The organism is Acinetobacter sp. NEB 394, assembly GCF_013374795.1.
GTDB lineage: Bacteria > Pseudomonadota > Gammaproteobacteria > Pseudomonadales > Moraxellaceae > Acinetobacter > Acinetobacter johnsonii.
This window is the reverse complement of the sequence record NZ_CP055277.1, coordinates 2,594,463-2,825,148: the sequence shown is the minus strand read 5'-3', so window position 1 is coordinate 2,825,148 and position 230,686 is coordinate 2,594,463. Positions and strand designations below refer to the sequence as shown.

206 protein-coding genes, 10 tRNA genes, 1 other RNA gene, 25 pseudogenes and 4 other annotated features (2 of these 246 only partly in view) are annotated in these 230,686 nt (G+C 40.5%); of the genes and pseudogenes, 144 read left to right on the top strand and 98 right to left on the bottom strand.

Annotated elements, in window-relative coordinates; genetic code table 11:
- Positions 1-16 precede the first annotated feature (16 nt).
- Positions 17-757, top strand: coding sequence for a peptidoglycan editing factor PgeF (pgeF, locus tag HUK62_RS13655; protein ID WP_176538126.1), 741 nt, complete (start codon positions 17-19; stop codon positions 755-757).
- A 106-nt stretch (positions 758-863) separates the two neighbouring features.
- Positions 864-1,430, top strand: a complete 567-nt coding sequence (locus tag HUK62_RS13650) for a flavodoxin family protein (RefSeq protein ID WP_004695530.1) — start codon at positions 864-866, stop codon at positions 1,428-1,430.
- A gap of 29 nt (positions 1,431-1,459) precedes the next feature.
- Here the strand turns inward: HUK62_RS13650 and smpB are convergent, their stop codons facing one another.
- The gene (smpB, locus tag HUK62_RS13645) at positions 1,460-1,936 is read right to left on the bottom strand and encodes an SsrA-binding protein SmpB (RefSeq protein WP_004695532.1); all 477 of its coding nucleotides are present in this window, start codon (positions 1,934-1,936) and stop codon (positions 1,460-1,462) included.
- Between the two features lie 141 nt (positions 1,937-2,077).
- Between smpB and coaD the strand changes: the two genes are divergently transcribed.
- The 4 genes from coaD (at position 2,078) to HUK62_RS13625 (ending at position 3,388) form a co-directional block, all read left to right on the top strand.
- Entirely contained in the window at positions 2,078-2,569 is a 492-nt protein-coding gene (gene coaD, locus HUK62_RS13640) for a pantetheine-phosphate adenylyltransferase (protein WP_058870092.1), read from the top strand.
- Between the two features lies 1 nt (position 2,570).
- The gene (locus HUK62_RS13635; protein WP_125280005.1) at positions 2,571-2,834 is read left to right on the top strand and encodes a YfhL family 4Fe-4S dicluster ferredoxin; all 264 of its coding nucleotides are present in this window, start codon (positions 2,571-2,573) and stop codon (positions 2,832-2,834) included.
- Between the two features lie 26 nt (positions 2,835-2,860).
- Positions 2,861-3,238: RNase P RNA component class A (rnpB, locus tag HUK62_RS13630), an RNA gene on the top strand.
- Positions 3,239-3,311: 73 nt separating this feature from the next.
- Positions 3,312-3,388: transfer RNA gene (locus tag HUK62_RS13625), tRNA-Met, on the top strand.
- 52 nt (positions 3,389-3,440) lie between these two features.
- On the opposite strand, the gene HUK62_RS13620 is transcribed toward HUK62_RS13625, so the two are convergent.
- Positions 3,441-4,433 carry an RDD family protein gene (locus tag HUK62_RS13620; RefSeq protein WP_176538125.1) on the bottom strand — a complete coding sequence of 331 codons (993 nt, stop codon included), beginning with the start codon at positions 4,431-4,433 and terminating at the stop codon, positions 3,441-3,443.
- A gap of 687 nt (positions 4,434-5,120) precedes the next feature.
- Between HUK62_RS13620 and HUK62_RS13615 the strand changes: the two genes are divergently transcribed.
- Positions 5,121-5,197, top strand: a tRNA-Met gene (locus HUK62_RS13615).
- 114 nt (positions 5,198-5,311) lie between these two features.
- Here HUK62_RS13615 and HUK62_RS13610 read toward each other — a convergent pair.
- Complete coding sequence (locus HUK62_RS13610) at positions 5,312-6,937, bottom strand: NAD+ synthase (protein ID WP_176538124.1); 1,626 nt, start codon at positions 6,935-6,937, stop codon at positions 5,312-5,314.
- 219 nt (positions 6,938-7,156) lie between these two features.
- On the opposite strand from HUK62_RS13610, the gene HUK62_RS13605 reads away from it, so the two are divergent.
- The 4 genes and pseudogenes from HUK62_RS13605 (at position 7,157) to HUK62_RS13590 (ending at position 11,249) form a co-directional block, all read left to right on the top strand.
- On the top strand, positions 7,157-7,648 hold the full coding sequence (locus tag HUK62_RS13605; protein WP_125280003.1) for a type IV secretion protein Rhs: 492 nt from the start codon (positions 7,157-7,159) through the stop codon (positions 7,646-7,648).
- Positions 7,649-7,831: 183 nt separating this feature from the next.
- The gene (locus tag HUK62_RS13600; protein WP_176538123.1) at positions 7,832-8,788 is read left to right on the top strand and encodes a metal-dependent hydrolase; all 957 of its coding nucleotides are present in this window, start codon (positions 7,832-7,834) and stop codon (positions 8,786-8,788) included.
- A 15-nt stretch (positions 8,789-8,803) separates the two neighbouring features.
- Positions 8,804-9,649, top strand: coding sequence for an SDR family NAD(P)-dependent oxidoreductase (locus HUK62_RS13595; protein ID WP_176538122.1), 846 nt, complete (start codon positions 8,804-8,806; stop codon positions 9,647-9,649).
- A 72-nt stretch (positions 9,650-9,721) separates the two neighbouring features.
- Positions 9,722-11,249, top strand: a pseudogene (locus HUK62_RS13590) (NAD(P)/FAD-dependent oxidoreductase).
- Positions 11,250-11,397: 148 nt separating this feature from the next.
- Here the strand turns inward: HUK62_RS13590 and gltA are convergent.
- Positions 11,398-12,672, bottom strand: coding sequence for a citrate synthase (gene gltA / locus HUK62_RS13585; protein ID WP_004695551.1), 1,275 nt, complete (start codon positions 12,670-12,672; stop codon positions 11,398-11,400).
- 1,027 nt (positions 12,673-13,699) lie between these two features.
- Between gltA and sdhC the strand changes: the two genes are divergently transcribed.
- The 10 genes from sdhC to HUK62_RS13535 all read left to right on the top strand — a co-directional run bounded on the left by sdhC (position 13,700) and on the right by HUK62_RS13535 (position 26,443).
- Positions 13,700-14,098, top strand: coding sequence for a succinate dehydrogenase, cytochrome b556 subunit (sdhC, locus tag HUK62_RS13580; protein WP_151836843.1), 399 nt, complete (start codon positions 13,700-13,702; stop codon positions 14,096-14,098).
- A complete protein-coding gene (gene sdhD / locus HUK62_RS13575; RefSeq protein ID WP_004695554.1) occupies positions 14,098-14,463 on the top strand; it encodes a succinate dehydrogenase, hydrophobic membrane anchor protein in 366 nt (121 codons plus the stop codon). The genes sdhC and sdhD overlap by 1 nt, the downstream gene beginning before the upstream one ends.
- A 12-nt stretch (positions 14,464-14,475) precedes the next feature.
- Positions 14,476-16,374, top strand: coding sequence for an FAD-binding protein (locus tag HUK62_RS13570; protein ID WP_176538121.1), 1,899 nt, complete (start codon positions 14,476-14,478; stop codon positions 16,372-16,374).
- A gap of 14 nt (positions 16,375-16,388) precedes the next feature.
- Positions 16,389-17,099 (top strand): succinate dehydrogenase iron-sulfur subunit, encoded by a 711-nt coding sequence (locus HUK62_RS13565; protein WP_004982744.1) that lies wholly within the window; start codon positions 16,389-16,391, stop codon positions 17,097-17,099.
- An 804-nt stretch (positions 17,100-17,903) separates the two neighbouring features.
- The gene (locus HUK62_RS13560) at positions 17,904-20,726 is read left to right on the top strand and encodes a 2-oxoglutarate dehydrogenase E1 component (RefSeq protein WP_176538501.1); all 2,823 of its coding nucleotides are present in this window, start codon (positions 17,904-17,906) and stop codon (positions 20,724-20,726) included.
- A 16-nt stretch (positions 20,727-20,742) separates the two neighbouring features.
- Positions 20,743-21,957 carry a 2-oxoglutarate dehydrogenase complex dihydrolipoyllysine-residue succinyltransferase gene (gene odhB / locus HUK62_RS13555; RefSeq protein ID WP_062033969.1) on the top strand — a complete coding sequence of 405 codons (1,215 nt, stop codon included), beginning with the start codon at positions 20,743-20,745 and terminating at the stop codon, positions 21,955-21,957.
- Between the two features lie 59 nt (positions 21,958-22,016).
- Positions 22,017-23,450, top strand: coding sequence for a dihydrolipoyl dehydrogenase (lpdA, locus tag HUK62_RS13550; RefSeq protein WP_176538120.1), 1,434 nt, complete (start codon positions 22,017-22,019; stop codon positions 23,448-23,450).
- 172 nt (positions 23,451-23,622) lie between these two features.
- Positions 23,623-24,789: an ADP-forming succinate--CoA ligase subunit beta gene (gene sucC, locus HUK62_RS13545; RefSeq protein WP_005400414.1), complete on the top strand. Its 1,167-nt coding sequence runs from the start codon at positions 23,623-23,625 to the stop codon at positions 24,787-24,789.
- A gap of 11 nt (positions 24,790-24,800) precedes the next feature.
- On the top strand, positions 24,801-25,691 hold the full coding sequence (gene sucD, locus HUK62_RS13540) for a succinate--CoA ligase subunit alpha (protein WP_176538119.1): 891 nt from the start codon (positions 24,801-24,803) through the stop codon (positions 25,689-25,691).
- A gap of 377 nt (positions 25,692-26,068) precedes the next feature.
- Complete coding sequence (locus HUK62_RS13535) at positions 26,069-26,443, top strand: hypothetical protein (protein WP_228723701.1); 375 nt, start codon at positions 26,069-26,071, stop codon at positions 26,441-26,443.
- 299 nt (positions 26,444-26,742) lie between these two features.
- Here HUK62_RS13535 and HUK62_RS13530 read toward each other — a convergent pair.
- The 7 genes and pseudogenes from HUK62_RS13530 to trpS form a co-directional block, all read right to left on the bottom strand.
- A pseudogene (locus HUK62_RS13530) lies at positions 26,743-27,074 on the bottom strand (flotillin domain-containing protein); the annotation flags it as partial.
- Positions 27,050-28,654, bottom strand: coding sequence for an IS66 family transposase (locus HUK62_RS13525; RefSeq protein WP_176538117.1), 1,605 nt, complete (start codon positions 28,652-28,654; stop codon positions 27,050-27,052). The gene HUK62_RS13525 and the pseudogene HUK62_RS13530, both read right to left, overlap by 25 nt.
- 74 nt (positions 28,655-28,728) lie before the next feature.
- On the bottom strand, positions 28,729-29,064 hold the full coding sequence (gene tnpB, locus HUK62_RS13520) for an IS66 family insertion sequence element accessory protein TnpB (RefSeq protein ID WP_171488378.1): 336 nt from the start codon (positions 29,062-29,064) through the stop codon (positions 28,729-28,731).
- Positions 29,061-29,444 carry a transposase gene (locus HUK62_RS13515; protein ID WP_034589178.1) on the bottom strand — a complete coding sequence of 128 codons (384 nt, stop codon included), beginning with the start codon at positions 29,442-29,444 and terminating at the stop codon, positions 29,061-29,063. The genes tnpB (HUK62_RS13520) and HUK62_RS13515 overlap by 4 nt, the downstream gene beginning before the upstream one ends.
- An 85-nt stretch (positions 29,445-29,529) precedes the next feature.
- Positions 29,530-30,975: pseudogene (locus tag HUK62_RS13510) on the bottom strand (SPFH domain-containing protein); the annotation flags it as partial.
- Between the two features lie 45 nt (positions 30,976-31,020).
- Complete coding sequence (locus tag HUK62_RS13505) at positions 31,021-31,665, bottom strand: YqiJ family protein (RefSeq protein ID WP_176538116.1); 645 nt, start codon at positions 31,663-31,665, stop codon at positions 31,021-31,023.
- 460 nt (positions 31,666-32,125) lie between these two features.
- Positions 32,126-33,139, bottom strand: a complete 1,014-nt coding sequence (gene trpS / locus HUK62_RS13500; protein WP_004695576.1) for a tryptophan--tRNA ligase — start codon at positions 33,137-33,139, stop codon at positions 32,126-32,128.
- A 197-nt stretch (positions 33,140-33,336) separates the two neighbouring features.
- Here trpS and HUK62_RS13495 point away from each other — a divergent pair, with 197 nt between their 5' ends.
- Positions 33,337-34,263: a DUF808 domain-containing protein gene (locus HUK62_RS13495; RefSeq protein WP_176538115.1), complete on the top strand. Its 927-nt coding sequence runs from the start codon at positions 33,337-33,339 to the stop codon at positions 34,261-34,263.
- 41 nt (positions 34,264-34,304) lie between these two features.
- Positions 34,305-35,210 carry a neutral zinc metallopeptidase gene (locus HUK62_RS13490; protein ID WP_176538114.1) on the top strand — a complete coding sequence of 302 codons (906 nt, stop codon included), beginning with the start codon at positions 34,305-34,307 and terminating at the stop codon, positions 35,208-35,210.
- A 52-nt stretch (positions 35,211-35,262) separates the two neighbouring features.
- On the opposite strand, the gene HUK62_RS13485 is transcribed toward HUK62_RS13490, so the two are convergent.
- The gene (locus HUK62_RS13485) at positions 35,263-35,820 is read right to left on the bottom strand and encodes a hypothetical protein (RefSeq protein WP_078425319.1); all 558 of its coding nucleotides are present in this window, start codon (positions 35,818-35,820) and stop codon (positions 35,263-35,265) included.
- 223 nt (positions 35,821-36,043) lie between these two features.
- Here HUK62_RS13485 and HUK62_RS13480 point away from each other — a divergent pair, with 223 nt between their 5' ends.
- Together HUK62_RS13480 and HUK62_RS13475 are read left to right on the top strand one after the other, a co-directional pair.
- Complete coding sequence (locus HUK62_RS13480; RefSeq protein WP_176538113.1) at positions 36,044-37,543, top strand: cation:proton antiporter; 1,500 nt, start codon at positions 36,044-36,046, stop codon at positions 37,541-37,543.
- Between the two features lie 114 nt (positions 37,544-37,657).
- Entirely contained in the window at positions 37,658-37,981 is a 324-nt protein-coding gene (locus tag HUK62_RS13475; protein ID WP_176538112.1) for an MGMT family protein, read from the top strand.
- A 43-nt stretch (positions 37,982-38,024) separates the two neighbouring features.
- Here the strand turns inward: HUK62_RS13475 and HUK62_RS13470 are convergent, their stop codons facing one another.
- On the bottom strand, positions 38,025-38,465 hold the full coding sequence (locus HUK62_RS13470; RefSeq protein ID WP_176538111.1) for a universal stress protein: 441 nt from the start codon (positions 38,463-38,465) through the stop codon (positions 38,025-38,027).
- 297 nt (positions 38,466-38,762) lie between these two features.
- Here HUK62_RS13470 and HUK62_RS19095 point away from each other — a divergent pair.
- Positions 38,763-38,906 (top strand): annotated as a pseudogene (locus tag HUK62_RS19095) (P-loop ATPase); the annotation flags it as partial.
- Positions 38,907-38,998: 92 nt separating this feature from the next.
- Positions 38,999-39,886, top strand: coding sequence for a hypothetical protein (locus HUK62_RS13465; RefSeq protein ID WP_176538110.1), 888 nt, complete (start codon positions 38,999-39,001; stop codon positions 39,884-39,886).
- Here the strand turns inward: HUK62_RS13465 and HUK62_RS13460 are convergent.
- From HUK62_RS13460 to carA, 4 genes are all read right to left on the bottom strand, one after another.
- Positions 39,881-40,504, bottom strand: coding sequence for a CatB-related O-acetyltransferase (locus HUK62_RS13460; protein WP_176538109.1), 624 nt, complete (start codon positions 40,502-40,504; stop codon positions 39,881-39,883). The two genes, HUK62_RS13465 and HUK62_RS13460, sit on opposite strands and share 6 nt — an antisense overlap.
- Positions 40,505-40,715: 211 nt before the next feature.
- Positions 40,716-41,192, bottom strand: a complete 477-nt coding sequence (gene greA, locus HUK62_RS13455) for a transcription elongation factor GreA (protein ID WP_004695598.1) — start codon at positions 41,190-41,192, stop codon at positions 40,716-40,718.
- Positions 41,193-41,285: 93 nt separating this feature from the next.
- Positions 41,286-44,519: a carbamoyl-phosphate synthase large subunit gene (carB, locus tag HUK62_RS13450; RefSeq protein ID WP_176538108.1), complete on the bottom strand. Its 3,234-nt coding sequence runs from the start codon at positions 44,517-44,519 to the stop codon at positions 41,286-41,288.
- Between the two features lie 14 nt (positions 44,520-44,533).
- A complete protein-coding gene (gene carA, locus HUK62_RS13445; protein ID WP_176538107.1) occupies positions 44,534-45,676 on the bottom strand; it encodes a glutamine-hydrolyzing carbamoyl-phosphate synthase small subunit in 1,143 nt (380 codons plus the stop codon).
- A gap of 308 nt (positions 45,677-45,984) precedes the next feature.
- On the opposite strand from carA, the gene HUK62_RS13440 reads away from it, so the two are divergent.
- The gene (locus tag HUK62_RS13440; protein WP_176538106.1) at positions 45,985-46,431 is read left to right on the top strand and encodes a hypothetical protein; all 447 of its coding nucleotides are present in this window, start codon (positions 45,985-45,987) and stop codon (positions 46,429-46,431) included.
- Between the two features lie 86 nt (positions 46,432-46,517).
- Here HUK62_RS13440 and HUK62_RS13435 read toward each other — a convergent pair whose 3' ends face one another.
- Together HUK62_RS13435 and yhbY are read right to left on the bottom strand one after the other, a co-directional pair.
- The gene (locus tag HUK62_RS13435; RefSeq protein ID WP_176538105.1) at positions 46,518-47,057 is read right to left on the bottom strand and encodes a DOMON-like domain-containing protein; all 540 of its coding nucleotides are present in this window, start codon (positions 47,055-47,057) and stop codon (positions 46,518-46,520) included.
- Between the two features lie 12 nt (positions 47,058-47,069).
- Positions 47,070-47,393, bottom strand: coding sequence for a ribosome assembly RNA-binding protein YhbY (yhbY, locus tag HUK62_RS13430; protein WP_176538104.1), 324 nt, complete (start codon positions 47,391-47,393; stop codon positions 47,070-47,072).
- Positions 47,394-47,587: 194 nt separating this feature from the next.
- Between yhbY and rlmE the strand changes: the two genes are divergently transcribed.
- From rlmE to HUK62_RS13410, 4 genes are all read left to right on the top strand, one after another.
- A complete protein-coding gene (rlmE, locus tag HUK62_RS13425; protein ID WP_004695608.1) occupies positions 47,588-48,238 on the top strand; it encodes a 23S rRNA (uridine(2552)-2'-O)-methyltransferase RlmE in 651 nt (216 codons plus the stop codon).
- Between the two features lie 132 nt (positions 48,239-48,370).
- Positions 48,371-50,263, top strand: a complete 1,893-nt coding sequence (ftsH, locus tag HUK62_RS13420; protein WP_176538103.1) for an ATP-dependent zinc metalloprotease FtsH — start codon at positions 48,371-48,373, stop codon at positions 50,261-50,263.
- A 135-nt stretch (positions 50,264-50,398) separates the two neighbouring features.
- Positions 50,399-51,250, top strand: a complete 852-nt coding sequence (gene folP / locus HUK62_RS13415) for a dihydropteroate synthase (protein WP_218015301.1) — start codon at positions 50,399-50,401, stop codon at positions 51,248-51,250.
- A gap of 160 nt (positions 51,251-51,410) precedes the next feature.
- Positions 51,411-51,722 carry a DUF5713 family protein gene (locus HUK62_RS13410; protein ID WP_004982696.1) on the top strand — a complete coding sequence of 104 codons (312 nt, stop codon included), beginning with the start codon at positions 51,411-51,413 and terminating at the stop codon, positions 51,720-51,722.
- A 54-nt stretch (positions 51,723-51,776) separates the two neighbouring features.
- On the opposite strand, the gene HUK62_RS13405 is transcribed toward HUK62_RS13410, so the two are convergent.
- Both HUK62_RS13405 and HUK62_RS13400 read right to left on the bottom strand, forming a co-directional pair.
- Entirely contained in the window at positions 51,777-52,145 is a 369-nt protein-coding gene (locus HUK62_RS13405) for a hypothetical protein (protein WP_176538102.1), read from the bottom strand.
- A 97-nt stretch (positions 52,146-52,242) separates the two neighbouring features.
- Positions 52,243-52,328 (bottom strand) — tRNA-Leu (locus HUK62_RS13400).
- Positions 52,329-52,541: 213 nt separating this feature from the next.
- On the opposite strand from HUK62_RS13400, the pseudogene HUK62_RS13395 reads away from it, so the two are divergent.
- A pseudogene (locus HUK62_RS13395) lies at positions 52,542-54,308 on the top strand (alkaline phosphatase D family protein).
- Positions 54,309-54,348: 40 nt separating this feature from the next.
- Here the strand turns inward: HUK62_RS13395 and HUK62_RS13390 are convergent.
- Entirely contained in the window at positions 54,349-55,077 is a 729-nt protein-coding gene (locus tag HUK62_RS13390; RefSeq protein WP_176538101.1) for a hypothetical protein, read from the bottom strand.
- 173 nt (positions 55,078-55,250) lie between these two features.
- On the opposite strand from HUK62_RS13390, the gene HUK62_RS13385 reads away from it, so the two are divergent.
- A complete protein-coding gene (locus HUK62_RS13385) occupies positions 55,251-55,763 on the top strand; it encodes a hypothetical protein (RefSeq protein WP_087013169.1) in 513 nt (170 codons plus the stop codon).
- A gap of 48 nt (positions 55,764-55,811) precedes the next feature.
- Here the strand turns inward: HUK62_RS13385 and HUK62_RS13380 are convergent, their stop codons facing one another.
- The 4 genes from HUK62_RS13380 to HUK62_RS13365 form a co-directional block, all read right to left on the bottom strand.
- On the bottom strand, positions 55,812-56,096 hold the full coding sequence (locus HUK62_RS13380; RefSeq protein WP_176538100.1) for a hypothetical protein: 285 nt from the start codon (positions 56,094-56,096) through the stop codon (positions 55,812-55,814).
- 121 nt (positions 56,097-56,217) lie between these two features.
- Positions 56,218-57,558, bottom strand: a complete 1,341-nt coding sequence (locus HUK62_RS13375) for a CitMHS family transporter (RefSeq protein WP_176538099.1) — start codon at positions 57,556-57,558, stop codon at positions 56,218-56,220.
- A gap of 236 nt (positions 57,559-57,794) precedes the next feature.
- Positions 57,795-59,123, bottom strand: coding sequence for a hemolysin family protein (locus HUK62_RS13370; RefSeq protein WP_004695622.1), 1,329 nt, complete (start codon positions 59,121-59,123; stop codon positions 57,795-57,797).
- Positions 59,124-59,252: 129 nt separating this feature from the next.
- Complete coding sequence (locus HUK62_RS13365; RefSeq protein WP_004982677.1) at positions 59,253-60,242, bottom strand: LysR family transcriptional regulator; 990 nt, start codon at positions 60,240-60,242, stop codon at positions 59,253-59,255.
- Between the two features lie 646 nt (positions 60,243-60,888).
- On the opposite strand from HUK62_RS13365, the gene HUK62_RS13360 reads away from it, so the two are divergent.
- Positions 60,889-62,493 carry an isocitrate lyase gene (locus HUK62_RS13360; RefSeq protein WP_176538098.1) on the top strand — a complete coding sequence of 535 codons (1,605 nt, stop codon included), beginning with the start codon at positions 60,889-60,891 and terminating at the stop codon, positions 62,491-62,493.
- Between the two features lie 102 nt (positions 62,494-62,595).
- On the opposite strand, the gene HUK62_RS13355 is transcribed toward HUK62_RS13360, so the two are convergent.
- A complete protein-coding gene (locus HUK62_RS13355) occupies positions 62,596-62,970 on the bottom strand; it encodes a diacylglycerol kinase (protein ID WP_078425379.1) in 375 nt (124 codons plus the stop codon).
- 217 nt (positions 62,971-63,187) lie between these two features.
- Positions 63,188-64,327, bottom strand: coding sequence for a glycerophosphodiester phosphodiesterase (locus HUK62_RS13350; RefSeq protein WP_176538097.1), 1,140 nt, complete (start codon positions 64,325-64,327; stop codon positions 63,188-63,190).
- A gap of 256 nt (positions 64,328-64,583) precedes the next feature.
- On the opposite strand from HUK62_RS13350, the gene HUK62_RS13345 reads away from it, so the two are divergent.
- From HUK62_RS13345 to HUK62_RS13330, 4 genes are all read left to right on the top strand, one after another.
- Entirely contained in the window at positions 64,584-67,688 is a 3,105-nt protein-coding gene (locus HUK62_RS13345) for a multidrug efflux RND transporter permease subunit (RefSeq protein WP_176538096.1), read from the top strand.
- 135 nt (positions 67,689-67,823) lie between these two features.
- Entirely contained in the window at positions 67,824-69,170 is a 1,347-nt protein-coding gene (mgtE, locus tag HUK62_RS13340; protein ID WP_176538095.1) for a magnesium transporter, read from the top strand.
- A gap of 115 nt (positions 69,171-69,285) precedes the next feature.
- Complete coding sequence (locus HUK62_RS13335) at positions 69,286-69,879, top strand: DUF4112 domain-containing protein (RefSeq protein ID WP_005400444.1); 594 nt, start codon at positions 69,286-69,288, stop codon at positions 69,877-69,879.
- Between the two features lie 6 nt (positions 69,880-69,885).
- Positions 69,886-70,251 carry a bleomycin resistance protein gene (locus HUK62_RS13330; protein ID WP_176538094.1) on the top strand — a complete coding sequence of 122 codons (366 nt, stop codon included), beginning with the start codon at positions 69,886-69,888 and terminating at the stop codon, positions 70,249-70,251.
- A 71-nt stretch (positions 70,252-70,322) separates the two neighbouring features.
- On the opposite strand, the gene htpX is transcribed toward HUK62_RS13330, so the two are convergent.
- Together htpX and HUK62_RS13320 are read right to left on the bottom strand one after the other, a co-directional pair.
- Positions 70,323-71,228 (bottom strand): protease HtpX, encoded by a 906-nt coding sequence (gene htpX, locus HUK62_RS13325; protein WP_176538093.1) that lies wholly within the window; start codon positions 71,226-71,228, stop codon positions 70,323-70,325.
- A 117-nt stretch (positions 71,229-71,345) separates the two neighbouring features.
- Positions 71,346-72,218 (bottom strand): lytic transglycosylase domain-containing protein, encoded by an 873-nt coding sequence (locus tag HUK62_RS13320; RefSeq protein ID WP_176538092.1) that lies wholly within the window; start codon positions 72,216-72,218, stop codon positions 71,346-71,348.
- A 501-nt stretch (positions 72,219-72,719) separates the two neighbouring features.
- Between HUK62_RS13320 and ttcA the strand changes: the two genes are divergently transcribed.
- Together ttcA and HUK62_RS13310 are read left to right on the top strand one after the other, a co-directional pair.
- The gene (gene ttcA / locus HUK62_RS13315; protein ID WP_004695645.1) at positions 72,720-73,643 is read left to right on the top strand and encodes a tRNA 2-thiocytidine(32) synthetase TtcA; all 924 of its coding nucleotides are present in this window, start codon (positions 72,720-72,722) and stop codon (positions 73,641-73,643) included.
- Positions 73,644-73,870: 227 nt separating this feature from the next.
- Entirely contained in the window at positions 73,871-74,254 is a 384-nt protein-coding gene (locus tag HUK62_RS13310; RefSeq protein ID WP_004695646.1) for an SCP2 sterol-binding domain-containing protein, read from the top strand.
- A 66-nt stretch (positions 74,255-74,320) separates the two neighbouring features.
- Here the strand turns inward: HUK62_RS13310 and HUK62_RS13305 are convergent, their stop codons facing one another.
- Complete coding sequence (locus HUK62_RS13305) at positions 74,321-75,433, bottom strand: transglycosylase SLT domain-containing protein (RefSeq protein WP_176538091.1); 1,113 nt, start codon at positions 75,431-75,433, stop codon at positions 74,321-74,323.
- Between the two features lie 365 nt (positions 75,434-75,798).
- On the opposite strand from HUK62_RS13305, the gene greB reads away from it, so the two are divergent.
- The 6 genes and pseudogenes from greB to HUK62_RS13275 all read left to right on the top strand — a co-directional run bounded on the left by greB (position 75,799) and on the right by HUK62_RS13275 (position 79,732).
- Positions 75,799-76,293, top strand: coding sequence for a transcription elongation factor GreB (greB, locus tag HUK62_RS13300; RefSeq protein WP_004695648.1), 495 nt, complete (start codon positions 75,799-75,801; stop codon positions 76,291-76,293).
- A gap of 89 nt (positions 76,294-76,382) precedes the next feature.
- Positions 76,383-76,472: transfer RNA gene (locus HUK62_RS13295), tRNA-Ser, on the top strand.
- 220 nt (positions 76,473-76,692) lie between these two features.
- Positions 76,693-76,782 (top strand) — tRNA-Ser (locus HUK62_RS13290).
- Between the two features lie 571 nt (positions 76,783-77,353).
- Positions 77,354-77,932 (top strand): TetR/AcrR family transcriptional regulator, encoded by a 579-nt coding sequence (locus HUK62_RS13285; RefSeq protein ID WP_176538090.1) that lies wholly within the window; start codon positions 77,354-77,356, stop codon positions 77,930-77,932.
- Positions 77,929-78,834 (top strand): annotated as a pseudogene (locus HUK62_RS13280) (EamA family transporter). The gene HUK62_RS13285 and the pseudogene HUK62_RS13280 overlap by 4 nt, the downstream one beginning before the upstream one ends.
- A gap of 25 nt (positions 78,835-78,859) precedes the next feature.
- Positions 78,860-79,732, top strand: a complete 873-nt coding sequence (locus tag HUK62_RS13275; RefSeq protein ID WP_176538089.1) for an EamA family transporter — start codon at positions 78,860-78,862, stop codon at positions 79,730-79,732.
- 135 nt (positions 79,733-79,867) lie between these two features.
- Here the strand turns inward: HUK62_RS13275 and HUK62_RS13270 are convergent, their stop codons facing one another.
- A complete protein-coding gene (locus HUK62_RS13270; RefSeq protein ID WP_176538088.1) occupies positions 79,868-81,016 on the bottom strand; it encodes a heparan-alpha-glucosaminide N-acetyltransferase domain-containing protein in 1,149 nt (382 codons plus the stop codon).
- A 169-nt stretch (positions 81,017-81,185) separates the two neighbouring features.
- Here HUK62_RS13270 and HUK62_RS13265 point away from each other — a divergent pair, with 169 nt between their 5' ends.
- The 3 genes from HUK62_RS13265 to HUK62_RS13255 all read left to right on the top strand — a co-directional run bounded on the left by HUK62_RS13265 (position 81,186) and on the right by HUK62_RS13255 (position 83,221).
- Positions 81,186-81,818 carry a TetR/AcrR family transcriptional regulator gene (locus tag HUK62_RS13265; RefSeq protein WP_005400463.1) on the top strand — a complete coding sequence of 211 codons (633 nt, stop codon included), beginning with the start codon at positions 81,186-81,188 and terminating at the stop codon, positions 81,816-81,818.
- Positions 81,819-81,821: 3 nt separating this feature from the next.
- Complete coding sequence (locus HUK62_RS13260; RefSeq protein WP_176538087.1) at positions 81,822-82,799, top strand: zinc-binding dehydrogenase; 978 nt, start codon at positions 81,822-81,824, stop codon at positions 82,797-82,799.
- Between the two features lie 68 nt (positions 82,800-82,867).
- A complete protein-coding gene (locus HUK62_RS13255) occupies positions 82,868-83,221 on the top strand; it encodes a DUF1304 domain-containing protein (RefSeq protein WP_126037458.1) in 354 nt (117 codons plus the stop codon).
- 78 nt (positions 83,222-83,299) lie between these two features.
- On the opposite strand, the gene HUK62_RS13250 is transcribed toward HUK62_RS13255, so the two are convergent.
- The 3 genes from HUK62_RS13250 to HUK62_RS13240 form a co-directional block, all read right to left on the bottom strand.
- Entirely contained in the window at positions 83,300-83,995 is a 696-nt protein-coding gene (locus tag HUK62_RS13250) for a pirin-like bicupin family protein (RefSeq protein WP_125279967.1), read from the bottom strand.
- A gap of 122 nt (positions 83,996-84,117) precedes the next feature.
- Positions 84,118-85,179 carry a hypothetical protein gene (locus HUK62_RS13245; protein ID WP_228723700.1) on the bottom strand — a complete coding sequence of 354 codons (1,062 nt, stop codon included), beginning with the start codon at positions 85,177-85,179 and terminating at the stop codon, positions 84,118-84,120.
- A gap of 81 nt (positions 85,180-85,260) precedes the next feature.
- Complete coding sequence (locus HUK62_RS13240) at positions 85,261-86,502, bottom strand: L,D-transpeptidase (protein WP_176538085.1); 1,242 nt, start codon at positions 86,500-86,502, stop codon at positions 85,261-85,263.
- A 202-nt stretch (positions 86,503-86,704) separates the two neighbouring features.
- Between HUK62_RS13240 and hemE the strand changes: the two genes are divergently transcribed.
- From hemE to HUK62_RS13215, 5 genes are all read left to right on the top strand, one after another.
- A complete protein-coding gene (hemE, locus tag HUK62_RS13235; RefSeq protein ID WP_058870041.1) occupies positions 86,705-87,775 on the top strand; it encodes a uroporphyrinogen decarboxylase in 1,071 nt (356 codons plus the stop codon).
- A gap of 36 nt (positions 87,776-87,811) precedes the next feature.
- A complete protein-coding gene (locus HUK62_RS13230) occupies positions 87,812-88,609 on the top strand; it encodes a DUF817 family protein (protein WP_171262493.1) in 798 nt (265 codons plus the stop codon).
- Between the two features lie 146 nt (positions 88,610-88,755).
- Positions 88,756-89,226 carry a DUF3015 family protein gene (locus tag HUK62_RS13225; protein WP_176538084.1) on the top strand — a complete coding sequence of 157 codons (471 nt, stop codon included), beginning with the start codon at positions 88,756-88,758 and terminating at the stop codon, positions 89,224-89,226.
- Positions 89,227-89,295: 69 nt separating this feature from the next.
- Positions 89,296-91,179, top strand: coding sequence for a DUF4105 domain-containing protein (locus HUK62_RS13220; protein ID WP_176538083.1), 1,884 nt, complete (start codon positions 89,296-89,298; stop codon positions 91,177-91,179).
- 196 nt (positions 91,180-91,375) lie between these two features.
- A complete protein-coding gene (locus tag HUK62_RS13215; RefSeq protein ID WP_176538082.1) occupies positions 91,376-92,752 on the top strand; it encodes a diguanylate cyclase in 1,377 nt (458 codons plus the stop codon).
- Between the two features lie 56 nt (positions 92,753-92,808).
- Here HUK62_RS13215 and HUK62_RS13210 read toward each other — a convergent pair whose 3' ends face one another.
- The 7 genes and pseudogenes from HUK62_RS13210 to HUK62_RS13185 form a co-directional block, all read right to left on the bottom strand.
- Positions 92,809-93,168 carry a cupin domain-containing protein gene (locus tag HUK62_RS13210; RefSeq protein WP_176538081.1) on the bottom strand — a complete coding sequence of 120 codons (360 nt, stop codon included), beginning with the start codon at positions 93,166-93,168 and terminating at the stop codon, positions 92,809-92,811.
- Between the two features lie 86 nt (positions 93,169-93,254).
- The gene (folE, locus tag HUK62_RS13205; RefSeq protein WP_171054237.1) at positions 93,255-93,803 is read right to left on the bottom strand and encodes a GTP cyclohydrolase I FolE; all 549 of its coding nucleotides are present in this window, start codon (positions 93,801-93,803) and stop codon (positions 93,255-93,257) included.
- Between the two features lie 93 nt (positions 93,804-93,896).
- On the bottom strand, positions 93,897-94,583 hold the full coding sequence (locus HUK62_RS13200; RefSeq protein WP_176538080.1) for a Smr/MutS family protein: 687 nt from the start codon (positions 94,581-94,583) through the stop codon (positions 93,897-93,899).
- Positions 94,584-94,835: 252 nt separating this feature from the next.
- The gene (locus HUK62_RS19235; RefSeq protein ID WP_267314091.1) at positions 94,836-94,958 is read right to left on the bottom strand and encodes a hypothetical protein; all 123 of its coding nucleotides are present in this window, start codon (positions 94,956-94,958) and stop codon (positions 94,836-94,838) included.
- A 74-nt stretch (positions 94,959-95,032) separates the two neighbouring features.
- Complete coding sequence (locus HUK62_RS13195; RefSeq protein WP_228723699.1) at positions 95,033-95,656, bottom strand: SDR family NAD(P)-dependent oxidoreductase; 624 nt, start codon at positions 95,654-95,656, stop codon at positions 95,033-95,035.
- Positions 95,657-95,688: 32 nt separating this feature from the next.
- Positions 95,689-97,323 (bottom strand): annotated as a pseudogene (locus HUK62_RS13190) (long-chain fatty acid--CoA ligase).
- Positions 97,324-97,393: 70 nt separating this feature from the next.
- Entirely contained in the window at positions 97,394-97,888 is a 495-nt protein-coding gene (locus HUK62_RS13185; RefSeq protein ID WP_176538079.1) for a 2,4'-dihydroxyacetophenone dioxygenase family protein, read from the bottom strand.
- A 344-nt stretch (positions 97,889-98,232) separates the two neighbouring features.
- Between HUK62_RS13185 and HUK62_RS19090 the strand changes: the two genes are divergently transcribed.
- Entirely contained in the window at positions 98,233-99,033 is an 801-nt protein-coding gene (locus tag HUK62_RS19090; protein WP_228723698.1) for an AAA family ATPase, read from the top strand.
- Entirely contained in the window at positions 99,002-100,867 is a 1,866-nt protein-coding gene (locus HUK62_RS19085) for a LuxR C-terminal-related transcriptional regulator (protein WP_228723697.1), read from the top strand. Before HUK62_RS19090 ends, HUK62_RS19085 begins: the two co-directional genes overlap by 32 nt.
- 115 nt (positions 100,868-100,982) lie before the next feature.
- On the opposite strand, the gene trpC is transcribed toward HUK62_RS19085, so the two are convergent.
- Genes trpC through HUK62_RS13160 form a run of 3 tightly spaced genes read right to left on the bottom strand, consistent with a single transcriptional unit; the run spans position 100,983 to position 103,453 of the window.
- Positions 100,983-101,789 carry an indole-3-glycerol phosphate synthase TrpC gene (gene trpC / locus HUK62_RS13170; protein WP_062034010.1) on the bottom strand — a complete coding sequence of 269 codons (807 nt, stop codon included), beginning with the start codon at positions 101,787-101,789 and terminating at the stop codon, positions 100,983-100,985.
- A gap of 16 nt (positions 101,790-101,805) precedes the next feature.
- Positions 101,806-102,852, bottom strand: coding sequence for an anthranilate phosphoribosyltransferase (gene trpD, locus HUK62_RS13165; protein WP_005400478.1), 1,047 nt, complete (start codon positions 102,850-102,852; stop codon positions 101,806-101,808).
- A gap of 16 nt (positions 102,853-102,868) precedes the next feature.
- Positions 102,869-103,453, bottom strand: a complete 585-nt coding sequence (locus HUK62_RS13160; protein ID WP_218015300.1) for an aminodeoxychorismate/anthranilate synthase component II — start codon at positions 103,451-103,453, stop codon at positions 102,869-102,871.
- 842 nt (positions 103,454-104,295) lie between these two features.
- On the opposite strand from HUK62_RS13160, the gene glnA reads away from it, so the two are divergent.
- From glnA to HUK62_RS13130, 6 genes are all read left to right on the top strand, one after another.
- Positions 104,296-105,711: a type I glutamate--ammonia ligase gene (gene glnA / locus HUK62_RS13155; protein WP_005400480.1), complete on the top strand. Its 1,416-nt coding sequence runs from the start codon at positions 104,296-104,298 to the stop codon at positions 105,709-105,711.
- A gap of 89 nt (positions 105,712-105,800) precedes the next feature.
- Positions 105,801-106,076, top strand: a complete 276-nt coding sequence (locus HUK62_RS13150) for a hypothetical protein (protein WP_004982609.1) — start codon at positions 105,801-105,803, stop codon at positions 106,074-106,076.
- An 85-nt stretch (positions 106,077-106,161) separates the two neighbouring features.
- On the top strand, positions 106,162-106,647 hold the full coding sequence (locus HUK62_RS13145) for a chorismate lyase (protein WP_010327240.1): 486 nt from the start codon (positions 106,162-106,164) through the stop codon (positions 106,645-106,647).
- Positions 106,644-107,525, top strand: coding sequence for a 4-hydroxybenzoate octaprenyltransferase (gene ubiA / locus HUK62_RS13140; protein WP_176538078.1), 882 nt, complete (start codon positions 106,644-106,646; stop codon positions 107,523-107,525). The genes HUK62_RS13145 and ubiA overlap by 4 nt, the downstream gene beginning before the upstream one ends.
- A gap of 107 nt (positions 107,526-107,632) precedes the next feature.
- Complete coding sequence (locus tag HUK62_RS13135; RefSeq protein ID WP_176538077.1) at positions 107,633-108,973, top strand: lipase family protein; 1,341 nt, start codon at positions 107,633-107,635, stop codon at positions 108,971-108,973.
- Positions 108,974-109,072: 99 nt separating this feature from the next.
- Positions 109,073-109,303 (top strand): hypothetical protein, encoded by a 231-nt coding sequence (locus HUK62_RS13130; RefSeq protein ID WP_078425363.1) that lies wholly within the window; start codon positions 109,073-109,075, stop codon positions 109,301-109,303.
- A gap of 1 nt (position 109,304) precedes the next feature.
- Here the strand turns inward: HUK62_RS13130 and HUK62_RS13125 are convergent.
- The 5 genes and pseudogenes from HUK62_RS13125 to HUK62_RS13105 form a co-directional block, all read right to left on the bottom strand.
- Positions 109,305-109,448 (bottom strand): annotated as a pseudogene (locus HUK62_RS13125) (DUF559 domain-containing protein); the annotation flags it as partial.
- 173 nt (positions 109,449-109,621) lie between these two features.
- Positions 109,622-109,870: pseudogene (locus tag HUK62_RS13120) on the bottom strand (IS5/IS1182 family transposase); the annotation flags it as partial.
- A 271-nt stretch (positions 109,871-110,141) separates the two neighbouring features.
- The gene (locus HUK62_RS13115) at positions 110,142-111,368 is read right to left on the bottom strand and encodes a type II toxin-antitoxin system HipA family toxin (RefSeq protein WP_176538076.1); all 1,227 of its coding nucleotides are present in this window, start codon (positions 111,366-111,368) and stop codon (positions 110,142-110,144) included.
- Positions 111,365-111,625, bottom strand: coding sequence for a helix-turn-helix transcriptional regulator (locus tag HUK62_RS13110; RefSeq protein WP_176538075.1), 261 nt, complete (start codon positions 111,623-111,625; stop codon positions 111,365-111,367). Before HUK62_RS13110 ends, HUK62_RS13115 begins: the two co-directional genes overlap by 4 nt.
- 250 nt (positions 111,626-111,875) lie before the next feature.
- Positions 111,876-112,196 carry a helix-turn-helix transcriptional regulator gene (locus HUK62_RS13105; protein ID WP_176538074.1) on the bottom strand — a complete coding sequence of 107 codons (321 nt, stop codon included), beginning with the start codon at positions 112,194-112,196 and terminating at the stop codon, positions 111,876-111,878.
- A gap of 356 nt (positions 112,197-112,552) precedes the next feature.
- Between HUK62_RS13105 and HUK62_RS13100 the strand changes: the two genes are divergently transcribed.
- From HUK62_RS13100 to HUK62_RS13065, 8 genes are all read left to right on the top strand, one after another.
- Positions 112,553-113,485, top strand: a complete 933-nt coding sequence (locus tag HUK62_RS13100; RefSeq protein ID WP_081405714.1) for an IS5 family transposase — start codon at positions 112,553-112,555, stop codon at positions 113,483-113,485.
- 2 nt (positions 113,486-113,487) lie between these two features.
- Positions 113,488-114,924, top strand: coding sequence for a calcium-binding protein (locus HUK62_RS19230; RefSeq protein WP_176538073.1), 1,437 nt, complete (start codon positions 113,488-113,490; stop codon positions 114,922-114,924).
- A 78-nt stretch (positions 114,925-115,002) separates the two neighbouring features.
- Positions 115,003-116,418, top strand: coding sequence for a TolC family outer membrane protein (locus tag HUK62_RS13090; RefSeq protein WP_228723696.1), 1,416 nt, complete (start codon positions 115,003-115,005; stop codon positions 116,416-116,418).
- Between the two features lie 265 nt (positions 116,419-116,683).
- Complete coding sequence (locus tag HUK62_RS13085; RefSeq protein ID WP_176538072.1) at positions 116,684-118,819, top strand: type I secretion system permease/ATPase; 2,136 nt, start codon at positions 116,684-116,686, stop codon at positions 118,817-118,819.
- Entirely contained in the window at positions 118,816-120,240 is a 1,425-nt protein-coding gene (locus HUK62_RS13080) for an HlyD family type I secretion periplasmic adaptor subunit (protein WP_176538071.1), read from the top strand. Before HUK62_RS13085 ends, HUK62_RS13080 begins: the two co-directional genes overlap by 4 nt.
- 71 nt (positions 120,241-120,311) lie before the next feature.
- The gene (locus HUK62_RS13075; protein ID WP_005100737.1) at positions 120,312-120,695 is read left to right on the top strand and encodes a transposase; all 384 of its coding nucleotides are present in this window, start codon (positions 120,312-120,314) and stop codon (positions 120,693-120,695) included.
- Positions 120,692-121,027, top strand: coding sequence for an IS66 family insertion sequence element accessory protein TnpB (gene tnpB / locus HUK62_RS13070; RefSeq protein ID WP_176538070.1), 336 nt, complete (start codon positions 120,692-120,694; stop codon positions 121,025-121,027). The genes HUK62_RS13075 and tnpB (HUK62_RS13070) overlap by 4 nt, the downstream gene beginning before the upstream one ends.
- A 74-nt stretch (positions 121,028-121,101) precedes the next feature.
- Complete coding sequence (locus tag HUK62_RS13065) at positions 121,102-122,706, top strand: IS66 family transposase (RefSeq protein WP_176538069.1); 1,605 nt, start codon at positions 121,102-121,104, stop codon at positions 122,704-122,706.
- Between the two features lie 195 nt (positions 122,707-122,901).
- On the opposite strand, the gene HUK62_RS13060 is transcribed toward HUK62_RS13065, so the two are convergent.
- Positions 122,902-123,519: a CAP domain-containing protein gene (locus tag HUK62_RS13060; RefSeq protein ID WP_176538068.1), complete on the bottom strand. Its 618-nt coding sequence runs from the start codon at positions 123,517-123,519 to the stop codon at positions 122,902-122,904.
- A 356-nt stretch (positions 123,520-123,875) separates the two neighbouring features.
- Between HUK62_RS13060 and HUK62_RS13055 the strand changes: the two are divergent.
- Positions 123,876-124,028 (top strand): annotated as a pseudogene (locus tag HUK62_RS13055) (erythronate-4-phosphate dehydrogenase); the annotation flags it as partial.
- Between the two features lie 145 nt (positions 124,029-124,173).
- Here the strand turns inward: HUK62_RS13055 and HUK62_RS13050 are convergent.
- The 8 genes from HUK62_RS13050 to HUK62_RS13015 form a co-directional block, all read right to left on the bottom strand.
- Positions 124,174-125,106 (bottom strand): IS5-like element ISAha2 family transposase, encoded by a 933-nt coding sequence (locus HUK62_RS13050; protein WP_176538010.1) that lies wholly within the window; start codon positions 125,104-125,106, stop codon positions 124,174-124,176.
- Between the two features lie 246 nt (positions 125,107-125,352).
- Positions 125,353-125,428, bottom strand: a tRNA-Asn gene (locus HUK62_RS13045).
- Between the two features lie 288 nt (positions 125,429-125,716).
- Positions 125,717-125,792: transfer RNA gene (locus HUK62_RS13040), tRNA-Asn, on the bottom strand.
- A gap of 195 nt (positions 125,793-125,987) precedes the next feature.
- Positions 125,988-126,063, bottom strand: a tRNA-Asn gene (locus tag HUK62_RS13035).
- Between the two features lie 4 nt (positions 126,064-126,067).
- Positions 126,068-126,143 (bottom strand) — tRNA-Asn (locus tag HUK62_RS13030).
- A 144-nt stretch (positions 126,144-126,287) separates the two neighbouring features.
- A complete protein-coding gene (locus tag HUK62_RS13025) occupies positions 126,288-126,914 on the bottom strand; it encodes a superoxide dismutase (RefSeq protein ID WP_010327236.1) in 627 nt (208 codons plus the stop codon).
- A gap of 209 nt (positions 126,915-127,123) precedes the next feature.
- Positions 127,124-127,744 carry a superoxide dismutase gene (locus HUK62_RS13020; RefSeq protein WP_176538067.1) on the bottom strand — a complete coding sequence of 207 codons (621 nt, stop codon included), beginning with the start codon at positions 127,742-127,744 and terminating at the stop codon, positions 127,124-127,126.
- Between the two features lie 343 nt (positions 127,745-128,087).
- Positions 128,088-128,846, bottom strand: a complete 759-nt coding sequence (locus HUK62_RS13015) for a Nif3-like dinuclear metal center hexameric protein (RefSeq protein WP_176538066.1) — start codon at positions 128,844-128,846, stop codon at positions 128,088-128,090.
- A gap of 168 nt (positions 128,847-129,014) precedes the next feature.
- On the opposite strand from HUK62_RS13015, the gene HUK62_RS13010 reads away from it, so the two are divergent.
- Complete coding sequence (locus HUK62_RS13010) at positions 129,015-130,193, top strand: trypsin-like peptidase domain-containing protein (protein WP_176538065.1); 1,179 nt, start codon at positions 129,015-129,017, stop codon at positions 130,191-130,193.
- A gap of 491 nt (positions 130,194-130,684) precedes the next feature.
- Here HUK62_RS13010 and HUK62_RS13005 read toward each other — a convergent pair whose 3' ends face one another.
- From HUK62_RS13005 to HUK62_RS12995, 3 genes are all read right to left on the bottom strand, one after another.
- Positions 130,685-131,647, bottom strand: a complete 963-nt coding sequence (locus HUK62_RS13005; RefSeq protein WP_176538064.1) for a TIM44-like domain-containing protein — start codon at positions 131,645-131,647, stop codon at positions 130,685-130,687.
- Positions 131,648-131,765: 118 nt separating this feature from the next.
- Complete coding sequence (gene radA / locus HUK62_RS13000; RefSeq protein WP_004695771.1) at positions 131,766-133,157, bottom strand: DNA repair protein RadA; 1,392 nt, start codon at positions 133,155-133,157, stop codon at positions 131,766-131,768.
- A 143-nt stretch (positions 133,158-133,300) separates the two neighbouring features.
- The gene (locus tag HUK62_RS12995; RefSeq protein ID WP_058870024.1) at positions 133,301-134,662 is read right to left on the bottom strand and encodes a sodium:alanine symporter family protein; all 1,362 of its coding nucleotides are present in this window, start codon (positions 134,660-134,662) and stop codon (positions 133,301-133,303) included.
- A gap of 331 nt (positions 134,663-134,993) precedes the next feature.
- On the opposite strand from HUK62_RS12995, the gene HUK62_RS12990 reads away from it, so the two are divergent.
- From HUK62_RS12990 to HUK62_RS12965, 6 genes are all read left to right on the top strand, one after another.
- Positions 134,994-136,397 carry an amino acid permease gene (locus tag HUK62_RS12990; RefSeq protein WP_176538063.1) on the top strand — a complete coding sequence of 468 codons (1,404 nt, stop codon included), beginning with the start codon at positions 134,994-134,996 and terminating at the stop codon, positions 136,395-136,397.
- A 133-nt stretch (positions 136,398-136,530) separates the two neighbouring features.
- A complete protein-coding gene (locus HUK62_RS12985) occupies positions 136,531-136,755 on the top strand; it encodes a hypothetical protein (RefSeq protein WP_176538062.1) in 225 nt (74 codons plus the stop codon).
- Positions 136,756-136,787: 32 nt separating this feature from the next.
- The gene (lysA, locus tag HUK62_RS12980) at positions 136,788-138,038 is read left to right on the top strand and encodes a diaminopimelate decarboxylase (RefSeq protein ID WP_176538061.1); all 1,251 of its coding nucleotides are present in this window, start codon (positions 136,788-136,790) and stop codon (positions 138,036-138,038) included.
- 6 nt (positions 138,039-138,044) lie between these two features.
- The gene (gene dapF, locus HUK62_RS12975) at positions 138,045-138,890 is read left to right on the top strand and encodes a diaminopimelate epimerase (RefSeq protein ID WP_004695783.1); all 846 of its coding nucleotides are present in this window, start codon (positions 138,045-138,047) and stop codon (positions 138,888-138,890) included.
- Positions 138,891-139,042: 152 nt separating this feature from the next.
- The gene (locus HUK62_RS12970; protein ID WP_176538495.1) at positions 139,043-139,954 is read left to right on the top strand and encodes a tyrosine recombinase XerC; all 912 of its coding nucleotides are present in this window, start codon (positions 139,043-139,045) and stop codon (positions 139,952-139,954) included.
- A gap of 324 nt (positions 139,955-140,278) precedes the next feature.
- Positions 140,279-140,677 carry a hypothetical protein gene (locus tag HUK62_RS12965; RefSeq protein ID WP_176538060.1) on the top strand — a complete coding sequence of 133 codons (399 nt, stop codon included), beginning with the start codon at positions 140,279-140,281 and terminating at the stop codon, positions 140,675-140,677.
- Here the strand turns inward: HUK62_RS12965 and HUK62_RS12960 are convergent.
- Together HUK62_RS12960 and HUK62_RS12955 are read right to left on the bottom strand one after the other, a co-directional pair.
- The gene (locus HUK62_RS12960) at positions 140,604-141,209 is read right to left on the bottom strand and encodes a GNAT family N-acetyltransferase (protein WP_176538059.1); all 606 of its coding nucleotides are present in this window, start codon (positions 141,207-141,209) and stop codon (positions 140,604-140,606) included. The genes HUK62_RS12965 and HUK62_RS12960 overlap by 74 nt on opposite strands.
- Positions 141,209-141,703 carry an Lrp/AsnC family transcriptional regulator gene (locus tag HUK62_RS12955; RefSeq protein ID WP_004695793.1) on the bottom strand — a complete coding sequence of 165 codons (495 nt, stop codon included), beginning with the start codon at positions 141,701-141,703 and terminating at the stop codon, positions 141,209-141,211. Before HUK62_RS12955 ends, HUK62_RS12960 begins: the two co-directional genes overlap by 1 nt.
- Before the next feature lie 114 nt (positions 141,704-141,817).
- Between HUK62_RS12955 and HUK62_RS12950 the strand changes: the two genes are divergently transcribed.
- From HUK62_RS12950 to HUK62_RS12925, 6 genes and pseudogenes are all read left to right on the top strand, one after another.
- On the top strand, positions 141,818-142,423 hold the full coding sequence (locus tag HUK62_RS12950; protein WP_176538058.1) for a LysE family translocator: 606 nt from the start codon (positions 141,818-141,820) through the stop codon (positions 142,421-142,423).
- Positions 142,424-142,905: 482 nt separating this feature from the next.
- A complete protein-coding gene (locus HUK62_RS12945) occupies positions 142,906-143,658 on the top strand; it encodes an electron transfer flavoprotein subunit beta/FixA family protein (protein ID WP_005400499.1) in 753 nt (250 codons plus the stop codon).
- A 17-nt stretch (positions 143,659-143,675) separates the two neighbouring features.
- On the top strand, positions 143,676-144,611 hold the full coding sequence (locus HUK62_RS12940; protein ID WP_004982561.1) for an FAD-binding protein: 936 nt from the start codon (positions 143,676-143,678) through the stop codon (positions 144,609-144,611).
- Positions 144,612-144,907: 296 nt separating this feature from the next.
- Positions 144,908-145,516 (top strand): annotated as a pseudogene (locus HUK62_RS19295) (hypothetical protein).
- Between the two features lie 306 nt (positions 145,517-145,822).
- Positions 145,823-148,804, top strand: coding sequence for a DNA gyrase subunit A (gene gyrA, locus HUK62_RS12930; protein WP_176538057.1), 2,982 nt, complete (start codon positions 145,823-145,825; stop codon positions 148,802-148,804).
- Positions 148,805-148,877: 73 nt separating this feature from the next.
- Positions 148,878-149,321: a DUF3887 domain-containing protein gene (locus tag HUK62_RS12925; RefSeq protein WP_078426457.1), complete on the top strand. Its 444-nt coding sequence runs from the start codon at positions 148,878-148,880 to the stop codon at positions 149,319-149,321.
- Between the two features lie 33 nt (positions 149,322-149,354).
- On the opposite strand, the gene HUK62_RS12920 is transcribed toward HUK62_RS12925, so the two are convergent.
- The 5 genes and pseudogenes from HUK62_RS12920 to HUK62_RS12900 all read right to left on the bottom strand — a co-directional run bounded on the left by HUK62_RS12920 (position 149,355) and on the right by HUK62_RS12900 (position 155,381).
- On the bottom strand, positions 149,355-150,443 hold the full coding sequence (locus HUK62_RS12920; RefSeq protein WP_176538056.1) for an ABC transporter permease: 1,089 nt from the start codon (positions 150,441-150,443) through the stop codon (positions 149,355-149,357).
- A complete protein-coding gene (locus tag HUK62_RS12915) occupies positions 150,440-151,570 on the bottom strand; it encodes an ABC transporter permease (RefSeq protein WP_176538055.1) in 1,131 nt (376 codons plus the stop codon). The genes HUK62_RS12920 and HUK62_RS12915 overlap by 4 nt, the downstream gene beginning before the upstream one ends.
- Positions 151,570-152,718: pseudogene (locus HUK62_RS12910) on the bottom strand (efflux RND transporter periplasmic adaptor subunit). The gene HUK62_RS12915 and the pseudogene HUK62_RS12910 overlap by 1 nt, the downstream one beginning before the upstream one ends.
- A 21-nt stretch (positions 152,719-152,739) precedes the next feature.
- Positions 152,740-154,161, bottom strand: coding sequence for a TolC family protein (locus HUK62_RS12905; RefSeq protein ID WP_228723768.1), 1,422 nt, complete (start codon positions 154,159-154,161; stop codon positions 152,740-152,742).
- Between the two features lie 129 nt (positions 154,162-154,290).
- Positions 154,291-155,381 (bottom strand): IS4-like element ISAba1 family transposase gene (locus tag HUK62_RS12900; protein WP_176536768.1). Its coding sequence is split into 2 segments (ribosomal slippage): positions 154,291-154,841 and positions 154,841-155,381, totalling 1,092 coding nucleotides; the frame shifts between segments, so codons are not numbered across the junction.
- Between the two features lie 396 nt (positions 155,382-155,777).
- On the opposite strand from HUK62_RS12900, the gene serC reads away from it, so the two are divergent.
- Positions 155,778-156,857, top strand: a complete 1,080-nt coding sequence (serC, locus tag HUK62_RS12895) for a 3-phosphoserine/phosphohydroxythreonine transaminase (RefSeq protein WP_010327215.1) — start codon at positions 155,778-155,780, stop codon at positions 156,855-156,857.
- Positions 156,858-157,145: 288 nt separating this feature from the next.
- On the opposite strand, the gene HUK62_RS12890 is transcribed toward serC, so the two are convergent.
- The 5 genes and pseudogenes from HUK62_RS12890 to map all read right to left on the bottom strand — a co-directional run bounded on the left by HUK62_RS12890 (position 157,146) and on the right by map (position 161,985).
- A complete protein-coding gene (locus tag HUK62_RS12890; RefSeq protein ID WP_176538054.1) occupies positions 157,146-158,102 on the bottom strand; it encodes a TauD/TfdA family dioxygenase in 957 nt (318 codons plus the stop codon).
- Between the two features lie 169 nt (positions 158,103-158,271).
- Entirely contained in the window at positions 158,272-158,406 is a 135-nt protein-coding gene (locus HUK62_RS19225) for a hypothetical protein (RefSeq protein WP_004982541.1), read from the bottom strand.
- A pseudogene (locus HUK62_RS12885) lies at positions 158,399-159,607 on the bottom strand (MFS transporter). Before HUK62_RS12885 ends, HUK62_RS19225 begins: the two are co-directional and overlap by 8 nt.
- 151 nt (positions 159,608-159,758) lie before the next feature.
- Entirely contained in the window at positions 159,759-160,829 is a 1,071-nt protein-coding gene (locus tag HUK62_RS12880; RefSeq protein ID WP_176538053.1) for an OmpW family protein, read from the bottom strand.
- Between the two features lie 328 nt (positions 160,830-161,157).
- Entirely contained in the window at positions 161,158-161,985 is an 828-nt protein-coding gene (gene map / locus HUK62_RS12875) for a type I methionyl aminopeptidase (protein ID WP_004695821.1), read from the bottom strand.
- A gap of 207 nt (positions 161,986-162,192) precedes the next feature.
- Here map and rpsB point away from each other — a divergent pair, with 207 nt between their 5' ends.
- The 6 genes from rpsB (at position 162,193) to HUK62_RS12845 (ending at position 166,528) form a co-directional block, all read left to right on the top strand.
- Complete coding sequence (gene rpsB / locus HUK62_RS12870) at positions 162,193-162,942, top strand: 30S ribosomal protein S2 (RefSeq protein WP_004982536.1); 750 nt, start codon at positions 162,193-162,195, stop codon at positions 162,940-162,942.
- A 141-nt stretch (positions 162,943-163,083) separates the two neighbouring features.
- A complete protein-coding gene (gene tsf / locus HUK62_RS12865; protein WP_004695824.1) occupies positions 163,084-163,959 on the top strand; it encodes a translation elongation factor Ts in 876 nt (291 codons plus the stop codon).
- A gap of 82 nt (positions 163,960-164,041) precedes the next feature.
- A complete protein-coding gene (locus tag HUK62_RS12860) occupies positions 164,042-164,536 on the top strand; it encodes a DUF3465 domain-containing protein (protein ID WP_176538052.1) in 495 nt (164 codons plus the stop codon).
- A gap of 67 nt (positions 164,537-164,603) precedes the next feature.
- Positions 164,604-165,437: an AraC family transcriptional regulator gene (locus tag HUK62_RS12855; protein ID WP_176538051.1), complete on the top strand. Its 834-nt coding sequence runs from the start codon at positions 164,604-164,606 to the stop codon at positions 165,435-165,437.
- Between the two features lie 137 nt (positions 165,438-165,574).
- Positions 165,575-166,207: an AzlC family ABC transporter permease gene (locus HUK62_RS12850; protein ID WP_228723767.1), complete on the top strand. Its 633-nt coding sequence runs from the start codon at positions 165,575-165,577 to the stop codon at positions 166,205-166,207.
- A 3-nt stretch (positions 166,208-166,210) separates the two neighbouring features.
- Complete coding sequence (locus HUK62_RS12845; RefSeq protein WP_176538050.1) at positions 166,211-166,528, top strand: AzlD domain-containing protein; 318 nt, start codon at positions 166,211-166,213, stop codon at positions 166,526-166,528.
- Between the two features lie 635 nt (positions 166,529-167,163).
- Here the strand turns inward: HUK62_RS12845 and HUK62_RS12840 are convergent.
- From HUK62_RS12840 to HUK62_RS12815, 6 genes are all read right to left on the bottom strand, one after another.
- Complete coding sequence (locus tag HUK62_RS12840; RefSeq protein WP_218015299.1) at positions 167,164-167,772, bottom strand: septal ring lytic transglycosylase RlpA family protein; 609 nt, start codon at positions 167,770-167,772, stop codon at positions 167,164-167,166.
- Positions 167,773-168,059: 287 nt separating this feature from the next.
- The gene (gene mltB / locus HUK62_RS12835) at positions 168,060-169,061 is read right to left on the bottom strand and encodes a lytic murein transglycosylase B (protein WP_176538049.1); all 1,002 of its coding nucleotides are present in this window, start codon (positions 169,059-169,061) and stop codon (positions 168,060-168,062) included.
- 468 nt (positions 169,062-169,529) lie between these two features.
- Positions 169,530-170,180 carry a hypothetical protein gene (locus HUK62_RS12830; RefSeq protein ID WP_004695843.1) on the bottom strand — a complete coding sequence of 217 codons (651 nt, stop codon included), beginning with the start codon at positions 170,178-170,180 and terminating at the stop codon, positions 169,530-169,532.
- Positions 170,181-170,207: 27 nt separating this feature from the next.
- On the bottom strand, positions 170,208-171,020 hold the full coding sequence (gene queF / locus HUK62_RS12825) for an NADPH-dependent 7-cyano-7-deazaguanine reductase QueF (protein ID WP_176538048.1): 813 nt from the start codon (positions 171,018-171,020) through the stop codon (positions 170,208-170,210).
- The gene (locus tag HUK62_RS12820; protein ID WP_004982514.1) at positions 171,020-171,793 is read right to left on the bottom strand and encodes an ABC transporter permease; all 774 of its coding nucleotides are present in this window, start codon (positions 171,791-171,793) and stop codon (positions 171,020-171,022) included. Before HUK62_RS12820 ends, queF begins: the two co-directional genes overlap by 1 nt.
- Positions 171,790-172,725: an ABC transporter ATP-binding protein gene (locus tag HUK62_RS12815; RefSeq protein WP_125274252.1), complete on the bottom strand. Its 936-nt coding sequence runs from the start codon at positions 172,723-172,725 to the stop codon at positions 171,790-171,792. The genes HUK62_RS12820 and HUK62_RS12815 overlap by 4 nt, the downstream gene beginning before the upstream one ends.
- Before the next feature lie 178 nt (positions 172,726-172,903).
- Between HUK62_RS12815 and HUK62_RS12810 the strand changes: the two genes are divergently transcribed.
- A tRNA-Arg gene (locus HUK62_RS12810) sits at positions 172,904-172,979 on the top strand.
- Between the two features lie 165 nt (positions 172,980-173,144).
- A complete protein-coding gene (locus tag HUK62_RS12805; protein ID WP_176538047.1) occupies positions 173,145-174,380 on the top strand; it encodes an integrase arm-type DNA-binding domain-containing protein in 1,236 nt (411 codons plus the stop codon).
- Here the strand turns inward: HUK62_RS12805 and HUK62_RS12800 are convergent.
- Entirely contained in the window at positions 174,373-174,546 is a 174-nt protein-coding gene (locus HUK62_RS12800; protein ID WP_176538046.1) for a helix-turn-helix domain-containing protein, read from the bottom strand. The genes HUK62_RS12805 and HUK62_RS12800 overlap by 8 nt on opposite strands.
- Positions 174,547-175,508: 962 nt before the next feature.
- On the opposite strand from HUK62_RS12800, the gene mobC reads away from it, so the two are divergent.
- The 8 genes and pseudogenes from mobC to HUK62_RS12760 all read left to right on the top strand — a co-directional run.
- Entirely contained in the window at positions 175,509-176,045 is a 537-nt protein-coding gene (mobC, locus tag HUK62_RS12795; protein ID WP_176538045.1) for a plasmid mobilization relaxosome protein MobC, read from the top strand.
- Positions 176,042-176,317 carry a hypothetical protein gene (locus HUK62_RS12790; RefSeq protein WP_176538044.1) on the top strand — a complete coding sequence of 92 codons (276 nt, stop codon included), beginning with the start codon at positions 176,042-176,044 and terminating at the stop codon, positions 176,315-176,317. Before mobC ends, HUK62_RS12790 begins: the two co-directional genes overlap by 4 nt.
- 47 nt (positions 176,318-176,364) lie before the next feature.
- A pseudogene (locus HUK62_RS12785) lies at positions 176,365-177,098 on the top strand (IS3 family transposase); the annotation flags it as partial.
- Positions 176,640-176,756, top strand: a sequence feature (AL1L pseudoknot). (Overlaps the previous pseudogene by 117 nt.)
- A gap of 513 nt (positions 177,099-177,611) precedes the next feature.
- Positions 177,612-178,853, top strand: a complete 1,242-nt coding sequence (ltrA, locus tag HUK62_RS12780; RefSeq protein ID WP_176538043.1) for a group II intron reverse transcriptase/maturase — start codon at positions 177,612-177,614, stop codon at positions 178,851-178,853.
- Positions 178,854-178,932: 79 nt separating this feature from the next.
- A pseudogene (locus HUK62_RS12775) lies at positions 178,933-179,418 on the top strand (IS3 family transposase); the annotation flags it as partial.
- A gap of 190 nt (positions 179,419-179,608) precedes the next feature.
- The gene (locus HUK62_RS12770) at positions 179,609-180,160 is read left to right on the top strand and encodes a hypothetical protein (RefSeq protein WP_176538042.1); all 552 of its coding nucleotides are present in this window, start codon (positions 179,609-179,611) and stop codon (positions 180,158-180,160) included.
- A 108-nt stretch (positions 180,161-180,268) separates the two neighbouring features.
- A complete protein-coding gene (locus tag HUK62_RS12765) occupies positions 180,269-180,673 on the top strand; it encodes a transposase family protein (protein ID WP_004691434.1) in 405 nt (134 codons plus the stop codon).
- A gap of 37 nt (positions 180,674-180,710) precedes the next feature.
- Positions 180,711-181,103, top strand: a pseudogene (locus HUK62_RS12760) (transposase family protein); the annotation flags it as partial.
- 566 nt (positions 181,104-181,669) lie between these two features.
- Here the strand turns inward: HUK62_RS12760 and HUK62_RS12755 are convergent.
- Positions 181,670-181,870, bottom strand: a pseudogene (locus HUK62_RS12755) (IS5/IS1182 family transposase); the annotation flags it as partial.
- Positions 181,871-181,991: 121 nt separating this feature from the next.
- On the opposite strand from HUK62_RS12755, the gene HUK62_RS12750 reads away from it, so the two are divergent.
- Together HUK62_RS12750 and HUK62_RS12745 are read left to right on the top strand one after the other, a co-directional pair.
- A complete protein-coding gene (locus tag HUK62_RS12750) occupies positions 181,992-182,306 on the top strand; it encodes a hypothetical protein (protein WP_228723693.1) in 315 nt (104 codons plus the stop codon).
- Positions 182,307-182,372: 66 nt separating this feature from the next.
- A protein-coding gene (locus tag HUK62_RS12745) for an IS3 family transposase (protein ID WP_223235881.1) occupies positions 182,373-183,505 on the top strand; the annotation gives its coding sequence in 2 pieces (ribosomal slippage) (positions 182,373-182,625 and positions 182,625-183,505; 1,134 coding nt in all).
- A gap of 135 nt (positions 183,506-183,640) precedes the next feature.
- Here HUK62_RS12745 and HUK62_RS12740 read toward each other — a convergent pair.
- A complete protein-coding gene (locus tag HUK62_RS12740) occupies positions 183,641-184,522 on the bottom strand; it encodes an IS982-like element ISAba9 family transposase (protein WP_004282326.1) in 882 nt (293 codons plus the stop codon).
- Positions 184,523-185,353: 831 nt separating this feature from the next.
- On the opposite strand from HUK62_RS12740, the gene HUK62_RS12735 reads away from it, so the two are divergent.
- From HUK62_RS12735 to HUK62_RS12725, 3 genes are read left to right on the top strand one after another with little or no spacing between them, the layout of a single operon-like run.
- Positions 185,354-185,629, top strand: a complete 276-nt coding sequence (locus tag HUK62_RS12735) for a type II toxin-antitoxin system RelB/DinJ family antitoxin (RefSeq protein WP_004676369.1) — start codon at positions 185,354-185,356, stop codon at positions 185,627-185,629.
- Positions 185,607-185,939: a type II toxin-antitoxin system YafQ family toxin gene (locus HUK62_RS12730; RefSeq protein ID WP_176538041.1), complete on the top strand. Its 333-nt coding sequence runs from the start codon at positions 185,607-185,609 to the stop codon at positions 185,937-185,939. Before HUK62_RS12735 ends, HUK62_RS12730 begins: the two co-directional genes overlap by 23 nt.
- 26 nt (positions 185,940-185,965) lie before the next feature.
- The gene (locus HUK62_RS12725) at positions 185,966-186,169 is read left to right on the top strand and encodes a hypothetical protein (protein WP_125625351.1); all 204 of its coding nucleotides are present in this window, start codon (positions 185,966-185,968) and stop codon (positions 186,167-186,169) included.
- Positions 186,170-186,958: 789 nt separating this feature from the next.
- On the opposite strand, the pseudogene HUK62_RS12720 reads toward HUK62_RS12725, so the two are convergent.
- The 5 genes and pseudogenes from HUK62_RS12720 to HUK62_RS12700 all read right to left on the bottom strand — a co-directional run.
- A pseudogene (locus HUK62_RS12720) lies at positions 186,959-187,309 on the bottom strand (transposase); the annotation flags it as partial.
- 485 nt (positions 187,310-187,794) lie between these two features.
- Positions 187,795-188,280, bottom strand: coding sequence for a peptide-methionine (S)-S-oxide reductase MsrA (gene msrA, locus HUK62_RS12715; protein ID WP_000438903.1), 486 nt, complete (start codon positions 188,278-188,280; stop codon positions 187,795-187,797).
- Positions 188,280-188,720 carry a peptide-methionine (R)-S-oxide reductase MsrB gene (msrB, locus tag HUK62_RS12710; protein WP_000221341.1) on the bottom strand — a complete coding sequence of 147 codons (441 nt, stop codon included), beginning with the start codon at positions 188,718-188,720 and terminating at the stop codon, positions 188,280-188,282. Before msrB ends, msrA begins: the two co-directional genes overlap by 1 nt.
- Positions 188,721-188,776: 56 nt before the next feature.
- Positions 188,777-189,271 (bottom strand): DUF417 family protein, encoded by a 495-nt coding sequence (locus tag HUK62_RS12705; protein WP_000483698.1) that lies wholly within the window; start codon positions 189,269-189,271, stop codon positions 188,777-188,779.
- A gap of 252 nt (positions 189,272-189,523) precedes the next feature.
- Complete coding sequence (locus tag HUK62_RS12700) at positions 189,524-190,456, bottom strand: IS5-like element ISAba12 family transposase (protein ID WP_053579251.1); 933 nt, start codon at positions 190,454-190,456, stop codon at positions 189,524-189,526.
- Positions 190,457-190,497: 41 nt separating this feature from the next.
- Here HUK62_RS12700 and HUK62_RS12695 point away from each other — a divergent pair, with 41 nt between their 5' ends.
- Both HUK62_RS12695 and HUK62_RS12690 read left to right on the top strand, forming a co-directional pair.
- Positions 190,498-190,815, top strand: a complete 318-nt coding sequence (locus HUK62_RS12695) for a DUF417 family protein (RefSeq protein WP_228723692.1) — start codon at positions 190,498-190,500, stop codon at positions 190,813-190,815.
- Positions 190,816-190,824: 9 nt separating this feature from the next.
- Positions 190,825-191,391 (top strand): TetR/AcrR family transcriptional regulator, encoded by a 567-nt coding sequence (locus tag HUK62_RS12690; protein WP_000156164.1) that lies wholly within the window; start codon positions 190,825-190,827, stop codon positions 191,389-191,391.
- 308 nt (positions 191,392-191,699) lie between these two features.
- Here the strand turns inward: HUK62_RS12690 and HUK62_RS12685 are convergent, their stop codons facing one another.
- From HUK62_RS12685 to HUK62_RS12675, 3 genes and pseudogenes are all read right to left on the bottom strand, one after another.
- Positions 191,700-192,254, bottom strand: a complete 555-nt coding sequence (locus HUK62_RS12685; RefSeq protein ID WP_218015298.1) for a plasmid replication DNA-binding protein — start codon at positions 192,252-192,254, stop codon at positions 191,700-191,702.
- A 41-nt stretch (positions 192,255-192,295) separates the two neighbouring features.
- Complete coding sequence (gene repM, locus HUK62_RS12680; RefSeq protein ID WP_176538491.1) at positions 192,296-193,204, bottom strand: replication initiation protein RepM; 909 nt, start codon at positions 193,202-193,204, stop codon at positions 192,296-192,298.
- A 275-nt stretch (positions 193,205-193,479) separates the two neighbouring features.
- A pseudogene (locus HUK62_RS12675) lies at positions 193,480-194,217 on the bottom strand (IS5 family transposase); the annotation flags it as partial.
- Between the two features lie 204 nt (positions 194,218-194,421).
- Here HUK62_RS12675 and HUK62_RS12670 point away from each other — a divergent pair.
- The 8 genes and pseudogenes from HUK62_RS12670 to HUK62_RS12635 all read left to right on the top strand — a co-directional run bounded on the left by HUK62_RS12670 (position 194,422) and on the right by HUK62_RS12635 (position 200,661).
- A complete protein-coding gene (locus HUK62_RS12670; protein ID WP_176538039.1) occupies positions 194,422-195,921 on the top strand; it encodes an MBOAT family protein in 1,500 nt (499 codons plus the stop codon).
- Positions 195,908-196,987 (top strand): DUF459 domain-containing protein, encoded by a 1,080-nt coding sequence (locus tag HUK62_RS12665; protein WP_176538038.1) that lies wholly within the window; start codon positions 195,908-195,910, stop codon positions 196,985-196,987. The genes HUK62_RS12670 and HUK62_RS12665 overlap by 14 nt, the downstream gene beginning before the upstream one ends.
- 25 nt (positions 196,988-197,012) lie before the next feature.
- On the top strand, positions 197,013-198,284 hold the full coding sequence (locus HUK62_RS12660) for an SGNH/GDSL hydrolase family protein (protein WP_176538037.1): 1,272 nt from the start codon (positions 197,013-197,015) through the stop codon (positions 198,282-198,284).
- A gap of 35 nt (positions 198,285-198,319) precedes the next feature.
- The gene (locus HUK62_RS12655) at positions 198,320-198,853 is read left to right on the top strand and encodes a hypothetical protein (RefSeq protein ID WP_176538036.1); all 534 of its coding nucleotides are present in this window, start codon (positions 198,320-198,322) and stop codon (positions 198,851-198,853) included.
- A gap of 22 nt (positions 198,854-198,875) precedes the next feature.
- A complete protein-coding gene (locus HUK62_RS12650; RefSeq protein WP_176538035.1) occupies positions 198,876-199,235 on the top strand; it encodes a hypothetical protein in 360 nt (119 codons plus the stop codon).
- A gap of 237 nt (positions 199,236-199,472) precedes the next feature.
- Positions 199,473-199,709 (top strand): annotated as a pseudogene (locus HUK62_RS12645) (IS1595 family transposase); the annotation flags it as partial.
- Between the two features lie 227 nt (positions 199,710-199,936).
- Positions 199,937-200,308 (top strand): hypothetical protein, encoded by a 372-nt coding sequence (locus HUK62_RS12640; RefSeq protein WP_176538034.1) that lies wholly within the window; start codon positions 199,937-199,939, stop codon positions 200,306-200,308.
- A gap of 71 nt (positions 200,309-200,379) precedes the next feature.
- Positions 200,380-200,661, top strand: a complete 282-nt coding sequence (locus HUK62_RS12635; protein WP_176538033.1) for a hypothetical protein — start codon at positions 200,380-200,382, stop codon at positions 200,659-200,661.
- Here HUK62_RS12635 and HUK62_RS12630 read toward each other — a convergent pair.
- Positions 200,644-201,189 (bottom strand): annotated as a pseudogene (locus HUK62_RS12630) (IS3 family transposase); the annotation flags it as partial. The gene HUK62_RS12635 and the pseudogene HUK62_RS12630 sit on opposite strands and share 18 nt — an antisense overlap.
- A 142-nt stretch (positions 201,190-201,331) precedes the next feature.
- Here HUK62_RS12630 and istA point away from each other — a divergent pair.
- The gene (gene istA / locus HUK62_RS12625) at positions 201,332-202,351 is read left to right on the top strand and encodes an IS21-like element ISAba8 family transposase (RefSeq protein WP_176538032.1); all 1,020 of its coding nucleotides are present in this window, start codon (positions 201,332-201,334) and stop codon (positions 202,349-202,351) included.
- Entirely contained in the window at positions 202,351-203,124 is a 774-nt protein-coding gene (istB, locus tag HUK62_RS12620; RefSeq protein ID WP_176538031.1) for an IS21-like element ISAba8 family helper ATPase IstB, read from the top strand. Before istA ends, istB begins: the two co-directional genes overlap by 1 nt.
- A gap of 22 nt (positions 203,125-203,146) precedes the next feature.
- On the opposite strand, the pseudogene HUK62_RS12615 reads toward istB, so the two are convergent.
- The 3 genes and pseudogenes from HUK62_RS12615 to HUK62_RS12605 form a co-directional block, all read right to left on the bottom strand.
- Positions 203,147-203,874, bottom strand: a pseudogene (locus HUK62_RS12615) (IS5 family transposase).
- An 86-nt stretch (positions 203,875-203,960) separates the two neighbouring features.
- Positions 203,961-204,637, bottom strand: a pseudogene (locus HUK62_RS12610) (IS3 family transposase); the annotation flags it as partial.
- Positions 204,246-204,362 (bottom strand) — a sequence feature (AL1L pseudoknot). (Overlaps the previous pseudogene by 117 nt.)
- A 348-nt stretch (positions 204,638-204,985) precedes the next feature.
- Positions 204,986-205,645: an IS1595-like element ISAba36 family transposase gene (locus tag HUK62_RS12605; RefSeq protein ID WP_176538030.1), complete on the bottom strand. Its 660-nt coding sequence runs from the start codon at positions 205,643-205,645 to the stop codon at positions 204,986-204,988.
- A 194-nt stretch (positions 205,646-205,839) separates the two neighbouring features.
- Between HUK62_RS12605 and HUK62_RS12600 the strand changes: the two genes are divergently transcribed.
- Together HUK62_RS12600 and HUK62_RS12595 are read left to right on the top strand one after the other, a co-directional pair.
- The gene (locus tag HUK62_RS12600; RefSeq protein WP_176538029.1) at positions 205,840-206,589 is read left to right on the top strand and encodes a hypothetical protein; all 750 of its coding nucleotides are present in this window, start codon (positions 205,840-205,842) and stop codon (positions 206,587-206,589) included.
- Between the two features lie 112 nt (positions 206,590-206,701).
- Positions 206,702-207,127, top strand: a complete 426-nt coding sequence (locus HUK62_RS12595) for a hypothetical protein (protein ID WP_002121608.1) — start codon at positions 206,702-206,704, stop codon at positions 207,125-207,127.
- On the opposite strand, the gene HUK62_RS12590 is transcribed toward HUK62_RS12595, so the two are convergent.
- The gene (locus tag HUK62_RS12590) at positions 207,124-208,149 is read right to left on the bottom strand and encodes an IS1595 family transposase (RefSeq protein ID WP_228723690.1); all 1,026 of its coding nucleotides are present in this window, start codon (positions 208,147-208,149) and stop codon (positions 207,124-207,126) included. The genes HUK62_RS12595 and HUK62_RS12590 overlap by 4 nt on opposite strands.
- 120 nt (positions 208,150-208,269) lie before the next feature.
- On the opposite strand from HUK62_RS12590, the gene HUK62_RS12585 reads away from it, so the two are divergent.
- From HUK62_RS12585 to HUK62_RS12545, 9 genes and pseudogenes are all read left to right on the top strand, one after another.
- The gene (locus HUK62_RS12585; RefSeq protein ID WP_176538028.1) at positions 208,270-208,491 is read left to right on the top strand and encodes a DUF6471 domain-containing protein; all 222 of its coding nucleotides are present in this window, start codon (positions 208,270-208,272) and stop codon (positions 208,489-208,491) included.
- A 14-nt stretch (positions 208,492-208,505) separates the two neighbouring features.
- Positions 208,506-210,899, top strand: coding sequence for a hypothetical protein (locus HUK62_RS12580; RefSeq protein WP_176538027.1), 2,394 nt, complete (start codon positions 208,506-208,508; stop codon positions 210,897-210,899).
- An 11-nt stretch (positions 210,900-210,910) separates the two neighbouring features.
- On the top strand, positions 210,911-211,816 hold the full coding sequence (locus HUK62_RS12575) for a hypothetical protein (RefSeq protein WP_176538026.1): 906 nt from the start codon (positions 210,911-210,913) through the stop codon (positions 211,814-211,816).
- A 361-nt stretch (positions 211,817-212,177) separates the two neighbouring features.
- A complete protein-coding gene (locus HUK62_RS12570; protein WP_154772545.1) occupies positions 212,178-212,789 on the top strand; it encodes a recombinase family protein in 612 nt (203 codons plus the stop codon).
- Between the two features lie 132 nt (positions 212,790-212,921).
- A protein-coding gene (locus HUK62_RS12565) for an IS3 family transposase (protein ID WP_176537340.1) occupies positions 212,922-214,141 on the top strand; the annotation gives its coding sequence in 2 pieces (ribosomal slippage) (positions 212,922-213,198 and positions 213,198-214,141; 1,221 coding nt in all).
- Positions 213,197-213,313: a sequence feature (AL1L pseudoknot), on the top strand. It overlaps the preceding gene by 117 nt.
- A 32-nt stretch (positions 214,142-214,173) precedes the next feature.
- Positions 214,174-216,858: pseudogene (locus tag HUK62_RS12560) on the top strand (type I restriction endonuclease subunit R); the annotation flags it as partial.
- Between the two features lie 374 nt (positions 216,859-217,232).
- A complete protein-coding gene (locus tag HUK62_RS12555) occupies positions 217,233-218,459 on the top strand; it encodes an efflux RND transporter periplasmic adaptor subunit (protein ID WP_026070342.1) in 1,227 nt (408 codons plus the stop codon).
- On the top strand, positions 218,456-219,679 hold the full coding sequence (locus HUK62_RS12550; RefSeq protein WP_176537261.1) for an ABC transporter permease: 1,224 nt from the start codon (positions 218,456-218,458) through the stop codon (positions 219,677-219,679). Before HUK62_RS12555 ends, HUK62_RS12550 begins: the two co-directional genes overlap by 4 nt.
- The gene (locus tag HUK62_RS12545; protein WP_004984479.1) at positions 219,672-220,385 is read left to right on the top strand and encodes an ABC transporter ATP-binding protein; all 714 of its coding nucleotides are present in this window, start codon (positions 219,672-219,674) and stop codon (positions 220,383-220,385) included. Before HUK62_RS12550 ends, HUK62_RS12545 begins: the two co-directional genes overlap by 8 nt.
- A 169-nt stretch (positions 220,386-220,554) precedes the next feature.
- Here HUK62_RS12545 and HUK62_RS12540 read toward each other — a convergent pair.
- Positions 220,555-221,267, bottom strand: a pseudogene (locus HUK62_RS12540) (IS5 family transposase).
- A gap of 192 nt (positions 221,268-221,459) precedes the next feature.
- On the bottom strand, positions 221,460-221,771 hold the full coding sequence (locus HUK62_RS12535) for a metalloregulator ArsR/SmtB family transcription factor (RefSeq protein WP_004984482.1): 312 nt from the start codon (positions 221,769-221,771) through the stop codon (positions 221,460-221,462).
- A gap of 120 nt (positions 221,772-221,891) precedes the next feature.
- Here HUK62_RS12535 and HUK62_RS12530 point away from each other — a divergent pair, with 120 nt between their 5' ends.
- From HUK62_RS12530 to HUK62_RS12465, 14 genes are all read left to right on the top strand, one after another.
- Positions 221,892-222,308: a YeeE/YedE thiosulfate transporter family protein gene (locus HUK62_RS12530; protein ID WP_005400072.1), complete on the top strand. Its 417-nt coding sequence runs from the start codon at positions 221,892-221,894 to the stop codon at positions 222,306-222,308.
- Position 222,309: 1 nt separating this feature from the next.
- Positions 222,310-222,726 (top strand): DUF6691 family protein, encoded by a 417-nt coding sequence (locus HUK62_RS12525; RefSeq protein ID WP_106986400.1) that lies wholly within the window; start codon positions 222,310-222,312, stop codon positions 222,724-222,726.
- A 2-nt stretch (positions 222,727-222,728) separates the two neighbouring features.
- Positions 222,729-223,601: an MBL fold metallo-hydrolase gene (locus tag HUK62_RS12520; protein ID WP_125281767.1), complete on the top strand. Its 873-nt coding sequence runs from the start codon at positions 222,729-222,731 to the stop codon at positions 223,599-223,601.
- Between the two features lie 65 nt (positions 223,602-223,666).
- On the top strand, positions 223,667-224,449 hold the full coding sequence (locus tag HUK62_RS12515) for a sulfite exporter TauE/SafE family protein (RefSeq protein WP_176538025.1): 783 nt from the start codon (positions 223,667-223,669) through the stop codon (positions 224,447-224,449).
- A gap of 100 nt (positions 224,450-224,549) precedes the next feature.
- Positions 224,550-224,945: a rhodanese-like domain-containing protein gene (locus HUK62_RS12510; protein ID WP_004988491.1), complete on the top strand. Its 396-nt coding sequence runs from the start codon at positions 224,550-224,552 to the stop codon at positions 224,943-224,945.
- A 55-nt stretch (positions 224,946-225,000) separates the two neighbouring features.
- The gene (locus HUK62_RS12505) at positions 225,001-225,336 is read left to right on the top strand and encodes a carboxymuconolactone decarboxylase family protein (protein ID WP_004988488.1); all 336 of its coding nucleotides are present in this window, start codon (positions 225,001-225,003) and stop codon (positions 225,334-225,336) included.
- Positions 225,337-225,745: 409 nt separating this feature from the next.
- On the top strand, positions 225,746-226,180 hold the full coding sequence (arsC, locus tag HUK62_RS12500; protein ID WP_004988483.1) for an arsenate reductase (glutaredoxin): 435 nt from the start codon (positions 225,746-225,748) through the stop codon (positions 226,178-226,180).
- A 56-nt stretch (positions 226,181-226,236) separates the two neighbouring features.
- Positions 226,237-227,259, top strand: a complete 1,023-nt coding sequence (locus HUK62_RS12495; RefSeq protein ID WP_176538024.1) for a permease — start codon at positions 226,237-226,239, stop codon at positions 227,257-227,259.
- A gap of 18 nt (positions 227,260-227,277) precedes the next feature.
- Positions 227,278-227,517, top strand: a complete 240-nt coding sequence (locus HUK62_RS12490) for a thioredoxin family protein (RefSeq protein ID WP_004988479.1) — start codon at positions 227,278-227,280, stop codon at positions 227,515-227,517.
- A 195-nt stretch (positions 227,518-227,712) separates the two neighbouring features.
- Positions 227,713-228,033, top strand: a complete 321-nt coding sequence (locus HUK62_RS12485) for a metalloregulator ArsR/SmtB family transcription factor (protein ID WP_004988477.1) — start codon at positions 227,713-227,715, stop codon at positions 228,031-228,033.
- A gap of 6 nt (positions 228,034-228,039) precedes the next feature.
- Positions 228,040-228,510, top strand: a complete 471-nt coding sequence (locus HUK62_RS12480; protein WP_017395154.1) for an arsenate reductase ArsC — start codon at positions 228,040-228,042, stop codon at positions 228,508-228,510.
- A gap of 11 nt (positions 228,511-228,521) precedes the next feature.
- On the top strand, positions 228,522-229,562 hold the full coding sequence (gene arsB, locus HUK62_RS12475) for an ACR3 family arsenite efflux transporter (RefSeq protein ID WP_161416981.1): 1,041 nt from the start codon (positions 228,522-228,524) through the stop codon (positions 229,560-229,562).
- Between the two features lie 9 nt (positions 229,563-229,571).
- Positions 229,572-230,276: an arsenical resistance protein ArsH gene (gene arsH / locus HUK62_RS12470; RefSeq protein WP_016659428.1), complete on the top strand. Its 705-nt coding sequence runs from the start codon at positions 229,572-229,574 to the stop codon at positions 230,274-230,276.
- A 53-nt stretch (positions 230,277-230,329) separates the two neighbouring features.
- Positions 230,330-230,686 (top strand): IS3 family transposase gene (locus HUK62_RS12465; RefSeq protein ID WP_176538023.1). Its coding sequence is split into 2 segments (ribosomal slippage): positions 230,330-230,606 and positions 230,606-230,686, totalling 1,236 coding nucleotides (it continues 878 nt past the right edge of the window); the frame shifts between segments, so codons are not numbered across the junction.
- Positions 230,605-230,686: a sequence feature (AL1L pseudoknot), on the top strand (it continues 35 nt past the right edge of the window). Its footprint overlaps the gene before it by 117 nt.

Genomic DNA, 230,686 nt, shown 5'->3' with positions numbered 1-230,686 from the left:
ATCATAAGGACAGTATATGCAATTTGTTCAAGGACTTCCGGCAGGTGTTTTTGTAGGGCAAACCCGTGTACATCATGATCGTGCTTTAGAAACTACTCAATTTGAACTACAAGGCTTTAATTTGGCTTTGCATGTACAGGATGATGCTGCACGTGTGCAACAGCATCGCATGATCTTGCTCGAAGAGTTTGCAGGCTATGGGGTCGATAAAATCACATGGATGACGCAAACTCACAGCACTATATGCCGTGTAGTGAATGAGCAAATTGACTTTGATGCTCAAGAAGGGGATGGTTTGATAACGCAGCGTACAAACCATGCCCTGATGATGATGACAGCCGATTGTTTGCCAGTGGTTTTAGGCAATGCGGATGGAACTGAAGTGGCCAATTTGCATGCAGGTTGGCGCGGGCTGGCGCATGGCATTATTGAAAATACTATTGCCCGCATGAACACTCAGCCGACATGGGCTTGGTTGGGCGCAGCTATTAGTCAACCTTGTTTTGAAATTGGGGCGGAAGTAAAAGAAGCCTTTTGTTCAAAGTATGCTGAGCTTGAGTCTGCATTTCAAACAGGTGAGCAAGCTGGAAAGTATTATGCTGACTTATATGCAATCGCAAAATTCATTCTAAAACAGCACGGTGTTGATGTGGTCTCTGGTGGTGATCAGTGTTCATTTAGCCAGTCTGATGAATATTTTTCGTATCGCCGTCATGCCAAAACTGGGCGTATGGCGACATTCGTGTTTATGCAATAGTTTGGCTTTTGATGAAGTGCTTGGCTGTTTTAATCCTTGCACTTACTCCCCACTCAGCGAGTGGAAGTGTTAAACTTAACTCAATTCTTTGGTCTTAAAAATTTCCATGTCTGTACCTGATCTTGTTTCTGCTACACCTGTTCATGTGTGTGTGGTTTATCATAGCGCTTATGGTCATACGGCGAAAGTCGCTCAGTATATTGCACAAGGTGCAGAGCAGGCGGGTGCTGATGTGCATTTAATTTCTGTTGCTGCTGTGCAGTGGGATTTGTTAGATCAGGCCGATATTATTGTGATGGGTTGTCCAACCTATATGGGCAGTCTCACAGCAGCACTTAAACAGTTTATGGAAGACTCCTCTAAGCGTTGGTTAGCACGGGCTTGGCAAGGGAAACTGGCTGCAGGTTTCACCAATGGCGGTGGCTTAAGTGGCGATAAACTGGCGGTATTACAACAGATTAATTTATTTGCTATGCAGCATGGTATGTTGTGGGCGGGTTTACCGTTTATGCCGACAGGACGTAGCCAACACGATATTAATCGGATGTCGAGCTTTTTAGGTTTGATGACTCAGTCAGACAACGCCAGTATTGAAATAACCCCACCCGAAGGTGACTTGGAAACTGCTCGAAAGTTCGGAAAATATTTGGTCGAGCTAAAAGCTGATTATTAATAAAAAACCTCCCATTGGGAGGTTTTTTATTATTTATGCATAATGCGGGCTTTATCACGTTGCCAGTCACGGTCTTTTTCCGTGGCACGTTTGTCATGTAGCTGTTTGCCTTTCACTAAAGCGATTTCTAATTTCGCACGTGGTCCTTTCCAATAAGCAACAAGCGGAACGCACGAATAACCTTTTTGATTCACTGCGCCGAGTAACTTATCCAGTTCACGGCGATTCAACAGTAACTTACGGGTACGGGTCGCTTCAGGAACAATGTGCGTAGATGCACTGAGTAAAGGCTGAATTTGAGCACCGAACAGGAAAGCTTCGCCATTTTTAAAGGTGATATAACTCTCAGACAGCGTCATACGACCTGCACGTAACGATTTTACTTCCCAGCCTTGCAGTGACAGGCCAGCTTCAAATTTTTCTTCAATAAAATAGTCGTGACGTGCACGTTTATTCTGTGCAATCGTCCCGCTGGTATTTTTTTTAACTACAGTTGCTTTCGCCATAATCAATTACTTCCAACAATGTACCTATTGTGCCTTAAAGCAGGGTTAAGGTGAAGTTTTTTCAAATTTATGGAGTTTCTTCACCTATAAAACAAGTTTTTGCTAAAATATAGCTCTACAAAATCAACAGAGTAAAAATGGATGTCTAAAACTCGCGTCATTTACCCGGGGACTTTTGATCCAATTACCAATGGTCATATTGATTTGGTCACACGTGCATCACGTATGTTTGATGAGGTGGTGGTAGCCATCGCCATTGGTCATCATAAAAACCCTGTCTTTAGTTTAGAAGAGCGTGTGAGCTTGGCCAAAGCATCATTAAGCCATCTTGATAATGTTGAGTTTGTAGGTTTTGATGGTTTGTTGGTGAATTTCTTCCGTGAACAAAAAGCAACGGCTGTACTGCGAGGATTGCGTGCAGTGTCTGACTTTGAATATGAGTTCCAGTTAGCCAATATGAACCGTCAACTTGATTCACACTTTGAGGCAGTATTTTTAACGCCGTCAGAGCAGTATTCATTTATTTCATCGACGTTGATTCGTGAAATAGCACGTTTAAAAGGTGATGTGACAAAGTTTGTACCGCAAGCTGTAGTCGCTGCTTTTGAACGTAAACATCAACAAGGTTGGTAGCGTGTCTTTATATATAACCGATGAATGCATCAATTGTGATGTTTGTGAACCTGTGTGCCCCAATGAAGCCATTTTCATGGGGGAATTGATTTATGAAATCAATCCAGACTTATGCACAGAGTGTATCGGACATTATGATAAACCCCAGTGTCAATTGTTCTGTCCAGTGGACTGTATTCCGCTGGATCCTACTCATGCGGAAACTGAGGATGAGCTCATGGATAAATATAAAAAGCTGATTGCTCAAAAAAGCGCAAGCAATTAAGTCTAAGATTTGATACTATGCGCCTCGAAGTGAGCCAGACGATCGCTGCTGTGGAGATCTCCGTGATTGAAGCAGGGGAGGAAAGTCCGGGCTTCATAGGGCAAGGTGCCAGGTAACGCCTGGGCGGCGTGAGCCGACGGAAAGTGCAGCAGAGAGTAGACCGCCTTCATTGTGGTTTCGAGCAATCGAAATCGGAGGTAAGGGTGAAAGGGTGCGGTAAGAGCGCACCGCATGGCTGGTAACAGTTCATGGCATGGTAAACCCCACCGGAAGCAAGACCAAATAGGGATCCTTTAGGCATGGCCCATGCTGGATCCGGGTAGGTCGCTTGAGCGTATGAGTGATTGTACGCCTAGAGGAATGATCGTTCTCGACAGAACCCGGCTTATCGGCTCACTTCAACAAATTTTGATCAATTAAGCGCGCAAGGTACTTGACGTACTGGTAAGAAAACCACATAATGCGCGCACAGTTTACGGCTATGTAGCTCAGTTGGTTAGAGCACCGCACTCATAATGCGGGGGTCACAAGTTCAAGTCTCGTCATAGCCACCATTTTTATAGACCACGTTCCAAAACGTGGTCTTTTTTTGTCCTTATTTTGGGCTTAATACCCACCTCCAATTTGCGTTTGTTGTTGTGAAGAAACTTCCTGAGCAGTAATTTTCTGCTGATCATCTGTTTCAATTAAATAGGTGGAAGAACGTTTTTTTGAAATTAACCCAAATTGATAGCGAGCGGTGAGTTGAACATAATTTTCTAGATATTTTGCACGGTGACGTGGTTCTAATTTGAAAATATATTGTGCAAATTCTTCAGCATAACTTGGATTATTGAGTAAATTAGGATCGGTAATCGTGGCTAAATAATAATGTTGAGTTGGATTTATACCTTCCTCATTTTTAGGAAGGATGAGATAACCATAATCAAATTGGCTTAATTCCTTAAATTTTAGATTTTGTAAAGAAATAGGAATATAGTCTTGGTCATTTGTAATACTGTTCCAAACTTGTAACCCTGAAAAAATGAAAACTAAAATAGTCGCGATGTAAAAATGTACATTCCATGTTGTAGAAATAGTCTTAGGTTCAACCCCATTTTTTATGACAATTGTGTGTGCTAGATAGTCGTGAATAGAGCGGCGATTTTTCCGATTAAAAATATATAAATAAATTATAGAAATCAGTAAGCTGCCTAAAAGTATCGTAAAGATGCTATTCAATACTGGGTGAAAAAGTAGCGTAAAAGACATTAAGCAGAAAGGGGCATATAAAATTGCCGAGCGTAAAAATGAGGCGGATAGGCTGAGATACTGCTGATCTAGTTTGATAACTTTAATGGATTGAATAATTTTGCCGATTGTTTGTCCATTATTGTTAACGCTGTTGCAATAAGTAAAGTATAGAATAACGAAAAGATAACCAATTAATGTTATGAGTATAGGGTATTCATAAGGAAATTTACCTAATAGGCTAGAGATAATGTTACAGAAAGCACCGATGAGCAAAGCATCAATGATAAATGCGAAGCTCCTACGCCAAAAGCCTGCAATATAAGGTTGTGTATCAGTTGATACACCATTTTCAATTGTATTATCCAAAATAATGACTCATGCTGTTATAAAATTATTGGTTTTGATGTTAAAAGTAATCAGTAATTAACAAGTTTTAATCACTTTATTAAATAGTGAGCTGTTTTACAGAATTGTAGAGATGAAATCAATAATTCGAAGAGATTCTTTTTATTTACATTGAGTTGATACTTCTGCAATTTTAATCCTTGGAAGCTATTTTGGATCTGCATATAGGCAGTACATTATTCTGCAAAAATTTATTTTTTAGCCTGTAATTTTATTCTTTGTTCAGTTTAGTTGCGCATAGCATTTAGCATTGCAATTTCAAGTTGCTTATATGGTGATCTTTTTGAACATGATATAAGCGTTGTCAGGTCTTGCTGAGCTGTGCCATGCATCGTTTTTGTTGCATGTTCTGTAAGTGTTGATTGATGATTCATTTGGCAATATCCATGTGAGCGTGATTATAATTGACCAAGGTTGGACTCACGAGCTGGCATGCATTTAGTGCTGTTATGAGTGTAGCAATAAGCAAGGATTTGATCTGAGTAAGGATAATTTTCTTTATATATTTAGCTATTGTGCCCTATGTTTTTTTACTAAATATGTATTAATTTTAAACATTTAATTATCAATTGTTTAAATGCTGATCATTGGGGTGGGGTGGGGCTTGACGGGTGTTTAATATGTATAGATAATGCCCCCACAGTTTACGGCTATGTAGCTCAGTTGGTTAGAGCACCGCACTCATAATGCGGGGGTCACAAGTTCAAGTCTCGTCATAGCCACCATTTTAAAAGACCAAGCTCTCAGCTTGGTCTCTTTTTTTGTGCGTAAAAAATTCGAATATCATCGATATAAAAAAGCCCAAACAAATGTTTGGGCTTTTTTATTGGAGAAATTGCTTATACGCCAGCTTTCCAGCCATTCATGATCGGGTAGCGACGTTCACGGCTAAATGCACGTGAGCTGATACGCGGACCAATTGCGCCTTGGCGACGTTTGTATTCATTGAAATCGACCAAACGAATCACTTTTGCAACCACTTCAGCATCAAAGCCTTTGGCAATTATGTCATCTTGGCTCATATCTTCTTCGATATAGGCATATAAAATGGCATCTAGCACATCATATGGTGGTAAAGAGTCTTGGTCTTTTTGATCTGGACGTAGCTCTGCTGAAGGTGGACGAGTAATCACACGCTCAGGAATCACGGGCTTGTCTGAAATGCTGTTACGGTATTTCGCAAGTTCAAACACAATGGTTTTATACACATCTTTCAGTACGGCAAAACCACCGACCATGTCACCATAGAGCGTGCAATAGCCCACCGCCAATTCTGATTTGTTGCCTGTAGACAGGACCAAATTACCAAATTTGTTGGATAAACCCATCAGCAGTGTACCGCGGGCACGCGCTTGTAAGTTTTCTTCAGTTGCATCTGCAGGGCTGTTACCAAAGAACGGATAAAGCGTTTGCATAAAGCTGTTCACAATTGGGTTGATTTCAGCAATCCCAAAAGTCACTCCCATACTCTTCGCTTGTTCAGCAGCATCTTCTACACTGATTTGAGCGGTATAGGTATATGGCATCATTACGGCTTGGACTTTGTCGGAGCCAATCGCATCGGCTGCAATTGCAAGAGTTAGAGCTGAGTCGATCCCGCCTGATAAACCCAAAATCACTCCAGGGAAACCTGAGCGTTGTACATAGTCACGGGTCGCCATTACTAAGCTTTGATAAATCTCTGCCATAGTGTCTAAAGCAGGCGGCAGAGCATTGGCCTTAAAGGTTTGTTGTTCTGCTTCGTATTCAGCGAAATACAGAGATTCTTTAAAGCTTTCAGCTTGAAGTACAACCGAACCATTTTTGGCAATCACGAAGCTTGTACCATCAAAGATCAGGTCGTCTTGACCGCCGACTTGGTTGGCATAAACCAAGTTGAGGTTCATTTGTTTCGCCAGTGCAGACATGGTTTCAACGCGGTGCTGTGGCTTACCGACTTCATATGGTGAAGCATTTAAGACCAAAGCCGTTTCTACATTGAGCTGTGCCAATTGTTGTACTGTTGAAAGTGACCAAACATCTTCACAAATTAACACACCAAACTTATGCCCTAAATATTCAAAAACAAGGTGTTGATGCCCTTCGGTGAAGTAACGCTTTTCATCAAATACGCTATAGTTTGGCAAGTTTTGTTTGTTATACACACCCAAAACTTGTCCATCTTTCATGACCGCAGCGGCGTTGTGGCGCTGGCCATCTTCGGTTTGATTAACAAAACCAAAGACCATCACAATGTCTTTTACTGTTTTAAGTTGTTCAAAAACTTGTTGCGTGCGTTTGGTTAGGCTTGGACGTAGAAGTAAATCTTCTGCTGGGTAACCAATGCTCGAAAGTTCTGGAAAAATAATTAAATCAGCATTTTGTTTTTTTGCTTCATTGGCCTGCTCCAACATTTTTTGGGCATTTGCTTCAAGGTTGCCAATGTGCGGAGAGAACTGTGCAAGTGCAATTTTAAAACTTTTCATTTCCAACTAAATCCTATACCTATAGGGATATACACGACGATTGAGTTTGTTATAGCTATAAGTTCTACGTGGTGTAAGTGACGATAAACAAATAGAAGTATTAATCAATAATAAGTGCGAATACTATATACGAAATGCGATTTTTTTTAAGGGATATTCTAAAAAAAATCCGTAAATGTCCTTAAAAAGAACAAATTATTCTAATGTCTTTAATGGAGTGTGATTGTGTGGTTTCAACCGCTTTTACAAAAAATACAGCAAAAGTTTGAACTTAAAAATCGGCCCTTGACTGAAGGGGAGAAAAAGTTTGCCAGCAGTATTTTTGGGAACAGTCTGAACATGGATTCGGTTCGAATTATCGCGCATCGGGCAGTGCTGCCTCATTATGCGATTAGCCCCAATGGACATGTCTATTTTAATATCAAAGACTGGTGCGAAAACTTTGCCGACCAACCGATTCATCAACAAGCTTGGTTGATTCATGAGCTGACGCATGTTTGGCAAATTCAGCAGGGACTCGCTGTAGTCCGTAAGGCACTTTTTAACCGTCAATACCGTTATGCGTTAAAACAAGGCAAGCAGTTTTTAAGCTATGGCATTGAACAGCAGGCGCAAATGGTGCAAGACTATTTTCTCAAAAAACACTATGGCGAAGAGTGCTCAGCCTATGAGCAGTGTATTCCCTTTGTGGCACACAAAGCCTCGTTCTGACCCCGATAGATAAATCTGTAGAGTGATTGTTAGACAACAGATTTTAAAGTCATAAATTGCAAATCATTTGAAGAAAAATGCCAGTGGCATAGGGGAAGCGGACTCTTATTTTGAATGCAAAGCACAGGTAAAAATCGTGAGATTGAGCCTGAAAAATGAGCTAAAAATAAGAAGGAATGTCCTATGCGTATCGCTCTTCCATTGAAAGGCAAAGCCAGCCAAATTTTTGCAGGACCCGTATTCGATGCTGAAAAACAGTCTGCGATTATTCCGATTCGGCATATGAAATTTGACTTTGATGCTGAGAAAATTGATCCTAAATTTTACTTAAATGCGGAGCTAGCGAGTGCTTACTTTGCATCACTCTCGATCTTTCTGACCTATGGTGAAGATTTGGTGATTGATACCGCCCGTTATCACCGCGATTTCCTCTCAGACCCTGTATTAAAACAACGTGTGACTTCTTTAATTGGACAGGAGGCACTGCATTCAAAGCTACATGAAGAATTGAACGATACTTTTAAACAGGTTGATTTACCCGTTGGCATTTTTCGTTATTTAGCCGAAATCGTTTTTGACTACGGTTTTAACCGTTTACCACAGCCGATGAAATTGTCTTTGATGGCAGGCATTGAACATTTTACCGCAGTGCTGTCTGAATACATGATGAACCATGAAGAGATTTTTTTCGATTCTCAAGACGAAAAGCAACGGGCGATTTGGATGTGGCACATGCTAGAGGAATCTGAGCATAAAGACATTGCATATGATGTGTTTCAATCACTTTCCAATAACTATGTCTTACGTATTGCGGGTTTTTTCCCAGCTCTTATCACCATTTTGCTGCTGATTTCCGTGGCGTCAGTTTTTGTCCCGTTTTATCGCAAACCGTCTAATTTGGTGAGTTTCAGCTATTGGAAGGATGTACCGCGCAGTTTCAGCCTCTTGTTTGGGCTGAAACGAGGTGTTTATGGCAGTAGTTGGAAGCATATTTTTGATTATTTACGCCCGACTTTTCACCCGAATGATTATGACACTTCTGCATTTTTAGATTATTACAAAGAGCGCTTACTACATCCTGAAACAGGAGTGTTAACCCCCTATTTCACCAAAGAATTTACTCCAGTACTGAAATCATAAAAAGGAGGTTATGACATGGCACTGTTGAGTAAAAAAAATAAACCAAGTCAAAAGGCCTACGCAGTTGTAACGGGTGCAGGTAGTGGAATTGGTCGTAGCTTTGCACTGGAACTGGCAAAACGCGGTGGTGATGTCATCTGTGCAGATATTGAATTAAGCTCAGCACAGGAGACTGTAGATTTGATTCAGTCGATGACATCTTCGTCAGCCTATGCGGTGCATTGTGATGTTGGATTAAAAGAATCTGTACACGCTTTGGCGGAGCAATCGGAACAGCTTTTGGGACATCCTGTCACCTTGCTCATCAATAATGCGGGAGTTGGGCTAGGTGGTAAGTTTGATGAGGTGTCGCTGGAGGATTGGCAGTGGTGTATGCATGTCAACCTGTGGGGGGTAATTCATGGTTGTCACTACTTTGTACCCAAATTTAAACAGCAAGGTTCTGGTGCCATTATCAATGTGGCATCGGCAGCGGGCTATACCGCAGCCCCTGAGATGACAGCATACAACGTGACCAAGTCTAGTGTTTTGGCACTATCAGAAACCTTAGCTTCAGAGCTTCAGGCTTATAACATTGCAGTCAATGTGCTGTGTCCGACCTTGGTGCCGACCAATATTATGAAGAATGGGCGTTTGCCAAGTCGCTATTCTGGACTGGCTGACAAACTGCTGATGAACCATGCGTTTACCACCAGTGATGCTGTAGTCAAAAAAACATTAAATCGCTTAGATGCAGGCAAGCTTTATACCATTCCACAACCCGATGCCAAATTGTTCTGGTGGATGAAGCGCGCATCACCAAGCTTATACATCAAGCTTTTAGGTTTGGGTTATCCACTGTTTAATCAAATCACAAAATAAGAATAGAGAAAAATGAATATGGAAACGCAATTAGAGATAGAGCAAGCAGATGTGCAAGCGCCGTCTGATCAAATGCGAGATCAAACTACCACGTCAAAAAGTACGGAAGCTGAACCTAAGCAGACCCGTAAAAAGGCTGTGCTTCGTCCTAAAGCTGTACATACTTACGATACCATTGTTGTAGGGGCTGGGATTTCGGGCATTGCTGCGGCTTATAAAATGAAACAAGTGGGCTATCAGGACTATCTGGTTTTAGAAAAGGCGGAGAGAGTCGGTGGTACGTGGCGTGATAATAATTACCCTGGCTGTGGCTGTGATGTACCTTCGGCGTTGTATTCATTTTCCCTTGCACCTAGTCATCAATGGAGCCATTTATTTGCGAAACAACCTGAAATTTTAAGTTACTTGGAACAGGTGGTTGAACAGTTTGAATTGCAAGACAAAATCCGCTTTCAGCATGAGTTGCTCAGTGCCAAGTGGAATGATGAGACGAATATTTGGCAACTCGAAACCATATCAAGCACGAACCGTGATCTTTAGCACAGGGCCGATTACAGAACCATCCTTACCTAACATTAAAGGGATAGAAGGATTTAAAGGAGAAATGTTCCATTCAGCCCGTTGGAAACATGATTATGACTTAACTGGAAAGCGGGTTGCAGTGATTGGAACAGGTGCGTCTGCCATTCAGTTTATTCCACAAATTCAGCCGTTGGCGAAAGAGTTGATCGTATTTCAGCGGACTGCGCCGTGGGTTTTGCCCAAAGCGGATATGCAGCTCAATGCTAGCGTGAGGTCGCTGGTGGCTAAATTCCCGATGATTCAGCAAGGCTGGAGGAAGAGTGTTTCCAGTATTTTAAATGGGATCAACTTTGGGCTTCGCCACCCATCACTGCTGGAGCCAGTCAATGTTTTAAGCCGTCAATTATTAAAATTGCAAATACAGGATGACTCCTTACGTAAAGCCGTAACGCCTAACTTTTCGATCGGCTGTAAGCGACTTTTATTTGCCAATAACTATTATCCTGCACTGCAACAAGACAATGTAACGTTGTTGCCACAAGATTTGGTCGAGATTGATGGGCAGAGTGTCATTGCGGCAAATGGGGAGCGATTTGAGGTCGATGTCATTATCTGGGGAACTGGTTTTGAAGTGGCACATCCTCCAATTGGCCAACGTGTATGGAATGCTCAAGGTGAGCGATTGGCCGACCTTTGGAAGGATAGTTCGCCAGAAGCGTACTTGGGGACAAGTTTGGAAAATGTGCCGAATGCCTTTTTGGTATTGGGGCCAAATATCTTGGTTTATGACTCTTTTATTGGCATTGCTGAAGCGCAGATTCAGTATATTGTTGATGGTTTACTAAAAATGAAGCAGCAAGGCTTTAAACGTATGATGGTCAAGCGAGATGTTCTACGTTATCACAATGCCAAGGTGCAAACCCATTTGAAAACCACAGTATTTAACCGAGGTGGCTGTTCAAGCTATTATTTAGATCAAAATGGGCGTAACTTCGCGGCTTGGCCGTGGTCCTTGGCCGAGTTAAAGCAACGTTTATCTGTGCTTGAGCTAAAACACTACGATGTTGTTGAAGCTTAAAGTAGCTACATTAAATATTAAAAACAGCCTGAGTCTGTTCAGGCCTTTTAATACTTTAAGGGTGTGATTCATGAATGGTAGGTTTAGAGTTCAATATATAAAAAAACCACCCATGCGGGTGGTTTTTTGTCTATCAACGCAGACCGAATTAACGGTTGATGTCGCGTTGAACTTCGCCAGTGTAAAGCTGACGAGGGCGACCGATCTTGTACGGACCGCTGTGCATTTCTAACCAGTGGCTGATCCAACCAACAGTACGTGCAAGCGCGAAGATCACTGTAAACATTTCTGTCGGGATACCAATCGCTTTAAGGATGATACCTGAGTAGAAGTCTACGTTCGGGTAAAGGTTACGTTTGATGAAGTATTCATCAGAAAGAGCGATACGTTCAAGTTCCATAGCAAGAGCAAGCTGTGGATCGTTGATGCCAAGCGCACCAAGAACTTCGTCGCAAGTTTCTTTCATTACTTTCGCACGTGGATCGAAGTTTTTGTACACACGGTGACCGAAGCCCATGAGTTTAACTTCTTTAGTTTTCACTTTTTCCATGAAGTCAGCAACGTTCTCTACAGTGCCGATTTCATCAAGCATCTTAAGAACAGCTTCGTTCGCGCCGCCGTGAGCAGGGCCCCAAAGTGCAGAGATACCCGCAGCGATACATGCATATGGGTTCGCGCCAGTAGAACCAGCTAAACGTACTGTAGACGTAGAAGCATTTTGTTCGTGGTCTGCGTGAAGCGTGAAGATACGGTCCATTGCTTTAGCAAGGATCGGATCTACTTTGTAATCACGGTCTGCTGGAGTAGCAAACATCATGTATAAGAAGTTTTCAGCGTAGCTTAAGTCGTTACGTGGGTAAACGAATGGTTGACCTACAGTGTACTTGTAGCTCCACGCAGCCAAAGTAGGTACTTTAGCAATTAAGCGAATCGCTGTAATTTCACGGTGATCAACATTTTCGATGTCTAAGTTGTTGTGATAGAACGCAGAAAGCGCACCAACTACACCAACCATGATCGCCATAGGGTGAGCATCGCGACGGAAACCATTGAAGAAGCGGCTAACTTGATCGTGAACCATAGTGTGGTTACGAACTTTAGCATCAAATACTTCTTTTTGTTCAGCTGTTGGAAGCTCGCCATTGAGAAGTAAGTAGCAAGTTTCTAAGTAGTCAGCTTTAGTTGCTAACTGGTCGATTGGGTAGCCACGGTGTAAAAGCACACCTTTGTTACCGTCGATGAAAGTGATTTTAGACTCGCATGCAGCAGTAGCCATAAAACCAGGATCAAAAGTGAAGTGACCTGCGGCCAATACATCCTTAACGTCGATTACATCTGGGCCCAATGTGCCGCTGTAAATTGGTAATTCAATTTCTTTGCCATCAAGCTGTAAAACGGCTTTTTTGCCAGTTGCTTCAGACATTCAATAGATCTCCTGTCCTGGTGAATGATTTATCTGACTCGAAATACTCATCTTTTAATGCACGAATCAGACGGATTAAAAATTTGCTCTAAGAGTAGAGAGTGCTGAAATTTTGTCAATTATACTTATGGATAAAATGATGACTTCCGAAGTTATAGTTAAGATTTAATCCATTAAAATTTGCATAAAATCACAGCACCGCCACACTATAATAAGTTAATTCAAGGAGCAAGTGCATAAATAAAAAATGTTGCTGGCGCAATTGTAAGCAGTTTTATATTGAAAAAAGCGCTTGAAAAGAAACAGAATTCAAGTCGTCATATATTTACATTTATTATGATTCTCGTAACTTACGCATCATTTTAAAAAGAAAATGCTGCTTTCGTAGTCATTGTTAAAAACAATAAGTGACTCAAAAAAAATGATTTAATTGTATAAAAAATAGCTTATTTGGTATTTCGAAAACGATATATAAGTCACTTTTTTTATTTATACGGATGTGAAAAAATTGTTTTAATTAAAATTTATTACGAGATATTTCAATCTTGTAGGGGATTAATCTGTTGCACCAACATCATGCATATTTATGCCACTATATTAAAATAAAATAATGAACATTTTATATATAAATAAAAAATGATTAAAATAAAGCAGTGAAATTAGCCAGTTTTTAAAACAAGACTTTTTTGTGCATCATTAGTCTAAAGTCGAATTTGCCCGTTTTTGTATAAATTTTAGCGCTTGAATTTGGTGTTTATTTTATAAAAACCAACCATATAGCTGAGATTTGAAGCTAAAGTATTGTAGCGCAAGGTATTTATCTATGTGTTAATGATTCTTATTTAAATAATTTTTATGCAAAAAGGCCAAGGGCATTGTTTGTATTTTGATAGTTCACGTCTTATAATTCAGTGTCGTTTTAAGTTCAAACGCTATTTAATTTAGAGTTTTAAAGTAGCTGCTGAACAATGCCAGCTTTCCTTCGAATTAATTCCAACAAACTCCGGATGGAGTTTTTACTTACAGGATGCCCGCTGTGAAAAGCAACAGACCTGTCAATTTGTCCATGGGTCAAGTTTTAGAAGTAAACTTAAAATCCCCTGTGGCTATTGCATCAATCTTACACCGTCTATCAGGTGTCATCGTATTTTTACTCGTACCGGTACTTCTATGGATTTTAGACAAGTCATTGTCTTCGCCTGAAGGATTTGCTCAAGTTCAGGCTATTTTTAATAGCTTCATTGTGCGTTTTGTCGTATGGGTATTTGTAGCCGGCTTAATTTTCCACTTTATTGCGGGTGTTAAGCACTTACTTGCAAATATCGGTATTGCTGAAGAACTGCAAAGTGGTCGTATCGCAGCTACTATTTCATTGATCTTGTCTGCAATCGGTATCGTTGCGGCATTTGTATGGATTGTTATCTAATGAAAAGTGCTACTGGTTTAACGGGTTCAGGTTCTCGCGATTGGTTTATCCAACGTGTAAGTGCTGTCGTATTAGCGGTTTATACAGTTGTTGTTTTAGGTTGGATCCTATGCAATGGCGGTTTTAGCTATGAACAGTGGTACGGCTTTATGATGACAGCTCCAATGAAGATTTTATCTTTATTGGCCGTCTTATCTCTTGTTGCACATGCTTGGATTGGTATGTGGCAGGTATTCACGGATTATGTGACTACTCGTCAAATGGGTCCTTCAGCTTCAGGTTTACGCCTTGTACTGACTTCAGCAGTAATTATTGCTGTATTTGCATATGCGATCTGGGCAATCCAGATTTTTTGGGCGAATTGATAGGAATAGATCATGGGCGCTATAACCCCTAAAGAAGATTACACAAATATTCCACACGAAACTTTCGATGCTGTCATCGTTGGTGGTGGTGGTTCAGGTATGCGCGCGTCTTACCAACTTGCTCAAGCTGGTTTGAAAGTTGCTGTTTTAACTAAAGTATTCCCAACTCGTTCGCACACAGTTGCAGCGCAGGGTGGTATTGGTGCATCTCTTGGTAACATGCAAGAAGATAACTGGCACTACCACTTCTACGACACTGTTAAAGGTTCTGACTGGTTAGGCGACCAAGACGCGATCGAATTTATGACGCGTGAAGCGCCACAAGTGGTTTATGAGTTAGAACACTTGGGTATGCCATTTGACCGTAACGCAGACGGTACGATTTACCAACGTCCATTTGGTGGTCACTCTGCAAACTACGGTGAAAAAGCGGTTCCACGTGCATGTGCTGCTGCTGACCGTACAGGTCACGCACTTCTTCACACGCTTTATCAAAGCAACGTGAAAATGGGTACACAATTCTTTGTTGAATGGATCGCACTTGACTTAATCCGTAACGAAGCAGGTGATGTTCTTGGTGTAACAGCAATTGACCAAGAAACAGGTAAAATTGCAGTATTCCAAGCCAAAGCGACATTGTTTGCTACAGGCGGTGCGGGTCGTGTTTACCGTGCATCAACCAATGCTTATATCAACACTGGTGACGGCCTTGGTATGGCTGCGCGTGCAGGTATTCCATTGCAAGATATGGAATTCTGGCAGTTCCACCCAACGGGTGTTGCTGGCGCAGGTGTATTGTTAACTGAAGGTTGTCGTGGTGAAGGTGCAATCCTTCGTAACGATGCAGGTGAGCCGTTCATGGAACGCTATGCACCAACTTTAAAAGACTTGGCGCCACGTGACTTCGTATCACGTTCTATGGACCAAGAAATTAAAGAAGGTCGTGGTTGTGGTCCGAAGAAAGACTACATCTTGCTTGATATGACGCACTTAGGTGCTGAAACGATCATGAAGCGTCTTCCATCTGTATTTGAGATTGGTAAGAAATTCGCGAACGTTGACATCACCAAAGAGCCAATTCCAGTTGTACCAACAATTCACTACCAAATGGGTGGTATTCCAACGAATATCCACGGTCAAGTGGTTGTGCCTGAAGGTTCTGAAACTGAAGCATTTGCAGCACATTATGACAAAGATAGCGATATCTATTCGACTAATGCGGGCGATCGTAACTTTACGAAACCTGTTAAAGGCTTCTATGCAATTGGTGAGTGTTCTTGCGTATCTGTACATGGTGCAAACCGTTTAGGTACGAACTCGCTACTAGACTTGGTTGTATTTGGTAAAGCTGCGGGTGAGCACATCATCGACTACGTGACTAAACATCACGGTGATGAATACCAACCACTTCCTACGACTGTACTTGAGCAAACTGTTGCACGTATCCGTAAGTTAGATGACTCATCTACAGGTGAAAATGCTCAAGAAGTTGCAGATGCAATTCGTGACATCGTTCAAGACCATGCTGGTGTATTCCGTACAACTGCACTTCTTGAAGAAGGTGTGAAGCAGATTCTTGCGATTGAACCACGTGTACGTAACATTCACTTGAAAGACAAATCTAAAGTATTTAACACAGCGCGTGTAGAAGCTTTAGAAGTTGAAAACTTGTATGAAGTGGCTAAAGCGACATTAATTTCAGCAGCAGCTCGTAAAGAGTGCCGTGGTGCGCATACGGTTGTAGACTTTGAAGAGTCGCCTGATCATCCAGCATACCCATATGGTCGTCGTGATGAGGAGTGGATGAAGCACACATTATGGTTCTCTAGCGATAACCGTCTTGAGTACAAGCCAGTACGTTACAAGCCATTATCTGTTGCTGCAATTCCACCTAAACCACGTACATTCTAATTGGGAGAAGTAAGATGAGTAGAGGTACTCGTACATTTAATATCTACCGCTACGATCCTGATAAGGATGCAGCGCCGTACATGCAAACTTTCAAGTTAGAATTGACTGATAAGCACCGTATGTTGCTTGATGCGCTTCTTGCATTGAAAGTACAGGATGAATCATTAACATTCCGTCGCTCATGCCGTGAAGGTATTTGTGGTTCGGATGGTGTGAACATCAATGGTAAAAATGGTTTAGCGTGTCTTTGGAACCTAAACGACTTACCAGAAGTGATTACAGTTCGTCCTTTACCTGGTTTGCCTGTGGTTAAAGATTTAGTTGTGGATATGAATCAGTTCTACGATCAGTACAACAAAATTCATCCATTCTTGATCAACAACCAACCTGCGCCGCCAAAAGAGCGTTTACAGTCTCCTGAAGAGCGTGAACACCTAGATGGTTTATACGAATGTATTCTTTGTGCATGTTGTTCAACTTCATGCCCATCATTCTGGTGGAACCCAGACAAGTTCTTGGGTCCATCAGCGTTGTTGAATGCATACCGTTTTATCATCGACTCTCGTGATACAGCAACTCAAGAGCGTTTGGCTCGTCTAGACGATCCATTCTCGCTATTTCGTTGTAAAGGCATCATGAACTGTGTATCAGTGTGTCCTAAAGGTTTGAACCCAACTAAAGCAATCGGTCACATCCGTAACATGCTTTTAGATGCTGCGGGTTAATCTGTAAGCTGATTTATCAGTTAGAAAAAGCACACCTTTAGGGTGTGCTTTTTTATTTTATAGCGAGATTTTTGCTGTAAAAAATAAAGTTGAGTGAAAGTGTGAGGTTGGCACTATTTTTGTTTGTGATAGGTGGCTTTTGTATAAATTGCACCAGATTGGTGAAAAGCGCGGCGATTTAAAACAAATGTCATAAATAAGTGCAAGTATGAGTCTGCAAAAAAAGTTATGAAGATGTTAAGATGTATGTGGTTGATGGGGAGGGCATATTGAAAGATGATGCTCTCTTTTCGTATGTGTTTTTTGGAGTAGACTTTGGTCTACGTTGAAACTCGGTTTTATTTAAAGCACCATATATTAGATGAAATTTTGATATGTGTATTTCGCCAATTTATGAAAGGTATGTGTCAAAAAAATCAATTGAAATATGGGGAGTATGTTAAAATTTTTGCACATTTATATTTAAAAAATGCGCGCTAAATATGTACATTAATTCAACATTTAAGCCGCATTAGAGCGAGTATAAATGAAGGGTTAGTCGCTTTAGAAAAAATAATGCAATGCCTTATTTTTTCTAAGTCGATTTGCAAAAAATTGCTCGGTTTTGGCCGGGTATGAATGAGTGATGATGCCGCTGAGGGCGTTATGATTCATTGTCACATTGGGTAATTCTAATGTAGTGATAACGCCTCATGGCATCCGCCTTATGGGGACTAATGTCATGTTACCAATTTGACATTACTAATCATGGGTTCGCTTAAAAAGCATCCTGAAATGTTTTTGCAATAGGAAATGGGTCCACAAATGCAAGAAGTTGCTGACGCATTGCGTCTTGACACTGAACTTTCCGCTGATAGTGCAGCGTATATTGAAGAACTTTATGAGCAGTACTTGGCTGCACCAGACTCAGTAGAAGCTGACTGGCGTGCATACTTCGATAAATACCCGAAAGGTGATCAACCACACAGCAATGTACGTGAGCAATTCTTATTACTAGGTCGTAATTCAAGTCGTGTTCAAGCAGTGGTACAAAGTTCTGTTAGTACAGAACATGAACGTCGTCAAATTGGCGTACTACAACTGATCGCAGCGTACCGTAACCGCGGTCACCAAAAAGCGAAGCTTGATCCTTTAGGTTTGGCAAAACGTGAAATCGTGCCAGATCTTGACCTTGCTGCACATGGCTTAACCCAATCTGATTTTGACACTGTATTCAATACAGGTAATCTTTTGATTGGTAAAGACGAAGCAACTTTAGGTGAAATGGTTCAAGCCATGGAAGCAACGTACTGTGCTTCAATTGGTGCAGAATACATGCACATTGTTGATACCAAAGAAAAACGTTGGATTCAACAACGCCTTGAAGGTGCACGTGGTCAATTCAACTTCACTCCAGAACAGAAAAAACACGTATTAGAGCGTTTAACTGCGGCTGAAGGCCTAGAAAAATTCCTAGGTAATAAATATGTTGGTGCAAAACGTTTCGGCGTGGAAGGTGGTGAATCTTTCATTCCAATGGTTGATGCTTTAATTCAGCGTGCAGGTTCTGTAGGTTGTAAAGAAGTGGTCATTGGTATGCCACACCGTGGTCGTTTGAACCTTCTTGTAAACATCATGGGTAAAAACCCAGCAGACCTATTTGGTGAGTTCGAAGGTAAGAGCTTACATAAAAAAGGTTCTGGTGACGTTAAGTACCACCAAGGTTTCTCTTCAAACGTAATGACTCAAGGTGGCGAAGTTCACTTGGCATTGGCGTTTAACCCATCACACTTAGAAATCGTCGGCCCTGTGGTTGAAGGTTCAGTACGTGCACGTCAAGTGCGTCGTAAAGACATTGGTGGTGATGACGTATTGCCAGTAATTGTTCACGGTGATGCTGCATTTGCAGGTCAAGGTGTTAACCAAGAAACCTTCCAAATGTCACAAACACGTGGCTATACAGTGGGTGGTACGGTTCACATTGTGGTGAATAACCAAGTTGGTTTCACAACTTCTGATCCTCGTGATGCGCGTTCTACAGAATACTGTACGGACATCGCGAAAATGATCCAAGCACCGATTTTCCATGTGAACGGTGATGATCCTGAATCAGTATTGTTTGTTGCGCAATTGGCACATGACTTCCGTCATACTTTCCGTAAAGACGTTGTCATTGACATGTTCTGCTACCGTCGTCGTGGTCACAACGAAGCGGACGAGCCAGCTGCAACTCAGCCAATGATGTATCAAGTCATCAACAAGAAAACGACAACGCGTGCGCTGTATGCAGACCAATTGGTTCAAGAAAGCGTATTAGACCGTGCTAAAGCAGATCAAATGGTTGAAGATTACCGTTCGGATCTAGAAGCAGGTAAGCATGTTGCCAATGCACTAGTACTTGAACCAAATACAAAAATGTTTGTAGATTGGGCACCGTACTTAGGGCATGACTATACAGACGTATGGGATACCACATGTTCTGAAGATCGTCTAAAAGAACTTGGTCGCAAAATGCGCGAGCTTCCTGAAGGCTTCGTGATGCAGCGTCAAGTCGCAAAAGTGATTGATGATCGCTTAAAAATGCAAACTGGCGAAATTCCATTGAACTGGGGTGCTGCAGAAACTTTGGCTTATGCATCTATTTTAGATGATGGCTATTTGGTTCGTTTGACTGGTGAAGACGTTGGTCGTGGTACCTTCTCACACCGTCATGCAAAACTGCATAACCAAGTGGATGGTTCAACGTACATTCCACTTTGCCATATCAAAGAAAATCAACCACGTACTGCTATTTATGACTCATTGTTGTCTGAAATGGCGGTGTTAGGTTTTGAGTATGGTTATGCAACGACTCTGCCTAAGAGTTTGATCATTTGGGAAGCACAATTTGGTGACTTCGCAAACTGTGCACAGGTGGTAATCGATCAGTTCATCGCATCAGGTGAAACCAAGTGGGAGCGTGTGTGCGGTTTAACCTTACTTCTTCCTCACGGTTTTGAAGGTCAAGGTCCAGAGCACTCATCTGCGCGTTTAGAGCGTTTCTTACAGCTATGTGCTGAAGACAACATGCAAGTGATGACACCGACTACGCCTGCACAGATTTTCCATGCTTTACGTCGTCAAGCGATTCGCCCAATTCGTAAGCCAATGATCATCATGTCACCGAAGTCTTTACTTCGTCACAAGCTTGCAACGTCTACTTTAAGTGAACTTGCAAACGGTACATTCCAAACTGTGATTGATGAAATCGACAACATCAACAAAGCAGACGTAACACGTTTAGTGCTTTGTGGTGGTAAGGTTTACTATGACTTGCTTGAGAAACGTCGTGAGCAAGAGTTGAATAACACTGCAATCGTTCGTATTGAACAATTGTATCCATACCCTGAACAACGTATTGCTGAAGTTCTTGCTCAATATCCAAATGTGAAAGACATCGTTTGGACGCAAGAAGAGCCGAAGAACCAAGGTGCTTGGTTGTTTATTGCTCCTCGTCTATATGATGATGTAATGAAGTCGGCTAAACCAGTACGTATCAGTTATGCAGGTCGTGAAGCTTCTGCTGCACCGGCTTGTGGTTCACCATATTTGCATGCAAAACAACAAGCTCAGCTCGTAAATGACGCTTTAGCGATCGTAGCTGAATAACAGGAGATTCTTAGTAATGGCAACCGAAATTAAAGCACCGGTATTCCCTGAGTCAGTTGCGGACGGAACAATCGCAACTTGGCACAAACAACCAGGTGAAGCAGTATCACGTGATGAAGTGATCTGTGATATTGAAACAGATAAAGTTGTTTTAGAAGTTGTTGCTCCTGCTGACGGTACAATTGCATCGATCATTAAAGGTGAAGGTGACACTGTTCTTTCAAATGAAGTGATTGCACAGTTTGAAGAAGGTGCTGTATCTGGCGCTGCGCAAACTGAAGCAGTTCAGTCTGAAGCGAAAGTAGAACAAGCAGTTACTCAAACTGAAGCGGGTGCTGCACCAGTCGTTGAACGTGCTCAAGTTGCTGATCAAGCGCCTGCTGTGCGTAAAGCATTGACTGAGTCTGGCATTCCAGCTGCTGATGTTGCGGGTACAGGTCGTGGTGGTCGCATCACAAAAGAAGATGTAGCAAATCACCAAACTAAGCCAGCAGCTCCAGCTGCAGCACCATTAAGTGTTGCTGTGGGTGAGCGTGTTGAGAAGCGTGTTCCAATGACACGTCTTCGTAAGCGTGTTGCTGAGCGTCTGCTTGCTGCAACTCAAGAAACTGCAATGTTGACGACGTTTAACGAAGTGAACATGAAGCCAATCATGGAAATGCGTGCACAATACAAAGACGCATTTGAGAAGCGTCATGGTGCGCGTCTTGGCTTTATGTCTTTCTTTGTTAAAGCGGCAACTGAAGCACTTAAACGCTACCCAGCAGTTAATGCTTCAATTGATGGTGATGACATTGTTTACCACGGTTACTATGACATCGGTGTAGCAGTATCTTCTGAGCGTGGTCTAGTTGTACCTGTGCTTCGTGATACAGACCGCATGAACTATGCTGAAGTTGAAAATGGTATCCGTGACTTTGCTTACAAAGCACGTGATGGCAAATTGGGCATCGAAGACATGACTGGCGGTACGTTCACAATCACCAACGGTGGTACTTTCGGTTCATTGTTGTCGACTCCGATCTTGAATACACCACAAACTGCGATTTTGGGTATGCATAAAATCCAAGAGCGTCCAATGGCTGTAAACGGTCAAGTAGAAATCTTACCGATGATGTATTTAGCGCTTTCTTATGACCACCGTCTAATCGATGGTAAAGAAGCAGTTGGTTTCTTGGTAACAATCAAAGAATTGTTAGAAGAACCAGCTAAATTGATCCTTGACCTTTAATTCTAAAGAATAAAACATGGGCTTAGAGCGATCCTCTAAGCCCATTTTTGGAGATAAAAATGTCTCAACAATTTGATCTTGTTGTAATTGGCGGTGGCCCAGGTGGTTACGAAGCAGCAATTCGTGCAGCGCAACTTGGTTTTAAAGTTGCTTGTATTGAAAAACGTATTCACAAAGGCAAACCATCATTAGGTGGGACGTGCTTAAACGTGGGTTGTATTCCGTCTAAAGCATTGCTGGACTCTTCTCACCGCTATGAAGATACAGTGCATCACTTAGCTGATCACGGTATTACAACAGGTGAAGTGAACTTTGATTTGTCTAAACTCCTTGCACGTAAAGACAAAATTGTTGACCAACTTACTATGGGTATTGATGGCCTTTTAAAAGGTAACGGTATCGAGTGGTTAAAAGGTACAGGTAAATTACTTGCAGGTAAAAAAGTAGAATTTGTATCTCACGAAGGTGAAACTCAAGTTTTAGAGCCTAAATATGTGATTCTTGCAACGGGTTCTGTGCCAATTAACATTCCATCAGCACCAGTTGATCAAAACATTATCGTTGACTCAACTGGCGCACTAGAATTCCAAGAAGTACCTAAGCGTTTAGGTGTGATTGGTGCGGGCGTAATCGGTCTAGAGCTTGGTTCAGTATGGCGTCGTCTAGGTGCTGAAGTTGTTGTATTTGAAGCAATGGACGCATTCTTACCAATGGCTGATAAAGCATTGGCGAAAGACTACCAAAAACTTTTAACTAAGCAAGGTCTTGATATCCGTGTTGGCGCTAAAGTTGCTGGTACAGAAGTCAATGGTTCAGAAGTTACTGTTCAGTATACCCAAGGTGGCGAAGACAAAACTCAAACTTTCGACAAGTTGATCGTTTGTGTAGGTCGTCGTGCATACGCTGAAGGTCTATTGGCTGATGATTGCGGTATCAAACTCACTGAACGTGGTTTAGTTGAAGTGAATGATTGGTGTGCGACTTCTGTTGACGGTGTATATGCAATTGGTGACTTAGTACGTGGTCCAATGCTTGCACATAAAGCAATGGAAGAAGGCGTAATGGCTGTTGAACGCATTCACGGTCATGCAGCTCAAGTGAACTATGATACGATCATTTCTGTGATTTACACACACCCAGAAGCGGCGTGGGTCGGTTTAACAGAACAGCAAGCGATCGAGAAAGGCCACGAAGTGAAAACGGGTCAATTCGGTTTTGCTGCAAACGGCCGTGCAATGGCTGCGGGTGAAAATGCTGGTTTCGTGAAGTTTGTTGCTGATGCAAAAACAGATCGTTTACTGGGTATGCATGTGATTGGGCCTGCTGCGTCTGATATCGTACACCAAGGTATGATTGCACTTGAGTTTGTATCTTCGGTTGAAGATCTACAGTTGATGACTTTTGGTCACCCAACATTCTCAGAAGTGGTTCATGAAGCTGCACTTGCAGTGGATGGTCGAGCGATTCACGCAATTCAGCGTAAACGCAAATAAGACAACGAAAAGAGCGACTATGGTCGCTCTTTTTTGTTTCAGGTGTTGTCTTCTCATGAAGAATCATCTAAAAATAAAGACAAGAAGTTTTAAAAATCCAAAATGTTCACTGTGATAGTAAACAGCTTCGGTGCAACAAAAAGTAAATAAGCAGTAATAAAAAGGTTAGTCGATGAATTTACATGAATATCAAGCTAAAGCGCTATTAAAAAAATATGGTATGCCTGTCCAAGAGGGCGTACTTGCCACCACTCCAGAAGAAGCAGTAAAAGCCTTTGAACAAATAGGCGGAAAATTTGCTGTCATGAAAGCCCAAGTGCATGCGGGTGGTCGTGGTAAGGCAGGTGGCGTAAAAGTTGTAAAGTCAGCAACGGAAGCTGCTGAATATGCAAAAAGCATCATCGGAACTAACCTTGTTACCTATCAAACTGATAGTCATGGCCAACCTGTAAATAGCGTACTTGTCGCGGAAGATGTTTATCCTGTTGAGCGTGAACTGTATTTAGGTGCAGTGGTTGACCGCTCAAGCCGTCGTGTGACCTTTATGGCTTCGACCGAAGGTGGCGTTGAAATTGAAAAGGTTGCTGAAGAAACCCCTGAAAAAATTATCAAAGTTGAAGTCGATCCTTTGGTTGGCTTATTGCCATTTCAAGCACGCGAAGTTGCATTTAAGTTGAACCTTAAAGATGGTCAAGTGAATCAATTTGTGAAAGTCATGTCTGCTGCGTATCAAGCATTCATTGAAAATGACTTTGCTTTATTTGAGATTAACCCGTTATCTGTGCGTGAAAATGGTGACATCCTATGTGTCGATGCCAAAGTGGGGATTGACTCAAACGCGCTGTACCGTTTACCAGAAATTGCTGCGCTACGTGATAAGTCACAGGAAAATGAACGGGAGTTGAAAGCGTCTGAATTTGACCTCAACTACGTCGCGCTTGAAGGCAACATTGGCTGTATGGTCAATGGTGCGGGCCTTGCGATGGCAACCATGGATATTATTAAACTCTATGGCGGCCAACCTGCGAACTTCCTTGATGTTGGCGGTGGTGCAACCAAAGACCGTGTGATTGAAGCATTTAAAATTATTCTGGCAGATACCTCTGTACAAGGGGTGTTGATTAATATCTTCGGTGGAATTGTACGTTGTGACATGATTGCTGAAGCAATTATTGCAGCGGTTCAAGAAGTAAATGTGACCGTACCTGTGGTTGTTCGTTTAGAAGGGAACAATGCTGAATTGGGAGCCAAATTACTTGATGAATCAGGTTTAAAACTTATTTCTGCAAATGGCTTGTCGGATGCCGCAGAAAAAATTGTTGCTGCAGTAAAAGCGTAAGGAGTATCAATATGAGCGTATTAATTAATAAAGACACCAAAGTATTGGTACAAGGTTTTACAGGCAAAAACGGCACGTTCCACTCAGCACAAGCATTGGATTATGGAACTAAAGTTGTTGGTGGGGTAACTCCTGGTAAAGGTGGCACAACCCATTTAGATTTACCTGTATTTAACACGATGAAAGATGCAGTTGCAGGTACAGGCGCAGATGCGACGGTGATTTATGTGCCAGCCCCGTTTGTATTAGATTCAATTATTGAAGCTGTTGACTCAGGTGTTGGACTGATTGTGGTCATCACAGAAGGCGTGCCAACTTTAGACATGCTCAAAGCTAAGCGTTATCTAGAAACTAATGGCAATGGTACCCGTCTGATTGGTCCAAACTGTCCGGGTATTATTACTCCGGGTGAATGTAAGATAGGGATTATGCCGGGTCATATTCACCAACCGGGTAAAATTGGCATTATCTCGCGTTCAGGCACGTTGACTTATGAGGCGGTTGCTCAAACGACGAAACTGGGCTTAGGACAATCGACCTGTATTGGTATTGGGGGCGATCCAATTCCGGGCATGAACCAAATTGATTGTTTGAAACTGTTCCAAGATGATCCACAAACTGAAGCGATTATCATGATTGGTGAGATTGGTGGTACGGCTGAAGAAGAAGCAGCGGAATATATTCAATCGCATGTGACTAAACCTGTTGTGGGTTATATTGCAGGTGTAACAGCACCGAAAGGCAAGCGTATGGGACATGCAGGAGCAATTATTTCTGGTGGTAAAGGTACTGCGGAAGAAAAGTTTGCAGCATTTGAAAAGGCGGGGATGGCCTATACGCGTAGCCCAGCAGAACTGGGTTCAACGATGTTCCAACTTTTAAAGGATAAAGGTTTAGTTTAAGCCTTTTATATTTTAAAGGAAAAAGCCGTATGTCTTAATTGCACATACGGCTTTTTTGTGGAGAGCATATTGGTTTGCCCTAATATATTTCTCTGTATAAAAATAATACGGGGGTTAGAATGTTTAATCTCAGCTGCAAACTATATTTAGCCACATTGAAAAAGCCATATAGGACAAAAGACAAAATGGTTAAATTAGAGCAAGATTTGCTATGTACTTAACAATCTGAGAATTGATAAATATTTGGTGTACACTGTTTATATAGGAGACTATGCTATATTCATAATTAAAATAATTCTTTTGAAGACATAGTATTGTAGATGTTGAAGCCGATTCATTTATTGTTTTGTCGCTGCTTATTCTTGTTCGGATTAGCGATGAATAGCGCTTATGCTGAAAATGAAGATGTCTATTTGCCGGAGTCTTTGAGTGATGATATCTTCCACCATTATCAGCAGTTAGCTGCACAACATGATGAAGAGGAAAACGATTATACATTGATCAATAACGATTTTTATGAGAATGAATATATTCGTGTATTTAACTATTCGGCCTTCAACTCGGATGGTTTGAGCTATAAACTAGGAACAGGGGAGTTTCACAGTTCAGACTTGGATGTACTCAGTATTTCATTCGGGTATGGTATTGAAATTAAAGTCAACAAAAGAAATAATGTGGGATATGAGTACCTTTCAAATTTTCCTTATGATCGTGGGCAATTGATCCGTTTCTTTTGGGTGCGTTTGCACTAAATAGCTTAATTCTATTTATTCATAAAAAGTTTTTTTCATTACTGTTTAGAATGTTTTCACTCATTTGTAAGGTCTAGGATGTTTACATTACTTCTTTGAATTCTCTGATGGCGAGTGAATCGAGTAAAAACGAAGATAACTTAAGTTTTTATAATAGATGATAGGCTTACTGTGCTGAGTGAATTCTTAGGTTTATCGTTTTAAAAGCTGAAATATGTATTTTGTAGAAAGTTGAATATTAAAGTAGATGATAAAAAACGCGACAGATCATCGCGTTTTTTTGCTTGTAAGTCTAACTACTATTGAGCTTTGCTTTGCGGTTTTAAGCTTTGAGTTAAACCATTGATGTCGCCGCCTTGAATCCCCAGTTCATTCATCAAGCTATCGATTAGTGGTGCTTGGGTACGATAGCGTAGCGCACTATTCACCACTTGATCAGACAAAGCAACTTGTGAAGATTCCGTACCATCACCTCCAGTTGTAGCTGAACCGACATTGCCTAAACCATTAACCTGTAGAATTTTGATGTCATCAATGTTTTCCATCGGTTTAACACTTTCACGAATGATCTCAGGGTAAGCATCCGCTGAACCCCATGCCTATTTTTTAATTTGAGTTGGATTTCCAGCGATGTGGTAGTAATTCTTCTATTTGGGTCGCTTTATGCGTCGGCAGCCTTTTCAGCACATCACTGAGATAGGCATACGGATCCAACCCATTCAGCTTTGCTGACTGGATTAAAGTCATGATATTTGCCGCTCGCTGTCCACTGCGCAGCGAACCTGCAAATAGCCAATTCTTACGTCCCAACGCCCAAGGTCGCATCTGGTTTTCCACCCAATTATTATCTATAGGTAGATTGCCATCATCCAGATAGCGGCTTAAGGCTGGCCAACGCTTCAGACTGTAATTGATGGCCTTGGCGGTTGGAGAACTCGATGGCACCGTCAGATAATGTTGGTTGAGCCATTCATACAGTTGTTGCATCACCGGTTGGCTGTGCTGTTGTCGGTATTCGCGGCGGTGTTCTGCTGTACTATCGGTCTTTTTCCTGAGCTCTGCTTCTATCGCATACAGTTTCTGAATCATCAGTAATGCCTGTTCAGCGACCTGACTTTTCCCAGTTACATGCAGTTCATGGAATTTACGACGTGCATGGGCCATGCAGCCCACCTCTATGACCTGGCCTGATTTAAAGCGTGCTTTATAACCACTGTAATCATCACAGACTAGATAACCCTGCCAGCCTTTCAAGAACGCTTCAGCATGCTGGCCTGAACGACTATCCTGAAAGTCATAGATCACCGCCTGAACTGGATTGTACTGTGTAGTGGCATAGGCCCAGACATAACCTTTCTTCGGTTTTTTATCATTCTCACCCATCCGCATAATGGTGACTGGTGTTTCATCGGCATGGATCACCCGCTGTTGCAGCACCACCTCTTTTAAGGCATTGGCCAGAGGCTCCAGTTCTACACCGCAGCGACCTATCCAGTCAGATAACGTTGATCTAGAAAGTTCGATTCCCGCCCGCTGATAGATCAGACGTTGACGGTACAGCGGTAAATGATCGGCATACTTTGATACCAGCACATGGCTGAGCAGTTCAGGTGAAGCAATGCCTTTATCAATCACATAGGCGGGCATCGCTTGCTGAGTCAGGGTGTCACATTGATCACAGACCCATTTGCCACGCACATGCTGTTCCTTGTAGAACTGTGCCGGTCTGAAATGCAGTTTTTCACTGATATCTTCGCCGATACGACGTAACTGGCAGCCACAACTGCATTGGGTTGATGCAGGTTCATGCTCAATACGGATGGTGTGTAGATGATCGGGTAGCAGTCGACGTTTAGGTTTATTGGTTTTGGCTTTCTGTGTCGCTGCATCGGTTTTATCTGCATTCAGCCGCTCCAGTTCCAAATCAACTGCTGCGATATCCTCTTCAACCGCTTCGTCCCACAGATGGATTTGTTTTGCGGTGAGATGTTCGTTTTTACTGCCAAATTTGTGCTGTTTAAATAGTGCGAGCTCATGCTCGTATTTTTGCGTGAGAATGGAAAGATGTTGAACTTTGGCATCCAATTGCTGGTTTGATTTTTCTAATTCTTGATTTGATTGTGCCAGAGACTGATGCTGCATTGCCAACTGTCTGGTAAATTCCAGCAGTTGTTCATGGGTCAGTTGGCTTAAGTCTGGCAGCGTATTCATGACCGCAGTATGCCTGAGGTCATGACGCAGAGGAAATAGAACGTTTGGAGAATAGCAGAATGGACCAGCCTAGTTTAGAGCATCGTCACCACCTGCTGTCGTCCAATGCGCTGCCAAGGTAAACCCTGGATCAGTGCCTGTAACTGTTCCGGACTGATCGCCATGCTTTCACCCTGGTGAACCTGCGCCCAGTGGAATTTTCCCTGTTCCAGCCGCCGGGCACACAGCCAGATGCCCAGTCCATCATGTACCAGCACTTTCATGCGATGGCCACGTTTATTACAGAACAGGTAAGCACAATGCGGTTTGATGTAGCCAAAGGCTCTCACCACCTGAGCCATGGCCGTATCCATACCTGCACGCATGTCCATGGGCTGAGTAGACAACCAGATTTCATCAATGCGGATCATGTTGCAAGTGCCTTGAGTAATTCTGCCAAGGCAGGTATTTCTGATGTCTGCCATTTCAAGCCAATTTCTGCTTTTGAGTGGGGTAAAGTAATTTGAACCGTTAACATGTCAGTAGGAGTAGGATCTAATGGTGCAGAGCAAGATAAGGCAATAAATGCAGGTTTATTCGGTAGTGGTGAGCGATCATTCCCTGGCTTACCATCAATTAAGCGAATCCATTTGGATACAAGATTTGTATTCAATCCATGTTGCAAAGCGACCGAAGCAATTGAAACGTCCGGTGCTTTACAAGCCTGAACGATCTGCTGTTTAAATTCAGCACTGTATGTTCTTCGTTTTTTCGCAAGAGATGCGATGGATGTCTGGTGATTTGTAGTCATAAATTTTAGTCCCCACTTGTTTTTAAGTGGGGACTAAATTAAGGCTTATAGGATGAATTCATAAGGTGTGTTCAGCGGACGCTTACATCTCAGGTAAGTATTTTAACAATGCTAGGCGAATTTGCATTTCGACTTGCTCAGGAGATAAGACGTTGTTGGCCTCATTCACCGCACGTGTACCATCCGCATCGACTTGGTATTGTTTTTCCATTGCTTGAGCCAACAGTATTTTGGCATCCGCTTCACCTTTGGCTTTTAAGCGAGCTTGTTCGGCTTGAGCTTCCGCTGCAATACGAACGGCTTCGGCATCATCAGCAGCGGCTTGTTTGCCTGCTTCAGCTGCAACCGTAATCGCAATCGCATCTTTTTCAGCAGCTTGCTTCGCCGCAACCAACTCAACTGCTTTTTGACGCTCAGCACGCTGGGTTTCACGTACGGTAATCACTTCTTCTTCAGCTTTAACCGCTTCAGCACGGGCACGGTCAGCAGAAGCTTTGGCTTCAGACTCTTCACGTGACTTTTCTGCAATCGCAATGGCACGTGACTGTTCAGCCAGCTCGATGGTTTTCTTTTGTTCAACCTGCGCTTGTTCAATAATTTGTGATTTTTGAATATTTTGGCTTTCCACATCACGTGCTGCACCAATACGCTTTAATTCGACTTCACGCTCAGCTGCAATACGCGCTTCTTCTGCTTCACGCTTTTTCTCAGCTTCTTGTGAGGCAATTTCAGCCAGTTGCTCTGCACGGCGAATTGCAATTTCACGTTCTTGTTGTAGTTTGGCGTATTCCTCTTCGCGGATGATTTGTAGGCGCGCTTGTTCTGCTTCTAAGTTTTTGGTCTTAATGGCAAGGTCAGCGTCTTGCTCGATGTGATTACGTTTACGACGACGGTCTTCAATTGTTTCAGTCAGCTTGGTTAAACCTTCGGCATCGAATGCATTTTGAGGATTAAAGTATTTGAAACCTGTTTGGTCTAAACCTGTTAATGACACAGTTTCAAGTTCTAGACCATTTTTATGTAAGTCTTCGGAAACCACTTGTTGTACTTTTTGCACGAAGTCCACACGTTTTTCATGCAATTCTTCCATCGCCATTTCAGCAGCGACTGCACGCAAGGAATCGACAAACTTACCTTCCACAAGGTTCTTCAACTCATTTGGAGACATGGTTTTTTGTCCCAAAGTCTGCGCGGCCACTGCAATTGATTCTGCTAGTGGCTTCACACGGACATAGAACTCCGCCATGACATCGACGCGCATACGGTCACGGGTAATGAGCGCTTGATCATCAGCACGGCGAACCTCTAAACGTAGCGTGTTCATGTTGACAGGGATAATTTCATGTAATACAGGCAGTACAATTGCACCGCCACCTAAAATAACTTTTTCGCCGCCAAAACCTGTACGTACGAAAGAGATTTCTTTGCTGGAACGACGGTACAGACGGGCAATAATAATGCCGATAATAACCAGAGCTGCAAAGATAATCCCTGCAAGAATAAGAATGTTATAGAAATTGTTGCTGAGCATAAGAGTCCCGATTTTATTTAAAGTTATAAGTGCAGAATGAAAGAATTAAAGTGAAATGGCCTTAAAGCCAATCTTGGTTTTTTGAGTCAAAATGACTTCTTGACCTTGAGAAAAATGAAGGTCTGTTTCAGGTTCAACCAGTACATAATGCGTTTGCCCGAACTGATCTTGAACTCGTGCTTGAGCAGGTGAGTTAACTTTAGCCTCTCCTAAAATAATCAGTGCTGTTCGTCCAATCAGCTCTTCACTGTAAATTGCTGTGGTTTCATCTTGTGGCAAAATTTTAGCAATCAGCATGGCGCTGTAACGAATCATAGGCATTGAAAGTACGAGGCAAAGAGGTGCCATGATCCATGCACTCCAATAGCTCCCGGTCCAAGTTTGAAGAATGGACTGTAGAATAAAGCCACTTAAGCTATACAGGGTGAGGAAGATAATCAGCCAAACCAAGAGAGGAACACGGCCGATAAACAACCAATCCAGCAGGGCATTGAGCCAACCTTGATCGGCATCTAGTGCAATGTCGACGTCTTTAGTACTGCTTAAGTCATCAGGTAGGAATTGGTCAAGTAAGCCTTGTGAACCGCCGCCTAATACCAATAAAATCAATTCGAGCAGTCCCAACAAAAACATCAGACTGAGGCAAATACTAAAAATTAAATTGGATGGGTGAGTAAATAATTCCCACATTCTAAAGGTTCTCTATTTTTATGCTGTTATCAGTTAAGTGTAAATTTTTAAAAAGAATTGTATTGAAATTGGGCTTTAGCATAGCATTCAAAAAACAGAATGTCTAAGTTTGTTGGCACGTAAAGAGAGAGCGGTTTAATTGTGATTTGACAAATTTTAGGCAAAAAAATACGCAATGATTGGGGTATTCATTGCGTAGAACTACGAATCTGTTGTTACACAGTTTCGGTAAAAAGGAGAAATGTTATATCTCAGGGTTAATCTAAGCTATGAACTCATCATGAGGTCTGCGCGTACTTATTTCATGAGTATTCACGTTAATTACTGTAAATTTAGGTTAACAAACGACACTAAATGTCAGTTTTTGAGATGCATGTGGCTTATTCGTGTTTATTTCGCGATTAAAAAAGCCTTTCTCAGTGAGAAAGGCTTTAAAGAAGCGCATTAGTTTAAGAACGGATTAGAAATGAAACACCCCTAAACCTGATTTAACTTCATCTAGAGTCTGTTGAGTGATATCACGACATTTATCTGTACCTGTCTTCAAAATATCCATGATGTAATCAGGATCTTTCGCAAGTTCCATACGGCGTTCACGAATTGGCGTGATCAGCTCTTTCAATACGCCTTCAAGACGTTTTTTCACCGTACCATCGCCTAAACCGCCGCGGCGGTAATGTGCTTTCAGTTCTTCAACTTCTTCTTTGTTTGGATCAAACGCATCTAAATACGTAAATACGATATTACCTTCAACCTGACCTGGGTCTTCAACACGCAGGTGGTTCGGGTCGGTGTACATCGCATTAACAGCTTTTTTAATGTCTTTATCTGTTGCATCCAACACAATAGTATTGCCCAAAGATTTCGACATTTTGGCTTTACCATCAAAGCCGGGTAAACGGCTCATATTGGAAAGGAGCGCTTTACACTCAGGCAGTAATTCCTGACCAATCTGACGATTTAAGCGACGTACGATTTCATTGGTCTGTTCGATCATTGGAATCTGGTCTTCACCTACAGGTACAACAGTTGCTTTAAATGCGGTGATATCTGCCGCTTGCGCAACAGGGTAGCATAAGAAGCCCGCTGGAATATCTCGTTCGAAACCACGCATCTGAATTTCAGACTTGATGGTTGGGTTACGTTCTAAACGAGACACGGTCACAAAGTTGAGATACAACATGGTGAGTTCATTTAGCGCTGGTAAGCTCGACTGCACGCAAATGGTGGTTTTGGTTGGGTCGATCCCGACTGCTAAGTAATCTGTGGCAACTTCAAGAATATTGCGGCGAACTTTTTCAAAGTTATCTGCATTGTCAGTAAAGGCTTGTGCATCGGCCAATAATAAATGCTGATGGTGTGAATCCTGCAAACCCACACGTGAACGTAAAGATCCGACAAAGTGCCCTAAATGAAGTTGTCCCGTTGGACGGTCGCCTGTCAAAATAACAGGACGGTTGTCTTGATTACTCATTATCTATTTCCAAAGTCGTCGTAGCGACATGCTATTTTCAAAGAATGCAGACATTGTACGGCATAATCTTTTTCAATGTCAGTCTTAAAAAAACTGCAGTGAAAAAATTATAAAATCAGTTAAATTTCAAAAAACAAATATTCAAAAGCTTAGATCACAGATTAAAATGTCAGAATTCTCAAGATGGATAAAAATAAATGGCGAGTAGCTTATTAATATTACTAGATGATATTGCCACGATACTAGATGACGTTGCGGTCATGAGCAAAATGGCGGCAAAAAAAACGGCGGGTGTTTTGGGCGATGATTTAGCACTCAATGCACAACAGGTCAGTGGGGTTCGTACTGACCGTGAGCTGCCTGTGGTTTGGGCTGTGGCAAAAGGCTCTTTTGTTAATAAATTGATTTTAGTCCCTGCCGCGCTGTTGATTAGTGTGGTTGCACCGTGGCTGATCACGCCACTGTTAATGATTGGTGGTTTATTTCTATGTTATGAAGGGGTAGAAAAAGTTCTGCACAGTTTGCATCACAAAAAAGCCAAAACCGAAGAAGAAGCCAGCCAAGAATTAACTGCGATTGAAACGGATATGGCGACTTTTGAAAAAGATAAAGTTAAAGGGGCGATTCGTACCGACTTTATTTTGTCGGCAGAAATTGTGGTGATTTCACTGGGGACTGTGGCTGCTGCAACTTTTTCAACCAAAGTCATGGTGTTGTCTGTAATTGCCATTTTAATGACCGTCGGTGTGTATGGTTTTGTGGCGATGATTGTCAAAATTGATGATTTAGGGCTGTATCTAACTCAGCAAGCCTCTTCATTTAAGCAAACTATTGGCCGTGGTTTATTGGCTTTTGCACCAAAACTAATGAAGACCTTAACCATCGTGGGCACTATCGCGATGTTTTTAGTGGGTGGTGGCATTATTTCCCACGGCGTGCCTTTATTGCATCATTTAACTGAAGGTTCAGTGGATTATGCTGAACATATTCCAACTGTGGGAAGCATTGTGGGGGCATTAACCCCAACACTGATTAACTTAGTGATTGGTTTTGTGGCTGGTTTGATTGTATTGGCTATTGTGAGCTTGATTAAAAAAGTTTGGCCGAGCTCAAAAAAGGCATAAACTGGATCGGGTCAGCATGTATTAGAAGAAGGAAGAGTGCTATGCGTTGGAAGGGACGTCGTGTCAGTAGCAATGTCGAGGATCGCCGCGGTGGTGGCGGTGTCAAGGCGGGTGGCATCAGTATTTTAGGGCTGATCGTGGCCTTTGTGGCATGGAAATTTCTAGGAGTGGATCCGCAGCAAGCCTACCAAGCCACTAAACAAGTGACCGCACAAACTGGAGCGGCAGAAATTCAAGGTTTGGATAACCCAACGCCTGATCAGCAGGAAGCGATGGACTTTGTCGGTACGGTACTGGCCGATACTGAAGACACATGGAGTCAAATTTTCCAACAGCAATTGGGACAACAATATGTTCCACCGAAGTTGGTGATGTTTTCAGGGGTGATCAATTCGGGTTGTGGTACTGCTCAGTCTGCAATGGGGCCGTTTTACTGTCCAGCAGATCAGAAGGTTTATATCGACACCGCTTTCTTTAAAGACATGCGAACTCAAATGGGTATTGGCGGGGAGCAAAACCAAACGGAGTTGGCGCGCCAAGATCAAGCGGGTGACTTTGCTCAGGCTTATGTAGTGGCACATGAGGTTGGACATCATATTCAGACCATTTTAGGGATTTCTGAACAAGTGCAAAAGGCTCGTGCACAGGGCTCAAAAGCGCAAGGCAATGTTTTATCGGTACGCCAAGAGTTACAGGCTGACTGTTTAGCGGGGGTATGGGCCCATCATAACAATCAACGGACTCAGTTCTTAGAGCAATGCGATGTTGAAGAAGCAATCGATGCTGCACATAAGATTGGTGATGATTACCTACAAAAGCGGGCAACAGGGCAAGTGGTTCCTGATAGCTTTACCCATGGAACCAGTCAGCAGCGTATGACTTGGTTTGGCACGGGCTTTAAGTCGGGGCAAGTTGAAAGTTGTGATACTTTTAATCAAGCTATTTAAGCCATATAAAAAGAGGCGATTGATCGCCTCTTTTTATTTCAAGCAATTCTTTCTATCGGTTTAAGAACTGCTTAAAGTTTCGAGCAATACGGACACTCACATATAACGCAATACAGGCAAATAACAACACCCCAAACACCACATATTTTAAGTTGCTCATATCCGCACGGTAAAACTGCTGAATTTGCTCAGGCGTATAACGCAATGTTTTAACATCTTGTGTGCGTGTATCGAGATAACTCACTTGCTGAATGTAGTTAAATTGCCCTGCTTTGAGTAGTTCAATCGACTGAATTTGGCGGGTATGTTGCTCATTGTAGTCATCTACACAAATATCAGTTAAATAATGATCACAGCTGAGTTTGGCGATATAACCCTGATTGGCCACATGCAAATAAATATGATCATCGGGAGCTTTATTGTTTGAAAGTAGAACCAGTGTTTGATCGGGACGAGAGTTCATTTTAAAACTTTGGGCTGAGGCAAAAGTTTGCTCAGCCTGTAAAATTTCTTTGGTTTTTGCAAAGCAGGTCAGAAACAACGCAAAGGTGGTCAGGAAAATAATCAGTGCGAAGAACATCCGAAAGATGGTTTTAAAAGTGAATTGCATAGGAGATCAAACTTGGTCAAAGGGAAAGTTCACGCATAAAAAACATGCATATGCCCTATGTTAATTCATCATCAGGAGAAATGTTAAAAAAATTATTTTTTTCGGGCGTTGATGTGAAAAATGATTAAAATATTTCGAGCATCAATGTGTATGAAATGAACTTTTATTCCATATATAAGCACTGAAAGCCGCCATCTCCCCAACCGCCCAATTTGGAAGTTCAATGGGAAATTATTTTTTTCTACAAGTTTTTACCGTTATTTTTGCATTATCCATTGCAACGACTATTTTCAATAAACGCATTTTAGGTTTTCCTCAAGCCATTGGCGTACCCATCGTTTCTGCCATTTTTGTCTTTATTTTACAGTGGGGTGCGAGCCTGTTGAGTGGTAATCAGTTTATTACCATCAATATTCATAACATTGAAGAAGCGGTTCGTCACATTGATTTTTATGACTTTTTAATCAATGGCGTGATTTGCTTCATTTTGACCTCTTCTGCACTGAAGTTCAAAGTCTCAGATTTACGTAGTTATTGGAAACCGATCAGCATTTTAGCCAGTATTGCGTTGGTACTGTGCGCCGTGTTCTTTGGGGTGGTGCTCTACGGTTATCAGTTCATTATTGGGCAGCATGTCGATTTATTGGTGCTTTTGCTGTTGGGGGCTGCATTGGGTGCAACGGACCCGATTGGGATCAAAGGCGTGCTCAGTTCTGTACGCGCACCGCATCACTTAATGGTCAAGCTCGAAGGCGAATCACTGTTTAATGATGCCATGTGTATTGCCTTGTTTATGACGCTCTTAAACGTCTTACAAGGTGAAAACTTTACCGTCATGGGCGTGTTGCAGACCTTGCTCTATGAAATTTTTGTCGCCGTCATTATTGGTTGGGCCTTTGGTTTAGGGATCTTGCGACTACTGCGTGGTAAGCACGAAATGGAGTCTCTCATTTTAACCACAGCACTCTTGGCCTGCGGTTCGTACTTGGTTGCACTGTTTGCCCATGCTTCAGCACCGATTGCTTGCGTCATCGGTGGTTTGATTGTGGGAAACAAATGGAAAGAAATTTTACAAGAGCGCGAAATACGGGAAGTAAACCATTTTTGGCATACGGTTGAAGGGATTATTAACTCGTTCTTATTCACCTTAATTGGCTTGGAACTGTTTATTTTAGATCTCAGCTTTAGTTTGATTTTTGGCGGCATCGTCGCTTTTATTATTCTGCATGCTTCACGTTTTGCAGCGAACTATTTATCTTTTGCCTTTTTTCCCTCTTTCCGTAAGAAAAGCTATAACGGAAGTTTGGCGATATTGTCGTGGGGTGGAGTGCGTGGAGGTATCTCCTTAGCACTGATCTTAGCGGTAGCCAACGTGCCTGAGTTAAGTGAATACAGCAGTATTTTGATTGGTTATACTTTTATCGCTGTGTTGCTTTCAGGTATGGTCTGTGGTCTAGGATTGCCTGCTGTAATGAATGCGTTTTACTACAACCCGAATGAAGAAAAGACAGGTTTTAAAGGTTGGTATCAACGTCTGTGTAATAAAATGAACCGTAAAGGTTTCAAGTACATTATTGGTGAAGATGCACAGGGCTATGAAACCATTATTGTCTATCAACCTGAAGCATTGATTGATGTTAAAGCAGATGATGGCATTGCCGCGGTGCATAACCCTGAGCGATTTCAGGAAGTGAAACGTCTGGAAAGTCCTGATAACTTTTAGTGATTTACTCAACTAAAAAGCCCCTGTATTGGGGCTTTTTAGAATGAATGAGAGGGTTTATTTGAATCATATAACGATGTCATTATGGAATAATTAGAACAGGGCACATTTGAAATGGCAGAATCGATAGTCAAAGAACTTGCACCGATGATTTTTCAGGTGATCGCTCAGATTCCTTATGGGCGAGTAGCCAGTTATGGACAAATTGCACGTTTAGCAGGCATCCCAAAACATTCGCGTTTGGTGGGCTATGTGCTGAAACATATGGATGCAGATAGTAGTTTACCTTGGTATCGGGTAATCAACTCCCAAGGGAAAATTAGCCTAAGTAAACTGAATGATCAGGGACAGAACATTCAAGCACAGTTACTTCTGGCGGAAGGTATTTTAGTGATTGGGGGAAAAGTAAAAATGAAAGAGTTTCAGTGGAATATTTAAAATAGAAATGCTCTACCTCCGTGGAAGTAGAGCACTCGATGTATTACTGACGAACAACTAAAACAGGAATGTGCGCTTCACCTAAAACACTTTGTGCAACACTGCCTAGGAATAAACGTTTTAAACCTGTGCGGCCATGAGAGCCTATGACAATCAGGTCTGCTTTAGATGTTTCAGCTTCTCTGATAATTTCACGGTGTACGACCTGACCTTCAAGTAGTTTTGCTTCAACTGGAATACCCAGATCGCTAAATTTAGCCGCAGCTTCTTCAAGTGTTTTCAAAACTGAAGTACGCGCACGTTCAATTAAGTCATTGGTTTGAGTTGCAGAAATGTATTCAGCTGCAATGTAAGGGTCAAGTGCAAGCACTTGAACGACTGTAATTTTACCGCCAAATGCTTTAGCAAGTTCAGCCGCCTGAGCAACTGCTGTATATGATGTTTCTGAACCGTCTACAGGGACTAAAATGTTTTGGTATGCCATGGTTGTTTCTCCTTATTATCAACTGATTATACGTGCAGATTTCTGTTCCAATGTATCACGGGTTAAATACAGCTTATACCTTGATATTAGCTGTATTTTTTAAAGAATAAAACCTAGTAAATTCATATGGATATTTGCATATGAAATGCTAATTTCTCACTTCTAAATTAGCACAAAAGCGTGTGAATAATAATCAATTTAACACTAAAGTTGAATGTAAATGTAGCGTTTAAGAAACATAGGCTTTGTCTAAAAAATAGCTTATATTTATGAATGGCTTACTACTTTATAAATACGATGACAGATACGAATCAATTGAATTGGCAACGGACAAATTTAGAGAATATAGAAACAGCTTGGGAAGGTGACCTTAGGGATCGTAAGCGTTTGTGTATTCAACTGACGAGTTATGTTGATCGTTTGCAGTGTGGAGCTGTCTTATTATAGGGTAAAGGAATGTAATGTTTATACCAAAACTGAATGAATAAGCTGATTTTAATAATACTGTACAGAAATTGGATTGAGAAGATTTGATGTTTGAAACTCGTGAAAGATTAATAAGTGATTGGAAAAATGATGGTATTAAAGTGATTGAGGAGTCAATATGGAGCTCTTCAATTCAATTGGAAAACTTACCTAGAATTAGAGAGTTTCTATCATTCAATAGCTTTAAATATGTTGATATTAGTATTGTTAGACCACTCAATAATCATACTAAAAGGATGAAATTTAGAACTCATTATGATGAGAGTGGTCAATGTTTTAGTACAAATTATGATATTTCTATTCCTACTAAAAGTAATAATTTAAAGTTAACTGTCGGATTAGAAAAAGAAGTAAAAAATCAAGAATATCAAGATAAAACGACTCGTATAATTAATGCTTTGAGAACAATATTTGGCTTACCTATTGCACGTGAATTAATGTTTGTTACACATTTTAATAGTGAAAACCTCCTAACCGCTGGAGTTAGCTCTGAATTAGGATACGCTTCACCTTTTGATACTCAAAGTTTAAATTTTTATGATGAAATTGAATTTTCAAAATTGAGAAATGTACCAATTGACGCTTTAATATTATTGGATAAAGCATTTCAGCAAAAATTTCCGAAAGAGCGTTTTATCTTAATGTGGGTTTCATTTGAAGCCATTATTAATTCTATTTATTTATCTGATAATAATGGCAATAAAAGAGTTAAATATTTTAAGGAAGAATTAAAGTCTAATATAGTAAATGATGAGGTTTATCGCTTGTTTAAATTAAGATGTGCAGTTTTTAAAGAAAGTAAGTTTGAACACGAACAATTTGATGAGGAAAATTGGTCACTATACACAGCAGTACAATTAGCGATGATGGAAGATTGTCCTCAAAGAACAGCATTTTTAAGAGGATATGAGCAAATAATTATTAAAAAATCATAGATTTTCAATATATTGACCTAATTGTGTAACATCATCTGTCTGTAACTGCTCACGCATTTTTAAAATCTGCTTTTCATCTAAGTCGTATAATTTAAGGGAAAGCAGTTTTTCTATATCTGCTTCGGGAAAGCGATGCTTAATAATCTTGGCAGGTACACCACCCACAACGGCATAGGGTGGAACATCTTTGGTCACGACAGCGCCTGTTGCCACTACTGCGCCTTCACCTAACTGCACACCTTGCATAATCATGGCACGTGAACCAATCCAACAGCCATCCCCAATGATGGTATTACCTGCGGGCACAAAACTACGTGTATCAAAGGGAAAAGCTGAAATCCAGTCAGTACGATGTAGTTGGTTACCACCCATCATAATGACGCATTCTGCGCCAAAACAAACGAAGTTACCGATATAGAGCTGATCAATCGGTTTGTCGGTTGTAGAAGGCTTATCATGTAAATAACGCACGACACAACGTTCAAAACCTTGATCCCAATATGCTGAATAGTAGGAGTAATTCCCTTTAATGTGAATATTCGGATTTTTCACCGTTTTAGAGATGAACTCAAACTCACACCAGTGTTTGACAGGAGAATTAATCAGGGGTTCAGACATAAAAAGATAGCATTGGAGAGTGTGAGAAATTATAACAAATAAAACGCTTCGTTTGAAAAAGAGGGGAAATGGATTCCTTAAATCTATCTCATTCTTGGAGTGAAATTTCCCACGTGCATAAGGAGAGGGCTGGGAAGAGCTATTTGGGAAAATATAAAAACAAAAAACCCCTCAATCGAGGGGTTTCTACAGCCGTAAATATCAAAGAACCTTAGATATATGCAACTTTTACAATTTCGTATTCAACTTCACCCTGAGGGGTTTGAATTTTTACTTCGTCGCCTTCGCTTTTGCCCAAAAGGCCACGTGCGATAGGAGAGTTCACTGAAATTTTATTGATTTTAAAATCAGCTTCGTCGTCACCCACGATCATATAGGTCTTTTGTTCTTCGGTGTCTAAGTTTTCGATAGTGACTGTCACCCCAAAAACTACGCGACCGTTCTGTTCAAGTTCTTTGACATCGATAACTTGAGCCGCACCCAATTTACCTTCGATGTCTTGAACACGACCTTCACAGAAACCTTGTTGCTCACGTGCAGCATGGTATTCCGCATTTTCTTTTAAATCCCCGTGCTCACGTGCTTCAGCAATTGCTGCAATAATACGTGGACGTTCAATACTTTTTAATTGATGTAATTCTTTCTCTAAGGCTAATTTGCCTTGGGGAGTCATAGGATAACGTTGCATTGTTGTCCCTCAAGTCTGTGAGTGTAAAAAATATAGGTTTATAAATGAAAAAAGCCCGCCACCGAGAGGTGACGGGACTTCTCGGTAAACGAATTAACCTACAGTTTGTAAATCTTGCAAACGGTATACATCCATTGGCAATTGAATCGCAAAAGCTTGGCATACAGCATCAGCACCGTTCAAGGTCGTAGTGTTATACACTTTCGCTTGAAGCGCTGAACGACGAATCGAGAACGAATCTTGTTGAGCTTGTTTGCCTTCAGTTGTATTGATAATGAGGTGAACTTCGCCATTTTTCAAGCGGTCCACGATATTAGGACGGCCTTCAGTGACTTTATTTACACGTTCACACTCAATACCTGCAGCTTTAATGAACTCATAAGTACCGCCAGTCGCAAGTACTTTGAAGCCAAAGCCTACCAGTTGCTTAGCAATACCAACAGCACGAGGCTTGTCTGAATCACGCACAGAGATAAATGCATGCTTCACTTCGCCTTCTGTAGGAAGACCCGGTACGCGTTCATTTGAGCCTAACACAGCTTTGTAGAATGCTTCACCAAATGTTTTACCTACACCCATTACTTCGCCTGTAGATTTCATCTCAGGGCCAAGAATAGGGTCAACACCCGGGAATTTGTTGAATGGGAACACCGCTTCTTTTACAGAGAAGTGAGTCGGGATGATTTCTTTAGTGAATCCTTGAGATTCTAAAGACTGACCCGCCATACAACGCGCAGCAACTTTCGCTAAAGACTCACCAATACATTTAGAAACGAATGGCACAGTACGAGACGCACGTGGGTTCACTTCTAGGATGTAAACGTCTTCGCCTTTCACAGCAAACTGTACGTTCATCAAGCCAACAACGCCAAGCTCTTTTGCCATAGCAACGGTTTGACGACGCATTTCGTCTTGAATTTCGTCAGAGAGCGAATATGGAGGAATTGAACATGCTGAGTCACCTGAGTGAATCCCTGCTTGTTCAATATGCTGCATAATACCGCCAATCACAACGTCTTTACCGTCAGATACACAGTCTACGTCAACTTCGATCGCATCATCTAAGAAACGGTCAAGAAGAACAGGCGCTTCATTTGATGCTTGTACCGCATCACGTAAGTAGCGCTTAAGTTCGTCGTCGTTGTATACGATTTCCATCGCACGACCACCGAGTACATAAGAAGGACGTACCACAAGTGGGTAGCCTACTTTCGATGCTTCCGCCATACCTTCTTCAGCAGATTTTACAATGCTGTTGTTTGGCTGACGAAGTTGAAGACGTTGAATCATTTGTTGGAAACGTTCACGGTCTTCTGCACGGTCAATTGCATCTGGTGATGTACCGATAATTGGCGCACCTGCTTCTTCTAAAGCACGAGCCAATTTAAGCGGAGTTTGACCACCGTACTGCACGATAATGCCTTTTGGCTTTTCAGTACGTACGATTTCAAGTACATCTTCCAAAGTGATTGGTTCGAAGTACAAACGATCAGACGTGTCGTAATCCGTTGAAACTGTTTCAGGGTTACAGTTCACCATGATGGTTTCATAGCCATCTTCACGCATTGCAAGCGCCGCGTGTACACAGCAGTAATCGAATTCGATCCCTTGACCAATACGGTTAGGACCACCACCGATCACCATGATCTTATCTTTATCAGATGGGTTTGATTCACACTCATCATCGTAAGTTGAATACATGTATGCAGTGTCAGATTCGAATTCTGCTGCACAAGTATCCACACGTTTGTAAACTGGCGTTACGCCCAAGTTCCAACGGTGCTTACGGAATTGTTTTTGTGAAATACCCATCAAGTTCGCGATGCGAAGGTCAGATAAACCTTTACGTTTGAACGAACGAATGTTGTCTGCGTTTAGATCACCAAAACCTAAAGTTTTGATTTCATTTTCAGTTTTGATGATGTCTTCGATTTGGATCAAGAACCATTTATCGATTTTCGTCGCTTGGAACACATCTTCTAACGTGAAACCATGACGGAATGCATCAGCCACATACCAAATACGCTCTGGACCCGGAACTTTAAGTTCAACCAAGATCTTTTCTTTCGCGCCTTCAGTACCTACAGCGATTTTTTCATCAAAACCACACGCACCCACTTCAAGACCACGAAGCGCTTTGTTTACAGACTCTTGGAAGTTACGACCAATGGCCATTACTTCACCCACAGATTTCATCTGTGTGGTCAGTGTTGCATCTGCTTGTGGGAATTTTTCGAAGTTGAAACGTGGAATTTTTGTTACCACGTAGTCAATTGCAGGTTCGAACGAAGCAGGAGTCGTTCCGCCTGTGATGTCATTTTTTAATTCATCAAGGGTATAACCAACTGCTAGTTTCGCGGCAATTTTTGCAATCGGGAAACCCGTTGCTTTTGATGCAAGGGCAGATGAGCGCGATACACGCGGGTTCATCTCGATGATCACCATACGGCCAGTATCTGGGCAAATACCGAACTGAACGTTAGAACCACCTGTCTCAACACCAATTTCACGAAGAACTGCTAAAGATGCATTACGCATCAATTGATATTCTTTGTCTGTCAATGTTTGTGCAGGCGCAACAGTGATTGAGTCACCTGTGTGCACGCCCATTGGGTCAAAGTTTTCGATCGCACAAACGATAATACAGTTGTCGTTTTTGTCACGAACAACTTCCATCTCGTATTCTTTCCAACCAATTAAAGATTCATCAATCAATAATTGTTTGGTTGGAGAAAGATCGAAACCGCGTTCACAGATTTCAAGGAATTCTTCTTTGTTATAAGCGATACCGCCACCTGAACCACCCATCGTGAATGACGGACGGATAATCACAGGGAAGCCGAAGCGTGCTTGAATCTCTAAAGCTTCTTCCATGTTTTCAGCAATCGCAGCTTTTGGACATTCAAGACCAATTTTACGCATTGCTTCATCAAACAGTTTACGGTCTTCAGCTTTTTCAATTGCTTCTTTGGTCGCACCGATCAATTCAACATTGTATTTTTCTAAAATACCGTTGGCATCAAGTGCAAGTGCACAGTTCAATGCTGTTTGACCACCCATTGTAGGAAGGACAGCATCTGGACGCTCTTTTTCAATGATTTGTGCAACAGTCTGCCAAGTGATTGGCTCGATATATGTTGCGTCTGCCATCGCAGGGTCGGTCATAATGGTGGCTGGGTTAGAGTTCACCAAAATAACACGGTAGCCTTCTTCACGAAGAGCTTTACACGCTTGCGCACCTGAGTAGTCAAACTCACATGCCTGTCCGATGACAATCGGACCTGCACCAATAATTAAGATACTTTTAATGTCTGTACGTTTAGCCATGATCGCTTCCTTAATTACTTCTTAGATGCTTCGATAAGTTCGATGAAATGATCGAACAATGGTGCGCAGTCATGCGGACCAGGGCTTGCTTCAGGGTGACCTTGGAAGCTGAACGCTGGTTTGTCTGTACGATGAATCCCTTGAAGAGTTTGATCGAACAAAGACTTGTGCGTAGCTTTCAAGTTTGCAGGAAGTGTTTCTGCATCCACTGCGAAGCCGTGGTTTTGAGAAGTAATCATCACTGTGCCTGTTTCCATGTTTTGAACAGGGTGGTTAGCACCGTGGTGACCATGCGGCATTTTCACTGTTTTTGCACCTGAGGCAAGTGCAAGAATTTGGTGACCCAAGCAAATACCAAAGACGGGTAGGTTGCGAGCGTCTTCTACAATTGTTTTTACAGCTTCAATTGCGTAGTCACATGCAGCTGGATCGCCAGGGCCGTTCGATAAGAACACGCCATCTGGATTCAATGCAAGCACGTCAGCAGCAGGAGTTTGTGCAGGCACGACAGTGAGTTTACAACCGCGGTCTGCAAGCATACGTAAGATGTTGGTTTTGACACCGTAGTCGTATGCAACAACATGGAATTTAAGTTCAGGTTGTGTGAAGCCTTTGCCTAATACCCAAGAACCTTCTGTCCATTCGAAACCAGTTGGGTCACAGCATTCTTTCGCTAGGTCTAAACCATTTAAACCACCGAATGCGCGTGCTTTTTCTAAAGCCTGCTCTTCAGTAATATTTTCACCAGCAAGGATGCAACCATTTTGCGCACCTTTGTCACGCAAAATACGGGTTAATTTACGCGTATCAATATCTGCAATTGCGACAACATTATGTTCTTTTAAGTATTCGCTTAAAGATTGCGTTGATCGGAAGTTGCTATGCAATAAAGGTAGGTCACGAATAATTAATCCGTTGGCCCACACTTTATGAATTCGACCTGACTCAGCGTCTTCATCATTACAACCTGTGTTACCGATATGAGGGTAAGTTAAAGTCACAAGTTGCTGTGCATAACTCGGGTCAGTCAAAATTTCTTGATAGCCAGTCATGGCAGTGTTGAAAACGACTTCACCAGTCGTACTACCCGATGCACCAATAGACGTTCCTTTAAAGATCGTACCATCGGCAAGGGCTAAAATTGCTGGGGTGCTCAAACCAAAGCTCCTGAAATTTAGGCTGTAAAAAAGCGAGTAGACGAAAAAAAAGGAAGGCTATCTAAAAACCTACCCTCCCTATGTCTGCTCGCTTGAACTTAACATGGCACTATACGCAACTTCACTAACAAAGTCCATGCCAATAAGATGGAATTAACAAGATAAAGTGCTTTTATTTTGTAGCGGATGCTGTTTCTAAGTTTTGTAAAGAAAAATGTAACAACAAATAATTGTCTAACAAATCAAAATCTAAATTTTATCAAATCACGCTAAGCTGTCGCTGTGTATATAACAACAGGAATAACATCATGACTGAACAAGACAAAGTGACGAAACCAAAGCCAGCGTTGAAAGAAGTTGTTGCAGAAAGCACTGAAAAGCTTGAGCAAGTGGCGAAAGAAGCAACAGAGCAGGTCACTGAAGCGGTAGTTGAAAGCAAAGAAAAGCTTGAAGCTGAAGCGAAGCAGTTAAATGCCAGTGTGCAAGAGCAACTCCGCCAGTTTAAACAAGATCTTTTACTGCGCTTAGAAACCATTAAAGGGCAGTTATCGAACTCTCAAAAAGACTTAACTGAACTAAAAGAGTTTGTTAAAACTGAGTTTACTGCTGTTTTAGATGACTTGACCAAACTAGGTAAAGAGTTAAAAGGTGATGTCAGCGAAATTTCAGTAAAACATAAAGATCAGTTGACTGAAACTTTCAAACGTTCAAAAGAAAATACCTTAGATGCATGGAATAAGGTTTCAAGCAAGTAATCTCGCTGTATGAGGCTCAAGCTTAAGTGCATAAAAAAGTGAGGTCATGGCCTCACTTTTTTATTGCGCTAGTTTATTTGTCTGGATTAAAACTGATGCAACCAATCACGTTTATTGTGAAAGTCAGCTTGTTGACCACTATGCTGCATGGCATAGAACTGTTGACCTTGTGAGGTATTCAACACCGCGGATAAACCTAGATATAGGTCAGCCCATTTCAGTTTGTGTTGTAGCATAAACTCAGACAGATCAATGCTGACATTTAAACCATAGTGGGTGCGCTTCAATTGATTGAGTTCAATATCGTAAGCGATCTGTGGCGGCATATCTTCAGGATAACGATATTCCTCAAACTGATAGGCCTGCCAAGCTTGCGAAGGGGAGAGATTGATCTCGCGATAATAATCTTCGCCTTTTACCCCGATAAAGACTTCAAAACAGGTGCTTTCCCATAAAAAGTCTTGACGAGGATTTGCATTCACGACTTCGGGCCAGTGCATGTACAAATTGGGATCGCGTAACCAAAAGCCGATATTGAGAGCATATGGGCTTTGTTGTTCAATCGCACCAACAAGCGAAATAGCTTGAAAGCGACGATCAAATGCACTGAGTTCGTAACTTGCCATAAAAAACTACAATTATTTTGCTGCGTGAGCGAAACGAACTAAATTAGACAATTTGGCATTTTGTTTCGCCGCTTTTTTGTAAAGCAACACAATTTTACCAATGGTCTGTACAATTTCTGCACCTGTAGTTGAGGCAATTTCTGCAATGATTGCAGCGCGCTCTTCACGGTCTTCACCCGCGATTTTGACTTTAATCAATTCGTGGTCGTTTAAAGCACGTAAAATTTCTTCAACGACATTTTCAGTCAGACCTGAACCGCCAAGCATTACCACAGGGTTTAAAGCATGACCGATTTGACGCAAACGCTTGCGTTCCTGAATGGATAAAGTCGCCATAAAGATAACCTAATTTTAAAAACGGCTTAGTATAACAAACTGCGAAATTAAACGCTTTATATTCTGTGGAAATAATCGATTTAGATAATAGAAAAAAACAACTAAAACCCAAGATTTGGATACAGATGTATACTGCAAGCCTAGAGAATTTAACGTACAATTAAGTTTAAGAAATTTTAATGTTTTAGAGAGATATGGCAACACGCATTACCAACCAAAAGTTATCCAAAAGTAGCCGTGCGTGGATGAGAGAGCACCTTGATGATCATTTTGTGAAAAAAGCGCAAAAAGAAGGTTATCGAGCACGTGCAGCTTATAAGTTACTTGAAATTCAAGAAAAATATAACATCATTCGTCCTGGCATGACCGTGGTTGACTTGGGTGCTGCACCTGGAAGTTGGTCACAAATTGCAGGAAAGCTGGTCGGTGATCGAGGATTAGTGGTTGCATCTGACATTTTGGAAATGGATGCACTTCCAGATGTGACCTTCTTGCAAGGTGACTTCCGTGAGCAAGAAGTATTCGATAAATTGTTAAATATTTTAGATGGACGTAAAGTAGACGTTGTAATTTCAGATATGGCCCCCAATACTTCAGGTAACAAGGCTGTAGATCAACCTCGCCAGATTTACCTCTGTGAATTGGCCATCGATTTTGCTACGAAAGTGCTCGGTCCAAATGGTCAATTTGTTGTAAAGGTATTCCAAGGTACAGGCTTTGACGAGTTCCGTAAGCAAGTAGTCGACAACTTTGATGTGTTAAAGACAGTAAAACCTGCTGCATCACGTGCCCGATCTAAGGAAGTATTCTTAGTTGGGCAAGGCCGTAAGAAGGCTTTCAAATAAAGTTTACTTGCCAAGTCGTTAAAAATTGTGCATTTTGTACCTTTTTATTATTTTGCGAAGCTGATCTTCAGCAGAAACTTTAAGGTCACCCGATAGGGCATGATCAAATTAGATTGATATGGGAATAAAGCTTTGAGCGATCTCTTCAAGAATGCCATATTGTGGCTAGTGATACTGGGCGTACTGATCCTTATTTTCAGTAATGTCAGTAGCAATGAAAAGCCGACAGCGATGAATTATTCAGAGTTTGTTGCTGCGGTGAATGCTGGTCAAATTAAGCAAGTGACAATTGATGGCGAACGAATTCATGGCCAAAAATCAAACGGTTCAGAGTTTGAAAGTATTCGTCCTGCGGTTCAAGACCCAGAGCTTATGCCTAATCTGATTAAAAATAACGTTGTCGTTGAAGGTACTGCACCTGCACGTCAAGGTTTATTGATGCAACTTTTGATCGAAAGCTTCCCTGTACTTTTAATCATTTTGTTATTCATGTTCTTTATGCGCAACATGGGTGGCGGAGCAGGTGGTAAAAACGGTCCAATGAGTTTTGGTAAATCAAAAGCAAAAATGTTGGCAGAAGACCAAATTAAAGTGACTTTTACCGACGTCGCTGGCTGTGATGAAGCAAAGCAAGAAGTTGTAGAAATTGTTGATTTCTTAAAAGACCCTTCAAAATTTAAACGTTTAGGTGCAACGATTCCTAAAGGCGTGTTAATGGTGGGTCCACCGGGTACAGGTAAAACTTTACTTGCAAAAGCAATTGCAGGCGAAGCGAAAGTACCATTCTTTAGTATTTCTGGTTCTGACTTTGTTGAAATGTTCGTGGGTGTGGGTGCATCTCGTGTCCGTGACATGTTTGAACAAGCGAAACGTCATGCACCATGTATCATCTTTATTGATGAGATTGATGCTGTGGGTCGTCATCGTGGTTCAGGTACAGGTGGTGGTCACGATGAGCGTGAGCAAACCTTGAACCAAATGTTGGTGGAAATGGATGGCTTTGAAGGCAATGAAGGTATTATCGTCATTGCTGCTACAAACCGTGCCGATGTACTGGATAAGGCTTTACTCCGTCCAGGTCGTTTTGACCGCCAAGTAATGGTTGGCTTACCAGACATTAAAGGTCGTGAGCAAATTTTAAATGTTCACATGAAGAAATTGCCTTCAGTGACTGGTGTCGATGTACAAGTGCTTGCACGTGGTACGCCGGGCTTCTCGGGTGCACAATTGGCGAACCTTGTGAACGAAGCTGCACTCTTTGCTGCGCGCCGTAACAAGAACACTGTCGACATGCATGATTTTGAAGATGCAAAAGACAAGTTGTACATGGGCCCTGAACGTAAGTCGATGGTGATTCGTGAAGAAGAGCGTCGTGCAACCGCGTACCATGAAGCTGGTCATGCGATTGTGGCTGAAATTCTACCGGGTACAGACCCTGTGCATAAAGTGACTATTATGCCGCGTGGTTGGGCGTTGGGCGTAACATGGCAGTTGCCTGAACATGACCAAACTAGCCACTATAAAGATAAAATGTTGAATGAACTTTCAATTTTGTTTGGTGGTCGTATTGCTGAAGAAATCTTTATCAACCAAATGTCTACAGGTGCTTCAAACGACTTTGAACGTGCAACTAAAATGGCACGTGCGATGGTGACCAAGTACGGTATGTCTGACAAACTGGGTGTAATGGTGTATGAAGATGATTCTCAGCAATCATTCATGGGTAGCATTGGTAGTCGTACAATTTCTGAAGCAACGCAGCAACAAGTAGATGCTGAAGTTCGCCGTATCATCGATGAGCAATACCATGTAGCACGCAATATCTTGGAAAACAATAAAGATATCGCGCATGCGATGGTAAAAGCTTTGATGGAATGGGAAACGATTGATCGCGAGCAAATTCGTGACATTATGGAAGGTCGTGAGCCACAACCACCAAAAGTATATGTTGCAGAAAATCCTGTGATGGATGTAACTCTAACCGATGGTCCAAGCACACCACCACCATTACCATCGGCAACTTAATTTTTAAAAGTTAAAATAAAAAGCCACCTTCGGGTGGTTTTTTATTGCGCGATTTTCCACTGCCGATGAAGAAAAATAAGCACGTAAAAGTGGGCAAAGCGTTATGATAACGCAAGTTAAACTGGAGAATATCACATGCAATTGATGGCTTTGCCGAAGAAAATCCTACGTTGTGGTGAGCTATCACTCGATCTGTCGGTACCGCATGTGATGGGTATTTTAAATGTGACGCCAGACTCGTTCAGTGATGGCGGTAAACATAATGGCAAAGTACAAGCGATTGCACATGCTAAGCAAATGATTGCGGATGGGGCGACAGTTATCGATGTTGGTGGTGAATCGACACGTCCAGGTGCATCTGTAGTTGAGGTTGAGGAAGAGATTCGTCGTGTCGTCCCAGTGGTGGAAGCTTTGGCTGAACTTGATGTGGTCATTTCGATTGATACCTCTCAACCTGAAGTGATTCAAGCAGCGGTCGCAGCAGGTGCGCATATCTGGAATGATGTACGAGCATTAACACGTCCTAATGCTTTAGAGACGGCAGCTGAATTGAATATTCCAGTGATCATCATGCATATGCGTGGTGAACCGACCACCATGAATGGTTTAGATCAATATGATAATGTCACTCTAGATGTGATGGATGAGCTTTCCCAGCGTGTGGCGGATGCGCTCAAGGCAGGTGTCAAAGCTGAAAATATCATGATTGATCCGGGTTTTGGCTTTGCTAAAAATGCAAAGCAGAACCTTAAGCTTTTAAAAGAATTCCATCAGCTAAATCAACTTGGGTATCCCATCTTGTCCGCATTGTCACGGAAACGCTTTATCGGCGAAGCTTTAGGTGGGGCCGATGCAGGGCAGCGGGCCGTGGGTTCTGTAGTGGGACATTTGCTGAGTATTCAACAAGGCGCGTGTATGGTGCGCGCCCATGATGTTAAAGCCATGAGTGATGCGATCAAAGTTTGGCAAGCGATGAATATGGCTTAATAGGGCGGCGGAATGCCGAGCTAATGATTTAATTTGAAAATTTGATCTATATCAGATTGTTAGACTGGCAGTATCTTCAGATGCTGCTTTTTTATTTGGTGATTTGTTTGGTTTATGTTATACAGACTCGTTTTTTAAGTTTCTCATTTTGAGTGCCTGTATGTTTGCAGATTTACTTCTCCCTATGTTTGATGATGAATATTATCCTGATATTCTTGTTGCTGAAGTGAAGCAGCATGTCGAGACTTTTGCTAAAAAAATTGTAAAAGCAAAATCTGAGGGTGATATTTATCAATATGCCAATGCCACAGTGGCTGAAATTAATGAAATGAAGCCGCATTTTGAAGATCTAGATTCATCATTAGATGACTCTGCTGCCGATTTTATTGCTGAAGCGATGATGATGGTGGTGCAAGATGCTGGGTTTATGGATATTGAAATGGAAGAATTGGTGGTGAACAGAGAGTGGTGAGTCACTCTCTCATTTCAAGTTCTGTTGGTTTTGCTTTAGAAACAGAGTTTGCTGTTACAACTCATCTAAAAGATCGGTGAGATGACAATTTTGGTTTAAATGTTCATCTCCAATCGCATCGACCGCCATCACGTATTCACCTTCGAGCATTTCAGCATTTGCGCTGAGATTCAGCCAAAATTTTGGATGCTTTTTCATGAGCTCACGAATATGCTGCTCATCTTTAGTGTGATTAAAGCTTAATTTAAAATGAGCATCTACTGATTTACATGCATGTAAATAGAGTTGACGGTCTTTTTCAATAATCGTGCCTGCAAACAAGTCATAAAACGTATCGCTATCCGTTTGTTGAGAGAGTGCTTCTGCATGGCTGATGTTTGAAAAAATTAGGCATAAGATGATAATGAGAGTGTTCTTTTTCATATTGTGATTGTTATGTGCTTCGATGCATAAATTATAGACATAAAAAAACCAGCATATCGCTGGATTTTTTATTGCACCATCTTAATTAGCTTAATAATGGTGCCCGAGGCCAGACTCGAACTGGCACGCTTTGTGGGCGGGGGATTTTAAATCCCCTGTGTCTACCGATTTCACCACTCGGGCATGAGCGCAATAATAGAGGACGAAATAAAAGTTGGCAAGTCTATTTGTGATTATTTGCTTTCTTTTCAATCAATTCAGCGGTTTATGTTTAAAAAATAGCAAAATTATCTGTGCTGCACTTGTTCAGGCTTCATAAAAATGTCATCGACTTGAGATATGGATGTCATCTTTTTCGCATAAATTTCAAGTCCATATCGTCTTTAGGCAATCCACATGACAAAAAAAATGAACCGCCGAGAACTTATTCAAAAAACTTTGGCAGGATTTGGTGCTTTATCTTTACCTATTTCACTAACCGCTTGTGGTGATGACGCCGACTCAAACACACAGCCCAACACGCAAGTGCAATTTTTGCATGGGGTTGCCAGTGGTGATCCTTTACAAACTCAAATCATCATTTAGACACGTGTAACACCGACGGATAGCAGTGCGCGTTTAGAAGTGCAGTGGGAAGTGGCAAAAGATGTAGACTTTAAACACATTACAGCAACAGGAAAGGTGCTGACTACGGCTGCACAAGATTTTACTGTGAAAGTGGATGTGACGGGACTTGCTGCGGGACAAGTTTATTTCTACCGTTTTAAATCGGCGTCGAAGTATTCAATCACTGGGCAAACCAAAACCTTGGCAACGCAAGTACAGTCGGTACAGTTTGCAGTATGCTCATGTTCAAATTTCCCAGCGGGCTATTTCCATGTTTATAAAGAAATGGCAAAACAGGATGTGGATGTTGTGATTCATTTGGGGGATTACATCTATGAGTATGGTATGGGAGGCTATGCAACAGAAGAAGCAGTAGAGATGGGGCGTGCACTGGCGGATGATAATAATGCAGAAATTATTCGCTTAGATGGCTATCGCAAACGTTATGCTTTATACCGACTAGATCCAGATTTGCAGGCCGCGCATCAACGTCATCCTTTTATTGTGATTTGGGATGACCATGAACTCGCAAATGATACATGGGAAAAGGGTGCTGAAAATCATCAGTCAGATACTGAAGGCGATTTCCTTGAACGTAAACTTGCGGCACTGGCGGCCTATTTTGAATGGATGCCAATCCGTCCAATTGATGATCAGCATATCAAGATTTATCGTCAATTTGATTTTGGCACGCTTGTTCAACTGACGATGCTCGATACACGGATTATTGCGCGTAATGTGCAATTAGATTATGCAAACTATATGACTGCTACAGGTTTAGATATTGCAAAATTCCAAGCCGATTTAATCAATCCTGCGCGTAGCTTGATGGGTGTGGAGCAGCGAAATTGGTTATTGCAGAAACTTCAGCAATCTACGGCAACATGGAATGTACTCGGCCAGCAGATTCTGATGAGCAAAATGTTTGTTCCAGCAGAATTATTAATGTCGCTGGCAGAAATTACAGCAGGTAATCCTAGTCCAGAGACCTTAAGTAAAATCACCACACAAATCACTGAACTATTAGAAATTAAAGCTCGAATGGATGCAGGTGATCCAACCGTAACTCCAGAGGAAAAAGCACGTCTTGCGGTTACTGCACCTTATAACTTAGATGCATGGGATGGCTATTTTGCTGAGCGTGAAATTTTGTACGGCACTTTGGCACAACTTAAGAAAAAAGTTGTGGTCCTTGCTGGAGATACCCACAATGCTTGGGCTTCGGATTTATCGAGTAAAGATGGGGTATTGGTTGGCGTGGAGTTGGCAACCAGTTCAGTTTCTTCCCCTGGGTTGGAGAAATATTTGTCCATTCCGATGCAGCAACTACAAGCATTTGAATTTGCATTTACCAGCTTGATTGATGAGTTAAATTATTGCAATTTGAATCAACGCGGTTATTTGAAAGTCCATTTTACCGCAGAGCAGGTGCAAGCAGATTGGATTTTTGTGGATACCATTAAGAACAAAGAATACATCGTTGATGAAACTCGCTCGCATCAAGTAATATTAGATCCGACATTTTTTCCAATCAGTGCGTTAAAGCAAACGGCCTAAAATGACCTTAGAAAAAACCGAGCATCATTGCTCGGTTTTTTTATAATTTCTCATCGATATAGCTGTCGAGATCGATGTGCTTAATCTGTTTACAGTAAGCATGCTCATACTTCAGCAGTTGCACATACAAATCTGCTTCATGCCCCAGCTGGGTTTTACGTGCCTGATAATCTTCAGATTGATGGGAGCTAAAGCGTAATTGGAGTCGAGATTTGACCGTTTGCTTATAGGCCCAAAAACAGACACGTCTGAGTTGTTGTAACTGGTGATGTTCAACCGACTGGCTGTGGTCTCGAAATAAATTTTCTTTATAGAAGCGCACAAAACCAAAGTTCACACCAAAATAAAACAAGATCCACATCAGCAAACTGCTTTCAAGGAACATCAGATTTAGTCCACTTAAAAGAATCACTGCAGCGAGTTTGATGGGCGCATGGCGTTGCAGTTGATACAGGGAGTTTGATGAATGTTTAATTTGTTTAATGACAAAAGGTAAGACCCACATCAGCACCAATAAAATACTGATAATGGCATAACTGTGACTTTGGAGAGGATCGAGATTCTCCAAGTGAGTTAAGTAAAAATCTTTCAGAATTAAGCTGATTGGAATAAAAATCATCACCGCCAAAACCCACGGAATAACTTCACGCTGGTCATCTAAAATACCGCGTGTTTTGATTTGACTATAAAGCAAGTAATTACGTTTAAATGCGGCAGGGTAAAGGGTCTCTAATTGTTGCAGTAACAGTTGAACTTGTTTGGATTGCATCGTCAAAAAAGAGCGTATGAGAAAAATAGCCTTTACTATAGTAGATTTGGAAGGGGATGGCTCAAAAAAATACGTGAAACAGAATATTCACAGAGAAAAGTACAACAATTTCGCTTTTTCGCTCTGAATTATGCGAAAATGTCGGATTCAATTTTTTTGTCTAAGGGCAGTTCATGACTGATCATTCTCCTGAATCTTTAAGTGATATCGAAATTTTAGACATTTTGCAGTCTATGAAAGACGATGAGCTTGATACAGAGGCAAAAGAAGAGATTCTTAAGGGTGGTAAAGCGGGTCGTCAAGAAGCACATAAACTTGCGATTGTGGCTTTAAACCAATCTTTTGAAAGTAAATTTGTTGAAGCTGTAGCTTTGGCATTAGGCCTGAACGAAGGTCAAGCCAAAAAAATTCGTTATAAGAAAGACCGCATCCGTATTTTAAAAGTACGTGGGATTGACTACATGGCGATTGATGGTGCGGAAACAGCACAGGTCTTGTCTCAAGTTGCACAAGCCATTGTACGTGAAGATGCAACCGTGACACATGATTTGCACAACATATTCCCATTTTGGAAAGAAGGCTGGCCAATGGTTCAGTTTGACAGCGCATATAAAATTTTATCTGAAGATATTACCATTCACTATCAAGCGACTTTAGATAAATTACTTGAATTGTATGGTCGTTAAGATCGCAGCACCAAAAGCACCTTCGGGTGCTTTTTTATGGGCTTCTATTTAACTATGGAAAATCCAAGACAGTAATAAGCTGATGGGCCAAATAAACAGTCGCCACCATGTAATCAGTGGATCCCAAAAATACTGTCCAAAAGAAAGAGTATCGTTAAAGCTTCGTTGCCCATGTTCATAAGCATAAGGTGTAATCCGCCATGCCAAAATCAGCAAAAAAATAGCACTTACGATCAGCAGCGTGTGGCTGGATTGAGCAAAATAATAATAAATCAGATAAAGCGCAGAGTAAAAGAAAGTACATGCCAACATAGCGGGCAATGAAAAAGACATAAGCTTGACTCTATTGTATTGTTATATCAAGGCATTATAAATGAAAATACCCGATGTATCACATCGGGTATTTATCGGTTGTTGAGCTTAAGGTTCGTTATAACTCAGCATGAGTATTTGATTACCCCAGTGTTGAGTAAAGTGGGAAAATACCAAAGACCATTGCTGTAACCAACATGACTAAACAGGTAATTACTGCCCACTTGATGGTAAATTCTTGGTGTTCACCAAAGTTAATTCCAGCCAATCCACAGAGTAAGTAAGTCGATGGAACCAATGGGGACAGTAAGTGTACAGGTTGACCAACAATCGATGCACGAGCCATTTCCACAGGGGTAATACCATAGTGTCCAGCGGCTTCAGAGAGTACAGGCAGTACACCAAAATAGAAGGCATCATTCGACATAAAGAAGGTCAGCGGCATACTAATCACAGCCGTAATTGGTGCTAAATACGGCCCCATACTTTCCGGAATAATGGCAACCAGTTCTTGAGACATGGCTTCAACCATACCTGTGCCCGACAAAATACCAGTAAAAATACCTGCCGCGAAAATAATCCCGACTACAGCTAAGGCACTAGCAGAGTGGTTACCAACCAAACGCTTTTGCATGTCTAAATCAGGATAGTTCACCACCAATGCAATGCACAGCGCCACCATGAACAGAATGGCCGCAGGTAAAATGCCCATTACTAAGCAGACCATCAAGACCAAAGTCAGTAGTGCGTTAAACCATCTTAAGTGGGCACGGTTGGCTTCAGGTTCTTGCGAAATCTGAATACTGTCACCATGGCTAATATCTAATTCCACAATACCAATGCGTTTACGCTCCATACGGCCATACATAAAGCCGAGGAAGTATAACCACCCAATTGCAACGAGCATTGGTAAAATCATCGGAACAAAGACATCGTTTGGATCAACATGTAATGCAGTTGCAGCACGTGCTGTTGGTCCACCCCATGGCGTTAGGTTCATGATTCCGCTCGCAAGCATCATTAGGCAGGCCATAATTAAAGGGCTCATACCAATACGCTTATACAGCGGTAGCATTGCGGCAACACAGATCATATAAGTGGTTGAACCGTCACCATCCAGGGAAACAATTAAAGTCAGCGTAATGGTGCCGAGGGTCACTTTTAAAGGATCGCCTTTAACCTGCTTTAAAATCCACTTCACTGAAGGGTCGAATAGACCCGTGTCGATCATAATTGCAAAATAAAGGATTGCGAAAAGGAGCATTACGCCCGTAGGAGCGAGCTTTTTAATGCCTTCCATCATCATATTGCCAAGTTCAGCAATATCAAATCCAGCAAGGTTGTCAACAAAGAGACTTAAAACATAAGTAAGTAATGCAAAAATGATAGGGATTAAAGTTAAAGCAACAAGAGCGCTCAGTCGTTTGGACATGATTAAGTACATGAAGCACATAATCATGCCTAAACCTAAAATGGTCAGCATGGATCAATCCTTTGAACGTGTTAAGTCTGTTTATTCATCAAGTGACAGCGATAGTATGCAATTCAGCATGATTTTTAAATGCTCTTAAACATATGTGATTTTTCATTCTATTTTTCTAATAAATAATATATATCTGTAAAGTATGGTTAAGATACTTATTTTGTATAACTTCATATGGTTAAATCTGAAGCAAAAAAAACCTTGCAGTTGCAAGGTTTTAATTCAAGGCGATGTTCCTATTCCTCGACTGTTTGGGTTGCAGGCTGTAGTGTTTCTTCAAGTAAACGCGTCACTAAAAGTTGGTCAATCTTAAAATGGTCGACATCGACCACTTCAAATTTAAAGCCTGCGTATTCTACGGTATCGGCAGGGCGTGGAATTTTGCGCAGACGGTACATCATAAAACCAGCCAAAGTTTCATAATTTTCTTCATCTGGCATTTCATCAATGGCCAGTGCATGCTTCATGTCTTCAATCGGCGTGCTGCCATCAATCAGCCATGAATTATTATCACGTTTAATGATCTGTTGTTCGGCTTCAATTGGAGTAACCCAATCGCCCATGACCGTAATCATAATGTCCGACAGGGTGATGACACCCACGACCAACGCATATTCGTTAATCACAACGGCAAACTTTTCTTTGGTGGAGCGAAAACGGTCTAATAACTCAGACAAGGTCAATGTGTCTGGAATGGTGAGAACATTACGAATGGTACTTTCATTGAGTTGGAGTAAAGATTGATTATTCAGAATACGGACCAGAATGTCTTTGGCATCGACATAGCCAATTACATCGTCAATATTTTCACTACAGACTAAAAACTTAGAATAAGGATATTCAGCCAATTTCTGACGAATACTGGCTTCGGATTCATTTAAAGTAAAATACACCACATTTTCACGCGTAGTCATACTTGAAGGAACGTTCCGCTCTTCAAGCTCAAATACGTTTTCAATGAAATGATGTTCTTGCTTTTGTAGCACCCCAGCTTGCGCACCCGCATCCATCACTGCAGAAATGTCATCAAAGGTAATGTTGTCATCACGTGTGGTATTCACTTTAAACAGGCGGAATAACAAGTTGGCAAGGGCATTAATAATCCAAGCCAAAGGTTTGCAGACCTTAATAAATACCTGAATGGGGTTAATCACCGCAATAGAGATTTTCTCTGGGGCAATCATGGCCAAACGTTTTGGCATGAGGTCAGCAAACAAAATAAATAGCGAGGTGACTAAAGTGAAAGATAGAGCAAAGCTAATAGTTTCAGACCAAGGGCCAGTATAAAAACGAGCAACAAAGCTCATGAAGTAAGGACGAAAAGCTCCTTCACCTAAAATACCGCCCAAGATTGCCACTGCGTTTAAGCCAATTTGTGAAGCGGCAAAGAAGTCAGCAGAATTTTCTTGTAAATTCAAAACTTTCTGTGCGCGATCATCGCCCGACTCAGCCAAGATTTTTAGCTTGACCTTACGTGCTCCTGCCAGTGCAATTTCTGTCAGAGACAAGAAACCCGCCCCAGCAATCAGGACTAGAATGATAACTATGTTTTGAAAAAGGCTCACGGAATCCACCTGTGATTCATCGTTATTATGAATATTTTTAACACAAAAAAATAAAGACAGTAATCACTTACTGTCTTCTATCATACCTGAGTTATTGGTATGAAAATGAATTATTTAGAGCTTGAATGCTTAATAATGTGAGAATTGCGAGTTATTGCCTAAAAACTCACGATTTTCTTCCTCAATCATTTGACGTGCCACATATAAAATCAGCTGTCTAAGCCAGCGATGTGCAGGATGGTGATGCAACAGTGGACACCATGCCATTTTCAACTCAAACTCTGGAATATAAAAAGGTGGATCTTTAATCAGGAGATTTTGACTTTTGGCTTGTAAGCGTGCAATACGGGTAGGTAAAGTCGCGATCAAATCTACATTTGAAGCCAATAGTGCAGGCATTTGATAATGTCGAGTGAAAACCGAAATCTTACGTTTTTGGCCAATACGCTCTAAAGCTTGATCAATCCAACCTAGACCTGCTTGTTTTTCAGGGTTAACGCCGAAACCAACGCCCATACCTGTTTTAGAGACCCAAATATGCTGTGCATCGAGGTAACTTTTTAGGTTTAAGTTGCTGGCAGCTGGGTGTTTACCGTTAAGTAAACATGAAAAACTGTCACGCCAGACCAAAACTTGGTGAAAGCTTTGTGGAATTTCATTGAATCGGTTAATGGCTAGATCAACTTTACCTTGTTCCATATCACGATATGACACATCACTTGGGGTTAAGAAGTCTAAGACCACATTGGGTGCTTCAGAACGCAGTGCTTTAACGAGGCGGGGAACTAAGGTTGCTTCGGCATAGTCCGAAGTCATAATACGAAAAACACGGTTTGAAGTATAAGGACGGAACTCGGTACGAGGTTCCAAAATCATGGAGAGATCAGAAAGAGCGTCACGTATGCGGGGTTGTAATTCTAAAGCCCGTTCGGTCGGTGTCATACCTTCAGAAGAACGAATTAGCAGGGGATCATTAAATAAGTTACGAAGACGACGTAGAATATTACTCATTGCTGGTTGGGTGACACCCAATTGTTCAGCTGCTCGGGTTACATTTTTTTCGCGTAAAAGTACGTCCAAGTAAATTAAGAGGTTTAGATCAACCCGCTCCAGATTCATAAAATAAATACCGAGAATAAAATCATGAAATTATTTGCATTATGCCATAAGCCATCAGGCTTGTGTAATAAACTGACGAAAAAAAAAGCATCGGGTTGTATAAAGAATACCACCTTCATTTTCTAAGAAAATGGGTTTTATGCTTAAAAACGGAGAGCATATTAGTCCTAAGCAATGTCTCAATATGCGTAAACTGAGGCTCAGATTATCGCCTAGAAAATGGCTTGAGATGGCTTATTGTTGGTGGAATAAAAGCGTGATAAATACTCTTTTTGCTGAATATTGAACTTTTGTCATTTCGGTCACATTAAGTATTGATTTTCGGTTGGGACTCTTTTTTTCAACGGCCGAGACTTAAGTCTAATGAAGAAATATTCGACAAAGTATGTATTTTTTACGGTTTTCTTATTTTATTTAAGTTTAATAATAACAAATACTTGGTTTTAATTTGTCGAAATATAATTAGACTTTTATCTATGTATTTTTTAAATAAATACTGAAAATTAATGCAGAATATTGGATTAATTTTTTCTGTCAATCTAATCTGTATTCATCGCAACGAAGCGCTCTAAATCTAAGCAAAAGCTTGAGGGTCTGATTTTAGCTTTTCGTTGAAGAAAATCCTAATATTATTACAGGAAATATCATGACTACATATCAAACAGCGATTGATGCAATCCGCGAATTAAAAGCAAAATTCGGTAGCACTTGGCGCGATATTAGCCCAGAAGATGCTGCACGTATGCAAATGCAAAACCAATTCAAAACTGGTTTAGATATCGCTAAATACACAGCTGCAATTATGCGTCGTGATATGGCTGCTTATGATGCTGACTCTAGCCAATACACACAGTCTTTAGGCTGCTGGCATGGTTTCATCGCACAACAAAAAATGATTGCGAACAAAAAATACTTCGGTACAACTGACCGTCGTTATATCTACCTTTCTGGTTGGATGGTAGCTGCGCTTCGTTCAGAATTCGGTCCACTTCCTGACCAGTCTATGCATGAAAAAACTTCAGTACCGGCGTTGATCGAAGAAATCTACACGTTCTTACGTCAAGCTGATGCGAAAGAATTAAACGACCTTTTCCGTGCGCTTAAAAAAGCAAACGAAGCAGGCGATACTACTAAAGCTGCTGAAATCACTGCTCAAATCGACGGTTTCCAGACTCACATCGTACCAATTATTGCGGACATCGATGCTGGTTTTGGTAATGAAGAAGCGACTTACTTACTTGCTCGTAAAATGATTGAAGCTGGTGCTTGTGCACTACAAATCGAAAACCAAGTATCTGACGCGAAACAATGTGGTCACCAAGCTGGTAAAGTAACTGTTCCGCACGAAGACTTCATCTCTAAAATCCATGCATTACGTTATGCATTCTTAGAAATGGGTCTTGATGACGGTATCATTGTTGCGCGTACTGACTCTGAAGGCGCTGACTTGACTCAAAAAATCCCAGTGGTTAAAGAGCCAGGTGACATCGCTTCTCAATACATCAGCTACTTAGACACAACTGAAATTGACATTGCTGATGCTCAAGAAGATGAAATCTTGATCAAACGTAATGGTAAATTACACCGTCCTAAGCGTTTAGCTTCTGGTTTATATCAGTTCCGTGCTGACACTCAAATTGATCGTGTTGTACTTGACTGTGTATCTAGCCTTCAAAATGGTGCTGACCTTCTTTGGATCGAAACTGCGACTCCAAACGTAGAAGAAATCGCTCACATGGTTAACCGTGTACGTGAAACTGTTCCAAATGCGAAGCTTGTTTATAACAACAGCCCATCGTTCAACTGGACTTTAAACTTCCGTCAACAAGCTTACGACCGTTGGGTTGCTGAAGGTAAAGACGTTTCTGCTTACGACCGTGCTAAATTAATGAGCGCTGAGTACGATGCTACTGAATTAGCTGCTGATGCAGACGCTAAGATCCGTACATTCCAAGCAGATGCTGCTCGTGAAGCGGGTGTGTTCCATCACTTGATCACACTTCCGACTTACCACACTGCTGCTCTTTCTACTCATGAGCTTGCACAAGGTTACTTCGGTTCTGAAGGTATGTTGGCTTATGTTGCTGGCGTACAACGTAAAGAAATCCGTGGTGGTATCGCTTGTGTTAAACACCAAGCAATGGCGGGTTCTGACATCGGTGATGATCACAAAGAAATCTTCTCTGGTGACAACGCTCTTAAAGCGCACGATGATGCTAAAAACACAATGAACCAATTCGCTGCTCACTAAGCACTGAACTGAGTCAAAAAAAACCCCTGCGAAAGCAGGGTTTTTTTTGACTTGATTTTGAGCTTGTTGAATAGATTGAACATGAAATATTGAACAAAAAGGTTAAGGCATCAGAATCAGTAGCCAAACTATAAAGATAATACTTAAAGAAACAAACTGTGCAGCACTGCCCATGTCTTTGGCATTTTTTGAAAGCTCATGCCGCTCCAGTGAAATACGGTCTACAATCGCCTCAATCGCTGAGTTGAATAACTCAACAATAATTGCAAGTAAGCACACTGCTACCATGAGGGCTTGTTCTAAGCGACTAACATCACAGAAAAAGCTTGTTGGAATTAGAATCAGGTTAATCAACAGGACTTGGCGAAAAGCAGCCTCATGCGCAAATGCAGCCTTAAAACCTGAAATGGAATAATGAGTTGCATTAAAAATACGTTTAAAACCTGACTTGCCTTTGAGTGGGGAATATTGGCTCATACCATCAACCATTTTAAAATTTCAGCCACAATACATGATCTATATTAAAAGTCACTTAATTATAGTATTCAAAAAGTGCTTAATCTATGCGCACCTAAAATAAGGAGAAAGAGATTAAAAAGCCTGCTTTTTAATCTCTATAGTTAAAGGATGGATATTGGTTGGAAGCAAACGAGATGCTTATTAGATGTCTGCTTTGCTTTGTGTGTGACTTATTCTATTTTTTTAAAAAAGCATCGGCGGCTTGACGACCTAAAGCGGGATCATCGGTAAAGACACCATCCACTCCAGCTTTAAAGAAAATCTCAAACTCAGCCAGTGCACCTTTTTCGCACTTTTCAGCGGCAATGGCGCTACAGTTTAAATAGTCTGCTAAGAAATTGTTTTCAGGGCGTAGGGTATAAGGATGTACTTTTAAGCCCACTGCGTGTGCATCGTTCACAAAACTGGTCGGGGTCACCGGCTGAGTATTCGGCACGATATAGGTTTTACTTGGCCCAACACCGTGCGCATAACTTGCGACATCTTTTAGCCCTTGAGGTGTGGCCATATCACTATAGCGGAGTGTCGATTTGGCAAGCACAGCATCGGCTGGTTGTTCGGACTTGCCGCCATAGAGTTGAATAATTTTGGCATGTCGAATGGATTTTAATTGATCTAACTGCTGACGCATTTGTTTTAAGTTGCTGACTTCAAACGACTGAATATAGACCGGTGCAATGTCACGACTATAGCTGTGCTTGGCCAGCGTAGTTAATAAGCGTTGCTCCATGGCCAAATTGAGACCTTGGAAATAGCTTGGATGTTTGGTTTCGATATACAGGCCCACAATTTTTCCTGTCTTTTTATAGTGCGCATCCACCAGCTCAATAATTTCATCTAAAGTGGGCAGATCAAATTGATCATTATATCGGACATTTGCTGGACGAATCTCTGGAATACGTTCTCGTGCCTTCAGTTGCTTCAGCTCGTTTAAAGTAAAGTCTTCAGTAAACCAACCTGTGTAAGTCACGCCATCAACGACTTTACTGGTCTTCCGTTCTGCAAACTGCAGTAAGCTGCTGACATTGGTGGTTCCTCCGATTTCATTTTCATGACGAGCGACTAAATAACCGTCTAGAGTCGGCACCAAATCAGGCTCAATAAAATCTGTACCATCATCAATCGCTTTTTGATAAGCGGCTAAGGTGTGTTCAGGGCGTAGCGCGCTGGCGCCGCGATGTCCAATAATAAGCAATTTAGGCTCAATGTATTCGGCGTTGTTTGATGGTGGCTGGGATGCGGCATTATTCTTTTCATCATGATGACAGCCCAATAAGCCTAAAAAAATAAAACTCAATAATGTTCTTTTTAACATGTGTTCCTCAACATTTTATTGTGGTGTTGCGGATTCAGTGTTCAATTTTAATATCTCAGATCAATGACAAATTGCGAAAAATTACAGGATGTCATCAATTGGTCAAAAAGCTTTCTTCATAGTTTCTTCATATTTAGCTCTAATGTTCTATTTCATGTTGTTAAGTCTTGTTTTTTAATGATTCGTCATAGAAGATCAAGCATAAAGTGATACCAGTTTCTAGATCTAGCCTCAGACCCAAGAGTACCGCAGACCCATGCTGTCTAAATTTTTTATTCATCGTCCAATTTTTGCTGGTGTGCTGGCGATTATCGTGATGGCATTTGGTTTATTTGCCACCTTTCAGTTGCCTGTAGAGCGCTACCCAGATATTGCACCTCCGCGAATTACGGTGAGTGGAACATATACAGGCGCGTCGGCAGAGACGGTGGAGGAGAGCGTTACTCAGGTTTTGGAACAGCAAATTAAAGGGATTGATCATTTACTGTATTTTAGTTCGAGCAGTGACTCGAATGGCCGTAGTCGAATCAGCATTAGTTTTGAGAATGGAACTGACCCAGATACCGCTCAGGTGCAAGTTCAAAATGCCATCAATGGAGTGATTAACCGTTTACCAGAAGATGTACAGCGTCAAGGGGTCAATGTCTATAAATCGCTTGGTGATACGCATATGGTGATAGGCCTATATGACCAAACAGGCAAAAGCAGCAATATTGCACTGTCAGATTATATGATGACGCATTTGGAGCAAGATTTAGCCCGTATTGATGGGGTTGGCGAGGTTGATGTTTTTGGTGCGCAGTATGCCATGCGCTTATGGCTGAATCCGCACAAATTGCGTCAATATGGACTGATGCCGAGTGATATTCGTGCGGCGGTTGAAGCGCAAAACACGCAAGTGGCCGCAGGGGCAATTGGCGAGTTACCCAGCCTGTCAGATCAATATTTAAATGCCAAAGTTACTTCAGGTACACGTCTAAAAACCGTTGAAGAATTTGAAAACATCATTGTTAAATCGACCCGCGATGGCAGTTTTATTTATTTAAAAGACGTCGCACGGGTGGAACTAGGCGCGGAAAATTACCAGTCATTTAATACCATTAATGGTTTTCCTTCAGCGGGGATGGGCATTTCACTGTCTTCAGGTGCCAATGCCTTAGCGACGTCTGCATTGATTAAGCAAGAGGTTGCCCGTTTATCTTCTAAACTGCCTGAAGGCTATCAAATTGTTTATCCACGTGATAACACGCCTTTTGTGCAAGAGTCGATTAAGGAAGTGGTCAAAACACTGTTTGAAGCAGTGCTTTTGGTGATTGTAGTCATGTTTGTCTTTTTGCAAAATTGGCGTGCAACGTTGATACCGACCATTACTGTGCCTGTTGTAATTTTGGGCACACTTGCCATTCTGTATGTGCTCGGGATGAGTATCAACACCTTAACCTTATTTGCGTTGGTCTTAGCTATTGGGCTTCTGGTGGATGATGCGATTGTGGTGGTTGAAAACGTTGAACGGCTGATGCATGAACAGCAGATGAGTGCTCAACAAGCCTCAATTGCATCGATGCAGGAAATCAGTGGGGCATTGATTGGGATTACTTTGGTGTTAACCGCAGTTTTTATTCCCATGGCCTTTTTCGGTGGCTCGACAGGAGTGATCTACCGTCAGTTTTCAATGACCTTAGTTGCTGCCATGGCGCTATCGTTGCTGGTCGCATTAATTCTGACACCTGCACTATGTGCCTTAATTTTAAAACCCAATGATAAATCGGCACGATGGGCAACTTGGTTTAATCTGAAGCTAGATCAGTTAAAACAGCGTTATTTAAAGTTGAGTACGCAGACCATTCAGCACAGTAAAATCATGCTGGTGGTTTTTGTGGCGTTGATTGCCGTCTTTGCGCTGTTTTATCGGGCTTTGCCGACCAGTTTTATTCCCAGTGAAGATCAGGGCATTTTAAGTGTTCAGTTTAAACTGGCCGATGGTGCACCACTGAGTCAAAGCCGTGTGGTGGGAGAAGAAATTCGCCAATACTTTTTAGATAAAGAACAGGCCAATATCAATTTAGTGATGATCCGCTATGGTCGTAATTTCTCGGGGACGGGACAAAATTTAGGTCAAGGTTTTATTGCGCTGAAACATTGGGATGAACGTAAGGGGAAAGAGAACTCCGCACAAGCGATTCGAGAACGGGCGATTGCTCATTTTAGATCGCATCGAAATGCACAAATTAATGTAAATATGCCATCTTCAGTCAGTGGCTTAGGGCAAACTGATGGTATGGAGTTTTGGATACGTGATATCAATGGCGAAGGTCGTGCTTATTTAGAAGCACAGTTTAAAACTTTGCAGGAAGCATCCAAGCAGTACTCCAGTTTTAGCAACTTAGATAAACGTTCTAACCCCGATAAAGCTGAACTCAAAGTGGATGTAAATCAAAAGCAAGCTTTGGCCAATGGACTCAGTCAGACTGCCATTAATAGCACCTTATCCAGTGCTTGGGGCGGAAGTTATATCAATGACTTTATTGACCGTGGTCGGATTAAACGGGTGATTATGCAAGGGGATGCCGAGTTTCGTTCAAAACCTGATGATCTTCAAGCGTGGACCGTACGTAATGATCTGAACCAAATGATTCCTTTTACAAATTTTGCCCAAGTGTCTTGGAGCGGAGGCCCTGAGGTGGTGAATCGCTTTATGGGCTATACCGCGCTAGAAATGGAGGCGGATACAGCACAAAATGTCAGTTCGGGACAAGCCATGCAAGACGTACAAAACATGGTGCGAGCGCATGACGGTATTGATCTGGCATGGAGCGGATTATCGTTCGAAGAAAACAAGTCCAATAACCAAGCATTGCTGCTGTATTTGGTCTCAATAGGTTTTATCTTTTTATGCCTTGCTGCACTTTATGAAAGTTGGAGTATTCCAACAGCCGTCATGAGTGCGATTCCACTCGGTATTGGCGGCAATATTCTGTTCAGTTATTTGACGGGTTTTCCGAATGATATTTACTTTCAAATTGCCTTGCTGACCACGATTGGTTTGTCCTGTAAAAATGCGATTTTAATTGTGGAATTTGCTTCATTGGCGCAGCAAAAAGGCCAGACCGCAATTGAAGCAGCGTTGGAAGGAGCAAGCTTACGGTTACGCCCGATTTTAATGACGTCTTTGGCTTTTGGCGCGGGTGTCACACCTTTGGTCTTTGCCTTTGGTGCAGGGGCGGCAAGTCGTCAGGAAATTGGGGTGAGTGTACTCGGTGGCGTGATTTTTGGCACGGTGTTGGTGTTGCTGTTTATTCCTTTAATGTATGTCTTGGTTCGCCGTGTGTTTCATGGACGAACACCTCAGGAGGAAGTCTAAGATCGAATCTGAAACATTCGTGTGCAGTATGAATAGGCAAAGCAAACCTTTAATCCAATCAGGCTGAAAGGCCCTGACATTTAAAGATCCTTGCTATACTCGCGCAGATAAAGAAGAACAATATTTGAGTGGTGTATGCCAAATCCGTCCTTTTCACAGCAAGATTTCGAAGAGCAATTAAATCAGCCCGATAACCATGCTTTTATCCAAAGTCTGAAACAGTACAGCACTGCGGATTTGGCTGATATTTTAATGGCCCTGCCTATAAATGACCAAATTCGGCTATTGGAACAATTACCACAAGCCAGTTATGTCTTTGAGTTTTTAGCATTAACCGAGCAGCAGCAGCTAGCAGCGAAATTGCCTCAGGCTTTGCTGGTGAAGTTATTGGCTCATATGCATTCGGATGACCGTACTGATTTATTTCAAAGCTTGGCACAAGAGGTTCAAGGTCAGATTTTTCCGCAGCTAGACGCGCATGTTCAAGCTCAGCTGAAGACCTTGATGGATTATCCTGCCGAGTCTGCGGGTGCAATTATGAGCACCGAAGTCATTACGGTACATGCCGAAATGACCATGCAACAGGCGATTCAACATATACGACAGCATGCAGCGGAAAGTGAAACTTTATATCTCATTTATGTGACCGATGCCTCGTGTTATTTACGCGGGGTGATTTCGCTGCGGCAAATTATTCAGTCTCCACCAGAACAGTCGATTGGACAGGTTATGACCAGCCATGTCATCACGGGTTTAGTCAGTGAGGATCAGGAAAGTATTGCCCAGAAACTGGCTCATTATGATTTTATGGCTTTGCCCATTGTCGATGAGCAGCAGCGTCTATTGGGGATTGTGACTTATGACGATGCAATGGATGTGGTACAACAAGAAACCACAGAAGATATTCTAAAAAGTAGTGCGGTTGCGGCCAGTCCGCAGATGAGTATTAAAACGGCTCCAATCCTCTTACTGTATAAGAAGCGGGTGTTTTGGTTGGTGTTTCTGGTTTTTGGCAGTTTACTCTCAGGGCTGGGAATTGCACACTTTGAAGACTTGATTGCGGCACATATTGTTTTAGTATTTTTCCTACCTTTACTGGTAGGAAGTGGGGGAAATGCGGGGTCTCAGTCCGCAACTTTAATGGTACGTGCACTGGCAACCGGTGATGTACATTTTAAAGACTGGTTTTATTTGCTAGGACGTGAAAGTTTGGTTGCGCTGTGCTTGGGTGGAACCATGGCAACGGCAGTCTCCATCTTGGGCTATTTCCGTGGGGACATTCTGGTCGCCGTAGTATTGGCACTGAGTATGATGGGCATTGTGTTGATGGGTTGTCTGATTGGTATGAGTCTGCCGTTTATCTTAAACCGCATGAAACTCGACCCAGCCAGTGCATCCGCACCTTTGGTCACCTCAATTTGTGATGCGTCAGGTGTGGTGGTATATCTGCTGATTGCATCGCAAATTCTGACCTTGTCTTAAGCTTATAAGCTATTGTTTCAGCACAAAGTTAGCACAGAAAAAAGTCATGAAAAGCAGCATAATTCAGTGGTTTTATGATGTTAATGTGGTTGAAATGATGGAGGTCAGTAACAACATGCCTGAACCCTTAGAACAAAAAAAAATGAGCCAGCAAGATGTCATTCGGTTAGAGCGTGATTTGGCCAAATATGCCAATATGATGGATTCTGTGGTGCGTATCCCATTCACCAAACAGGGAGTCGGTGCCGATGCCGCATTGAGTACTGTTCCGATTGCTGGGGATATCGCAGGTTTTGCCCTAACTTGTTATGCCATTTATAAAGCCAAGCAAATTGGCGTGCCGCAAGAGAAATTGAGCCCTGTATTGAAGCTGGCTATGATTGACGCTGTGGTCGGTTTTATCCCAGTGTTAGGAACATTGTTTGATATTTTTATACGTCCGAGTCGTAAAGCACTGGATGTGGTTCATGACCATATTCGGGAAGAATACCAAATTCATTCAGAGCATCATGTGACGCATCCTTTTCTTCATGAAAAATTGGAAAAGAAACAGCAACAGTCCGCATTTTGGCGAAACCCAGTAGTGGCATGGCTTTGGCTACACATCCCAGATTTGTTTGGCCTGATCTTTTTGGTGTGTTTTATGGGCTTATTGTGGTGGGGTGGTAGTGTGATGTGGCATTGGTTACAGGGACTAAACTTAGGATAGCCACTCATGAAATTTGAAGGTCAGATTACGGCAAATTTGCCAGCGATTGATTTGGCGTGCACTTCTTCATTTTATCAAAGCTTGGGCTTTAATCTGGTTTATCAGTCCGCAGAGTGGATGATTCTGCGTTTGGGCGAAATGACACTGGAATTTTTCCATCATCCGCATTTAGACCCAAACAGTTCATGGCATAGTGCCTGTATTCGCGTAGCGGAAATTCAACCCTATTATGAATACTGGTCTAAAGTGAATTGGTCGTTGTGGGAAAGCGCTCGTATGACCGATATTCAGGATTTTGATGAGATCCGCCAGTTTTGCATCATTGACCCAAATGGCAGTTTATTACGCTGCATCGAAGTGACGATTAAATAAAAATGTTCTTATGCCGAGTCACAAAAAAAGCCTCCATGCGGAGGCTTTTTAAAATCTAGTCAACGAATTGTTTATGGACAATCGAGCTGTTGTAAAGCAGCAACACGTTGTTCAATCGTTGGGTGGGTTTGGAACAAAGCAGCTAAACTAAAGCCTTGCTCTTGACCTGCCGCGATAGCAAACGCTTTCATTTCTTTAGGCATCGCATCTGGAAGTTGTGACTCCGCTTGTAAACGCAACAAGGCAGAAATCATTGCTTGTTTGCCTGCAAGACGCGCGCCTGCTTCATCTGCACGATATTCGCGGTAGCGGGAGAACCACATCACGATTGAAGAAGCTAAAATACCAAAGACAATATCAAGCACGATGGTAATGGCAAAATAAGCTAAACCTGGTGCTTCACCTTCTTCACGACCAAAGACATTACGGTCAATGAAATCACCTGCGACACGTGCAAAGAACATCACAAAGGCGTTCACGACACCTTGAACGAGCGCCAAAGTCACCATGTCACCATTGGCGACGTGACCAATTTCGTGAGCCAAGACTGCACGAAGCTCATCTTTATTCATACGCTCAAGTAAGCCGGTAGAAACGGCAACTAATGCATCGTTCTTGTTCCAACCTGTAGCAAAAGCATTAGATTGGTAAGACGGGAAAATACCGACTTCTGGCATTTTAATACCAGAACGTTGCGCCAATTGAGCGACTTCTTGTAACAACCATGCTTCAGCTTGGTTGCGCGGGGCATTTGGGTCAATTAACTCTGTACCAGTTGTTTTTTTCGCCATCCATTTTGACATGAATAGAGAAATCATTGAGCCAACCATACCAAAGACAAAACAGATAACCAGTAGGTTACCTAGATTTAAGCCACCCGCGCCATGGTAACTACCGACACCGAAGAGTGACAAGATAATGCCAGCTACAACCAGTACCGCGAGGTTGGTTAGCAAGAACAAACCAATCCGCATCATTGAGAAAATCCTCTTATAATAAAAAAATAATCTGATTTATAAATCGAAAATCATTGATCTCAATATGAGGTGAAACTCTTCAAAATTCAAGAAAAAATAATAAAACTGCTATAAAAATTATTCTGAAATTTGAATGCGGGCAGAGGCGGTTGCATTGGCCGTGGCATAGGAGCCCGGCGCATCAGTAAAACTGCCATCGGCTGCGAGAATAATTTGGCGTGAAGGTGCGCTACGACTCACACTGAGTTGTGTGCTTGGAGAAGAGTCTGCATCGTAATGTGCAGATTGGGCAATGACTTGAGCATTGGCTGGTGTATTATTTGAGCCTGCAGAAATGTTAATCCCGCCTGCATATAAATTGCTATAACGGCTACTCACGCGGCGAACATAGTCTTGAGTTTCACGGAAGGGTGGAATACCACCGTACTTTTGTACATTGCCTTCGCCAGCATTGTAGCCTGCGAGCGCAAGACTGGTGTTGCCGTTAAAGCGTTTCATCAGCCATGCCAAATACTTGGCACCTGCATTTATGTTCTGCTGTGGATCATACGCATTAGAGACATTAAAGCGCCGTGCTGTCGCAGGCATGAGTTGCATAAGCCCCTGAGCCCCAACAGGTGAGCGTGCATTGACATTAAAGCCTGATTCGGTATGCATGACCGCTTTAATTAAGCCTTCAGAAACGCCGTGGGTTTGAGCCGCTTGGCGAATAATGTGGTCAAAAGCATTTTTGTTGCGACTATAACTGGGCAACACGGAAGACTCAGAAGCCCCCCAGTTACTATAACTGTGGATATTACTGTCTGGATAATAGGTTTTCTTTTCGACTTTTAAGTTGCTATAACGACTTTGTTTATTGGTTAACAAGGTCGTGCCGTTGGAATCTTTCAATTGGTAGATAGTTTGACCCGCGTGACAATCTAGTGCCATGAACGAAATCGTCATACACCCCAAAACGTAAAAACGACTCAAAAGCAGCTTATTTTTCATTATCTATTATTAATCGTAAAAAAATCGATGTCAGTGACTAGAAATGAGTTTAGCAAAAAAAGAACCGTCTGAAACTATTTTAAGTTTAAAAAATCCATGTCTTTGTAAAAATCAAGTCAAATTGTTGAGCAAGTAATCAAAAAAATAATTAATTTATTTTTAATGAGGATTGCTTGACTGGGTTAAGTTATTGAAATTTAATGGTAAATAAATTGATTAAAAAATAATCAATTTAAATAGAAGCCTTAAAGAGTGGGGGGAACACCCTGTCAAGTCGATTAGAATCCACAAAGTTATCCCCAGCTTTTGTGGAAAAATGTGGAAAAGTCCAAAACATAAGCAGTTCAGCTAAAATATGAACGCAATCGTTCAAAGTTAAACCGATTTCAATACATGAATATGACAGCAATGACAATTCATGAGAATTTACATTCTTTAGGTGCGAGATGGCTGTGAATCGGATAAAATTGCGCGGTATTTTTTTTAAGGTTTAACTCGTCTATGTTCTCGCCAGTTGAGTCCAATCAGGGATTTAATTTTAAACCAGAACTACCCACTAGCTCTGCGTATTATCGTCTGTTGAAAAAGTTACGCCGTCAGGTAGGTCATGCCATTCGCGATTTTAAAATGATCGAAGAAGGCGATAAAGTGATGGTCTGCATTTCCGGTGGTAAGGACAGTTATACCTTGCTCGATATTATGTTGCAGTTTAAACGCATTGCACCGATCAATTTTGATGTGGTGGCTGTGAATTTGGACCAGAAGCAACCCGGTTTCCCTGAGGACGTGTTACCACGTTATTTAGAAGAGAATAATATTCCCTACTATATCTTAGAAAAAGACACCTACAGCATCACCAAACGTTTAACGCCTGAAGGCAAAACCTACTGTGCAGTTTGTTCACGCTTACGCCGTGGCTCTTTATACGGCTTTGCGCAAGAAATTGGCGCGACCAAAGTGGCGTTGGGCCATCACCGTGATGATATCTTGGCGACTTTCTTCTTGAACTTATTCCATGGCGGTAGCTTAAAGGCGATGCCTCCTAAATTGTTATCGTCAGATAAAAAGAATATCTTGATTCGCCCACTGGCTTATGTGGAAGAAAAAGACATCATTAAATATGCTGAAATGCGTCAGTTCCCGATTATTCCGTGTAACTTGTGTGGTTCTCAGGAAAATCTGCAACGTGCTATGTTAAATGACATGTTGCGTGAGTGGGATAAAGCGCATCCAAAGCGTTTACACAGTATTTTTGGTGCCTTGCAAAATGTGTCGCCATCGCAGCTGGCAGACCGTGAGTTATTCGACTTTGAAGCGTTAGATAGCGAACGTGAATTCGACTTTAAAGGTGAAAGTTGTTCAACGGAAGATGAACCGGAGAACAAACGCATTAACATGGTTAATCTTGGCTTTGCAGCAGACTAATTTTGTCAGTTAGGCCAATGCAAAACACCAATCAATGATTGGTGTTTTTTTTATGTGGATGATTTTGATAGACTTTGTATAAGAAATATAAAATATGAACGGTACGTACAAAAAACTTTAGGCACATGTAGGATATACATGCTATAACAATCTCCGAGCGTATTTAGCTTCACAATGATGCCGTCTGGATAGGCAGCACACAACGAACAAAGAATTGAGGAAACATCATGCCTGCTTTTTTAACTGATGATTGGTTTTCAACTGTAGAAACATTAACTGCTCAAGCGGGTAATTTGAACCTGCCGCCAGCACTTGCGAATCTTGCAATTAACCTAGTTGTTGCTGACAATGCGGGTAATACCGAATTATCTTTAGATGGTGGCGCAATTAAAAAAGGTTTGTCTTCGAACGCGAAAACAACTTTGAACATGGATGCTGAAACACTACGTAAAGTGTTCCTTGAGTTTGATATGGCTGCAGCAATGCAAGCGTTCATGACGGGTAAAATAAAAGTTCAAGGCGATATGTCACAGTTGATGGCATTGCAAACAGCGAAGCCAAGCCAAGAGCAAAAAGATTTATTTAAGAAAGTGCTTGAGCAAACGGCTTAAGTGTTCTGAAATAAAAAAAGCTTACCTATAAAGGTAAGCTTTTTTTATGCCACTAGAGATGATCTTTTAGATATTGACCAACTGTGGCGTGGTTTTAATGTGTTCAAGATAAGCACGGATACGTGTCACATACTGTAGTGCTTGACGGTAACGGCCATTCTTCGCTTGGTTCTGTTGTAAGTAAGCATACAAATTGAGCCAGTTATTAGGGTCTTTACCTTGTGCCTGAATGCGCTTTTGAATCTGATTCACCGCACCCGGTCCCATATTGTAGGCAACCAGTGCATACCAGTTACGGTCAGGGAAGGGGATATCCTCATAGCGACTCAGCATTTGGTCGTAGTACTTGGCACCACCTTGAATGCTTTGCGCTGGATCGGTACGGTTACTTACACCCATGGCTTTGGCTGTGCTATTGGTCAACATCATCAAACCACGAACACCCGTGGGAGAAACGGAGTTCGGTTTAAGATAAGACTCTTGATAACCAATCGCTGCCAATAAGTGCCAATCTAAGTCGTACTTTTGCGCTGTACTTTTAAAACTGGCCTTATAGATCGGCATACGTTGACGCAAATCGCGTTGAATCGTATTCCAGTTTTCAGGTTTCACAACATTACGGTTGTAAAAAGAGGCCAATTGACCAATTGAACCAGATTGTTTACCACGACAGACAAATCCACTCGCAGTCTGCGTCAATGGATCATTCGCATGTTTAAACACCCAGTTCAGCTCAGTATTGAGGCCATTTTTACGCAAAACGTTTAAATCACCACAAGTTGCAGAAAAGGTTGCGAGACTTTTTTGTTCAATCGTTTGAACACTTGCCGTGGTCATTGCAAAATTTGCTTTGCCCTGTGCGACCCATTTCAGTGCTGTAGCATTATCGGGGACGGTTTTGAAGTCTAGCTTTACATTTAAGCTGTCTGCATAGTTACGTGCAAGGTCATAACCAAAACCATGCAAATGCTGACCATCTTTAAAAACGGTCGTTGGGTTTTCCACTGAAACGACAGTCAATTTATTATGATTGACGACGTTATCATATTGGTAGGTCTTACTTGCATTAATACTATGAAATGGGATTAACAAAGTACTTAAAGCAAGGGTTTTCAACGGGAGAGAGAAAGTTAATGAATTAAGGCAAAGCCTCGATCCAGAAGTTGAACTACTGTGCATGTTGTCTCCGCTACAAGTAATTTATGCCCTAGAACGCAAAGGCAAAAACATGCCTTAAAACGAGTTCAAGTTGTCTAAATTCAATAAGAGGTTGGGCATTCATGACGTCATTCAAAATGACATGGGATTAAGAAGATTATGTAGAAAAACTACATAGATTAAAAAATAGGCAACTAATTTAAGATGTGCGCATAATATATAGCAATTTTAAAAGTGTCAAATTTTGTGCAATATTTTTTTGAAAAATGTAACATAACGGTTTAATTTAATTCAGGAATTTATTTTATAAACTTCTGTTATGGAGAAATAAGGGATAAAACAATCCTTTGTTGTAAATCAATAAGCAGATTTAGACGGCATTCATCATGAAATCAAACTTAATTACACGTGCAGGTCACGACAAATTGGTGGCGGAATTAAAGCAGCTTTGGCATGAAGAACGCCCTGAAATTACCAAGAAAGTAAACTGGGCGGCGAGCCTTGGCGACCGTAGTGAAAACGCGGATTATCAGTACAACAAACAGATCTTACGTAAGATTGATCGACGAGTTCGCTACTTGGGAAAACGCCTCGAAGAACTTCGTATTATCGACTTTTCTGAAGAGCAGGCTGGCAAGATTTATTTTGGCGCTTGGGTCGAAATTGAAAATGACGCAGGGGAACAAAAAACCTTACGCATTGTTGGGGTGGATGAAATTTATGATCATCACCCGCAGCACATCTCCATCGACTCGCCGATGGCACGGGCTTTACTCTCCAAACAAGTCGATGATGAAATTGAAGTGTTGACGCCAACTGGAAAAAAACACTGGTACGTCAATTCAATTCGTTATGACAGACCTGAAAGTTCAGAGAACTAAAAGATTTTGTTTTAATTTTAGCCATTTGGTGTGATTTTTGAAGAAAAGTATTTGCCAAGTAGATTGAATGTTTATATGATGTCGCCCATGGAAGCGTGGCAGAGCGGTTTAATGCACCGGTCTTGAAAACCGACGAGGGTGTGAGTCCTCCGTGAGTTCGAATCTCACCGCTTCCGCCAAATTCAAAAAACCCTGACTTAGTCGGGGTTTTTTTATGCCTTTTTAAAAATTAATTTCTAAAAGATGTCAGAGTTGTCGCTTAATTTTCCAGCATATACAGGCTGTAAAGTTAATATCTTATTGAGATTGAACATTTTTTAGCTGAATAGTGGCTTTTTGAAGGCCGTGAGATGAAAAATATTTGCCAAAAAATATTTTTATTTATATGATAGCGCCCATGGAAGCGTGGCAGAGCGGTTTAATGCACCGGTCTTGAAAACCGACGAGGGTGTGAGTCCTCCGTGAGTTCGAATCTCACCGCTTCCGCCAAATTATTTTTAAATACAAATGAAAACGAATCATTAATCGATAACCCAAGTTTAAGTTGGGCCATTACGTCAAGTAGTGTGGGGAACACCACATAGATCGGCAGTGATCAAATTCTAAAAAAAGCAGTCAGACCTTCTCTTGCTGCTTTTTTTATTTAAGGTATTGAAGTCTTCTTTTATAGTATTCAGCTATAGCTTGAGTTGTCTAACTCGATCTTTTTTTAGATTCACTATTCGTTTCAGACAAGCAATTATAGAGACTATGCAGTTGTACTGTGTAGCAGTCATTTTTGTAGATCAGTTTTTTAATTTCATCTGAGCGGTTTTTAGCACGCGTTGTTCAGCTTATATAGCAACTCATTACATATAAGCTGGAACTACATATGCTGTGTAAAAGTATAGAGCGATTGTTCTGTTTCGCTTTTTATCCACCGCCATTGTAATGGGGTGATTGAAGGGTATTCTCCCGTATTTGATTCATCTGATATTTCCTTCATTAAATAAGCAAAGGTGACTTGAATATTTTTACAGATTCTATATATTGGGTAGGTCGGTCTACTTAGTTGAATGTGATGAATACGAAAACCGCGAAACAGAAAATTTTAGATGCAGCGGCGATTTTGTTTTATAACGATGGCATCATAAGTACAGGGATTAACAGCATTACCGATAAGGCCAAAGTTGCCAAAATGTCCTTATATAATAATTTCCCGACCAAGGCTGACCTGATTACCTCTTATATAGAAGCACGGCATCAAGAGTGGTTAGATTTGTATGCGCTTCGAAACCAACAAGCTCATACTCCTATTGATAAAATTGTCGCGGTTTTTGAAGCCTATCAAGACCATGCTGAGTTTGCCTATGAAAAAGGCTTTAGGGGCTGTGGTTTGTTGAATGCTGCTGCTGAGTTCCCAGCGCACAGCGCCGAGCGCTTGGCTGTGAAAGCGCATAAGGATGAAATTGAAAACATTATCTCTACACAGCTTGCCTATATTATTTCGGACGCAGACAAGGTTAAACAAATGGCTTTGTTGTTGTCTTTTATTCTAGAGGGATCGATTGCGCGAGCAGGCTTGGAAAGCTCGAGTGAAAAAGTGCAAGCTGCAACAGCGATGGTGAAAACACTTTTAGCACAGGAAATCAGCACGTGAATCAGTCTGTTTCTGTAGTACCAAATTATGGTTTTATTGCAGTGCTGTTCGGTGCTTTTCTATGGGGAACGACGGGCACAGTCGCATCTTTTGCACCTAACTTGAGTCCTTTGGCGGTTGGCGCTGCGGCAATGGGCGGTGGTGGACTGTTACAGGCACTTTTAGCGCGAAAAAGTATTATCTACCATCTGGCACATATCAAAGCCCATGCGGTGATGCTCGCTGTAGGCGTAATTGCGGTTTTTATTTATCCCTTGGCCTTTTATTCATCGATGCACTATGCAGGCATAACCATTGGGACGGTCGTTTCGATTGGTACGGCGCCTTTATTTACCGCACTTTTACAAAGGGTGTTTGACCGAAAAGCACTTTCAATGACATGGCTGATGAGTTTCGTCTTGGGGGTGACGGGCGTTGCGCTACTTTCACTCGGGGAATCACATGCTGTAGCAACCACGGAGAATCTGTCCCAAAACTGACCAATGTTGGGTATTGCTTTAGGGGCGGTTGCGGGATTGACCTATGCTTTATATTCTTGGGCGGCAAAACGAATGATTGACCGAGGAATGCATGCGAAAGCGTCTATGGGACTCATCTTCGGACTTGGTTCTTTATTATTACTTCCGACTTTATGGATAACAGGTTCAAACTTGTTTGAAGAAAACATCAACCTTTATGTCGTGGGTTATATGATGTTGATTCCAATGTTTTTGGGCTATGTTTTATTTGGATATGGCTTAAAAACTGTGCCTGCCAGTAAAGCCATTACTTTGACCTTGTTTGAGCCTTTGATTGCCGCTGTATTTGCAATCCTGTTGGTGGGAGAACAACTTGCACCAATCGGCTGGATTGGGATGGTTTTAATTTCAATCTGCTTAGCATTACTCACCAAAGCAAAGTAAATTTCCTCATTGGGTCATTTCATACATGATGATACATAAACAAGAAATAGCGCTTTTCGCAGCCGTATTGTCTTTAATTTCAGTACAAGTGGGTGCTGCGTTTGCAAAAATGCTTTTTCCCATCCTCGGAGCTGAAACGGTTGCTTTAGTGCGTTTAGGTTTATCCGCAGTCTTTTTATGGATTGTATTTCAGCCATGGAAAACTTTTCGTCAAAACAGCATGGAATGGAAAGATCTCTTTTGTTATGGCGTGATTTTAAGCTTGATGAATTTACTCATTTATAAAGCCTTTTCCTATATGTCGGTCGGGATCGCGATTTCAATTGAGGTCTTAGGGCCTTTGACTGTGGCTATTTTTATGTCACGAAATAAATCGGACTTTGTCTGGGGTGGCTTATCGCTGATTGGTTTGATCTTATTTCCCTTAGGGAAGGTGGATAATAACTTTAGCTATATTGGCATGTTATATGCGCTTGGTGCTGCCATCTGCTGGGGACTGTATATTATCTATGGAACCAAAGTGGCCAAAGGCGGCAGTAACACGGTAGCAATTGGCATGATGATTGCGACGCTATGTATTGTTCCTTTTGGAATATCTAATGTTGGACAGGCTTTTAGTACATATGAGGTATTCGGTCTATGCATTGTGGTGTCATTGCTGTCGAGTTGTATTCCATTTTTACTGGATATTTTTGCAATGAAGCGTTTGTCACCCAAAATATTTGGGGTGTTGTTAAGTGCTTCACCAATCATCAGTGCATTGGCGGGATGGTTTATTTTAGGTGAAAATTTAAACCTTTATCAAATGATAGGGGTGTCAATTATCATGGTATCGTGTGCAGGGTTCTTCTATTGTTCTTATCAAAATACAGGCGTTGCTCAAACATGTGTAGACTAGGTTTGGTTATTGAAACTGAAGTAGGGCAGTCATCTAATAGCCATTATTTATAACCCGATATAAGGTCAAGATTGATGCCTCGTTGGACTAAGCATCAATCTTATTGCAGTGAAATTGGCTATACACCTTAAATCCTTAGAGGTATTTAAGAATACGAATGTGTTTGTTTTTATGTTTAAAGGCTGAGAATTTCAACATCAACGGATAGAGAGCCACAGTTAAAATAATCGAAATGAGCCAGAGGGTGGAGACATGATCGACGCCGAAGTATTCGCCATGGGGCGTGCCAAACAGTGTGACCGCAGTGAGATAGAGGACTTTCAGCACATATAAGTGTACGATATAGAAGAACATCGGCACGGAACCAAAGACAATCAAGGGCTTGATCCAAGATTTGCTTTCAACCTTTTGAAGTAACACTAACAGGACTAAGCTTAGCCCGACATTCCACAAAATAAACAGCAGCGATGGCGGATACTTGGTCAAGTTGAAAAAACTCATAACGGTTTCAGTGATGGTCGGCATGATTGACCATGCTTGGTCGCCATAGAGATTGATCATTCTTAAAACGATAAATAAACTGATACTGGCAAGCCCGAAGCCTAACAAGATTTGCTTTCTTTTTGCTTCATCGTTTGTGCTGTTAAATACGGTATGACCGATGCAATAGCCGAGGGTAATTACCCCAATCCAAGGCAGTACTGGGTAAGAGGTTCTAAAACGAATCAGATCTCCAAATTCGATCCAACCACGTTCATGTAAAATAAACCACAAATTTTGCAGGATCGGCATCTGCGAAAATGACACTTGATCCAGCGCATTATGTCCAAAAATAATGCTGAGACTGACCACCCAGAGCCACTTTTGCGATAGCCCAATCAAGCCTGCTAAAACCACCATACTGAGACCAATGGCCCAAATTACTTGTAAATAGATGACATCGGGCGGGAACTGTCCAGTCCAAGCGAAGTTGATAATGATCAGTTCGAGAAAAATCAGAAATAGACCGCGTTTGAGTAAAAATTCACGTGTCATTTGAGCGCTGTTGTTTTTTGCTTGGTAAAGATAAGCCGATAAGCCTGTTAAAACCACAAAAACAGGGGCACATAAGTGAGCCAAGATTCGGCTAAAGAAAAGAGGTTCATCAGTTCCTGGAATCAGCATCGGGTCGGGGACTTGCTGGTGGAGATAAAAAGTTTCTCTGACATGGTCGACCATCATAATCAGAATAACTAATCCTCTGAGGGCGTCAATCGCTTGTAAACGTTGTGAAGGTGTAGACATAAGATGAATTGAAAATTGATGTTATGATATAATATAGCATTTATTTCAATCATTTATATCTGAAATTTAATCAGTAAAATTTATATGCAATCTAATGGTTCGAGATGAAGTATCGAAAAGATGCATTATTTTATAGACGACTGGTCTATTATTAATTTATAGTGTGGATATGAAACGATCAGACAAAAGTGAAGCAACACGACTACACATTTTAAATAGCAGTTTTCAACTGGTATTACATAAAGGTTTTGTCGGAGTGGGTTTACAGGAAATTCTAAAGAATTGTGATGTGCCGAAAGGTTCATTCTATTACTACTTTGCTTCGAAAGAGGCTTTCGGCTGTGCGCTACTCCAGCAGTATCTGGCCGACTATAAAGTCAAAATCGATCAGCTGATACAGCAAGAACAGCGAAGCGCCTATGCAAGCCTGATGGCACTTTGGCAAGCATGGATTGATAACTCATCACATATTGAAAGTGATGTTGAACATCATAGCGATGGGGGATGGGCGGAGAATTGTTTGATCGTCAAATTGGCAGCAGAAGTCTCAGATTTATCTGAAGATATGCGTCAGATTTTGAACTTCGGGGTGCGTAAGTTAACAGAACGTATTTCGGGTCTAATCCAAGCCGGGCAGCAAGATGGTTCAATTCCAGCGCATATTGACGCTGAAAAAATGGCACAAACCATGTATCAATTGTGGTTGGGAGCAGCTTTATTGGCAAGACTGGCCCGAGATAAGCAGCCCCTTTACCTCGCTTTGGAAACTACCCAACAACTATTACAGCCGATAAAGGAATAGCAAATGCAAAGTATTATTCATCACCATTTTGGTGAACCTGTTGACGTCTTGGAAGCTGCAGATATGCCGCAACCTGAACCGAAAGCGGGTGAAGTACGTATTAAAATGATTCTATCGCCAATGCATAACCATGACGTGTGGACAGTGCGTGGTAGTTATGGTTATAAACCAACACTGCCTGCAATTGGTGGTAGCGAAGCTGTGGGCGTGATTGATGCGCTTGGTGAGGGTGTACAAGGCGTATCGGTAGGGCAGCGTGTAGCAGTTGCTGCAGTTCATGGCAGTTGGGCTGAGTATTTTATTGCGCCAGCGCATGGCATCGTGCCTTTAACTGACGCGATTGATGATGAAACGGCAGCTCAGTTGATTGGGATGCCGATCAGTGCACTGATGCTTTTAGATTTTATCGACTTACCAGCAGATTCGTGGTTGATTCAGAACACTGCCAATGGTGCGGTGGGTAAAACCGTGGCAATGATTGCAAAAGCGCGTGGTCAAAAGGTGATTCATTTGGTTCGCCGTACTGAGGCTGTAGCTGAAATGCAGGCCTTAGGCATTCAAAATGTGGTGGCAACAGACCAAGCCGATTGGAAAGAACAAGTCAAAGCGATTCATGCAGATCAGCCACTGATTGCGGGTGTAGACTCCATTGGTGGTCAGGCCAGTGGTGAAATGTTGGCTTTGCTGAGTGAAAATAGTCTATTGGTTTCATTTGGCAGCATGACGGGTGAGACCATGCAAATTTCTTCGGGAGATCTGATTTTTAAACAAGCCACAGTCAAAGGTTTTTGGGCGAGTGTGGTGAATAAGCAATTGTCTGCTGAACGTAAAAAGGCGTTAATTGTGGAGTTATTGACGCTTGCTGCACAGAAAAAATTACTGCTACCTGTTGAAGGTATCTTCAGCTTTGCACAAATTAAAGATGCGGCACTCAAAGCGACGCAAGGCGCGCGTCAGGGTAAAGTACTTTTGAAACCTTAACTGTTTTTCGACCTAGATCAGCTGTGAAGCTGATCTAGCATCATTCATCAAAAATAAGGATAAAGCGTATGATGGGACAAATTTTGATTGCTTTAATTGCACTGTTGCATGTGTATATTTTAGTTTTAGAGATGTTTTTATGGGATAAGCCCTATGGTTTAAAAGCCTTTGGCAATACGCCCGAAAAAGCACAACTGACCAAAGTTATGGCACAAAATCAGGGTTTATACAATGGTTTCTTGGCTGCAGGTTTATTTTGGGCATTATGTGCACCTGAAACTTATGCACTGCCACTGGCCAATTTCTTTTTAGGCTGCGTTTTGGTTGCTGGCATTTATGGTGGGTTGACCGCCAGTAAGAAAATTATCTACATCCAAGCCTTACCCGCGGCTGTGGCGTTACTTGCGGTGAATTTACTCTAAGCCAAAAGTAAAAACTGCTTGAGTTCTGCATTAAAAAAGCCAAAGTCTCGACGTTGGCTTTTTATTGTGAGTGATGACTTATTTGACTTCAGGCAAATCAAACCAAATCACTTGTGCATCTTCTAAAGCTTTAACGTCGCTTGCTTCTAAGAGCGCAATCGCATCACCTGCATGAAGAGTATGTTCTGCAACTTGGATTGAACCTGAAATTACATGCACATAGTTAATATGCTGTGTAGCTTTAACTTCTAGCATTTGATCTTTTTCAATCACAGCCGTTTTGACTTCGGCATCTTGACGAATATGCATTGCAGCATTGTCATTTGGACCACAGATCACATGCCATTGATTTGGCTGCTCATGCGGATCAAGACGAATCTGTTGATAGGTGGGTGCTGCATCTCTTTGATTTGGGGTAATCCAAATTTGTAGCAAATGTACTGGCTCATCACCTTGATTCATTTCGCTGTGCTGCACACCCGTACCTGCACTCATCAGTTGCCACTCACCTGCTGAAATACCACCATGGTTGCCCATGCTGTCTTTATGGGTGATGGTGCCTTTGAGTACACAGGTTAAGATTTCCATATTGTCATGGGGGTGTTGTCCAAAACCTTGATGGCCCGCGATCACGTCGTCATTGATGACACGTAGAGCACTCACGCCCATATATTTAGGGTTATACCAACTGCCAAAAGAAAAGCTGTGTTTAGACTCTAGCCAACCGATATTGACATGACCGCGGTCTTGACTGCGATGAATGAAAGCATCCATTTTGAACTCCAATCTTATTTTTAATCTATGGAGTAATTTTAGCGTTTTATATTTATCGCTAAAATAGTGAATTTGCAATGTTGCGTTTCAATATTGAAATGATTAAACGCAACATAGCAGTCTTAGTCTAAATCACAATACCGCACACGGAAATCTTTCCAGACGTAGTTTTTGCCTTGAGCATATTCAGCTAAAAATTGTTGATGTAGCTTCGGCTGCTGTTGCATCCAGTCATTGCCCCATTTCACACCGAGTGGAGCTGCTTTGTCTTTAAAAACAAAATAGTCATCAAGGCAAGTACTGCTTTCAACGGAGAGTGGTACATCTTGATCATCGAGATAATTTTCATAATTAATCGAGTTCGGTGAATTCTTTAAGAACACTTTGTCACTGGCAGTGAGCAGAATTCTTTGTTCAAAGTGCTTCAATTGACCTTGTTTGTATTCATAACGGGTTTCAAGGTTATAAGGATGCACAGTTTGGTAGTCGCCCGGGGACTTGGTACTGTATTCAAGTATTACATGATTATAATCTGATAAGTCTTCATCCCATTTGGGGCCAAAACTCATTCCATCTTCGATGATTGGAGCCACAAATTGCACGCGGTGGAGCTGTTTGCCATTCGTGTCGATTTCAATAATTTCATAGCTGTATCGGTAGCGATTGTTGGCATAGATGGCGTTCATGGCCGCATTGGCTTTTAACTCTGTAGGAGTATAGGCATAGCGAGTACGAAAAATCAGTGCGAGATTTTTAGCGACGGGCATAATCGAAAACAGCTCATGATCTTTGACTGTATTGTCGAGTTGAGGCTGTAGGGTGATTTTTTCTCGATTTTCAGCATAAGCCTCGCCTATTGAAAAAACTGCCGAGTGGGGCTGGTTTAAATAAAGTAGTTTAGGCTTTGCTCCTGTTCGAATCGCGTAATAGTGAATCGGAGATTTACCTGCGATGACATAATAGCGTGCATTCAAAAGTGGATCTTTGAGGCTATCTTGCTCTGGAATGTATTGCGGATGACGGATTTTTTCATGATCATCCAGACTGTCAAATGGATGGTCAGATTCGACTACATATGCAGAAGCATCCACGCTGGTCACGATTTCTTCATCTAATTCGGCAAAGCTATAAGTTGAGAAAGATAGTAAGCAGGCCACGGGCAGTATTATTTTTAAAGCGTTCATCGTCATTTTTATATTGTTGTAATTGAAAAAAGGTGCTCTCAAGAGAACACCTTTTATAGCGTAAATAACTTAGAAAGCCAATTATTCTAAGAATTTAACCGTAACACCTGACTTCACTTTTTTGCCAAGATCATTGGCATCCCAGTTGGTCAAACGGATACAACCGTGCGATGCTGTTTTAGAAATAGCAGAAGGGTTTGGTGTACCGTGGATACCAAATGATTTTTTGCTTAAACCAATCCAGATATTTCCTACAGGACCATTCGGACCCGGTGGTAGAGAAAGTGGTTTTAAGTTTTTGCCCTGTACAAAGTTACTTGGTGAGTAGCTATACCAAGGATTTGGCGCAACACCAGTGACTTTATAAGTACCCGTTGGAGACGGAGTATCTGAGCTACCAATGGTTGCAGGGAAAGAACCGATCATTTGGTTGCGGCTGTTAAATAAATACAGCTGTTTTGCACCTTTGTGCGCAACGATCAAATGAATGTCTTCTGGCACTTCATTGCGGATATTGGCCACAATAATTTTTTCGCCCGCTTTTTTGAAGGTTGCTTTTGGATTTAACTTCTGCAAGAAGTCTTCATCCATATGGAACTTTTCACCCAACATTTCAGTTACGCGAGTGTAATACAAACCTTTCATTTTGGCTTGTAGTGCATAATCGCGTGGAATTGATGCGGCATAAGGACCTTTTAGGTCTGCTTCGGTAATGGTGTATTCAATAAATGCAGGTTTAGAACCTTGGCTTGCAAGTAGAGCATCCCAAGTTTCTTTGGTTAAGGTACCTGTTGCTTTTAAACCGCTCATTTGCTGGAACGAAGCAATGGCTTTGAGGGTATTTTTACCGCTCATGCCATCAATTGCACCCGGAGACGCATGTGCATTATTGAGCATCACGTGAGCACGTGCATAGACAGGGAATTGGCCTTTACCAATATTGTCAAACCATTCTGCACTGTTTAAACCATTTAATGTCCACGATGCTTTAGCCGCAGCAGGATTGGTCGTCGTGGTGGTCGGTGCAGGGGTGGTTTTGCTTGGTGCAGCACCAACGTCAGCTGTTTTATCTTCAGATTGTTCAAGTTGATCTAAAGTTTGCGAAGCTTGGTTTAAGTCTGCTTGTTCTTTTGCTGTAATTTGGCTATTTGCAACCGCAGTAGAAGCTGAAGCGACATCTGTTGCTAAAGGATCAATAGGATCTTGAACTGAAGTATCAATGATCTTTTTTGGCGTCAAGGGTTGTTCAGTAGTAGATGCAGCAAACGCTGTACCAGCAAGAATGCAACTTAAACTCATCGCGAGTATTGTGCGAACGAACATGTAATTCAACCTTAAGAATTATTCATTTACAAAGTAAAAACTAGTGAAGTATTACAGAAAAAAGATGGAGATGCAGTATTTGTTTTGTGTAAATATTCGTTTGTATCTTTGTCCTGATCGAATTTTAGTGTTATGAGAAGTTATTAAAAATTCGACCTTTTTGTTATGATGGTGAGCAAATTTAATTGAGATGGGAAAGTAAATGACGACGCTTAAAAATGATCGTTTTCTACGTGCTTTATTACGTGAACCTGTAGATACCACACCCGTCTGGATGATGCGTCAAGCAGGACGTTATTTACCTGAATATCGTGCAACCCGTGCTCAAGCGGGTGATTTCCTTTCGCTGTGTAAAAATAACGAATTTGCGTGTGAAGTGACTTTACAGCCTTTACGTCGTTATGAACTCGACGCTGCCATTTTATTTTCAGATATTTTAACTGTACCCGATGCTTTGGGTTTAGGGCTTTATTTTGAAGCTGGGGAAGGGCCTAAATTTCATAAAACGGTTCGTACTGAACAAGATGTGGCGAATTTACCTCAGTTTAATGCCGCGTCTGATCTGGACTATGTGATGAATGCAGTCAAGACGATTCGTTCAGCGCTTGGCGGCCAAGTGCCTTTAATTGGCTTTTCAGGTAGTCCTTGGACGCTGGCAACTTATATGGTTGAAGGTGGTTCGAGCAAAGATTTCCGTTTCACCAAGCAAATGATGTATGCGCAACCTGAAGTTTTACATGCGCTGCTCGATCGTTTGGCTGATGCGGTGATTGACTATCTAAATGCGCAAATTGATGCAGGTGCTCAAGCCGTACAGATTTTTGACAGCTGGGGCGGGGCATTGGCGCACCGTGAATATTTAGAGTTTTCTTTAAAATACATGCAAAAAATTGTTGCAGGTTTAAAACGTGAAAATGAAGGACGTAAAGTGCCTGTGATCTTATTCACCAAAGGTGGCGGTCAGTGGTTAGAGCCAATGGTGGCAACAGGGGCAGATGCTTTTGGTCTAGATTGGACTACGCCATTAAATGTGGCTCGCCAAACGGTGGCTGGCCGTGCGGCACTGCAAGGCAACTTAGACCCTGCAACATTATATGGTTCGCATGAGACCATTGTGAAAGCCACCAAAGCCATGTTAGATGACGCTTATGCAGGCGGTGAGAAAACGGGTTATGTTGCAAACTTAGGTCACGGTATTACCCAGTGGGTTGACCCTGAAAACCCGAAAGCCTTTATTGATACTGTGCATGAATACAGTGCCAAATATCTCTAAGTTTCACAGCTTCAATTCAATTAGGGTTCATGCGTGATCACGATTTTAAAATCATGTTTTGAGTTCTCATCTAAGGCAGCTTCGGCTGCCTTATTTGGGATATTGCTGTTATTGGCTTTTGCGTTCACAGCCAGTATGGGGAGTCAGGAATATTTCGGCTTTTTCCGTTATGACTATCTATTGTTTTATGCCGTGCTGATTCAAGTTTGTCTGCTGTATTTAAAACTTGAGTCTTGGGCCGAGGCCAAAGTGATTGCGCTATTTCACGTGATGGCAATGGTGATGGAAATCTTTTTGACTCATCCGCAAATTGCATCTTGGCAGTATCCGCATCCCGCCGTGTTTAAAATTTTAACAGTGCCTTTGTTTGCAGGTTTTATGTATTCGGCTGTGGGCAGTTTTTTTGCGCGTTCATTGCGTCTTTATCATATTTCTTTTGAACACTTGCCCCGTTTCTCCGCCATGCTAACCTTAGCGGTGTTGTCTTATATCAACTTTATGTCCAAATTTTTTGTTCCGGATATTCGTTATCTTTTGTTTGCGTGGAGCATAGTGCTGTTTTGGAAAACCAAGATTGGCTTTGAATTACAGCAGCACCGTTTTCAACTGCCGATGTTACCCGTACTTTTACTGTTGGCTTTTATTATTTGGATTGCGGAAAATATCAGTACGTTTTACCAAATCTGGCTGTACCCAAGTCAAGTCGATGCATGGCATATGGTCGGTTGGGGTAAGTTGGGTTCTTGGTATTTATTGCTACTGCTCAGTCTGGTGTTGGTGTTAAAGATTTTAGGGAAACGAGACCTACGTGGCAGTTGGTCCTTATACCGCTAAAGCACATTTTTAAATATTCACTTCACTTTAGTATAAATTGTTTTGCGTTATGCGCTTGTTACCGCTATCTTACAAGGGTGTAGCTCAAAATACACACAATAGGAACAATAAAAATACTCGGAGATAATCGAGTCTGGAGAAACCTTATGTTGAAAAAAATAGCATTGGCTGCGGTTTTGGCTGTTGGTTCTACCGCTACATTTGCAGATAATGACGTCGGTTGTGGTATTGGTTCACAAATTTGGGCTGGCCAGTCTGGTAAAGTCGCTAAAATTTTAGCGGGTACAACCAATGGTCTTTTTGCTAACCAACTTTTCGGTATTACCTTTGGTACTTTAGGTTGTAGCGGTACAGGTACTGTGACTGCTCAGGCAGTAACATTTACCAACGAAAATGCGGAAGCATTGGCGCGTGATATGGCAGTTGGTGAGGGCGAAAGTCTAAATGTACTGGCTGAACTACTGAACATCCAGTCTGAAGATAAAGCACGTTTCTTTGAAGTGTCTAAACAAAACTTCGCAAAAATTTATTCAGTTGAAAACCAAGATGCGCTTCAAGTATTAGCATCTTTACAAGCAGTCATGGCAACGGATAGCGTATTAAAAGCATACGTTTAATTGCACCATAAAACCCTGCCATTCAGGCAGGGTTTTTCATATCTAAAAAAGAAGAATAGCTAACACTGCATGAAATCTGTTGTCCTCCTCTTTAGTGTGCTATTCAGCACCAGCATCTTTGCTCAAGCACCTAGCTCAGCAGAGTTTTATATTGAAAAAGCACAGCAACTGAAGCTAGCATCAAATGTGACTTGGCAACGTTTGATGTATGTCAATGTTTCAGGACAAAGTGAAGTCACTTACCGTCCTTTTTTTTATAGCGAACACGGACAAACTCAGCTCAAACAAGAGCTTGATGCCAATATTGCAGCACTTTTTACTCCAGCCGAAGCCAATCAATCGATTCAGTGTCGCTTTCCGGCACGTTCAAAGTGGCTCATAGGACAACTGAATATTGCATCAAACCAACTGCCTAAAGCCTCATGTCCTGAGCTGGATGAGTGGCTTGGGCAAATTAAGCCGTATAAGGCGACTTTAATTTACGCCACGGACTTTATGGGCAATCCCAGTTCGATGTTTGGGCATACCCTGTTAAGGCTCGATCCTAAAGACCAAAAACAGCTGAACTTAGTCTCTTATGCCGTGAATTATGCAGCGACAGTGGCCAATAGCGACAGCTTTTCTTTTGCATGGAAGGGCTTAACCGGGCAGTACCCAGGTGAGTACTCACTCATGCCGTACTATCGAAAAGTGAAAGAATATGGTGATTTGGAAAGCCGCGATTTGTGGGAGTATGAGTTAGCCCTGACGCCAGAAGAAACCAAAACCATGGTTGAGCATATTTGGGAACTCAAGCATGTGCAATTTCCTTACTATTTTATCAGTGATAACTGTGCCTATCGTTTACTGGGTTTAATTGATTTGGTACGGCCAGAGGTCAACCTACAAAAACAATTTAAAACCGCTGCGATTCCTGTTGAGACTATTAAGGCGGTCGATGAAAACCATCTAATTGCAGAAAGTGTTTACCGTCCAGCTTTAGAAACTCAGTTGTTGGCACAAGCCAAACAACACGGACAAGCCTTGGCAGCGGCTGCGCATCAGGTTGCGCAACTTGAACCTGCTCAAATGCAAGATTATTTGAATCGCTATGCCTTGGTGGATCAGGCACGTATTTTAGAAATGGCCTATGACCATGTGTATTTACAGTTAATTGCACAAAAGATTGCGGCAGAAGACGCCCAACCGCGTATTCGACAACTGCTGGGTTTGCGGAGTCAGATTGACTTGGAAAAGCAACGTCAAGTGGTCGAAGCGCCAAAAGTAGATCCAGTAAAAGGCCACCATGCGCGAACCGTTCAGCTTGAAGCAGGTGAGATACAAGGTGACACTTATTTCCGACTGAGCCATCGTCAGGCCTATCATGACTTGATTGACCCACAAGGCGGCTTTCGTTTGGGTACACAGCTTAAATTTCTAGATGGTAGCCTCGAATATCGCGATGATCGACTAAAACTGCAAGAACTAAATGTGCTGGAGGTCAATGCCTACAGTCCACTGACTGCCTTTAAAACACCATTAAGCTGGGGTTTTAACATGGGTTGGCAACAAGAGGCACTAAATCGAGATGGTGCATTTAGTGAACAGGATCAGCACGGTGTATTCAATCTATCCAGTCAGTTTGGCTATAGTGTGGCAGATCAAGAGCGTCAACATTTATGCTATGCACAATTGCAAAATCATGTTCAAGCAGGCAAAGCTTTAGACCGAGGTTGGCGCGTGGGACTTGGGCCAATGGTAGGCTGCCAGAACATCTGGAGCGAACATATCAATAGTTTGGTACAGGTCGAGCTGCCATATTGGGAAGATAGCCATCAATGGCAAGTCAGACTGAATACTCAGTTGCAATATTTATTCAATCAGCAAAATGCATTGAGGCTTCATTGGCAGTATCAACAGCAAAAAGGCAAAGATTGGGATCAGACGGGTTTGAGTTATATCCATTTCTTTTAGTTCGTTCCTCTTTTCAAGGCTCCAATAATGGGGCTTTTTTTATGAAAGTCATTGATATTAAAACAACCAAAAGTGAGCCTTACTTTTTATAAAGCGCTGAAAATGAAAGCTGATGGTGAAAATAAGTATTGAAATTTGTTATATTAATCACATAAATGTCTAGTAAGCCTCAAAAATATATAAATAGGTAAGTTTTATGAGTGATGAATGCATGGCTAAATTGGCAGAGCAGTGGGGGAAAATTTGCCAACATTATTCAGTGAATGATCACGTTAAAGCGCAAAATTTTATTCAGAAGCATTCGTCTGTATTGGTTAATGAATTTTATAGCAATATTGTCTTGGAGCCTGAGGCTGCAGATTTTTTTAAAGATGACATCATTCAACAACGTTTAAAAAACAGTTTAAACCAATGGCTCATTGAAAGTTTCGACGTGGCTATGAATGAAGCTTATTATGCAGCAGTTGAAAAACAACAAAAAGTTGGGCAGGTACATGCGCGGGTGGGCATTCCTTCTTGGTTGATCATGCGCGGTATTCGTGAGATTGAAAACAAAATTTTGGAACTCTTGGCTGGACTTCCGCTAGAAAATAACCACCACATGCTAAGTTATATGCTGCAAATTATGGGTTTTGCGACAGAAATTATGTGCAGATCCTATGAAGCCAATACTGAGCGGAGCCATGAAGTTAAGCATAGCTATCGTTTATTTTCTGCAATGCAAGATGTCGCGGTACAAAAAGATAAGCAGCGCAGCATTTTGCTCGACTGGGAAAATGAGTTGATGTTCAAAGTCTTCTCCGAGCATCCGCAGTTGCAACACATTGCTTTGTCTAAGTCAGAATTTGGTCTATGGTTTGTGCATAAAGCAGCGTATGCATTTACGGGCGCAGAGCAGGTGGAGACCATTATCAGGCTGATTCAACAGGTCGATACCCTCAATTTTGACGTGCTCGACTGTCAGGATCAGACTCGGAAGGTGGAGCGTATTCAAGAAATTCGTGACGTGAATCGACAGATTCAGCATTTGGTCGATCAACTGTTTCAAGTGACCGAATATATAGATTCAGGCAATGACTCACTGACTCAGCTGTTAAACCGTCGATATTTAAGTACGATTGTGTCGCGTGAAATTAATTTTGCCCGTAAAAATGATGCTGCACTGAGCTTGTTGGCAATCGACGCGGATTATTTCAAACGTATCAATGATAAATATGGGCATACCGCAGGGGACTTAGCACTGCGTTTTATTGCGGAAGTCTTGTTAGATGTAGCGAAGGGCAGTGACTATGCCTTCCGTGTCGGTGGCGAAGAGTTCTTATTGCTGTTGGTCGACAGTGATCTCACGCGTGCTTTACAAATCGCTGAAACGATTCGTATGCGGATACAGGAAACCCCAATTCGTACCGCTCATGGGCAAAGTTTTAGTTTTACCGTCAGTATTGGCTGTACGGTTTATAATGGTCATCCTGACTATCAACGCTTTTTAGACACTGCCGATTCGGCACTCTATGCTGCCAAAAATAAAGGGCGTAACTGTATTCATGTGACTGAAAAAGTTCTGAGTGTTTAAATCTCAGACTTAAGCACGAACTGTTCTAAGACGTTTCAAATCGGTTGTTGAGGTGCTTATACCTCAACAATTACATAGTATTTTTTTACAGCTTCAATCACTTCAAATGTGCCGATAAAACTCGGTGGAATAATTCCTGCCTGACCTGCTTTGACTTCAATGAAGTGTTGAGTGTGGGCATCATGAATACGGATGGTGCCTTCCATCACTTGAAAGAATTCTTGTTTATTGTCGGCAAATTGAATATTCCATGAGCCAACTTCACAGTGCCAAATCCCGCAGCCCATGTGTGGATGCTCATATAGACTATAGGTCTGGCGCTGTGGATTGCCTTGGACTAAACGGTCTGGACGTGGAAAATCAATACTCTGTTCGCCTTGGGTCAAACCATGACCTGCTAACCAAATTGCTGACATTGCGTATTCCTCTAAACAAAAAATGAATCGTTCAATGATATATGCATAAAAAAAGCCCCAACAGAGGTTGAGGCTTTATGTTTCAATTAATAGCTTTCAGGGACTGCACTTAAAAACTCACGACGCTCTTCTTTATTGGTTTTAAAGTCACCAATAAAGGAAACGGTACGTGTAGTCGATTCTTGCTTGCCGACGCCGCGCATCATCATACACATATGTGCAGAATCAATCATAACCGCCACGCCACGTGCACCTGTCACTTCTGCAACCGCTTCTGCAATCTGCTGCGTCAGATTTTCTTGAATCTGTAGACGACGTGCAAACATTTCGGTAATGCGTGCAAATTTAGAGAGTCCAAGGACATTACCCTCAGGTAAATACGCAATATGTACGCGACCATAGAAAGGCAATAAATGGTGTTCACAGAGTGAATAAAATTCGATATTTTTAACCAGCACCATTTCACGGTTGTCTGATGGGAACACCGCATTATTGGTCACTTCTTCTAAGCTTTTGCTATAACCAGACGTTAAATACGAAAAAGCTTTAGCAGCACGCATAGGCGTATCGAGGAGACCTGGACGGGTTAGGTCTTCACCAACGGCAGTTAAGATGTTAGCGTAGGATTGCTGCATAGACATAAGACGTGTTCACTTACACTGATATTGAACAAGGACGGCATTGTAGCAGAAAACTATTCCAATGCCTTATTTTGGACAAAAATCCGATTACTGTTTAAACTTTGGGTTCTTTTCAGCACGTTTTAGCAACACTAAAACTGCACCTGTGCCACCTTGTTTCTCTGGTGCACTCACAAAAGCCAATACATCGCGGTGTTGACGCAGCCAACCATTCACATAGGTTTTTAAAATGGCTTCCGGACCTTTGCCGTGTACGATTTTAATGACATTTTGATTTTCATCTTTGGCCATTTGAATGACTTGTAAAACTGCGACACGGGCTTCTTCAACGGTGCAACCATGCAAGTCGACAGCTTCAAACCAACGAATGTTACCCGCTTTTAAATCTTCAAATACTTTGTGTTGTAGTGTAGCAATGCGATAACTGAGCGCGGCTTGGCTCGCTACAGGGTTGAGCATCGCTTGAGTATCGGACAGCTCAGTTGCATCGGTATGCATTGGGCCTTCAGCCGCTGCACGTTTTGCTAAAGTTTGCGCATCGATTTTTATCTTTGGATTTTTTTCTATTTTGGCAATGTTCGCGGTCTCCATCTTTTGGACACCTTGCATTTGTTTTTGAAACAACGCGAAATCATCTTCTGGCTCGGGCGGAGCAACTTGAGCTTGGGCCTCAGACTGTTTGATGGCAGTCGAATGCGGATTGGTGATTTGCTTTTTAAAGTCTTTCAGTAAATTAAACTGTTCTTTAGAAAGCGATGAATCATGTTTGCTCATAGTGTCAGAAAAATACGCAAAATAAGAAATTAGGCGATAATTATAGTCTGATTTTCCCTATATTTGAACTGAATTGCATTCATAGAGATTTGCAAAAAATTGCATGTCAAATGGTGAATAGTATTCTGCGCGGTGCTCAAGAGCACTGCTGTTCTGGAAGAACCTCAAATGATTGAACCCGAGCAACCATTCTATCTAGAGAGACAAATGATGTACTCGGGTTCAGGTTTGGCATGCTAAGTCAGTCGTGACTTAACTTGCACGTAAAGTACGGATGATTTTATCTAGTTTTTTATCGATTTGGTTACGATAAAGGTCAGGCAAGACACGCGAAAGTTTGGCAAGAATACGTGCTTGAGTACTTGGAATAATCATAAATTGAGAAGAAAAAATGCCGTTGCAAATTTCCTGACAGGCCTTCTCTAGTGGGAGACTACCGCCAAGTTGTTTTAATGCCGCTGTGACTGGTGAACATTTTTACGTTCGTCAAATACCATCGGTGTCTCAATTTCTGGCGGGCAAACCACGGCAACTTTAATTTTCTGACTACGCAGTTCCATACGTAGCACTTCAGCCAAACCGACCACGCCAAATTTAGATGAGCAGTAACCCGTATAACCATAGCAACCGACCAAGCCCGCTGCTGATGCAACTAAAACCAGTTTTGGTGATTTGCCTTGTTGAACCGCTTGCTTGAGATGTGGTAATGCAGCATGGGCTACATTACGGCTACCGACCAGATTGATATTAATTTGTCGTAAATATTCTTCAAACGTCATGTCTTCAAATGATTTTGCAATCGCAATGCCTGCTGAGTTAATCAACAAATCTGGTGTGCCAAATGCAGCCACTGCTTCTGCAAATTTAGCGCCCATAGTGCTTTCATTTTGTACATCGACTTCAAAACCACAGACCGCAGGGGAGCGCTTTTGCAAGTCAATTACCGCTTGTTCAATCCCCGCGTGGGCGAAAATACACACTTGGTAGTTATCTTTGAGTAAACGTTTAGTCAACTCAAGGCCAATACCGCTGCTGCCGCCTGTAACCCATGCTGTTTTCATATTTTTTTTCATCACAATATCCTTTTGAATGTTTCGAATGAGCCTTAAACGACTTCGTCTTGAAGTAGAACATCACCAAATTGTTTACGGAGTTCTGCCTTGACAATTTTACCTGTACCGTTGATTGGCAGTGCATCTACAAAAATCACCACGTCAGGAATCTGCCAGTGGGCAATCTTATTATCAAAGTAAGCCAGCGCTTCTTCTTCAGTCAGTGTTGAGTTTTCCTGTCTTACGGCAATTAAAATTGGGCGTTCATCCCATTTCGGATGGCGTGCCGCAATGGCAGCTGTCATGCGAATTTCAGGGTGACCTACGGCAATATTTTCAAGTTCAACCGAAGAAATCCATTCACCGCCCGATTTGATTAAGTCTTTGGCACGGTCGCAAATGGTCATATAACCGTCTGCATCTAGGGTTGCGATATCCCCCGTGTCGAACTAACCATCGGCTGTGGTGGCACTTTTTTCTTGATTGAAATAATGATCGACAATCCAAGGGCCACGAATTTGTAAATTCCCTTGAGTATGACCATCATTAGCTAAGACTTGATTGGTGCTTTCATCAACGATACGTAATTCAACACCAAAAGGTGGACGACCTTGGGTTAAGCGTAACTTTTCAAACTCTTCAGCACTCAACGTGGCATGTTTTGCTTTCGGTTGGTTCGCTGTTCCCAGTGGGCTGGTTTCAGACATTCCCCATGCATGAATGGTGTCGCAAGCATAGTTGTTTTTGAAATCACGAATAATCGACGGTGGGCATGCAGCGCCACCCACGACATTACGGTTCATACTTTCTAAAGTTGTCCCACGTTTTTTCGCAGCTGCAAGTAAGCCTTGCCAGATGGTGGGAACACCTAAAGCCACAGTAACTTTATAGTTGTCAATCAGGTCAACAAGGCTGTCACCATCTAGATTTGGTCCCGGTAAAACGACGCTACTACCGACCATAGCTGCGGCATATGGCACACCCCATGCATTGACATGGAACATTGGAACAACAGGCATGACCACATCATTTGCCGACAGGTTTAATGAGTCTGGCAAGCTAATTGCCATGGTGTGTAATAGGGTAGAGCGGTGGCTATACAGTACGCCTTTCGGATTACCTGTTGTGCCTGAGGTATAACATAAAGAACTTGGGGTTTCTTCGCCGAATTGCGGCCAGTTAAATTCAGCAGATTGGTTTTGAATTAAATCATCATAGAAAATAACATCTGGAAGTGCTGCAATGACTTTTTCATCACGTGCACCGTAACAGATAAATTTTTCAACGGTTGGTACTTTGCCTTGGATTGCGACAATTAACGGTAGAAAAGTTGAATCAAAGAAAATCGCTTTATCTTGTGCATCGTTAATAATGAACACCAGTTATTCTGGGAATAAGCGAGGGTTGATGGTGTGGCAAACATAACCACTCCCTGAAATAGCATACCAAGATTCTAAATGACGGTGGTTGTTCCACGCGATTGTTGCAAGACGATCACCTTGATTAAGATTAAATGACGTGAAAGCATTGGCTAAACGTTTGCTATTCTGTTGGACCTGTAACCAATTGGTGGTGGTTATTTGACCATTTACTTCACGTGAAAAAATAGAAGTATCTGCGTGGTACTTTGCCGCATGTTCGATTAAATTACTAATCAATAAAGATTGGTGCATCATTTTGCCAAACATTTCATTCATCCTTGGTGGCTATTTTTCTAATAAAAAAGGCTATTAGCCGAGGCCAAAAGCCTTTTGGAATTTATTTGTCGCTAAATACAACATCCGAGCCCGGTTTAATATAACGCGGCATTTTTTGCCCTGTATGTTCAGCCACGACGTGAAGAGTGCGCTCGATCCAACCGGCATCCATAATAAACATCAGTGAATCATCATCATTTAAGTTGACGTTCGCACCATTAATGACCATAAAGCCTTCAGCACCTTCTGGGGTTGCTAAAGTATGGATCGAACCTGCTGGTTCGAATAAATAGCTACCGGCAGTTTGAACATCTTCAGGATATTCAACATAATGCCATGAACCAGCAGTTGTGTAGAAATGTACAACACCTGTGTGGAAGTGGCGTGGTATTACAACGCCAGCATCAAAACGAGCGTAGATAATCCATTTACCATTGTCAGGATCTAAAAAGCATGGTGTGACATGCACACCCGGTAGTGCATTTTTGATTTCGCCATCTTTGATGTTAATCGTTAATAATCGATCCTGATGTTTAACTGATTGTGCGATGCTCATTATAAAATCCTTATATGTCTTTGATTTAGAATATGATATGAGATATCAATATCTAAGATTTCCTTAAGCCTGAGCATAACAATGTTTCAGAAAATGCAAACCACTCGAAAGAATGGAATTTACATTGTTTGATAAATGCGCGAATGAACAGTTTAAAATAGGGATTGGAATGGTTTTTGATGCAATTTCACATTGCCTAACTGTAGTTCCCCGACTAATTTATAAGTGTTTTAGACTGGAAAATGGCATAACATGATTGGTTGAGGATGATGTTTTGCCAAATGCAAAATTCAGGGAAATAAATGTTGCAGATGTAATTGAATAAAAAGATTGGATGAATATACATGCAAGTGTTGAAGACTAAACTCAGTCGTCCGAGCATGCTGAATGGCAGGGCAATGCAACGTCCCCAACTGTTAAGTCAGATCGTGGACTATTGTCAGTCTTCTTTGGTTTTTATTCACGCCGCGGCGGGTTATGGAAAAACCACGCTGATGCATCAACTTTCAGAGTCTCTTTTAGCAAAGGGAAAGAAAGTCTGTTGGTTAACTTTGGATGATGATGACAATGATCCGATTCGACTCTATCAATACTTGCGTTTGGCGTTTTTAGATTTAGAACCACCGCATTCGATCTCTTATGGACAGATCCATAAACAACACATCATTGAGCTGACGCAAAAAGTTGCAGAAGAGGATGCTGACACTGTTTTATTTATCGATGAGTTTGAAGCATTAACAAACCCAGAATGTTTAAATATCTTTTGGTGGTTGTACCAGTCCTTACCTGAAAATTGTCATTTGCTGATTGCTTCAAGGGTCAAACCCAACTGGAGTTTCGCGAAAGAATATCTATTGGGTCGTTTAAAGTGGGTCACAGAGTCTCAGTTGAGTATCAAACAGCAAGAAAGCAGTGCGCTTATTCAGTTTTTACAGCAACAAAACTTTGACCAGCTTGCTTTAAGCACAGAGCTTGCAGACCAACTGATCGATAAAACTGAAGGCTGGTTTACAGGCATTCAGTTCACCAATTTATATTTGAAAGAACATCAAGATATTCATGGTTTTATTCAGAACTTAAGTGGTGCGCACCATCAGATTGTAAATTACCTCAGTGAGCAGGTTTTTTTTACAACAAGACCCTGAAATTCAGCAATTCTTATTGCAAATTAGTGTACTGAGAAAAATTAATCCAGCTTTGGTCATCGCCTTAACGGGTAATCCTGCTGCACAGCAAATTCTCGATGTCATTAGTCAAAAAGGTTTGTTCATTCAAGCGATAGATGAACAGCGTACATGGTATCGCGTGCATCATTTATTTCGAGACTTTTTGCAATCGAAGTTTAAGCTTTTACAACCTGATGCATATCAGCAAATGCATAGTAAAGCGGCAGAATGGTTCAAACAACAGCGTTATCTGATGGAGGCGATTTATCACGCCCAACAAGCAGAAGATCAGCAGTTGATTTTGTCATTGCTCAACTCGGTGTGTCGTGAACTGATTTTAGAAGGCCGACACTATACTTTCTTGGAGTTGGTCAAACAGATACCGGATTCTGTTTTGGTGCAAAATCCCAATTTGCTTTATGACATTATTTGGACCTTAGTGCTGACTCATCAAGTGACATTAGCCAATCATTATTTACAGCTCTGGCATAGCGTGGATCAACATGAAACCTTATTACAACATGAGGACCAATTAGGTTTAGCTCCTCTCATTGCAGTGTTAGAAGACAAGTTGGATGTGGCTTATACCTTAGCGCAACAAAACTTAGCACAACTAGCAAGTACGGCTTATTTTGCGCGCGCTCCACTCATAGGAATTGTGGGGTTGTATCACATTTGTTTGGGGCAAATGAGCGAAGCACGAAAGTTGCTGCTACAAACGCGTATTATCTATTTGCAAGGGCATAACCTATATGGTGTGGCAATGGTTGATTGTATTGATGCCCTATGTGATTATTTATTAGGAGATTTGACTCTCGCAGCAGAAAAGTTTGCACAAGTTGGACAGAGCGAGGAATATCGTAAATTAGGCTTAGATGATGACAATAAAGCAGCCATTATGAATATTCTGAGCAGCTTTAAAGCAGACCTATATTATGAAATGAACCAAATGTCACAAGTCGAATCGGCATTAATGGATTTTAAGGGCGGCGATCATTTGGCTATGCCGGATATGGTGGTGGTGGGCTATATCTTACAAATGCGTTTAGCTACCTTGCATCAAGATCAAGCCGCGATACAAGTGTGTTTGCATCAAGCCCATACCCGCAGTAGTCAATGGTCGTTACCTCGACTCGCACAAACTATACAAGCCTATGCGCAACAAGCAAGCCCGCTTTCTGCATTAGCTGATACTGAACAGGCAGTATTTCAGCCGTATTTAAATTTCACCCATTTGCTGCGTGGCGATGATTTAATGCTGGTGCGTCAGCAAATTTTCATGGGGCAAGCCGAGCAAGCCAAAGAATATTTAAGCCAACAGTTAGCATTTTTTAGGATTTATCCGATACGTTTTGCGCGTGTTCAAATCTTGTTTGCACTGGCCCTGTATCAGTTGAAACAACATGAACAGGCTTTTGAAGCTCTACAACAAGCGCTTGAAACCCTCATGCCGACTCAGGCAGTGCGGGTGATTCTAGATGAATTAAGTGGGCTAAGTCAGCATTTAAGTCGACAGAAGCAAAAGCATACAGTTGTATTGCTAGAATATATTCAGCAACTTCAAAAGCTCAATCAAGCTGAAAGCAGTGTTGAAGCCTTGATCGGTAGTTCTGGCCTTGAGGCTTTATCGAAACGTGAAATCCAAATTTTAGAAAAACTAAGCCGTGGCTGTACCGATGCTGAAATATCCGAGTCGATTTTTTTGTCCATCAATACAGTGAAATGGCATTTGCGTAAAATCTATAACAAGTTGCAGATCCGCTCTCGAATGGAAGCGGTGAATGAGGCCAAGAAGCAGGGCTTAATTGAGTAATTTAAAATTGAACAATTTTTTATATGTTACTGTTTAAGCAGATCTTCAACAGCTTTTTGAAAGTGCAAATCATAAAGTATTCAGGGCAAGAGCATGCCTTACCCTGAATATGCGATTAAAGTGATTTAGGTGTTCCAAATAGCTCAGTAAAGGCGTGGTCTGGACGCGGCTGCTTCATAAAACTTTCACCGACCAAGAAAGCATGAATGTCATGCTCTTGCATCATTGCAACATCAGCTGGGGTCGCAATCCCACTTTCCGTGACCAGTAGACGAGATGGTTCAAGCAGTTTTTTCAAACGAATCGAGGTGTTTAAGTCCACATCAAAGGTTTTTAAGTTACGGTTATTGACACCCAATACGCAACGCTCAGATAGACGCAAAGCACGTTCAAGCTCTGCTTCATCGTGTACTTCAACCAAGACATCTAAATTCTGCTCAAAAGCCGTTTTAGACATTTCTTCGAGTTGTTGATCGGACAAGCATGCCACAATCAGAAGAATACAGTCCGCATGTAAAGCTCGTGCTTCAATCACCCCATAAGGGTCAATCAGAAAGTCTTTGCGTAATGCAGGCAGAGCACAGTGAGAGCGTGCAATTTGAATATTCTCATCGGCACCTTGGAAAAAATCGACATCGGTTAAAACCGATAAACATGCTGCACCTGCAGCTTCGTATTGCTGTGCGATTTCGGCAGGATCAAAGTTTTCACGAATGATGCCTTTAGATGGTGATGCTTTCTTAATTTCAGCGATCACACCCGGTTGTTTGCTCAGTAAAGACTTTGCAAAACCACGCACAGGAGTTGCCTCAAGTGCCCATTCTTCAACATCTTTATAGCTACGTTGTTTGAGGCGTGCAGCAAACTCTTCCTGCTTGCGATCCACAATTTTGCCTAAAATCGTATTTGCGATATCTACCATGACAAAGTCCTGTCTATCAAGCGTCGTATTGTTTAAGGGTTTTGCTGAATTCAGCAAGGATGCTCATCTTTTCTAAGGCTTGTCCGCCGTAGATGATGTCATGTGCTAAAGCCACGCCTTGTTTATAGCTAGTACAAAGTCCAGAGACATACAGACCAGCACCTGCATTTAAAGCAATCATGTTGGCTGCTTTTTCGCCTTTATCGGATTTATTTTTGCCTAAGGCATCTTTGATTAAGCTTAAACTTTCAGCAGAATCTTGAATGATTAAACCTGTTAAAGTTTGCGATTCGATTCCGACATCTTCAGGTTGAATTTCCCACTCGGTGACTTCGCCATTTTTAAGTTCAGCCACATAAGTGCTTGATGCAAGGCTAATTTCATCTAAACCATCTTTAGAATGAACCACCATGACATGTTCTGCGCCCAGTTGTTTCATCACTTCTGCAATAGGACGGCACAATTCAGTCGAAAACACCCCAATCACTAGACGTTTTACTCCAGCCGGATTCGTAAGCGGGCCAAGTAAATTAAAAATACTGCGAATGCCTAATTCACGACGTGGGCCAACCGCATACTTCATCGCTTTGTGATGATTCGGGGCAAACAAGAAACCGACACCCATTTCGCGAATACAGCGTTCAGTTTGTTGCATGTTTAAGTCAAGTTGGATGCCTGCTTGTTCTAACAGGTCCGAGGAACCCGATTTGGTTGAAACACCACGGTTACCATGTTTAGCAATGGTTGCACCTGCCGCAGCAATCACAAAAGCAGACGCAGTCGAGACGTTAAATAAGTTCTGACCGTCACCACCTGTACCGACGATATCGACTAAATAAGGCACATCACTGACATCAATTTTGATGGCAAACTCGCGCATGACACGAGCTGCTGCGGTAATTTCATCAATACTTTCACCTTTTAAGCGAAGACCCATCATCAGTGCACCAATTTGGGCATCTGTTGCTTCACCATTCATGATGGTACGCATGACGTCTTCCATTTGCGGCTGCGTCAACTCAATATTTTTAGTGATGTTATTTAAAGCTTGTTGCATATTCATTTTTCACTGCACTCATTTATGCGTAAATTTCTAAAAAGTTCTTAAAGATTTGATGGCCATGCTGACTCAAGATTGATTCAGGGTGAAATTGCACGCCTTCAACGGCAAGCGTCTTATGCTTTACACCCATGATTTCTTCAATTGAGCCGTCAGCTTCATTGGTCCAGCAAGTCACTTCTAAGCATTCAGGCAAGCTTTCTTGATCAATCACCAGTGAGTGATAACGCGTTGCTGAAAACGGAGAAGGGAGGTTGCTAAAAATGCCTTTATTCGAGTGGTGCATGTCAGACAAACGCCCATGCATCACTTTTTTGGCACGAATGATTTCACCGCCAAATGCTTGACCAATAGCCTGATGTCCTAAGCACACCCCTAATAATGGAATTTTTCCAGCAAAATGCTGAATGGCTGGAATAGAAATTCCTGCTTCCGAAGGTGAGCATGGACCAGGGCCAATCACAAGATACTTAGGTTGCCATCGCTCAATATCTTCCAATGTCACGGCATCATTACGTACTACTTTTACTTCTTGATTTAACTCGCCAAAATACTGGACGATGTTGTATGTAAAAGAGTCATAGTTGTGGATCATCAAAAGCATGAGCTTAACCTATTGAAATTTATGCACATAAATGTGCTTGAAGAGTCCTATGGTATTCGTGCGATTACATTATAAAGCTATAAGTAAATTATTTTTCTCATTCAATGACTTGAATGGAGGCACAAAACCGAAATTATCATAGCAAAAAATACCCAGTTAGGGCGTGACATTTTTTAGTGGGTCTAAAAATTACAATGGGTTTTGTTACTAACTGATATAGAGTTTATGAATATCTCAGATTCAAATTCTAACGAGAAACCTCGTGGACTATGTGTAAATGTCATGAAGCATGCACATTCAAGGAATATAAAAGAATATCTCTTAATGCCGTGAGCCAAAAACTCCTCTAATATCACCAAAACAGAGCATATTTTTTTGCTTGCTTACATCTGAGATGTCGGCTTTATATTTAGTTTGAAAGGAAAGGTTTTTTATTTTTTAAAAATCAAATAAAAACAGTTAATTACGCTGCTTATATTTGATTTCAGGTATATCGCTCGCCGTGATATGAAGTGTGGAAGTCAAATCAAGGCGAAAATAACAGCTTAAAAAGCGCTCTAATTTATAAAAAACGGGTGTAAATCGACCCGTGAAATTTAAAAATGCACCATTATGATCCATACTCAAAATCTTTTAGATTAAATGTGAAGAAGCATGCTTGAATATGGTGCATTTACTTTTTAGCTCAGTATAATAGAGCCAAAGCAAACAGCTTAAAACTGTTATTCTGATAATGAATTCAATATTTTAGCTAAGCTTTTTAAAGTTGGTACGGTAATTGCTTTAGAACAACCAACTACTAACACGCACTAAAGAGTGCAACAAAAATTCATCGGAGCAAAATGAGCATGGCGAACAAGGTCCTACAACTCATCCAAGAAAGTGGCGCAAAATGGGTCGATTTCCGTTTTACGGATACTAAGGGTAAAGAACAACACGTAACTTACCCAGCAGATACTATCGACGAAGATACTTTTGAAGACGGTAAAATGTTTGATGGTTCTTCTATTGCTGGTTGGAAAGGCATTGAAGCATCTGACATGATCTTACGTCCAGATGCTGCAACTGGTTTTATCGACCCGTTCTTCGCTGAGCCGACAGTAGTTGTTACTTGTGACGTTATTGAGCCATCAACAGGTCAAGGTTATGACCGTGACCCGCGTTCGATTGCTCGCCGTGCTGAAGAATACCTAAAATCGACAGGTATTGGTGATACTGCATTCTTTGGTCCAGAACCAGAATTCTTCGTATTTGACGAAGTAAAATGGGAAATTGATATGTCTGGCGCGCGCCATACATTGATTGCTGAAGAAGCTGCTTGGTCAACAAACAAAGACTACGAAGGCGGAAACTCTGGTCACCGTCCACGTGTTAAAGGCGGTTACTTCCCAGTTCCTCCAGTTGATTCTTCGCATGACATGCGTGCTGATATGTGTGCGCGTATTGAAGACATCATGGGCCCAGGTCGTGTAGAAGTACATCACCACGAAGTTGCATCTTGCCAATTAGAAATTGGTGTAAGCTTCAACACAATGGTTCGTAAAGCAGACGAAGTACAACAGTTCAAATATGCTGTTTGGAACGTTGCGCACCAATACGCAAAAACTGCGACTTTCATGCCTAAGCCAATGGTTGGTGATAATGGTTCTGGTATGCACGTTCACATGTCAATCTCTAAAGATGGCAAGAACTTGTTTGCTGGTGATGAATACGCTGGTCTTTCAGAAATGGCGCTTTACTTCATCGGTGGTGTAATTAAACACGCTCGTGCATTGAACGCAATTACGAACCCATCTACAAACTCGTACAAGCGTTTAGTTCCGCACTTCGAAGCACCGATTATGTTGGCTTACTCAGCACGTAACCGTTCTGCTTCTATCCGTATTCCTTACGTTTCTAGCCCTAAAGGCAAACGTATCGAAGCTCGCTTCCCAGATCCAATGATGAACCCGTACTTAGGTTTCGCTGCATTGTTAATGGCGGGTCTTGATGGTATCCAAAACAAGATTCACCCAGGTGAAGCAGCTGACAAAAACTTATACGACCTTCCTCCTGAAGAAGAAGCGAAAATCCCTACAGTTGCTCACAGCCTAGATATGGCTCTTGAAGCGCTTCAAGCGGATCATGAGTTCCTTCTTAAAGGTGGTGTATTCACTAAAGAAATGCTTGATGCATATATCGAACTTAAAACTGAAGAAGTGCGTCGTTTGAACACGACAACTCACCCAGTTGAATTTGATATGTACTACAGCTTGTAATTCTGAACTGAATTTCACTGTAAAAAACCCGCGCTAGTCGCGGGTTTTTTTGTATCATCTGTTTAACTTGAAAAAAATTGATGAGAGCAATGGCACAGCGTAAGAAGCACACCAGTTTTTATCCGTGGATTGACCCTAAAGATCACGACAAAGGATTTAAGCTAAATTTTTCGATGGTGACTTATATTGAAGTTGGTCGCACCCCTGAAGGTTACAAGCAGGCAGAATTTGTTGCATTGAAAAGCCCAGAGTTAGCACTGGATTATGATTATCCTCAAAGTTTTTACTTGAGTGCTGAAGGTTTTATTTTGGTGAAAACTCCGCAAGGTAAATTTGAAACCATTGCAAAAACAGATAATTGTTAAAGATTGATCTTGCAATTGAATAATACATTCTTCATAACTCAAAAAGCGTTTAAGTGCACAGTAAATCAATGGTACAGGTAGGTTTATGCAGCAGATTCCAGCTGAACTGAAAACATGGTTATATGCTTCAGGTTCACTTACTCAGCAACTGACGGATTTGGCTGATGGAGCATTTAGGGTTCAACCGACCAAAGAACATTTTCAGCGTCTTCAGTTTATCGATGCAAAATGGATGGGCATGCCGTTTCAGCATACGTCATGGGTACGAGAAAGCTTTTTATATGGCAGTGATGCAGAGCCTTGGGTCAAAGCCAAAAGCATTTTCCCGATCTTAAGTTTGCAAGGCCGCGCACGGCTTTTTAAACATATTGGTAAAAAACCGATTGGTTGGTTCTTGTTTCAGCGCACCAATCCAGCATGTGAACGTCGTGTGATTTGGCTAGAAGATGGTTGGACCAGACAGAGCTGTTATACTTGGCACGGCTGCAAGTTTATTGTTCAAGAAACTTTTTTAGCGAGTTTTGAGCAATTTTTGCAAAAGCAGAATTCAGCATCTGAAGGACAGTCATGACAACTGCGCATCAAATTACTTGGCGTGAACGTTTAGAAGCCTATTATTATTTATGTCGTTTTGATAAGCCTGTTGGCACAGAATTGGTGTTCTGGCCTACCATGTGGGCACTATGGATTGCAGCAGAGGGCATACCGCCAATGGGTATTCTGATTCCGATGGTACTTGGCACAATATTTATGCGTGCGGCTGGGTGTGCAATTAATGATTTTGCTGATCGTAAGGTCGATGCACATGTAGAGCGTACGAAAACGCGGCCTTTAGCAACAGGGATTATCACGGCCAAAGAAGCCATTTATGTGTTTCTAGCTTTAGTATTTGCCAGTGCTTGTATGTTGTTGTTTCTGCCGATTGAAACGTTTTATTGTGCTTTAGGCGGGCTTTTTCTCGCATTTATATATCCTTTCATGAAGCGCTATACCCATTTGCCTCAGGTTGTTTTGGGCATGGCTTTTTCGTGGGGAATTCCGATGTCATTTACGGCCATGGGTAAGCCATTAGATTTAACCTGTTGGTTGCTGTATTTCGGCAATCTGGCTTGGACTGTGGCATACGATACTCAATATGCGATTACCGACCGTGAATATGATTTAAAAATTGGGGTGAAGTCGACAGCCATTTTATTCGGTCGTTTTGATATTCAAATCATTGCACTTTTACAGGCGATGAGTGTCGTTTTGATCGGTGCGGCGCTTTACCTTGAAAATTTATTGATGCCATTGGGTTTAATCGCATTGCTTGTGGTAGTGGCTGATTTTATTTATCAATGGTCAAAAACCAAAGATAGAGATCCACAGTATTGTTTTTGGGCATTCCGTCACAATCGTTGGGTGGGATTCATTATTTTTACTGGAATCTTTTTAGAATTAATTATTTAAAGTGATTGTTTGGTTGAGAAGCGTCCTATACAGGGCGCTTTTATTATGTCTTAATAAAACGGCATGTAGTTTCATGCTTAAAAAAACAATGAATAAAAGTATATTTTATGAAACGCTCGAAAATAGCATTAGCCCTTACAGTTGCCGTTTCAATGCTGTCTTTAACTGCTTGTAATGACGATGATGATTCGCCCGCTTCAAATCAAAAACAGACCTATGTTTCTGAAAGTGCCTATTCAGAAGACACATTAACCACTGCAGCTTCTATTAAGGTAATGACGTATAACATGGAAAATGTTAAAGGTCAGACCGCAAAAGCAACGGCGCTGGTAATGTTCCCTAAAGTAGCACCGCCTACAGATGGTTATCGCGTAGTGGTTTGGGAGCACGGTACGGTTGGGGTTGGTGATAGTTGTGCACCAAGTAATAATATGATTCACCCGCGTTTTAAAATTTTAGCAGACAGTCTACTGGCTGCTGGCTATGTGGTTATTGCTCCAGATTATGAAGGTTTGGGCACGCCAGGGATTCATCCATATTTAAACTTATCTAGTGCTGCGAAGTCAGCGCTTTCAGCTGTACAAGCGGCAAAAGATCATTATGGTAAGCAGTTGAATGGTGCGTGGATGTCGGCAGGACAATCCCAGGGTGGACATGCCTCGTTAGCGACCGCAGAATATGCAAATACAGATGCAACCTATAAAGGTGCTGTGGCGGGTGCGCCAGCTTCGAGTTTGGGTAAAATTATTTTAGAGGTTGCACCAGCTGCCTTGTCTAGCATTGAGGCGCAGGAAATACAATATAATATCCCACTAGCTGCACGTACTTCTGTTGATTCTTATGCAACTTTATTGGCTTATGCAGCATTAACAGGGGTAGGTATTAAAGCTTATGAGCCGCGATTTAGTTATCAAGATATTTTCCAATCACGTGCCAAATCTTTGGCTGAGTTTGCAGAAGGTTCAACAGGGGATAATGGTCTGTGTTTAGACAATGATAATGACCCAAGTCTAAGCTTAATTAATAAGTTTAAAGACGATATTATTCAGTTTATGACAGCAAATCTTGATAAAAAAGTCATGGATTATCCTGGTTTAGATACTAGTGTGTTTGCGACCAATGAAACCGTAAAAAACTTCTTAATCAGTAGTCAGCCTGGGACTAAACGAATTGATAAACCAGTCTATGTAATACAAGGCACAGCAGATACAAATGTACCCTATCCAATTACGCAAGCATTGGTTGCAAACTTGAAAACATTGGGTTCGCCAAATATCACGCTTGATCCCGTTATAGGTGCATCTCATACCCAAGCTATAGTTTGTCGGAATGCAGAGGCAGTAGACTTTATTCAGACCTACATGTCTGCGGGTACGGGTATTGTGTTAACTGATGCACAAAAAGATGCTAGCACCAATGAAAATTGTACAGGTATAGCGCCGACATAAAATTAACCATTTAAACTGAAGACAGAGCCTCATGATTGAGGCTCTTTTTTTGTTATAGTATTGGCCCATCAAAATCTAGATATTGGAAATAGGCTGGCTATGACGAAATCAACTAAAAAACTAACGCCGAAAGTGATGTTTTTGGCGAGTCTTGGTATTGTGATTCCATTGCTTATTTTAGGGATTGCTTTTTTAGCGGTAAAAAGCGATGCAAAAAACCAAGCGGAATATCAGCGTATTAAGGAAGAACAACAGCAGCGTATTCAAGAAAAATTGGCTGCCGAAAAGCAATTCACACAGCAGGAAGCGAGCAGCGCGATCTCAAAATAATTCAAGCACGCATTGCGGGCGTGATACCAATGTGTTTGTGCAGTTGGCGAATGCTTGGAATTTCTGTAAAACGCAGAACGATGTAACCTGCTTCATTGAGCATGGCATCACGTTCTGCATCTTCTTGTTCTTTGCCGATATGGGAAGTTTTCCTAATTTCATAATTAGTTGTCAAATAGAACAGTAAATTTCAAATAAAATTACATGGTAGAAAAGAGAGTAAATTTAATGAATAAATTTCACTCCTTAAAGTCTTAACTTTGATAGGTTTTGTGGCACAAACATTCAAAAGCTAAATCTTTCCCAAGTTATCTAAGTTTAAGTGACAACTTGGCTATAAGGGCGACCTGATTCCGTCAATCTATTTAACACGTGACGCACGTGCATGAATCACATTTACCTGACTAGGAAAATTTCTCGCTGTAATTTATTGCATAATAATTTGATGCAATATATTTTGGTTTCCATCAAACTCCGACGATAATAGCCTGACCATTTTTTCCATAGTATTCTGTCTAGACTTTTAACTATTCGAAGTAATTCATTTCGCTCCTGAGAATGAACTTTTTATCCTTCCAAAGCTTTATAGTTTGTTACAGACCAGGTAGGCGTAATGTGGTTATTATAGCCAAAGTCTCTCAGCACCCGAGCAATAGCAGTATTCATACTAGCCGCATGTCCATAGGCGGGGTAGAGAGCCAGATTTCATTAATAGGGATCATGTCGCTATGGGAATAAGAATGAAAATAAATCGGATTGACTAATATTAAAACTTAACTAGTGCATTGAACAGCTTGTAATTAGCCATATAATTTCCCAATTGATGGATTGATATGTCTTAACCGAGATTTTTATTATCGCGATAACTTTGGGCGACATGGCTTGCCGCCATAATATTTGAAATTGAACATTCAATCGATGTTCGTAAACCATCAAATAGTTGAACCTCATTTGAAGTGCGAAGATAGTCCAATATATTTTCGCTCAAGAATTCTATGATTGCTTTGGGATTTCTGATTCTGAATTGGTCACTTTCAGCCAATTTCATGAGATGTGTAAGATCAGGAAATGCTTTACTCCCCGCCAGTTTGAGTGCCATTTTATGATCAATTGATTTGTAAATGAGTGTATGCGTTATATCGAAAGGTGGAGAAACAAAAATGTTCTTCATATCTGAGGAATATTGCAAAGCAAAGTTTTTAAGATTTGCGTCTCCATTACCGATTAAGCAGTTGAATACAATGTATTTATACATTTTTTCAACTTCAGCTACGCTACCCGTATATAGATAAGTTGCTTTCAGCAAAGTTTCATAGCTACTCGCATATTTTGCACTTGGATCATTTGCCTTTTTCATCAGTGTTGTAAAGTCCTCATAGCCGAATTTTGTCCCATCGTAGGACTTATCAAACCGTTCTATGACATATGTTTCTAAATTTTCAGATAAATAGGTTTCTGGAGGTTCAAGGCCACACTGCCGTGCAGCCTGCATACAAACAAACTCATTGACTGTGAGTAATGGAAATTCAGAATCAAAAGACTTCACAATTAAATCCCTTTGCTGAACTGTGCTATCCGATTGAACAATATTTGCATTCAGAATGCTTACCTTCGGCTGCATCCCAGCCAATGAAGTCCTGAGATAGTATTTTTCTAAGAGTTGTGGGAAAAGGGGCTCTTTACTAAGGTAGGATAGGATTGCGCTTAAGTTCAAAGATTCTACATCGGGTAAATTTAACTCACTTTTGTATGAGAGTATTCCGATACCTTGATCACCTTGTAGTGCCAATAAATATATATCATTGACCTTGGCATATCTTGCTAGCTTTTCAGTAATCAACCGTCGATTAAAGCCTTCTGGAAGATTCTGCGCAAATATTGGATGGAGCGGGCTTGAAGAATAACCATCCATACCTTTCTGAGTCATGGTAAGTGACACATGCTGTTTTTCTTGTATTGGCTGATAATGGTGAACTGAACCATAGGTTAAGACACCTAATTCAGTTTGATTGGCACACACCGTGATATTGTTAATTTTGGCAGGAAGAGTAGTCTGTATATTCACTCATCATCCTCAGCAAACATATCTTCAATCTCATCCCAATGAGGCAGTAAATGTCGCTTTGGAGATACATCAAACTGTAGACCGACTGCATCAAGTACACGTTCAAATATGTCAAAAGAACCCGTAAAACGTCCATTCTCGATCTCAGAGATTGTAGTTTTATTAATTCGAATCAATTCGGATAGTTTTTGCTGTGTATAGCCAAGGGTTCTTCGTTCTATACGAATTTTTTTCCCAATTTCTACTCTACTCGCCATATCAACTTGATCACAATGTATTAGCTATATAGCTAATATGATATATTTAATATATGAAGTTATCCATTTAGCTAACAAATTAAAGTAATATTATTCTGCTTTTTTGATTACTTAAATCTAAAAATAAAGTACAACAGAGATTAAATCGTAGGAAGCAGGCAAGATGAGCTAGCATTTTGCCTCCGCCAGACCGAAGTCAAAGTTAGATCATGAACTATACTCATCTTATCCAAGAAGAAAGATATAAGATTCAAAACTTTTGTAAGTCTTTAATAAATCGTAGAACTTCTAACCTCTGCTCATTACTTAAAGTATGACTAACTTGTATTATTTCTGCCAATAAATCGTTTTCTACATAAAAATATGCTGTTGGTAAATCTAAAATTTCTGCAATCTTGGAAGCCATTAAAAAATCAGGAACATGTTTTCCACGTTCATACTGATTCATACGTGCACTAGCAGAAGATTCATCAATTCCAGCCAAGATCCCTAAGCGCTCTTGTGAAAGTTTTTTTGCTTTGCGCGCTATACGAAGACGTAAGGCAAAAACATTTAAATTATGTGTTGGCATTAAACATAAGCACCCACCTTAAAACTAAGATTTTCTTAGTTTCAACTTGAGTTATTACTAAGGATTCCTTAGTATTGTGAAATCAAGAAGTCTACCTTGCATTGCTCGATGGTAACTTTTGAACAAGCTTGCCAGATCTGCATTGATCTCAAGCGCCTATTTTTGATCCTCTACCAATTGTTACAGTTATGATTCTATATACAGTTCAACACTAAGGTCATCAACTCTCTTTTGCTTTAATTGTGCTTATCCATGTCAAAATATACTCTACCTTTTTATAGTGATTTTTTTCACATTTTACTGGCTTTGTTGCACAAACCTATCTGTAAAGGGTTTTTCAGCGATATAATTTTCAAATGAAGAAGCCTACACACAAAATCTACCGCACAACCAATTGGCCCGCATATAACCGAGCACTCATGAGTCGCGGAAATATTGCCATTTGGTTTGATCCTGCTACGCAATGGTATGCGCCATCAAAAGGCAAACAAGGGCGAAATCAAACCTACTCCGACGCAGCCATCCAATGCTGCTTAATGATTAAATCCTTATTCCGTCTGTCTTTACGTATGGTCACTGGCTTTGTGCAAAGTCTGATTAAACTTTGCGGATTAAATTGGATAGCTCCAGATTACACCACGCTTTGTAGAAGACAAAAGCATATTGATATTGTAATCAGCTACCAAAAAAGTAGCGATGGGCTGCATCTACTCATGGACTCTACAGGCATGAAGTTTCTAGGTGAGGGCGAATGGAAACGCAAGAAACATGGACCTGAATATCGTCGCCAATGGCGTAAACTTCATATTGGTATAGATGCTAAAACCCTGCAAATACGAGCAGTTCAGCTTACAACCAATAATGTCAGTGATTCACAGGTGCTTGGTGATTTACTTAATCAGATTCCACAAGATGAGCGGATTGACTCTGTTTATACCGATGGAGCTTATGACACCAAGCAATGCCGTCAGGTCATTGCAGATCGGCAAGGGCATGCGGTGATTCCACCTAGAAAAAATGCGAAACCATGGAAAGATACAAAGAGTAGCTCGCTAGAGCGAAATGAATTACTTCGAACAATTAAACGTTTAGGCAGGACACTATGGAAAAAATGGTCAGGCTATCATCGTCGAAGTTTGGTTGAAACTAAGATGCATTGCATCAAATTATTAGGAGATAAACTCAGCGCAAGGAGTTTTGATAGCCAAGTGAATGAAATCCATGCACGTGTAGCAGTCCTTAACAGATTTACGGAATTAGGTCGACCACTTACCCAAGTTACGCCTTAAATTTGGCTCAATTAGGGGCGCTTTGCATTTCAAATCTTTGTGCAACAAAGCCGTTTGACAACACGGATCCTGTTACAGGTTCAACCAGTCAGATTACCATTGACCGACGTGGTAGCGCACCAACGGTCGATGACATAGCAAGGTTTGGCAACGATACGGGTATCAATAGCCGTAGTAGCTGGACTGCGAGCAATAGTGATGCAGTGGTGACAGCATTTGCTTCAAGTAATAATCGTCTGGTTTTGAAGGATACGGTTGCGAATAATGATGTTGCAGCTGTCTATACTGGACCAACCATCACTGTTGATGCAACTAAAGCAGGTAACTCGTTTATCTCTTTCCAATATACTAATCAGAATTGGGTGGCTGGTGACAGTTTTACCTGGAACTTGCAAAAACTGATCAATGGTGTATGGCAAACTGTTGAGGTAGGTTCGAATGTGGCAGGAAAAGACAATGCTGGTACTTTGATCATGCAAACAGGCATTATCCGTAGTACAGGTGACTATCGTTTTGTCTTTGAAGTTGAAGATAAAAATGGTGCAGCAAACTATGAAGCTCGTGTTGATAATATCCAGTGGAATACCAGTGCAGGTGGTGACACCATCATAGCTCAGGGTGGTAATCCAGACATTGTGATGACCCAAGAACAGTTGCAATATACACTGAAAGTAGGTGGTCTATCTGCAATGCCGTATGTTGTCGGTGATGATGTTCTCTACGGTGGTAAAGGTAATGATGTCATGTTTGGTGATACCATCAATACCGATTGGCTTGAGTGGGCGACTGGTCCAGCTCGTAACCATAATGCTGCAAATTCACCAGATGCAGATGGTTCAGGTATGGAAGCATTAAAAGAGTATTTAAGTCGCAGTCCATCTGATTATACCTTGGTGAACGCAGGTTTAGGTGTGCAAGCTATTGATTTGTATAACTACATCAAAGCGGAATCGAATACGACAACGGGCATCAGTCGTTTTAATGCCACAGCAGATACACGCGGTGGAAATGACGTGCTAGATGGCGGTATGGGTAATGACATTTTGTATGGTCAAGGTGGTGCAGATATTCTGATTGGCGGTGCTGGAAACGATATTCTGTTTGGTGGTACAGGCGCAGATACCTTTGTTTGGGGTAAATCGCTAAATACGACGACAGGTAATCTCGTAACCAATGGTACCAATGATGCTGATGGCTCTACAGACATTATCAAAGACTTTAACCTTGCTCAAGGCGACAAAGTTGACGCTAAAGCTTTGCTTGATGCACTTGGCTGGGATGGCAATATGGGAACTTTGAGCCAATTTGTGACCGTAACTGGCAGCACAATCGATATTCATAACGCCGCGGACACGATAAGTGTCAACATTGTGGTAGAAGGCCAAACATTCACTGCCTTAAATGACATGATCACTAAAACGAACTTCCAAACAACATAAACGTCAAGAGAGGGTGAAATCAATTTCACCCTCTATTTGCTTTTTCAAATATAGATGACAGCATTGGACAAATACAACATGATTCTAAACGAGGGTAAACCTCTGAAAAAACTAGCATTAACTAAAATCGCAATGCTGATTGCAGCAACTGCAGCGATGAATGTTTCAGCAGCAGACTTAACATCTGTCACTAAAACCGCCATTGAAAATAATCCTGAAGTACAAACTCAATGGTTTAGCTTCCTTGAAGCAACAGCAAATCAAAAACAAGCACGTGCTGGATACTTACCGTCCTTAGATTTGAATGCAGCGTACGGCAAAGGTAACCGTGAATTCGATGGCGATCGTGGTTGGTTCAATCAAGGTCAGGCAGAAATTGCATTAACGCAAGTTTTGTTCGATGGTTTTCGCATTAAGAGCAAAGTTGAACAAGGCGATTATGCTGCATTAAAGCGCTATTATGATTTAAATGCTGGTGTCGAACAAAAAGCTTTTGAAGCAACGCAAGCGTATTTAGATGTGCAACGTTATCGCGAATTGGTACGTTTGGCAGAAGGAAATTTTGCAAATCATCAACGTGTGTATAATCAAGTCTTACAACGTACTAATCAGGGTGTAGGTAATAAAGCCGATTTGTCTCAAATTACTGGTCGTTTATCGCTTGCACAAACCAACTTGATGACTGAACAAGCCAATTTGAATGATGTATCTGCACGTTTTGCACGAATTGTGGGTGTTGAGCCAAGTAATAATCTTTCGCCAGTAAGTGTGAATGTGGCACTTCCGAACAGTGCACAAGAAGTGATTGCTTCTGCTTATAACAATAACAACAGCCTAAAAGCTGCGTTAAGTGAAATGCAATATGCACGTGCAAGTGCGCAAGAATTCAAAGCCAATATGTACCCGAAACTGTCGTTTGTGGCGCGTACTGGTTTATATCAAAACCGTAATAGTTTTGATGAGCGTAGCAATCCTGATAACGATAAATATGGGCAAGATAGTGCAGTTGAATTAAGACTCAACTACAATCTATTTAATGGTTTTGCAGACAGAGCAGCCATGAATGCTGCCAATGCACGTGTTTCATTATCCGATGATTTAAAAAACAAAGCATGTGTCGATATTCGCCAAACTTCTACCGTGGCTTATAACAACGTGAATAACTATAGCAGTCAGTTGCAATGGTTACAGCGTCATCGTGATGAATCTGCTTCAGTTGTAAAAGCTTATAATGATCAGTTTGATATTGGCCGTCGTACATTACTTGACGTTCTTGACTCAGAAAACGAAGCATTTCAAGCCAATCGTGCTTATGTCACTACGCAATACGACTTGAAAGTTGCACAATTCCAAACACTGTATAGCACTGGTCAATTGTTGCCTGCACTCGGTATTCAACGTGATAATTTACCTGCTGTATCAGACGTGAGTCAGCGTGAAATTAATGCTGCGAATATGTGTTCTGCAACTGTTCAAGCACAAGTCGCTGAATAATGAAAGTATGAAATGAAAAATAGGGTGCAACGTGTGCCCTATTTTTACTTGTAAATATACATTTTATATAAGAGAAGTTCTTGTTATTGAACAATTGGAAGCAATACATTAATTAGACCTCTTTCATAACCACCTATAGTTCCCCCTTAAAAAGGGGGATGAGGAATATATTCCGCAAGTGGGGTTTAAAAACTTATGAGAGAGGTCTATTAATAGCAAGTTTTAGTTCAAAAAATCAAAATGCATTTTGACCCATGGTGAATAAGTGACAACACAAATATTTGACCCTTTAGCATTATGCCTCATTCGGGTGGCTAAAGATTATGAGGTAAGTATTACCCAAGAAGGGCTACTTTCTGGCTTGCCTTTGCCCAATGGCTTGCTCATTCCTAACTTTGTTTCGCGTGCTGCCGATCGTGTTAGTTTGAGTAGTAATATGGTGCAGCAAGGTTTAACGCAGTTAAATCATTTTGTGTTTCCTGCAATTTTATTGTTAAAAAATAATACTGCCTGTGTGTTGTATCGAATTGATCATGAGCAGCAACTAGCAACCGTTTATTTTCCTGAATCAGCCGATACAGTGAAGCAAATACCTATTGCAGAATTGCAAGAGCAGTATGTCGGTTCAGTGATTTATCTTCAGCAACGTCAATTTATTGTCGATAACAAATTGAAAATGGAAAAAAATCAGCAGCACTGGTTTTGGCGTGTGATTCGTGAACATCGTTCAATTTATAAAGATATTTTACTTGGCGCATTATTCGTCAATATTTTTGCGCTCTGTTCTCCATTTTTTGTGATGAACGTTTATGATCGAGTTGTGCCGAACCATGCCTTAGATACTTTGTGGGTATTGGTAATTGGCATCATGATTATTATTAGCGCCGATTTTGTTTTAAAGTTAGGACGGAGTTATTTTGTCGATTTAGCTGCGACACGTGCCGACAATAAATTATCTGCCTATATTATGGAAAAAGTGCTCGGTCGTCGCATGGAACAGAATAATATGTCGGTGGGTATGACGGCATCGAATATTCAATCCTATGAATCGATTCGTTCATTTACCAGTTCATTGACCGTTGTTTCCTTAGTCGATTTGCCATTTTTTGTGTTGTTCCTTGCGGTCATTTCTATTATTTCATGGGTATTTGTGATTCCGCTGCTCATTGCAGCATTAATTATTTTATTGTACGCATTGTCAGTGCATGTCAATTTGAAAAAATTATCTGACGCAATGGCAGAAGCTTCGCAACAACGTCAAGCCTTGTTGATTGAAACTTTAAATAATCAAGAAACCATTAAGAGTTTTAATGCCAACGGACGTATGCAAAATTTGTGGGAAAAAGCGACACGTTTTACCGTGCATTATTCTGCCAAGTTACGTTTTGTCGGTGGCACGGTAGGGAATTTTGCTTCATGGGTTCAACAAACAGTTGGCGTCGTCATTATCATTATTGGGGTTTACTTAATCGTTGAAGGTAAGTTAACGCAAGGTGCACTCATTGCATGTTATATGATTTCGACACGTGCGTTAGCACCGATTGCACAGGTTGCGGGCTTACTTACTCAATATTATCAAGCGTCAAGCGCATTAAATTTATTGAACCAAACAGTTGAAGCTGAACAAGAACGAGAAAATCTGAAAGGTTGGGTCAGCCATACAAATCTAGTGGGTAATATTGAATTTAAAAATGTCAGTTTGCGCTATCCGAATGAGTCACGTTCGGCTTTGGAAGATATTACGCTTTCCATTCGTGCAGGTGAAAAAGTCGCAATATTGGGTAAAGTCGGTTCTGGTAAAAGTTCGATTGAGAAAATATTGCTGTCGCTTTATCGCCCAACTGAAGGCGCGGTGTTTATTGATCAAACCAATATTGCACAGATTGATCCTGCTGAATTACGTAACCAAATTGGCTATATTCCACAAGATATTGATTTATTGAATGGTACGGTGTTGTCGAATATTGTGTTGGGCAATCCGCATGTGAGCCGAACCGTACTAGAACAAAGTTTGGTGATTTCAGGTTTAGGACAAATTCTTAAAGCACATGAAGATGGTTTGTCTTTGCAAGTGGGTGAGCGAGGGCACAAGTTGTCGGGCGGGCAACGTCAAGCAATCGCAGTCGCACGTGCAATTGCTCAAAATGCGAAAATTTTGATTTTTGATGAGCCGACCAGTGCGATGGACACACCATTGGAAAATCATGTGATTCATCATTTAAAACAATACATGACAGCCCAACACACATTGATCTTGGTCACGCATAAACCTGCTTTATTGGCTTTGGTCGATCGAATTATCATTCTTGAAGATGGCAAGATCATTGCAAATGGCGAGAAAGAAACGGTCTTGAAAGCGATGTTTCCTCAACAAGAAAAAGCTGCAGGAGTAACGTCGTGAGCGAAGAACAAAACAAAACCAATCGCGAGAAATTATTTCAAGGCGTAGGCAAAAGTATCGAAAACTCTGAAAAGGTGATGAATCCTTTTTTAGGGCGTTTGCGTTTGTTTAAACAATATCAACCTGCCGATGCAAATGATTGGCAGAGTCAGGTCAAAGAAGTCACGCAATCACAAAAACCGCTCAAGACTCGAATGACGCTTTATATCATTGCAGTGACTTTTGTCGGTCTGTTACTTTGGGCAGGTTTTGCCAAAGTCGATGAAATTACCCGCGGTGAAGGAAAAGTGATTCCATCTCAACAAATGCAAGTGATTCAATCGGTTGATGGTGGCGTGGTTGAAAAGGTCTATGTACAAGAAGGCGAGCACGTCAAAAAAGGCGATTTATTAATCCGTATTGACCCAACACGCTTTACTTCAAATTTGAATGAAATCAATGCCAAAATTTTTGCCCTGCAAACCAAAACTAGACGTTTAAGAGCGCAGGTGAGTGGTTCTAGCTATACGTCAGGTAGCGTGCCAGAAGGGGTTTCACCTGATGCAGCGGCAATGATTATGGCGCAAGAAAGCCAGTATTATGCTGAAAGTCTGCGTGAACTAAGTCAAAGAACCACGACCAATCAAGGGGCAGTTTCAACTCGACAACAAGAATCTCAGCGTGCGCAAGCTGCACTCGGACAAGCTGAAAGGGCGTATCAAATTGCTGTTCGTGAGTTGAATACTACTCGTCCTTTATTGAATACGGGTGCCGTGTCTGAAATGGATATTTTACGTTTAGAACGTGATGTGTCTAATGCAGATGGTGAACGTAAGCAAGCGGCGGCGAATCTTCGCGGATCACAATCCTCGATTGGAGAAGCACGGTCACGGACTTCGGAAGCTGCGGTCAGTTTAAAAAATCAATGGCGCAATGAATTAGCAGAAGCGCAAGCGCAGTTGGTGAGTTTAAAAGAAAGTATTTCAGGTGTTGCAGATCGGGTTAAAACCACAGATATTCGTTCACCTGCAAATGGCATTGTGCAAAAGATTTTCTTTAACACCATCGGTGGGGTGGTGAAACCGAGTGATCAGGTCGCGGAAATCGTACCGCTGGATGGTCAGTTGATTGTCGAGGCAAAAGTGTCACCGAAAGATATTGCATTTGTACGTCCAGACTTACCTGCGGTAATTAAATTTACCGCCTATGATTTTTCGATTTATGGCGGAATGGATGCGAAGGTGAAACACATTAGCCCAGACACATTTACCGATGAGAAAGGCAATATGTTTTATATTGTCCGTGCAGTGACTGATAAACCAACGTTTGGTAAAGGATTATCCGTGATTCCCGGCATGACCGTTCAATTGGATATTATGACAGGGAAGAAAACTATTCTTTCTTATCTGCTTAAACCAATTCTTAAAGTAAGCGTCCGCTGAACACACCTTATGAATTCGTCCTATAAGCCTTAATTTAGTCCTCACTTAAAAACAAGTGGGAACTTAAATTTATGACTACAAATAACCAGACATCCATCGCATCTCTTACGATAAAACGAAGAACATATAGTGCTGAATTTAAACAGCAGATCGTTCAGGCGTGTAAAGCATCGGAGGTTTCAATTGCTTCGGTCGCTTTGCAACATGGATTGAATACAAATCTTGTATCCAAATGGATTCGCTTAATTGATGCTAAGCCAGGGAATGATCGCTCACTACTACCGAATAAACCTGCATTTATTGCCTTATCTTGCTCTGCACCATTAGATCCTATTTCTACTGGCATGTTAACGGTTCAAATTACTTTACCCCACTCAAAAGCAGAAATTGGCTTGAAATGGCAAGTATCAGAAATGTCTGCTTTAGCAAAATTACTCAAGGCACTTACAACATGATCCGTATCGATGAAATCTGGTTGTCTACTCAGCCCATGGACATGCGTGCAGGTATGGATACGGCCATGGCTCAGGTGGTGAGAGCCTTTGGCTACATCAAACCGCATTGTGCTTACCTGTTCTGTAATAAACGTGGCCATCGCATGAAAGTGCTGGTACATGATGGACTGGGCATCTGGATGTGTGCCCGGCGGTTGGAACAGGGAAAATTTCACTGGGCAAAAGTTCACCAGGGTGAAAGCGTAGCCCTCAGCCCAGAACAGTTACAGGCACTGATCCAGGGTTTGCCTTGGCAGCGCATTGGACGACAGCAGGTGGTGACGATGCTCTAAACTAGCTTGGTCCATTCTGCTATTCTCCAAACGTTCTATTTCCTCTGCGTCATGACCTCAGGCATACTGCGGTCATGAATACGCTGCCTGATTTAAGCCAACTGACCCATGAACAACTGCTGGAATTTACCCGGCAGTTGGCAATGCAGCATCAGTCTTTGGCACAATCAAATCAAGAATTAGAAAAATCAAACCAGCAATTGGATGCCAAAGTTCAACATCTTTCCATTCTCACGCAAAAATACGAGCATGAGCTCGCACTATTTAAACAGCACAAATTTGGCAGTAAAAACGAACATCTCACCGCAAAACAAATCCATCTGTGGGATGAAGCGGTCGAAGAAGATATTGCCGCTGTTGATCTGGAACTGGAACGGCTGAATGCAGATAAAACTGATGCAGCGACACACAAAGCCACAGTCAACAAACCTAAACGTCGACTGCTGCCCGATCATCTACACACCATCCGTATCGAGCATGAACCAACATCAACCCAATGTGCTTGTGGCTGCACCTTGCGTCGTATCGGCGAAGATATCAGTGAAAAACTACATTTCAGACCGGCACAGTTCTATAAGGAACAGCATGTGCGTGGCAAATGGGTCTGTGATCAGTGTGACACACTGACTCAGCAAGCGATGCCCGCCTATGTGATTGATAAAGGCATTGCCAGTCCTGAACTGCTTAGCCATGTGTTGGTCTCGAAATACGCAGATCATTTACCGCTGTACCGTCAACGTCTGATCTATCAGCGGGCGGGAATCGAGCTTTCTAGATCAACTTTATCTGACTGGATAGGTCGCTGCGGTGTAGAACTGGAACCTCTGGCCAATGCTTTAAAAGAGGTGGTGCTGCAACAGTGGGTGATCCATGCCGATGAAACGCCGGTCACCATCATGCGGATGAGTGATGATGAGAAAAAACCGAAGAAAGGTTATGTCTGGGCCTATGCAACAACCCAATATAATCCAATTCAAGCCGTGATTTATGACTTTCAGGATAGTCGTTCAGGCCAGCATGCTGAAGCGTTCCTGAAAGACTGGCAGGGCCATCTGGTCTGTGATGATTACAGTGGTTATAAAGCACGCTTTAAATCAGGCCAAGTCATTGAGGTGGGCTGCATGGCGCATGCTCGTCGTAAATTCCATGAACTGCATGTGACCAAGAAAAGTCAGGTCGCTGAACAGGCCTTAGTGCTGATTCAGAAACTGTATGCCATAGAAGCAGAACTCAGGAGAAAGACCGATGGTACAGCAGAACAGCGCCGCGAATACCGACAACAGCATAGTCAACCGGTGATGCAACAACTGTATGAATGGCTCAACCAGCATCAACTGACGGTGCCATCGAGTTCTCCAACCGCCAAGGCCATCAATTACACTCTGAAGCGTTGGCCAGCTTTAAGCCGCTATCTGGATGATGGCAATCTACCGATTTGCAATAATTGGGTGGAAAACCAGGTGCGGCCTTGGGCGTTGGGACGTAAGAACTGGTTATTTGCAGGTTCGCTGCGTAGTGGTCAGCGAGCGGCAAACATCATGACTTTAATCCAGTCAGCAAAGCTGAATGGCTTGGATCCGTATGCCTATTTAAGTGATGTGCTGAAAAGATTGCCGACCCATAAAGTGACCCAAATAGAAGAATTGCTACCACACCGCTGGAAATCCAACTCAAATTAAAAAATAGACATGGGGTTCAGCGGACGCTTACTTCTTAAAGCGAAAAATAATGCCTTAACCGAACGTTAAGTCGAATAAAAACCGAAATCTCTTAAAATCCCTCTTTTGAAAAGAGGGATTTTTGATTTATAAAGTAAATTTTAAACGCGCGAAATTTACATTTTATTGAAGCAGATAAAAAATCTAAATTCATTTTTAGTTTTTTCCAGTGCCAAAATGTTGCACCCAATACGTTCGATGAGTTACATCATTTCGAACGCAGGTAATCGCATAATCTTTAAATTGGGGTTTCATTAAGTTATCGCAATGTCCGGGACTGAGCGCCAGCCAATTTTCTAAAACTTGTTTTAGGTTGCTTTGACCTGTTGCTAAATTTTCCCCACCACCACCTTTGTATCCTGTTTTTTTAATACGAGCTCTCAGATTTTCACCACTTCGACCGACATGACTTAAAATCTGACGTTGCGAAATATCCAGCGCATGTGCAGTTGAACTTGTTTGTAATTGATTATTCCATTTTAGCGAGTGGGTAGCCGAGTAAGCTATTTTTCCACATTGTTGCGGTTGATGCCGAATCACGTTAATGGCATTTAAAACGGCTTGCTGATATTGTGGATTTTGAATGTCATCACAAGAAATATTCGCAAAAGATGCTAAATTTTGTTCAGGCGAATTTTGAGTTTGTGATGGCGTAGATTGAGCCATGCTTTTATTTAAATGATTCTGCAAAGCCTGTTGCGGTTGAGGATTCGAACAGCCAGAAAGAAAACAACACAGACCACATGCAAAAAAATGATAAGCAATGTTTTTCATGGTGATCCTATTTTTAATTTTTAACTGATAAAATTATAATCCAATCGCTACATACTGAATATGAAAATTCAGGAATTAAAGCTTTGATAAAAACAATAGACCTCTTTCATAACCCCCTATAGTTCCCCTTTGAGAAGGAGGATGAGGAATATATTCCGCAAGAGGGGTTTTAAAGACTTATGAAAGAGGTCTAGTATAAACTGAATGAAAACAATCTGATGTTTCATAAGCTATTAATTTCATTTGCCGAATGAATACGCATTTCAAGCAAAATCTAACTCTTTTATTAACTAAATCGTAGTAAGATTCAAAACACTAAAAATTAACGAATTAAATTTCATTTGGAAAATTTGGTCATGAAAATTGTCGCAGATGAAAATTTAGCCTTTACTGATTATTTCTTTGCCGAGTTTGCGGAAATTCAGCACAAAGCAGGCCGCACATTAAGCCATGTTGATGTAAAAGATGCCGATGCTTTGCTTATTCGTTCGGTCACTTTGTTAGCGGCAGTGTAAAAATGACCCCCTAATGGCATTTAAAAACTGACCCCCTTGGTTAATATAGCGGTCATTTTGGACTGCTCAACATGTTAACTTTGGTGGGCTTTGTTGCACAAAGATTTAAAAGATAACACTCTGCTCATTTGAACAGAATTCAAGTGACAACTTGGGTATGAGGACGACCTAATTCTGTAAATTTGTTCAATACGGCTATGCGTGCATGAATCTCATTCACCTGACTAGAAAAACTCCTTGCTGTTAATTTATCACCTAATAGTTTGATGCAATGCATCTTGGTTTCAACTAAACTTCGACGATGATAACCAGACCATTTTTTCCAAAGCGTTCTTCCTAAACGTTTAACTGTTTTCAGTAACTCATTCCGCTCTAAAGATCTCAATTTCTGATCTTTCCATGGTTTTGCATTTTTTCTTGGCGGAATGAGCACATGTGCATCTCGATCTAGAATGACTTGTCTGCAGTGCTTCGTGTCATAAGCACCATCGGTATAGACCGAATCAATTCGTTCATCTAAGGGAATTTGAGCAAGTAAATCACCGAGTACTTGCGAATCGCTCACATTATTTGTAGTAAGCTGTACTGCACGTATTTGCAAGGTTTCAGCATCGATGCCAATATGAAGCTTACGCCATTGGCGACGATATTCAGGTCCATGTTTCTTACGTTTCCACTCACCTTCACCTAGAAACTTTAAGCCAGTTGAGTCGACGAGTAGATGTAGCCCATCACTACTTTTTTGATAGCTAATCGCAATATCAATATGTTTTTGTCTTCGACAAAGCGTACTGTAATCTGGTGCGGTCCAATTTAATCCACAAAGTTTAATCAGACTTTGAACAAAACCTGTGACCATGCGTAAAGAGAGTCTAAATAAAGATTTGATCATTAAACAGCATTGAATAGCCGTATCGGAGTAAGTTTGATTTCGACCTTGCTTGTTTTGTGGTTGTGCATACCACTGAGTGTTTGGATCAAACCAAATGGAAATGTTGCCCCGATTAATGAGAGCGCGATTATAGGAAGACCAGTTGGTTGTACGATAAGTTTTAGGAGTAGGTTTATTCATTTTGAAATTATAGGACTGAATAAACCTTATAGGCTAGGTTTGTGCAACAAAGCCGTTCAAATGGTGTAATGACGTGTTTGGCATAAAACTTTTGCTTACGGCGAAATAGGTCAGGGTAGACCATGATCACTAACGTAATAGTAGCGAAGCAGCCGATGATAAAAAAGATGATTTGACTCAGATCGAACACAATATTTTCTAGCGCAAAGAAAAAACCCACTCGCATGGAGTGGGTTTTTAGAATTTTGGCTCTCCAACCTGGGCTCGAACCAGGGACCTGCGGATTAACAGTCCGTCGCTCTACCGACTGAGCTATTGGAGAATCTGCACGCATTCTATGTGGCAAAGCTCAAAGGGTCAAGCCTTTGGCCTGATATTTTTATATAATTTGCTTTAAATGATTTAAAAATAAACGGTTTAGCTTTTATTGATGTAATTTGATTCAGTCTTTTTGGTTTTCGATGGAGAGATTTGGGAGATTAAAGCTGAGAAGGGCCTGTATGGAAAGCTGCTTTGGAGTAATTTTAGAATAGTGATTTTATTTATGGGTTAATGTCATGTTTATAGATAGAAAAAAGCCCAAGTCATAATGCTTGGGCTTTTTAAAATTTGGCTCTCCAACCTGGGCTCGAACCAGGGACCTGCGGATTAACAGTCCGTCGCTCTACCGACTGAGCTATTGGAGAATCTGAAATGCAGTATAGAGAAAATTACACATCGGTCAAGTTACAATTCTAAAAAAAGTCGAATTTTAGATTAAATGTTTTTTTTATAAACAATTTGATATGTCATAGCTGTATACCAGAAGGGTATAGGGTGTGGATCAAAACAATGAGTGATAAAAAAAGCCCAAGTCACGATGCTTGGGCTTTTTAGAATCTTGGCTCTTCCACCTGGGCTCGAACCAGGGACCTGCGGATTAACAGTCCGTCGCTCTACCGACTGAGCTATGGAAGAATAGTGGCTCTCCAACCTGGGCTCGAACCAGGGACCTGCGGATTAACAGTCCGTCGCTCTACCGACTGAGCTATTGGAGAATCTGATGCGCATTTTAGGGAGGAAAGGAAAATGGGTCAAGCAAAAAATATTGAGAAATGAATTGTTTGCTTTATAAATATGCGTTTAGGCCGCAAAAACAAAAAAACCGCTCAAAAAGAGCGGTTTTTTAAACAAGACGAATCTTATTTTTCAACGCCAGCAGCTTGGCCTGCATATTTCGCGTTTGCATAATCCCAGTTTACAAGACTTTCAAGGAAAGTTTTGATGTAAACAGGACGCGCATTACGGAAGTCGATGTAGTAAGCATGTTCCCAAACGTCAATGGTTAACACTGCAACTTTACCGTGTGCAAGTGGAGTGTCTGCATTTGAAGTTTTAAGGATAGAAAGGTTGCCATTTACTTCGTCAGCAACTAACCAAGCCCAACCTGAACCGAATTGAGTTGTAGCCGCAGCAGCAAATTCTTCAGCGAATTTTTCGTAAGAACCGAATGCTTCATCAATTTTAGCAGCTAAAGCACCTGTTGCTTTACCACCACCGTTTTTAGCCATACAGTTCCAGTAGAATGTGTGGTTCCAAACTTGTGCTGCGTTATTGAAGATACCTGCTTTAGATGCATCACCAGCAGAAGCTGTGATGATTTCTTCTAAAGTTTTGCCTTCAAGGTCAGTACCCTTGATTAGGTTGTTTAGGTTAACAACATAAGTATTGTGGTGTTTGTCGTGGTGGAATTCTAAAGTTTCTTTGCTGATGTGTGGAGCAAGATCTTCGTAGCCATATGGAAGTGCAGGTAAAGTAATGGTTGTCATGTTTCATTCCTTGCAGATTTGCTGGGTTTTACTTTAAGTGCATTTATTGTAAATGATTCTATAGACAATAGGGCAGTCTTTTAATACACAAAATATGCAAAAAATTTCGCAAGGAGACATATACGATACACAAGATATCATTAGAGTCTTTCGTACAGAATATATTCATTTTAAAAGACTCTAAGCTCTAGATGGATTGAGGTGTGTAATTAATTTTTAGTCTGCAACGCTGCATGGTAACGGCGATTTACCTCATCCCAATCGACCACATTATAAAAGGCATTGATATATTCAGGACGGCGGTTTTGGTATTTTAGATAATACGCATGTTCCCATACATCTAAACCGAGAATAGGGGTATGACCGTGCATAAGTGGGGAATCCTGATTTGCACTGCTTTCAACAATTAGGTTGTGTTCAGGTGTCACGCTCAGCCATGCCCAACCACTGCCAAAACGGCTAATTGCGGCTTTAGTAAATGCCTCTTTAAAAGCATCAAAACCACCAAGTTGTTCATCAATAGCCTTTGCCACAGCCCCAGTCGGTTGCCCACCACCTTGTGGACTCATGACCGTCCAAAACAGTGAGTGGTTGGCATGACCACCTGCATTATTGATCACCATATTTTTAAGATCAGTAGGGACTTCATTGACTTTGGCAACCAAATCCTCCACAGACAGTTTCTCCCATTCTGTGCCTGCAATCGCGCCATTAATGTTATTGATGTAGGTTTGATGGTGTTTACTGTGGTGAATTTCCATCGTTTTCGTATCAATATTGGGTTCGAGTGCATCATAGGCATAAGGAAGAGCGGGTAAAGAATAAGCCATGTGTTTGATTCCTTTAATCATCAAAATTGTTTTATTGGGATTTTTCAAAGCAGTTTTATTATCCACTTAAAGGTTAATGAGAATCAATATGTTTATTATTTGCAATTTAAAATGGAGCGTCGGAAGTTTTATTGTTCATATTGGTTGAACGTTCAGCAGGTATAACAAGGATGAGATGCAAAGCGTTTTTGAACTGATACTATGTTTTGAATTAAAAATACGAAAGACTAGGGATAATATTTTAAAAATTAGTCATTTGCTTAAATGGAGGTGATGTTGGATGCTATGTGATGTAAGCGCATTGAGAGGACTGGGATGAAAGGAGTTTCATCCCAGCGATTGCTTAGATCGGGTTGTTTAACTCGAAATAAACATATTCAATATCAAATTGTTCTGAAATGGCTTGACCTAATCGTTGCACGCCATAGCGTTCAGTCGCATGATGTCCGCAAGCAAAATAATGTATGCCTAATTCTTTGGCTTCATAGAAGGTACGTTCACTGACTTCGCCTGAAATATATGCATCACAGCCTTGTTCAGCGGCTTTTACAATAAAATCTTGTGCACCACCGGTACAAAAACCGACTTTTTCAATCATGGTCTTGTCCGCAGGAAGATGGGTGACATCAAACTTTAATGTCTCAGATACAAACTTTTTAAAGTCTTCCACAGGCATAGGCTGGTTTAAATAACCAATATTACCAATAGGATGACGCTCAGATGGATCAAGTGCCTCAATACGTTCCAGTTTGAGCAAATCTGCAATCGCTGCATTATTTCCAAGACTCGGATGGCTGTCGAGGGGGAGGTGATATGCCAACAAAGAAATGTCATGTTGAATCAGACTCTTGATCCGTTTACCGCGCATACCTGTGATGGGGTAGGCTTCGCCTTTCCAAAAATATCCATGATGCACCAGTAAGAGATCCGCATTTTCTCGAATCGCGGCATCTATGGCATCTTGTGATGCAGTCACCGCAGCTAAAATTTTACGCACTTCAGTTTTACCTTCAATTTGAAGGCCATTCGGTGCATAGTCCTTAAACTCAGTTGATTTGAGGGTTTGATCACACCACTGAATAATGTCTTGTAATTTTGCCATATCGACTTAAAAACTCTTTTAAATTGATTACATCGGAACCTATTGTTTATTGTAACTAAAGCATGACAAAACTCTTGCTTATTTTTGTGCTTCGGCTTGAATTTCGCTTTACAATAGGCATAAATTACTTAGTCATCAATGAATTAAAACATTTTAGAGGGTGAAATCGTGCGCAGGACCTTTTCCTGGTTACCTTGGGTATTACTCATTTTAGTCATTGCTGGATTTTTTGCTTGGCAGCAGTATCAAAAGCCAAAAGCGCCTGTGGCGTCCGATGGTATTAAGATGCCTGCTGAAAAGGTTGAACCTTTAATTAACACCACGCGTACCGGTGGGGTGGTTTCTTATAGTGCCGCCGTGAAAGTGGCTGCGCCAGCAGTAGTGAATATTTTTACCACGCAGAAAGTCAAACAACTTGACCATCCATTACTCAATGATCCTGCGTTCCGTGAATTTTTTGGCAATCAAATTCCAGATCAGTTTAGCCAAAACAAAAATGAAAACAGCTTGGGTTCGGGTGTGATTGTTCGTCCTGATGGTTATATTTTGACAAACAACCATGTGATTGCTCAAGCCGATCAAATTGTTGTGGCCTTACAAGATGGTCGTCGAGCAGTGGCAAAAGTGATTGGTACCGACCCCGATACCGATTTGGCTGTGATTAAAATTGAGCTAGAGAAACTGCCTGTTTTACCTTTTAAGCTAAGCGGCAACGAAGTGGGTGATGTAGTCTTGGCCATTGGTAACCCATTTGGTGTGGGACAAACGGTTACGCAAGGTATTGTCTCCGCTACAGGACGCTCTGACTTAGGTATTAACACCTATGAGGACTTCATTCAAACCGATGCTGCAATTAATCCAGGTAATTCTGGTGGTGCTTTGATTGATGTCGCGGGGAATTTGATTGGGGTTAATACTGCGATTTTCTCTCAATCAGGGGGGTCTTTAGGTATTGGTTTCGCCATTCCTGCAAGAATTTGCCAACAAGTACTGAACTCTATTCTTAAAGACGGTCGTGTGGTACGTGGTTGGCTAGGTATTAGTTTATTGCCTGTTGAACAAGTCAATATCTTAGAGCCTAAAGGGCCAGGTGTGGTTGTCGCGGACGTGTTAAAAACGGGACCTGCTGCAAAAGCTGGTTTAAAGAAAGGCGACAAGATCGTGAAAGTGAATGATGAAGTGATTACTTCAACCTCACATTTGATTAATTTTGTGGCTCTACAACCGCCAAATAGCACCATTCAGATTTCACTTGAGCGCGATGGCAAACCTTTAGATGTTGCTGTGGTTGTTGGGGAAAGAAAAGAGCAAAATCAGGACTCTCAATTTATCCCATTACCTGAATAAGACTAAAAAACGTAAATAAAAATGCCTCTTATATAGAGGCATTTTTTTATGAGTAGATGATTTACAGTGTAAATATTAAATGCAGAGCATGATCAATAGAAAATGCTGTGCATTTTAAATGCCTAAGATTGGTAAATGATGATCTCAGTTTGAGTCGAAAATCAAAGCTCACTTATTTTGAGATATTGCCCAATGGCATCAAGCATTCATAACGCGATGAACTTATTTGCGTGGAGGTATAGGTCGAAGCTAAAAGAAGGCGTGTGATTGAGGATGCATTGTACAGCCTTTCATTACGCTTTTTATTTAACATCGATGATAGGTTTTACTTAGGAAATGTTGAGCCTAACTTTTAAAAAAACCATTGGCTGTTATCGTTTTAAATGGTGTTTTTGTTTAAGCGAGTCGTTGATGGCTAGGTTGAATCGACAGGAGGATTTATAAGCACAAAAAAACAGCAACTGAAGTCGCTGTTTTTATATATCTGGAAATTACGCTTCTTGTTGGATACCCGCAACGAGCCAGTCTTGGGTAGAACCTGCAGGTTTTACAAAGTGCCAAACTTCAGCAAAAGGTTGCGGTAAGCTGTTGAGGTCTTCACTTACTGTACCAGTAAAACGTACGCTAACCACGTATTGGCCATTTTCTGTCGCAGAGTCCGCAACCATCGCATTAAGGTTTGAAAACTCAGCTACATCTTGATCTTGGTTTGCCATAATGTCTTGATACATAGACTGGTAAAGATCATGTGTTAAGTAACGTTGAATTTCAGAGATGTTACTTGCCGTGTTCATCGATTGAATATGATTGAAACGTTGACGAGCAATACGTAAGAAAGCCGCAGGTTCTGTACCGTCTGGCAGCTGACTACCACTATTGGTATAGGCAGCGCCAAAAGGTGCGTTGTTTTGTGGTGCAGCAGCTGAACCACCTACAGACTGGCCAAAAATGTTGCTGTTGTCATTTGATGTACGTGGTGCAGCTTGTTGACCAAACGGTGCTTGAGTTGAACCATTGTTTGGTGCGTATGGATTAGGTGCTACTTTTTTTTTTGCGCCCATTTTACGGAAAATGAAGAAGGCAACAGCAGCGGCAAGAAGGATCCAAATCCAGCTCGGAATACCACCTTTTTCTTCCTGTGCTTGCGCTTGAGAAGCAGAGTTATCATCTGCCAATGCATTTGCAGCTACAGCACCAATTGCAGCACCCGCTACACCAGCCGCAACCATACCACCAACGCCTGGACCAGATTTAGCTGGAGCTGTAGCGGGCGCGGTCGGTTGTTGAGCTGGAGTTGCTTGACGGGGTTGTTGATAAGGCTGAGTTGGTGCAGCTTGACGGCTCATGCCGTGGCTTTTACCACCACCTGCACGTTTAGCTTCTGCGGCTAAGGGTGCAACTAAAAGAGCCGCTGTTAAAAAACCAGCAATCAAACCACGCTGTCGAACTTCCATCAAATTTTCCTACTCTATAAAAAATAAATTTTAACTCTACCTTTATGCAGTCTTTCAGCCTAAATTTCAATAAAAAACGTGTTTATTTTATGAGAAATCCAAACGAATGGAATTTAGCTTAGTTGAGTTCATCGCTTAAGCTCATGGCTTCAGTGAGTGCCTCATGTAAGCGCGCCACGGCAATTACCTTCACCCCTGCAATGTCTTTTTGCGGTGCGTTGCCACGCGGTAGAATAATGTATTTAAAACCATGTTTAATAGCTTCTTTTAAGCGTTCCTGTCCATTGGGGACTGGGCGAATTTCTCCAGAGAGTCCTACCTCGCCAAAAACAGCCAATTGTTGTGGTAGTGCTTTACCCCGCAGACTCGAGGCACAGGCCAATAAGACAGCCAAGTCAGAGCCTGTTTCCGTGATTTTTAAACCACCGACAACGTTGACATAGACATCTTGTCCAGATGTTTGCACGCCACCATGGCGATGCATCACTGCCAAGAGCATATTTAAACGGTTTTGTTCTAAACCTAAGGCCACTCGGCGCGGTTGACCATGTGCATCATCAACCAAAGCTTGAACCTCAACCAACAGAGGACGTGTGCCTTCACGGCTGATCATCACGATTGAGCCTGCAATGGCTTCATCATAACGACTTAGGAAAATGGCTGAAGGATTCGCCACTTCTCTTAATCCTTTATCGGTCATGCCAAAAACCCCGAGTTCATTGACTGCACCAAAACGATTTTTAACGGCACGAATCATCCGATAACGTGAGTCGGACTGACCTTCAAAGTACAGAACACAGTCCACCATATGTTCAAGCACACGCGGGCCAGCCAGTGCACCTTCTTTGGTGACGTGTCCGACAATGAACAAGGCTGTACCACTATTCTTAGCAAAACGTGTCAGTAAAGCTGCGGACTCACGAATTTGAGAAACACCGCCCGGCGCTGACTGTAGTGTTTCGGTATATAGGGTTTGAATGGAATCTAAAATTGCCACGGCTGGACGCTCATGGGCAAGCATTTCACATATCCGCTCAACACAGGTTTCTGCCATGACTTTGAGTTTATCTGTGGGCAGATCAAGACGATTTGCACGTAAGGCCACTTGAGAGAGTGACTCTTCACCTGTGACATACAATGCCGCACTGTTGGCCGCGGCCATATGTGTTGCCGTTTGCAATAAAATGGTCGATTTCCCGATACCTGGATCACCGCCAATCAGCACCACGGAACCCGTGACGAGACCACCCCCAAGCACACGATCAAACTCACCAATTCCTGTAGCCAGTCGAGTCTCATGTGAAACTGAAATTTGATTTAAGGTGCTAATAGCAGCAGCTTGACCTGCATAGCCGCCCCCCATTTTGGGCTGCGCACGATGTGTGACTGCAGGTGCAATATTGACTTCAACTAGACTATTCCATTCTCCACATTCAGAACATTGACCCGCCCATTTTGAATGGTCAGCGCCACATTGTTCACAGCGGTAAACACTTTTTGCTTTTGCCATGCTTTATTTGATGCACTATTTAGAGTATTCGATGGTTCAACAGCATACAGAGGATTTGATTTGAAATGAATGCTCTGAATCAAAAAGCCACCCGAAGGTGGCTTAACGATTGCAGATTTTAAAAACTTGCTTTGAAAATAACCTTAGTACAACTCACCTGATTTACGCTTTTCGACAAAATCACGTGACTCTTTCACAATCACCGTCGACAGCAATAACAAAGCAATTAAGTTTGGAACCGCCATTAAACCATTAAAGGTATCGGCAAATAGCCAGACTAAATCAAGAGATGCCACGCAACCAATAAAGACTGATGCGATGTAAATGAGACGGTACAACAGAACATACTTTTCACCGAGTAAATATGTACAGCATTTTTCGCCGTAATAGCACCAACCTAAAATGGTGGAGTAAGCGAAGAACACAATACCAAAAGTCACGATCCAGCCTCCGACACCCGGCAGTAATTGGTTAAAAGTATGAGTGGTTAATACCGCGCCTGTTTCGCCACCAAAACTATTGCCCGCCATAATAAAGCCCATAACCAAAACGATCCCTGTAATACTACAGACGATAATGGTATCGATAAACGTACCTGTCATTGAGACTAAGCCTTGACGTGCAGGGTGGTCGGTTTTTGCAGCAGCGGCGGCGATCGGCGCCGAACCCATCCCCGCTTCATTTGAGAAGACGCCACGAGCGACACCGTAACGAATGACGGCACCAATTGCACCACCTGCTACAGCTTCACCCGTAAAGGCATCACGGAAGATCAGTTCAAGTGCAGGCATGACGAGTTCAAGATGGTTGAAGATAATAATGAGACCACCGAGGACATAGCCAATCGCCATAATCGGTACGATGAAAGAAGCGGCTTTAGAAATCGATTTAATCCCGCCTAAAATAACCAAAGCGGAGAATACCGTAATGACGATACCTGTGATCCATGTTGCAACTCCCGTACTGTTTTCAACAGCGAGCGCAACTGTGTTGGATTGCACTGAACTGCCAATCCCAAAAGACGCCAAGGTGCCAAATAGTGCAAAAATCAGGGCTAACCACTTCCATTTTAGGCCGCGTTCAATGTAGTACATTGGACCGCCAGACATTTCACCTTTTTCATTTTTGATTCGGTATTTAACTGCCAGTACGCCTTCACCATATTTGGTTGCCATACCGAACAGGGCTGTCATCCACATCCAAAACACCGCACCTGGGCCACCAAGGACACAAGCGGTTGCAACACCGGCGATATTACCCGTACCAATGGTGGCAGAGAGTGCTGTCATGAGGGATGCAAAGTGCGAGATATCTCCTGCATGAGAATGTGCTTGGTCATGTTTGCCAAAGACTTGTTTAAAGGCCAGAGGCAACATGCGAATTTGCCAGAAGAACAAGCGTAATGTGAGGAATATCCCTGTTCCGACAATGAGGACCAACATATAGGGTCCCCAGACCAAACCACTGATAGTTTCCATAAAAGTTTGTAAACTTTGTGTATTCATTTTTCTTTTAATCCTCTATGTTTTAAAACTTGAAATTTCTAGAAAAATTTTGAGTTTTATTAAGCAATTGATATGCCACAGTCATGCTTCCTGCACGATTTTTTATTGATTTTTAGTCTTGTTGTATTTGTTACACGGAAATTTATTTTTGACAAGTGCTTTGCTGATTTTTTCAAAAGGAACTTTCACGTGTCCTTTGTTGTATTAAATATAAGAAAAATTAATTAACTTTTCAAAAGATGTTGAAAATATAGATTAATACAATTTTATTTTTATTTTTTTGTTCTTTTCGGGTAATTTTGGCGACTGGAAATAAAAGACGACATCAAGAATGAGTTTAGAAAATACAGAATCGACCTCTGAACAAGGTGATTTAAAACGGAGTTTATCCAACCGCCATTTACAACTCATTGCGATTGGCGGTGCGATTGGTACGGGTTTATTTATGGGGTCGGGGAAGACGATTAGTCTCGCTGGGCCATCTATTTTAATCATTTACATGATTATTGGTTTTATGGTGTTTTTGGTCATGCGTGCGCTTGGCGAATTACTGCTGTCTAACTTAAAGTACAAATCGTTTATCGATTTCTCTACCGATTTGATCGGACCGTGGGCAGGCTATTTCGTTGGTTGGACCTATTGGTTATGTTGGATCACGATTGGTATCGCGGACTTATCAGCCATTATTTATTACCTTCAATTCTTTAATGGAGGGATGCCGTTCACACCTGGGGAAGGGGTGATGATCAGTGTTGCGGCCATTGTGTTCATCATGGGCTTGAACTTGGTCACGGTGAAACTGTTTGGTGAGCTAGAGTTCTGGTTTGCACTAATTAAGATTATTGCCATTGTGGTGTTGATTGCCGCTGGTTTATGGATGATCTTTACGGGTTTCACTTCAACGACGGGTGAAATTGCATCATTTAGTCATCTTTGGTCACATGGCGGAATGTTCCCAACAGGCGTGACGGGCTTCCTTGCTGGTTTCCAAATTGCGATCTTTGCTTTTGTGGGTGTAGAGCTGGTCGGTACTACGGCTGCTGAAACCAAAGACCCAGAAAAGAATTTGCCAAAAGCGGTGAACTCGATTCCAATTCGTATCATTATTTTCTATGTGCTGTCTTTAGTGATTGTAATGTCTGTGACACCATGGAACGTGATTGATCCGGCGGTTTCGCCTTTTGTGAACTTGTTTAGTCAAGCGGGTATTGCAGCTGCAGCAATCATCATGAATTTGGTGGTATTGTCTTCTGTGATGTCATCAATGAACAGTGGTGTGTTTTCAACGTCGCGTATGTTGTTTGGTTTGTCTCGTGAAGATCAAGGGCCAAAAGCATTTGGTCACTTAAATAAGCGCGCTGTTCCTGCAAATGCATTGTACTTTTCAGCAATTTGTTTACTGTTAGGTGCTGCACTGCAGTACTTTGTACCAAATACTGTTGAAGCCTTTACTTTGGCAACTACACTGTCGACGATTTTGTTTATCTGTGTCTGGATCATGATTATCTGGAGCTACATTGTGTATTATAAAACACGTCCAGAGTTACATGCAAAATCAACCTTTAAACTACCAGGTGGTCTGTTTACCTGTTGGTTTGTGATCGTTTTCTTCATTGGCGTGATCTATGTGTTATCACTAGAAGCAGATACCATGAAAGCTTTAATGGTGAGTCCAATTTGGTTCATCATTTTGATTATTGGTTATTTTGGTTTCTACAAACCGAAACATAAATAATCGATACCATTTAAAAAAACGCCAGTCTTTAACTGGCGTTTTTTTTTAACTCACTATAATCTTTAGCGCTTAGTGGTTTGGTCATGCATGTTGATCAGGTTATACTTCTTCAAAATATCAAATAGGTGATCAGATGCGTTCTGTCATTTGCGGCATCAGTGTCTTGGTGATGAGTACTGCATTCGTTGGTTGTGGTCAGTCTGGTACATTACATATGCCAAATGATCCAAACTACGACAAGCGAGCGAAATATTTGCTTTATAAAGACGCAGCATCTAAGCCGTCTGCACAAAAGGAAGATACAGCGCCCGTTAAGCAAGAGTTTGCTGCACCTTCAGTTGAAACCAATCAGCCTTAATACCTTAAACGCTTCATAGAAAGGATACATTCATGAGTTTTACCCGCAATCATGGGGTTTTGCATGCTGAGCAATGCTCACTGCAACAGCTTGCGCAGCAATTTGGTACACCACTGTATGTTTATTCAAAAGCGACTTTTGAAAAACACTTTACAGAGATGGATCGTGCTTTTGACTTTATCGATCATCAAATTTGCTTTGCGGTTAAGTCAAACTCAAACATTGCGGTATTGAATGTCCTTGCGAAGCTCGGTGCAGGTTTTGATATTGTGACTGGTGGAGAACTGGCTCGTGTACTAAAAGCGGGTGGTGATGCTTCTAAAATTGTCTTTTCGGGTTTAGGTAAAACTGAGGTTGATGTTCAAAAAGCATTAGAAGTGGGTATTGCATGCTTCAATGTAGAGTCTCACGCAGAACTGGATCGTATTCAAAAAGTTGCAGCGAAGCTCGGCAAAAAAGCACCCATTTCATTGCGCGTCAATCCAGATGTAGATGCGAAAACGCATCCTTACATTTCAACAGGCTTGAAAGAAAATAAATTTGGGATTCCATCAGATACAGTTTTTGAAACCTATCAATATGCTGCAACGCTGCCGAATTTAGACATTATTGGTATTGACTGTCATATTGGTTCACAGCTGACTGAAACACAGCCTTTTGTGGATGCGCTAGATCGCGTGATTGTGATGATCGATCAGCTTAAAACCATGGGTATTCAGCTGAAACACATCGACATTGGTGGTGGTTTAGGTGTGACCTATAAAGATGAAGTGCCGCCTACCGTTTTTGAATATGCCAATGCAATGAAGCCCGCTTTAGAAAAATTGGGCTTGAAAGTGTATATGGAACCGGGACGCAGTATTTCGGCCAATGCAGGGGTACTACTGACCAAAGTAGATTTACTTAAACCGACTATTCACCGTAACTTTGCAATTATTGATGCAGCCATGAACGACTTGATTCGTCCTGCACTGTATGAAGCATGGATGGATATTCAGCCCGTTACCCCGCGTTCAGATGTCGAGGCCAAAGAATGGGATGTAGTTGGTGCGATTTGTGAAACAGGTGATTTCTTAGGTAAAGAGCGTGTGCTTGCACTCAAAGAAAATGACGTACTGGCGGTATTGGGTGCTGGTGCTTATGGTTTTGTCATGAGTTCAAATTACAACAGTCGTGGTCGTGCCGCTGAAGTGATGGTGGATGGTGAAAACGCACATTTGATTCGTGAGCGTGAAACCATTGAGTCGCTTTGGGACAAAGAACGTTTATTGCCTGAAGGATAATTCAAGATGTTATTAGAATTTACCAAAATGCATGGTCTAGGCAATGACTTTATGGTGGTTGATTTAATCAGCCAAAGAGCATTCCTTGATACTGTTACGATTCAGCGCTTGGCGGATCGTCATTTCGGCATCGGTTTTGATCAGTTGTTGATTGTTGAGCCACCCGATTTACCTAATGTCGACTTCAAATACCGTATTTTCAATGCTGATGGTTCTGAAGTTGAACAATGTGGTAATGGCGTGCGCTGCTTTGCACGCTTTGTACATGAGCGTCAGCTCACTACAAAAACCAAGATTAAAGTGCAAACCAAGGCAGGGATTGTGGAACCCGAACTCGGTCAAAATGGCTGGGTACGCGTGAATATGGGTTATCCAAAGTTCTTGCCACAGGAAATTCCATTTATTGCGGATGCACCAGAAGCTTTGTATGACATTGCTTTGGCGAACAATGAGCAATTGACCATTGATGTGGTGAATATGGGTAACCCTCATGCAGTTACTATCGTTCCTGACGTGATTACAGCTGATGTTGCACGTCTAGGACCTCAGGTTGAATCACATGAGCGTTTTCCGCAGCGTGTGAATGCTGGGTTTATGCAAATCATTGATGAAAAGCATGCGCGCTTACGTGTGTTTGAACGGGGTGTAGGCGAAACCTTGGCCTGTGGAACAGGAGCTTGTGCGGCTGCGATTTCAGGTATGCGCCGTGGTTTACTCGATTCGTCTGTTGAAATTGAATTGGCAGGTGGTAAGCTGCATATCGAATGGCGTGAAGGTGACGTTGTTTGGATGACGGGGCCAACCTCAAATGTCTACGAAGGACGTATAGATCTGAGTTACTATCAAAACTAAGTTTAGCGTCACACAAGAAGCACTGATTCGTCAGTGCTTTTTTATGAAAAATGAAATAGACATATAACGAGCTGAGACAGTGCTACTATGCAAAAGCTAATCAACCTTTCACCGAATAGAACTATAGAGGCTGACTTGTGACTTTTGAGGCCATGCAACTACTCGCGATGTGGTTAAAACAACGAGAAATACAAAATCAGTCTGCCCATACTTTGCAGGCTTATGAACGAGATGTGTCTGATTTTCTGCTATTTTGTGAACAGAAAAAGCTTGAGTTGGGCGATGTTGAAGCTACTGATTTGCGAGAATTTATTGCACAAAAAGTTGAACATCAACAGTTGAGCTCCAGTAGTTTACAGCGGATGTTGTCTTCTATTCGTCAGTTTATGAAATGGGCCGAGCAGGGGCAACATTTGGCTTTTAATCCTGCCGATGACTTTCAACTTAAACGTAAGCCTCGCCCTTTACCAGGGCTAGTGGATATTGAAACTATCAATCAAATTTTGGATCAGGCCTTGCCTGAGAAAGAAGTCGAACAGCAAATGTGGTATCGAGACAAAGCTTTGCTTGAACTGCTTTATGCCAGTGGATTACGTTTAGCGGAAGTGCAAGGCTTAAGAATTAAAGACATCGACTTTAACCGACAGTTACTGCGTATTACAGGTAAGGGGAATAAAACTCGGGTTGTACCTTTTGGTTCTAAAGCCAAAGATGCGGTAATGAAATGGCTGAGCATTTATCCGCTGTGGAATGGTGATTTTGTGCCCGATGCACAAGTTTTTATTACTCAAAAGGGCAATCCTTTGGGGATGCGCCAGATTGAAAATAGGGTTAAGTTTCAGGCACAGCGTGCGGGCGTAAATATCGATCTGCATCCGCATTTACTGCGCCATTGTTTTGCTAGTCACATGCTGTCAAACAGTGGTGACTTGCGTGCAGTGCAGGAAATGTTAGGACACAGTAACTTAAGCACCACCCAAATTTATACCCATGTCGATTTTGACCGACTGGCTCAAGTGTATGATCAGACGCATCCACGAGCACAGCAAAAGGTGAAAGCTTAGTTCATTCATACTTTAAAAATAGTGTCACAGAATGCATGCACTATAGCGCTGTGTTTTAGGTTAAATGCCAAAGGTCAGAACAAACGGCGTAAACACATTAGCGGATATCTATGAAAGCGCTAGGGTGGTCTATGAGATTCGGCATTATTCTTGCTTGAATCAACTTGATCAATAAGTAGCAATGATCGCTCACTTTTGTTAGAAAAAGTGTGATTATGAACTTTTGTAGAATAATAAATCGGCAAAAAATAGAGTATAAACTTAAAAGAGGATGGGCTGAATGTTCCTGTTTAATGAAACGGTAGATTTAAGCTTATATTGAAGATGACAAATGTGAAAATAGGTCAGTATATGATTTCAGATATACAAGCAAAGTATGATCAACTCAGCTCCGCGCAAAAAGATATTTTTGCGGGCTATGGTTTGCGTCAGGTCAAACACTTTGTTGAAATTAGTTTAGCCAATATTGAGCCTGTACTGCCTGAAAATGCATTTGTTCAAGGCGTCAATGCAGCAGGTAAAGTTCAGGCTTTTAATGCAGAGACTGGGCAATACTATTTATGGATTTCTGATTTACAGTGGCAAGTGACTGCACAGCCCTCAAATAGCATTGATTTAAAAGACGACTTTCTTGAAGTCTGGAAACTTTTTAATCTTGGACAATATGAATTGATTGATTTAAGTCATATTCATCGTGATTTTTTAGAAAGTCAGTTGGCTTAATGGCATAGAGTGTATGTCGAAGCAGTGGGCTATTTTGGTCGAGTTTAGGATGATTAAAATAGCCACGATGTTGCATGCCGAGACGTTTCATTACCGCTTCAGAATCCCTATTTTGAACTGCGGTAAAAGCAACAACTTCATCCAGTTTTAAAACCGAAAAAGCAAAATATAGACAAGCCTGTGCAGCTTCTGTGGCATAACCCTGATGCCAAAACTTCGAGTCCAATCGCCAACCAATTTCGACACAGGGTGAAAAATCAAAGCACTCAGGTTGAGCATGTAAGCCTGTAAATCCAATGAACTCCTGACTATGCTTCAGTTCGACTGCCCAAAAGCCCCAACTATTTTGATTGATGAATTGCTGAAACGTTTGCGCAAGGGCATCGCTTTCTGTTTGCGTGAGTGGACTAGGAAAATAACGCATCACTTGAGCATCGGCATTTAGCTGCGCAAATGCAGGAAAGTCATCTGCGCGCCAAGCTCTTAGACGTAAACGCGCGGTTTCTATCGCAAAATTTAAATGCGCTGACATTAGATTTCATCAAGCGGGAGTTGGAAACTTTGTTTAATGATTTGACTTGGTAAGTCTGTTTTGACACTGGTAATGCCATTCTTTTTGGTCAAATGTGTGGATTGGAACTCGCGATAGCTTTCTAAATCAGGCACTACAACTTTCAGCATTGCATCGCATTCCCCTAAAATAATGTAGCATTCCATGACTTGAGGGAGCTCTTTCATGGCCTCAATAAAGGTGTCGATAGTTTCGGCATCTTGACCGACCAGCCAAATACGCGAGAACAGAATCAGTTGAAGGCCAATTTTTTGTGGATCGACCACTGTAGTATAATTTTGAATAACACCTGCTTCTTCTAATAGTTTGACGCGTCTTAGGCACGAAGACGGAGATAGACCGATTTCTCGTGCTAAGTCATTATTTTGAATGCGGCCATTGTCTTGTAAGTGGCGAATGATATTTTTATCAATACGGTCAAGTTTTATGCGCACAGACTTTGGTGATTGTTTCATATCTTAGAATATAATTTGAAAAATACGTTTTATTATAGAATAAATTGAAAGCCAATTTTGTATTATTTCACACATACTAATTTTCACTTTCTAATGGATGAAAGGGGAAAGGAAATGTCTGTATATGTACTCTTTGCACTGACCGTGTTGCCGCTGATTTTTACACCTGGGCCAGATATGTTATTTATTCTGTCTCAAGTTATGGGCAAAGATGCAAAAGCAGGCATGATGGCGACTATCGGCGTATGTACAGGCTATTTACTACATTCAATTTTAGTGGCTTTGGGTATTGCTGCCATTATTGTGTCTTTCCCGCTTTTATTTGAAACCATCCGCTGGTTGGGCATTGCATATTTGTTGTATTTGGCCTTTGGTTTATTAAAGTCGGTTTTTAGCACTAAAAAATTGCAACTAGACCGAAAAACGGAAAATAACCCGATCAAAAAAGGCTTTTTTACCGCACTGTTAAATCCTAAAGGTATGCTTATCTATTTTGCAATCTTGCCACAATTTATCGATAAATCTGCCAACACTGTCAGTCAAGGTTTGATTTTATCTTTACTCTTTATCGCGATGATTTTTGTGGTCTACTGCAGTTTGAGTCTGATTTTTGCAAAACTGACACAGAAGGCCCCAATAGATGAACGTAAGCAAAAATGGATTGATGGCACTTCAGGTGGGCTGTTGGCATTGGCCGCGACATGGCTGATTGCGAATTAAACTGAGAGAAGCATGTCAGAATGGCATGCTTTTTTTTTGAGGAAGTTTTTAAGATCGCCTAATAAACCAGCAATATTGTGTCATCGTATGTCTAGAATAATGAGTATTTGAATCTAAGGCTGTCTGATCTATCTTAAATGACAGATTTATGAAGCCTGATAAAGATGTGAACAGACAGTCAATAATCTATTTAATGGTGAATATTAGAGAAAAGAAATCAAATCTTTGAATAATGTAAATCAGCTAAAAATATAATAAAAATCATAACTTAATCTGAGTGCGATTTTGTGCAAATATAGTGCGTACAAAAAAGTATGAACGCGTCGTTCAGCTAAATTTACGCATTTTTACAGCTCTTTGGTGAATTGTGACTTGACCGAAATGCCATACACATTGCAAGATAGGGCACCTAAAAAAATTTAAGTGAAGAGTTAAACTAACTTTTCTCAACATTTACATTTGCTAAAACAGCCGAGGATTACATGAAGGCTCTTGTTGCTGTAAAACGTGTGGTTGATGCCAACGTTAAAGTTCGCGTTAAGCCGGACAACAGTGGTGTTGACTTAACCAACGTTAAAATGTCAATTAACCCATTCTGTGAAATCGCAGTGGAAGAAGCGGTTCGCTTAAAAGAAAAAGGAACTGTTTCAGAAATCATCGTAGTTTCTATTGGTCCTAAAGAAGCGCAAGAGCAAATCCGTTCTGCAATGGCGCTTGGTGCTGACCGCGGTATTTTAGTTGAAGCTGATGACAGCCAACTGGGTGCTTTAGAAATTGCGAAAGTGTTGAAAGGCGTTGTTGACGCTGAACAACCTCAGTTGATTCTTCTTGGTAAGCAAGCAATTGATGATGACTCTAACCAAGTTGGCCAAATGCTTGGTGCGCTTCTAGGTGCAGGTCAAGGTACTTTTGCTTCTGAAGTTAAAGTTGATGGCGACAAAGTACAAGTAACTCGTGAAATCGACGGTGGTTTACAAACTGTTGAACTTGCACTTCCAGCGATCATCACCACTGACTTACGTTTGAACGAGCCACGTTATGCTGCTCTTCCAAACATCATGAAAGCGCGTAAAAAACCGCTGGATACGAAGTCTCCTGCTGATTTTGGTGTTTCTACGACAACTAAACTTAAAACAGTTAAAGTTGAAGCGCCTGCTGAACGTAAAGCAGGCGTACAAGTGAAGTCTGTAGACGAACTTGTAGAAAAACTAAAAAATGAAGCGAAAGTGATCTAATACAGAAGGATAAAATCATGAGTATTTTAGTTATCGCTGAGCACGACAACAAAGCACTAAATGGTGCAACTTTAAACGTTGTTGCTGCAGCTCAAAAAATCGGTGGTGATATCACTGTATTAGTTGCTGGTTCTGGCGCTCAAGCTGTTGCTGATGCTGCTGCAAAAGTTGCGGGTGTAAGCAAAGTATTACTTGCTGACAATGCAGTTTACGCAAACCAATTGGCTGAAAACGTTGCAGCTTTGGTTGCAGATATTGCTAAAGGTGGTTTCAAACACGTATTGGCTGCATCAACTACAACGGGTAAGAATATTCTTCCACGTGTGGCTGCACTTCTTGATGTCAGCATGATTACAGACATCATTGCTGTTGAATCTGCAAATACGTTCAAGCGTCCAATTTACGCAGGCAACGCGATTGCAACAGTTCAGTCTGATGAAGCAATCATTGTTGGTACTGTACGTGGTACAGCATTTGACCCTGTCGCTGCTGAAGGTGGTTCTGCTGCGGTTGAAGCTGTAAGCGAAGCAAAAGATGCTGGTATCTCTAAGTTTGTTGCTGAAGAGATCGTAAAATCTGAACGCCCAGAATTAACTGCTGCGCGTATCGTGGTTTCAGGTGGTCGTGGTGTGGGTTCAGGTGAGAACTACCATACTGTTCTTGATCCGTTGGCTGACAAATTGGGCGCTGCTCAAGGTGCATCACGTGCTGCGGTTGACGCTGGCTTCGTTCCAAACGACATGCAAGTAGGCCAAACAGGTAAAATTGTTGCGCCTGATCTGTATATCGCTGTAGGTATCTCTGGTGCGATCCAGCACTTGGCAGGTATGAAAGACTCTAAAGTGATCGTTGCGATCAACAAAGACGAAGAAGCACCGATCAATGCAGTTGCTGACTACTGGTTAGTAGGTGATTTGAATACCGTTGTTCCGGAGTTAGTATCTAAAATCTAATTCCTGACAACGTTTCAAAAAAACGCTTTTGTGCAAGCAGTTTAAGCAATGCTTAACTGCCATGTGCAGGAGCGTTTTTTTATGCGCGTAAATCATTCTCAATATTATAAAAAATCAAAATCACTTGATATTTATTTTGTTATTTTAAGTCCTTGTATTCTGAAAATAATAATGAAAATTTAAGCATTTCTTAAGATGAGTATGCATCTGAATATTCAGATTTATGATACTATTTGCCATCCATTTTTAAGCTTAACTTACATAAAACTTTTTTTGTTAAGTTAGGGGTTGTAATCTTGCTGATTGATACTCGCGTATCTTGGTCTGTTCTGATCCTTGCTGTTCTGTGTTTAATCTTTCCATTTTTAGCTGATCTACAGTTTCCACTTTTAGGTGTTGCTGTTGTACGTGGCGTGGAAAATATTCAAGCGTTACTTTTATTGATATTTGCTGTATTTAGTTATTTTTACATGCAACCGATGCGTCTGCCTGAGGGTAAAAAGTATTTTTGGATTTGAGCTGTACTGTGGTGGTTGCTTCTATTTGGGCGTAGCACCAGTTGGGGCAGAGACTATTTTCCTGAAGTCCCAAAAGTATATTTTCATGGCATCTCGATGGTTTTGATTGGTTCAGTCGTATTTATGTTGTTGGTTAAACCATTGCGCCATGAGATTGCGATAAAAATGAAGAGCATGACGATCCCTGCTTGGGCAATGCTGCTCACGGTGTTGGGTTTGATTATTTCTGACGGCATTGAGCACAGCCGCATTTATGGTGGAATTTTCTTACATCAGATTGCTTATAAAGACCTTATGGAAGAGCTGTATGAGTTTCCTTTAATACTGGGTTTGTTTATGGTTGCATTTCATATTATGCAGCGCGATAAGCAAGGGATCGATCAGTAAGTCCAAAGATAGGCAAGACATGGCTTAAAGCTCTCAAAAATGAGGGCTTTTTTGCATTTTATGCAACGCTGATGGGGAATGTGATGGAGCTGTAAATGTACATCCTATACATGTGTAAAAAATAACCCCTAAATTAAAGAAAATTAACGAGATTAACTGTGGTGACGTGCCACAAAAATCAGAGTGTTTATGCTATAATTTATGGCTATATTTCAGTTTTTAGTTCAGTATTTTGAACTAATAATTTTGCAAGTTTTACGACATATAAATGCAAGCGGTTTTACGTTTGTAGAATAAGGAGTATGCATGAGCGTATCGGAAATCAGACCGATTGCGATTGAGGATGAACTCAAGAACTCGTATCTTGACTATGCAATGAGCGTGATTGTTTCTCGTGCTTTGCCAGATGTTCGAGATGGTCTAAAACCTGTTCATCGTCGTGTGCTTTATGCAATGCACGAATTGGGTAATGACTACAACAAAGCTTATAAAAAGTCTGCCCGCGTGGTTGGTGATGTGATCGGTAAATATCACCCACACGGTGATTCTGCTGTTTATGAAACCATTGTTCGTATGGCTCAAGACTTTAGCTTGCGTTATCAATTGGTTGATGGTCAGGGGAACTTTGGTTCGGTCGATGGCGATAGCGCAGCTGCGATGCGTTATACCGAAGTTCGTATGCGTAAGTTGACTCATGAGATTCTTGCCGATCTTGAAAAAGATACGGTGGATTGGGAAGACAACTACGACGGCTCTGAACGTATTCCGCAAGTGATGCCAACGCGTATTCCTAACTTACTGATTAACGGTACTACAGGTATTGCTGTGGGTATGGCGACCAATATGGCGCCGCACAACATGACTGAAGTCGTGAACGCTTGTTTGGCCTATGCTGAAAACCCAAATATTTCAATTGAAGGATTGATGGAATATATTTCGGGTCCAGACTTTCCTACAGGTGGCATTATTTACGGTAAAGCGGGCATTGTTGATGCTTACCGTACGGGTAAAGGTCGTTTGCATATTCGTGGTAAATACCACTTTGAAGAAGACCAAAAAACAGGTCGTACCACGATCGTTTTCACAGAAATTCCATATCAAGTCAACAAAGCGAAAACCATTGAACGTATTGCTGAGTTGGTGAAAGAGAAAAAACTGGAAGGCATTTCTGAGCTACGTGATGAATCTGACAAAGACGGGATGCGTATTGCCATTGACTTAAAGCGTGGTGAAAACGCTGAAGTTGTGGTAAATAACTTATTCCAAAACACGCAGTTGGAAAACTCTTTCAGCATTAACATGGTGTGCTTAGACAACGGCCAGCCAAAGTTAATGAACTTGAAAGACATTGTTGCGGCATTTATTCGTCACCGCCAAGAAGTAGTGACGCGTCGTACCATGTTTGAATTGCGCAAAGCACGTGAGCGCGGCCATATTTTAGAAGGTTTGACGGTAGCATTAGCAAATATTGATGCGATCATTGAAACCATTAAAACTTCTGCAAACCCAGCTGAGGCGCGTGAGCGTTTACAAGCAGGTGAGTGGGCAGCTGGGAATGTAATTGCACTGCTTGAAAAAGCAGGTTCTGTTTCTGTACGTCCCGACGAAATTGAAGGTGAAGACTCAAGTCGTCCGTTTGGTTTAGATGGTCAGATATATCGTTTATCGCCTGCGCAAGTTGGTGCGATTCTTGAACTTCGTTTGCACCGTTTAACGGGTCTTGAACAAGACAAGTTACAAGCTGAATATACTGAAATTTTAGGTCAAATTACTGAACTCACAGCGATTTTAAATGACTTCAATTTATTGATGGGCGTGATTAAAGAAGAGTTAGCTTTAATTTTGCAACAATATGGTGATGCTCGTCGTACTGCAATTGTTGAGTCTCGTATTGACTTCTCTCGTGAAGATTTAATTCCTGAAGAGCAAGTGGTACTGACTGTTTCAAAAACAGGTTATGCGAAAACACAACCGCTTTCAGACTATGCTGCGCAGCGTCGTGGTGGACGTGGTAAATCTGCAACCTCAATGAAAGAAGATGACTACATCCAGCATCTGATTGTGACCTCTAACCATGCCACAGTGTTGTGCTTTACCAATGTTGGTAAAGTCTATCGCCTGAGAGTGTTTGAAGTGCCTCAAGCATCGCGTGGTTCAAAAGGTCGCCCAATGGTGAACTTATTGCCACTGGATGCCGATGAGACAATCACAGCAATTCTTCCTGTGATTGATGCGCCGAAGAAATTTAAAGAACGCTTAGCTGAGTTCAAAAACTTTGTGCGTAGCAATGTCGCGACATTACGTGAAAATAGTATGATCGACGCGCATTATGAAGCGTTAAAAGCTTCATTCGATGAGTTGGCTGAAGATGCTGATGAACTTTCTGATGCATTACGTAAGCAATTGAAAGAGTTGGGTGTTGAGCTTTCAACAACTGATTTGGACAATGAAACGGTTGTTGAATTTGCTGATCTTGCAGAGAAAATGCGTAAGAACTTCTTTGTATTTATGGCAACAGCATCTGGTACAGTCAAGCGTGTTGAATTAGAGCAATTTAGTAATGTTCGTTCAAATGGTTTACGTGCAATTGAGCTGAAAGAAGAAGATACCTTGATTGGTGTTGCAATCACCGATGGCGAACAGCAAATTATGTTGTTCTCAAATGAAGGTAAAGCAATCCGCTTCTCTGAAACTGATGCACGTGTGATGGGACGTACTGCAAAAGGGGTGCGTGGTATGCGTGTCACTTTAGCTGCAGCCCAGGCCGAAGATGATGTTGAAACTGACACAGATTCAGAGGATGAAGAATCTTCTGATTTAAATGTGGCGAGCCGTATTGTTTCATTAGTTGTTGTACCTGAAACTGGCGAAGTACTGTGTGCTTCTGCAAATGGTTATGGTAAACGTACGCCAGTTGATGACTTCCCAACCAAGAAACGTGGTGGTAAAGGTGTTATTGCCATCAAAACATCTGAACGTAACGGTGAGTTGGTCGGTGCGGTTGCCATTGATGAATCTAAAGAGCTGATGTTGATTTCTGATGGCGGTACTTTAGTTCGTACTCGTGCCTCTGAAGTTGCTAGAACAGGGCGTAATGCACAAGGTGTACGTCTGATTCGTTTAGGTAATGAAGAGATCTTGGTCGGTGTCGTTGCTGTTGAAGCAGTTGAAGTCGAAGATGATATTTTAGATGCTTCTATTGAAACAACTGAAGAAACTGTGGTTGACGAAGTAAATGTAGATGCATCTGAAAATACAACAGATACCAATACATCGAACGAAGACTAACTGAATGAAAAAGAAAAGGGCGCTTCGGCGTCCTTTTTCATATTGGCGATGACCTAGTGGTGGATAAGATTTTATGAAAGCAAAATTACTGGTTTTGAGTTGTGCGTTGGCTTTAACAGCGTGTGATAAATTGGGGCAACAGGCATTGGATTCGATTCCAAATCCGAGTCCTGCTCAAGAGAAAGTGGCTCAGCAAGCTTATCAAGCCTTTACTCAGGGGGATTTTCCGCAGCTCTATACTTATTTTGAGCCAGAGTTACAGCGTGAATTTAAAACTCATGAAAAAGACATGCGCAAATTTGCAAAATCGATTCCTAAACAAGCCATAACGACTCAAAAAATTGTATCGAAACACATTGAAAAGTCGACGGAAAAACCAAGTTTGTATGCAGTTACCTATGAGTATGCTTATAGCAATAAAAACCTAGTTCAATACGATGTTGGTTTTGATAAAGCAGGCGGAAACACAAAAATTCGCAGCTTTGATGTCAAACTTTATGGGGCCTCAACGGATTAAATTGGTAGGATTGTTATCAATACGTTCTAAAATTTAGCGATGCTTGAGACGCCAATAAGCAAATGCTGCGCACGCTATACCAAACACAAAGAGATAGAGTAGTTTCGGCAGAATAAGTGCAGTTGGTACACCCATTTGGTTCAGTTGAATAAACATTTGAATCCCTTGGGTCGATGGCAAAACATTGCCCAAGTATTGCATCCAAGCGGGCATTGCGGCGTGTGGCCATGCTGTTCCTGAAAGTAGAAATAGCGGAATAGAGGTAAATACAATGACATGTCCTGCACGCTCAGGCATATCGAAAAATGTTGAAATCAACATGCCTAAAGCCACGATACAGCCTATAAAAATCGGCACGGCCAGTAACATGCCACTAAAATTTCCCCCATGTGGGTAGTCATTTAACCAATAAATAAAGCCAAATAAATATAAACAACCGAGCATACCAATGGTCAGAATGGTGCAAAAAATCGCAAAAAATTCCGTCGTCGTTGGTCGCCATTTCTGTTCGCGGTATCCGGCCAATAACATCCCTAAACCGAGCACGATGGTTTGATGAATAATCAGCGGAGCAATAGCAGGGAAAATATAACTGCCATAACCCGACATGGTGTTAAACAGCGGTGTTTGATGAATAGAAATAGCGGGTGAGAAGTGCGCGATATTACCAAATTTTTCCACATGCTCGCGTACAGCATTTTCAATTGAGGTCGCGAGTCCTAATCCAATTTGCTTGGTTTTTAAAAAATTTGCTGCACTGAGATATAGTCCAATTCCACCGACTTCTCCATGCCGAAGACTATTGGAAAGATTCTCAGGTAAAAGCAAAATGCCATCGGCTTGCTGCTGTTTAATCATGTTCTCAGCTTCAAGGAAATTGCCTGTGACAGCTTTAACTTCAACATTTGGACTGAGCGAAACCTGTTGAATAATGTTATTTGTCACAATACTTTGCTCTTCATCCACAATTATAATGGGCAAAGCTTCTGCTTGTTGTGATTTGTAGGCAGTCGGATAGAAAACACTATAGAAAATCACCGAGAGGATGAGCGTGGTTAAAATCGATTGATTAGCGATAATGTCTTTAAATGTCTTGATGTAATAGTGCAAAAATGACTTCATGACACTGCTCCTTTGATTTGTTTTTTGAGGAGCAGGACAGAGGTTACAGTGTAAAAGACCACATAGAGGATAAGTATGAGTAAAGGCAAAAGGGATGAACTGATTGGGCTACCAATGACCCATTGTTCGGTTTGTAGTTTGGCATAAGGTGTGTAAGGGATAATATTGGCCCAAAATTTGGTAAACAGTGGTGCGTTATTTAAGGGGAGGGTCACTCCTGCAAAACTGAGCGAAGAGCCGCCATACACAGCAATTAAACCAAAGGTTTTAGATAAGTTGTTGGTGGCTAAAACAATGGTGCTACTGATCAAGGCATAGGCACTATAAAATAAAAGCTGTCCCAACATAATCAACCAAAGTTGACCTGCGACAAACCAACCGCGAATCTCAATCAGCCAAAACATCCACGCCCATGTCCATAAGCTAAAAATTAGAACATAGGTCAGATTCTTAGAGAGGATAGCTTTAAAAGCGGATTGATTGTTTAGCCAGTTTTGCGTTGTATGAAACTTAAATTCTTGACCGACTGAAAATGCGACACAACAGCAGAGCAATAAATGCAAAATCGCAGGAATCATAAAGGGTTCTAAATAGAACTCATAACTCAAATTTGGGTTGTATAAGGTCGAAATTTTAACGTGTGGTGTAGGTACATCTAAATAAGGAATAGTATTTTCTAAATAGCTTTCACCAGCATAGTCTGCCATGGCTTCAACTGTGCTGAGTAACATGGCTGATGAAATGGTGTTCCCCACACTAAAGTAACTTTGGTTATAGGCAATGCTGATTTCAGCATCTTTAGCTTGAACAAAACGTTGTTCGGCGCCATTGGGGATACTGACGTAACCCCAAACTTTGGTTTGGTTCAGCAGCTTTTCAACTTCGGTATTTTGATCACTGACGATGGCGACATCTAAGGTATGGTTGAGTCTTAAGTAGCGCTGTATGTTTTGGCTTAGCTCACTTTGGTCTTGGTCAATAATCGCAATAGGCAAATGTTCAGGCTTGCCTTGGGCAAACATGCTGGAAAACAGCACGATAATAAACAGTGGGGCAAGCGTGACTAAACATAGATCCCACTTATGTTTGAGTAAATAGTTCAGTTCCCGCAGTAGCCCGCTTAGCATTATTTGCTCTCTTTGACTTTAAACAACACACTCATGCCAACTTTTAGGTCTGGAATGGCTTGCGCAGGCGTCAAATGAACTTTAAAGCTACGAATGTCATAGCCTCCGGTTTGGCGTGTGGTCTTAATGGTGGCAAATTCGCCTTCGGCATCAATATTCTTAATATTAAAGTTGGTATGTAGGTTTAAGGCTGGAATAAAGCCTTAAATTTGTTTTGCCTGATAGATGTTGGCATATTGGTCTTCACGAATATTCAGTGATACCCAAAGCTCGCGATCTTGAATAATACTCACAATCGGTACACCCATTGCTACCAATTCAGAGGGTTTGCCATAAGTTTTAGAGACAGTACCGTCAATGGGTGAGAGTAGTTTGGTTTCAGCTTCAAGTGCATTGACTTCAGCAACAGCTGCTTTTGCAATTTGCACTTGCGCATCTGCTGAACTTTTTTGCTGTGGGGTGCTGCCACGTTCAGCCCGAGCATATTGTTGATATGCCGCTTCTGTCATTTGAGCAGCTGATTGCGCCGCAGCATGCATTTCATCACGACGTTGGCGCGAGATGACACCTTGTTGGTACAAGTTTGCACCACGTTGATAGGTGGTTTGTGCCAAAGTTTGCTGTGCTTTCAGTGCTTGCCAGTTGGCGTATAAACTCGCAATATTTTCTTCCTGAGAGCCACGATCAGCGGTGGACTGGAGTGCTAAAGCAGCCTGTAAGCTGGCCAATGCTTGCTGTTTTTTGGCATCGACTTCAGGGCTATACAGTCGAACGAGTTCTTGGTTTTTGCTGATCTTCTGTCCGTCATGTACATAAATCTCATCAATTCGGCTCGGTACTTTGGTACTGACATGGATCGTTTCTGCCTCAACCCGACCTTGGATTTCAACCGTTTTTGGTTGATAGGCCTTCCACAGTCCAAAAGCAATCACGATGAATAGAATAATAAGAGCGAGTCCCCCAATCAGCTTGATCGCTTTGGACTTTTGCTCGGGGTTTGTATTGGTTGATGCTGGCTCAGTCTGTTCGCTCTCAGTCTGTGCCTGTTCTTGAGTATTATTTGTGGTTAATTCCTCTGTTGATGGCTCCACTTGATCTTCTTGTTTTTCAGGTTTTTGCGGATCAGATTGGTTTTGATCTTGATTCATTAAATGGCTCTCATCAAAGAATTAACGAATAAATCGCGTATTGGGTTGCAGAAGATAGGTTTGGAACTGATGGATCGAACCATGACTTTGTAGAAGCGTCGCCAGTGACATGACATATTTATAGGCATTCAGTGCGGTTTCTGCTTTTAAAGCGCTGAGCATATTTTGTGCATCGATCACTTGGGTCGCTGTTCCCATATCTTCTTTAAAGGACAGTTCTTGTATACGTAAATTTTCTTGCGCTGCTTTTATATTTTGCTGTAATAACTGATCACTTTGCTGCGCTGTGGTGGCTTCGCTATACGATTTATAAATCACATTTTCAATTTCTTGTTTAGTCCGTGCTGTCATCAGTTCAGAAGCGTAGCGTTGTAACTCTGCTGCTTGGACATTTTTGTTTTTATCAATGCCTGAGAACAGATTGTACTGTGCGGCTAAGCCAACGATCCAGTTATTTTTATCGTCCAGACTGTATTCACCAAAGGCAAAAATATGTGGTTTCTTGGTGGCGTTTTGTGCGGTGACATTGGCTTGTGCCAATTGAGTGTCCATTTGCAGTTTTTGTACTAAAGCCGATTGATCTGCATATGACTTGAGTAGGGTATTTAAATCTTGGTTTTGGGTACTGTTAATAAAGAGTGGTGTGGTGAGCTCAGTAATTTGGCTGCTTTGTAAAAGGTTATTCAGTTGAAATAAACTGGCTTTTAAATTGGCCTGACTGGCTTGCTCATTGCGCTGTGCATTGTTTTTTGCCACTTCAAATTGCATGCGCTGGCCTTTACTAATAAAGCCCTGTTGTTCAAGTTTAAGTGCATTGTCATAGTGTTTTTGCATTGCATGCCAATTATATTGGCTAGACGTGAGCAACTGTTTTTGCAGTTGAACATTGAAATAGGCTTGAATCAGCTCAAAGCGTTGTAGGTCTTGCTGTTGTTTTGTATTGAGTTCGCTACGTTTTACTTTGATATTGGCGACTTGTTTCGCACTTGAGGTTAACCCACCTGTATAAAGCGGCATCATTGCAGAAATGGTTGGGCGTATGACTTGATCTTCTAAGGTAATTTGAGAGTTATCTGGAATAAGCCCGACACCATTATGGATGGTTTGATCAATACCTTCTTTTAAAGGGTCAGAAATATTAGGTGGCAGATTTTGTTGATTTATACGGTCATTAATGTTTTGAGAAAGTGTGTGTTCTAAATTATTTTTGAGTGCACCAAGTGGGACATCCAGCTCATTATGAAAAGCATAGGTACGTACGTTCAGATCGATACGGGGTAACCCCAAACCTTTGACCGCTTCAGCTTCTAGTTTTGAGGCTTGTTGTAAGGCTTGTGTGGCCTGTGTGCTATACGAGTCTTGTAACACACTTTGCTCAGCTTGTTGATAGCTGATAGATGCAGCAAAAGTTGTCGAGCTGATTCCGAGACTGAGACCGAACATGCTTAATGATAAGATTGATGGCAGTGATGTACGCAATAAGTATTTGTTGGCTAGTGTATTAAGCATGTTGAATAGTCTTTGTGGCATGAGCACGACTCTTTTCTATGTTTTCTCTGTACACGACAAATTTCACAGAACCCTTATCCTATCAGGATTCTGCCTTCTTAAAATTGCCAAAATTTCCTTAAACTCTTCTTTTTTCCCAAAACCAATTAAACGCTGAATCGCCATTTGAACATAGTCTAAACCATAGCGAAATAAACTCATTGAGAGTCGTCCATGCTTCTTTATTTTTATCGCTTTTTTTTGATCATGTTGCCATTCACCCGTTAAGTAACACCAACAGAAGCTTATAGCTAACACCGCAATCAATTTTTTCACTCGTCTAGCGTCTGTCAAGCGCGTATTTTCAAGATTAAACCCGCGTCCTTTGAGACAACTGAATAAGGTTTCAATTTCCCAGCGTAATGCATAATCCTGAATAGCATTGGCATTAAACTGAGGAGAAACGACGAGTAAAAGCTCTCCATTTTCTAACTGTAGTGCACTTATATATAGTTTCACCCGACCAACCAAAATCCGTCGTTTACGACATTCAATTTGACCAACTTTAAGATGGCGAAATAAATCACTAATTTTATGATTCTTTCCTAAATGATTGGTGACAATGAAGTTTTTTTAACACGAATGCAGAAGTTGATGTCTTGTTCAATTAACCATGTAAACCACTGCTCACCGATAAACTCTCTGTCTGCGAACACATTCACAATACGGTCTTTACCAAAAATGGCTATAAAGCGTTGAATCAAAGCAATACGCTCTTTCGTATCTGAATTTCCACGTTTATTAAGCAATGTCCAAAGGATAGGTATCGCTATTCCACGATAAACGATTGCGAGCATCAGGATATTAATATTTCGTTTTCCCCATTTCCAATTGGTTCTATCTAAAGTCAGTTGCACTTGGTCGAATGAAAACATATTGAAAATCAACTGAGAAATTTGACGATAATCAAAATACTGACCTGCAAAGAAGCGCTGCATACGTCGATAAAATGATTGTGGTAAGCACTTGATGGGCAAGGCTTTAGATGCAGAAGAAAGATTACATGTTTGCTTTAAAATAATCACAAGCATGATGAGCGCAAAGCACTTTAAATGTGACTTGTTCCATTTTAGATATTTGTTTAAGATAAGATATAACTCATTGAGATGTGTCATAGTATTCGTCGTTAGAAAACAATTATTATGACATTATTTCAATGAGTTATCTATTTTTGTCGTGTACAGAGCTATGTTTTGCACATTATACGCATAATCTAACTGTTCTGAATGCTGGCTCAGTTACTGAATTGTTTAATTTGCAAATGTATATCAATAGATTAGCGACATTTTTAAGCAAAGGAAATGCTTTCGTTTGAGCTTAGGTGAATGGGAAAGCGCTGCTGTAATTGATTGAGCAGTGCTGAGTTAAAACTGGATCGTTGATCTTGATTGAGTTTTTGACTGTAAAGGTGAGACTACATTGAAATATTTTCAGTTGAATTTACTGCAAGCACTGGCTATCTGTGGTTAAATGCCATCATTTTATTGTGTTTCACTTTGAAAGGAAAAATCATGCGCGCGTACAACTTCTGTGCTGGTCCTGCTGCATTACCTACTGCCGTTTTAGAAAAAGCACAAGCTGAAATGCTTGATTGGCAAGGCAAGGGTCTTTCCATCATGGAAATGAGTCACCGTAGTAAAGACTATGTTGCTGTGGCTGAAAAAGCAGAAGCAGATTTACGTAAACTCATGAACATTCCAGAGAACTATAAAGTCTTGTTCCTTCAAGGTGGTGCTTCACTTCAGTTCTCCGCGATTCCTTTAAATTTGTTGGGTAAAAACAGCAAAGCGGACTATATCCATACTGGAATTTGGTCTGAGAAAGCACTGAAAGAAGCGCAGCGCTATGGCGATATCAACGTCATTGAAGCGGGTACGCAAATTGATGGAAAACTTGCCATTGCAGACTCAAGCACTTGGAACTTATCTCAAGATGCGGCTTATGTGCATTATGTAGACAATGAAACGATTGGTGGTCTTCAGTTTTCGGCTATTCCAGAAACCAATGCGCCATTGGTTGCAGACCTGTCTTCAAGTATTTTGTCTGCACCTGTTGATGTGACTAAATTCGGTATCATCTATGCAGGCGCGCAAAAGAACATTGGCCCAGCGGGTTTAACCTTGGTTATTGTTCGTGAAGATCTGCTAGATCAAGCCAAACCTGAAATTCCAAGCATTTTGAAATACGCTTCGCAAGCGAAGAATGATTCGATGGTCAATACACCATCGACCTATGCTTGGTACTTATCAGGTTTAGTGTTTGAATGGTTGCTTGAACAAGGTGGTGTTGAAGCGATTCATAAAGTGAACCTTGAAAAGGCGAAACTGCTTTATGGTTATATCGATGCAAGCGATTTTTATGCAAACCCAATTGCTGTGCAAAACCGTTCAATTATGAATGTGCCGTTTACTTTGGCGAATCCAGATTTGGAAAAACTTTTCCTGAAAGAAGCTGAAGAAAACCATTTGTTGAACCTTGCGGGTCACCGCTCAGTTGGTGGGATGCGCGCAAGTATTTATAACGCGGTTCCTCTAGAAGGCGTGCAAGCGCTAGTGAACTTTATGGATGATTTTGCGAAACGCAATGCTTAAGTCATAGAGCCAGAAAAGCCAACTTAAAAGTTGTAATGCCAGTCAGTTAAGAAACGGACTGGCATTTTCTTTTGGCTAAACAAAAGAACAGAAAGAACTCCAAAAATTCGATTTGAACAGTAAGACTCCGTTGAGAATAGCCCAACAGTAAATGCATTCTATTGAAATGCCTTTACTGATCAGTCGTACATTGTTTGATGGGCTTTTTTATTGGTTTTTTAACAGATTATCTAAAACAATCGTGACATTTTGGTGTCATACCAATAAATCATTCATTTTATTTATCGCCTAGTACGGACGCCCACCTGCAAGACTAATACGCTTTAGTAAGCGACGTTGATCGACAGGAAAGGGACGACGTGAATGTAGTGTCGCCTGATTGTCCCAAAAGACAATATCTCCAGTTTCCCAATGATGTTCATAGCGGAACTCAGGTTTCAGGATGTGCGCACGAAGTGCAGCAATCAGTTCACTGCCTGCCGTATCATCGACATTGAGCAATTCAACTTCCGAACGAGTATTGAGCCAAAGCGCTTTACGCCCAGATTCTGGATGTGTGCGGACTAAGGGATGAGGATAGGCATGACCTAAAATGGGTTGATCTTTAAAGCGATAATAAGGGCTGTCTCCATAACCCGTATTGCCTGTATTAATTTGCGCACGGACGAATGGGTTATAAGTAATCAGCTGTAGCTGGTCGATCTGCTTTTTGACGTCATCGGGAAGTGCATCATAGGCTTTGATGGTATTGAACCAAGAGGTTTGTCCGCCGTCTTGAGGAAGCTCAAGGGCATAGAGCAGAGAGCCAAAAGAGGGAAGCGGTATCCACTGGTGATCGGCATGTGGGGTGAGTTCGCCATGACCAGTATAGTCGCCTTGACCGACCGCATTGGAAACAGGAACCACATCGGGTGGAACACCAGTGTCAGACTGACTAGCCAGCACAGGATTGTCTGCACTTGGACGGAAAATAGAACCAAAATAGCTGGCAAATGCTAAATATTGCAGATCATCCAAAGTTTGGTTTTTAAAAATTAAAATTAGATGTTCAGCCAAAGCTTGTTTTAAGCGATAAATGGTTTCTCCTGCTTGGGCTTTACGGGCATCTAAACCAAAAACCACAGCACCTAAGGCTTCTTCCGCCAGTGGGATAATTTGTATTTCTTCTGGATTTTGAAATTGTTCAGGTTGATGCCAACGCGGGGCATCATAAATCGCTTGTGAAAGTTGGGTTAATGCGGTCATTTTGATTATTTTCTCTAGATATAGGGTCTAGAGAAAATGTAATCAAAATATGTGTAATCTTAAAATTAAAAGAAGTTCTAAACTTATGAAAAAATTTAAAAAAAATACTAAGCTAATGATTATATTGCTTTTCTTTTATAATGAAATATATAGCTCAAAATATGCAGATTTAATGAGCGCAAAATGCCTGATTAAAATACTCAAACAGGTCAGGCGTATTCAGCCAAAGGCTAATCGCCAGAGCAAACAAAGCAATAATGCTAATGCCGATACCGCATTTGAGCCATAAAAATGAATTAGTCATGGACAACCGCCTTTTCATCGACAAAGAAATGTACCAGTACGCCAAAAACACTCAGAATAATAGAGAACAGCCAAATCAAGTCATAATTGCCTGTCACGTCATGGTTCACACCACCTAGCCATCCACCGAAAAATGAACCAACTTGATGGGTAAAGAACACGATCCCGCTCAGCATGCTGAGGTACTTAATACCAAACATATTGGCTACAATACCGTTGGTCAAAGGTACTGTAGATAACCATAATAAACCCATCACCACACCAAAGCTATAGATGGTGAATGTGCTGAGCGGGAGCATTAAAAAGACAATAATTGCAATGCCTCTGAGCCCATATAAGCCCATCAGTAACTTTGGTTTAGAATATTTCCCACCTAGCCAACCAGCAGTGTAGGTGCCAACGATATTAAATAAACCGACCAGCGCTAAGAAAACAGTTCCTGTGGTTGCATTAAAACCATGGTCAATCAAATAGCCAGGTAAATGGATACCTATAAAGACTACTTGGAAGCCACAGACCAAAAAACCAAGTGATAGGAACCAAAATGGTTTATGGTTTTTCGCAATGACTAAAATATCTTTAAAACTGAGCTGAACTTGATTGGTTGACGCATTCGGTACAACAAAGGCAGGAGCTTTGAGCATCCAGGCCAGTGGAGCAATCATCGCAATTAAAAGCGCACTAACGACCAACGCCGCAGACCAGCCAAAGTTTTGTAACAGCAGTAAGGTGGATGGCAGCATAATGAACTGCCCAAAAGAACCCGCTGCACTGGCAATACCCATAGCAAGACTACGTTTTTCAGGCGGTGCAGCACGACCCACCGCGGATAACAATACAGAAAAAGAGGTCGCAGATAATGCTAGGCCCAAAATAAGACCGACACTTAAGTTGAGTAACCAACCCGTAGAGCTGACTGCCATGAGCAGTAAACCGATGGTATACAACACACCACCGACGGCAACCACAATTTTAGAGCCATATTTATCTGCTAATGCACCTGTAAAGGGCTGCGCAGCGCCCCAAATTAGGTTTTGCATCGCAATCGCTAGACTAAAAACATTATGTCCTCAGCCAAACTCATCACTCATAGGCACAAGGTAGAGTCCAAAGCCATGTCGGACACCCAGTGATAATGCCAGAATTATTGCACTTCCAATGAGCATATAAATCAGCGGTTTGGAAAAACGAGTTTCTGACATATTTCAACCAAAAAATGAGCTTAGAGTTCGCTATATTAAGTGAATTATTTGCTGAAAGCGATGATAAAAAATTGACAATTTGATCAATAAAAACAATGAATATTCATGGAAAAAGACGACTTGGTGTCGTCTTTTTGGTAGTTTTTAAAGCTTAGAATCGGTAGCCGACACCTGCATAAGCCAGAATGGGGTTAATTTCAATATCAGCTGTGGATTTGATCAGTTCACCGTGCGTAGCATCTTTGACGGTGATCGTCGTTTCATTTTTAAGATGAGCATAGGACACGGAGCCGACAGCAAACCATTTATCATTAAAGTCATAGGTGAAACCCACGGTTGCAATAGGCGCGAAGGCATCAGTTGCTTCTAGCTTAACTTTGGGATTGGCGGAACTCTTTTTCCCTTCAAGTGCAGCACCAGCATTTCCTTCTTTAATATTGGCAATCATATGACCTGCCGCAATCAAGTCTTTTTCAGTTTGTGGGTTAATTTCCAACTCATTAAAGTAGGCATACATCATTCCAACACCGACATAGGGGCGGAATTTATTTACCCCTGTTTTACCAAAGTGATATTGGAACTCGAAAGCAGGTGTCCATGCACGTGCAGATGCCGCAGGGCCGTGTGCTTCCAAATCGGTAATGAAAATATCATTTTCAAGTTCTAAATTTCCTAAAGCTCCGCCCATAGGTGTTGCAGTTGCTGAAAAAGGCGCATAAATTTTTCCTTTACCTTGTAAATCGACTTTTGGTGGAATCCCTGCTTTCATTTCAAAAGAAATATTGTCGGTAAAAAAGTAATTAGTCATGATGCCCAATGTGGTGACATCATCGGCTTCTAAACCCGTACCTGGATTATCCCATTGACTGAGTCCACGGATTTCAGCAGTCCCACTTAATGCTGAGGGGATATCAGCATTAATTAAAGCAAGCCCATCAAGAGTAGCCTTTAAGAGAGGATTGACGCTACTTCCTGGCTTGATATTGTCGAGCACCGTTTGTGCTTTGATATCTCCAACTTTTGCAGTTTCGCCTTCTTTAACCGATGTGTTAACTCGGAAGGGTTGAGCTTTACCTTGTGGCATGACGTGTAAAGCACCGACCGATACAGAAAAGCGTTTAAATCCATCACCATCTTGTAGACTAAAATAAGGTGAATCTGCATGTGTGAGCATAGGCAAGGCAGCAATAGACGTTGCTACACAAAGCAATGTTTTTTTCATTCTGGGACTCCATGTCCAAATTAGCTATTCGTTTTTATAGAGCGTATTATTAAGGTTGCTGCTACGATAAAGCTGTTGTTTTTGAAGGACATGTGTTTTTGACATTTGTGAATGTCAAAACCTGTTTTGTGTGATCGTGTTACTTGCTTGCAATCTTTGTTACAGATGAATGAATATAATAGAGCGCTACTGTTGAGTATTTTTTGATTATAAATGTTTGTAAAATAAAGAATAAATTTCAAATCCAATATTTGCTCAGCCATAAAAAAGACCACCAGAAGGTGGTCTTTTTGACAGATGGCATCATATTTCATGCCAATGACAGCAATTAAGACTGAAAACGTGATAAATCTTCTTCAGGGCGTGCAGTTAAAACTTCAACCCCGTTTTTAGTGACTAATAATGTATGTTCATACTGTGCAGACAAGCTATGGTCTTTGGTCACTACCGTCCATTTATCGCCCAGTAATTTAGTTTTCCAGTCACCACCATTGACCATTGGCTCAATGGTAAAGGTCATGCCTTCTTCTAAAATCATGCCTGAGTTTGGCTGACCATAGTGTAAGACTTGGGGTTCGTCATGGAACACAGTTCCAATACCGTGACCACAATATTCACGCACGACACCAAAACGTTCCGATTCGACATATTGTTGAATGGCATGACCAATGTCGCCAATGGTTGAACCCGGCTTCACTGTTGCTATTCCACGGTACATTGCTTCTTGTGCCACTTTACATAAACGATTCGCGAGAATAGACGTCTCGCCACCCACGATGTACATCATGTTGGTATCGCCGTGGAAACCATCTTTAATGACCGTCACATCAATATTTAAAATATCGCCTTTTTTCAACACTTTTGCATCTGAAGGAATGCCGTGACAGACCACATGGTTTACAGAAGTACAAATCACATGTTGGAAAGCAGGGCGACCTGGTGCTGCACCGTAACCTAAACATGCTGGAATCGCGTCTTGTTTATTGACAATATAATCGTGACAAATCGTATCTAACTCAAGTGTAGTCACACCTGGTTTAATATGTGGCTTGATCATATCCAAGACTTCAGCCGCCAGTCGTCCAGCCACACGCATCTTTTCGATGTCTTCAGCGCTTTTGATGAGTCGACGGGGTGCTTCGTAAGTACTGTTCATGATCTCTAAAAACTTTTGGAAATTTGTGTGTGACTATGGTATAAATAGCCGCCCATTTTATCAAATGCTTTTTCGTGAATAAATTTCACGGGCTTTGTGCGATGGGGCAATAAAATCCGCACATATATCGACACATTTCTCTGGGTGCCCGTTAGGGTGGAGGATGCGGATATATGGAGGCCTAACCCAAACTTTAAGGTAAAGAAAATGGCAGATTACAACGTAAGCATGCGCGACCTTCTTCAAGCAGGCGCACACTTCGGTCACCAAACACGTTTCTGGAACCCAAAGATGCGTCAATACATCTTTGGTGCGCGTAACAAAATTCACATCATCAACCTTGAGCACACTGTTCCTGCGTTAAATGATGCTTTGAACTTTGTTAACAACCTTGCTAGCAAAAAGAATAAAGTATTGTTTGTTGGTACGAAACGTGCTGCTTCTAACATCATCCGTGAACAAGCACAACGTGCTGGTCAACCATATGTTGATCACCGTTGGTTAGGTGGTATGTTGACGAACTGGAAAACACTTCGCCAATCTATCAACCGTCTTAAAGACCTTCAAACTCAATCTCAAGATGGTACTTTCGCTAAGCTTACTAAACGTGAAGCTTTAGAGCGTACTCGTGAGATGGAAAAACTTGAACGCGCTTTAGGCGGCGTTAAGAACATGGGTGGTTTACCTGACGCATTATTCGTAATCGACGTTGATCACGAAGCAATTGCAATTAAAGAAGCTAAAAACCTTGGTATTCCTGTAATCGGTATCGTTGATACAAACTCTAACCCAGACAACGTAGACTACGTTATTCCGGGTAATGACGATGCGATCCGTGCAGTTACTTTGTATGCTTCTGCTATGGCTGATGCGATTCTTGCTGGTAAAGAATATGCTCAATCACAAGCAAATGCACAAGCTAAAGTTGAAGAAGCTAAAGAAGCTCCTGAGGCTTAATGCGTTTGACGTAAGCTTGTCATTTTTGCGACATGTGATGGTGGCAAAGTAAGCGTCATGTATGCAGACGGCCCAAGAGACAGCTCTGGGCCGTTTCTGTTCTAAAAAGAATTCATTTTCTACCGTATTTAGGAGATTGACATGACTGCAGTTACAGCAAGCATGGTTAAAGAATTGCGCGATCGTACTGGTCTTGCAATGATGGAATGTAAAAAAGCATTAACAGAAGCGAATGGTGACATCGAATTAGCGATTGATAACCTTCGTAAATCTGGTCAAGCTAAAGCGGCTAAAAAAGCGGGTAACATTGCAGCTGATGGCGCAATCACTATCGCTCAAGACGGTAACAAAGCGCTTCTTTTAGAAGTAAACTGCCAAACTGACTTCGTTGCTAAAGACGAAAACTTTGCTGGTTTCTCTGCTCAAGTTGCTGCTGCTGCGTTAGCTGCTGGCGAAACTGATGCTGCTAAAATTGCTGAATTGAAACTTGAAGATGGTGCAACTGTAGAAGAAGCGCGTATTGCTCTTGTTCAAAAAATCGGTGAAAACATCCAAGTTCGTCGTGCTCAAATCATTGAAGGCGAAAACCTTGCAGTTTACAAACACGGTTTAAAAATCGGTGTTGTTGTATCTTACACAGGCGATGCTGCGACTGGTAAAGGTATTGCAATGCACGTTGCTGCATTCAACCCAGTTGCTATCTCTGCTGAAGGTGTATCTGCTGAACTTATCGCTAAAGAGAAAGAAATTGCTGAAGCTAAAGCAATCGAATCTGGTAAGCCTGCAAACATCGTTGAGAAAATGGTCACTGGTTCAGTTGAGAAATACTTGAACGAAGTTGCTCTTGATCGTCAAATGTACGTAATCGACAACGACAAGAAAGTTGCTGACGTTCTTAAAGCAACTGGTACTACAGTTGTTCAATTTGCTCGCTTTGAAGTGGGTGAAGGTATTGAGAAAAAAGCTGAACTTTCTTTCGCTGAAGAAGTTGCTGCTGCTCAAGCTGCTGCAAAATAATTGAAAAATTATTTTGAGTAAAAAAAGCCCCTTTGGGGCTTTTTTTATACAATTAATAAAAATAAAACGGAGAAGTAGATAAGTGGCCAACAAAACCAACCTGAGTATTGGTGCGGTGATCGTACTTTTGATTGCTGCATATTTCGGAATCGATCTTCAAGAAAATCAATTACAAACATCGACACCATCAGTCGCGGTAGAGCCCTCTACACAGACCAGCCAACCGCAAAATCAAGTGCTTGATGGCACAGCAAAAATTGCCCAAGCGTTTCAAAGCCGGAAAAGTAATATTCAAGTTCAATCACAAGGGCGTGTTGTGGCAGTGCTTAAGGATGATAATGACGGTTCTCGTCATCAAAAATTTATTGTAGAACTCCCTAATACAATGACGGTTTTGGTTGCACATAATATTGATTTAGCACCCCGTATTGAACGCTTACAAAAAGGGGATACCGTTGGCTTCAATGGTGAATACGAATATAGTGAAAAAGGCGGGGTGATCCACTGGACACATCACGATCCACAACAGCGCCATGAAGGTGGTTGGTTAAAACACCAAGGAAAAACCTATCAGTAGTAGAGCAATTTTGTTCTATACGTTTTGCTGAATCGCAGTATGCTGAGTGTTCAGGAGAGGCCAACTCATGCACGAAATCAGACCCAGTGAATTTGTAAATTACCATCATGTTCAGGAACTTGATGGTCTTGAAATGTTAAAAGCCTCCTATCAGCATACGCAGTTTTCAAAACATACCCATGAAGGCTATTGTATTGGTTTAATTGATGAAGATGCACAATCCTTTTTGCGCACAGGAAATCAGCATATTGCGCCGCAAGGCGATATTATTTTGGTCAATGCTGATGAGGTACATACGGGTTCTTCTGCTGTTGAAACTGGTTGGTGTTATCGGGCAATTTATCCGACCCCTGAAATGATCCAAGAGGTGAGTCAAGATTTTTTTCATGAAGCCGGCACTATGCCGTGGTTTCCGCAAGCTGTGGTTCATGATGAAGGACTAGCCGAACAATTGAATTTGCTGTTCGATTTGTTGTTACAGCCGAAAAATACACTGTTTAAGCAGAGTTTATATATTTCAACTTTGGCTTATTTATTAAGTCGTTATAATCAATCTAAAAAAATATTAAAAGACTTGCCTGAAGCGCAGCGTAAAGTGGTCTTGGTACAAGAACTACTTGCTGCGGAACCTGAAAGAGAGCATCAACTGGCCGAGCTCGCCGCTGTCGTCGGGATGAGCCCATGGCATTTATTACGTCAATTTAAAAAGTTTACTGGACTTCCACCTCATGCATGGTTGGTACAGTTTCGATTACGTAAATCATTATATTTACTTAAACAAGGCTGCGAGATTGCGACAGTCGCACAACTCTGTGGTTTCTCCGATCAAAGCCATTACACTCGTCATTTTAAAAAGTCTTTGGGCTGTACGCCTGCGCAATATCTGGCACATAAAATTTAAAATAACATCAATTTCATACAAGAAAGCCATCTAAGGTATGCCGCATATTGACTCTAGCGAATTGAAAAATGGAGTCTGCTGTGCAGTCGTAATTGATCCAACAAAAAAGTTTAAGCTTTTTCCGTGGCGTACAGGATATGTTGCCGCTTTCAGTCGCCGTTATTCCATGGGGAATATTGGCAGGCTCAGCAGCGATTAATGCGGGCCTGAGTGTCATGCAAGCTGTAGGCATGTCAGCGTTAGTGTTTGCAGGTGCGGCACAATTGGTCAGTTTGAGTATGCTCATGACGGGTGCATCTTTACTGAGTATTCTGATCACCGTGTTTTTCCTAACCAGCCAGCACTTTATTTATGCACTGAGTCTAAGAGAGGAAGTGAAGCCGTGGTCGCTCAAAAGAAGACTGAGCATCGGTTTTTTGCTAACCGATGAACTCTACGCCACCGCGATGCTGAAGGAAAAGCCGTCTTATGCCTATATGTTGGGTGCAGGATTCAGCTTTTATGTCAGTTGGGTGTTGTTTAGTCTAATGGGTATTTTGCTAGCAAATAAAGTACCTGATCTTTCAACTCTCCACTTAGAATTTTCAATTGTGGTGGTGTTCTTGGTTATGGCGGTGATGCTGATTCAAAATAAGGCCGCAATTTATGGCGTGGTGAGTTCATCGATCATGGTGCTGATTTTGAGTTGGTTCGAGCTTGGATCAGCTATTTTGCTGGCTGGGTTTAGTGGCATGTGGGTTGCTGCGTTTTTTGATCAAGCGGAGGACTAAAACATGACCTGGTTATTTGTTTTGAGTTTGACCTGTGTGACTTTTTTTAATCGGTATTTATTTTTAGAGCCTAAAACTCAAATTCGGCTGCCTAAATTTGCGACACGAATGCTGAAATATGCGGCGCCTTGCCTTATGGTTTCGATTTGTTTGCCACTGGTTTTTTTTGAAGGTGGACACTGGAAAGGGATATTTGAAAATAGCTATTTTTATGGTGCAATTTTTACGCTGTTAACCACTCTTTTGACGAGAAAATTATTGCTCAGTATTTTGCTGAGTTTAGGATTTTTTTACGGTCTGAATCTGTTATTCGATTTCTAGCATTTCATCAGCAAATAGGCCTATAAAATACCGAAAAAAGCATGAAAAAGTGCGAGAGCCCGATCTTTTTCATTGCTTTTAAATTTGTGTTGCCCTAAATGCTCACCATTTGCGATTTTTTCTATGTCTATCAAATTGGCGTAGCTTTGATTGGGGAACTAAAAAAGTTGAAAATAGAGCAAATGAGGCGGGGTTTGAGAACTTTGAAGAAATAACAAGGTTTTCTTTTGAGTTTTGGTTCATAAAACTGCCCTAATTATACAAAAACAAGCAGGGCAATAGTGAATCTAATATCGCAAAAATGGCGCTTAATTTACTAGGTAATTCATAAAATCATTCTAATTTGACCAATGCATAAAACTACAGTTCAGGGTAGGCAGAAAAATTGGCTTTGATCAGATAAGAATGAGCTGAGAAAATATTTAATTTTGCTAGTCTTCCACCGCTGTAAAAATGTGAGCGCACTCACTTCAAAAAATCAGATCGATGTGATTTTTTCATCTTATTCAAACTAAGCATCTGGAAGGAATCAAATGCTGGAGGTCGATCTATTGAGTGTTACGTAAATATGGGCTCCATTAAAAAAGCCACATTACTGTGGCTTTGCTGTCAAATGCGTGCTGTAGGAAAGAATCTTAAGAGTTTGGTCCATCAATACGTTCAATGCTGACTTTTGCAGTACCTGCATTGGTAATACCCAGTTGCTTAGCAGCACCATAAGAAAGATCGAGTACACGGTTACCGTGGAATGGGCCGCGGTCATTTACTTTAACCACAACACTTTTACCATTAGCTTTATTCGTTACACGAATAAAGCAGTTTAGGGGCAAGCTACGGTGAGCTGCAGTTAATGCATTCATATCGAATGTTTCACCGCTTGCTGTTTTACGACCGTGGAACTGACGACCATACCAAGACGCCATGCCCGTTTGACTAAACTTACGTACTGTATTTGATGCAACAGTATTTAACTTTTCAATCACTGAAGGCTCTTCTTCAGGGATCTCAATTTTTGCAGCGATTGTTTCGCGACGAATTTTATCGCCTGAACGTTCAGTGATTGAAAGGCTATTTAAATTTGAGAAGTGTGAGTTGAAGCCTTGAGCATCTTTATTCAAGACACGCGCAGCTAGGCGAGAGTTATCGTTATCATTGGTAAATGATGACTGAACCATCTCTGCTTGCGATTGGCTCAGCGCGATGGTCGAGGCAATGGCCAGTATATATTTAAGTGAAGACTGCATTTATAAACTCCAAAAGACAATACTTTTTTCTTTAAACTAAGTGGTTGAAAGATAAAAAAACTTGCCTGTTAATTCACTTTTGCAACAACATTTGACGAAATGGATAATATTCATGCAGTCATAAGCATGTCTAGTGTTTAATTAAAATAATGATAAAAACTACATAAACCGAACATTTTTTGATTAAAAAATAACCAATATTGTAACAAGGTATGAAAAATGCCGAAATTTACATCATTTTTAAATATTTTTTTATTGACATCTCAAGCTTGAGTAAAAAGCTAGCCCTATCGGCTAGCAATTTCAGCCCCTAATTGCCACACTGCAGTCGCATACATACGGCTCTTGTTATAGGTCGTAATCACTTGAAAGTTAGGGTAAGTGATGTAATAACTTTGCCCATAATTTTCCTGTAGTTGGATCACATTCACCATATCTAAATCATCGATTTTGACAATCGGATTGGTCGGTTGAATGCCCTGATTTTTTAAAACACCATAAGGCGTCGGTAAAGTTAAATCTTTGGCAATGACCGCTTCAGGATTCGAGCCACTATAACGTGCTGCGAATCCAATTGGCTGATTACGTTGCCAGCCATGATTTGCTAAATAGTTGGCAATCGAGCCGATGGCATCGACAGCTGAATTGCGTAAATCGACATGACCATTGCCGTCATAATCCACACCAAACTTTGGAATATTGCTTGGCATAAATTGTGGGTAGCCCACCGCACCTGCATACGAACCTACAACTGAGTTGGTTGGCACGCCATCTTTATAACTCCATGCGATTAAGGCGCTGAGTTCATCTTGGAAATATTGCTTACGACGTTCGTAACCAAAACCTAAAGTTGCTAAGGCATCACGGGTGACAAAATTACCTTTGTTCGTCCCAAAACCTGTTTCTACCCCTAAAATGCCGAGAATGACTGATTGCGGTACACCAAATTGTTGTTCGGCACGGTTTAAAGTATCTGCATATTGGGCTTTAAAACGGACACCTCGTTGAATGGTGCTTTCTGCCATAAAGTTGGTTTTATATTCGTACCATGGTTTACTTTCACCAGGACGGTTCATAATGTTGATGATGTTGGGTACATTTTTAGAACCATTCATCGCCCAATCGACTTGTTCAGCAGACAGACCATAATTTTGCATGGTTTTTTGTTTAAAGCTGAAATAGTCAGGATGAGAAGCGAAATCGTTGGCTTGGCAAAAACTGGTGATCGACAAAGCGCCAATCAATAAAGGTAAACGTTTAACTTTGTTATAAAAGTTTAAATTTAACATAGAAGTCTAATTTCCAGAGTCGTTATTGGCAGTGGAGCAAAGCGAATAGGGTAAAGCCCATAGTTCGCGTTTCTGTTATGTCGAAATTCTTGTGAACGGAGTCTAGCGTGAATAGGCTTTAAGATAACATTGTCTGTACTGAAGCGGGCAAATAGGTATACAAAAAAAGACAAACTCAGCCTATATAAAGGACAGATCAATCAAAATGGTACAGTTTTTTAGGCAGAGTATTTACGTGACTATATAAGTCAAGTTTTATTGACTGATATAAAAAGTCTTCCTTATATAGAGGCAATTAAAATTGTAGTGTTTAGGGTCTAGTGACAATGACAAAAAGATCTGGTCTCAGCTTATATATGGACTTTATATAGCTTTATATAAAGAGCAAGAAATCACAGCTTAGAAACCAAAATGACCCTACATAAATAGAGTCATTTTGATCTGAAAAGTCTCGAAAACTTTTAGTACTTAAGCATGAAATAAGGTGTCGTGATATTCAGCTAAAGCTAAAAGTTCATCTTTGGTTAAATTGGGGATGATTTTATTGGCAGCAATATGCACTGCTTTAATGACAGCTGCAGAACCGATATCGGCCGCTTTACGCTTAATCATGCCCAAATCGAGGGTTTTATTAAAGTCATTCATGAAGTGGCGTACCGTCGCTTCAGCAAACTGTTTATACAGTTCGGTTAACGCGGCTTTATCTACTTCATTGCCTGCTTTAATTTCAGCATAGTTATATTTGAGGCTGGTCACTAAGCTTGCATCTAACGCTTCACCCACACGGAACTGACCTTCAGCATCTTTAAACAAACTTTTTTCAGAAAACTGAATCGATGCTTGAACCACATCATTCGATGATTTGCCTAAAAGCTGCTTCAACAAAACCGCAACTGTTGACTTAATATAGCCAGCCAGTTTCTCGGCTGTGTCACGTTTATCACTCGGTGGAAAACGGCGAACTAACTCAGTCAAAATGGCATCAATAATTTCATCATTGATGAGGAGTGCTGTTTTATCTCGAAGTGGATATAAAGGCTCACTTGAGTCTTTCTTCTGCTGAGCAGTTTGAATAGTCTGTAAAAGTTCAGTCGATGGAATAAAACCAAAAAATGGCATCGTGTATTAACCTCAATGTTCTTTATTTTATTGTCGCGCCAATCGAATTGGGCGGGGCATCCATGACACATCTGACACACGACAAGGGTTAATGTCTAAACCACCACGACGTGTATAAGCTGCGTACACCATCAGCTTTTCAGGTTTCAAATTTTGCCAAATATCGGCAAATATTTGTTCCACACATTGTTCGTGGAAACCGTTGTGCTGACGATAAGAGATAATATAAGCCAGTATACTGTTATAACAAGGCTTTTTACCTTTATATCGGATAAATACCGTGCCCCAATCAGGTTGTCCAGTGACTGGACAGTTACTTCTGAGTAAATGCGAGTAAATCTGTACTTCAACATCTTCCGCAGCATCATCTAATGCCAATAGATTTGCATTGGGATGATTTTCCAATTGGGTCGGAGTCAGTTCATCAATACAGATACCTTCAGGTTGACTAATTTCCACATCATCGACATGAAAAAGATCAATATTCACATCTGCGCCAGCCGCTGCCGATAAATCCTGTTCGACTGTTTCTTTAAACGTAGCTTTAGACTCAAACTGAGTAAAGTTCATGCTATTAAAGTAAAGTTTTAATGACTTTGACTCAATGAGGTTGGGCGAGGTGGCCGGTAGGCTGATGCGACCAATGGCAACTTGCGGAACACCAAGGTGATTTAACCAAGAAATTTCAAAAACATGCCACCAGTCTTTACCTTGTTGAATACCTTCAACATGCGCATAGTGCTCACGTGCTGTGGCACGGGCTATAGGAAAAAGAATATCGGGTTGATAAGTTGTAGGGTAATTGGTGTCTTTACCCAAAAGAGAATGTTCTACACTCATTATTCACGCATTCCTGAACCACGAGAAAGTAAATAGTAAGCAATGCCATAAAGCACTGCACAGCATATGGTCATAACAGATAGGGAGACGACGACGTTAACATCGCTATGACCTAAGATACCGAAACGAAAAGCATTGACCATATATACAATCGGATTGATCAACGATAAATTTTGCCAAAAAGGGCTGAGTGCTGAAATGGCATAAAATACGCCACCTAAATAAGTTAAAGGCGTCAGCACAAATGTTGGGATGATGGAGATATCATCAAAAGATTTCGCATACACCGCATTGATAAAACCACCCAGTGAAAATAAGAACGAGGTGACTAAGACGGTGTAAATGGTAACAAACCAATTGGTAATATAAAGGTCAGTAAAAAATAAACTCATAGCTGTCACAATAATACCGACCAAGACCCCGCGACAGACACCACCTAAGACAAAGCCCCATAAAATGGCATGCAAAGGTACAGGACTCATGATTAGCTCTTCAATACTTTTTTGAAATTTGGCACTAAAAAAGCTCGAAGAAACGTTAGCATAACTGTTGGTAATCACCGCCATCATAATTAGTCCAGGTACGATGAACTGCATATAGCTAAAACCGCCCATCTCACCAATACGAGAACCGACCAAATTGCCAAATATCACAAAGTACAAGCTCATGGTAATGGCAGGTGGAAGTAAGGTTTGCGGCCAGATGCGCATAAAGCGGCGAATTTCTTTATGCACCAGAGTATATAAAGCTACGCTAAGTTGATTTAAGTTCATGGCGTAGTTCCTTCGAGATTTTTTTCGACCATCTTCACAAACAGTTCTTCTAAACGGTTGGATTTATTGCGCATACTGCGGACTTGGATTCCTTGCGATTCGAGCAATTGAAATAAGTCATTGAGAGTATGCGCTCTATCCATGGTCACTTCTAAAGTCACTGTATCGACTAAATGGAAACGAACCCCAATGATGTCGATATGAATCGGTTCTATCGGTGTGGCCAAATCAAAAATAAAGGTTTCTTCATTCAGTTGATTGAGGAAATTTTTCATGCTGGTGTCTTCTTTAATGACACCACGGTCAATAATGGCAATTCGACGACACAGCATTTCCGCTTCTTCTAAATAGTGTGTGGTTAAAATGATCGATGTGCCTTTATTGTTCATTTCTGTGAGGAAGTCCCACATCGAACGACGTAGCTCAATATCAACTCCTGCTGTGGGTTCATCTAAAATAAGGAGTTTCGGTTCATGCATCATGGCACGGGCAATCATCAGGCGGCGTTTCATACCGCCTGAAAGCATACGGGCTTGAACACCGCGTTTTTCCCATAAGCCGAGTTTTTCTAAATATTCTTCGGCACGAACTTCCGCAATTTTTTTAGGAATACCATAATAGCCCGCTTGTGTGACTAAGATATCGAAGGTTTTTTCAAACTGACCGAAGTTAAACTCTTGAGGTACAACCCCTAAGCACTGTTTCGCTTGAGAGGGGTGTGTATCGAGATTATGTCCAAAGATTTCGACAGTGCCTGAGGTTTTCTTGGTCAATGAGCTGATAATACCAATCGTTGTAGATTTGCCTGCACCATTGGGTCCAAGAAGGGCATAAAACTCACCTTCAGGAACAGTTAAATCGATGCCTTTTAAAGCCTGAAACCCATTTTTATAGGTTTTGGACAAATCTCTTAACGTCAATGCATCAGTCATGAAATTCTCGAATGATTAATAATGGTACTATTGTGAGCGATTATGCCTAATAAACCAAGTAATCTACTCGCAATTCTGTGTTGCAGATATGGAACATTGTATAAAGCATAAGCAGGAAAATCACTCTAAGCTATATAGATGCTTTACCTTGTGATTTTTTTTGATATGATGTGCTCGCGCGCTCATAGCTCAACTGGATAGAGTACAGGTCTCCGAAGCCTGTGGCGTGGGTTCGAGTCCCGCTGAGCGCACCAAATCTATATTTTACCATGCATCAAAACAACCACAAACTATTATAAATACTGTATATTGTTGTTTAGTTTGTTTCACCTTATACCACTATGTAACGCTATATACCGCATTTTTAGCAGTACTTTTAGTAGTACACCGTGGTGATACTTAAAAATGTACTTCTAAACATGGCTAGAACTGTTGTAAGTCTTACTGACACAAAGATTAAATCTGAAATTTCTAAGCATAAAAAGTCACCAGATAAAGCGGTGCGCCTGTCGGATGGTAGTGGCCTTTTTCTCTTGATTGATAAAAAGGGCGGCATTTATTGGCGCTTTGATTATTTCAAACCTATTTCAAAAAAACGCACGACGATCGGTTTAGGTATCTATCCTGAATTGACGCTTGCGGATGCACGAAAGCTGCGCGAAGAGTATCGTGAACTTTTAATGCATGGTGTTGATCCTGCAGCTCGAAAGCGGGAATTAGAAGAGCAAGCCCGATTCGCACAAAATAATACGTTTGAAGCGGTCGCACGTGAATTCATGAAGACTGAAAAACTGGCTGAATCCACAATGCATCGTAATCAGTTTATCTATCGCTATTTGTTTGATGCGATTGGTCATAAACCGATTCATGAAATTACTGCACGTAATTTGTTAGATGTTTGTCAAATCTATGAGCAGCAGGGCAAGACTGAAACGGCACGTCGAATGCGTTCAAAGGCAGGGCAAGTGTTCCGTTATGGTTTAGTGCTCGGTCTATGTGATCGGAATGTTGCCTTAGATATTCAGGGTTTATTACAGCCACACCATAAAATTCATCATCCCGCAGTGACAGATCCATCATTGCTTGGACAGCTATTGGTTGCTGTTGATAAATACATGAAACGCGGTTCAATCATCACGTGTTATGCATTGCGGATTTTGCCGCATATCTTTGTGCGCCCTAGTGATTTGCGTTTTGCAAAATGGTCGGATGTGGACTTAGATAATGCCACATGGTCCTTTACACCGGCAAAAACAGAAACAAAAATGGGGACACAGTTGATTGTTCCGCTTTCACAACAGATTTTAAAACTTTTTAAAGAATTGAATATGATTACTGGCAATAATGAATATTGTTTTGCGACATATCAGGGTGATTCGCCTGTTTTGTCTGAAAGTACCATGAATAAAGCTTTGAAAAATTTAGGTTGGGAAAATGGTGAAACCACGGGGCATGGTTTTCGTGCTACGGCTCGCACTTTGTTGGATGAAGTTTTAAGATTTCCGATTGAGCGTATTGAGCAGCAGCTTGGGCATCAAGTGCGTGATATGCATGGACGTGCATATAATAGGACCAAGTATTTAGATGAACGTAAAGTGATGATGCAGGCGTGGTCGGATTATTTGGATACATTAAAAGAAAAAGCCCTCAATTGAGGGCATAGATTTGTTCTTTGTAGGCTTCTGCCAAATTCTTTGGTAGCTTTACGCGGACGGATCTGCCGAATTCAACTCGTTCAAGTTCACCACGTTCAAACATGCGATATACAGTTGAGCGTCCGATTTTGAGCAATTTTTGAGTTTGTGCAATTGTTAAAACCATTATGGAATTTCTCTTAAACTTAAAATTACGTTTTCCGGTGATGCTTCTACATCATTTCAATAAAAATCACTGTCTGCTCAAATGTGCTCTCAGCATACAGCGGATTAACTCATTTAAATTAACTCAAAAAAACGGAAAATTTTTTTTACATCAAGAAAGTTGTATAATGTTTAAAATCAATAACTTATATTGATTTTATTTAATTTTTTTTAAATTTATCTAAAAAAAGTGCTTTGGGCTATTTAAGCTGTATGGATTGATTGCTGAGTAAGATTTCTTGATATTTATCTTCTGCTAGGGCAAATATTAAGATTATTTTTCTATTAAAATGAAAAATAAATTTTTAATTTTAAAATAGTGTGACTTAGTTCAAAACTGTACGTTACACAGCAAAAAATTGTCCGTTTCATCCATTTTCTTGATTTTTTTAATTGCGTTACACAGCAAAATTTTGTGCGTTACACGGCAGAAAATACGATGTTACATGACATAAATAAAAAACTATAAAATCAATATCTTATTTATTTTCTATTGGGTTTGAAGATCTCTTTTTAAGCGCTATTTTATTCTTAATATCACTTTTTAATGCTTTTGACGAATAAAAGGTGAATCAATGGAAATTTTCTTATATGTCATCATATTTTTAGACTTAAAAACAATTAATGCCTTTATCCAGCTCGATTCGTATCAATCTTATCTATTTTTATTCTTCGATTTTCTGAGTCAGCTCAAAGCTTTTTTAATAAAAATTCAATGAAACAGGACGGTTGAAGATCTGTTTTTTCGCATTTGATTATCATCAAAAGTGTGAGGGAGAGTCCCTCTAAAATTTAGAAGGAGTCAAGCAAGCCTACCTGTAGCTACAAACAACGAATTCTGCGAATTCATTATTTGGTACGCAACAGGGCTTGTTAGGGGCGACCCCCTAAGACCCCAAAAAAACTTCAATTCATATGAGGTGGATGATGAAAAAATCAAAACGCGATATTACAAAAAGGTTTCGTTTAACTGATGAGCAGGCAAAACGGTTAGATAGCTATCTTGAAAAGAACAAATTTACATTTACCGATTTCACGCACTATTTAATTAAGAGTGAATTAGATCGTCGAGGTTGGTTGTGCAGTGAAAATGAGACTTTTGTTGAAACGGATGTCAGCAATATTCATGTCGATTTGCCAATTCGACGGAGGAAGCGGGAAAAATTTAATATTACTGGTCGTCCAGCTCCAGAGGTTGATCCTCAGCTATTAAAAAAATTAGGAGGAATTGGGCATAACGTGAATCAGATTGCACGTTCGCTCAATATTATTTGCGGATATCAAATGGATGTCATGCAACAGTTTTCTTTTATAGACTGTCTTGATGTACTAGTAGATATACAACAACAGATTCATAAATATTTACCTGAAATCCCTCAATATACGATTTCAGTAAAACGTGCAGCTTATAAGAGTTCAAAAGTAGAAAGCTCAATGCAAAAAGTTGAGCTTACATCATGATTATCAAATTTTTACCAGTGGGTACTGGTGATCCGAAGCTGGCAGTTTCATATTTGATTGGTGAGCTAGATCATAACGGTGATAGGCGAGCTGATGTAGAGATTTTAGCAGGCGATCCATTCACATTTTCTGCGCTTGCAGAGAGTGTTTCATTTAAATATTGCTATACATCTGTTGTTATTGCCTGGTCACCAAAGGATCTCGTGACGGATGAGCATATCAGTGAAGTTGTTTCTGAATTTCAACAGCACATTGGGGCAGGGCTTGACTGAACCGTACCGGGTTTGTCGGAGAGTCAATATTCTGAGAGACTACCCCGATGACAAAATTAAAATATACCCCTGAAATCAGAGAAAGAGCGGTTCAATTATTGATTGAATCTGAAAAAGATTATCCTTCTACTTGGGCTGCAATCACAGCAATTGCGCCTAAGATTGGTTGTACTCCTGAAACACTACGTGTTTGGTATCAAAAATATTTAGATAAACAAAATCCAGTTAAAGTACAGCAGCTTTCAGACCAAGAACGTATCAAACAACTCGAACGCGAAAATAAAGAACTGCAACGCGCCAATGAGATTCTACGTAAAGCAGCCGCTTTTTTCGCCCAGGCGGAGCTCGACCGCCCACACAAATAATGGTGGATTTTATCCATAACAATAAAGATCGATATGGTGTTGAAGCGATTTGTAGAATTTTACCGATTGCAGCTTCAACCTATTACCGGACTTTAGATCTCGCTGACAATCCAGAACATCGAGCGAAACGAGATCTACATGATGAGCATCATGCTGAACAAATTAAACGAATTTGGAAGGAAAGTTTAGGTCGATATGGTGTACGTAAAGTCTGGCAAAAACTGAAACGTGAAGGCTATATTATTGCGCGCTGTACTGTTGCTCGATTGATGCAAAAGCTAGGTATACAAGGTGTTTGGCGTGGTAAGAACAAACAAACCACCCGTAGCCGAGATGACCAAAAACGGGCAGATGATTTAGTGAAACGTAATTTTAGAGCTGATCAGCCTAATCACTTGTGGGTTGCTGACTTTAGTGTGCCGCAGCAAGCGGCGTAAGAGATGAGGGTATGGCCCCTCGCTATCGGCTTGCAGGAGCAGGTAGCAAACCACCATAAGCGGCTTGGATCAAAAGTCCCGGTCGTGAGCGTTATGGAAAAGGCATCGTAGAGATGTCAGGTAAGAATTAGGAAGGCGAACACCAGTGAACTGCCGTTCAAGTGTCGAAAGTACTCAAATGACATCAAAACCGGGGATGGAAGTTACCCCGCGATTAGTTTGGCCGTTACCTGCTTACGGGCCATTCGGTGTCCGGCGTAGAGGCAGCGCGATCCTAATTCAGGCTCTTACGTTGAACTGCGGGAACCTTCGGTGGCGATGTCAAGCGAAAGGCACAAGCTCAAAAGGCAAGGCTGATAATAGCAATGCGTCACCAAGGGGCGGAGCAACTCGTAGTAGTGTTGAAGTTACTGTAATGGTAATGGAGCGAAGGGGTTGCATTATCCAGGTCTACGGATTTGTCAACTGTGCAAGCAGGAGGAGCAAAACTTTATGACCAAACCATTTAACATTCCTAAAGCGTTAATCTGGGAGGCATTTAAAAAAGTCAAAGAGAATGGTGGCGCTCCAGGCGTTGATCATGAATCTATTGAGCAATTCGAAAAGCATTTAAAGAACAACCTATACAAACTATGGAATCGACTTTGTTCTGGCAGTTATTTTCCACCGCCAGTTAAGGCTGTTCCGATTCCAAAGAAGTCAGGTGGCGTGCGTATACTAGGTATTCCAACAGTTGCAGATCGAGTCGCGCAAACAGCAGTTAAGCTCTTATTAGAGCCGAAAATTGATCCATTATTTCATCCAAACTCATATGGATATCGTCCGGGGCGTTCTGCCCATGATGCAATTGCGATAGTGAGGAGACGAAGTTGGGATTATGACTGGGTTGTGGAATTTGATATCAAAGGTCTCTTTGATAACATCGACCATGATTTACTCATGCGTGCACTCAAGAAACACTGTGAAATTCCATGGATTCTTTTATATGTGCAACGTTGGTTAAAAGCACCAATGCAACACATAAATGGCCATCTTTTAGAAAGGAATCGCGGCACACCACAAGGTGGTGTTGTGAGTCCTTTATTGGCGAATTTATTTATGCATTATGCTTTTGACATGTGGATTACCAAGAATCTTGCGAGTGTAAGATTCTGCCGCTATGCGGATGATGGAGTAATTCATTGCCGAAGTTTATCTCAAGCCAAACTTGTTTTACAAAAGATTGGTGCACGATTTCGTGAATGTGGACTCGAATTGCATCCAGATAAGACAAAGATTGTTTATTGCCAAGATGTGAATCGTCGCCAAACATATCCAGATGTTCAATTTACTTTTCTCGGGTACACGTTTAGGCCCCGTAAGGCTGTGGACAAGTATAAAAGAGTTTATGTAAATTTCTCTCCTGCAGTCAGTCGTGATGCACTTAAAACAATGCGACAGACTATTCGGAAATGGCATCTACATCTGATGTGTAATCGCGAATTAAGTGATTTATCTGCAATATTTAATCCAATTCTTCAAGGTTGGCAGCAATACTATGGTCGATTCCATGGTTCAGCAATGTCAGCGATCTGGCAACACATGAATGCTTATCTTATACGCTGGATGAGGCGTAAGTATAAAAACTTGGCCCGTCATAAAAGACGGGCTAGATATGCCTTAGGGCGACTTGCGCGTGATTTTCCAAATGCCTTTGTGCACTGGAAAATGGGATGTTTACCATCGGTTGGATAATGGGAGCCGGATGAGCTGAGAGGTTCACGTCCGGTTCTGCGAGGGGCTAAGGGTGAGATTCCCTTGGTCTACTCACCCCTATATTCAAACTCATTCAGGCTGGGTCTATACCGCCTTTATTATTGATGTGTTCTCACGAGCCATTGTTGGATGGAAAGTATCTACACGGATGAATACAGATATGGTGCTCGATGCACTTGAGCAAGCATTACACGATCGAGGCATGCCAAAGAATGTGATTCATCATTCCGATAGAGGTGTTCAATATCTTTCTATTCGCTATACCAATCGTTTAGAAGCTGCAAATTTACGAGCATCAGTCGGTACGACTGGTGACTCATACGATAATGCACTGGCTGAAACGGTGAATGGCTTATACAAAACAGAGGTGATTGAATATTTAAAAGCAGATTGGCAAGGTTTAGCAGATGTACAACTTGCGACACTAAACTGGGTAGATTGGTTCAATAAAAAGCGTGTACACAGTGCACTGGGTTATGTATCGCCTTTTGAGTTTGAAGCAATGTACTATGATAAGATTAACCCGTTAGGTCAGGTGGCCTAACTTAAATAAAAAGTCTCCGACAAACCCGGTACGGTTCACCTATCTATTAATTGCTTCTTTTTTATTACTTCTATACAAAGATCCTTTTAATTTTTTCTTTGGTGATGACCCAATTTCTTTTTTTCTTTTAATTTTTTTGATCTCTTTAAGCCTATTTTCAATATCCATATCATGTTTTGTAATAATATGTATGAATAAAAGCTTTTTTTATAAATTATTTTTATTTGTTATTGGGTCAATATTAACAGTAACGACATCTTATATTATTTTTATAGGTAACTATGTCTATAGATCCTATAAATTTCCAGAAGTAATATTATCACACTCAATTTCTGAGGCTTTAAAGGGACAGATTCCTACATTACTAACTAGACTCTATGCAACTTATATGGACAACAAAATATACGTCAATAACTTTGACAACTATCAAGATTATAGAAGTCACTCTTTAAATCCTAAAAAAAATATGCATTCTTATTATGCTTCTTCTCACACGAATGGAGGTGTTACGGACTCTCATATTGATAGTGGTTATGGTAGTGGATATGGTTATGGTGAGGGTAATGAAAGTACTTATAACGAGATTATGGACTACGCAGAAAATTATTCAAACTATGATTCAGGTCCTGGTGTACACGAAGTTAGTGGCTATACACGGAGTGACGGTACCGAAGTTGATGGATATTTAAGAACTAATCCAGATGGAATTGAAGAAAATAATTTTAGTTATCGTGGCTATTAGATTTACTGGATGTGGATGAATAGACTTCCGTCATAAATCAAAAAACGTACAATTTATTTGATCTTAAATTAATCAGCAAAATTATTTAATTCAAGAGATAATCCTTGGATGAAATTCAAAGATATTCAAAAATTATCAGACGTTAAGTTTCGTAGGCTTACTGGTGTTAGTTGGGCTACATTTAACCTCATGTTGGCCGAGCTAAATAAGCAGTTACCTCGTCATATTGGTAAAGGACGACCGCATAAATTACCGTTGGAAGATCGTTTGCTCTTATGTATAGAATATTGGAGAGAATATCGAACATTTTTCCATCTTGGTATGAGTTACGGTGTATCTGAAACGAGTGCAATTCGTATCACACGTGTTATTGAAGATACCTTAATCCGTTCTGGAAAATTTAACTTGTCAAAACAACTTCCTAATCGAGATGAAGTGGATTGGGAAGTTGTTGTGATTGATGCAACTGAAATATTAGTTCAACGTCCAAAAAAAACAGAAGAAATGGTATAGCGGTAAAAAAAAGCGACATACCTTTAAATTTCAGCTATCTATGCACTATACAACAGGTGAAATACTGAGTGTATGTGGAAGTCATGGAAGCATGCATGATTTTAAAATATTTAAAAAAAGTATGAGGAAATTAAAATTTAAGCCCTTTTTTATCGTTGATAAGGGGTATTTAGGGATAAAGAAATTGGGTTTTGGATGCCTCATGCCATCTAAAGCAAAGAAAACTGAAAAATTAGATTCTGAATTAAAAAAGTTAAATAGAGAGATTGGTCGTAGACGAATTCAAGTAGAGCATGTATTTGGAAGGATGAAATGTTTTAAGATTTTATCTTGTGTATATAGAAATCGTCGTAAAAGATTAAACCTGCGGTTTAATTTACTTGCTGGCATATACAATTTAGATTGGGTGAAAGATAAACAATTAAATTGATTGAAAAATGATTTATGAAGGAAGTCTAATATAAAGTATTATTTGTTAATATACATATATGATTTAACATAAAATCTCTTATTCGCAATTATAAAAACAGGAATTTTCCACCAATTCACCATCCATTTAACATAATGGTTGTTATACGCAATACACTTGTATATTAATATAAAAATCAATGGCTTAAAATTTCACACTCAACCCTAAAATCCGTAAAAAGCCGACTTTGAAACAAGTCGACTTTTTATTGAGCGGTTTTGATAGTTCTTGCCAACACGTTTGCTCAAAAAACACTCAAAAACAAGAATCACATACACTCTATAAGGCTTTTAGACTAAAAACAATCCACAATTTTTGCGGATAAACCTTGGGGTAAGTTTTGAGCAATCTTGTAAGCCAAAGCTGACATGAATTAGGGACCATTGCGTCTATGTCAGTATGGGGATTTTTCATATGATGGGAACATAGAGAACAGGATGTTCCAACACATAAAACAATAATGATAAGTGCAACAGGCTTTGTTGCACAAAGATTTAAAAAATAGAACTACCCTAAGCGACTCAAATTTAAGTGACAACTTGGGTATGAGCTCGGCCTAATTCCATAAATTTATTTAATACTGCCACACGTGCATGAATCTCATTCACCTGGCTTTGAAAACTCCGTGCACTGAGTTTATCTCCCAATAATTTGATGCAATGCATCTTGGTTTCTACCAAGCTTCGGCGATGATACCCAGACCACTTTTTCCAAATTGCTCTTCCTAGGTGCATATTCTTGTCTAAATGGACACTTAATGGTGCATTGTAGTGGACATAGATTCTTCTTTTAATTAGGCACTCTTTGTATCTAAAATGAAATTTAAAAGAGAAAAGGAAAATGATTAATATGAAAAAAACGGTTATTGCACTGAGTTGCTTAGGTATACTTTTAATGGGCTGTTCCTCGCTTCTTAATCCAAGTATTCAGAACTCACTAAAAGAAGTGAGAACATCAAAATTCCTAAAAAATGAAGATAAAACAAAAACTATTGGTGGGATTGATGCAAATAGTAATGGTGTGCGTGATGATATTGAGGAATACATAAAGCTCAAATATGGGAATAACCCTGAATTTGTTAGCGTATATATGCAGTATGCAAAAGAATTACGAAGAAAGCTGACTTTGGCTAGTGAAGATCGAGAGGTGGATCAGGAAATTTGAACAACACTTATAAGTGATATTTTGCTCCCCAAATGATGTTATAAACATCAATATATGGAGTATTTTATGGCACGTAGACCAAGAAGAAATCATTCAAATGATTTTAAAGCTAAGGTAGCACTTGCTGCGATTAAAGCAGAAAAAACACTTGCTGAATTGAGTGCTGAATTTGATGTTCATCAAAACCAAATTATCGACTGGAAAAATCAACTGATTTCAGCTTCCTCGCAAGCTTTCGATCAATCAAAAGCTCCAACAGAACCACCCATCGATCTAAAAAAACTACATGCAAAAATCGGTGAGCAGGCATTAGAAATTGATTTTTTAGAAGGTGTGTTGAAGAAACTGGGCCGCTTCAACCACAAAAGTTAATCGATGACTCACTTCAGATTTCAGTATCTAAGCAAGCTCAGCTGCTGAAAGTCTCCCGTGGTTGTTATTACTATCGCCCAAAACCTGTGAGTGCATCAGATCTGAAGCTGATGCGGTGTATGGATGAGTTACATATGCAATACCCTTTTGCAGGTAGCCGGATGATGCGTGATTTGTTGAATCGTCAAGGACATCATATAGGACGACGTCATACACGTACTTTAATGAAGAAAATGGGCATTAATGCGTTATATTGCAAACCAAATTTAAGCCAGGCTAATCAAGCTCACCGCAAATATCCATATCTGCTCAAAGGATTGGCTATTCAGCGCAGTAATCAAGTGTGGTCTACGGATATAACGTATATCCCTATGGCAAAAGGCTTTGTTTATTTATGTGCTGTGATTGATTGGCATAGCCGCAAGGTACTTGCGCATAGAGTATCGATTAGTATGGAGGTTACATTTTGCATAGAAACATTAAATGAAGCTATTGAAAAATATGGTCGACCTGAAATATTTAATACAGACCAAGGCAGTCAGTTTACCAGTGATGCATTTATTGATGTATTGAAATCAAATGGCATTCAAATCAGTATGGATGGTAAAGGTCGATGGGTTGATAATGTGATGGTTGAACGATTATGGCGGAGCGTTAAATATGAAGAGGTGTATCTCAAAGCCTACAGCAATGTTTTGGATGCGAAGAAGCAATTAAACGCATATTTTGAATTTTATAATTTGAAACGACCTCATTCGAGTCTGGACAAAATGACTCCAGATGAGTTTTACTATGACCAGCTACCACAACAAAATAAGGTAGCTTAACTAGAGCAGAGTATCACTTATAAATAAGCTTTTAGTTGTTCAAACATGTGGGACCACCTCTTTATCTTTAACAACTAGATCTCGCATAATATTTGTCTACTTTATTATTTATGAATATAAATCTATACGCCAATCTCAACTTAAAATAAGATTTTCGAATTGAATTGGTGAATGACCAAGCTTTTTATTTAGCACCACACAAATTGTATGCGACAGAATTTTACGAGTTATGCGGTGGGTTAAATGCCATAGATCTTTTGCCCTCACTTTCTGAATGTGAAAGCGATCTGTTAATTGACCAATCACTGTTTCAATCTTTCTTCTGGCTTTCATCAGTATTTGCAGTGTCTCTTTAGGTCTGAAATCTATCATGTTTTTTCTAAAGGGTGTTTGTAAGTCAATACCCTGATATTCATAATATCGTTTCAATTCTGGTCTTAAATAGCCCTTATCTGCTCCCAGTAAACCGTAAATATCATTCGTAATTTCAGGTGCAACATCTCGCTCATCACAATGAGCAGGTGCAAAGGTATAACCCGAAATCATGCCTGAAAGATTAATGACGATATGAGCTTTGAAACCATAATATTTTTCTTGTTTTGCAGCACAATAACTAAAACCTGCGTATTCTTTAAAGTTTTTATGCTTTCTCGCTCTGGTATAACTACAGACAGGGAGTGGGAAGCCATCAATAAAGTGAATGTTATCTGAACCATAACGCTGAATGAGCTGTGCCATAATGGATTGACTGACATGCCACAGGTTTGCACAATGTTTACAGAAATTGGGATAAGATCCTAATTTTGGAAACCATTCTAACCAATTGTTTTTGAAATACATCCAAATATTTTTGTCTGTATCTAAACCAAGAAATTCACCTACTATTTGCATAGTGATGATTTCTGCATCAGTAACAGCAGGCGGAAAACCACGAGTTCTCAGGGGCTGAGTAACAACAATGGGATAAAGTTCTTCTATGATTACATAGACAAAAATGATAAATTCTTCAATGGACATAACTTTGCTTTAATTTCTTGGTGGAAACTAAAATAGGGTTATGTCCTTTTTATTTCAATCACTTAAAAAGTTGAGATTGGGGTAATCTATATAAAATATTATGTAGATTAATGCAAGGTAAACGTAGTTAAATCTACAAAATATATACTGTAGATTATTGGTAGGTAAACGTAGTCATATTGGTAGGTAAACGTAGTCATATATAGTCTGTAAGTATTGCTATATAAGGCTTTCATCGATTCTAAAAGCATTTAAAAGTCTTAAAATAATTAAAAGCCTTTCATTTGAAAAATTACCCTTGGTTTTCGCTACGCTCAAACTCTATTGAATCTCGCTTTCGCTCGATTCGAGGGGCAATTTTTTGGTAAATATTCCCGTGAATTTAAGAAAAAGCAAAAGCACTCGGAATTCGCTTCGCTCATAAAGCTTTTTTACTCGCTTCGCTCGATCTAGGCTCCATTTTCTGCATGTGATTTACGCTTATTTTGGCTTCACAGCCTAAAAAACTGTTTTTCAGAAAGTCTAGGCGCGAATTTTGGTGATGTCGCTCGTAGACACTCGCTTGGTTTATGTCTTCTTAGTGGCTTATTAGTGTTGTGTCATTTGCTTCTATTTGAGTTTAGAGAGACTTTTTTGTTTTTAGGTACTATTTATGTTTAAGTTTGAGATCGCCTCTCTATGGTGAAAATATAGCGTTTAAATGCGATATTTTTTTATTGGCCTAATTTTTCTGTTTTATCAATAAATCGAAATATCCTTTTATTTAAAATATTCAGGCGGTAATATGCTATATTGTATCTCAATTGAGTCACATAACGTTTAGGTGAAGATATGACTTCTCAAACCTCAATGCTACACGTTCGAATTGATGATGAAACAAAGTTACAGGCACAGCAGGCTTTGAAATCAATGGGGATGTCTGTTTCTGATGCTGTACGGATCTTTTTAACTCGTGTCGTGGCTGAACAGGCTATTCCATTCGATGTACGTGTACCCAATACCACAACTGTAGCTGCTATGAATGAAGCTGATGCACTTATTCAAGCAAAGAAAGCCCGTTTTGAAACTGTAGAAGACTTGTTTAATGACCTCGAAAAAAACAGCTAAAGATAAACGGGCCGTTTTACCTCGATCATCGGACTATACCAAAGAGTTCTTAGCAGATTGGCAAAGGCTTTCTCGTAGTGGTCGTTATGATATGGGGAAGCTTAAACAGGTCATGATGCTGATTATCGCCAATGATGAGCCTTTAGGTGCTGAATGGGTTGATCATGCGCTAAATGGTAACCAATGGAAAAACTGCCGTGAACTTCATGTCGGTGGTGATTTTCTGCTGATTTATCGCATCGAGCCACTCTCTAAGTTTGAGATGGTGGTTTTTGTGCGTACTGGAACGCATAGCGAGTTATTTAAATAAGCACAAAACAAAGAGGATCTGTATTTATGAATGAAGCAGAAAAAGAACGATTAAAAGAGATTTTTAGAAGCTCAGAGGGAATCGTAGATCACGAATTTTCCCAAGAAGTGATTGATGCCTGTCGAGAAGCTGATGAAGCAAGACAACAGCGCATCTTGAATGGTGAAACGACCTTTGAACAAGAAGATGCTGCACTCATGGCAGAGTGGAGACGATTGAACCCTAAATAAGCCTGTAAGAGCTTAAATGGTATTTATTTTGGTGTTTTTTTATCAAAAAAGAGCAAATTTCATCAAATTAAAGCAAATGGTTTTATCAAAAAAACGCAACTAAAAGCAAAAATCAGCAAATAAGATCAAATTAAGGCAAATCCTAGTGTTTGGTATGTAGCAAATAAAGGCAAATATACGCAAACTAGAATTTGTACGATGAGGCAAGATGTGTAATGTAATAGTACACGCAAGGTGAACGACTACATTACCGATAACAATTCGCTATTGCTCAATGTTGATCTTGTCCTATGGAATTTCTTTGTTAAAGCTTTTGGATAAAAGCTATTTTTGAAGTTTAGATATTTAAAATTGCTAAATTTCTGCTAAATATTTGCCTAATTTTTGCATAAGATTTGCATAATAAATGCCTAATTTTTGCTAAATATGATTAGTTGACGCTCTCAAAATTCAAATTTCATTGAATTTTGTGGGTTTTATTATTTTTTAGGTCACTTGAATTGATCAAAAATCGCCATCTTTTTGATACACACCATACGCACCTTATTAGGATGCAACGAAACCCTTATCTGATAAGGGTTTCACTGTTTTTATCTATATTATAGGCTTGCCACATTGATACACATTTTTTAATAAAATGTATCAAAAACAAATCCTTAGTGTATTTTTGTCACAGATTGCCACTAACTAAAAACAGTCATTGTTATTCACCAATTAAAATGTCTATGCGAAAAACCATTTAAAATGTCTTCCACGAGCCTGTAAATTATTTTGTGTAAGTTCCATTTTTTATAAATGATCTTTTAATCGATCATCGAACTGAATCGTAAACCAATTCATTGCTAAACGCCAATTTTGAATTGGCATCGTCCATTTCTTCGCAGCATTTGATGTTGCTAAGTAAATGACCTTCTTTACTGAGTCATCAGATGAGAAGATTTTCCTCTTCTTCGTTGAATGGCGTATTACGCTATTCAACGACTCAATCGCATTTGTTGTATAAATTGCATGACGTATTTCGGCTGGATAGCTAAAGATCGTTCGGATATTTTCCCAATTGACCCGCCAGGATTCTCCAATTTTGGGATACTGGTGATTCCATTGATCACAGAAGATGTCTAGGGAGGGTATTTTATTTTTTAAATCTTTGTGCAACAAAGCCTCATACATTTAAAAAAAATTCGCCACCCTGAAAAAACACCAAAATGCCGACTCAGAAACAAGTCGGCTGCTTTTTAAGCAAGTTTGTCATCTTTCCCCAATACAATTGATCGAAAAACATTCTTTCTAGCATTTTTTCCTGATTTATTAATGGTCACAATTCAGAAATAATCACCAATTTCTGCGGACAATTCTTGGGATAATTTGAGGATATGTTTATGTACGCTCTGGCGTCCAGCCATTCAGGAAATTCACTAATAGCCATACTCAGTTCAATTTCTTATCATGAACTCATTGAGAACAGGATGTTCCAGATAACAATAAGAAATCAGCGCACCAGGATCGTGAAGTAAGACAGGAGTCATGCTTAACAGCCTAATCAAAAAACCCCGACAGGATGTCGGGGTTTTTTGATTAGGCTTGGATGTGCATCTAGAAGGTTCTGTTGCATTAAAAAATCATAGTTAAGGCAAAACCCAATCAGGACGGACTCTGTGGCAAGTATATCCAGTGGGGTATCGCTCTAAGTAATCTTGGTGTTCTGGCTCAGCTTCCCAAAAATCACTTGCCGCCTTTACTTCTGTTCGCACCTTACCTGGCCAAATCCCAGAAGAATTTACATCTTGAATGGTCTTTAATGCAATTTGATGTTGTTCTTCAGTAGTGTAGTAAATTCCCGAGCGGTAACTTGTCCCAATATCATTACCTTGACGGTTTAGCGTACTTGGATCATGAATTTGGAAAAAAAATTCAAGTAATTTACGGTAACTAATTATATTTGAATGAAATATGATTTCAATTGCTTCGGCATGTGTACCATGGTTACGGTAAGTTGCATTGGCAATATCACCACTTGTATAACCTACGCGTGTATGTTCAACACCTGGTAATTTACGAATCAAATCTTGCAGCCCCCAAAAGCAACCACCAGCTAATATTGCACGTTCCATTAGGTATTTACCTCCACATATTTTATATAATCAGCATAACCCTGTCTTTCCATTTCTAGCAAAGGAATAAAACGTAAAGCCGCAGAATTAATACAATAACGAAGCCCACCATCAGATTGAGGTCCGTCTGTAAAGACATGACCTAGATGGCTATTTGCGTGTTTTGAGCGAACCTCAACACGACGCATTCCATGTGAAAAGTCAGCATGCTCAGTAACATTTTCTATAGGTTTAGAAAAAGCAGGCCAACCACAACCTGAGTTATATTTTTTTGTTGAGGAAAATAATGGCTCACCAGACACAATATCAACATAAATACCAGGTAAAAAGTGCTTATCATATTCACCTTCAAATGGACGTTCTGTGCCATTATTTTGTGTCACACGATATTGATCTACATTTAATTTATCAATACTCTCAATTGTTTTCTTATACGTCATAAAATAGCCTTTTCATTATTAATTGATTTTGAATATAATTTTATTAACTCATAAAATTAATAAGGATTTCTTCGATTTATTGATGCCTTTAAAATGCACAATGAAGCAGCTAATAAAACTAGATCTTTTAATAAGAATTGCCCTGGAGCACCAGAAAGAGCAGGAAAACCTCCAGCAGACGGTTCTATCACACCTGGTGTTGTAAGCATAAATGTTAGAGTAATTAAAAATGTTATTGCAGACATTAAACCACCTAATGCAGATAAAATTGGCTTAAATGCACCAAGTAATAAAATAAATGCAGTTAGTAACTCCATGCAACCCAAAAAGTAGCTAGCTCCTTGAATACCAAATAGATTATGCAACCAACTAACAATTGGGCTATTTTCAATAAATGGAGCTATTCCAATTGCTTCATAATGTGTAAATTTCATCCCTCCAAACCATATAAATATAATTACAAGAGACCATCTTAATAATGAGATAAAATTAAATTCCCCTTTGTTTTTTTCAGCAATAATAAAGTTTTTTTCCTTTAAATAGTTAAACATATCAAAAATCTCCCACTATTTTAAAATAAAAATTTTATATAACACAGTCTCTATATAATGAAGTTATTAATAACATTGATACCAATTGGTCATGTAAGAAGAGTTTAGTTTCCATTATTTATTCCTTAATTTTGATTAAACTGGGTTTTGTTTAAATCAAATCTACCTATTAATAGGTAGATTGTCAATATTGTAAATTGGGCTTTGTTGCACAAAGATTTGAAATGCAAAGCGCCCCTAATTGAGCCAAATTTAAGGCGTAACTTGGGTAAGTGGTCGACCTAATTCCGTAAATCTGTTAAGGACTGCTACACGTGCATGGATTTCATTCACTTGGCTATCAAAACTCCTTGCGCTGAGTTTATCTCCTAATAATTTGATGCAATGCATCTTAGTTTCAACCAAACTTCGCCGATGATAGCCTGACCATTTTTTCCATAGTGTCCTGCCTAAACGTTTAATTGTTCGAAGTAATTCATTTCGCTCTAGCGAGCTACTCTTTGTATCTTTCCATGGTTTCGCATTTTTTCTAGGTGGAATCACCGCATGCGCTTGCCGATCTGCAATGACCTGACGGCATTGCTTGGTGTCATAAGCTCCATCGGTATAAACAGAGTCAATCCGCTCATCTTGTGGAATCTGATTAAGTAAATCACCAAGCACCTGTGAATCACTGACATTATTGGTTGTAAGCTGAACTGCTCGTATTTGTAGGGTTTTAGCATCTATACCAATATGAAGTTTACGCCATTGGCGACGATATTCAGGTCCATGTTTCTTGCGTTTCCATTCGCCCTCACCTAGAAACTTCATGCCTGTAGAGTCCATGAGTAGATGCAGCCCATCGCTACTTTTTTGGTAGCTGATTACAATATCAATATGCTTTTGTCTTCTACAAAGCGTGGTGTAATCTGGAGCTATCCAATTTAATCCGCAAAGTTTAATCAGACTTTGCACAAAGCCAGTAACCATACGTAAAGACAGACGAAATAAGGATTTAATCATTAAGCAGCATTGGATAGCTGCGTCGGAGTAGGTTTGATTTCGCCCTTGTTTGCCTTTTGATGGCGCATACCATTGCGTAGCAGGATCAAACCAAATGGCAATATTTCCGCGACTCATGAGTGCTCGGTTATATGCGGGCCAATTGGTTGTGCGGTAGATTTTGTGTGTAGGCTTCTTCATTTGAAAATTATATCGCTGAAAAACCCTTTACAGATAGGTTTGTGCAACAAAGCCAACCAATACTATCAAAATCTTGGTTAAGTATTCTATATACGCTCTTTGGTCATTATGGTGCAAGTTATTTCCTAGGTGTTGTGGAAAATATTACATTTATTGCGTTAATAATTGGTTTTTTTAAACCTAAAATTGGCTTAATTGGTGACCTTTTAGTTATCTTGACTGGTATAACAACGCTTAGTATTATTCCACAATTAGGTCATATAGATAGTTTTATTATTAAAGATGTACTGTTAGTTGGTGCTGGTTTAGTCCTGTTAAAATTTGATTTAAAACTTATTTATCATAATAAATTATTATAATTAAGGAGAATGACTATTTCAACGTATAATCAAATCTTAGAATTGGCGAACAAATATATTCAAAAAGTTGGTTTTAATGCTTTTAGCTATTCTGATTTAGCTAATGAAATTGGGATCAAAAAGGCGAGTATTCATTATCATTTTCCTAGTAAGACGGATTTGGGAATTGCCTATTGTCATTTTAAATTGAATCAGCTTTTAGAACTAGAGACCCGTATAAATTCTCATGCTTCTATAGAAGCCAAGTTGTTTGAATATCGTAATTTTTTTATACAATGTGCTGAAAAAAAAGAAATGTGCGGTATTCATTCAATGCTTACAGAAACTGATAGCTTCTCTGAAACTTTACAGAGCGCAGTCTTTCAATTAGTTGAAAGTGAGTTAAGAATTATTGAACATATTTTTAAAAATGATTTGGATGAAAATATTTCAATGATAACTAAAGTAAGTAATTACGAATTAGCTCTTATGGTAAATTCGACCATTAAAGGGGCTCTTTTAATGAATCGACTTTCAAAAAAAAATATTTATGAACATTCATTAAATGCTTTAATCCAGCTGATTTTATCGAAATAAATTAGATACGGATTTGTGAGTTTGGAAGAAATATCTGTCTATTACTTATTCTTATAGATATTTATAGAATATGTTGGTGTCTATGTCGGATAACAGCCTAGTTCTCAAAAAATAGTTTTAGTAAAGCTAAAATTAACATAATACAGCTTATGCGAAATCGACTGTATTAATTATTTTATTTCAATGAGTTGCAATCCATAAAAAAGCCTAGTTTGTTCAAACTAGGCTTTTTTATGGATTCTTCACGTTCCACGCCTAGTATTTAACCATTGTTCCACAAGTTTGATTAGCCATAATCAATAATGCCCTCAGCCATTCGGCAAGAAAAAACGACTCAGAAAGCCCCTTTTCTTCGGTTCAGGCTCGATATGTTCGGGGACTGGTATGCGTGGGTTTTCTATTGGCTGTTCTTGCATAGGTTCAGGTTCTTTTGTGGTTATCTCATCGCTTTTAACAGATGAATTAGTCACTACTTCTTCATTAATTTGAGGTTCAAGCGTACACTTAAACTCAATTCTATGAGTAAGATCCTCGATATGTTGCATCAAAGACTTTTCTCGCTGATTAGCAAGATCTAATTGATTTTTGAGTAGGGATATCTGTTCTTTTAATAGGTTTTCAACCTCAGAATGAACGTGTACATGTACATTCTCCTGAACGTGTTCAGTACGTGTACTTGATTGAACACCTATAGGATTGCCATAAACTCGAATTAGTTCAGAAAGATCTATAAGACCATCATTATCTCTTGATAATTCTCCATTTTTTAAAGCTTCATATATTGTTGTTCTTGATTTTTTAAAAGCTTTACTTGCGTCCATAACGCTAAACTTTGTACTGTTCAATGCAATCCCTCTGTTCATGTACAAGGATGTTCAGAAAACATGTTACCTGAACATGTACTTTATTTCGCCTTATATCCTAATTTTCTGAGATATGGCAATAACTCCTCAAATTTTTCTTGATCTTGTAGCATCTCAGCAATACGAATAGCGAATTGTTGGTAGCTTTCAGTACCATGAGAGTATTTGCTCATCTCAGGAAGATCTGAAAGTTTCTTGGCAAATAAATGGCGTTGAGCATCCGTAAGCTTGGTAAAGAGATCAGTTGGATTTTGGGTGGTATTGATAGGAGTATTTTTCTTTTGCTTAAATGAAAAAGAAAAGCCAAAAATATTTCTACCACGCTTATGTTGTTCAAGCTTAACTTTAATATCTGTATGCTCATTAATTTGAGAAATAGCTAAATTGAGAACACGATCTTTAAAATTACCCATACGAGTGTATTCATCATCTAATACACCAATTTTTCTTCTAAACTCTGCTAATTCAATAAATGGTGTTTGTCCTGTACTACGCCATGCGATTAAGAGTTCATATAAACGGACAGCATAAGCACTACTTAAATTACTGATTTGTTGTAATTCATATTTAGTAAATTGTTCTTCTAGCTTTGTAATTAAAGGGACAATCGCAGGTGCGAAAATCAATTTTACAGTTGCTTCATCATCAATGTACCTAATTTCACTCACCCAACGACTTAATACATTTTCAACATTTCCTCTTTTATTTATTTCTTGATAGCTAAATTGTCGAGCAAATAAGTCTTTACATGCATCTTTTAATGCTTGATAGGCGGTTTGTCTTGCGACATTAAACTGATTGATATAACTCTCTGCATGCACTTCTAAAGGGTCATTGGCATTGATACCTCTACCACTTTCCCTAGCCTCAACAATGGCAAGAAGAACTAAGCGTTGTTCAACTAAATCTAGGTTATAGCTTGCATTGATTAGAGCATTATAGAGGTCTATCGTAGAGCGTCACACGAAGTTAGTAGGCAAATGGTTTGTGCTTCGGAAATTGACTATAAAGTTGAGCCTGAAAAAATGTATCAGGACACAATGATCATATATGCCCTGTCGGTAAATACCAAGCAACGTAAGGCTGAAAGTAATCGCATTAGCTCGTTGGTGAGTGGCATGGTATTCACATTGCCAACTGAGGAACACTGCAAAAATTAACGAATACGTTGATTAAAGTATCCAAGTTAAAAGAGAATGGGTATCCAAGTACCTATTGATTTTGCACCTAGGCATTTAACCGTTTTCAACAATTCATTTCTTTCTAAAGATCTCAGCTTTTTGTCTTTCCAGGGCTTCGCATTTTTTCTTGGCGGAATCACCGCATGTGCCTGTCGATCTGAAATGACTTTTCTGCAGTGTTTCGTGTCATAAGCACCATCTGTATAGACAGAATCAATCTGCTCATCAAGTGGAATTTGATCAAGTAAATCCTCGAGTACTTGTGAATCACTGACATTGTTTGTCGTGAGCTGAACGGCCCGTATTTGCAGCGTTTCAGCATCTATACCAATGTGAAGTTTACGCCATTGGCGACGATATTCAGGCTGATGTTTCTTACGTTTCCATTCACCTTCACCTAAAAACTTCAAGCCAGTAGAGTCGACGAGTAGGTGGAGACCATCACGACTTTTTTGATAGCGAATTGCAATATCAATATGCTTTTGTCTTCTACAAATAGTCGAATAATCTGGCGCTTTCCAATCTAATCTACAAAGTTTAGTGAGGCTCTGAACAAAGCCAGTGACCATGCGTAAAGAGAGTCGAAATAGTGATTTGATCATAAGGGAGCATTGAATAGCCGCATCAGAATAAGTTTGATTTCTACCATGTTTGCCTTTGGGTTGTGCATACCATTGAGTAGTCGGGTCAAACCAGATCAAGATATTTCCTCGGTTCACCAAAGCTCGGTTGTAAGAAGACCAATTGGTTGTGCGATAGGTTTTAGGTGCGGGCTTATTCATTTGAGAATTATATTGCTATATAAGCCTTTACAGATAGGTTTGTGCAACAAAGCCGTTTATAGGATAAAAAAATTAATTTTCAGTGACCTACATTGCTTAATAAAATTATCTTATCTTAAGATAAAGTATTTATTATAAAATCTAATAAATTTTTTCTGAAAAAAATATGTTATATTTAGGTAATTTTATGTAACTGAATAAAAAATGTTTTCTTTTTTATCTATAGAATTCGCATTGTCGTTCATTCTATTTTTTGGTATTTATTGGGTATTTAGGAATAAGCCTCAAATTCAGAATCTGATTCTAGTTATTACAAGTTATTTGCTGGTTTATTTGATGGCTGGTGGGTTAGCTATCACTATTTTATTTATCTTTAGTTTGATAGTTTATTTAATATCGATATTAATGGATCGATATGTTTTACTTAAGAAAAAATTATTAATTTTTGGAATTGTAATAACCTTAATTCAGCTAAGTGTCTTTAAATATTACGATTTTTTTAAACCGATAGTTTCTGAATCTTTAGATAAACTTAATTTAGACAATTCAGGATTGGCAGCAAATTTAATTTTACCTTTAGGCATTTCCTATTACTCATTCCAAGCGATTAGTTATTTGGTTAGTCGTTATAGGAATGAAATAGATTGCCCTAGATTTAATTTAATTCAACTTTTAATGCATTTTTCATTCTTTGTAACTATAACAGCCGGCCCTATCGCTCGTGCTCAGAATGCAAAGGGGTTGACCGATATTAGTGGCCAGTCTTGTGGAATGAGTACACAGATAACGACGAATCAGCCCCGTAAAATTTTATTACCGAGCTTGGCTTTAATACTTCTGGTTTTAGCGTTAATAAAAAAATGGTGGATCGCAGGTTGGCTTGCGGATCAATGGGTAAATCCTGTATTCGCTAATCCAATGCAATATCATAGCTTGGAAATATTGGCTGCAATTTATGGTTATACCTTGCAGCTATTTCTCGATTTCTCCGGCTACAGTGAAATGATGATCGCTTTTGGCCTGCTGTTGGGTTTTAGATTACCTGTAAACTTTAGAGCTCCGTTACTTGCCCACAACATCCGTGATTTTTGGGATAAATGGCATATCAGTTTGTCTACCTGGATCCGAGACCATATTTATATCCCGCTAGGGGGAAGCCGGGGTGGTTTCACACTAACCCAATTAAATCTAGTGATTGCAATGGTGTTATCAGGTATATGGCATGGTTCAGGATGGAATTTTTTTATCTGGGGATTGTTACACGGCTTAGCATTAGTACTGCTTAATATCTCAGATAAAATCTATCAAAAGGTCTTTAAAGTAGACATAAAACATGCACGTGATGCTTTTGCAAAATCAAGTTGGATAGGTAAAACCACGAGCGTATTTTTAACAATCACCTTTGTTAGTTTTTGCTTTGTTTTTTTTAGAGCCAAAACCTTCGAAGAGGCATTGCAAGTATTTAGAGCCTTATTGAGTAATTATATTAATGTCCAGTGGACTAGTAACCCATTATATTTACTTACTTTATTAACGATAGCCTGGGTGATTTACCCATTTGTTTATCGGGCATTAAGTAATTTAAGTTCATATCAACGAAAGATCCCAAGATATGCATTGCTAGTACCGCTCTTCGCTATTTTCATCACTATTATCATTTGTGCACCCTCTGGAATTCCTGGATTTATATATGCAAATTTCTAATGAGTCAAAACTGCTAGAGCTTGAATATGAAATTAATGCTCAGGAATTTAGTCCAGCTGATGATCATGTTCAGAGTTATATTTTTATTCTGGTTACCCTGGTTTTTTTTGCATTTTTATCAATTTGGATTATGCAAAATTCAGTCAATGCCTATTTTCAGCAGACTTACCATAGAGAAAGTCCTTTAACTAAGTTAGATAAATTTGAAGTATGGACATTCGGTGGGCAGATTGGCAATCTTCTATATACGAAACATGGCTTGGATAAAGCCATGATTGGTCAATTGAATACAGTCATCATAAGTCGATACAATGAGCATTATGCTTATACACCAGAATATCGCCAATACTTACTACAACTTGAGAAACAAGAAAAAATTAGATTAGTGAAAGAAGAACAAGCAAAGGCACATCAAGCTTTACTTGACCAATTTACCTTGACCAAAACTGACCAAGTTTTCTTTGCAGGTGACTCATTAATGCAGGGAGTTGCACCGCACGTGCAAAAGCATTTGCAAGAAAAATTTGATATTAAAACCATTAATTTAAGTAAACAGAGTACAGGCTTGTCGTACCCTAGCTTCTTCGATTGGCCTAAAACAATTCAAGATACTATTTCTGCAAATAAGCAAATTAAAGTTTTAGTCGTGTTTTTAGGAGCGAATGATCCTTGGGATATGCCAAACCCTAAAGGTGGAAGTTACCTTAAATTTCAATCGCCTGAATGGGAGACTGTCTATCGTTCTCGCATTTCTCAAATTATTCAAACAGCCAAAGAAAATCGAATTAGTGTGATGTGGTTGAGTCCACCAAACATGAAAAAAGATTCGTTGAATCAGCAGATGGTATATTTAAATCGAGTCATTAGTGATGAAGTGAAAAAGCATCAGGCATTTTTTATTGATACCAGACCATTACTCGGTGGAAAAAACGATATTTACAATGAATATGTTACTAAAAATGGAAATTCTATTAAAATGCGTAGTGCTGATGGAATCCATTTTTCAACAGATGGTCAGAAACTGATTGCACAAGTTATTTCAAGCCATCTAAAAATTATTCATTAAACTCAATAAAATACAGGTTAAGTCTATGTTGATTAAAAAGTCAGTTTATTTAGGTGTATTTTGCATTTTAACGATCGGATCACCAGTTTATGCTAGTAATTTGACCAATTTTAATGATCCTAATACCAACCAATTAATGACTGCTTTTAAAAATAAATCTGTTCATATTGTTCAATTCGGTGATTCCCATACAGCGGCTGATGTAATGACAGGTACGTTAAGGGCTCAATTACAAAACCGGTTAGGAAACGGTGGAATGGGTTGGGGAATGCCTATGTATTTTTCTGGGCAGCGTTTAGTCCGTTATGGGTACGATAACAATGGTTGGGAGCCAATCTCGAGCCGTCAGCAACGAGATCAAAATTATACCTTGGGGGGCTTAATCGCTACCCCTAAGTTTAATGGAGCAACTTTAACCATTAAATCAAAACAAAGTGAACTTCCGCAAAAAATCAAAGTAAATTTAAGGCAGGCTGCAACGGATGGTAAGTTTTTGGGCCGAGATGCACAAGGGCATCAATTTGAGATTGAAGCCCCAATCAAAAACAATACCTGGCAAACAGTCGAGTTTGTGGCACAGCTACCATTTACCATCACTGCTTCAAATGCAGAGCAATCAGCAATTGGGGGATGGTGGGCAAAAAATCAAAATGGTGGGGGTGCTGTTGTTTCAGCATTAGGAATTAATGGAGCAGAATTATCATATTGGAATCGCTGGAACGAGGGGTGGCAGCAAAATTTAAAGAGCATCTCGCCTGAATTGATTATTATTGCTTATGGAACAAACGAAGCATTTAACGACAATATTGATGTTGATAAGTATAAAAATTTATTAATTTCGAAAGTTGATCAGATTCGTGTAGCGAGTCCTGATACTGCCATTATGATTGTTTCAGCACCAGAAAGCTTAAAAAATATCGCGGGTCAATGTGGGATAAGACCAATTAAATTAACTGCGATTCAAAATGTGCAGTACCAAGTTGCACAGCAAAAGCATACTTTGTATTGGAATTGGCAACAAGCCATGGGGGGGGAATGTTCGATGAAATCTTGGATTAATCAAGGTTTAGGTCGAAAAGATGGGGTTCATTTTTCAGAGGCAGGTTATCAAAAATTAGGACAAGCATTGGCAGAGGATCTGCTGTCTTTTGTAGGATTACAACAAAGTTATAACACTCCTACGAATACAGAAGTTAATGTAGCGAAATCTTCACAGCAGTATAAACCTTCAACAAATACGGGATATGCGAGTATTTGTTTGGAGGAAAACACAGAGTGTAAAAGTATAAGCTTTTAACAATTGAATTAATATAGTTAGAAAAGAAGGTTCGGATGAAAGTATCAAAATCTATTTTATTGGTAAGTTTACTTACAATAACAACTGGAGTATTTGCAGAGGATTTCATTTTTGCAAATGGAGTAAAAGTTACAGTAGGAGATTCTTTAAGCACTCTAAAAAAGAAATTGGGTATGCCACAGAAAGAACAAGGTTTCTCAATTTGGAAACTGAAAAATGGCAATCGATTAGTAGCTACTTTTGACCAATACGGTTTAAGTAATGCAACCTTAAGCGGAAAAGTTGCTACGGATTACTTGTCTACAGATGGTGTAAAAATTTTCTTAAATAAAGAAAGCCTTAATACGATTGAGAAAAAATTAAAATATGGTTGTTACCATGAAGGGTGGGGAGAGGGCATGATTGCTGATTATGTGGTGAGAAGTGGTCCCGAAGGTTCAATCAATCTAATTTTTAATGCTTGGGGTGGAGATGTAAACACTAAGCAATTAAAAAACCAAAAGGTATCCGCTATCAGTTTAGGGGATGATGAACCATTTGGTGAACAAAAATATTGTAATTATCAATAAATGAAATAAAGCGATTTAAAAAATGAAAAAAACGATAGCAGCTTTACTTGTTAGTTTTGGGGTATTAAGCCTGAGTACAAATTCAATGGCAGCACCTAAAATAGTAACATGTCAGATTGATGAACAGGGTAAAACTATATTTAAAGGAAAATGCAGTTTTAATCCGAGTGAAGGAGGTTCATTTTACCTAACCAACTTAAATAAGAATAAACCTCTTGTTCGCAACATTATGGATATCGGTGTATATATCGTTGAGCCTGGTGTGGCTGAAGTTAGCGGCTCACTGAAAGGCGCAAATAACTCTCGTTGGGGGCATGCAATACGATCTACTAAACAGAAAGCTTGTTGGGTTGGAAGTGATTTTAAAGTTTGTGCATGGTAAGTGAATAACGTGTATTGATGTTGGAATCTATAGATGTGGTTTTTCTGGCTTTGTTGCGTAAAGATTTCATAACTATATTATTTTAAAGGTTTTGATTAATGATAATGTAGAGTAAAACTTTGTAAAATCAGTGTATTATATGTTTATACGACAAATCCTCATGCCATTTGTTGTATATTACTGTTTAATAATTGTCGAGGCTCTAGACTAGCAGAATAGATATGTTAGTCTAGAATCATGATAGAAAACAGTAAATTAAGTCACTATAAGATTAAAGAAATTATTCAGTGCTTTTGCATTGATATTCCTGCTTCTAAAACAGCCTTATTGCTTAACTTGAACCGTAATACCATCAACTATTGGTACATGCTTTTTAGAGAAGCAATCTACGATCATCAAACAGATTTAAGAGCAAAGTTTGTAGGTTCTATTGAAGTTGATGAGAGCTATTTTGGAGCAAAAAGACAACGTGGTATGGTAATCCCCCCTAAAAATAAAAGGATCTAAAAGTAGAATCTTCTCTTAAGATACAAGCAGGAGATCCTGCTTGAACTACCTGGAACAGCAGAAGTAGTCTATGATCTGGAAGTAGCATTCAAAACTGAAATGCAAGAATTTCACTATAAGCCAAAAATAGCATTTAACGGCTCAACAACAGAATGTTATACTGAATTATCACAAACAATACAGCAACTTATAGAATGAAAAAGACATTAATAAGCTTATTATTACTTTCTTCAACATTAGCTTATGCTAACAACTCAGACTCACCTCAAACAATAAATGTGGGAAAGAAAGCAATTCAGTCTACTATTAAAGGACATATATTTTGGGTAGAAGCTGATGATGGTAAGCAATATCGTCATAGAGTAATTAATTATCATGATTTTAAATATAATTTAGATGAGGGGCCATCTCATAACTACTTCATTACTTTACGATTAAAAGATATAGATGATCCAGAGACACAAACGATTGACTGTAAAACAAGTCTAAATTATGACTATCCAACTGGAGATATTGACTATCCAGACTCCATTGACTTCAGATGGTGCCAAATTAATGAATTTTAATTAATATTTTATAAAACAGTACATTATGTTTATATAAATCATTTTTCTATTTATAGTCTATGGAAGTTCGAATGAAGAAACTATTACTATCACTTTGCTTGATAATGATTACACCTGTTGTATTGGCAGATGCTCAGCAAGAAGCAATGGAAGCAACATTTGCAGCAGTGACAGATTCATCTATAGATACTGTATTTGAAATTTACCAGACCTATTATGATCCTGTAGATGATGAAACCTACTCAATTGTTGGATATGATAGCTTGGAAGATATAGTATTTAAAGATAATTTAGTTGTGAACCGTACCGGGTTTGTCGGAGACTTTTTATTTAAGTTAGGCCACCTGACCTAACTGGTTAATTTTATCATAGTACATTGCTTCAAAATCAAAAGGTGATACATAATCTAGCGCACTATGTACACGTTCTTTATTGAACCAATCCACCCAGTTTAGTGTCGCAAGTTGTACATCCGCTAAACCTTGCCAATCTGCTTTTAAATATTCAATCACCTCTGTTTTGTATAAGCCATTCACCGTTTCAGCCAAAGCATTATCGTATGAGTCACCCGTTGTACCGACTGATGCTCGTAAATTTGCTGCTTCTAAACGATTGGTATAGCGAATGGAAAGATATTGAACACCTCTATCGGAATGATGAATCACATTCTTTGGCATGCCTCGATCGTGCAATGCTTGCTCAAGTGCATCGAGTACCATATCTGTATTCATCCGTGTAGATACTTTCCATCCAACAATTGCTCGTGAGAACACATCAATAATAAAGGCGGTATAGACCCAGCCTGAATGAGTTTGAATATACGTAAAGTCACCCACCCATAGTTGGTTTGGATGATCAGCATTAAAATTACGTTTCACTAGGGTCTGTTGAGAATTACCGAGAGTTAATTAAACTCGCGCACAATTGAATCATGGTGTTAGCGGCAGTGTAAAAATGACCCCCTAATGGCATTTAAAAACTGACCCCCTTGGTTAATATAGCGGTCATTTTGGACTGCTCAACATGTTAACTTTGGAGCAAGCAGTGACAATCCAAATACTTCATCAGCAAGGTAAATCTATTAAAGCCATTAGTCGTGAACTGGGGGTGTCCAGAAATACCGTACGTAAATATTTACGGCAAAACACCACACCTCAGTATCAGCGTATACAGCCTAGAATAAGTATCCTTGACCCATATAAACCCTATTTACTCCAACGTGTAAACGCAGCTCATCCTGAATGGATTCCTGCTGTTGTGCTCTACCAGGAAATTTTAGGGTTGGGATATCCAGGAAAGATCAGGATCTTGAGGGAATATCTTGCAACATTAAAACCAGTTGCTCAACCGGAACCGATCATTCGTTTTGAAACCCAACCTGGCCAACAAATGCAGGTGGATTTCACCACAATTCGACGTAACAACACGACTTTAAAAGCCTTTGTCGCAACATTAGGGTATTCCAGAGCGACTTTCGTGAAATTTTATGATCATGAACGTACCGATGCATGGATCGATGGTCTGGAAAATGCATTTCAGTTCTTTGCAGGAGTACCTCAGGAAATCCTGTTTGATAACGCTAAAACGATCATGATTGAACGGGATGCCTATCAGGAGGGGCAGCATAAATGGAATCCCAAACTGCTCGACTGCGCCAAGAAATACAGCTTTCGTCCTCGCGTATGTAAGCCCTACCGTGCACAGACCAAAGGCAAAGTTGAACGCTTTAATGGATACCTCAAATCAAGCTTTATTGTGCCATTGAAAGCAAGCCTGAAGACTTCGGGTTTACTGTTAGATGTTGATGTCGCCAATGCCCACATTGGCCGGTGGCTGCATGAAACCGCCAATCAGCGGATTCATGCCACCACGCAAGAAAAACCGGCTGTTCGACTGCAACAGGAGCAGCAAAAATTTACGCCATTACCGCAATCAGATACAGGTTCTAGCACTGTACCTGTTGCAGCAGCAGATCATGTCATGCCCTACGAGAGTTTGCAGCATCCCTTATCGGTATATGATCAGTTGCTGGGAGTTTCCTGATGAATCTGCAATACGAACGTATAGAGCAGCTTTGCCAAAAGCTCAGTCTGCATACAATTGCCTCACAATGGTCTCATCATGCACAACAAACATTAGGTCAAGATGGAAGTTATGCCGACTTTGTTGAAGCGATCTTGACGCATGAATATGCTGCCAGGCAACAGCGCAGTCAGCAGGTCCTGATGAAACTCTCAGGCCTGCCTCAAGTCAAAACCCTGGAAGACTATGATTTTAATTATGCCCTAGGAGCCCCTAAATCACAGGTGATTGAACTGTTCAATCTGAGCTTTATTGCTAGAGCAGAAAATGTGGTGTTTCTCGGGGCTAGCGGAGTAGGAAAAACGCATTTATCTATGGCATTAGGCTATAAGGCCATCATGAACAATGTCAAAACCAAGTTTATTACCGCCGCCGATCTCATGCTGCAACTCAGTACAGCCTATCAGCAAGGTAAATTGAAAACCTATATGCAACGGGTGATACTCGCCCCAAAATTACTGATTATCGATGAAATTGGTTATTTACCGTTTGGACGTGAAGAAGCGAATCTGTTCTTTAACGTGATTGCCAAGCGTTATGAAAAAGGCAGTACGATATTGACGAGTAACTTACCCTTTAGCCAATGGTCTAAGTCATTTGCGGATGATGTTACGTTGACCGCTGCGATGTTAGATCGGCTATTACATCACTGTCATGTAGTACAAATATCGGGTGAGAGTTATCGTTTGAGGGATAAAAAAAGAATTGGGATTCAGCCCCAGGTTGAAACTTAATACGAGATCAAAGGGGTCAATTTTACTTTGCCATTTGTAAGGTAAAAGGGGTCAATTTTAGAATGCCGTTGACAATGGCTTCAAAACTCGTATCTGTTTTACAACTACGCATCGCTATACGTTTAAATTCTTTTAACTTACAGAAATAGTTTTCAATGAGATGACGCCATTTATACATAATCGTATCAAATGCTCTCATTACTTTTCGATTAGATTTAGGTGGGATCACCACTTTCACTTTACGTTCATTGAGTTCTTGGATGAGCCAATCTGCATCAAATGCTTTATCAGCCAGTAATGCTTGAAAATCAACATCTTCAATTAAAGGTTTGGTTTCTACTAAATCGTGATATTGACCAGGCATTAATCGAAATTTAATAAGGTTGCCTAGACTATCCACTAAGGCAAGAATTTTACAGGTCATTCCACCTCGAGATTTACCTATAGACTGTTTGAAAGTCCCCCTTTTGCACCTTGCCCATGTCGATGAACTTTAACAATCGTTCCATCAATCATGGCGTATTCCAAATCAACATCTTCATTTACAGATGCAAAAATATTTTCAAATACACCAGCTTTCACCCAATCACGGTATCTTTTAAAGACGGTATTCCATTTACCAAAATGAGGAGGTAGATCACGCCATGGACTGCCTGTACGGGCAATCCATAGGACTGCTTCTAAAAATAATCGATTATCTTTTCCACTACGACCTCGATCGGTCACTTTACCTAGGCAAAAAGGTTCCATTTTTGCCCATTGGGCATCAGTAAGTATGTATCTATCTAGTACTATTATAAATTAATCAGTAGCCTTTGTTAATTCTCAACAAGCCCTAAATCATCTGCCCGTTTTTGGTCATCTCGGCTACGGGTGGTTTTTTTGTTCTTACCACGCCAAACACCTTGTATACCTAGCTTTTGCATTAATCGAGCAACAGTACAGCGCGCAATAATATAGCCTTCACGTTTCAGTTGTTGCCAGACTTTACGTACACCATACCGACCTGAACTTTCCTTCCAAATTCGTTTAATTTGTTCAGCATGATGCTCATCATGTAGATCTCGTTTCGCTCGATGTTCTGGATTGTCAGCGAGATCTAAAGTCCGGTAATAGGTTGAAGCTGCAATCGGTAAAATTCTACAAATCGCTTCAACACCATATCGATCTTTATTGTTATGGATAAAATCCACCATTATTTGTGTGGGCGGTCGAGCTCCGCCTGGGCGAAAAAAGCGGCTGCTTTACGTAGAATTTCATTGGCACGCTTTAATTCTTTAATTTCACGTTCCATTTGCCTCATTTTTTCTTGATCAGATATCTGTTGTACTTTAATAGGATTTTGCTGATCTAAATGCTTTTGATGCCAGGCACGAAGTGTTTCAGGAGTACAACCAATCTTAGGCGCAATTGCTGTGATTGCAGCCCAAGTAGAAGGATAATCTTTTTCAGATTCAATCAATAATTGAACCGCTCTTTCTCTGATTTCAGGGGTATATTTTAATTTTGTCATCGGGGTAGTCTCTCAGAATATTGACTCTCCGACAAACCCGGTACGGTTCATTGTTTACAAAGTTACACTGCTATACGGTGATCCAGACATTCCTCGTATCTATAAAGGCTGTGATGTTTATATTACTGCTAAAAATGGCAAGACAACATACAGCAAAATCAATCCAAAAGAATGTATGTAAAAGGAACTAATATGTGTGATTCATAGAGATCGTTTCAATTTAGCGATCTCTAAATCCATCTTGTAATTGGCGTGTTGAATCCGTTCATTGGATGGAGGGTGTAAATAATTCTGTGTAAATACAGTTTTAAAAATACTTGGTTACACGCGGGGCTGTAGTAGATAAGGTCAAATACCCGTCCAATCCAACAGTATTTCGAGCTGTTGTTTTGGACTCCCATAGTTAAATCTAAACTCACATTCTTTAATAAACAATGGAAAGGCATTTCGGTCAATCCCATTGTACTTCCTTAGGATGCGTTTAGCTTGATTCCAGAAATTTTCTACTCCATTAATATGATTTCGACCTTTTGCAAAATCTTTAGAATGGTTAATTCGCTCATGATAAAAACAATTAACATCAAGCACATTGTAGCTTCGATAGCTATCAGTATAAACCACACTATCAGGCGCTACTTTACGTGTAATAACAGGCATTAATGTATCAGACTTGGTATCAGGGACAACCTTGACATAAACCATACCACCGCGCTTTAGTATACCAAATACAGCCACTTTTCCACCAGCACCACGCCCACGCTTTCCCTTACGAGTGCCACCAAAGTAGCTTTCATCTAACTTAACCTCTCCCTCAAAAATATCATCGGCAGTTTGGTTAAGGTGGTACATGATTATTTCACGTATTTTTCTATAAAATAGTGCGGCAGTATTAGGCTGAATATCCAGCAAATTGGCCGCAGTTCTAGCTGTTACCTCAGCAACAAAGAACTCGACAAGCTTTCTTTGGGTATTTTTATCTAATTTACAACGATTTATCTTCATTTTCATAGAGTAGCACTTCTGCTAATCTACTACAGCCCCTAAGATTTTAGCCAATTCAAAAATTAGGTAAAACGATACTTTCGCAAGAGGTCTACTGTATTAATTTAAATTAGTAGCTAAAATTGCTTTAAAATTTAAACTTATAAGGTATTAAAGTGCAAGGTCCTTTTTCTAAAATATTTCTACTGAATATTCTCATAATGACAGGTAGTGTTGTTCATGCTGTTGAAGTTAAGCCATTCAAACTTATAAAGAATAATGAAGGCTATCCAGAAAATATTGAATTATATAAAATCACAAATAAATACAGTGAGTTATATATAAAACAGTATCCATTTTCTATTGAGAACAGTAATAGCAATGCTGGTTTTATTAGTGAGATCGATCCACAATGTGAAATCTTAGAAAAGGTATATAAACAACAGCAAACTACTTATGTTGTAACAAGTACATGTGGTGCATGGTTTGGCATGAGTAGTCCAGAAAGCCATTATGTTATATATGAGTTTAACGATGTATCAAAATTAATTAAATCTGAAACTATTAAATTTAAAGAGTCATTAGATATTACGATCTCGGAGCTGAGTTCAGGTATAAAAATAGCATCAAGTCCAAGTCCAAAAACTGGGAAAAAATATAATTATGAATATAAAAATGGGAGCTTATATGACTTCTCAACATCTATGAATAGAAATTTAGTTTCAAAAGAGAATGATAGACTATGTAAGGGATTCTATAATGTATTCATAAGCTACGAATATGAATACAAGCCAGATGTAAAAGTAAACAGTATCTATGATATAGGTACTGCTAATTACAGTTGGGCATCACATAAAATTAAATCTACACCACGATTAGAAGAAAAGTTCCTCAGCTTGCTAAAAGCAAAAACTCCAGAACAAAGAAAACAAATATCTTACGAGAATTTCAAAAAAGAATATTGTGATTAGATTAAGAATCAAAGATTAGAATCTTAAAGATTCCGCTATTATGTAGCAACCGCACAATAAATAGAGTGATTCGCCATTTAAAATAATTCCTTTACACATAAGGAAAGGGATTATGGCTGAATCACATATCGTATCAGGATTAACTAAAAAACGTGCGGAATTGCTTGGTCAAATTGAAGCACATCAAAAAGAAATTCAACGTATCTCTGAAATGCTACTGCATGTAGATCACACTATTAAGTTATTTTCACCTGAATTTGATCTAAGAAGCGTTAAATCTAAGCGTACAAATCAAAGAAACCCTTATTTTGGAAGAGGTGAACTACAGTCATTAGTCTTAACTTGCTTGCGTGAAGCAAAAGAGCCAATGAACTACAAAGATTTAATGATGAAAGTTTTGGACATTAAAGGCATAGATTCATCTGTAGGCAATGATATTTCACCTAGCTTCATCAAAGTGCTGAACCGATTAAGAGATAAAGGTATTATTATAGCCCATAGCAATCATCGTCCTCATTTGTGGGGCATAGCGGATTAGCAGACTAAACGCTCTGATTTACGCTTATTGCCCTGCCAATAGCCACACCAATCTTTATGTGTTCGAGTTTGAGCGCATTTCATTAAAATATCAGTAAAGATTTCACCATTCGACCATCTACGAGTATCTTCACGATAAGCAGCTTCATTGGCATAGTTGGCAAGGTACATCACACCAAACTTGTGCATCTGCCCTAACTGCATACGTCTGAACCGACTAAAATAGCTTTCAGCAAGATTATTGGTCACACCATCTTTAGAACGGTATTCATATTGATGATTGACACGCTTAGTCGTGAAACGAGCATTTAGTGTATCGTATGCGGTACTTTCATCTGCATGGATTGTTGAGCCGTGTTTGATATGCTGATTGGCAAGATGATTAATGTCTTTTTGGTTTTCACTATAAACTACATAAGTTTTGGTTTTATCAGCACCTTGTAGATTACTGTTCATTGCTTTTTGGCGTAGTACCACAATGCACCGTTTATTTGGATTTTGATATTCAGCCTTGCGCCGATCTACACGGTCATCCTTGTAGTTTTTAGGGCGTACATAGCCATTTACATACGCACCATCCATGTGAACATCACCTGATAGTAATTCATCGTCACGCTGATCTATAAGGCTTTCACGGATTTTATGTGCCAATACAAAAGCAGTCTTATACTGAACACCTAAATCCCGACCTAACTGCAAAGCAGATAAGCCTTTTACAGCGTTAGAGTAAATGGCAATAGCAGCTAAATAGATTTTGAGTGGCAACTTATGAAAGGCAAAGATCGTACCTGATGTTACGCTGAACGTGTGATTACAGCACTTACAACGCCATTGCTTGCGTCCACGTATGAAATAGTGATGATCTTGGGTGTCACAATGAGGGCATGTGGGTTGTTCTTTTCCCCACCGCATTTCTTTGAACAATAAGAAAGCTTGTTCATGGGTGATTTGCATAATTTCATATACAGATAAAGTACGAGCCTTTGCTGATAGTAGGAAATGTTGCTTAGATTCTTTTTTCATAAAATCACCCATCACAAACAAGATATGCTTAATATATTGTAATAGTTTTAATCATCAAATATAATGATTTAAAATATTATAGCGACATGCTATGTCGTTTATCTTTTATGAGGTCAAACCGTGAGTGACGATGAATGGAAAGACTATGCCAAAGGCTTAATTAAGGCAGAAATTGCCCGAAAAAATATAAGCCTGATTGATCTATCCAAAAAGCTTGAAGCAATGGGTATATCAGAAACACCACAAAACATTAGCAACAAGATCAATCGTGGTACGTTTGGGGCAATATTTATGCTTCAAATACTTAAAGCGATTGATTGTAAAGAAATTAAAATTTATTAAAAGGTCATTATCCTATGAGCTTATATGATGTACTACAAAGTTGCCGTAGCGAAGAAGATGTTAAAGATGCCTATATTAAAAAATTACAACTTAAAGGCGTGAGTAGAAATCTTGTTGATATTCAGACAAAAGAGATATGGTTTGAAACAAAACATAAACCCCACTCTATTTACTATATGTTCACCCAACTACTTCACTATGTAGCATCAGCGTACAAAAAAGATTTTAAGCATGGTGAGGTAATTCCTGTCTTGTTATGTGTTGCTGATAGCGAAAAAGCTGCAATCATGGAAACACGAAAAATTGAACCCTTGCTCAAAGACAAAGACTTTAAATGGGGCGTAAGTGCAAGCAAGATTACCAATGAATTAGTGGAGCGTGTTTCATCCTACATAGGGACTAACTTTGTTCAGTTCGCTATAAAAGATTCAGAGGATGAATTTTATCAAGCGACTAAACAAGGTATTAAAAATGGTGGGATTGTTCGACTAAATATTACACCAAGCAATCTAAAAAAAGCTTTCGATCAATGGTGTGAATTAATCGGAGCGGAACTCATTGACTGTCAAAAGGAAGAATGGGTTTTGCTATTCTATGCAGATTTAATGAATGATGGTAATAAATCTCAAAAGAAATTAGCAGCAGAAGTTTTCTTTTCAAATAATGAGCCAATGTTTGAAATTAAGGGTAAGAAAGTTGTAAGACTTGCTTCTCAAAAAGGGTATATGCAGTTTTGGTCTTTATATAATCGTCCACCTATTCTTGAGTTTCAAGACTACCTATTAGAGCGTAGAGATAGTTTAATTCCTGTAGATGAGCGTAATTATAAAGGTGCTTACTACACACCTTTAGCTGTTGTAGATAAGGCTTATGATTATTTAGTGCAAACATTGGGGAAAAATTGGCAAAAAGATTACTTTGTGTGGGATATGTGTTGTGGTGTCGGAAACTTAGAATCAAAACACGGCAACCACCGTAATTTATTTATGAGTACGCTTGATGCTGATGATCTAAGTATTATCGAAGCAAGCCGTGCCTATACCGCTTCATTTAAATTTCAATACGACTACCTGAATGATGATATTGATGAAGACGGTAATTTTAATTACAACCTAACCAACAAAATGCCTAAAGAATTAAGAGATATTCTACAAGGCAATAGCCGTAAAAAACTATTAGTTCTAATCAACCCCCCTTATGTTGAAGCAACAAGCGGAAATACTGTTACAGGGAGTGGTCAAAATAAAGAAGGTGTGTCACGAACAAAGGTATCAGAATACCTAATGGGAGAATACGGAAAATCTAAAAATGAATTATTCGCTCAGTTTATGGTTAGAATCTTGAAAGAGCTGCCTAAAGATACAACCTTAGCTCTATTTAGTAAAATTAAATATTTGAATGCTCAATCTTTTGAAATCTTCCGTAGCAAATGGACTGCTGACTTTAAATGTGGCTTTATAGTTCACAGCAAGGCATTTGATTCACTTAAAGGAGATTTCCCAATTTCATTGTCTGTTTGGCAGTTAGGGGACACTATCCCACAATATAAGCAATTGGAATTTGATGTTTTTAGTAAAAAACTTGAGCCTTTGGGGTGTCATACTTTCCCTTATGGGGATAATGGTCGAGCGTATTTAAATAAATGGATTGATCGCCCTAGAACCAATAGAAAGCCCGCAATTCCAATGAAAAATGCAATCGCTGTTGCAGATAAAAATTTCAGCCTTACTACAGGGTGTGATGAATCAATTGGCTATATGGTTTTACAGGGTAATGATGTTCAGAATGCCAATAAATACACATTTGTCGTTTCGTCTATCTCCAATAAGGGTCATGGTGTTTATCTCACAAAAGATAACTTACTAAAAGCATCTATCACCTTTGCTGTTAGACAGACAACGAAAGCAACTTGGATTAATGATCGAAGCCAATTCTTACAACCTATTGAAGAACCAACACAAGAGTTTTCATTAGATTGTTTGGTATATATGTTATTCCATAGCAGTAACTACACAACCGCCATAAATGGATTAGAGTGGAATGGAGAAGTATGGAACGTGGTAAATCACTTCATGCCGTTTAGTGAAGATGAGGTTAATGCAACTGGTCGTTTTGAAAGTAATTTCATGAATGAATTTTTAGTGGAACACGAAGATTATTTAAGCGATGCTGCAAAATCTGTTCTGAATCACGCTCGTTTGCTTTATCAAATATACTTCAAGGAAACTGATAGCTTTAGTGTTAGAAATCAATTACAGATTAATCGCCCTGATGTTGGTTGGTATCAAGTTAGAAATGCTTTAAAAATGCGTGAAATTCCTACAGATTTCGATTATTTCAATCAAGCATACATATCTTTAACTGAAAAAATTAAAGTAAATATTGAAACATATCAATTTTTAGAATAAAGGATTACCAAGTGGTTAAATTAATTAAAGCAATGCCAATTATTTGCCCGAACCAACAAACCCGTTACCGACCAATGGGAAACACATTCATTAGTGATGTGATGAATACTATAAACACTTTAGATAACTCGCAAATTAAGGCGGCATCTATAGATGGCTATATTGTGGATATACATGGGAACGTAACAAGATTATTGCTCAAAAGGGAGTTCTCTTTTGAGCAATATGAGGGCTTTAATCAAATAGCAGAGAATAAAAATATTTTTTTAGAATTTGATGAAATCAAGGTTTTAAAGGAAGGTTATCGCCTGTTAGCTTCACAATTAGGCTGTGGGATTGACTTCCTATTTATCCCTTGGAGTTATCCTTATGAGGATTTAGATAGTGACCCCGATAAAGCATACATGGTTTTATACAGAATTGAACCACCACCTTTAAATAGTGCGAAATTTGAATTTATTTCTGCTAATGAGTATGCAGCAAGAATAAACACATTTAGAGAACGTAGTTTTCGTAATAGCAAGCCCTTGAAGGTAGCATCGACCTACTTGGAGTGCTATCTAGCTAATGATGACAAGTCGGAAGAAAAAAATCCTTTTGCAGGGGATATTGATTTATTTGTATATCAAGGGGAGAAATCTAAATTAATTATTGAATTTAAAACACATAACTTAACCACGCCGATAGCCGATGAATATTTCAACAAATATGCGACTCAAGATGAGCGTAGGATTCAAGTGTTAGTGGATTTGGCAAACGCCACAGATAGCAAAGTCTTGTTTGTATTTTGGGGAGTAAAGCACAATGAAGTTAAAGTTCAACTCATTTCTAAAGATCGAAATGTAATATCGCAAGAAGTTTTCGAGAAATCCCCTGATTTATTATCAGAATATATAATATCAAAATCTGATGTTTGAATAATACGAGTAGGCTTAGTATCAATTTTTTAACTAAAAATACAAACTCAACTTTATATTTTTAGTTAAGGCATTGATTATTATATTTTTGTGCGGTTGCTACATAATATCGAAAGATTCACTAATAGAATTTTAAAAACCTTAAGCCTAAAAGAATTCGCAAATAAGACTAATGAGGTTTTTTAAAATTAACATACTACACGTTATACGAATTCCCAAGGCATGGCTTTTAGTCATGCTTTTTTTATCAAAAGAGTATAGCTGAATGATAGCGAGCCAAATCGCATACAACATCTATCATTAGACTTGATGCAATAATTAAGTGATAGTATTATCATTAATCTAATAGAATTAAGATTAAATGATAGAAATGAATACACGTATTTATCTACGAGCTTCAACTAAAGATCAAGATGCAGAAAGGGCTTTGCAGATTCTTCAGGATCTAAACCAAAACTTGAATTTGGGCGAAACCATTGTGTACGTGGAAAACTATAGTGGTACGAAGTTAGATCGACCTGAATTGAATAAGCTACTGTCAGAAGCAAATCAAGGTGACACCTTGTTGGTTGAAAGTATTGATCGATTATCACGCCTAACCCAACAGGATTTTCAAGAGTTGAAGCGCAGGATTCAGGAGAAGGGACTTCGTTTAGTCGTAGCAGATCTTCCTACTACCTACCAAATGATTCAAACCAGTGACAGCATTACTCATTCAATCCTGGAACTCATCAACAATATGTTGATTGATCTCCTGGCAACAATGGCCCGCCTAGACAATGAGAAACGTATAGAACGTATTAAGCAGGGTCTGGCACGTTCGGGTTACAAACCAACAGGCAAGAAGGCAAATGAGGCTAAACATAAACGAATAAAAGAATTGCTAGCAGTTGGCAATATGACTAAGGAAGAAATTGCCAAAGCAGTGAATTGTGGAGTTGCAACTGTCTATCGAGTTGCTAAAGTTATCTAAAAGAGGCTTATCTCAACGCGCCCCAATGGGACACCGCCGCATTCAGATTTTGGAGTTACACAACCCATTTCGCATAAGAGATTGAACCGTACCGGGTTTGTCGGAGAGTCAATATTCTGAGAGACTACCCCGATGACAAAATTAAAATATACCCCTGAAATCAGAGAAAGAGCGGTTCAATTATTGATTGAATCTGAAAAAGATTATCCTTCTACTTGGGCTGCAATCACAGCAATTGCGCCTAAGATTGGTTGTACTCCTGAAACACTACGTGCCTGGCATCAAAAGCATTTAGATCAGCAAAATCCTATTAAAGTACAACAGATATCTGATCAAGAAAAAATGAGGCAAATGGAACGTGAAATTAAAGAATTAAAGCGTGCCAATGAAATTCTACGTAAAGCAGCCGCTTTTTTCGCCCAGGCGGAGCTCGACCGCCCACACAAATAATGGTGGATTTTATCCATAACAATAAAGATCGATATGGTGTTGAAGCGATTTGTAGAATTTTACCGATTGCAGCTTCAACCTATTACCGGACTTTAGATCTCGCTGACAATCCAGAACATCGAGCGAAACGAGATCTACATGATGAGCATCATGCTGAACAAATTAAACGAATTTGGAAGGAAAGTTCAGGTCGGTATGGTGTACGTAAAGTCTGGCAACAACTGAAACGTGAAGGCTATATTATTGCGCGCTGTACTGTTGCTCGATTAATGCAAAAGCTAGGTATACAAGGTGTTTGGCGTGGTAAGAACAAAAAAACCACCCGTAGCCGAGATGACCAAAAACGGGCAGATGATTTAGTGAAACGTAATTTTAATGCTGATCATCCAAACCAACTATGGGTGGGTGACTTTACGTATATTCAAACTCATTCAGGCTGGGTCTATACCGCCTTTATTATTGATGTGTTCTCACGAGCAATTGTTGGATGGAAAGTATCTACACGGATGAATACAGATATGGTACTCGATGCACTTGAGCAAGCATTGCACGATCGAGGCATGCCAAAGAATGTGATTCATCATTCCGATAGAGGTGTTCAATATCTTTCCATTCGCTATACCAATCGTTTAGAAGCAGCAAATTTACGAGCATCAGTCGGTACAACGGGTGACTCATACGATAATGCTTTGGCTGAAACGGTGAATGGCTTATACAAAACAGAGGTGATTGAATATTTAAAAGCAGATTGGCAAGGTTTAGCGGATGTACAACTTGCGACACTAAACTGGGTGGATTGGTTCAATAAAGAACGTGTACATAGTGCGCTAGATTATGTATCACCTTTTGATTTTGAAGCAATGTACTATGATAAAATTAACCAGTTAGGTCAGGTGGCCTAACTTAAATAAAAAGTCTCCGACAAACCCGGTACGGTTCAGTGTTTGAACGTGCCAAAAATCTCAGGGATCAATTTCCAGTCAAGTTCGATGATGGTACCAGTAAACACCTTTTTTTCCTTTCTGATGATCCTAGCAAAAATATCTATCAGGTCACCAATCAAATCACGGTAGATCATCGTGATTTTAATGGTCGAACCAGCCGTTTTGATGTGACTTTACTGGTCAATGGTTTGCCTTTGGTACAGATTGAGCTGAAAAAGCGCGGTATGGAAATCGCCGAAGCCTTTAATCAAACCCAACGCTATATTCGTGAAGCCTATTGGGCAGGGCAAGGGCTGTTTGGCTTTATCCAGCTGTTTGTGATTAGTAATGGTGCCAATACTCGTTATTACTCCAACGGCACCACAGGCATCGAGTTTGCCTTTCCGTGGGCGGATGTTGCCAACAAACATATCAATGAAATTGTTGATTTTGCTGATGCCTTTTTAAATCATCAGCATCTAACCCAAATGCTGACCCAGTACATGGTGCTGCTAGAAACCACCAAAAGCCTGATGGTGCTGCGTCCCTATCAGATTTATGCAGTACAGAAAATTGTGGAGCATGTGCAAAACTCCGATCAGAACGGCTATATCTGGCACACTACCGGTTCAGGCAAAACCCTGACCTCATTTAAAGCCAGTCAGATCATCATGAATATGCCCGATGTTGAAAAGGTTTTATTTGTGGTGGATCGTAATGACCTCGACACGCAAACCTCACGTGAGTTTAATGCTTTTAAAGCTGAGAGTGTGGATAGCACAGACAGTACGCATACTTTGGTAAAACAACTCGATCAACGCCACGACAAGCTGATTGTGACCACCATCCAAAAGCTGAATCGTGCCATCAGTAATGACCGCTATCAGGAATACATCAATTACCTAAAAGACAAGAAAGTGGTGTTCATCTTTGATGAATGCCATCGCAGTCAATTTGGTGACACGCATCAGAACATTAAAAAGTTCTTTGGCAATGCGCAGATGTTTGGCTTCACAGGTACACCAATCTTTGAGGAAAACAGCCAATCCAAAGCAGGTTTGAAACTGACCACGGATTACCTGTTCAATCAGTGCTTACATCAATACGTGATTGTCGATGCGATACGTGACCGCAATGTATTGCAGTTCCAAATTGATTACCGTGGCAAATATACCGCTAAAGGGATGCAGAACAATCTTGATTGTGACGATGATGTTGAGGGGATTGATACCCAAGAGCTATACGACAATCCGCAACGACTGGAAATGATTGCACGTTATATCGTTGAGACACATGACACCAAAACCAAGAGTCGTGAATTCACGGCGATGTTCTGTGTTAGTTCAGTCGATACCTTGACCCAGTACTACGATTTGTTTGAGAAAGTCCAAGCTGAAAAGCAAATTGAAGATGAAGCACAAGGTCGGATATTTAAACCGTTGACTATTGCCACCATCTTTTCCTATGCTGCAAATGAGGCTGTACCGATTGATGACTTAAATGGCTTGATTCATGAAGAAGCCGCAGATATTCCAAGTCAGGTCAATTCATCCAGTCGGGATAAGCTAGATCGCTACATAGCGAATTACAATCGACAGTTTAAAACCAACTACAATTCTGGTGATCAATTTTATGCGTACTACCGCGACATTGCACAGCGCGTAAAAAACAGACAGATTGATATTCTAATTGTGGTAAATATGTTCCTTACAGGTTTTGACTCAAAGCCGTTAAATACCTTGTATGTCGATAAGAACCTTAAATATCATGGCTTGATTCAAGCGTTCTCACGCACCAACCGTGTCTATAACGATAAAAAACCATTTGGCAATATCATCAGTTTCCGTAACCTAAAACGCGCTACCGATGAAGCCTTGGCCCTGTTTTCTAATAAGGAAGCAAGAAAGACAGTACTGGTACCGAGCTTTGAAGAAATTCAACAGGATTATGCGGATGCAGTCGAAAAATTACTGAACATTACCCCCGACTATCAAGCCGTGGATGATTTGCTGACTGAAGATCAGCAACTGGAATTCATCAAGGCATTCCGCGAGGTCATGCGTTACAACGCACAACTGCAAACTTTTGTGGAATATGACCAAGATCAGACTGTTTTAGATAAACAACACTTTGCTAATTTCGCTTCGAAATATGCAGATCTATGTCGAGCAACTCGTAAAGCCACTAAAAAAGAAAAAGTCTCGGTGCTGGATGATGTCGATTTCCAATTGGATTTACTGCACAGCGACCGTATTAATGTGGGTTATATCCTGACATTGTTACAGATGGCGTTGAATGCTGAAACAGATGAGCAGCGTAAGAAATACGAAGCTCAAGTACATGATATGATGGGTAGTGATATTAGCTTGCATGATAAGCAAGATTTGATTCAAAAATTCATCGAAGAAAATATGCCAAAAATGATCAATGGGCAAAGCGTACAAGTGGCTTTTGCTCAGTTCTGGGATACAGAGAAGCAACAGGCTTATCAACATTTCTGTGAGAAAGAAAACCTAAAACCTGAAGTGTTGAAACAGGTCTTGGATAATTACGAGTTCAATCAACGCTTGCCACGTAAAGAAGAAATGAAAGAGTTGCCTAACTTCAAAGTGAAGCTGTTTGAGCGAGACAATGTGCTAACCAATTTAATGGTAAAAACAAGACAGTTGATTGAGAAGTTTTATGTGGGACTTTAATAGAGGTAATAATTGGGTCAAAGCAATTATAAAAATTTAGATTTATTAATGAGTAAGGTGGTAGTTCATCTGTCACCATCACAGCTACTTTACTAAATATGGCTATGTATTACGTTATTGATAGCTGGAATGTTAAAGTCTAAAACGTGTTATTATTTTATATAAGATTATGAAATATATAGAAATATAGGTTTATTTTTTGTTTGTTTTTTAATCAAAATTATGAAAAAACTATAACAGTAAGAGAAAATAATTTAATAAAAATGGTGTGCTTTTTTAATTTGGTGTGTTGTAACTAAATTTTCATATATATTTAACTAGAAATTAATTATTCAATTCAAAAACTTTTCTTTAATCTGGCTTGGAGAATGGAATTGCTTGTTACCCGTTATAAGCCTTGGATCATGATCATACTACTGGTTTTGCTCGTCAGTTTTGCTATATATCGCTGGTGGCAAGGACCATTGTTACCTAGTTATGAAGTCGTATCTAGTCCATTGATTCAGACAGTTGTTGCTTCAGGACGGGTAGAGAAAGTATCTCGGACTCAGATTGGTAGTGAAATTACAGGGGTTGTTCTTGAGCGCTTGGTTCAAGAGGGAGATCGGGTCTCTCGAGGGGATGTTCTTTTAGTACTGAAATCTGATGAAATTTCAGCGCAGGTGCGGCAGGCAGAAGCTGAATTAAAGGAACTCGCAACCACTAGACGTCCGCAAGCAGAATTCGATTTAGCGAATGCCAAAGTGCAATTAGAACAGGCTCAAAGAGAGGCGGTACGCAGACGAAATACCGAATTAGGAATATTATCAGCAGAGGAAAGGGAGAAATCGATAGAGGCAGAAAAACTCGCCCGTAATAATTTGGAATCAGCTCGATTAAAAGTTGCTTCACTTGCCCCAGATAAAGTTGAAGAGACAAAATTACGTGAACAACTCGCTGCATTACAAGCGCAACTCGCCAAGACCAAAATTCGCGCAGAAGTTTCAGGTATTATTTTAACCCGTAATGTTGAGCCAGGGGATTTGGTACAACCGAGTCAGACTCTGTTCACTATTGCACTGGATGGTGCGACTGAAATACGAGTGCCATTTGATGAGCGAAATTTACCACTGCTGGCTTTACAACAAAAAGCAGCAGTGATTACGGATGCCTATCCAGATCAACCTTTTCCTGCCCATATTAATTTTATTGCCCCAAGTATTGATGCTCAACGTGGCACAGTAGACGTTCGATTAACAGTTGATCCAGTCCCTGATTTTTTGCGTCAAGACATGACGGTATCGGTAAATGTTGAAACCAACAAGCGCGAGCAAACCCTGGTCATTCCAAATGATGCTTTAAGCAGTATAAGTGGAAACAAGGCTATGGTTATTTTAGTAAGAGATAGAAAAATTCAACGTCATCCCATCACACTGGGTTTACGTGGTTTGGTCATGTCGGAAGTTGTAGCTGGATTGAAAGAAGGTGATCACGTCCTTACCGATGCAGAATCAGTGCTTAAAGATGGAATTCGTGTCCGAATAGAGCAAACTAAACGTGTTTTGCAGAGTCAAACGGATCCGACAAATAGCAAAAACGAATTACCGGTGAAATTCGATTGAAAAACTTTTTTGGGCGACTTTGGACAGAGTGGACTATCGCAATCAGTTTTCTGCGAGAGGGTCGCACACAGTCGATGATGATTACCATTGGCATCGCGGTGGGGGTGGCAGTCATTGTGTTCATTAGCGCCTTAATTCAGGGCTTACAATCGAATATTGTAGAAAGGACTTTAGGGACGCAGGCGCATATTCGTTTGCTTTCACCAGATGAGGTGAATCACATTGTGCCACCAGCAGCAGGAACACTTCAGTTGTTACAAGAAGATCAGCGTGCGCAACGCTTACGCTCTATTAATAATTGGCAGCAGATTACTGAGACTTTAGATCAGTTGCCCGTGTTGACGGCGGTTTCTCCTGTGGTCTCTGGTCCTGCATTTGTACAGCGTGGAGAGGCGATTCAATCGGTTGCTTTGGTTGGTATCAATCTCGAACGTTATCGACAAATTATTCCGTTAAAGCAATATATGGTGAGTGGTGAACTACGAGTCAGTGCGGATAATGTATTAATTGGGCGTCAATTGGCCAAAGATTTGGGTGTGCAAGTCGGGAGCAAATTAAGGTTAGATACTGGGCAACAGAAAAATGCAGTGGTGAATATCTCTGGAATATTTGAACTGGGCGTGCGTGAATTGGATGCGCGCTATGTCTATCTGGATTTGAAACAGGCGCAATCTTTACTTAATTTGCCAGGTGGCGTGACCGTGATTGATCTGACGATTCAGGATATTTTTCAGGCGGATCAAATTGCCTCACAAGTTGGACGCCTGACAGGATTAAAAGCAGAAAGCTGGATTGAAACCAATGCTCAATTAATGAATGCGATTACCGCTCAAAGTCTTTCGACCAACATGATTATTGTTTTTGTAGGGATTTCAGTCGCTTTTGGCATTGCCAGTGTGATGTCGGTGAGTGTGGTGCAACGAACTCGGGAAATCGGTATTTTACGTGCGACGGGGGCGACACAAGCACAAATTTTAAGAGTTTTCTTGTTTCAGGGAGCAATTTTTGGTCTGCTTGGTTCGATGCTTGGTAGTGTAGTCAGTTATGGTTTGATCTGGGGATTTAATCAGTTTGGTCCCGGCTTGTTTTATATTTCGATTTCAATCAAGCTTATCTTGTCGGCATTATTCTTGGCGACAGTGACAGGTATTTTGGCTGCTGCAATACCATCCCGTCGGGCTGCTGCACTTGATCCTGTGGAGGCAATTCGTCATGTTTGATCCATCTCAGGAAGTACTGCGTTTAGAAGCATTGCGAAAGTCTTACAATGTTGGGCAGCCTAATGAAGTGGAGGTATTACATGGAATTGACCTGTGTATTCAACGGAATGACTTTGCTGCATTAATTGGTCCTTCTGGTTCAGGCAAAAGTACTTTACTGAATATTCTCGGCTTATTAGATCAGCCTAGTCGTGGTGAGTTGTACTTGTTGGGGCAGGCTACAAGCCGTATGGATGATACGGCTCGGACAGCATTACGAGGCAATAGTATAGGTTTTGTGTTTCAGTTCCATCATCTTATACAGGCTTTTACTGCCTTACATAATGTACTCATGCCATTAATGCTGAAGCAAGGTAAGCCAGATCAATCTGCGTTGCAATATGCCCATGAATTATTGGCCGCTGTAGGGTTAGATAAGTTCGCTGACCGTAAACCCAATGAGCTTTCTGGAGGGCAGCAGCAACGCGTAGCGATTGCACGTGCACTGATTACTCAGCCTGCACTATTGTTGGCCGATGAACCGACAGGTAATCTGGATACTCAAACTGCTGCGGAAATGTTTGAATTATTTCGTAAAGTACATCGCGAACATGACTGTGCAGTCTTATTGGTGACTCATGATCCTAGATTATCGGCGACCTGTGATCGAACCATTAATTTGGTGGATGGGAGAATTCAGAGTGATTCCAAACACGAGATGGAATGAGCCGGAATGTAGATCACTCTTCTGGTAAAAGCAGTTCAAAACATTGAGTAGACATCAAAATTCTAGCACGATATAAGAACAAACTTGTAAATCGATAAATTATAACCCTGTGTAATTTGAATAAAATATTTTTCAGATTTAGTTCACTAAATCTAGGGTCTGTTGATAATTACCGAGAGTTAATTAAACTCGCGCACAGTTGAATCATGGCTTCAAAACTCGTATCTGTTTTACAACTACGCATCGCTATACGTTTAAATTCTTTTAACTTACAGAAATAGTTTTCAATGAGATGACGCCATTTATACATAATCGTATCAAATCCTCTCATTACTTTTCGATTAGATTTAGGTGGGATCACCACTTTCACTTTACGTTCATTGAGTTCTTGGATGAGCCAATCTGCATCAAATGCTTTATCAGCCAGTAATGCTTGAAAATCAACATCTTCAATTAAAGGTTTGGTTTCTACTAAATCGTGATATTGACCAGGCATTAATCGAAACTTAATAAGGTTGCCTAGACTATCCACTAAGGCAAGAATTTTACAGGTCATTCCACCTCGAGATTTACCTATAGACTGTTTGAAAGTCCCCCTTTTGCACCTTGCCCATGTCGATGAACTTTAACAATCGTTCCATCAATCATGGCGTATTCCAAATCAACATCTTCATTTACAGATGCAAAAATATTTTCAAATACACCAGCTTTCACCCAATCACGGTATCTTTTAAAGACGGTATTCCATTTACCAAAATGAGGAGGTAGATCACGCCATGGACTGCCTGTACGGGCAATCCATAGGACTGCTTCTAAAAATAATCGATTATCTTTTCCACTACGACCTCGATCGGTCACTTTACCTAGGCAAAAAGGTTCCATTTTTGCCCATTGGGCATCAGTAAGTATGTATCTATCCATAGTACTATTATAAATTAATCAGTAGCCTTTGTTAATTCTCAACAAGCCCTAATCTAGAGAAAAAATGAGTACAAGATTTTTCAATATTAAGAGTATTAAAAAAAACAAAGGTTTACTGCTTCTGATCATTTCTTTTTGGCTGTACTAAGCGGATTAATTCGCACAATACAGCTCGTACAGCTTTTGCATCAAACTTAAGACCTTGGGATCACTCAGACGATAGAAAATCTGTTTACCCTCACGTCGTGTGCTGACCATGTCAGCCTTACGTAGGACAGTCAGTTGTTGTGAAAGTGTAGGTTGATGAATGTCAGTGGATTCTTCAATTTCCTGAACATTCATTTCCCCATCCACCAGGACACATAAGATTTTCAGGCGATCAGGATTGGCCAAAACTTTCAGGCATTGGCTGACGAAATCGACTTGAGAAAAATCAATTTTGGCATTTTCAGCAATCATATCCATAAATGTCCTCACAACTTTTGATGTAGCCCGTGCAGTTTACATAATTTACCATAAAACTGCTTGATTAATATTTTTCATTATATAATATAAAAAAGTATATTATGTAGGGATTAATTCATCATGCATGACTTCCTCATCGCATTTATTGGCGGCTTAATGCTCGGGCTTTCCGTGGTTGGCTATCTTTACGTCAATGGCCGTATTGCAGGAATCAGTGGTTTGATTGGGCAAGTATTAAACTCAAAAACCATGTTTAAAACACCTGCAATCTGGTTTTTATCAGGCTTGATTCTCACACCGTTTATTTATGGTCTGTTTGTACAACCTGAAATCGAATTGAATGCCAGCCCACTGATGATGATTGTGGCAGGTCTGCTGGTGGGTTTTGGGACGCGCTTAGGTTCGGGCTGTACCAGTGGTCACGGAATTTGTGGCATCAGTCGCATGTCTAAACGTTCTTTCATCGCGACCATGACTTTCATGTTTGCAGGTTTTGTCGCTGTTTATATTATCCGTCATATCACAGGAGCATTCTAAAATGAAAAATCTGTTTGCCTTTTTATTTGGTGCACTGTTCTCTGTGGGGTTGATGGTATCGGGTATGTCCAATCCGGAAAAAGTACTCGATTTCTTGGATCTGTTTGGTGACTGGGATGCTAGTCTGGCCTTTGTCATGATGGGCGCGATTGCGGTGGCCTTTATTCCTTTCCAGAAAGTATTACGTACGGCACAACCGAAAACAGTATTTAATGAACCTATTGATTTACCTAAAAATAATCAGATAGATAAGAAGCTGATCACGGGTGCGGTTTTATTTGGTGCAGGTTGGGGCATTGCCGGCATCTGTCCGGCGCCAAGTTTCACCTTGATCGGTTTGGGCCACTATCAAGTGCTCTATTTTATTGTAGCAATGCTGGTGGGTGTATGGATTCACCGTAAATGGTCAGGAGCTTAACGATGTCAAACTTACCTATAGTAAAAGATTTTTTTCACGAAGATACCAATACCTTCAGTTATGTTGTACGTGATCCTGCGACCAAAGCCTGCGCCATTATTGATAGCGTTCTGGATTATGATCCGGCATCAGCAAGTACATCAACTATTCATGCCGATAAAATTATTGCCTATATTAAAGAGCAGGGTTTAACGGTTGAGTGGATTCTCGAAACCCATGTACATGCTGATCATCTGACTGCTGCACAATATCTCAAAGCTGAGTTAAGTGGCAAAATTGCCATGAGCCAGAAAATTGGCATTGTACAGGAAACCTTTGGTGCGATTTATCATCTGGATATTAAACAATGGAATGCCCAGCAGCTCTTTGATTATTTATTTGAAGATCATGAGTCGTTCCAAATCGGAACATTGAAAGCCTATAATATTCCAACACCGGGACATACGCCTGCTTGCCTGAGTTATGTCATCGGTGATGCCGTGTTTGTGGGTGATACCTTATTCATGCCAGATTATGGAACAGCGCGCTGTGATTTCCCGAAGGGAAGCGCATCAATCCTTTTTGATTCAATACAAAGTTTGTATCAACTGCCTGAGAAAACACGTGTATTTCTCTGCCATGATTATTTGCCAGAAAAGCGCGATACCTATATGTGTGAAACGGATATTCAGACTCAAAAAAATCAGAATATCCATATTCACGACGGCACGACCAAAGATGATTTTGTTGAAATGCGTAATAAGCGCGATGCGGGTTTAAGTATGCCCAAACTGATTTTACCTTCGATACAGATCAATATGAAAGCAGGACAATTCCCTGAACCCGAAGAGAATGGTGTTTCTTATTTAAAACTTCCACTGAATTACTTCAAATAGGCAAATTTTAAGATTAAACAACAAGTTTTGTTTAATTGGTTTGGTAATAGAGGGGGGCAGTAGCGATGTGGATGCTAATACTTGAAGGACTGGCCATCGGTGGTTTGCTTGGGTTAACCGGTGCTGGTGGTGGCATTCTGGCCGTACCCGCACTGATGGCAAGTCAAGGATGGACGGTCGCACAAGCTGCACCTGTTGGCTTGTTTGCAGTCACTTTATCTGCCTTGGTTGGAACATTTGAAGGCTTATTTAAGAAGATAGTACGCTATCGGGCTGCGCTTTGGATTGCACTGATTAGCATTCCTTCAGCACGTTATGGTGTGCATCTGGGAGGAATAATTTCTCCTGTATGGCTTACCTTAGCATTCAGTTTAGTCATGCTCGTGGTTGCTTACCGGATTTTTTTTAAAAAAGTGAATGACCATACAGGTGTGCTGTGTAAAGTTAACCAAACAACTGGTCGTCTGATTTGGAACATGAAAACTGCATTGTCTCTCGGTGCCATTGGTGTCGTGGCAGGTTTATTGACTGGTTTGCTTGGGGTAGGTGGGGGATTCGTGATTGTTCCAGCACTGAGTAAAGTAACTGATCTTGATATGCGCAGTATTGTTGCGACCTCGTTGATGATTATTTTCCTGATAGGTGGTGTCAGCATTTCAGCTCATATTTTAGATGGTTTTCAATACCCCGTTTCGGTCACGCTGACTTTCGTTTTAGCTTGCATGGCTGGGATGTTGATTGGTCGAAGTTTGATGCCTTTAGTTAAGAATAGTCAAATCCAAAAGGTTTTTGCCATAACTGTCATAAGCGTAGCATTTTATTTAATTTCTACAGTCATCATAACTTAATACAAGCAAGAGATTAGAGCCAAGTTTAAAAACTGCATTTTAAAGACATGAATATTTAATCAGAGACCAGATTTCTAAAGATCGGAAGAGGTAAAGAGTAATGAAAACAGCAGAACAATTAATTTCAATGGCAAAAAACCGAATTCAAGAAGTGACGGTAGACGGCTTACTTGAAGCCATGAAAAACCATAAAACCATTCTGATTGATGTTCGGGAACCGGATGAATTTCAGGCGGCAGCGATAGACCGAGCCGTGAATTATCCTCGTGGTGTTTTAGAAATGAGAATTCACCAGCATCCTGTGGCGAGCCATCATTGCGATACCTTGCAAGCACTAGAATATCTTAAAGATCAGCCGATTTATTTGATTTGTGGGACGGGTGGCCGATCAGCTCTGGCTACAGATACTTTACAGAATATGGGATTTACTCAGGTGAAATCTGTTCAGGGTGGATTCCAAGCATGGCTAGAGCAGGGTTATCCAGTAGAGAAATAACTAGATTTCTATTTTAAGTCTAACTTAAGTTTATGGACATTCAAGTGAGAAAATCATGAAGTACAAAGAATTAACTCAAAATATTTCAGGCAGTTTAAAGACATTAGCGCAGGATTCTCCTGATTTAATGAAAAGTTTTAATCAATTGTCACAAGTTGCAATGCGAGATGGTGTTATTGATCCTAAAACAAAAGAACTGATTGCCTTAGCGATTGGTGTTGCAGCACGATGTGATGGATGTATCGGTTTTCATGTCAGAACCCTAGTCAAAATGGGAATGACATTGCAAGAATTAGAGGAAGTGCTTGGTGTTGCAGTTTATATGGGGGGCGGTCCTTCATTGATGTATGCCGCTAATGCATTGGAAGCATTTAAAGAATTCACAGCTTAATTTTTTCAATCATTGGGAAACGATATGAATCAGCACTGGGATAATCTTTATTCGCAAATACAGGATCTGTATGGCATTTCGCCCAATCATTTTATTCAACAGATAGCAGATCAGGTTCCAATTGTGGGAAAAACTCTTGCTATAGCAGAGGGTGAGGGGAGGAATATCCTTTATTTGGCTAGGATCAGTTTGTTAGATGAGGGATGTTCCTAATGTGAGTTGAGAATCCGAAAAGAAGCTTTGGCTTCTTAATTTAATTGACACCGTTTCAGAAATACCTAAATGGGAGGTTTTTGATTGATTCAGGAGCTTTTCTTATTTATTGGTACTTGTAGTTAATCATATATTCCATATTGCGTATATTCGAATATTCATATATAAAAAGCTGTCTGTTTAAGAGATTATACTCATGGATCAAATGCCAAAAGTTCAAATTTACCATAATCCTGCCTGTGGCACGTCTCGTAACACTTTGGCGCTTATTCGCAACACGGGGATCGAACCAGAAGTAATTGAATATCTGATTACGCCACCATCAAAAGATCAGCTGATTAAAATGATTCAGGACTCTGGTTTAAGTGTTCGTGATGTGTTACGCAAAAATGTAGATGCTTATACTGAACTTAATTTAGACGATGCGAACTGGACAAATGAGCAATTGCTTGATGCTATGCTTGAACATCCCATCCTGATTAACCGTCCTTTGGTCGTGACAGATTTGGGCACTCGTTTATGTCGCCCATCTGAAGTAGTGCTAGATATTCTACCTTTGCCGCAATTAAAAGCTTTCGCTAAAGAAGATGGTGAAGTCATCATTGATGAGCAAGGCAGACGCTTAAAATAAAAGGTGAGACCCCTAACGCTGTTGGACTTTGTATCAGTGTAGAGCAGGAGATCTAAATGGAGAACATTGTCGCAATTTTTGCTTGGTTAAATGATGTTCTACTTAAAATGACCTGGCTCTCGGATGGGGTGCGCTGGTTCGTTGAAAATGTATTTGGTTTATCCGTTGCAACCCGGTTGGGTGGTAGTGTCCATTTCTTTATTTATGATGTATTCAAGATCTTTATTCTGCTTTCAGTGTTGATCTATACATTATCTTATATTCAAAGCTATTTCCCTCCAGAACGTACTCGGCTGATTTTAGGTCGGATGACAGGAATCAAAGCCAATATCATGGGGGCATTACTCGGTACTATTACTCCATTTTGTTCATGTTCTTCGATTCCGTTGTTTATTGGTTTTACCCGTGCAGGACTTCCGGTAGGCGTCACTTTTTCCTTTCTGATTTCATCACCACTTGTTGACTTGGCTTCAATTATTTTATTGGCGAGTATCTTTAACTGGAAAATTGCATTGGTCTATGTGTTACTTGGATTAGTGCTGGCAGTCATCGGCGGGTCATTAATCAGCTACTTGAAAATGGAAAAGTATGTGGCTGAATTTGTGGCTCATCATCAAACAATCTCAGGTGACGATGAAGATTTCAGCATGACTGCAAAAGAGCGGCGTACATTTGCTTGGGAACAGGTGACAGACATTTTTAGTAAGGTCTGGCTTTATGTCTTGATAGGTGTCGGGATTGGTGCGGCAATTCATAACTGGATTCCTGAGCAGTGGATTACTGTCTTACTTGGTCAGGAACACTGGTATTCCGTACTGATTGCCACGATTGTCGGAATGCCAATGTATGCGGATATCTTTGGCACCTTGCCGATTGCAGAAGCACTTGTGACTAAAGGCGTTGGCTTGGGGACGGTTTTAGCGTTTATGATGGCGGTCACCGCACTTTCTCTGCCATCGCTAATCTTGTTAAAACAAGTGGTGAAAACCCGTTTATTGAGCCTGTTTGTAGGGATCGTTTTTGTGGGAATCTTGATTGTTGGTTATACCCTGAATACTTTGGGTTATTGGTTTTTATAAAAAGTGTGGAGAATAAAGATGCAAATTAAAGTTTTAGGAACAGGTTGTCGTAAATGCAAAGCCTTATTGGCTGCAACTGAAGAAGCTGTAAAAAGCACGGGTGTTCAGGCAGAAATTGAATATGTAACTGATATGATGCAAATTGCTGAAACAGGGTTGTTAAGTACGCCAGGTCTGATCATAGATAATCAAATCGTTTCAAGTGGCAAAGTTTTGGAACCACAAGCCATTGTGGAGTTGATTGAAAAAAATAAATAAGTGTATGTGGAAAACTGTAAAAAAGACCTGTGGCATAAGCCACGGGTCTTTTTTATTTGTGTCTTGAGATGTTAAGAAGTTTTAAATTTTTCCCTTTCTGGCAAGCATATACGGATATGGGTATACTTTTATAATGAGTACTCTTTACTGAATATATGGATATGTGTATATTTGCATAATAGAATGGGAGTAGTTATGGACCACGTTCAGTTTTTTAAATGTTTATCTGATGAAACACGTCTCAGTATTGTCATGCTTATCGCAGAAAACGAAGAGCAATGTGTTTGTGATTTGACAGATAAACTCCAGTTAAGCCAACCAAAAATTTCACGGCATTTAGCCCTGTTAAGATCAAGTGGTTTGCTGAATGACCGTCGGCAAAAGCAGTGGGTGTATTACAGTCTTAACCCACAACTACCTGAATGGTGCTTTGAAATTCTGAATACACTTAAACGTAGCAATGTTCCCGTGTTATTTGATCCCTCAGCTCTATCGATTCAGAGCCATTGCGAGTAAGTTTTTATGAAATTTTTGTTTCTGTGCACGGGTAACAGTTGTCGCAGTATTCTTTCTGAAGTTCTGTTTAATAGTCGAGCGCCTGAAGGTTGGGTAGCTTATAGCGCTGGAAGTAAACCTTCTGGCCAAGTTCATCCGTTAACCATTCAGACTTTACAGAACCTGGGGTTGTCTACCGAAGGTTTGTCGAGTAAAACGATTGATGCCTGTGAACAGTATCAGCCCGATGTCGTCATCACCGTGTGTGATGCGGCAGCACAAGAAGCTTGTCCGTTGTATTTAGGAGGAGCAATCAAAGCACATTGGGGTCTATCTGATCCATCACATTTAGATTTGCCTGAACAAGAAAAATTACAGGCATTTTTAAGTACTGTAGAACATATCAACAAACGCTTAGATGCACTTTTTGCATTAGATACCCATCACATGAGCCGTCATCAGCTTATTGCTGAAATCAATCAAATTTCCCATCTTTAAGCGAGCAGATCATGTCTAAACCAGGATTATCCTTTTTGGATCGCAACCTGACGCTATGGATTTTTGTGGCCATGGCATTGGGTGTTGCGATTGGGGTGGTATTTCCACAAGCATCCGTCGCATTGGACGCAATGAGTGTAAATTCAGTCAACTTGCCAATTGCGATTGGTTTGATTTTGATGATGTATCCACCATTAGCCAAAGTAGATTATGCAGCTTTGCCCAAAGTATTTCAGGATAAAAAAACATTAGCGCTCTCTCTGATTCAGAACTGGCTGATTGCGCCAGTGCTGATGTTTGTATTGGCGATAGTCTTCTTGAGTGATTACCCAGAATACATGACAGGTCTGATTCTGATTGGCTTGGCGCGTTGTATTGCCATGGTACTGATCTGGAATGGACTGGCATGCGGGGACAATCAATACGGTGCTGCATTGGTCGCATTTAACAGCATTTTTCAGATTCTGTTCTTTAGCAGTTATGCCTGGTTCTTCCTGACCTATCTGCCGCCATTTTTTGGGATAGAAGGGAATGTCATCAATGTTGATTTCTGGACCATTGCCAATGCTGTCCTTATGTACTTGGGGATTCCATTCCTGATGGGCTTCCTGACGCGTCTATCTTTAGTGAAAGCCAAAGGTCTGGACTGGTATCAGAATCAGTTTCTACCCAAAATTGGTCCACTCAGCTTATTGGCCTTGTTATTCACCATTGTAGCCATGTTTAGCTTGAAAGGCGGTGATGTAGTGAGTTTGCCAATGGATGTGTTGCGGATTGCAATTCCATTGACGCTTTACTTTGTCGTGATGTTCTTTGTCAGCTTTTTCATGAGTAAGTGGATGGGGAATGACTATCCCAAAACCACTGCAATTTCATTTACCGCAGCAGGTAACAATTTTGAGTTAGCGTTGGCCGTTGCGATTGCTACCTTTGGTTTGGCTTCACCAATTGCCTTTACTACGATTATTGGCCCATTGGTTGAAGTGCCCGTGCTGATTGCACTGGTTAGCGTATCCTTGTGGCTGAAGAAAAAATATTATCCAAATTCTTAAGAGGCAAAGATGACACTCCCTAATCTTGAATCTGATCTTTTACCGACACCAACTTTTGCGGAAGTGCAGGCTAAAGAACTAAGTCACCCACCACGTATCTTATTGCTATATGGCTCAAACAGAGAGCGTTCATATAGCCGCCTAGCTGTGATGGAAGCTGGGCGAATTCTTGAGCGTTTTGGTTGTGAGGTTAAAATCTTTCATCCCAAAGGTTTACCTTTACCTGAAGATGGTGATCTGGAACATCCAAAGGTTAAAGAGCTGCATGAATTGTTGGCTTGGTCTGAAGGCATGGTTTGGTGTTCGCCTGAGCGGCATGGTTCGATGAGCTCAATCTTCAAAGCACAGATTGATTGGATTCCACTTGCTGGAGGAGCAATTCGTGCTACGCAGGGTAAAACACTGGCTTTGATGCAGGTGAGCGGTGGATCACAGTCTTTTAACAGTGTAAACCAGATGCGAATTCTTGGGCGCTGGATGCGGATGATCACGATTCCAAATCAGTCTTCTGTTCCTAAAGCCTTTTTGGAGTTTGATGAGGAAGGACGGATGAAGCCTTCATCGCTATATGATCGTATTGTTGATGTAATGGAAGAGCTATACAAGTTTACTTTGCTGACTCGCGGTCAGAGTGCCTATTTGACCAACCGTTATTCGGAGCGAAAAGAATCGGCTGAAGAACTGTCTAAACGAGTCAATCAGCGTAATCTTTAAAGCTGAACCGTACCGGGTTTGTCGGAGAGTCAATATTCTGAGAGACTACCCCGATGACAAAATTAAAATATACCCCTGAAATCAGAGAAAGAGCGGTTCAATTATTGATTGAATCTGAAAAAGATTATCCTTCTACTTGGGCTGCAATCACAGCAATTGCGCCTAAGATTGGTTGTACTCCTGAAACACTTCGTGCCTGGCATCAAAAGCATTTAGATCAGCAAAATCCTATTAAAGTACAACAGATATCTGATCAAGAAAAAATGAAGCAAATGGAACGTGAAATTAAAGAATTAAAGCGTGCCAATGAAATTCTACGTAAAGCAGCCGCTTTTTTCGCCCAGGCGGAGCTCGACCGCCCACACAAATAATGGTGGATTTCATCCATAACAATAAAGACTTATATGGTG

What these genes read in the sequence shown, in the direction of transcription:
- pgeF (WP_176538126.1), top strand. Translation starts at nt 17, where the DNA reads ATGCAATTTGTTCAAGGACTTCCGGCAGGTGTTTTTGTAGGGCAAACC.
- HUK62_RS13650 (WP_004695530.1), top strand. Translation starts at nt 864, where the DNA reads ATGTCTGTACCTGATCTTGTTTCTGCTACACCTGTTCATGTGTGTGTG.
- smpB (WP_004695532.1), bottom strand. Translation starts at nt 1,936, where the DNA reads ATGGCGAAAGCAACTGTAGTTAAAAAAAATACCAGCGGGACGATTGCA.
- coaD (WP_058870092.1), top strand. Translation starts at nt 2,078, where the DNA reads ATGTCTAAAACTCGCGTCATTTACCCGGGGACTTTTGATCCAATTACC.
- HUK62_RS13610 (WP_176538124.1), bottom strand. Translation starts at nt 6,937, where the DNA reads ATGAAAAGTTTTAAAATTGCACTTGCACAGTTCTCTCCGCACATTGGC.
- HUK62_RS13600 (WP_176538123.1), top strand. Translation starts at nt 7,832, where the DNA reads ATGCGTATCGCTCTTCCATTGAAAGGCAAAGCCAGCCAAATTTTTGCA.
- HUK62_RS13595 (WP_176538122.1), top strand. Translation starts at nt 8,804, where the DNA reads ATGGCACTGTTGAGTAAAAAAAATAAACCAAGTCAAAAGGCCTACGCA.
- gltA (WP_004695551.1), bottom strand. Translation starts at nt 12,672, where the DNA reads ATGTCTGAAGCAACTGGCAAAAAAGCCGTTTTACAGCTTGATGGCAAA.
- sdhC (WP_151836843.1), top strand. Translation starts at nt 13,700, where the DNA reads ATGCCCGCTGTGAAAAGCAACAGACCTGTCAATTTGTCCATGGGTCAA.
- sdhD (WP_004695554.1), top strand. Translation starts at nt 14,098, where the DNA reads ATGAAAAGTGCTACTGGTTTAACGGGTTCAGGTTCTCGCGATTGGTTT.
- HUK62_RS13570 (WP_176538121.1), top strand. Translation starts at nt 14,476, where the DNA reads ATGGGCGCTATAACCCCTAAAGAAGATTACACAAATATTCCACACGAA.
- HUK62_RS13565 (WP_004982744.1), top strand. Translation starts at nt 16,389, where the DNA reads ATGAGTAGAGGTACTCGTACATTTAATATCTACCGCTACGATCCTGAT.
- HUK62_RS13560 (WP_176538501.1), top strand. Translation starts at nt 17,904, where the DNA reads ATGCAAGAAGTTGCTGACGCATTGCGTCTTGACACTGAACTTTCCGCT.
- odhB (WP_062033969.1), top strand. Translation starts at nt 20,743, where the DNA reads ATGGCAACCGAAATTAAAGCACCGGTATTCCCTGAGTCAGTTGCGGAC.
- lpdA (WP_176538120.1), top strand. Translation starts at nt 22,017, where the DNA reads ATGTCTCAACAATTTGATCTTGTTGTAATTGGCGGTGGCCCAGGTGGT.
- sucC (WP_005400414.1), top strand. Translation starts at nt 23,623, where the DNA reads ATGAATTTACATGAATATCAAGCTAAAGCGCTATTAAAAAAATATGGT.
- sucD (WP_176538119.1), top strand. Translation starts at nt 24,801, where the DNA reads ATGAGCGTATTAATTAATAAAGACACCAAAGTATTGGTACAAGGTTTT.
- HUK62_RS13535 (WP_228723701.1), top strand. Translation starts at nt 26,069, where the DNA reads ATGAATAGCGCTTATGCTGAAAATGAAGATGTCTATTTGCCGGAGTCT.
- HUK62_RS13525 (WP_176538117.1), bottom strand. Translation starts at nt 28,654, where the DNA reads ATGAATACGCTGCCAGACTTAAGCCAACTGACCCATGAACAACTGCTG.
- tnpB (WP_171488378.1), bottom strand. Translation starts at nt 29,064, where the DNA reads ATGATCCGCATTGATGAAATCTGGTTGTCTACTCAGCCCATGGACATG.
- HUK62_RS13515 (WP_034589178.1), bottom strand. Translation starts at nt 29,444, where the DNA reads ATGACTACAAATCACCAGACATCCATCGCATCTCTTGCGAAAAAACGA.
- HUK62_RS13505 (WP_176538116.1), bottom strand. Translation starts at nt 31,665, where the DNA reads ATGTGGGAATTATTTACTCACCCATCCAATTTAATTTTTAGTATTTGC.
- trpS (WP_004695576.1), bottom strand. Translation starts at nt 33,139, where the DNA reads ATGAGTAATCAAGACAACCGTCCTGTTATTTTGACAGGCGACCGTCCA.
- HUK62_RS13495 (WP_176538115.1), top strand. Translation starts at nt 33,337, where the DNA reads ATGGCGAGTAGCTTATTAATATTACTAGATGATATTGCCACGATACTA.
- HUK62_RS13490 (WP_176538114.1), top strand. Translation starts at nt 34,305, where the DNA reads ATGCGTTGGAAGGGACGTCGTGTCAGTAGCAATGTCGAGGATCGCCGC.
- HUK62_RS13485 (WP_078425319.1), bottom strand. Translation starts at nt 35,820, where the DNA reads ATGCAATTCACTTTTAAAACCATCTTTCGGATGTTCTTCGCACTGATT.
- HUK62_RS13480 (WP_176538113.1), top strand. Translation starts at nt 36,044, where the DNA reads ATGGGAAATTATTTTTTTCTACAAGTTTTTACCGTTATTTTTGCATTA.
- HUK62_RS13475 (WP_176538112.1), top strand. Translation starts at nt 37,658, where the DNA reads ATGGCAGAATCGATAGTCAAAGAACTTGCACCGATGATTTTTCAGGTG.
- HUK62_RS13470 (WP_176538111.1), bottom strand. Translation starts at nt 38,465, where the DNA reads ATGGCATACCAAAACATTTTAGTCCCTGTAGACGGTTCAGAAACATCA.
- HUK62_RS13465 (WP_176538110.1), top strand. Translation starts at nt 38,999, where the DNA reads ATGTTTGAAACTCGTGAAAGATTAATAAGTGATTGGAAAAATGATGGT.
- HUK62_RS13460 (WP_176538109.1), bottom strand. Translation starts at nt 40,504, where the DNA reads ATGTCTGAACCCCTGATTAATTCTCCTGTCAAACACTGGTGTGAGTTT.
- greA (WP_004695598.1), bottom strand. Translation starts at nt 41,192, where the DNA reads ATGCAACGTTATCCTATGACTCCCCAAGGCAAATTAGCCTTAGAGAAA.
- carB (WP_176538108.1), bottom strand. Translation starts at nt 44,519, where the DNA reads ATGGCTAAACGTACAGACATTAAAAGTATCTTAATTATTGGTGCAGGT.
- HUK62_RS13440 (WP_176538106.1), top strand. Translation starts at nt 45,985, where the DNA reads ATGACTGAACAAGACAAAGTGACGAAACCAAAGCCAGCGTTGAAAGAA.
- HUK62_RS13435 (WP_176538105.1), bottom strand. Translation starts at nt 47,057, where the DNA reads ATGGCAAGTTACGAACTCAGTGCATTTGATCGTCGCTTTCAAGCTATT.
- yhbY (WP_176538104.1), bottom strand. Translation starts at nt 47,393, where the DNA reads ATGGCGACTTTATCCATTCAGGAACGCAAGCGTTTGCGTCAAATCGGT.
- rlmE (WP_004695608.1), top strand. Translation starts at nt 47,588, where the DNA reads ATGGCAACACGCATTACCAACCAAAAGTTATCCAAAAGTAGCCGTGCG.
- folP (WP_218015301.1), top strand. Translation starts at nt 50,399, where the DNA reads ATGCAATTGATGGCTTTGCCGAAGAAAATCCTACGTTGTGGTGAGCTA.
- HUK62_RS13410 (WP_004982696.1), top strand. Translation starts at nt 51,411, where the DNA reads ATGTTTGCAGATTTACTTCTCCCTATGTTTGATGATGAATATTATCCT.
- HUK62_RS13405 (WP_176538102.1), bottom strand. Translation starts at nt 52,145, where the DNA reads ATGAAAAAGAACACTCTCATTATCATCTTATGCCTAATTTTTTCAAAC.
- HUK62_RS13390 (WP_176538101.1), bottom strand. Translation starts at nt 55,077, where the DNA reads ATGCAATCCAAACAAGTTCAACTGTTACTGCAACAATTAGAGACCCTT.
- HUK62_RS13385 (WP_087013169.1), top strand. Translation starts at nt 55,251, where the DNA reads ATGACTGATCATTCTCCTGAATCTTTAAGTGATATCGAAATTTTAGAC.
- HUK62_RS13380 (WP_176538100.1), bottom strand. Translation starts at nt 56,096, where the DNA reads ATGTCTTTTTCATTGCCCGCTATGTTGGCATGTACTTTCTTTTACTCT.
- HUK62_RS13375 (WP_176538099.1), bottom strand. Translation starts at nt 57,558, where the DNA reads ATGCTGACCATTTTAGGTTTAGGCATGATTATGTGCTTCATGTACTTA.
- HUK62_RS13365 (WP_004982677.1), bottom strand. Translation starts at nt 60,242, where the DNA reads ATGAATCTGGAGCGGGTTGATCTAAACCTCTTAATTTACTTGGACGTA.
- HUK62_RS13360 (WP_176538098.1), top strand. Translation starts at nt 60,889, where the DNA reads ATGACTACATATCAAACAGCGATTGATGCAATCCGCGAATTAAAAGCA.
- HUK62_RS13355 (WP_078425379.1), bottom strand. Translation starts at nt 62,970, where the DNA reads ATGAGCCAATATTCCCCACTCAAAGGCAAGTCAGGTTTTAAACGTATT.
- HUK62_RS13350 (WP_176538097.1), bottom strand. Translation starts at nt 64,327, where the DNA reads ATGTTAAAAAGAACATTATTGAGTTTTATTTTTTTAGGCTTATTGGGC.
- HUK62_RS13345 (WP_176538096.1), top strand. Translation starts at nt 64,584, where the DNA reads ATGCTGTCTAAATTTTTTATTCATCGTCCAATTTTTGCTGGTGTGCTG.
- mgtE (WP_176538095.1), top strand. Translation starts at nt 67,824, where the DNA reads ATGCCAAATCCGTCCTTTTCACAGCAAGATTTCGAAGAGCAATTAAAT.
- HUK62_RS13335 (WP_005400444.1), top strand. Translation starts at nt 69,286, where the DNA reads ATGCCTGAACCCTTAGAACAAAAAAAAATGAGCCAGCAAGATGTCATT.
- HUK62_RS13330 (WP_176538094.1), top strand. Translation starts at nt 69,886, where the DNA reads ATGAAATTTGAAGGTCAGATTACGGCAAATTTGCCAGCGATTGATTTG.
- htpX (WP_176538093.1), bottom strand. Translation starts at nt 71,228, where the DNA reads ATGATGCGGATTGGTTTGTTCTTGCTAACCAACCTCGCGGTACTGGTT.
- HUK62_RS13320 (WP_176538092.1), bottom strand. Translation starts at nt 72,218, where the DNA reads ATGAAAAATAAGCTGCTTTTGAGTCGTTTTTACGTTTTGGGGTGTATG.
- ttcA (WP_004695645.1), top strand. Translation starts at nt 72,720, where the DNA reads ATGTTCTCGCCAGTTGAGTCCAATCAGGGATTTAATTTTAAACCAGAA.
- HUK62_RS13310 (WP_004695646.1), top strand. Translation starts at nt 73,871, where the DNA reads ATGCCTGCTTTTTTAACTGATGATTGGTTTTCAACTGTAGAAACATTA.
- HUK62_RS13305 (WP_176538091.1), bottom strand. Translation starts at nt 75,433, where the DNA reads ATGCACAGTAGTTCAACTTCTGGATCGAGGCTTTGCCTTAATTCATTA.
- greB (WP_004695648.1), top strand. Translation starts at nt 75,799, where the DNA reads ATGAAATCAAACTTAATTACACGTGCAGGTCACGACAAATTGGTGGCG.
- HUK62_RS13285 (WP_176538090.1), top strand. Translation starts at nt 77,354, where the DNA reads ATGAATACGAAAACCGCGAAACAGAAAATTTTAGATGCAGCGGCGATT.
- HUK62_RS13275 (WP_176538089.1), top strand. Translation starts at nt 78,860, where the DNA reads ATGATGATACATAAACAAGAAATAGCGCTTTTCGCAGCCGTATTGTCT.
- HUK62_RS13270 (WP_176538088.1), bottom strand. Translation starts at nt 81,016, where the DNA reads ATGTCTACACCTTCACAACGTTTACAAGCGATTGACGCCCTCAGAGGA.
- HUK62_RS13265 (WP_005400463.1), top strand. Translation starts at nt 81,186, where the DNA reads ATGAAACGATCAGACAAAAGTGAAGCAACACGACTACACATTTTAAAT.
- HUK62_RS13260 (WP_176538087.1), top strand. Translation starts at nt 81,822, where the DNA reads ATGCAAAGTATTATTCATCACCATTTTGGTGAACCTGTTGACGTCTTG.
- HUK62_RS13255 (WP_126037458.1), top strand. Translation starts at nt 82,868, where the DNA reads ATGATGGGACAAATTTTGATTGCTTTAATTGCACTGTTGCATGTGTAT.
- HUK62_RS13250 (WP_125279967.1), bottom strand. Translation starts at nt 83,995, where the DNA reads ATGGATGCTTTCATTCATCGCAGTCAAGACCGCGGTCATGTCAATATC.
- HUK62_RS13245 (WP_228723700.1), bottom strand. Translation starts at nt 85,179, where the DNA reads ATGAACGCTTTAAAAATAATACTGCCCGTGGCCTGCTTACTATCTTTC.
- HUK62_RS13240 (WP_176538085.1), bottom strand. Translation starts at nt 86,502, where the DNA reads ATGTTCGTTCGCACAATACTCGCGATGAGTTTAAGTTGCATTCTTGCT.
- hemE (WP_058870041.1), top strand. Translation starts at nt 86,705, where the DNA reads ATGACGACGCTTAAAAATGATCGTTTTCTACGTGCTTTATTACGTGAA.
- HUK62_RS13225 (WP_176538084.1), top strand. Translation starts at nt 88,756, where the DNA reads ATGTTGAAAAAAATAGCATTGGCTGCGGTTTTGGCTGTTGGTTCTACC.
- HUK62_RS13220 (WP_176538083.1), top strand. Translation starts at nt 89,296, where the DNA reads ATGAAATCTGTTGTCCTCCTCTTTAGTGTGCTATTCAGCACCAGCATC.
- HUK62_RS13215 (WP_176538082.1), top strand. Translation starts at nt 91,376, where the DNA reads ATGAGTGATGAATGCATGGCTAAATTGGCAGAGCAGTGGGGGAAAATT.
- HUK62_RS13210 (WP_176538081.1), bottom strand. Translation starts at nt 93,168, where the DNA reads ATGTCAGCAATTTGGTTAGCAGGTCATGGTTTGACCCAAGGCGAACAG.
- folE (WP_171054237.1), bottom strand. Translation starts at nt 93,803, where the DNA reads ATGCAGCAATCCTACGCTAACATCTTAACTGCCGTTGGTGAAGACCTA.
- HUK62_RS13200 (WP_176538080.1), bottom strand. Translation starts at nt 94,583, where the DNA reads ATGAGCAAACATGATTCATCGCTTTCTAAAGAACAGTTTAATTTACTG.
- HUK62_RS19235 (WP_267314091.1), bottom strand. Translation starts at nt 94,958, where the DNA reads ATGATTATTCCAAGTACTCAAGCACGTATTCTTGCCAAACTTTCGCGT.
- HUK62_RS13195 (WP_228723699.1), bottom strand. Translation starts at nt 95,656, where the DNA reads ATGAAAAAAAATATGAAAACAGCATGGGTTACAGGCGGCAGCAGCGGT.
- HUK62_RS13185 (WP_176538079.1), bottom strand. Translation starts at nt 97,888, where the DNA reads ATGAGCATCGCACAATCAGTTAAACATCAGGATCGATTATTAACGATT.
- HUK62_RS19090 (WP_228723698.1), top strand. Translation starts at nt 98,233, where the DNA reads ATGCAAGTGTTGAAGACTAAACTCAGTCGTCCGAGCATGCTGAATGGC.
- trpC (WP_062034010.1), bottom strand. Translation starts at nt 101,789, where the DNA reads ATGGTAGATATCGCAAATACGATTTTAGGCAAAATTGTGGATCGCAAG.
- trpD (WP_005400478.1), bottom strand. Translation starts at nt 102,852, where the DNA reads ATGAATATGCAACAAGCTTTAAATAACATCACTAAAAATATTGAGTTG.
- HUK62_RS13160 (WP_218015300.1), bottom strand. Translation starts at nt 103,453, where the DNA reads ATGCTTTTGATGATCCACAACTATGACTCTTTTACATACAACATCGTC.
- glnA (WP_005400480.1), top strand. Translation starts at nt 104,296, where the DNA reads ATGAGCATGGCGAACAAGGTCCTACAACTCATCCAAGAAAGTGGCGCA.
- HUK62_RS13150 (WP_004982609.1), top strand. Translation starts at nt 105,801, where the DNA reads ATGGCACAGCGTAAGAAGCACACCAGTTTTTATCCGTGGATTGACCCT.
- HUK62_RS13145 (WP_010327240.1), top strand. Translation starts at nt 106,162, where the DNA reads ATGCAGCAGATTCCAGCTGAACTGAAAACATGGTTATATGCTTCAGGT.
- ubiA (WP_176538078.1), top strand. Translation starts at nt 106,644, where the DNA reads ATGACAACTGCGCATCAAATTACTTGGCGTGAACGTTTAGAAGCCTAT.
- HUK62_RS13135 (WP_176538077.1), top strand. Translation starts at nt 107,633, where the DNA reads ATGAAACGCTCGAAAATAGCATTAGCCCTTACAGTTGCCGTTTCAATG.
- HUK62_RS13130 (WP_078425363.1), top strand. Translation starts at nt 109,073, where the DNA reads ATGACGAAATCAACTAAAAAACTAACGCCGAAAGTGATGTTTTTGGCG.
- HUK62_RS13110 (WP_176538075.1), bottom strand. Translation starts at nt 111,625, where the DNA reads ATGGCGAGTAGAGTAGAAATTGGGAAAAAAATTCGTATAGAACGAAGA.
- HUK62_RS13105 (WP_176538074.1), bottom strand. Translation starts at nt 112,196, where the DNA reads ATGCCAACACATAATTTAAATGTTTTTGCCTTACGTCTTCGTATAGCG.
- HUK62_RS13100 (WP_081405714.1), top strand. Translation starts at nt 112,553, where the DNA reads ATGAAGAAGCCTACACACAAAATCTACCGCACAACCAATTGGCCCGCA.
- HUK62_RS13090 (WP_228723696.1), top strand. Translation starts at nt 115,003, where the DNA reads ATGATTCTAAACGAGGGTAAACCTCTGAAAAAACTAGCATTAACTAAA.
- HUK62_RS13075 (WP_005100737.1), top strand. Translation starts at nt 120,312, where the DNA reads ATGACTACAAATAACCAGACATCCATCGCATCTCTTACGATAAAACGA.
- tnpB (WP_176538070.1), top strand. Translation starts at nt 120,692, where the DNA reads ATGATCCGTATCGATGAAATCTGGTTGTCTACTCAGCCCATGGACATG.
- HUK62_RS13065 (WP_176538069.1), top strand. Translation starts at nt 121,102, where the DNA reads ATGAATACGCTGCCTGATTTAAGCCAACTGACCCATGAACAACTGCTG.
- HUK62_RS13060 (WP_176538068.1), bottom strand. Translation starts at nt 123,519, where the DNA reads ATGAAAAACATTGCTTATCATTTTTTTGCATGTGGTCTGTGTTGTTTT.
- HUK62_RS13050 (WP_176538010.1), bottom strand. Translation starts at nt 125,106, where the DNA reads ATGAATAAACCTACTCCTAAAACTTATCGTACAACCAACTGGTCTTCC.
- HUK62_RS13025 (WP_010327236.1), bottom strand. Translation starts at nt 126,914, where the DNA reads ATGACAACCATTACTTTACCTGCACTTCCATATGGCTACGAAGATCTT.
- HUK62_RS13020 (WP_176538067.1), bottom strand. Translation starts at nt 127,744, where the DNA reads ATGGCTTATTCTTTACCCGCTCTTCCTTATGCCTATGATGCACTCGAA.
- HUK62_RS13015 (WP_176538066.1), bottom strand. Translation starts at nt 128,846, where the DNA reads ATGGCAAAATTACAAGACATTATTCAGTGGTGTGATCAAACCCTCAAA.
- HUK62_RS13005 (WP_176538064.1), bottom strand. Translation starts at nt 131,647, where the DNA reads ATGGAAGTTCGACAGCGTGGTTTGATTGCTGGTTTTTTAACAGCGGCT.
- radA (WP_004695771.1), bottom strand. Translation starts at nt 133,157, where the DNA reads ATGGCAAAAGCAAAAAGTGTTTACCGCTGTGAACAATGTGGCGCTGAC.
- HUK62_RS12995 (WP_058870024.1), bottom strand. Translation starts at nt 134,662, where the DNA reads ATGAATACACAAAGTTTACAAACTTTTATGGAAACTATCAGTGGTTTG.
- HUK62_RS12990 (WP_176538063.1), top strand. Translation starts at nt 134,994, where the DNA reads ATGAGTTTAGAAAATACAGAATCGACCTCTGAACAAGGTGATTTAAAA.
- HUK62_RS12985 (WP_176538062.1), top strand. Translation starts at nt 136,531, where the DNA reads ATGCGTTCTGTCATTTGCGGCATCAGTGTCTTGGTGATGAGTACTGCA.
- lysA (WP_176538061.1), top strand. Translation starts at nt 136,788, where the DNA reads ATGAGTTTTACCCGCAATCATGGGGTTTTGCATGCTGAGCAATGCTCA.
- dapF (WP_004695783.1), top strand. Translation starts at nt 138,045, where the DNA reads ATGTTATTAGAATTTACCAAAATGCATGGTCTAGGCAATGACTTTATG.
- HUK62_RS12970 (WP_176538495.1), top strand. Translation starts at nt 139,043, where the DNA reads ATGCAACTACTCGCGATGTGGTTAAAACAACGAGAAATACAAAATCAG.
- HUK62_RS12965 (WP_176538060.1), top strand. Translation starts at nt 140,279, where the DNA reads ATGACAAATGTGAAAATAGGTCAGTATATGATTTCAGATATACAAGCA.
- HUK62_RS12960 (WP_176538059.1), bottom strand. Translation starts at nt 141,209, where the DNA reads ATGTCAGCGCATTTAAATTTTGCGATAGAAACCGCGCGTTTACGTCTA.
- HUK62_RS12955 (WP_004695793.1), bottom strand. Translation starts at nt 141,703, where the DNA reads ATGAAACAATCACCAAAGTCTGTGCGCATAAAACTTGACCGTATTGAT.
- HUK62_RS12950 (WP_176538058.1), top strand. Translation starts at nt 141,818, where the DNA reads ATGTCTGTATATGTACTCTTTGCACTGACCGTGTTGCCGCTGATTTTT.
- HUK62_RS12945 (WP_005400499.1), top strand. Translation starts at nt 142,906, where the DNA reads ATGAAGGCTCTTGTTGCTGTAAAACGTGTGGTTGATGCCAACGTTAAA.
- HUK62_RS12940 (WP_004982561.1), top strand. Translation starts at nt 143,676, where the DNA reads ATGAGTATTTTAGTTATCGCTGAGCACGACAACAAAGCACTAAATGGT.
- gyrA (WP_176538057.1), top strand. Translation starts at nt 145,823, where the DNA reads ATGAGCGTATCGGAAATCAGACCGATTGCGATTGAGGATGAACTCAAG.
- HUK62_RS12925 (WP_078426457.1), top strand. Translation starts at nt 148,878, where the DNA reads ATGAAAGCAAAATTACTGGTTTTGAGTTGTGCGTTGGCTTTAACAGCG.
- HUK62_RS12920 (WP_176538056.1), bottom strand. Translation starts at nt 150,443, where the DNA reads ATGAAGTCATTTTTGCACTATTACATCAAGACATTTAAAGACATTATC.
- HUK62_RS12915 (WP_176538055.1), bottom strand. Translation starts at nt 151,570, where the DNA reads ATGCTAAGCGGGCTACTGCGGGAACTGAACTATTTACTCAAACATAAG.
- HUK62_RS12905 (WP_228723768.1), bottom strand. Translation starts at nt 154,161, where the DNA reads ATGTTCGGTCTCAGTCTCGGAATCAGCTCGACAACTTTTGCTGCATCT.
- serC (WP_010327215.1), top strand. Translation starts at nt 155,778, where the DNA reads ATGCGCGCGTACAACTTCTGTGCTGGTCCTGCTGCATTACCTACTGCC.
- HUK62_RS12890 (WP_176538054.1), bottom strand. Translation starts at nt 158,102, where the DNA reads ATGACCGCATTAACCCAACTTTCACAAGCGATTTATGATGCCCCGCGT.
- HUK62_RS19225 (WP_004982541.1), bottom strand. Translation starts at nt 158,406, where the DNA reads ATGACTAATTCATTTTTATGGCTCAAATGCGGTATCGGCATTAGCATT.
- HUK62_RS12880 (WP_176538053.1), bottom strand. Translation starts at nt 160,829, where the DNA reads ATGAAAAAAACATTGCTTTGTGTAGCAACGTCTATTGCTGCCTTGCCT.
- map (WP_004695821.1), bottom strand. Translation starts at nt 161,985, where the DNA reads ATGAACAGTACTTACGAAGCACCCCGTCGACTCATCAAAAGCGCTGAA.
- rpsB (WP_004982536.1), top strand. Translation starts at nt 162,193, where the DNA reads ATGGCAGATTACAACGTAAGCATGCGCGACCTTCTTCAAGCAGGCGCA.
- tsf (WP_004695824.1), top strand. Translation starts at nt 163,084, where the DNA reads ATGACTGCAGTTACAGCAAGCATGGTTAAAGAATTGCGCGATCGTACT.
- HUK62_RS12855 (WP_176538051.1), top strand. Translation starts at nt 164,604, where the DNA reads ATGCACGAAATCAGACCCAGTGAATTTGTAAATTACCATCATGTTCAG.
- HUK62_RS12850 (WP_228723767.1), top strand. Translation starts at nt 165,575, where the DNA reads ATGTTGCCGCTTTCAGTCGCCGTTATTCCATGGGGAATATTGGCAGGC.
- HUK62_RS12845 (WP_176538050.1), top strand. Translation starts at nt 166,211, where the DNA reads ATGACCTGGTTATTTGTTTTGAGTTTGACCTGTGTGACTTTTTTTAAT.
- HUK62_RS12840 (WP_218015299.1), bottom strand. Translation starts at nt 167,772, where the DNA reads ATGCAGTCTTCACTTAAATATATACTGGCCATTGCCTCGACCATCGCG.
- mltB (WP_176538049.1), bottom strand. Translation starts at nt 169,061, where the DNA reads ATGTTAAATTTAAACTTTTATAACAAAGTTAAACGTTTACCTTTATTG.
- HUK62_RS12830 (WP_004695843.1), bottom strand. Translation starts at nt 170,180, where the DNA reads ATGCCATTTTTTGGTTTTATTCCATCGACTGAACTTTTACAGACTATT.
- queF (WP_176538048.1), bottom strand. Translation starts at nt 171,020, where the DNA reads ATGAGTGTAGAACATTCTCTTTTGGGTAAAGACACCAATTACCCTACA.
- HUK62_RS12820 (WP_004982514.1), bottom strand. Translation starts at nt 171,793, where the DNA reads ATGAACTTAAATCAACTTAGCGTAGCTTTATATACTCTGGTGCATAAA.
- HUK62_RS12815 (WP_125274252.1), bottom strand. Translation starts at nt 172,725, where the DNA reads ATGACTGATGCATTGACGTTAAGAGATTTGTCCAAAACCTATAAAAAT.
- HUK62_RS12805 (WP_176538047.1), top strand. Translation starts at nt 173,145, where the DNA reads ATGGCTAGAACTGTTGTAAGTCTTACTGACACAAAGATTAAATCTGAA.
- HUK62_RS12800 (WP_176538046.1), bottom strand. Translation starts at nt 174,546, where the DNA reads ATGGTTTTAACAATTGCACAAACTCAAAAATTGCTCAAAATCGGACGC.
- mobC (WP_176538045.1), top strand. Translation starts at nt 175,509, where the DNA reads ATGATGAAAAAATCAAAACGCGATATTACAAAAAGGTTTCGTTTAACT.
- HUK62_RS12790 (WP_176538044.1), top strand. Translation starts at nt 176,042, where the DNA reads ATGATTATCAAATTTTTACCAGTGGGTACTGGTGATCCGAAGCTGGCA.
- ltrA (WP_176538043.1), top strand. Translation starts at nt 177,612, where the DNA reads ATGACCAAACCATTTAACATTCCTAAAGCGTTAATCTGGGAGGCATTT.
- HUK62_RS12770 (WP_176538042.1), top strand. Translation starts at nt 179,609, where the DNA reads ATGAATAAAAGCTTTTTTTATAAATTATTTTTATTTGTTATTGGGTCA.
- HUK62_RS12765 (WP_004691434.1), top strand. Translation starts at nt 180,269, where the DNA reads ATGAAATTCAAAGATATTCAAAAATTATCAGACGTTAAGTTTCGTAGG.
- HUK62_RS12750 (WP_228723693.1), top strand. Translation starts at nt 181,992, where the DNA reads ATGAAAAAAACGGTTATTGCACTGAGTTGCTTAGGTATACTTTTAATG.
- HUK62_RS12740 (WP_004282326.1), bottom strand. Translation starts at nt 184,522, where the DNA reads ATGTCCATTGAAGAATTTATCATTTTTGTCTATGTAATCATAGAAGAA.
- HUK62_RS12735 (WP_004676369.1), top strand. Translation starts at nt 185,354, where the DNA reads ATGACTTCTCAAACCTCAATGCTACACGTTCGAATTGATGATGAAACA.
- HUK62_RS12730 (WP_176538041.1), top strand. Translation starts at nt 185,607, where the DNA reads ATGACCTCGAAAAAAACAGCTAAAGATAAACGGGCCGTTTTACCTCGA.
- HUK62_RS12725 (WP_125625351.1), top strand. Translation starts at nt 185,966, where the DNA reads ATGAATGAAGCAGAAAAAGAACGATTAAAAGAGATTTTTAGAAGCTCA.
- msrA (WP_000438903.1), bottom strand. Translation starts at nt 188,280, where the DNA reads ATGGAACGTGCAATATTAGCTGGTGGTTGCTTTTGGGGGCTGCAAGAT.
- msrB (WP_000221341.1), bottom strand. Translation starts at nt 188,720, where the DNA reads ATGACGTATAAGAAAACAATTGAGAGTATTGATAAATTAAATGTAGAT.
- HUK62_RS12705 (WP_000483698.1), bottom strand. Translation starts at nt 189,271, where the DNA reads ATGTTTAACTATTTAAAGGAAAAAAACTTTATTATTGCTGAAAAAAAC.
- HUK62_RS12700 (WP_053579251.1), bottom strand. Translation starts at nt 190,456, where the DNA reads ATGAAGAAGCCTACACACAAAATCTACCGCACAACCAATTGGCCCGCA.
- HUK62_RS12690 (WP_000156164.1), top strand. Translation starts at nt 190,825, where the DNA reads ATGACTATTTCAACGTATAATCAAATCTTAGAATTGGCGAACAAATAT.
- HUK62_RS12685 (WP_218015298.1), bottom strand. Translation starts at nt 192,254, where the DNA reads ATGAACAGAGGGATTGCATTGAACAGTACAAAGTTTAGCGTTATGGAC.
- HUK62_RS12670 (WP_176538039.1), top strand. Translation starts at nt 194,422, where the DNA reads ATGTTTTCTTTTTTATCTATAGAATTCGCATTGTCGTTCATTCTATTT.
- HUK62_RS12665 (WP_176538038.1), top strand. Translation starts at nt 195,908, where the DNA reads ATGCAAATTTCTAATGAGTCAAAACTGCTAGAGCTTGAATATGAAATT.
- HUK62_RS12660 (WP_176538037.1), top strand. Translation starts at nt 197,013, where the DNA reads ATGTTGATTAAAAAGTCAGTTTATTTAGGTGTATTTTGCATTTTAACG.
- HUK62_RS12655 (WP_176538036.1), top strand. Translation starts at nt 198,320, where the DNA reads ATGAAAGTATCAAAATCTATTTTATTGGTAAGTTTACTTACAATAACA.
- HUK62_RS12650 (WP_176538035.1), top strand. Translation starts at nt 198,876, where the DNA reads ATGAAAAAAACGATAGCAGCTTTACTTGTTAGTTTTGGGGTATTAAGC.
- HUK62_RS12640 (WP_176538034.1), top strand. Translation starts at nt 199,937, where the DNA reads ATGAAAAAGACATTAATAAGCTTATTATTACTTTCTTCAACATTAGCT.
- HUK62_RS12635 (WP_176538033.1), top strand. Translation starts at nt 200,380, where the DNA reads ATGAAGAAACTATTACTATCACTTTGCTTGATAATGATTACACCTGTT.
- istA (WP_176538032.1), top strand. Translation starts at nt 201,332, where the DNA reads ATGTTAACTTTGGAGCAAGCAGTGACAATCCAAATACTTCATCAGCAA.
- istB (WP_176538031.1), top strand. Translation starts at nt 202,351, where the DNA reads ATGAATCTGCAATACGAACGTATAGAGCAGCTTTGCCAAAAGCTCAGT.
- HUK62_RS12605 (WP_176538030.1), bottom strand. Translation starts at nt 205,645, where the DNA reads ATGAAAATGAAGATAAATCGTTGTAAATTAGATAAAAATACCCAAAGA.
- HUK62_RS12600 (WP_176538029.1), top strand. Translation starts at nt 205,840, where the DNA reads ATGACAGGTAGTGTTGTTCATGCTGTTGAAGTTAAGCCATTCAAACTT.
- HUK62_RS12595 (WP_002121608.1), top strand. Translation starts at nt 206,702, where the DNA reads ATGGCTGAATCACATATCGTATCAGGATTAACTAAAAAACGTGCGGAA.
- HUK62_RS12590 (WP_228723690.1), bottom strand. Translation starts at nt 208,149, where the DNA reads ATGAAAAAAGAATCTAAGCAACATTTCCTACTATCAGCAAAGGCTCGT.
- HUK62_RS12580 (WP_176538027.1), top strand. Translation starts at nt 208,506, where the DNA reads ATGAGCTTATATGATGTACTACAAAGTTGCCGTAGCGAAGAAGATGTT.
- HUK62_RS12570 (WP_154772545.1), top strand. Translation starts at nt 212,178, where the DNA reads ATGATAGAAATGAATACACGTATTTATCTACGAGCTTCAACTAAAGAT.
- HUK62_RS12545 (WP_004984479.1), top strand. Translation starts at nt 219,672, where the DNA reads ATGTTTGATCCATCTCAGGAAGTACTGCGTTTAGAAGCATTGCGAAAG.
- HUK62_RS12535 (WP_004984482.1), bottom strand. Translation starts at nt 221,771, where the DNA reads ATGGATATGATTGCTGAAAATGCCAAAATTGATTTTTCTCAAGTCGAT.
- HUK62_RS12530 (WP_005400072.1), top strand. Translation starts at nt 221,892, where the DNA reads ATGCATGACTTCCTCATCGCATTTATTGGCGGCTTAATGCTCGGGCTT.
- HUK62_RS12525 (WP_106986400.1), top strand. Translation starts at nt 222,310, where the DNA reads ATGAAAAATCTGTTTGCCTTTTTATTTGGTGCACTGTTCTCTGTGGGG.
- HUK62_RS12520 (WP_125281767.1), top strand. Translation starts at nt 222,729, where the DNA reads ATGTCAAACTTACCTATAGTAAAAGATTTTTTTCACGAAGATACCAAT.
- HUK62_RS12515 (WP_176538025.1), top strand. Translation starts at nt 223,667, where the DNA reads ATGTGGATGCTAATACTTGAAGGACTGGCCATCGGTGGTTTGCTTGGG.
- HUK62_RS12510 (WP_004988491.1), top strand. Translation starts at nt 224,550, where the DNA reads ATGAAAACAGCAGAACAATTAATTTCAATGGCAAAAAACCGAATTCAA.
- HUK62_RS12505 (WP_004988488.1), top strand. Translation starts at nt 225,001, where the DNA reads ATGAAGTACAAAGAATTAACTCAAAATATTTCAGGCAGTTTAAAGACA.
- arsC (WP_004988483.1), top strand. Translation starts at nt 225,746, where the DNA reads ATGGATCAAATGCCAAAAGTTCAAATTTACCATAATCCTGCCTGTGGC.
- HUK62_RS12495 (WP_176538024.1), top strand. Translation starts at nt 226,237, where the DNA reads ATGGAGAACATTGTCGCAATTTTTGCTTGGTTAAATGATGTTCTACTT.
- HUK62_RS12490 (WP_004988479.1), top strand. Translation starts at nt 227,278, where the DNA reads ATGCAAATTAAAGTTTTAGGAACAGGTTGTCGTAAATGCAAAGCCTTA.
- HUK62_RS12485 (WP_004988477.1), top strand. Translation starts at nt 227,713, where the DNA reads ATGGACCACGTTCAGTTTTTTAAATGTTTATCTGATGAAACACGTCTC.
- HUK62_RS12480 (WP_017395154.1), top strand. Translation starts at nt 228,040, where the DNA reads ATGAAATTTTTGTTTCTGTGCACGGGTAACAGTTGTCGCAGTATTCTT.
- arsB (WP_161416981.1), top strand. Translation starts at nt 228,522, where the DNA reads ATGTCTAAACCAGGATTATCCTTTTTGGATCGCAACCTGACGCTATGG.
- arsH (WP_016659428.1), top strand. Translation starts at nt 229,572, where the DNA reads ATGACACTCCCTAATCTTGAATCTGATCTTTTACCGACACCAACTTTT.